The organism is Salmonella sp. SAL00670 (genome assembly GCF_046552235.1).
In the GTDB taxonomy this organism is placed as follows: Bacteria; Pseudomonadota; Gammaproteobacteria; order Enterobacterales; family Enterobacteriaceae; genus Salmonella; species Salmonella enterica.
In genome coordinates, this window is sequence record NZ_JBGDUO010000001.1 from 912,286 (window position 1) to 1,142,971 (window position 230,686).

Here is a 230,686-nt window from a genome sequence, read left to right on the forward strand (position 1 = left end):
AAAGCCACGGAAAAAGGCTTTGGCTTCCTTGAGGTTGACGCGCAAAAAAGCTACTTCATTCCTCCGCCGCAGATGAAAAAAGTGATGCATGGCGATCGTATCGTCGCGGTCATCCACACGGAAAAAGAACGTGAGTCTGCCGAGCCGGAAGAACTGATCGAACCGTTCCTGACGCGTTTTGTGGGAAAAGTTCAGGGTAAAAATGACCGCCTGTCCATCGTGCCGGATCATCCGTTGCTGAAAGACGCGATTCCCTGCCGCGCCGCGCGCGGCGTTCAGCATGAGTTCAAAGAAGGTGACTGGGCGGTTGCCGAAATGCGCCGCCATCCGCTTAAAGGCGACCGTTCGTTTTACGCCGATTTAACGCAGTACATCACCTTTGCCGACGATCACTTTGTTCCCTGGTGGGTTACGCTTGCCCGCCACAACCTGGAAAAAGAAGCGCCGAACGGCGTAGCGACGGAGATGCTGGACGAAGGGCTGGAGCGCCAGGATCTGACCGCGCTGAATTTCGTCACTATCGATAGCGCCAGCACTGAAGATATGGATGACGCGCTTTACGCTGAGGAATTAGCGGACGGCAGACTCCAGCTTACGGTGGCTATCGCCGATCCTACCGCCTGGATTGCCGAAGGCAGTAAGCTGGATAACACAGCGAAAATTCGCGCCTTCACCAACTACCTGCCGGGCTTCAATATTCCTATGCTGCCGCGTGAGCTGTCTGACGATCTGTGTTCGCTGCGCGCCAACGAAGTGCGTCCGGCGCTCGCCTGTCGCATGATCATCGCCGCGGACGGCACCATTGACGATGATATCGCCTTTTTTGCGGCCACCATCGAATCGAAGGCCAAGCTGGCGTACGACAATGTCTCCGACTGGCTGGAAAATAACGGCACCTGGCAGCCGGAGAACGAAGACATTGCCCAGCAGATTCGTCTGTTGCACCGTATTTGTCTAAGCCGCAGTGAGTGGCGTCATCATCATGCGTTAGTCTTTAAAGACCGCCCGGATTACCGCTTTGTGCTTGGCGAAAAAGGCGAAGTACTGGATATTGTGGCGGAACCGCGCCGTATCGCTAACCGTATCGTAGAAGAGTCGATGATCGCCGCTAACCTTTGCGCCGCGCGCGTACTGCGCGATAAGCTCGGTTTCGGTATTTACAACGTACATACGGGCTTCGATCCCGCGAATGCCGACGCGCTGGCCGCGCTGCTGAAAACGCATGGTCTGCATGTCGATGCCGAAGAGGTGCTGACGCTGGAAGGCTTCTGTAAACTGCGTCGCGAACTGGATGCGCAGCCCTCCGGTTTCCTTGACAGCCGCATTCGTCGCTTCCAGTCTTTTGCGGAAATCAGCACCGAGCCGGGGCCGCATTTCGGTCTTGGCCTTGAGGCTTACGCCACCTGGACTTCTCCCATCCGTAAGTATGGCGATATGATTAACCATCGCCTGCTGAAAGCGGTCATCAAGGGGGAAGCTATTGCGCGTCCGCAGGAAGATATCACCCAACAAATGGCGGAACGCCGTCGCCTGAACCGCATGGCGGAGCGCGATGTCGGCGACTGGTTATATGCACGCTTCCTTAACGATAAGGCGGGGACAAATACCCGTTTCGCGGCAGAAATTATTGACGTCAGCCGCGGTGGTATGCGCGTGCGACTGGTCGATAACGGCGCTATCGCCTTTATCCCTGCCCCGTTCCTGCACGCCGTTCGCGATGAACTGGTATGCAGCCAGGAAAACGGTACGGTACAGATTAAAGGTGAGACGGTTTATAAAGTGACGGATGTCATTGATGTCACTATTGCGGAAGTTCGCATGGAAACCCGCAGCATTATTGCCCGACCGGCAGCGTAACCACGCTTAGCTCGCTCAACGGCCTTTGCTGAGAAGGCAAAGGCCGTTTCTTTTCTTCTTCTCCCTTCCGTCATGCTCTAAGTTTAATCTTATTCAAGCGCCTCATTTCTTGTTATTTTTAGCTGGCGACTATGCTTTTTCCAGAATCTGGATTACATATGAATACATAGATAAAACAATACGTTCAGCCATAATTACCCTTATTTATAACATGGCTAACCTTTCTTTTCGGGCACCTGGCGCTTAAATGGGATGGTACGCATGATGAAACAGATTCAGGAACAAACGGCGCTAAATCCCCTTCACTCTCACTGGCGTCTGGCTGATGACCGCAACGTGCTGTATCTCTCCCCGACAGGTGAAACGGATACAGAAAAAACGGTCGAGCTATCGCCGGAACAAGCCGGGCGTATCCGGGAAATAACGGCGATTACGTCCAGTCTGCTGATAACGTTGTTGATAGAAAAACAGGTTACCGCTGTGCACCTGGTAGGCCGTAAGATTAATAACCGTGAATGGGCTGGCAGCCTGGCAACCTGGCCTGATACGCCTGCCGTCGCGCCAACGCAGGCGCAGGAACTCTCTTTTGCCGAGCAAATCGTATCAGAAGCCAACTCAGTCATTGCGATACTGGATAGTCGGGGAAAAATCTGTCGATTTAATCGGTTATGCGAAGAGTACACGGGCTTAAAAGAGCGAGATGTAATTGGTCAAAGCGTCTTTAAATTATTTATGAGTCGCCGGGAGGCGGTTGCCTCCCGGCACTACATTGAGAATTTTTTTCGCAATGTCAATGCCTATGAAATCGAACGCTGGATAAAGACTCGTAAAGGTCAACGCCTGTTCTTATTTCGTAATAAATTTGTCCATAACGGTAGCGGAAAAAACGAAATTTTCCTGATCTGCGCAGGCACGGATATCACCGAAGAAAGGCGGACTCAGGAGCGTTTACGCATACTGGCGAATACAGACACCGTCACCGGCCTGCCCAATCGCAATGCTATTCATGAATTTATTAATCATGCTATTGCCTCGGCTGGCGAGTCGCAGGTGGGTATCGTTTATCTCGATCTGGATAATTTCAAGAAAATTAATGACGCCTATGGGCATATGTTTGGCGATCAGCTCTTACAGGCCGTTTCGCTGGCGCTGTTGAGTTGTCTGGAGGAAGATCAATTGCTGGCCAGACTGGGGGGAGATGAATTCATTGTCCTCGCTGCCCATACGTCTCAGGCCGCGCTGGAAGCAGTAGCCTCACGAATCCTTACCCGTCTGCGGCAACCGTTTCGTATTGGACTCATTGAAGTTTACACGGGATGCGCCATTGGCATTTCGTTGGCCCCCCGGCACGGACAGGACAGCGAAAGTCTCATTCGCACTGCCGACACCGCAATGTATAACGCCAAAGAAGGCGGCCGCGGTCAGTTCTGCGTTTTTTCGCCGGAAATGAATCAGCGCGTATTTGACTATCACTGGCTGGATACAAACCTGCGAAAAGCGCTGGAAAACGACCAGTTACTTATTCACTATCAGCCCAAAATTACCTGGCGCGGCGAAGTACGTAGCCTGGAAGCGCTGGTACGCTGGCAATCGCCGGAACGCGGATTAATTCCGCCGCTGGAGTTCATCTCATACGCCGAAGAGTCAGGACTCATCGTCCCGCTGGGCCGCTGGGTGATTCTGGATGTAGTTCGCCAGATTGCGAAATGGCGCGATAAGGGGATTAACTTGCGCGTAGCCGTTAACTTTTCGGCGCGACAACTGGCCGACCAGACGCTTTTTACTGCGCTTAAACAGGCTTTGTACGATCTGAATTTTGAGTATTGCCCAATCGATGTCGAGCTAACGGAAAGCTGCCTGATCGAAAACGACACGCTGGCGCTATCGGTTATCCAGCAATTTAGTCAGCTCGGCGCCCAGATTCATCTGGATGATTTTGGCACAGGGTATTCTTCGCTTTCTCAACTCGCCCGGTTCCCTATTGATGCCGTTAAACTGGATCAGGCTTTCGTCAGAGATATCCATAAGCAACCGCTGTCGCAATCTCTGGTTAGGGCGATTGTCGCGGTGGCTCAGGCGCTAAATTTACAAGTGATTGCCGAAGGTGTAGAAAATGCTAAAGAAGATGCCTTCCTGACAAAAAACGGCGTCAATGAACGACAGGGCTTTTTATTCGCCAAACCTATGCCCGCCGTTTCTTTTGAACGCTGGTACAAACGTTATCAGACGAAAAAAATGCGTTAATGGCGACGATAATAGGGAGAACAGCCTGTGCAGACAGGCATAGCCCTATTTTTCCCTTCTCTTTTCAGATTAATTTCTGCATCATGAATTGAAACCTTTTCTGACATTAAGGATGACAAACATGTCTGATATCGAAGCACAACGAATTGCCGCACGCATTGATACCGTGCTGGATATCCTTGTTGCTGGCGATTACCACTCGGCCATCAATAACCTTGAAATATTGAGAGCAGAGCTGTTAGATCAGGTTAAAGACGGTATCTCGCCATCCCAGGCTCCCGGGTCGCCCTGGGAAATCTGATAGCGATTATTTGTCCGGGATGGCCGTTAGCCCTTCCCGGCTCTCTGACTGTCTGTTGACTCCTCTTAACGAATAAAATTAATACTATGAACTCCCGACAACAATCAATTTTGCAAATGGTGGTTGATAAAGGCCAGATGAGCGTTGCTGAACTGGCGAAAATTACCGGCGTATCTGAAGTCACGATTCGTCAGGATCTGAATACCCTGGAAAAACAGAGCTATTTACGCCGTGCGCACGGTTTCGCCGTTTCGCTTGAGAGCGATGACGTAGAGACTCGCATGATGACGAACTACACGCTAAAACGCCGACTGGCGGAGTTCGCCGCCTCGCTGGTCAGTCCAGGGGAATCCGTTTTTATTGAAAATGGCAGCAGCAATGCGCTATTGGCCCGGACGCTGGCGGAACAAAAAGATGTCACGATCATCACCGTGAGCAGTTATATCGCGCATCTGCTGAAAGAAACCCCTTGCGAAGTCATTCTCCTCGGTGGAATCTATCAGAAAAAAAGTGAAAGCATGGTAGGGCCGTTGACGCGACAGTTTATCCATCAAGTGCATTTCAGCAAAGCATTTATCGGTATTGATGGCTGGCAGGCTGATACCGGCTTTACCGGACGCGATATGATGCGATCGGATGTGGTTAACGCTGTTCTGGAAAAAGGCTCAGAAGCGATTGTCCTCACCGATAGCTCCAAATTTGGCTGTGTGCATCCCTATCCCCTGGGCCCGCTCTCTCGCTTCCATCGTGTCATTACGGATTCCAAAATTTCCGCCAGCGATCAAATGCAGTTAGAACATGCGGGGCTGCTAGTCAATGTTATTGGCTCATCCGTTTAAAATATTTCCCGATGGTTTGCCCTATGGCAAATCATCCTCTCTCTAAGACTTTTCTGACACCCCAATTAAGACTATTTACCTGTTGTAACGAGCGTAACGTCGTAAAATTAATATTAGCGAAATAACAGGAAGTGACTATCACCTGCGTGATATACCCCTGCGCAATCAGGTTTTACGGAAAATCTCTTAACAGGTTTTATTTTAACTATAGTTATAGTGAGCTTAATTCCGTGAATCGTTAATTCAGGAGAGAGTATTATGTTTATGACGAGCAAAAAAATGGCCGCTGCTGTGCTGGCAATCACCGTAGCAATGTCTCTGAGCGCCTGCTCAAACTGGTCCAAGCGCGATCGCAACACGGCTATTGGCGCAGGTGCGGGGGCATTAGGCGGCGCAGTGTTAACGGACGGCAGTACATTAGGCACCCTGGGCGGCGCGGCGGTCGGCGGCGTGATTGGTCACCAGGTTGGAAAATAATCCAGACGTTTAAATATTGAACGGCTCAAAATAATACGTTTATTCTTTTCAGGTCTGGATTACAAAAATAGACAAAGTTGACTTTTACGCCACGGTAATTTACAACCGTGGCGTTTTCATTAGCCGCCAGCTAATTTTACTTTCATTCCTTTAGCTTCCAGCAATGATTTTATCAAGTCGCGTTTATCACCCTGAATTTCAATAATCCCTTCTTTTACTGCCCCGCCACAGCCGCATTTTTTCTTCAGTTCAGCCGCCAGTTTGGTTAATTCCGCATCATTCATCTCGATACCGGTAATCAAACATACGCCTTTACCCTTACGGCCACTGGTTTGACGCTGAATGCGAACGATACCATCCCCTTTGGGACGAACCGGCGCCGTTTTAGGTTCTTCAATGCGCCCCGTCTGTGTTGAATAAACCAGACGACTATTGGAATCGCTCATTATGCCTCCCGTTTCAGTGACGCGTTAATATCCTTCAGCGTTTGCGCCGGATCTACCGATTGCGTAACCGGGCGGCCAATCACCATATAGTCGACGCCGGCGGATAATGCCTGTTCGGGCGTCATAATGCGTCGCTGGTCGCCTGCCTCGCTGCCTGCGGGCCGAATGCCCGGCGTCACCAGCTTAAATGCAGCGCCAAAGACCTGTTTAAATCTGACAGCTTCCTGAGCGGAACAGACCACGCCATCCAGCCCGCATTGCTGCGTCAGGCGCGCCAGCCGCTCCGCATGTTCCGCCGGTGACAACGTCACGCCCAGATCGTGTAGATCGCTGGTTTCCATACTGGTCAACACGGTCACGGCAATGAGCAACGGCGCATCTTTACCGAATGGCGCCAGCGCGTCGCGCGCTGCGGCCATCATTCTCGCCCCGCCAGACGCGTGAACGTTTACCATCCAGACGCCCAGGTCTGCCGCTGCGGCGACTGCCCGGGCCGTGGTGTTGGGAATATCATGAAATTTTAGATCAAGAAAGACATCAAACCCACGTTGCTGGAGATCCCGAACGAGTTGTGGACCAAACAGCGTGAACATCTCTTTGCCCACTTTTAAGCGACAATCGCGAGGATCGATTTTGTCGACAAACGCCAGGGCTTTATCGCGTTCATGGTAATCCAACGCCACAACGACAGGCGATTCAGTAATAGCGCAGGAAGAAGATGAAGCAGTAAACGTCATGACCAGACCTTCTTGATGATGGGCACCGGAAGTGGCGCAAATTGGATAAACGGCGTGCATTCTACCTGCGGCGCAGGGAAATTAACAGGTTCGATTGACAACCTGATAAGCCCTGGCCGCCGATGCCAGCGTCGTTTCTAGCTTTACGTCATCAAGTATGTTGTAACTAAATTGAAGCTTTTTTTATATACTACTGCCCATCAAGTCCGCGAATAGGTTTAATGGTCGACCATGCCCGGCAGGACGGACAGTGCCAGTACAAGGTATAGGCGGTAAAACCGCATTTCTGACAACGATACCGCGGTTTACTGCGCACCTGCTCGCCAACCATATCACGCAGTACCATCAGGCTTTCTTTCGCTCGCCCTTCTTCCGCCTCGTTGAGATGGTAATCCATCAGCTTATGGAACACCCGCATGGTAGGATGTCGCTGTAGCTGACGCGTGATATAGACTTGAGCTGCGTCACTACCTTCACGTGCTTCCAGAATATCGGCAAGCATTAACTCAGCGCCAGCACCGGTATTCTCCTCAACGGCGCGACGTAAAAACTCCGCCCACTCGGCATTTTTACCGAGCTGTTGATAACAGGTTTGCAGCATCTCCAGCGTTTCGCTGACCAGCTCTTTATCCTGAACGATCACACGTTGCAGGCTTTCGACCGCTTTGGCGTAATCCCCTCTCGCCATATAAACGCGCCCCATCATGATAGACACCCGGGCGCTATTTTTATCTGCGGCGGCACCTTTTTTCAGCAACGCCATCGCGCGATCCATGTCGTCGTTGCCCATCTGCTGTAAAGCTAACTCACAGTAAAAATGGGCGATTTCGATACGCTGTTTATCTTTGCCCAGTTTCACCAGCCGTTCTGCTACTTCGATCGCCTTTTGCCAGTCGCTGGTTAGCTGATAGATTTGCAAGAGCTGTTGTAACGCGCCTACGCGAAATTCCGTTTCGTCGGTAAGTTGGTTAAACATATCTTCCGCGCGGTCATATAAACCGGCGGCCATATAGTCGCGCCCCAGTTGCTGAACAGCCAGTAAACGCTGTTCATAGGTCAATGAAGCGCTTTCCATGAGCGTTTGATGAATACGAATGGCGCGATCGACTTCGCCGCGTGAGCGAAACAGATTACCGAGAGTGAGATGAGCCTCAACGGTGCCCGTATCCTCTTTAAGCATATCGAGGAACAGATCCACCGCTTTATCTTGTTGGTTACTCAGCAGGAAGTTAACCCCTGCGACATAATCGCGCGACAGGCGGTTAGCTTCATCCTGTTTTGTTTGTTGCGCACTTCTGCGACCCATATACCACCCATAGGCAGCGGCTACAGGCAACAGCAGAAATAACAACTCCAACATAAATGATTATTCCTTAACAACCGACGAATCGGCAGGGACCGCAACGTCGGTTGCTGGCGAAAGCTTGTTTTCCAGTCGTTTAATTTTACGTTCAGCGCGGGCAAGGGAAACGCGGACCCGCAGCCAGAACAGGCCGCAAATCAGCCAGCCAATCGCAAAACCTACGGCGAACAGCACAGCAAGCAACGTGGAGATACGATACTCCCCTTGCGCCAGCAGGTAGTTAAACGTCACCTGTTGATCATTCTGCGCGCCCAGCGTCACCGAAATAACAAAAATCGCCAATACCAGTAAGAAAATGAGTAAATATTTCACATTACTTCCCGTTATGTGGTTTGCGCGAATAAATCGTGTCCAACTTACCGCATCCAGCCTTCTAAATTACCATTTTCCCGCCTCGCGCGAAATGGAAATGCGCCCGCCATCAGATGATTTAAGGGCAATAGTCAGAAAATCAACCGTTGTCAGCTTTCCTGCTCGCGTTCAGCAATTTCTTGCGCTTCTTCACGAGGCGGCATAAGCGGCCCGCAAATTCGCTGCGCTAGCCAGGTCGCCAGGGTAACTAATAGCCAGGAGATGAGCGTGGCGACCACTAAATCTCGCGGCCAGTGCATTCCCAGAAGCAAACGGCTGCCCATTACGCCGGTCGCCCAGACTAACAAAAACGCGATGGTGAAAGTCCGTCTGCGCGGCCATAACAGACCCACGGCCAAAAGCGCCCAGCTCGCTGCAAACATGGTGTGTCCGGAGGGAAACGCAAAGCCCGTCTCTTTTTGCCAGTGCTGACGCAGGAAAACGGGGATGTTCTGTTGCCCGGCCAACTGCTCTTTCACTAAATGTCCGCGTTCTGTACGCTTTAAAGTGTAGAACTCATCGACGGGAATATGGTGCGTTTTTTCAAGCCAGACCACAAATGGCCGCGGCTCCTGTACGCGCTCCTTTACCCATGACTTCACGCCCTGCCCGACGATAATCGCCCCGCCGAGAATCGCAAACAGCATAATGGCGGCGCGCAGGCGAAATCGCAGGCACCATAAGAACCATCCACAAAGAATCACATGCGTGATAACGCCCCAGGGTTTGGTCACGGTTTCCGTTATCCAGAATAGCGTTTTTAGCCACCAGACCTGATGTCCTGGCTGCCACTGCCAGCCTGATACCCATACGGCAAGCGGCATGATAAGCAACAGGGCGGCGCCTGCCGCGGTGCGCCTCGCAATTGAAAGCATGGATGCTCCTTTTATAAGTAAGTATCACAATCATAACTGAAAATTCTCGCCGGACTGGAAAATTGACAAATTTGTGCCATTCCTGAGCAATTACGTGGTAGTGATTAGGTGATGTCCGCCGCCTTATGGCAAAATAGCGGGATACAGGCCAACAGGCGACGACACCGCAGGCGTCAGCATAATCTGGAGAAATACATGCAGCTTAAACGTGTGGCAGAAGCCAAACTGCCAACCCCATTGGGTGACTTTCTGATGGTGGGATTTGAAGAACTGGCAACCGGACACGACCATGCCGCGCTGGTTTTTGGCGATATTTCAGGTAAAACGCCAGTACTGGCTCGCGTTCATTCCGAATGTCTTACCGGGGACGCGCTTTTTAGTCTGCGCTGTGACTGTGGTTTTCAACTGGAAGCCGCGCTGACGCATATTGCGGAAGAAGGACGCGGTATTCTGATTTACCACCGTCAGGAAGGCCGCAATATCGGCCTGCTTAATAAAATTCGCGCTTATGCGTTACAGGATCAAGGCTATGACACGGTGGAGGCCAATCATCAGCTCGGCTTTGCCGCCGATGAGCGTGATTTCACCCTGTGCGCGGATATGTTCAAATTACTCGGCGTGGATGAAGTTCGCCTGCTGACCAATAATCCGAAGAAAGTCGAAATACTGACCGAGGCGGGAATTAATATCGTGGAACGCGTTCCGCTCATTGTGGGTCGTAATCCAAATAATGAGCATTATCTCGATACTAAAGCGGCCAAAATGGGCCACCTGCTAAGCAAGTAAGCCACCGGTATTAAAGCGCGGGCCTGCCTGTTTACGGCAGGCCCGATAAACGGCTTTAGTTCAGCATATTTCTAATGACATAGTGCAAGATGCCGTCATTCTGGTAGTAAGTCAGCTCGGTGGCGGTATCAATGCGACAGCGGCAAGGCACCGTTTCTTTGCTGCCGTCCGATCTCGTTAACGTCACCGGAATGGTCGCGCCAGGGCGCAGGTTTTGCAGATCCGCGATATCAATCACCTCTTCCCCGGTCAGTCCAAGCGTTTTACGCGTTACGCCCTGTGGAAACTCCAGCGGCAGGATCCCCATCCCAATCAGGTTTGAGCGGTGGATACGTTCGAACGACTCGGCGATCACCACGCGGATACCTAACAGCCGCGGACCTTTTGCCGCCCAGTCACGGCTCGATCCCGACCCATACTCTTTCCCGGCAATTACCGCCAGCGGCGTTTTTTCCTGCTGGTAGAGCATCGCAGCATCATAAATCGACATCGCTTCCGTACCCGGTAAATGCCGCGTCATGCCACCTTCGACGCCGGGCAGCATTTCGTTGCGAATACGAATATTGGCGAACGTACCGCGCATCATCACTTCATGGTTGCCGCGCCGTGATCCATAGGAGTTAAAATCCTTCCGCTCAACGCCGTGGTTTTGCAGATAGCGTCCGGCGGGACTGTCCGGCTTGATACTGCCGGCCGGAGAAATATGGTCGGTCGTTACCGAATCCCCCAGCATCGCCAGGATACGCGCGCCGTGGATATCTTTGACTGGCGCAGGCTGGGCCTGCATTTCATCAAAGAAAGGCGACAGGCGAATATAGGTTGAATCCGACTGCCAGCCGTAGGTATCGGACGATTCAACCTGAATCGATTTCCATTCTTCCGTGCCCTCAAACACTTCCGCATACTCTTTACGGAACATATCCGATGATACCAGTTCAACGGCGCGGGCAATTTCCTGCGCCGAAGGCCAGATATCCTTCAGGTATACCGGATCGCCTTTACGATCGTACCCCAGCGGGTCTGTCGCGAGGTTAATATTCATGTTTCCGGCCAGCGCATACGCGACCACCAGCGGCGGCGACGCCAACCAGTTCGTTTTCACCAGCGGATGGATACGCCCTTCAAAATTTCGGTTACCGGAAAGCACGGCCCCTACCGTCAGATCGCCTTTTTTAATCGCGGTCTCAATAGGCTCCGGCAACGGACCAGAGTTCCCGATACAGGTCGTACAGCCATAACCGACCAGGTTAAAACCGAGCTCATCCAGATAAGGCGTAAGTTTGGCCTGCGCCAGATAGTCAGATACCACTTTTGACCCCGGCGCCAGAGAAGCCTTGACCCACGGTTGACGCTTCAACCCCAGCGTTACTGCTTTTTTCGCCAGTAATCCCGCCGCCATCAGCACGCTGGGATTCGAGGTATTCGTGCAGGAGGTGATGGCGGCAATGACGACAGCGCCATCCGGAAGCTGATATGGCTGTCCGTTCATCGTATAGTCAACCGGCTGGCGATCTCTTTGCGCGGTATTCAGCTCCAGCTCGGCGCTGGCGGCAAAGGCTTTCGGCACATCGCCTAACGCTACGCGATCCTGCGGGCGTTTCGGCCCGGCCAGGCTGGCCTCGACATCGCCCATATCCAGTTCCAGCGTACTGGTAAATACCGGTTCGTCTCCGGGATTACGCCACATTCCCTGCGCCTTCGCGTAGGTTTCAACCAGCTCGACCAGATCGTCGCTACGTCCGCTTAATCGCATATATTCCAGGGTGATGGCGTCAATGGGGAAGAAACCACAGGTGGCACCATATTCCGGCGACATATTAGCGATGGTCGCGCGATCCGCCAACGGCAGCGAATCCAGACCGTCACCATAAAATTCAACAAATTTACCCACGACGCCATGCTTACGCAGCATTTGCGTGACGGTTAGCACCAGGTCAGTGGCAGTGATCCCCTCCCGAAGTTTACCGGTTAACTTAAAGCCGACGACATCCGGGATAAGCATCGACACGGGCTGACCAAGCATCGCCGCTTCCGCTTCGATACCGCCCACGCCCCACCCCAATACGCCCAGACCATTAATCATGGTCGTATGGGAGTCAGTCCCCACCAGCGAGTCCGGGTAAGCAATCCACTCCCCGTCCTGTAATTCGCTCCAGACGGCTTTACCCAGGTATTCCAGGTTAACCTGATGGCAAATGCCGGTGCCGGGCGGCACCACGCTGAAACGGCTGAATGCCTGCTTTCCCCATTTCAGGAACATATAACGCTCATGGTTACGTTCCATTTCCAGCCGCACGTTTTCTTCAAACGCATCATCATCGCCGAAATGATCGACCGTCACAGAGTGGTCAATAACCAGATCAACCGGCGATAACGGGTTCACTTTCGACGTATCGCCGCCGAGGCGTTTAACGGCTTCACGCATCGCCGCCAGGTCGACAACGGCAGGCACGCCGGTAAAGTCCTGCATCAGGACACGGGCGGGCCGCCAGGCAATTTCACGATCGGCATGGGCATTTTTAAGCCAACCGGCCAGCGCCTGAATATCTTCATCAGTCACAGATTCGCCGTCCTGCCAGCGCAACAGGTTTTCCAGTAACACTTTAAGTGATTTGGGCAAACGGGCGATATCGCCCAGGGATTTGGCAGCCAACGGCAGACTGTAGTAATGATACGTTTTATCTTTGGCCTGCAATGTATCCTTACTGGCTTCTCGTAGGGTTGACGACATAGCTCCTCCTTAAATGACAGGGTTGCGTTACCCTGATTCTCCACAGGGTTGTATTAAAGATAACACAAACAAAATGTAACGTTTTGATAACAACCCAAATTGCTAAAAGAGGAGAAACCTAACAGGCGAGGAACGAAGATGAAAAAGCCCGATAAATAACGCATTATCGGGCTTTGACGAGATTAGACGGCAATCCAGATTAACTCGGCCCAGAACAGTAGCGATAATATAAACGCGCCAGTCCATGACCAATACTTTATATTTGACGTTAACATAGGCGACACCAACTGTGTTTAATCAATACTGAGAAGCGCTCAGCACACGGTTGCTGCGGTGTAATAAGACAGCGTTAATAAAACAGTAACGCCAATAAAAAGACGAATATTATTTTTGTGACACCTCGTCAGCAAAAGCATCAATAAATGCCCGCTGCTGCGGTGTGAGCGTCCAGTGTTGCGGAACAGACCGAAAAACGGTCGTATCCGGGGTGTTATCATCGTCACCAGATTGAATCGGGGGCGCGACCACGCGCTCGCGTTCCGACGTAATGCTCACTTAGCCCCACCAATGCCAGATAACAAGCGCTACCACTACCCAGAACAACGCAGAACCCACAAAAACCGCCAGCCATGCTTTACGTTTGAGCTCAGGGTCGCGGCGCGGTTCCTGGTTTTCAGAAGGCATTACTAACCTCATGCTATCGGTATCACTTATCATTTCAGCACCAAACAATCGGTACAATTAATCATCAGATGAGACAAATCCTAAATAAACTTTAGTCAAAAATCCAGTCAATTTACGAATCGTTGCCAGTGAATAAATCAATCTTTTGACTCAAGATAACTATTTGGAAAAAGAAACTGGCGGGACGGGTAATTCAACACTATTTTGCTGATCATTACCCGTAATACTTCGAGGGATATTGCAAAAGGCGGCTTTGTCTGCCATGCCACTACGACACAAACCGACGGTGCTATTACTTTTCAGGCAGCTTTATATCCTGAAACATCGCTTCAATTTCTTCATTAGAACGCAACGCCACCGCCGTATCCACCACGTCACGCGTCAGATGCGGCGCAAAACGCTGGATAAAATCGTACATATAGCTGCGTAAAAAAGTACTACGGCGAAAACCAATTTTTGTGGTGCTGTGGCTAAAAATATCGTGCGCGTCAATCCGCACTAAATCAGGATCGGTAAGCGGATCGACCGCCATGCTGGCAATGACGCCAACGCCCAGCCCCAACCTGACATACGTTTTAATCACATCCGCATCGGTTGCAGTAAAGACGATCCGCGGCGTTAACCCTGCGCGATTAAAAGCGGTATCCAGTTCGGAACGCCCGGTAAAGCCGAAGGTATACGTCACCAGCGGATACTGCGCCAGCGCTTCAATCGTTATGGAAGACGTTGCCGCCAAAGGATGATCCGGCGTCACCACTATCGAACGGTTCCAGTGATAGCATGGCAACATCACCAGATCGTCATATAAATGCAGCGCTTCCGTGGCAATCGCGAAATCGGCGTTCCCTTTCGATACCGCTTCCGCAATCTGCGTTGGCGACCCCTGGTGCATATGCAGCGAAACGCGCGGGTAACGCTCGATGAAGCCTTTAATCACGCCTGGCAATGCGTAACGCGCCTGAGTATGGGTAGTGGCAATATAGAGCGAGCCTTTATCCGGCCAGGTGTGCTCGCCGGCGACCGACTTAATGGCATCGACTTTGGAAAGCACCTCACGCGCAATACGAATAATCTCCTGACCTGCGGGCGTCACCTGAGTCAGATGCTTACCACTGCGGGCGAAAATCTGGATGCCAAGCTCATCTTCCAGCATCCTAACCTGCTTGCTGATCCCCGGCTGGGAAGTATACAACCCCTCAGCGGTAGAGGAGACGTTAAGGTTATGATTAACCACTTCAACAATGTAACGAAGCTGCTGCAATTTCATAATACATCATCCAGATTAGCGCCATCAGGCCATCGTTTATCTGCAGACATCATTGGGCTGCTAATACGATTTAATAATAAAAAAGGTGTTAACTATAACCACTATATCATTTATATCTGAACTGTATAGCCAGCGCGATAAAATAATAAGACCGCTCTACCCAAAATAATTCGAGTTGCTTAAAGGCGACAAGGGAGTGAGTTCCCAGGAGCATAGATAACGATGTGACAGGGGTGAGCGACAAATCTGCCGGGAGCAGATTTGCGTGCGACGGCCCGTCAGGGCGAGGCCCATGGATGGGCCGGGTAATCCGTAGCCAACACATAAGCAACTTGAGGTATGAAGGGGATATAAAAAAGGGCCGCTTACGCGGCCCGCTTGACTACGGTGGCGACAGGCAGGGGTTATTTCTTGCCTTCAACCCACTTGCCGTCGACGAAGAACGCTGACCATCCCGTCGCCTTCCCGTCTTTTTCCGCCGCAACGTACTGCTGTTTTGTTTTGCGGCTAAAGCGAACAACGGTTTTATTGCCTTCCGGGTCCTGCTGCGGCGCATCCGCCAGATAACGCAGTTTTTCCGGCAGGCGATCGCGGAACCGGTAAAGCTCCTCGACTAATGGCGCGCGCGTTTCGCGTGATTTCGGGAACGTATTGGCCGCCAGGAATATCCCTGCGGCGCCATCGCGCAGCACAAAGTACGCGTCCGATTTTTCACACGGCAGTTCCGGCAATGGAACAGGATCTTCCTTCGGCGGCGCAACTTCGCCGTTACGCAAGATCTTACGGGTATTTTTACATTCGTCGTTCGTACAGGCCATGTACTTACCAAAACGCCCCATTTTCAGGTGCATTTCGGAACCACATTTCTCACACTCAACGATCGGGCCGTCATACCCTTTGATGCGGAACTCGCCTTCTTCAATCTCGTAGCCGTCACAGGTCGGGTTATTACCACACACATGTAATTTACGCTTCGGATCGATCAGATAGCTGTCCATCGCCGTACCGCACTTCTGACAGCGACGCTTGGCGCGCAGGGCGTTGGTTTCGGCGTCGTCGCCTTCCAGCACGTTCAGAACTTCATTTTCCGGCACCAGGTTAATGGTCGTTTTACAACGCTCTTTCGGCGAAAGCGCATAACCTGAACAACCAAGGAAAACCCCCGTACTGGCAGTACGAATTCCCATTTTACGGCCACAGGTTGGACAGTCGATGCTGGTCAGCACCATCTGGTTAGGACGCATCCCCCCTTCTTCCGGATCTTTCTCGGCTTTATCGAGCTGCTGAGTAAAATCGCTGAAGAAGTTATCCAGTACCGCTTTCCACTCGGCCTGGTGATTCGCAACCTGATCCAGACTATCTTCCATCTGCGCGGTAAAATCGTAGTTCATCAATTCGCGGAAGTTTTCTTCCAGCCGGTCGGTGACGATTTCACCCATTTTTTCCGCATAGAAGCGACGGTTTTCAACGCGAACATAGCCGCGATCCTGAATGGTCGAGATAATCGACGCATAGGTAGACGGACGACCAATACCGCGCTTCTCAAGTTCTTTAACCAGAGAAGCCTCGCTGAAACGGGCTGGCGGTTTAGTAAAGTGCTGAGCAGGCGTCAATTCAAGTAGCGTCAGCGCATCGCCCTTATTCACGGCAGGCAATGTGCGATCTTCATCGCCTTTACGCAGCGCCGGCATCACTTTTGTCCAGCCGTCAAAGCGCAAAATACGCCCACGCGCTTTCAGACGGAATTCGCCTGCGCCAACGGTAAGCGTAGTGGAGTCATATTGTGCTGGCGTCATCTGACAGGCGACAAACTGACGCCAAATTAGCTGATACAACTTCTGCGCGTCAGCCTCCATGTCTTTCAGCGACTCCGCCATGACAGCAACGTCGGAAGGACGGATCGCTTCGTGCGCTTCCTGAGAGTTTTCTTTGCTGGCGTACTGGTTCGGGTTATCCGGCAGGTATTTCTTGCCGAAATTATCGCCAATATAGCCGCGCACCATGTTGACCGCATCCTGACTCAGGTTGGTGGAGTCGGTACGCATATAGGTGATGTAGCCCGCCTCATACAGACGCTGCGCCATCATCATGGTTTTCTTCACGCCAAAGCCCAGCCGGGTGCTGGCCGCCTGTTGTAGCGTGGAGGTGATAAACGGCGCGCCAGGTTTGCTGCTGGTCGGTTTGTCTTCACGCTCCAGTACGCTATAGCGCGCTTTTTCCAGCAAGCTGACGGCGGCAAGCGTCTGCTCGCGATTTACCGGCCGGAATGGCTTGTCGTTCTGATGCGTGACCTGTAGCGGTAGCGCCTCGCCAGACGGCGTCGTCGTATTGGCGTCAATTTCCCAGAACTCTTCCGGAACAAACGCTTTAATCTCGCGCTCGCGTTCAACGACCAGACGGACCGCGACAGACTGAACGCGACCTGCCGACAAACCACGGGCGATCTTTTTCCACAGCAGCGGCGAGACCATATAGCCTACCACGCGGTCCATAAAGCGGCGCGCTTGCTGGGCGTTGACCCTGTTAATGTTCAGCTCGCCCGGCTGTTCAAACGCCTGGCGAATGGCATTTTTGGTTATTTCGTTAAAGACTACGCGGCTGTAGCGCGCGTCATCGCCGCCGATCACTTCCCGCAGGTGCCATGCAATGGCTTCCCCTTCGCGGTCAAGGTCGGTTGCGAGATAGATGTGGTCGGCTTTTTCCGCCAACTGTTTCAGTTCAGAGACGACCTTCTCTTTACCGGGCAGCACTTCATAGTGCGCATCCCAGTTGTGCCACGGGTCAACCCCCATACGGTTGACGAGAGCGCCACGTTCATCCTTTTTGGGCTTTTTAGCCGTTTTGGTGGAGGTAGAGTCGGCGCTCTTTTTAGCTGCTGAGCCACTGGTCGGCAAATCACGGATATGACCCACGCTGGATTTCACCACGTAGTCATTACCCAGATACTTGTTGATCGTTTTGGCTTTTGCCGGGGACTCAACGATGACAAGAGCTTTACCCATATTCACCTTTACCTAAGTTGATTCTTCCAGGAATGCGTCGCACGTTGATTCACCTTCCACTGGCGACGAGACAACGATATATGGTCTCTGCGTCTGCGGATATCAACCCCTTGTACTGGCTTTGTGTACGAAATGTAACCCTCAGGTGACTGAGTTAACAGGCTTTTTTGCACACACGCGCTATAGCACGACGGAATTTTGGTCGAATGTCAAGCAATTCTGTTGCCAGATTGACGAAAGCGTCACACTGTACCTGATAAAATTCGATACGCAACTTTATTAGCATGCAAAAACAAATCTTGCCAGTGAACGCAACATGACAAATCCATCAATTTCCTGTGAGAATATTTGCCCATCAGAAGTGCTCAGCGTAGACTAATCTCCTTGTTTAAGGAGTAAAAAATGCATAAAGAGACGCAACCTATCGATCGCGAAACACTGTTGCTTGAAGCCAACAAAATTATTCGGGAACATGAAGACACGATGGCAGGTATTGTCGCCACCGGCGTAACGCAGAGAAATGGCGTGCTGGTTTTCAGCGGCGATTACTTTTTAGACGAGCAAGGGTTACCGACCCCTAAAAGCACCGCGGTGTTTAACATGTTTAAACACCTGGCGCATGTGCTGTCTGAGAAGTATCACCTGGTGGATTAATCCATGCCGGATGGCGCTGAATGCCATCCGGCAATAGCGGTTTACATCAATGGCTTTTGTCCACGCTGCCACCAGCGCAGCAGTAGCCGATCCGCGCTTTCCGCCGCGCTGCCGGTAACACGATCGATCAGTTTTTTACGCTGCATATAGCGCACATTCAGCACCTCACGCCCTTCCATCAGGCCGAGGATAACCTCATCGCTGGTGTTAATCTCATCAACCAGTCCTTTCTCCAGCGCCTGCTGACCGTACCAGTGTTCGCCCGTGGCGACCTGTTCAATGTCCAGAGCCGGACGCATCCGCTGCACAAACTCTTTGAACAGATGGTGCGTTTCGTTGAGATCTTCACGAAACTTCTGCCGCCCTTCTTCCGTATTCTCGCCTAACAAAGTCAGGGTACGTTTGTACTGCCCTGCGGTATGCAGTTCAATATCAATGTCTTTACTTTTGAGAAAGCGGTTAAAGTTCGGGATTTGCGCGACAACACCAATTGACCCCACAATAGCAAACGGCGCCGCGATAATTTTTTCCGCCACGCAGGCCATCATGTAGCCTCCGCTTGCCGCGACTTTATCCACCGTCACGGTCAGCGGAATATTTTTATCGCGCAGGCGCTGCAATTGCGATGCCGCCAGGCCATAGCCGTGCACAACGCCACCGGGGCTTTCCAGACGCACAACCGCCCGATCGCCGGGTTTCACCACTGCCAGCACCGCCGTGACCTCTTCGCGTAACGCATTAACTTCGTGAGCGTCCATACTGCCTTTGAAATCTATCACCCATACGCGCGGTTTGTCCGATGTCGCAATGTCCCCCAGCTTCGCTTTCGCTTTGGCGGCTTTCGCCTCCTGCTTATGCTTTTTTTTCTGCGCTTTATGCCACAGTTTTTGCTGATGGCCATCCATCAACGCCGCAGCAAGGTCATCCTTCATCTCCTGATACTGCTCACTCAAATTGGTCACGCGCAGCTCGCCGCGCTGACGTTTGCGTTGCGTAGCATTCACGATCAGCAGCACAATGACGGCAATGGCCACCACAACGGTGACGATTTTTGCCAAAAATAAGCCATATTCAGACAACAATTCCACGACTCCCACCTTGATTAAATAACGCGACTTGCGCTCAGTGTACAACAGGCATCGAAGTCAGTCTCTCTTCATCCGTATGCCTGTTGAGGAAGAAAAAGTATGACAAGACATTCATTTTACGGCGTTATCGCCCCTGTCTGATTGAAAAAAAAGGCGCTTTCAGGCATAAACCCGAAAAGTTAACGCGAAGATAAGACAACCTGGCAGGACGGTGCACCACGCCGTTGAGGAGTAGCCATGCATTACCAACCGAAACAAGATCTATTGCAAAACCGCATTATTCTGGTCACTGGCGCCAGCGATGGCATTGGGCGGGAAGCCGCGCTTACGTATGCGCGTTACGGCGCAACGGTGATTCTGCTGGGACGTAACGAAGAGAAACTGCGTCGGGTCGCGCAGCACATTGCTGACGAGCAACATGTCCAACCACAGTGGTTTACGCTCGATCTGCTGACCTGCACCGCTGAAGAGTGCCGGCAAGTGGCCGACCGCATCGCCGCACACTATCCCCGCCTGGATGGCGTCCTGCACAATGCCGGGTTACTGGGGGAAATCGGTCCAATGAGCGAACAAGATCCGCAGATCTGGCAGGATGTCATGCAGGTAAACGTTAACGCCACCTTTATGCTCACCCAGGCGCTGTTACCGTTATTGCTGAAGTCCGATGCCGGCTCGCTGGTCTTTACGTCATCAAGCGTTGGCCGTCAGGGACGCGCCAACTGGGGCGCCTATGCCACCTCGAAGTTTGCTACTGAAGGAATGATGCAGGTGCTGGCGGACGAATACCAGAACCGTTCTCTGCGTGTTAACTGCATTAACCCGGGCGGCACGCGCACCAGTATGCGCGCCAGCGCCTTTCCGACGGAAGATCCACAGAAATTAAAAACGCCTGCCGATATTATGCCGCTTTACCTGTGGCTTATGGGCGACGACAGTCGCCGTAAAACCGGTATGACCTTTGACGCCCAACCGGGCCGTAAACCAGGAATCGCCCAATGAGTGATGAACGTTATCAGCAGCGCCAGCAGAAGGTAAAAGATCGGGTTGACGCCCGTGTCGCCCAGGCACAGGAAGAGCGCGGTATTATTATCGTGTTTACTGGCAATGGTAAGGGCAAAACCACGGCGGCTTTCGGGACTGCCGCCCGCGCCGTAGGACACGGTAAAAACATAGGCGTGGTGCAATTTATTAAGGGCACCTGGCCCAACGGCGAGCGTAATCTGCTGGAACCGCATGGCGTCGAATTTCAGGTGATGGCAACGGGATTTACCTGGGAGACGCAAAATCGCGAGGCAGACACTGCAGCATGTATGGCCGTTTGGCAGCATGGGAAACGGATGCTGGCCGATCCGCTGCTTGATATGGTGGTACTGGATGAGCTGACCTATATGGTGGCGTATGACTATTTGCCGCTGGAAGAGGTCATAAGCGCGCTAAACGCGCGCCCTGGTCACCAGACGGTGATTATTACAGGTCGCGGCTGTCACCGGGATATTCTTGATCTTGCGGATACCGTCAGCGAACTGCGTCCGGTTAAACATGCTTTCGACGCGGGCGTAAAAGCCCAGATGGGAATTGATTATTAACCGTAGGCCGGATTAAGGCGTTTGCGCCGCCATCCGGCACAAACCCTCTTGTCTGATGATTCTCGGCCTATAGACCGCGGTAGAGATTACCCGTTGTTATTACGCCCACCGGAGCGGCGTCCGCCAGCTATCTGGCTGTGGCGTTTTACCGCCCGACGGATCTGGTTCGCTTTCATACGACGACGGTCTTTTTCGACGGCAACCTTCGACGAGGTTTCCGGCGGGAGCTCTACCAGACCACGCAGATAGTTCGTTTGCGCGAGGTCGAGCTCAGTCCAGCCGCCGCGCGGCAGGCCTTTCGGCAGCGGGATATCGCCGTAACGAACGCGGATCAGACGGCTGACCTGAACGCCTACCGCTTCCCACAGTCGGCGAACTTCGCGGTTGCGCCCTTCCGTCAGCGTCACGTTGTACCACTGGTTAATGCCTTCGCCGCCGCTGAATTTAATGGTCTTAAATGCCGCCGGGCCATCTTCCAACTGTACGCCACGGCTTAAATCACGCAGTTTCGATTCATCCACCTGACCGAACACGCGCACGGCATATTCACGTTCAACTTCACGACTAGGGTGCATCAGGCGGTTCGCCAGTTCACCGTCGGTGGTAAATAACAATAGCCCGCAGGTGTTGACATCCAGACGTCCTACCGCAATCCACCGCGCGCCGCGCAGTTTCGGTAAGCGATCAAAAACGGTTGGTCGCCCTTCAGGGTCATTGCGGGTACACAGTTCACCTTCTGGTTTGTAATAGGCCAGAACGCGGCAAATTTGTTCCGCCGACTCTTTCACCGAAATCAGGTGACCGTCAATACGGATTTTCAAACCGGGAGTGACTTCAACACGATCGCCAAGCGTGGCGATTTTACCGTCAACGCTGACACGTCCCGCTTCAATAATGGATTCGATTTCACGGCGAGAGCCGTGGCCAGCGCGCGCCAGCACTTTTTGTAACTTTTCGCTCATAGAGCTTCCTTCAGGTGTCGCCTTCACAGGCGTCGAACAGGAGAATGAACGGCGCGTTGCCGCGCCATTTTAAGGCCGCGTAGTATACAGGCTAACGCCCTTATAAGAAAGGTGTAACGTCGCCGACGCCTTCGCGCAGCACCACCGGGGAGTCATTGGTCAAATCAATTACCGTGGTAGGCTGTTGACCGAGGTAACCGCCGTGGATGATCAGATCCACCTGCTTCTCCAGCCGATCTTTAATCTCCTCCGGGTCCGACTCGGTAAAGTCGCTGCCAGGCAGCATCAACGACGTCGAGAGCATCGGTTCGCCCAGCGTATCCAATAACGCCAGCGCAATCGGGTTTGACGGTACGCGCAGGCCGATAGTTTTACGCTTTTCCTGCAACAGACGGCGCGGCACCTCTTTTGTCCCCTTCAGGATAAAGGTGTAATTACCCGGCGTATTGTTTTTCATCAGACGAAATGCCACGTTGTCGACGTAGGAGTAGGTCGACAACTCGGACAAATCGCGGCACATCAGCGTGAAGTTGTGGCCGTCCGGCAGATGACGGATGCGGCAAATGCGCTCCATTGCGCCTTTGTCTTCAATTTTACAACCCAGGGCATAGCCGGAATCGGTTGGATAAACAATAACACCGCCTTTACGCACAATGTCGACGGCCTGATTAATCAGCCGTTGCTGTGGGTTATCCGGATGGATATAAAAAAACTGGCTCATACTTCCCTCACTGTGATATTTGCGGCTGTTCCCATGTCTGCCATACGCCTTCAACGCCAGCGGGCAGCCAGAGTTTACGCCCCAACTCAATCCACGGGCAGGGCTGATGGAAATCAGATCCAAGCGATGCCCATAAATGATGCTGACGCGCAAGCGTCGCCAGTTGGGTGCGTTCATTGGGCGATTGTTGGCACTGCGCCACTTCCATCGCGTCGCCGTGATGGTCGGCAAAATGCGCCACTAATCTTTTCAGCCACTTAGCGCTAAGGTCGTAGCGTCCCGGATGGGCCAACACCGCCTTACCGCCAGAATGATGAATGACATCAATAGCTTGTTCTATTGTACACCACTGCGGCGGAACGTAACCGGTTTTCCCACGCGCGAGATATTTTTTAAAAACATCCGCCATGGTCGCGGCTTTGCCGCACTCCACCAGAAAGCGGGCGAAGTGGCCGCGCGTCACCGCGCCGCCATTGGCCAGTCTCAATGCCCCTTCCCACGCGCCGGGAATATGGGCTTTTTCCAGACGCTCCGCAATGAGCCGACCACGCGCCTGACGCCGCTCTGTCTGCTGCGCCAGAAAATCGCGCATTGCCGGGTGCGCAATATCAATATTCAGACCCACAATGTGAATCTCATGATTCTCCCAGACCGTTGAAATCTCCACGCCGGGAATAAGATTCAGGGCCAGCCCGCAACGTGAAATTTCTTCTCTTGCCGCAGGAATCGCGGCTGTGGTGTCATGATCGGTAATCGCCAGCGTGCCGACTCGCATCTCTACCGCACGGTGTACTAATGTTTCTGGCGTCAACAGTCCATCGGACGCCGTGGTATGACTGTGCAGATCGTAAATCACTGCGTAATTCGTGTCGCTCAAGGCGGCTCCCATAGAGATAAAGGTATGTCATGTACATCATAACGGTTCCGGCAAATATACTGAAATAGGTGTTGACATTATCCCATTGAACCAGTTAACTAGTACGAAAGTTCACATGAAGAGGGTATCTAAAATGGCAGCGACATTTGCATTACACGGTTGGTGGCGCACTTCCTGATAGCGGGCGGTGTATGAACAGCTGTAATCAGCCAAACGATACCCGGCCCGCCTGTTAAGCGGGCTTTTTTTTGAACAAAATAATGAGAATAACCATGCAAACACCAAAACCCACGCTCGAACTGTTGACCTGCGATGCCGCCTACCGGGAAAACCCAACGGCGCTTTTTCACCAGGTCTGCGGCGATCGCCCGGCAACGCTGCTGCTGGAATCCGCGGATATCGACAGTAAAGACGATTTAAAAAGCCTGCTGCTGGTAGATAGCGCGCTGCGCATTACCGCTTTAGGTGACACTGTCACTATTCAGGCGTTATCTGATAATGGCGCCTCGTTATTGCCGCTACTGGATACCGCCCTGCCCGCTGGCGTGGAGAACGAAGTCCTGCCTGCCGGTCGCATTCTACGCTTTCCGCCCGTCAGCCCATTATTAGATGAAGACGCCCGTTTATGCTCTCTGTCGGTATTTGATGCGTTCCGCCTGTTACAGGGAGTGGTGAACATACCGACGCAAGAGCGGGAGGCTATGTTTTTCGGCGGTCTGTTTGCCTACGACCTGGTCGCTGGCTTTGAAGCGCTGCCACACCTTGAGGCTGGCAATAACTGCCCGGACTACTGCTTTTATTTAGCGGAAACGCTGATGGTGATAGATCATCAGAAAAAAAGCACCCGTATTCAGGCCAGTCTGTTCACCGCCAGCGACCGGGAAAAACAGCGCCTCAACGCCCGCCTGGCGTACCTTAGCCAACAGTTAACCCAGCCTGCGCCGCCGTTGCCGGTGACGCCGGTGCCGGACATGCGCTGTGAATGCAATCAGAGCGATGACGCGTTCGGCGCGGTGGTACGCCAGTTGCAAAAAGCCATCCGCGCGGGCGAGATATTTCAGGTGGTGCCGTCGCGCCGCTTTTCACTGCCCTGCCCGTCGCCGTTGGCTGCCTACTACGTGCTGAAAAAGAGCAACCCCAGCCCGTATATGTTCTTTATGCAGGATAATGATTTCACGCTTTTCGGCGCGTCGCCGGAAAGCTCGCTGAAATATGACGCCGCCAGCCGTCAGATTGAGATTTACCCCATCGCGGGTACCCGTCCACGCGGTCGCCGCGCCGATGGTACGCTGGACAGAGATCTCGACAGCCGTATTGAGCTGGACATGCGTACCGACCATAAAGAGCTTTCCGAACATCTGATGCTGGTCGATCTGGCGCGCAATGACCTGGCGCGCATCTGTACGCCGGGCAGTCGCTACGTTGCCGATCTGACCAAAGTTGACCGCTATTCGTACGTGATGCATCTGGTTTCCCGGGTAGTGGGCGAACTGCGTCACGATCTCGACGCGCTGCACGCCTATCGCGCCTGCATGAACATGGGCACCCTGAGCGGCGCGCCGAAAGTACGCGCCATGCAGTTGATTGCCGATGCGGAAGGACAGCGCCGCGGCAGCTATGGCGGCGCGGTCGGTTACTTCACCGCCCACGGCGATCTGGACACCTGTATTGTTATCCGCTCCGCGCTGGTGGAGAACGGTATCGCCACCGTACAGGCGGGCGCCGGAATCGTGCTGGACTCTGTTCCGCAGTCTGAAGCCGATGAAACCCGTAATAAAGCGCGCGCCGTATTGCGTGCTATCGCCACCGCGCATCATGCACAGGAGACCTTCTGATGGCTGATATTCTGCTGCTCGATAACATCGACTCGTTTACCTGGAACCTGGCAGATCAGCTACGGACCAACGGTCATAACGTGGTGATTTACCGTAACCATATTCCGGCGCAGACGCTTATCGATCGCCTGGCGACAATGAAAAATCCGGTGCTAATGCTCTCCCCCGGTCCGGGCGTTCCCAGCGAGGCAGGCTGTATGCCGGAGCTGTTGACCCGACTACGCGGCAAGTTACCGATCATCGGCATTTGTCTGGGGCATCAGGCGATTGTCGAAGCTTACGGCGGTTATGTCGGTCAGGCGGGAGAAATCCTGCATGGCAAAGCCTCCAGCATTGAACATGACGGTCAGGCGATGTTCGCCGGTCTGGCGAATCCGCTACCGGTCGCGCGTTATCATTCGCTGGTCGGCAGTAATGTTCCTGCCGGGCTAACCATTAACGCCCATTTCAACGGCATGGTGATGGCGGTACGTCATGATGCGGATCGCGTTTGCGGTTTTCAATTTCATCCTGAGTCCATCCTGACGACACAGGGCGCGCGTCTACTGGAGCAAACATTAGCCTGGGCGCAGCAAAAGCTGGAGCCGACCAACACCCTACAGCCGATTCTGGAGAAACTCTATCAGGCGCAAACACTGACGCAACAAGAGAGCCATCAGTTGTTTTCGGCGGTCGTCCGCGGCGAACTTAAGCCTGAACAGCTCGCCGCCGCGCTGGTGAGCATGAAAATTCGCGGCGAGCATCCCAATGAAATTGCCGGCGCCGCCACTGCGTTGCTGGAAAATGCCGCCCCGTTCCCGCGCCCGGAGTATCTGTTTGCGGATATCGTTGGTACCGGCGGCGATGGCAGCAACAGTATCAATATCTCTACCGCCAGCGCCTTTGTCGCGGCGGCCTGTGGACTGAAAGTGGCGAAACACGGCAACCGCAGCGTGTCCAGCAAATCGGGGTCATCCGATCTGTTGGCGGCGTTCGGTATTAATCTGGATATGAACGCCGATAAATCACGTCAGGCGTTAGATGAACTGGGCGTCTGTTTCCTGTTCGCGCCGAAATATCACACCGGATTCCGTCACGCGATGCCGGTTCGCCAACAGTTAAAAACGCGAACCCTGTTCAACGTACTCGGCCCGCTGATCAATCCGGCGCATCCGCCGCTGGCGTTGATTGGCGTCTATAGCCCGGAACTGGTGCTGCCGATTGCGGAAACCTTAAGGGTACTGGGCTATCAGCGCGCGGCGGTAGTACATAGCGGCGGCATGGATGAGGTTTCGCTCCATGCGCCGACGATTGTCGCGGAGCTGCATAACGGCGAAATTAAAAGCTATCAACTGACGGCGGAGGATTTTGGCCTGACGCCTTACCATCAGGATCAGTTGGCTGGCGGCACGCCGGAAGAAAACCGTGACATTCTGACGCGGTTATTACAAGGTAAAGGCGATGCCGCGCATGAGGCCGCCGTCGCCGCCAACGTGGCGATGCTGATGCGTCTGCATGGTCAGGAAGATCTCAAGGCCAACGCGCAAACCGTGCTTGATGTTCTGCGCAACGGCACCGCATATGACAGAGTCACCGCACTGGCGGCAAGAGGGTAAATAATGCAAACCGTTTTAGCGAAAATCGTCGCAGACAAGGCGATTTGGGTAGAAGCCCGCAAACAGCAACAGCCGCTGGCCAGTTTTCAAAATGAGATCCAGCCAAGTACACGCCATTTTTATGATGCGCTCCAGGGCGCGCGTACCGCCTTTATTCTGGAGTGTAAGAAAGCATCGCCATCAAAAGGCGTGATTCGCGATGATTTCGATCCGGCGCGTATTGCCAGTATTTATCAACATTACGCCTCGGCAATCTCGGTGCTCACCGACGAAAAATATTTTCAGGGGAGCTTCGATTTTCTGCCGGTCGTTAGCCAAAGCGCGCCGCAGCCGATTCTGTGTAAGGATTTTATTATCGATCCCTATCAGATCTACCTTGCCCGTTACTATCAGGCCGATGCCTGTTTACTGATGCTCTCGGTTCTGGATGACGAACAGTATCGCCAGCTCTCCGCCGTCGCGCACAGTCTGAAAATGGGCGTGCTCACGGAGGTCAGTAATGACGAAGAACGGGAGCGCGCGATAGCGTTAGGCGCAAAAGTGGTAGGTATCAACAATCGCGATCTGCGCGATCTGTCGATTGATTTGAATCGCACCCGCCAGCTGGCGCCAAAACTGGGCCACGGCGTGACTGTCATCAGCGAGTCCGGGATTAACACCTATGGTCAGGTACGCGAACTGAGCCACTTCGCCAACGGTTTTTTAATTGGCTCGGCGTTAATGGCGCATGACGATCTTAACGCCGCCGTCCGTCGCGTGCTGCTTGGCGAAAATAAAGTCTGCGGCCTGACCCGCGTCCAGGACGCTAAAGCGGCCTGTGACGCTGGCGCAATATATGGCGGGTTGATTTTTGTGCCCTCATCTCCACGCGCGGTGAGCGTTGAGCAGGCGCGAGAAGTGATAAGCGGCGCGCCATTGCAGTATGTCGGCGTTTTCCAGAACGCTGATATCGCCGATGTTTGCCAGAAAGCCGCCGTCCTGTCGCTTTCTGCCGTACAGCTACATGGCAGCGAAGACCAGGCGTATGTCAACGCGCTGCGCGAGGCGTTGCCGAAACAGGTGCAAATCTGGAAGGCGCTGAGCGTTAGCGATGCCCTTCCCGCACGCGATTATCACCATGTCGATAAATACGTTTTCGACAATGGGCAAGGCGGCAGCGGGCAGCGCTTCGACTGGTCACTGCTACAGGGGCAACCACTGGATAATGTGTTACTGGCGGGCGGGCTGGCGGCCGATAACTGCGTCCAGGCGGCGCAAGTCGGCTGTGCCGGTCTCGATTTTAATTCAGGTGTGGAGTCACAGCCGGGCATCAAAGATGCTCGTCTTCTGGCCTCGGTTTTTCAGACACTGCGCGCATATTAAGGAAAAAACATGACAACACTTCTCAACCCCTACTTTGGTGAATTCGGCGGCATGTATGTGCCGCAGATCCTGATGCCTGCGCTGAACCAGCTTGAAGAGGCCTTCGTCAGCGCGCAAAAAGATCCTGAATTTCAGGCGCAATTCGCCGATCTGCTAAAAAACTACGCGGGACGCCCCACCGCGCTGACGAAATGCCAGAACATTACCGCCGGTACGCGTACCACGTTGTATTTAAAGCGCGAAGATTTACTGCACGGCGGCGCACACAAAACCAATCAGGTACTGGGTCAGGCGCTGCTGGCCAAACGGATGGGTAAAAGCGAGATTATCGCTGAAACCGGCGCCGGTCAGCACGGCGTCGCCTCTGCGCTCGCCAGCGCCCTGCTGGGTCTGAAATGCCGTATCTATATGGGTGCCAAAGACGTTGAGCGCCAGTCGCCGAACGTCTTCCGTATGCGTCTGATGGGCGCTGAGGTTATCCCGGTTCATAGCGGCTCCGCTACGCTAAAAGATGCCTGTAACGAGGCGCTGCGCGACTGGTCCGGTAGTTACGAAACCGCGCACTATATGCTCGGCACGGCGGCAGGACCGCATCCCTATCCCACCATCGTTCGCGAGTTCCAACGCATGATTGGCGAAGAGACGAAAGCGCAAATCCTCGACAAAGAGGGCCGTCTGCCAGATGCCGTTATCGCTTGCGTCGGCGGCGGCTCAAACGCTATCGGGATGTTTGCGGATTTTATTAATGATACCAGCGTCGGGCTAATAGGCGTTGAACCTGGCGGTCACGGTATTGAAACCGGCGAGCATGGCGCGCCGCTTAAACATGGTCGCGTTGGCATCTATTTCGGGATGAAAGCGCCGATGATGCAAACAGCGGACGGGCAAATTGAAGAGTCATATTCCATTTCCGCCGGGCTCGATTTCCCATCCGTTGGGCCGCAACATGCGTACCTGAACAGCATCGGACGCGCGGATTATGTCTCCATTACCGATGATGAGGCGCTGGAAGCCTTCAAAACGTTGTGCCGCCATGAGGGAATTATCCCGGCGCTGGAATCCTCCCACGCGTTGGCGCACGCTCTGAAAATGATGCGCGAGCAGCCGGAAAAAGAGCAACTGCTGGTGGTCAATCTCTCTGGCCGCGGAGATAAAGACATCTTTACCGTACACGATATCCTGAAAGCGCGAGGGGAAATCTGATGGAACGCTACGAAAATTTATTTGCCCAACTCAACGATCGCCGGGAAGGCGCTTTTGTCCCCTTCGTGACCTTGGGCGACCCTGGCATTGAACAGTCACTGAAAATTATTGACACACTGATTGACGCTGGCGCCGACGCTCTGGAGCTGGGGGTTCCCTTCTCCGATCCTCTGGCCGATGGCCCTACCATCCAGAATGCGAACTTACGCGCCTTCGCCGCTGGCGTCACGCCGGCTCAGTGTTTTGAAATGCTGGCGCTGATTCGTGAAAAACACCCGACCATTCCGATTGGCCTGCTAATGTACGCGAATCTGGTGTTCAATAACGGCATAGATGCGTTCTATGCCCGTTGTGAACAGGTTGGCGTAGATTCCGTGCTGGTCGCAGATGTCCCGGTTGAAGAATCGGCCCCCTTCCGCCAGGCAGCGTTACGGCATAATATCGCGCCGATCTTCATCTGCCCGCCAAATGCGGATGACGATCTTCTGCGCCAGGTCGCATCTTACGGCCGCGGTTATACCTACCTGCTTTCGCGTTCGGGCGTCACCGGCGCGGAAAACCGTGGCGCATTGCCGTTGCATCATCTCATTGAGAAGCTTAAAGAGTACCACGCCGCGCCTGCGTTACAGGGCTTCGGTATCTCCTCGCCGGAACAGGTGTCTGCGGCCGTGCGTGCCGGGGCGGCTGGCGCTATCTCCGGCTCAGCCATTGTCAAGATTATCGAGAAAAACCTCGCGTCTCCCGAACAGATGTTGGCGGAGCTCAGGTCCTTTGTCTCAGCGATGAAAGCCGCCAGCCGCGCATAACGGGTTAAGCCGTCAGCATAACGCTGGCGGCTTAATGAGAGGTTGGCGCCAAACCAGAATCACGATTCAGGCGTACATCATCAATCTTTTTGGTGTTATTCCCCGTCCAGCTTTCAAAAAGTCTGAAGTCAATTTTTGCTAAGAAAACTCCTAATCACGCCGAAAAATTTAGCGTTTTCACGTCAATTTCCCCCGCCTTTATGTAAAGAAATGTCAACAAACAATGCATTAACGTTTCCAGGGCCGCAGATAGTGACTCTTGTTATTAATAACAATGCAAAGCATTTTCTGTTAAATCGCTTATTCTAAAAGAAAATATAGAATATATTATCTCTAAACCATTTTTTGTGCGTTATTTACGCGGTAAATCACAACTATTTCCGTCAATTTGACTAATCGGTTTAACCAACTAATTTTAATAGGGTGTCGACACGATTAAAACCGATTTTTTCAGCAAGCAACGAGACAGGAGAAATAATATGGCCGAACATCGTGGTGGTTCAGGAAATTTCGCCGAGAATCGTGAAAAAGCATCTGAAGCGGGCCGCAAAGGCGGTCAGCATAGCGGCGGGAATTTCAAAAACGATCCGCAACGAGCTTCTGAAGCCGGTAAAAAAGGTGGTCAGAATAGTCACGGCGGACGTAAATCCGATAATTCCTGATTTACTGTAATGTAAATATAACACATGCTTTTATCAAGCAATCTGCGAGTCTTCTGGCTCGCAGTATTTTGCCCAGGAGAATTAGATTTATGAATATCAAAACCGTTGAAGACCTTTTTATCCATCTACTTTCAGATACCTATAGTGCAGAAAAACAATTAACCAAGGCTCTTCCTAAACTTGCCAGAGCCACGTCCAATGAAAAATTAAGCCAGGCCTTTCAATCTCATCTTGAAGAAACCCAGGGTCAGATTGAACGTATTGATCAGATCGTCGAATCTGAATCTGGCATTAAACTGAAAAGAATGAAATGCGTCGCTATGGAAGGGCTGATTGAAGAAGCCAATGAAGTCATCGAAAGTACGGAGAAAAACGAAGTACGCGATGCAGCGCTTATCGCCGCGGCGCAAAAAGTCGAGCATTACGAAATCGCCAGCTACGGCACGCTAGCCACCCTGGCCGAGCAGCTCGGCTATAGCAAAGCATTAAAACTGCTCAAAGAAACCCTCGACGAGGAAAAACAAACTGATTTAAAACTTACCGATTTAGCAGTCAGCAATGTTAATAAAAGTGCTGAACGCAAATCGAAATAATATTTTTAATTATCAGCTTGCATGATTCCGATTTTATTATCGGAGCAGATTATCACGCATTGAGGAATGTAAAATGAATTATACTGAACATTATCATGACTGGCTTCGTGACGCCCATGCCATGGAAAAACAGGCAGAATCGATGCTTGAATCTATGGCCAGCCGTATTGAAAATTATCCTGATATAAAAGCCAGAATTGAACAACATATTAGTGAAACCAAACATCAAATTACCATGCTCGAAGAAGTGTTGGACCGTAATGGCATTTCCCGTTCGGTGTTGAAAGACTCCATGAGTAAAATGGCAGCAATGGGGCAATCTATCGGTGGCATGTTCCCTTCCGATGAAATTGTCAAAGGTTCAATTAGCGGTTATGTTTTCGAGCAGTTCGAAATTGCTTGTTATACCTCCCTGCTGGCGGCGGCAAAAAAAGCTGGCGACACTGCCTCAATTCCGACGATTGAAGCCATTCTGAAAGAAGAAATGCAAATGGCTGACTGGCTGATCAAACATATTCCGCAGACAACGGAACAATTTTTACTGCGATCTGAAGCAGATGGCGTTGAAGCCAAAAAATAAATAATAAGCAGGAGGCAATATGTTTCGACACGTAAAACAACTTCAATATACTGTGCGAGTGAGCGAACCTAATCCTGGATTAGCGAACCTGCTGCTGGAACAGTTTGGCGGCCCGCAGGGCGAACTGGCGGCCGCCTGCCGCTACTTCACGCAAGGTTTAAGCGATGATGATGCCGGTCGTAGAGAGATGTTAATGGACATCGCCACCGAGGAGCTGAGTCATCTGGAAATTATCGGCTCACTGGTAGGAATGCTTAATAAAGGCGCTAAAGGCGAGCTGGCGGAAGGCACCGAAAGCGAAGCGGAACTTTATCGCTCGCTGACGCAGAATGGTAATGACAGCCATATCACCTCTCTGCTGTATGGCGGCGGCCCGGCGTTGACGAACTCCGGCGGCGTACCATGGACCGCGGCTTATATTGATACTATCGGCGAAGTCACAGCCGATCTACGCTCAAACATCGCGGCAGAGGCGCGAGCGAAGATCATTTATGAACGCCTGATTAATCTGACCGACGATCCCGGCGTAAAAGACACGCTCAGTTTCTTAATGACCCGTGAAGTCGCGCACCAGCTCTCTTTTGAAAAGGCGCTGTATTCGATTCGTAACAACTTCCCGCCGGGTAAATTACCGCCGGTAGAACAGTATACCGACGTGTACTACAACATGTCGCAAGGCGACGATCCGCGAGGTAGCTGGAATAGCGATGAGAACTTCAACTATGTCGCAGAACCGATGCCTGCTGTTGATGGCGGCGATGGCCTGGCGACAGTGAAATTGCCGCGCGAGCAGATGGCGCTGCTCAAAGCGATGGCAGAAAGAACGAAATCGGACCCCACCGTTGATCCTCTCACTGGCGCAGAACTAGGCTGCGGCGAACCGAAAGAAGACAAGTGAGTTCCGACAAGTAAAATCCGTGTGTCATGTCCTTTTTTGACCCCGCCTGGCGGGGTCTTTTTTCGTCACAACATCACGCGATTAGAAACGATAGCCTGCCGAGAACATAAATACCCATGGGTCCAGACGCACGCTGTCATGATGCTGAACGCCGCCCATTTTATAATTGGCGGTAGTATCAATATCCATGTACCAGACAGAGGCGCCAATTAACCAGTCGCGGTTAATCAGGTAATCTACCCCAACTTGCCCTGCCGCGCCCCAGGAATCCTTAAAGCTCAGATCGGACAGCCCGGCATTTTTACCATTATCGTTAAAGTCGTTATCGAAGAAGGTGGTGTAGTTCACCCCCACGCCGACATAAGGACGCACTTTGCTGCTGGAATCGCCGAAATACCACTGCGCCATTAACGTTGGCGGTAACAGGTGGACCGTGGCGATATCTCCCGTCGCGCCCGTACCCACCTTATGGCGGAACGGCGTGGCCGCCAGCAATTCAACCCCGATATTGTCCGTCGCCATGTAAGTGAATGTCAGGCCGAGTTGCGTGTTATTACTCACATCAAACCCGTTTAAATGCCCCAGCGTACCACCCGCCCCTTCTGTAGGTCTGACGGTTGCCGGACCTGCACGCATAAAGAATTCTCCGGCTTCGTGCGCGAAAGCGCTGCCTGAGAGAAGAGTTGTTAACGCCAGTGCCGCCACTGTAAATTTTTTCATACCCGCTCCATCGTTATGGTTATAAAAGCGTGATGAATATACCCACAATGAAGTAATAAGTGATCTAACACAGATCACATTTGTTCTTATAATTTAACATTTATTGATCCAGATTAATTTAGAACTTGTATTGAAAATCCTGGTTATAGGAGTTCAGATCAATTTTGACATATTCACGCTATGCAAATATTTGTCTGCTCCTGTTGCCCTGGCGATAAAGGCTGGCTAAGGTAATCAATGTCCCGCAATGGCGCGTGGCGTTAAGATTCGCGAACACTGCGGGACAGATTAATTTCCGTTGTAATCTATTGATACGTGAGTTTTTTGCAGGTGAATCATGAGCGTTCTTAACCCATGCATGACATGCGGTGCCTGTTGTGCCTATTTTCGTGTCTCCTTTTATTGGGCGGAAGGCGACGACGCCAGCGGACGCGTTCCGGCGTCATTAACCGAGCCTGTTACCCCTTTTTTACGTTGTATGGCCGGCACCAACCAAAAACAGCCGCACTGTAAAGCGCTAATTGGCACGCCGGGTGAAAACGTCAGTTGCGCTATTTATGAAAACCGCCCTTCAACCTGTCGCGAATTTTCGATATCGGGCGAAGGAGGCGAAGTGAATGAGGCGTGCAATCGCGCCCGCGCGCGATACGGATTACCGCCGCTTTACAAAGATATGCTTTTCCATACAACTGCTGATGCTGCCACTGTAGAGTTATCCAGGGTACAATTGCCCGCAAATTAACACCTGCAAAACTCAAGGAGAGTGCATGTCTATCACGGCGAAGTCCGTTTACCGTGACGCCGGAAATTTTTTCCGAAATCAATTTATTACTATCTTGCTGGTTTCGTTGCTGTGCGCATTTATCACGGTGGTCTTAGGTCATGCCTTTTCACCCAGCGATGCGCAAATCGCGCAACTCAGTGAAGGAGAACATCTGGCAGGCAGCGCTGGCCTGTTTGAGCTGGTACAAAATATGACGCCGGAGCAGCAGCAGATCCTGTTGCGCGCCTCTGCCGCCTCGACGTTTTCCGGGCTTATCGGCAACGCTATTCTGGCCGGCGGTATCATCCTGATGATTCAGTTAGTTTCAGCGGGACATCGGGTTAGCGCGCTGCGCGCTATCGGCGCCAGCGCTCCTGCATTGCCTAAACTGTTTATTCTTATTTTTCTGACTACCCTGTTAGTGCAAATCGGTATAATGCTGATTGTCGTTCCGGGGATTATTATGGCCATTGTGCTGGCGCTTGCGCCAGTGATGTTGGTTGAAGAGAAAATGGGCGTGTTTGCCGCAATGCGCAGCAGTATGCGTTTAGCCTGGGCTAACATGAGACTGGTCGCGCCCGCGGTGATAGGCTGGTTACTGGCTAAAACATTGCTATTGCTGTTCGCGCCCAGCTTCGCTGTACTGACCCCAAATGTAGGCGCTGTACTGGCGAATACGTTGAGCAATCTGATTTCCGCAGTATTGCTTATCTACTTATTCCGCCTGTATATGTTGATTCGCCAATAATCCGCAATGCGCCGTTACGCGGCGCATTCGACGCTCGTTGATGATGGAATCGAAGAATGAAGCAGTTTCTGGATTTTTTACCGCTGGTTGTCTTTTTTGCGTTTTATAAACTTTATGACATCTATGCGGCGACCTCCGCACTGATTGTCGCGACGGCAATCGTGCTGATTTATAGCTGGGTGCGCTATCGGAAAATAGAGAAGATGGCGCTGATTACCTTTGTTCTGGTTGCCGTCTTCGGCGGTCTGACGCTCTTCTTCCATAACGATGAATTTATTAAATGGAAGGTGACGGTTATTTATGCGCTGTTCGCCGGCGCGCTGTTAATAAGCCAGTGGGTGATGAAAAAACCGTTAATCCAACGTATGTTAGGTAAAGAACTGGCGTTGCCGCAGCAGGTCTGGTCAAAGCTGAACCTGGCGTGGGCGCTGTTTTTTATTGCGTGCGGTCTGGCTAACATTTATATCGCCTTCTGGTTGCCGCAAAATATCTGGGTCAACTTTAAGGTCTTTGGACTCACGGCGCTGACGCTCATTTTTACCCTGCTGAGCGGCGTCTATATCTACCGGCATCTGCCACAGGAAGATAAATCATAACCCTCCCGTGACTTATCATCGCCAGACTGCGAACGCCTGGCGATATTTTCTTCGCCTTTACGCCCTGCGCTTTCCCGTCAGTACCTTTATTCCCACTATTCTCCACACAAAATTCATAGTAGCATCGCGGCTGTAATTTTTTCTGATAGTCGGTTTTACAATGACAACAATGGATAATACTCCTCAGGGCGAGCTGGTTTTACGTACATTGGCCATGCCTGCCGATACCAATGCGAACGGCGATATTTTTGGCGGCTGGCTGATGTCGCAAATGGATATTGGCGGCGCGATACTGGCCAAAGAGATCGCGCACGGTCGGGTTGTAACCGTACGCGTGGAAGGAATGACATTTCTGCGCCCCGTCGCGGTTGGCGATGTCGTATGCTGCTACGCGCGCTGCGTTAAACGCGGTACGACGTCTATTAGCATCAATATTGAAGTCTGGGTGAAAAAAGTCGCGTCAGAACCGATTGGACAGCGCTACAAGGCCACCGAGGCGCTGTTTATTTATGTTGCCGTCGATCCGGACGGTAAACCTCGCCCGCTCCCGGTTCAGGGTTAAGTATACCCACTTACGCCGCCAGCAGGTGATGGTATATTCCTGGCTGGCGGCGCCAGAGATTACTCAATCTGCGCCGTACCGTTCAGACGGAAGATAATATTGACCACCAGCCCGGAACCCGGCTTGCCTGCTTCATAGCGCCATTTTCGCATCGCATTCTTAACTTCACGCTCAAACATATTGGCTGGCTGCGCGGATAGAATCTGTACATTTTCCACTCGCCCAGCAGCGGTCACGTCAAACTTCACCTTTACGCGGCCTTCAATACGTAATGCCTGTGCTCGCGCCGGATATTGCGGCTGGTTACGGCTCAGAGCGCGAGGTCCAGTGGGTACGCTCACCGCCGGCTTGCTGGTCGCCGAGGCGGTGCTGCTTGTTGGCCGCGCCGGGGCGCTATTTTCAAACGGTGAGGCAGGACGAGGCGCAGCTGGTTTGACTTCGCGCTTCGGCTGCTCTTCAACCTTTTTCACCGGTTTCGGTTTCGGCTTGGGTTTTGGCTTAGGTTTGGGTTTCTCAATCACCACGGGCGCTTCTTTAGGCGGTTCAGGGATCGGCTCTGGCTCCGGTTCGGGTTCAACCACTGGCTCCGGCGGCGGCTGAACCGCCTGGGGCGGTTCCAGGTCAGCGGGTGAAACCATTGTCACCGTGATAGGCTGCGCTGGCGCAGGCAATTCAATAACCTGATGTACCGAGGTATAGAGCAAACCTGCCACTACAGCACCATGAATGCCTACGGAAAGGAGTGTCGGCCAGGGAAAGCGACGAGGTAAATCAAGGGTCATTGAAGTCATAATCGTTTCAGTTGAAAAACCAGAGCTGAATTTTAAATGCAAATAGCAATCATATTCAATAAGGCATTGCCGATAGCGGCATTTAAAAGATGATATCGCGCAAAAACACCACACAAAATGTGCATGTTTAACAAAGTCGGTATCTTTACATTGCAGTTAAATGCCCTTTCCAATAACGTAATCAGCAACTTTTACCGATTAAGGAGCTCTACCCGTGCTGTATGTTATTTACGCTCAGGACAATGCCAACTCGCTTGAAAAACGCCTCTCGGTACGGCCCGCGCATCTGGCGCGCCTGCAACTTCTGCATGATGAAGGGCGATTATTAACTGCCGGGCCGATGCCCGCAGTGGACAGTAACGATCCTGGGGTAGCCGGATTTACCGGGTCAACGGTCATTGCTGAATTTGAATCTTTAGAAGCAGCGCAATCCTGGGCTGATGCGGATCCCTACGTCGCAGCGGGCGTCTATGCACAGGTTTCGGTCAAACCGTATAAGAAGATCTTTTGAAAAGGATGGCCTGTTGGGCACCGCATACGGTGCCCTTTCTGGCTCACACACCGTGAATCGCAAAGAGTAATGAATTACGCTGACGATTAAAGATGCATTTCCTGATGGTATGGATACGCATATTACGGCGTGATTGCCCTTCAAGCCAACGCGCTTTACGGCGGCTCGCCTGACGTAGCATTCGCCAGCGCCCCACTTCCGTTCTACTACGCTTCATGTTTACGACTCTCACTGTAACAGAAGCGCCATTATACCCCCTCGCCGGATGCAGACCAGCGCTTTTCCCGTGTTTTTATTTGCCATGTGAATCCTGACGCGTAAACTCTTAACAACACGCTTTCTAAAGGATTTTTAAAGTTATGACAACCTTCTACACCGTGGTGAGTTGGCTGGTCATTTTGGGATACTGGGTTCTCATTGCCGGCGTCACATTACGTATTCTAATGAAACGGCGCGCAGTTCCCTCCGCAATGGCCTGGTTGTTAATCATCTATATCCTTCCGCTGGTCGGGATCATCGCCTATTTGTCCGTGGGCGAATTGCATTTAGGCAAACGTCGCGCCGAGCGTGCCCGCGCCATGTGGCCGTCTACCGCCAAATGGTTGAATGATCTCAAAGCCTGCAAACACATTTTCGCGCAAGAAAACAGTAGCGTCGCATCGTCCTTGTTTAAGCTGTGCGAACGACGTCAGGGGATTGCGGGCGTCAAAGGCAACCAGTTGCAATTGCTTACCGACTCCGATGATGTCATGCAGGCGCTTATTCGCGATATCCAACTGGCGCGGCATAATATCGAAATGGTGTTTTACATCTGGCAGCCAGGCGGCATGGCGGATCAGGTCGCTGAATCGTTAATGGCCGCCGCCCGCCGCGGCATCCACTGCCGGCTTATGCTGGACTCCGCGGGTAGCGTCGCTTTCTTCCGCAGCCCCTGGGCGGCCATGATGCGTAACGCTGGCATTGAAGTCGTAGAAGCGCTGAAGGTGAATCTGATGCGCGTCTTTTTACGCCGTATGGATCTTCGCCAGCACCGTAAAATGGTGATGATTGACAATTACATCGCCTATACCGGCAGTATGAATATGGTGGACCCGCGTTTTTTCAAACAGGATGCCGGCGTTGGGCAATGGGTCGATTTGATGGCGCGGATGGAGGGCCCCGTGGCGACAGCAATGGGGATTGTTTACTCCTGCGATTGGGAAATCGAGACGGGTAAACGCATTCTGCCTCCCCCGCCGGATGTGAATATTATGCCGTTTGAGCAGGCCAGCGGGCATACCATTCATACCATTGCTTCCGGCCCTGGTTTTCCGGAAGATCTCATTCACCAGGCACTATTAACCGCCACCTATGCTGCGCGCGAATATTTAATTATGACCACGCCATATTTCGTCCCCAGCGACGATCTGCTGCACGCTATTTGTACCGCTGCGCAGCGCGGCGTGGATGTCAGTATTATCCTGCCCCGTAAAAATGATTCACTGCTCGTCGGCTGGGCCAGTCGCGCCTTTTTTAGCGAGTTACTGGCGGCGGGCGTGAAAATCTATCAGTTCGAAGGCGGGCTGTTACATACCAAAAGCGTGCTGGTCGATGGCGAACTGAGCCTGGTCGGTACCGTGAATCTCGACATGCGTAGCCTGTGGCTTAATTTCGAGATTACGCTGGTCATTGATGATACGGGTTTCGGCGCCGATCTGGCTGCGGTACAGGACGATTATATTTCGCGCTCCCGCCTGTTAGATGCGCGTTTGTGGGTAAAACGTCCGTTATGGCAGCGTATTACCGAGCGATTGTTTTACTTCTTTAGTCCATTGCTGTAAAACGTGACCAACATGAGTAAACAGGTAGTCACTATGGAAATGGATCTGAACAATCGCCTGACTGAAGACGAAACGCTTGAGCAGGCTTACGATATTTTTCTTGAGCTGGCGGCGGATAATCTTGATCCGGCTGATATCATTCTGTTCAATTTGCAATTCGAGGAGCGCGGCGGCGCGGAGTTGTTTGATCCCGCTGAAGACTGGCAAGAGCACGTCGATTTTGACCTGAATCCAGACTTTTTTGCCGAGGTGGTAATTGGCCTGGCGGATACCGAAGACGGCGAAATTAACGACATTTTCGCCCGCGTTCTGCTGTGCCGGGAAAAGGACCACAAGCTGTGCCATATTCTCTGGCGCGAATAAGCGGTTCAGGCCGGATGGCGTTTGATTGCGCCCTCCGGCAAGCCTGTTTAATCCGGTAGCTTACTGCCGCATCGATTACAATATTGCGCGCTATGTTCATGCTGGCTTTGCTGGCACTGCGGACATTTTCGCTGCCAGTGACGTTTTTGAAACGCGCTGCTCATGTGCGTGGTAATCAGTCCTGTAGGAATCGCAATCACCGAATAACCAATCAAAATAAGCACCGACGCGACAATACGTCCCAGCGGCGTATGCGGCGTAATATCACCGTACCCCACGGTTGTGACTGTCACTATCGCCCAATACACCGAGGCATTAAGCGTCGTGAAGCCATATTTCGGTCCTTCAATAAGATACATCAGGGCACCGAAAATAATCATCACGATCGCAATAAATGAATAGAACAGAATAAGCTGATGACGCGCGCTAATAATGGCGCTCCAGAATACGCGCAGGGATGGCATAAAGCGTAGCAGTTTAAGAATACGCAGCACGCGAATCGCTCGCATAGCGCGCCAGGCAAACATATAGTTCAGGCTAATTTCCGGCCACAGCCACATGACGTACAGCGGCAAAATCGTCACCAGATCAATAAATCCCCAGAAACTAAAAACGTATTTTGCCGGGGCGGGCCAACTAAACAGTCTGAGCAAGTATTCACCGGTAAATATCAGGGTAACGCACAGCTCCAGCCAGACAAAAATATGCCATTCATCAAATGTCAGGTGATATTCCGTTCCTACGCCTGATTCAACAAAAATGACCAGTACGCTAAGCAGCGCAAACAGCGCGCATAACCCTTCAAAACGGCGACCTGAGCGCGTAGTCAAATCGAACAGATTATGATAAAGACGACGGCGAACCGACGACAAAGAAAGTGACACGGTAACCTCACCTAAAAGAAGGGCTGACGAATTGTCAGCCCTTGCGATTATAACGGGTCTACTTTAAGGCAGGAAACGGCATGGCGAAAACTCCCTTCCAGCACTGGTCGCGTTTGCGCGCATTCTGGCCCGGCTAGCGGACAGCGTGTACGGAACACGCAGCCGGAAGGCGGGTTAATGGGTGAAGGTAATTCGCCCTCCAGCAATTGTATCTGCTTATTTCGCTCCAGATCGGGATCGGGAATCGGTACCGCCGACATCAGCGCTTTGGTATAAGGATGCAGTGGATTATGGTACACCTCATCATAGGTGCCCAATTCTACCGCATGACCGAGATACATCACCAGGACACGATCGGATATGTGCTTTACGACCGCCAGATCGTGCGCAATAAAAATCAACGACAGCCCCATCTCTCGCTGTAACTGCTGGAGCAAATTCACCACCTGCGCCTGAATAGAAACGTCCAGCGCCGACACCGGCTCATCGCAAATAATAAGCTTAGGTTCCAGGATCAACGCCCGGGCGATACCGATGCGCTGGCACTGCCCCCCGGAAAACTCATGGGGATAACGGTTGATGAGATTCGGCAGCAGCCCCACTTTCAGCATCATGGCTTTCACGCGGTCACGCACGTCCTGGCGCGAAAGTTTAGGATGATAAGTGCGCAGCGGTTCAGCGATAATTTCGCCAATCGTCATTCGCGGGTTGAGTGACGCCAGCGGGTCCTGGAAAATCATCTGGATATCGCTGCGCACTTCGCGCCACTCATCCGCTTTCATGCCCAACAGATCTTTTCCCAGCCAGGCGACTTTACCGTCTGTCGCCTTCACCAGACCAATAATGGCGCGCGCAAACGTCGACTTGCCGCAGCCGGATTCACCCACCACGCCAAGCGTTTCGCCTTCATACAGGCGTAGCGTAACGCCGTCCACCGCTTTCAGGGTTTTCGGCGGTTGCCAGAACCACTGCTTCCCTTCTTTGATATCAAAATGTACTTTCAGATCGGCGATTTCGAGGAGAACTTTACGTTGTTCAATCACAGCATTCATAGCAGTTCCTCCACCGGTTTAAAACAGGCGCGCAAGCGACCAGGACTGAACGCTTCAAGTGGCGGCGCATTATTGCAGATCTCCATCGCATGAGGACAACGCGGCTGGAACGGACAACCTTTAGGCAAACGCAATAAATTGGGAGGATTGCCCGGAATCGTCAACATTTCCGCCCCCTCGCTATCCAGACGCGGCACCGCATTAAGCAAGCCTATCGAATACGGATGAACGGGCTGATAAAAGACATCGCGCGCCTTACCGTATTCCATGGTACGCCCGGCATACATTACCAGGACCTTATCGCAAATACCCGCGACCACGCCCAGATCGTGGGTAATCATGATAATGGCGGTATTAAATTCGCGCTTTAGCTCATTAAGCAAGGTCATAATCTGCGCCTGCACGGTAACATCAAGCGCGGTGGTAGGCTCATCGGCAATAAGCAGTTTCGGCCTGCACAACAGCGCCATCGCAATCATCACACGTTGACGCATTCCGCCGGAAAATTCGTGCGGGTACATTTTCATCCGTTTGCGCGCTTCCGGCATTTTTACGGCATCCAGCATTCTGACGGACTCTTCAAAAGCTTCCGCTTTGCTCATCCCTTTATGCAGCATCAGGACTTCCATTAACTGCTCCCCAACGCGCATATAAGGATTTAGCGAGGTCATCGGATCCTGAAAAATCATCGAAATCTGTTCTGCGCGCAGCGTATTCAGTTCGCGCTCAGGTAGATTAAGAATTTCACGTCCGTTGAAGGTCGCAGAACCGCCGATTCGACCATTCGTCGCCAGCAGTCCCATTAATGCGAACGCCGTTTGCGATTTCCCCGATCCAGACTCGCCAACAATACCTAACGTTTCTCCAGCGCGAAGCGTAAAGTTCAGATCGTTGACCGCCGTCACATCGCCATCTGGCGTAGCGAACGTAACACGAAGATCGTTTACCTCCAGCAGTACATTCGCCGGTTGCGGTGCCTGAGTTGCGGTTTCTGATAAGCTCATGGCTGTACTCCTTAACGATCTTTCGGGTCGAGGGCATCACGCAGGCCATCGCCAATAAAGTTAAAACAGAATAACGTCACCACGAGAAAGCCAGCCGGAAACAGCAGCAGCCACGGTGAGACTTCCATTGAATTTGCGCCATCGCTCAACAACGCTCCCCAACTGCTTAACGGTTCCTGCGTCCCAAGCCCCAGGAAACTGAGGAAAGACTCAAACAGAATCATGCTGGGCACCAGCAACGATGCATACACTACCACTACGCCCAGGACGTTAGGCACAATATGGCGGATCACAATGCTGGCGGTCGACACACCTCCCACCTGCGCGGCTTCGATGAACTCTTTACGTTTAAGACTTAGGGTTTGGCCACGCACGATACGCGCCATATCAAGCCAGGAGACCATGCCGATAGCGACGAAAATCAACAGAATGTTCTGCCCAAAAAACGTCACCAGCAAAATCACAAAGAACATAAACGGGAACGAGTTGAGGATCTCCAACAAACGCATCATCACAGAATCAATTTTGCCGCCCAGATAGCCGGACAGCGAGCCATACAGCGTTCCGACAATGACCGCCACCAGCGCGGCGGCAATCCCGACCATCAATGAGATACGCCCGCCGATGGCAACGCGCACCAACAGATCGCGCCCGGAAGAGTCAGTGCCGAAATAGTGACCGGACGCCATATCCGGCGCGCTGGACATCATGCCCCAGTCGGTATCGAAATAGGTAAATTGCGACAGCATAGGCGCCACTGTCACGAACAGGGCTATCAGAAACAGGACAATAAGACTGGCCACCGCCGCACGGTTATGCATAAAGCGCCGGCGGGCATCCTGCCAAAGGCTGCGACCTTCCACCTCCAGCTTTTCACTGAAATTTTCCAGCGTCTCGCTGTTTTTCTTACTTAACATCATCGCGAGCTCCAGTATCAATAGCGAATTTTCGGGTCGATAACGGCATAGAGCACATCGACAATGGCGTTAAACAATATGGTCAGCGCCCCGACTAAAATGGTCAAACTTAACACCAGCGAGTAATCGCGGTTGAGCGCGCCATTAACGAAAAGCTGCCCAATGCCCGGTAAGCCATAAATCGTTTCAATCACCATTGAGCCGGTAATAATGCCGACAAAGGCTGGCCCCATATAGGATAAAACCGGCAGCAGCGCAGGTTTTAACGCATGGCGGAAGATGATTCTGCGCATCGGTAATCCTTTTGCCCGCGCGGTACGAATAAAGTTCGAATGCAGAACTTCAATCATTGAGCCGCGCGTAATACGAGCGATGCTGGCAATATAGGCCAGTGAAAGCGCGACCATCGGCAGGATCATAAATTTTAACGCCCCGCCGTTCCAGCCGCCGCCAGGCAGCCATTGCAAGGTTATTGCAAAGACCATCACCAGTAGCGGCGCTACCACAAAACTGGGGATAACGACGCCGGTCATGGCAAATCCCATCACCGTATAATCCCATCGCGTATTTTGCTTTAGCGCGGCAATCACGCCAGCGCTGACACCAATAATGACCGCCAGCAAAAAAGCGGCGGCGCCAAGTTTCGCCGAAACGGGGAAGCTGGCGGCAACCAGATCGTTGACCGTGTAATCTTTATATTTAAACGATGGTCCAAAATCGCCATGCGCCAGCTGCTTCAGGTAGCTGAAGTACTGCGTCATGATGGGATCGTTCAGATGATATTTTGCTTCAATATTGGCCAGCACTTCCGGCGGCAATGCGCGCTCGCCGGTAAAAGGACTCCCCGGCGCGAGGCGCATCATAAAGAAAGAGATGGTAATAAGAATAAACAGCGTCGGAATCGCTTCCAGACAGCGGCGTAAAATAAATTTCAACATTGCCCGTACCTTCTGGCCTGTGCCTTTACTTCCCGGACGTGACAAAAGATCCGCCAGGGAAAGTTATAGTGCGATGAAAAAAGACACCATGGAACAACCGCAGTTGTCCCATGTCTTGCCATTAATGTTTGATAATATATAAGTTTTTCACATAAATATTATCCAGCGGGTCTTTACCGGTATACCCGCCCACCCAGGGTTTCACCAGGCGCGCGTTAACGTAGTAATACACCGGCACAATAGCCGAGTCTTTATCTAACTGCTGCTCCGCTTTAGCGTAGAGTTCGCTGCGCTGCGTATCGTCCGCCACTTTCAGCGTGTCGGCAATCAGCTTATCAAACGCCGGGCTCTTATAATGCGCGGTGTTATTTGAACTGTCGGACAACATGGTATTCAGGAACGAGGTCGGTTCATTATAATCTGCGCACCACCCGGCTCTGGCGACATCAAAGGTGCCCTGATGACGGGTATCCAGGAAGGTTTTCCATTCCTGATTCTCCAGATTCACATTGACGCCCAGATTTTTCTTCCAGATAGACGCCACGGCAATGGCCAGTTTTTTATGCAGATCGGAGGTGTTATACAGCAGGTCGAATGTTAAGGGCTTATCCGCCGTAAAGCCGGCTTCAGCCAACAATTTCTTCGCTTCTTCATTACGCTTTTGCTGGGACCATTTGAACCACTCAGGCTCTACCAGTTTTGCGCCATCGGTATACGGCGGCGTATAGCTATAAGCGGGTAAATCGCCCTGATTTTTAACCTTATTAACAATAATGTCGCGATCTAACGCCAGTTTCAGCGCGGTACGCACGCGGACATCGTTAAACGGCGCTTTTTGATTATTAATTTCGTAATAATAGGTACACAAATAAGGGTCTACGCGGACTTCATTCGGGATCTCTTTCTTCAGTTTCTGGAATAATTCGATCGGCATATTGTTATAAGTCATATCGATCTCGCCGCTGCGGTAGCGGTTCACATCCGTCACCTCCGAAGAGATAGGCAAATAAGTTACCTGATTGATGACGGTTTTGGCGTTATCCCAGTATTGCGGGTTACGCTCCAGCACGATACGTTCGTTCACCACCCAGTTTTTTAACTTATAAGCGCCGTTAGTGACAATATTGGCCGGTTGCGTCCATTTATCGCCAAATTTTTCGACCGCCGATTTCGGTACAGGCGACACTGAAGGGTGGACCAACAATTTGTAGAAATAAGGCACCGGCTCACTTAAGGTCACTTCAAAGGTGTGATCATCAAGCGCTTTTACCCCCAGATCGGTGGCGGGTTTTTTACCGGCGATAATGTCATCGATATTAGCGATATGACCGTATTGCAGATAGCTGGCGTACGGCGATGCCGTATTAGGATCGGCCAGGCGTTGCCAGCTATAAACGAAATCATGGGCGGTGACGGGCGTACCATCTGACCATTTCGCATTTTCACGTAGATGGAATGTCCAGACTTTAAAATCTTTATTTTCCCATTTTTCCGCGACGCCCGGTGAAGGATGCCCCTCGACATCACTAATTAATAAGCCTTCGAAGAGGTCACGGCTGACGTTCGATTCCGGCACGCCTTCAATTTTATGCGGGTCGAGAGACTGCACTTCTGATCCGTTATTACGTACCAACGTTTGCTTGTCGGCTAACTGAACGCCGGCGGGCACGTCTGCCGCAGTCGCGGCGCTGGCGGCGATGAGCGCAGTGAGTATTCCCGCTGCAATCAAACTTTTTTTCGTGATGTTAGACATTGTGTTTGTACTCCACTCATTATAATTACTGGTTTTTACCAGCCTGTTTAATCCCGTCAGGGTTCCTGTACAGCACTGGTGGTGTACTGCCAGGTCTGTCACTGCTTTTGCTATCACCGACTTTATTTATTCTGACGATTCGTTCGATCGCCTTTCGTCGATTCGGTATACGACGTACCTGCCCACGTCGCATGTTATTTCTGACAACCATCTAAATGAAAATAGTTATCAATAATGTGAAATCTTCTGCAAAATGTTTGGCCGAAAAGTATCAAATGCGTTTCTGAACCGCCAATTCATTTTACAATTTTGTTAACCAATTCTCTTTTATGGAAAATTTCCTGCCCAGAAAAACAGTTAAGGAATGTTAAAAATCTTTAATTTATTCTTTATAATCAATAAGTTGAAAGAAAATCGTCTCGCTGTCACATCGTAGGATATACCTGCGCCAGAAAACACACACAAATTTAACAAATGCTCATTATTTAGCACATTCATCTACGATGGAGCTGAAACAACTAATAACATTTCAATAATCCTTCATCAAGCCCCAGAGTATGGTGTGAATAAAATAACAGACCTACCGCTTCTCACGGACTCAGTAATGTTGATAATAGTTTGATTAATAAAAATAAATATCGTTAGATTATATTAGTATTTTTTATCATTTAAACGCTGAATGCTTATCAAAGTAAGAAGTGTTACGTGGGAATGTCACAAGGCGGCCCCTTAGGGTGCCGCCTGTAAATCAGCAGGTGGGAGTTTAGTTGAGCAAGCCGGGGAAAATGCCTTTTATTCCTGTGACAATAAATTCGATGCCGAGCGCCATTAACAACAACCCCATGATTCGGGTAATAACGTTGATACCGGTTTGCCCCAGCAAACGAACCAGCCACGGTGCCATACGGAACACGCCCCAGCAGCAAAGCGCAAAAAGCGCAATGGCAACTGAAAAGCCAAGCAAATGCGCGATGCTGTGATAACGCGTCCCCCAGACGATAGTGGAGCTAATCGCCCCTGGCCCCGCCATTAACGGCAGCGCTAACGGCACAACGCCAATGCTCTCGCGTATGGCCGTCTCTGACTTTTCTTGCTTGTTTTGTTTATCTTCCCCCAGCTTCCCGCTGATCATCGACATTGCAATGGTGACAACCAGGATACCGCCCGCAATTCTGAACGAGTCAATAGAAATACCAAACAGCTGCAGGATGCCATCGCCGAGGAATAAGGAACTCCACAAGATAATCGCAACCGACAGATTCGCGGTGAGGTTAGTTTTATTACGCGCCGTGGCCGTCTGGTAGCTGGTCATGCTGATGAAAACGGGGATAATCCCCACCGGGTTAACCAGCGCAAAGAGCCCGATAAAGAACTTAAAGTAAACAGGAAAATCAAAAAGCGGTTGAATCACGGTTAGCTCCGAAGCGTTAGCCGGATGAAGTCAATGTTCGTTAATGATCAAAACGCGCAGAAGATACGCCTTTTATTCGCATAGTTCACCTCTTATCTACACCTAATTTCATCCATTCATCGCTGTTATTTATATGTACTCGTTATGCTAATCCACTTACTCTTCATGACAACGATTTCTTAACAATTTACATAAAAGGCTAAAATGGCCTGCTGAAAGGTGTCAGCTTTGCGTAATCTTGATTTAGATCACACAATCGCTACTCAGAAGTGAGTAATCTTGCTTACGCCACCTGGACGTAACGCGTTAGAGTTAAATGATACTAACGCAGAAGCTCTTTTAGTAAATCAGAGCGAAACGGACGTTAAGTAACCACCTGAATTTCAGGCATTTATACAAAGTATCGTCGATCTGTCTATACTCACGTATCGCGCAGATGATTTACTAAAAAAGTTTAACATTATCAGGAGAGCATTATGGCTGTTACTAATGTCGCTGAACTTAACGCACTCGTAGAGCGTGTAAAAAAAGCCCAGCGTGAATATGCCAGTTTCACTCAAGAACAGGTCGACAAAATCTTCCGCGCCGCCGCTCTGGCAGCCGCTGATGCCCGCATTCCGCTGGCCAAAATGGCCGTCGCCGAATCCGGTATGGGTATCGTGGAAGACAAAGTGATTAAAAACCACTTCGCTTCTGAATATATTTACAATGCCTATAAAGATGAAAAAACCTGCGGCGTGCTGTCTGAAGACGACACCTTCGGAACCATCACCATTGCTGAACCTATCGGCATTATTTGCGGTATCGTTCCAACCACTAACCCGACCTCTACCGCGATCTTCAAATCGCTGATTAGCCTGAAGACCCGTAACGCCATCATCTTTTCTCCGCATCCGCGCGCTAAAGAAGCAACCAACAAAGCGGCAGACATCGTTCTGCAAGCGGCTATCGCTGCCGGCGCGCCGAAAGATCTGATTGGCTGGATCGATCAACCTTCCGTAGAACTGTCTAATGCGCTGATGCACCACCCGGATATCAACCTGATCCTCGCCACTGGCGGTCCAGGCATGGTTAAAGCAGCATACAGCTCCGGTAAACCTGCTATCGGCGTAGGCGCAGGCAACACCCCGGTTGTCATTGATGAAACCGCGGATATCAAACGCGCTGTGGCGTCTGTTCTGATGTCTAAAACCTTCGATAACGGCGTAATCTGTGCTTCTGAACAGTCTGTTGTCGTTGTTGATTCCGTCTATGATGCCGTTCGCGAACGTTTCGCCAGCCACGGCGGCTACATGCTGCAGGGCCAGGAGCTGAAAGCGGTTCAAAACGTTATCCTGAAAAATGGCGCTCTGAACGCCGCTATCGTCGGCCAGCCAGCCTACAAAATCGCTGAACTGGCAGGCTTCTCCGTACCAGAAACCACCAAGATTCTGATCGGTGAAGTTACGGTCGTTGATGAAAGCGAACCGTTCGCACACGAAAAACTGTCTCCGACTCTGGCGATGTACCGTGCGAAAGATTTCGAAGAAGCGGTAGAAAAAGCAGAAAAACTGGTCGCTATGGGCGGTATCGGTCACACCTCCTGCCTGTACACTGACCAGGATAACCAGCCAGAACGCGTTGCTTACTTCGGTCAGATGATGAAAACCGCGCGTATCCTGATCAACACCCCGGCCTCTCAGGGTGGTATCGGTGACCTGTACAACTTCAAACTCGCACCTTCCCTGACGTTGGGTTGTGGTTCCTGGGGTGGTAACTCCATCTCTGAAAACGTTGGTCCGAAACACCTGATCAACAAGAAAACCGTTGCTAAGCGAGCTGAAAACATGTTGTGGCACAAACTTCCGAAATCTATCTACTTCCGCCGTGGCTCTCTGCCCATCGCGCTGGATGAAGTGATTACTGATGGCCACAAACGTGCGCTCATCGTGACTGACCGCTTCCTGTTCAACAACGGCTACGCAGACCAGATCACCTCTGTTCTGAAAGCGGCTGGCGTTGAAACTGAAGTCTTCTTCGAAGTTGAAGCCGACCCGACGCTTTCCGTTGTTCGCAAAGGCGCTGAGCTGGCTAACTCCTTCAAACCAGACGTGATCATCGCGCTGGGCGGCGGTTCCCCGATGGACGCCGCGAAAATCATGTGGGTCATGTACGAACACCCGGAAACTCACTTCGAAGAACTGGCGCTGCGCTTTATGGACATCCGTAAACGTATCTACAAGTTCCCGAAAATGGGCGTGAAAGCGAAAATGATCGCCGTCACCACCACTTCCGGTACCGGTTCTGAAGTCACACCGTTTGCGGTTGTGACCGACGACGCAACCGGTCAGAAATATCCGCTGGCTGACTATGCCCTGACCCCGGATATGGCGATTGTCGATGCCAACCTGGTGATGGATATGCCGAAGTCCCTGTGTGCGTTCGGTGGTCTGGATGCGGTAACTCACGCCCTGGAAGCTTACGTTTCCGTACTGGCTTCTGAGTTCTCTGACGGTCAGGCTCTGCAGGCTCTGAAACTGCTGAAAGAAAACCTGCCGGCGTCTTACCACGAAGGGTCTAAAAACCCGGTTGCGCGTGAACGTGTTCACAGTGCAGCGACTATCGCCGGTATCGCGTTTGCCAACGCCTTCCTCGGTGTATGTCACTCCATGGCGCACAAACTGGGCTCTCAGTTCCACATTCCGCACGGTCTGGCGAACGCCCTGCTGATTTGTAACGTTATCCGCTACAACGCGAATGACAACCCGACCAAGCAGACCGCTTTCAGCCAGTACGATCGTCCGCAGGCACGCCGTCGTTACGCTGAAATTGCTGACCACCTGGGCCTGAGCGCGCCGGGCGACCGTACCGCCGCTAAGATTGAAAAACTGCTGGCATGGCTGGAAAGCATTAAAGCTGAGCTGGGTATTCCTAAGTCTATCCGTGAAGCTGGCGTGCAGGAAGCTGACTTCCTGGCACACGTTGACAAACTGTCTGAAGATGCCTTCGATGACCAGTGCACCGGCGCTAACCCGCGTTATCCGCTGATCTCCGAACTGAAACAGATTCTGCTGGATACCTACTACGGTCGTGATTTCACCGAAGGTGAAGTTGCAGCGAAGAAAGACGTCGTTGCCGCACCGAAAGCAGAGAAAAAAGCGAAAAAATCCGCTTAATTCGTTATCTGCTTTAGCATGACAATAACGGCCTCAATTGAGGCCGTTTTTTTGTTTTACCTGTTTATCTGATGCCTGAAGGCGCTATGCTGATCATCTGGCCTACGCGCTCACGGCACGCCCTTCGTCAGGAGGCCTGAATAATGACCTCCAAAGCGCTACAGGGCGTTTTATAAGCCGATCTTTACCTCAGGTATCATATGTGCCGATGACGCTCCTGAATCGCCGTCAGTGAGCCCTCCTCCAGCGCGTCCTTATAATGCTTACGGCAAACTGAAACGTAGCGTTCATTCCCGCCAATAACCACCTGTTCGCCTTCGTTATAAGGCCTGCCGTCCTGATCAAGGCGCAGAACCATACTGGCTTTACGACCGCAGAAACAGATAGTTTTTAATTCCACCAGCTTATCTGACCATGCCAGCAAGTATTGGCTGCCGACAAAGAGCTCCCCACGAAAGTCTGTTCGTAGCCCATAGCAAAGTACTGGAATATCTAATTTGTCGACAACCTCGGATAATTGATAAACCTGCTGGCGAGTCAAAAACTGGCTTTCGTCGACTAACACGCAATGTATTGTCTGCCGCGCGCGCTCGGCACGAATCTCTTCAAACAAGGATGTATTTTGGTTAAACAATTTTGCCGGCGACGACAAACCGATACGAGAGCTGACTTTGCCTGCGCCGAAACGATCGTCGATTTCCGCCGTATATACGACGGTACGCATCCCGCGTTCCTGATAATTGTATGAAGATTGCAGCAGTGCAGTCGACTTACCCGCATTCATTGCCGAATAGTAGAAATATAGCTGTGCCATTGGTCGCAGGACCTCACCTGAGTGAAATAAAGATTGGCGGGATTGTACCATAATTTACCGACGCGACGGCGCGGCTCGCGCTCCGGTGAGTATTAAGAATTGTACAAACATCGCTCACTATACCCAAAATAATTCGCGTTGCTTAAAGGCGGCAAGGGAGTGAGTCCCCAGGAGCATAGATAACTATGTGACTGGAGTGAGCGAGCGTAGCCAACGCATAAGCAACTTGAAGTATGAAGGGTATATACACATTCCTTCACAAATTATGCCGTTAAAATTCATCAACAATGCTTATCATCACCCGCCAATATGAAAACCTTGTACTTATTGTTACCGTTACTCATACCCGGTGCAAAGTAATAGGGTTTTCTTGTAAGGAAATCTAATACAAGAGATTGATATCTCAGCAATGAGATCGTATTTCATCATGATAAAATGTGACCTGACTCCTAAATTTTTAGCGACAGACGGTGAGTATCCCCCCTGCCAATAAGCTCTTTTTTGTGCGGCGCCTCAAGGAAAATTTAAGTTGAGATAATTAAAACGTGTGCTTAATAAAGCGTAATTTTGAATTCCTTACATTCCTGGCTATTGCACAACTGAATTTATCGCTCTATTATTAGCTCAACAAACCACCCCAATATAAGTTTGAGATTACTACAATGAGCGAAGCACTTAAAATTCTGAACAACATCCGTACTCTTCGTGCGCAGGCAAGAGAATGTACTCTGGAAACGCTTGAAGAAATGCTGGAAAAATTAGAAGTTGTCGTTAATGAGCGTCGTGAAGAAGAAAGCGCTGCTGCTGCTGAAGTGGAAGAACGCACTCGTAAACTGCAACAGTATCGTGAAATGTTAATTGCCGACGGCATTGACCCGAATGAACTGCTGAATAGCATGGCTGCCGCTAAATCCGGTACCAAAGCTAAACGCGCAGCTCGTCCGGCTAAATATAGCTATGTTGACGAAAACGGTGAAACTAAAACCTGGACTGGCCAGGGTCGTACACCGGCTGTAATCAAAAAAGCAATGGAAGAACAAGGTAAGCAACTGGAAGATTTCCTGATCAAGGAATAATTTACTTCCTGGATGCTTAAAATCCCGCCGCTGGCGGGATTTTTTTTGCCTGAGTTCTCCGCTGACGACCCCAAGCATAAAAAAGCGCCGGATTTACCAGCGCTTCTGTTAAAAAATTTATAACGTATCGTTACTTCTTAATACCCATTTCTTCTTCAAGCCAGGCTTTAAATTCAGCACCCAGCGAATTATGACGGATGCCATATTCAACGAATGCCTGCATATATCCTAACTTATTACCACAGTCATGGCTTTTACCCTTCATGTGGTAGGCTTCAACCGTTTCTTTTTCGATCAGCATATCGATAGCATCGGTCAACTGAATTTCATCCCCGGCGCCCGGAGGGGTTTTCGCCAGCAACGCCCAGATATCCGCGCTCAACACATAACGCCCGACAATCGCAAGGTTAGACGGCGCGACATCCGCTTTTGGTTTTTCAACCACGCCAACCATCGGCACACTTTCGCCCGGCGCCAGCTCAACGCCTTTACAATCGACCACGCCGTATGCAGTCACATCTTCTACTGGCTCAACCATAATCTGGCTATTGCCGGTTTCATCGAAACGGCGGATCATTTCAGCCAGGTTATCCTGAGACAGGTCGGACTCATATTCGTCAAGAATAACGTCTGGCAGAATAACAGCGACAGGTTCGTTTCCGACAACGGGATGCGCGCACAATACGGCATGGCCCAGGCCTTTTGCCAGCCCTTGACGTACCTGCATAATAGTGACATGCGGAGGGCAAATAGACTGAACCTCCTCCAGAAGCTGACGCTTAACGCGTTTTTCCAGCATCGCTTCCAGCTCAAAACTGGTATCAAAGTGGTTTTCAATAGAGTTTTTAGACGAGTGCGTAACAAGCACGATTTCAGTAATGCCAGCAGCGATACATTCGTTCACGACGTACTGAATTAATGGCTTATCAACCAGCGGCAGCATCTCTTTCGGGATAGCTTTGGTCGCTGGCAGCATCCTGGTTCCCAATCCCGCGACCGGGATAACGGCTTTTTTGACTTTCGAATTAAGGGCAGCCATTTAAAATTCTCCTGGACTGTTCATGTATTGAACGTGTTCATTAATCTGTATCGTGTTCCAGTATATCAGTACCAGAACAAGCCTCAGGTCCAAAAAGGACTTATATTGGTATAATTAAGACAAATACTTATAAATCTGCCGCAGATAGTAACACTCGTCGGGAAAGGCCGGTAAAGCAATTTCCGCTCACTCTTCCGTTTGGTCATTCCGCAGACAACATCAATCGCAGACGCCCTCCTGCGCCCCATATTTGACACTGCCACGAGTCGCAACGCTGGCTTAATTGGTTAAGGTAGGCGTTACCCAATGTTCCTAGCGGCACGCCGCTGCTAATTTGAACCTGATGAGCGCCCGTATTTAAGGTGGCGTTCAATCCGGCGGAGACGAGAATCAAATTTTTGAGCTCACTGTGATAGTAGCCGACAAATAGCGGGAATTGCCCAGGTAAATTGGCTTGTCTGAGCAGATGATTTACCTGTTTTAATAGCGCGCCTAACTCCGGTAAACGGTGCTTTTGTTGGCCTAGCTGATCCTGCAATAAGCCGTTAAATAGCGCCCGCAGCAACAATGCGGCTAACACGCCGTTATCGCCCGCCCGGGTGACATCCAGGCAATAAAATGCCAGTTCGTTATCAGATAGCGGCGCAATATCCAGCACCAGTCCAGGCTGATTGGCGGAGACGAGCTGCCGGTAATTAATGCGGCAATGAGAAATCACCTGCTGTACCGGGGGCTGCAATTCCTGCAACAATTGCGCTGCGGCGGTCGGATTACTCACCATTGCATCCCAGTCACGAAACAGGCGTTCTTCTTCTTCAACCCGCGAGTTAAACATATTAGGGTATAAGCAAGCGAATACGGTTTCCCGCAAGCGGTTGAGATCTTTTACCGGCTTCAGCAAGACATCTTCAACCCCAAGGCGTAACGCTTTGGCGATATCCGCCATATTTTCTGTTGCGGAAATAACCAGAATAGGCGTCTGGTCTCCGCGATTACGTAAGTTTTCTACCAGTTTGAGACCGTTCATTCTCGGCATCGCGATATCACATATCATGAGATCAGGGGTAAAACGCCCCATCAACTCCAGGGCATCCACCCCGTCGCCTGCCAATGCCGTTGTCGCTCCCAAAGAGGAAAACCACGAATCCAGAAGCGAGCGAAATACAGGCTCGTCTTCAACAATAAGAATCTGTTTTCCGACCAATGGCTGCGTCATGTTCTCTCCCCTGACTGGCTTTAATCAATAGTGGCATGGTATTGCCGCTTGCGCCTGTCAGAATTTGCTTAAGTGATCGTAAAAGGTACATTAAACGTCGGTACGCACCAAGGGTATAAGTTCGTCCATCTTTTTCTCTACGGCTAACTGACCCGCCGCAATAGCGGCATGGGCGCGATGAAAATCCAGCGTAGAGATTTGCGGACAGAATGGTTGAATGAGAATATCAGGCGGATCGCCAGCCATACGGTTACGTTTAAGACGATTTTCCAACACCTGGATGGAGGTTGTCATGATTTCCATTGCCCCAGGCGAACTCACGCCACGGCGTGAAGTCAGGCTACTGAAACGTTCTTTTAAACGCTTATGCCAAGGCAGCGCATCATCGCTCTCTTCATTGATATTCCCGACATTTACAGAGAGCAAATCTTGCTGCATGAGGTGGGCATCATGTTGCAGATCTACCGCAATAACGATATCAGCCCCCAGCGCCCTGGTTAACGAAACAGGTACCGGATTAACGACTGCGCCATCTACCAGCCAGTAACCGTTATGTTCAACCGGAGACATCAGCCCTGGCATACTGCACGACGCGCGTACGGCAAGGTGTAGATCGCCTTCAGTAAACCATAGCTCTCGTCCCGTGCTAAGATTCGTCGCGACCGCGCCAAAACGTCTTGAACAGTGGTCAAAATCCGTGACGGGCATAATATCCCGATAGTGATTAAATACGCGTTCGCCGCGAAGCAACCCTCCTCTGCCCCAGGATACATCCATCAGGCGTAAAACATCCCAGTAGCGGAATGAACATACCCACTGTTCAAGCGCCGATAATTTATTACAGGCATACGCGGCGCCGACCAGCGAACCTATTGAGCATCCTGCAACGATATCAATATCAATGCCTGTTTGCTTGAGGGCTTTGATGACCCCAATATGAGACCATCCTCTCGCTGCGCCAGATCCCAGCGCCAGCCCTATTTTCATTTTTCTCATCGTACTTAACGACTTCCCCTGGCTTCAAGACGTAGCAACATCGCCACTGCTCAGTTAACATAATGCCACCCTGGCGTTCAACGCCGTTTTTTATATTCAGGGAGATTATTGTGTCTCAGCCTTGTCCCTGTGGTAGCGCTGACGAGTATAGCCTATGTTGTGGTCGTATTGTGTCCGGAGAACGAGTAGCACCCGATCCGTCACATCTCATGCGCTCTCGTTACTGCGCTTTTGTGATGAAAGACGCAGATTACTTAATTAAGAGCTGGCATCCAACCTGCAATGCGGCCACGTTTCGTGATGATATCATCGCCGGATTTGCCAATACCAGGTGGCTCGGCCTGACTATTTTTGAACATACCTGGTCAGAAGCAGAAAATACAGGGTATGTTAGTTTTATCGCGCGTTTTTCCGAACAAGGGAAAACCGGGGCGATTATCGAACGTTCTCGTTTTATCAAAGAAAACGGTCAGTGGTATTATATTGACGGTACCCGCCCGCAGTTGGGTCGAAATGATCCCTGCCCGTGCGGTTCAGGCAAAAAATTTAAAAAGTGCTGCGGCCAGTGACGCCTGACAGTATCGATACAGCAAACACTCTCAACAGGATTTTTCCGGCAATGCAATCACTACAACGTAAAGTTCTGCGTACTATTTGTCCCGATCAAAAAGGCCTTATCGCGCGGATTACCAACATTTGCTATAAGCACGAGCTTAATATTGTGCAAAACAATGAATTTGTGGACCATCGCACCGGACGCTTTTTTATGCGGACCGAGCTGGAAGGCATCTTCAATGATTCCACTCTTCTGGCCGATCTGGACAGCGCCTTACCGGAAGGCTCTGTTCGTGAACTCAATCCCGCCGGACGCCGTCGGGTAGTGATTCTGGTTACCAAAGAGGCGCATTGTCTGGGCGACCTGCTGATGAAAGCCAACTATGGCGGGCTGGATGTTGAAATCGCCGCGGTCATTGGCAACCATGAAACGTTACGCTCGCTGGTTGAACGTTTTGAGATCCCTTTCGAACTGGTCAGCCATGAGGGATTAACGCGTGAAGAGCATGACACGAAGATGGCGGACGCCATTGATGCCCATCAACCGGACTATGTGGTGCTGGCCAAGTATATGCGTGTTTTGACGCCAGGTTTTGTGGCGCGCTTCCCGAACAAAATTATCAATATCCACCACTCATTCCTGCCGGCGTTTATCGGCGCGCGCCCTTATCATCAGGCCTATGAGCGCGGCGTGAAAATCATCGGCGCTACCGCGCACTATGTAAATGATAATCTGGATGAAGGCCCAATCATTATGCAGGACGTGATTCATGTCGATCACACCTACACCGCAGAAGATATGATGCGTGCCGGGCGCGACGTTGAGAAAAACGTATTAAGCCGCGCGCTGTATCAGGTTCTGGCGCAGCGGGTCTTTGTTTACGGCAATCGGACGATTATTCTTTAATCGTCAGTAATATGAATTGATTAGCTTTAATCCGTTACGGATGAAAAGTACGCAAACAGTTCATTTCAGGCAAAGGAATGCTTTACAGCGGCGTGTCATTTGATATGATGCGCCCCGCTTCCCGAAAGGAAGCGGGCCAGTATTAAGCATTACCCCGTGGTGGGGTTCCCGAGCGGCCAAAGGGAGCAGACTGTAAATCTGCCGTCATCGACTTCGAAGGTTCGAATCCTTCCCCCACCACCATTATTCACTACAGCGATGTAGTTAACTCGATGAGCAATGCAGAAGTTTGCACTTGTCGGGGAAGGGTGAGAACCTTCGATTAAGGTTCGACTCGAGCGAAAGAACGTTGCCAACGGTAACGGCCCGTAGGGTGAGGAGTGAAGCGACGAATAATCCTTCCCCCACCACCATCTTCAAGCTTTACCTACAATTTGAATTACCCCTGGTGGGGTTCCCGAGCGGCCAAAGGGAGCAGACTGTAAATCTGCCGTCATCGACTTCGAAGGTTCGAATCCTTCCCCCACCACCATCACTTCCGTCGCGTATCTTATCCCCGTTAAGCATAGTGTCTCATATCTCTCTGTACGGGAAGGATGAGAAGCTTCTACCAGGGTTCGATTCGAGCGCAGCGAGAAAGCGTTGCCGCAGGCAACGGCCCGAAGGGCGAAGCGCGCAGCGCTGAGTAATCTCTCCCCCACCACCATCACTCCATAAAGTACCAATTTCAAATCAATCAGCACTGCCCCGTATCCTTACCCCACAGGCAGACTTCACACCATGGCGCCATGGCTTATTGGTTATCTTATCAATACTTCTTCCTGGCAATCTTTTTCGCCTCCTTTGACTGGTTGATTTTTCGCCTGATGAGATCAAAGGCGGCATATGTCTCGCTAAGTTGATCTGGGGTGAGCGTTCCCTTGAGTCGGTTTCTTTCGGCAATGAGCGCTGAACAATCATCCTTAGATTTTTCCGTATATATACTTGCCATGTAATACCAAATATAGGCCTGCTTATTATCTTTAGGCACACCCTGGCGCCCATGAGCATAAATTTCCCCAGGCGCTAATTGTGCCGGAGTAAACCCCTGCTCTGCCGCTTTAAGGTACCACTTCAGCGCATTCCGGCTATTTTCAGGCACGCCTCTTCCCGTGCTATATGCCACGCCAAGCTGATATTGCGCTTTCGCAAAATCCTGTTTTGCTGCTTTTCGATACCATGCGATAGCCTGTCTGTCGCTTTGCGCGACGCCGCGACCAAATGCAGACATGATGCCCAGATGCGTTTGCGCAGCAGGCAGCCCCTGGCGAGCGGCTTTGCGATACCACGCCAGCGCCTGTTGGTAGTCCTGAGAAACGCCCTCACCCTGCATAAACATCACGCCGATCGCATCCTGCGCCTCGGCCAATCCCTGCGCTGCGGCTCTGCGATACCACTCCAGCGCCAGATTGTGATCTTTCAATAAGTGATAACCGTTGTAATACCATACGCCAAAATTGTACTGTACCTTTGCCATCACGCGTTGCGCTGTTTTTCGATACCACGTCTGAGAGTGAACCCGGTCAGCGGGATGCGCTTTATCATAGAGCGCATTCAGCGGAATGTGGCCTGGCGTATAGCTGCCTGGTATACCTTCATTAAGCCAGTAAACTGCCTGACGATAATCCTGAGGCACGCCTTCACCATAAAAATAGGCAACACCGAGATAAAGTTGCGCGGGGTAGTACATATTTTCCGCCGCTTTACGCATCAAGATCGCCGTTTGCTGATAATCCTGAGGAACGCCCTGACCGTGGGCGTACATTACTCCAAGCTTAAATTGTGCTGACGAAGCTGAACCCTGGCCGCGGACAGCGCCCGCATCATTGGTTGGAGAGGCGGCTTTTCGATACCACTCCAGCGCTAGCTGGGTATTTTGGGGAAACCCATCGCCATACATATAGGCGTCACCGAGGATTTCTTGCGTACTACTATCCCCTAGCTCTGCCGCCTTGCGATACCACTCCAGCGCTTTTTGTCGACTAAGTGGAAAATTTTCACCATAGTTGTAATGATAGCCAAGGATAAAATAGGAAAAATCAGAACCTTGTTTACCCGCTTTCTCCAGCCATTTTATGGCTAGTTTATAATCAGGCTTAACGTATCGCCCCTCCGCATACCAGCTTCCAAGCGAGAACTGCGCGCTTTCATCTCCTTGTTCCGCTTTTTGCTCTAATTCCTGAACGTACTGGCATTCTTCTGAGTCGGGGGGATAGCGCTCCTCGCAGACAGCAGCGTGAGCCATTTTTGAAATAAATATATTTAATATTATTATTTTGAAAATTGATGAAAAACGCATACAACTATCCTTATTGTCGTTTATGGCGTGATTATATGCTGCATCATCCTTTTTCTGCTTACAAAAAACTCGTACAGATGCTGAATAAACCCAAAAACAAAGAGTCCGGATTCAGATGCCAGACATGGCAGATCCGCTGTAAACGAAACAAGGCGGCGGTCGATAAGGCATTTATGCCGCACTCCGGCAAACAGCCATAAAAAAACTCCGCCGAAGCGGAGTTTAGGGCATCGAGAGAAAATCAGTGACGTGCACGAACAATCTGGTATTTGCGGGTCAGATACTCGACCGGCACGCTCCAGATATGCACCAGGCGCGAGAAGGGGAACAACAGGAACAGCGTCATCCCCAGTACCAGGTGCATACGGAAGATAAAGGCCACACCGTCCAGATGTGCTGATGCGCCACCGTGGAAGGTCACAACTGACTGCGCCCACCCGACCAGCTTCATCATTTCACTCCCGTCCATATGCTGGGCGGAGAACGGAATGGTCAGCAGACCCAGCGCGCACTGAATCACCAGCAATGAGAGAATCAAAATATCTGCGCCGGTAGTGGTGGCGCGGACACGTGGGCTGAACAGACGACGCTTGAGCAGTAAAATACCGCCAACCAGCGTCAGCACTCCGCAGGCGCCGCCGGCAATCATCGCCATCTTCTGCTTCACGTCGACCGGCAGAAAAGCTTCATACATCCAGTGCGGCGTTAACATGCCCAGGAAGTGACCGGCGAAAATACCCAGAATCCCAATGTGGAACAGGTTTGACGCCAGGTTCATTCCTTTGCGATCCAGCATCTGACTGGAAGCCGCCCGCCAGGTGTACTGGCCGTAGTCGTAACGTAACCAGCTACCGATCAGAAATACCGATCCGGCAATGTACGGGTAGATATCAAAGAAGAACATATTCAGGAAGTGCATTAGTGCTGTCCTCCGGTGGTGATATTCAGATATTGCGGTGCCACGGCCCCGGCAAAACGACGCTGGTGAGCGGAGATTTCCGACTCGCCACACCCTTGATCGGCGAAGAATTTCACCTGCTCTTCTTCCCAGACCGCATCCAACGCCTGTGGGGTATCATCACGTGCTTCATTCGCAATTTTTTCAGCCACTTTGTCGCTGTCGATAACGGTATTCGCCAGTTTTAACAGCAGATCGAACAGCACCGCATAACGGCTGTCACGCTGTTGCAAACGTGCGCTGAGCAGCGCCAGAATCGGCGCGATATCCTGTAACCCCCCTAACGCTTCGCTTTTCGGCAATTGCGCAAGGTATTCCAGATACAGCGGCAGATGATCGGGAAGTTCGCGGCTGTCGAGCTGCAAACCGTGCTGCTCATACTGTGCCATCAGGTCAACCATCGCCTGACCGCGATCGCGGGACTCCCCGTGAACATGTTCAAACAGCAGCAGTGATGTGGCGCGACCACGGTCAAACAGTTCACTGTAGGCGGCCTGTACATCCAGCAGGTCCTGCGCGGTTAAATCGCGCAGGAAAACGCCCAGAGTCTGGGCATCCTCTTTATCCAGGTTCTCAGATGACGCGAGCGCATCGAACAACTCCTGCTGATGCTGCCACAGGGCAGCATCCGGGTACTCGAGCAGACGCGAAACAATGACGAGTTCAATCATGCGTGCGGCTCCGTTTTGCTGGTCACATCAACAGCGTCGATGCGGCGGCTGTTGAACAGATTGAATTTGGTATCAGACCCGTGGCAACCATCGCCGAAGGTAAAGCCACAACCGCTTTTCTCCGGGAATGCGTCACGCGCCAGTTCACGATGGCTGCTCGGTACCACAAAGCGATCTTCATAATTAGCAATCGCCAGGTAACGATACATTTCCTGCGCCTGGGCTTCGCTTAAACCCACCTCTTCCAGCGCGCGGGTATCCACTTTACCGTCTACGGTTTCCGCACGTTTGTAGTGACGCATCGCCAGCATCCGTTTCAGCGCCAACAGTACCGGCTGGGTGTCGCCAGCGGTCAACAGGTTCGCCAGGTACTGCACCGGGATACGCAGACTGTCTACATCCGGCAGAATACCGTTGCTGCCAAGTTCGCCCGCGTCGGCGGCAGACTGAATCGGTGACAAAGGCGGCACGTACCAGACCATCGGCAGCGTGCGGTATTCCGGATGCAGCGGCAGCGCCAGCTTCCAGTCCATCGCCATTTTGTACACTGGCGATTGCTGCGCCGCATCGATCACGCTCTGCGGCACGCCGTCCTTCAGCGCCTGCTCAATGACAGCCGGATCGTTCGGATCGAGGAACACGTCCAGTTGACGCTGGTACAGATCTTTTTCGTTTTCCGTACTGGCGGCGCTTTCAATGGCATCGGCGTCATACAGCAGTACGCCAAGATAACGGATACGGCCCACGCAGGTTTCCGAGCAAACAGTCGGCTGACCCGCTTCAATACGCGGATAGCAGAAGATGCATTTTTCAGATTTGCCGCTCTTCCAGTTGAAGTAGATCTTCTTGTACGGGCAGCCGGTAATACACATCCGCCAGCCGCGGCACTTGTCCTGGTCGATCAGCACAATGCCGTCTTCTTCACGCTTGTAGATGGCACCGCTTGGGCAGGTCGCCACGCACGCCGGATTGAGGCAGTGCTCGCACAGGCGCGGCAAGTACATCATGAAGGTGTTTTCGAACTGGCCGTACATCGCCTTCTGCATGTTTTCGAAGTTCTGGTCTTTGGCGCGTTTTTCGAACTCGCCGCCCAGAATCTCTTCCCAGTTTGGCCCGCTGGTAATTTTGTCCATCCGCTGGCCGGTAATCAGCGAGCGCGGACGCGCGATCGGCTGATGTTTGCTGCCTTCCGGCGCGGTATGCAGGTTCTGGTAGTCGTAATCAAACGGCTCGTAGTAGTCGTCGATGCCCGGCAGATGCGGGTTAGCGAAGATTTTACCCAGCAGCAGCGCCCGGTTGCCCATGCGCGGCTGTAGTTTGCCGTTGATTTTGCGGATCCAGCCGCCTTTCCATTTTTCCTGATTTTCCCAGTCATTCGGAAAACCAACGCCAGGCTTACTTTCTACGTTGTTGAACCACGCGTATTCCATACCTTCGCGACTGGTCCAGACGTTTTTACAGGTGACTGAACAGGTATGACAGCCGATGCACTTATCGAGATTCAGCACCATGCCGACTTGTGAACGAATTTTCATTTTACGCTCTCCTGTACCTGGTCATTGCCTTCGCCATCCAACCAGTTAATGTTCTTCATCTTACGTACCACCACAAACTCATCGCGGTTGGAGCCGACGGTACCGTAGTAGTTAAAGCCGTAGGCTAACTGCGCATAGCCGCCGATCATATGGGTCGGTTTCGGCGTAATGCGCGTCACCGAGTTATGAATACCGCCGCGCTGCTGGGTAATTTCCGACCCCGGCAGGTTTACGATACGTTCCTGCGCGTGGTACATCATGGTCATGCCCGCCGGTACACGCTGGCTGACCACTGCGCGTGCGGTCAATGCGCCGTTGCTGTTGAAGACTTCGATCCAGTCGTTATCTTCAATGCCCAGATCTTTGGCGTCGGTTTCGCTCATCCATACAATCGGGCCGCCACGCGACAAGGTCAGCATCAACAGGTTATCGCTGTAGGTCGAGTGGATACCCCATTTCTGGTGCGGCGTCAGGAAGTTGAGCGCCTTCTCCGGATTACCGTTGGATTTACGCCCCATCACCGCTTTCACCGAGCGGGTGTCGATCGGTGGGCGATACACCAGCAGACTTTCGCCGAAGTCGCGCATCCATTGGTGATCCTGATACAACTGTTGGCGACCAGACAGCGTACGCCATGGGATCAGCTCGTGAACGTTGGTATAACCGGCGTTATAAGAAACGTGCTCATCTTCCAGACCAGACCAGGTCGGGCTGGAGATAATTTTGCGCGGCTGGGCCTGAATATCGCGGAAGCGGATTTTCTCTTCTTCTTTATTAGTTGCCAGATGCGTATGGTCGCGACCGGTAAACTCGCTCAGCGCCGCCCAGGCTTTCACCGCCACCTGACCGTTGGTTTCCGGCGCTAACGTCAGGATCATCTCTGCCGCGTCAATCGCCGTGTTGAGCATCGGCTGGCCTTTCGCCGGACCGTCCGCTTTGGTGTAATTAAGCTTACGCAGCAAGTCCATTTCGCTCTGTGTGTTCCAGGCAATCCCTTTCCCGCCGTTGCCGATTTTCTCCATCAGCGGGCCGATAGAGGTAAAGCGTTCGTAAGTCGCCGGGTAATCGCGCTCGACGGTCATGATGTGCGGCGCGGTTTTCCCTGGAATCAGATCGCATTCGCCTTTTTTCCAGTCTTTCACGTCCAGCGGCTGCGCCAGTTCAGCGGCAGAATCGTGCTGGATCGGCAGCGTCACGACGTCAGTCTCTTTACCCAGGTGGCCTACACAGACTTCGGAGAATTTCTTCGCAATGCCTTTGTAGATTTCCCAGTCGCTTTTCGATTCCCAGGCCGGATCTACGGCGGCAGACAGCGGATGAATAAACGGATGCATATCCGAGGTATTCATATCGTCTTTTTCATACCAGGTCGCCGTCGGCAGTACGATATCGGAGTACAGGCAGGTGCTCGACAGGCGGAAATCCAGCGTCACCACCAGATCCAGTTTGCCGTCCAGGCCATTGTCACGCCACTCCACTTCTTCCGGCTTCACTCCGCCCTGTTTACCCAGATCCAGCCCCTGAATACCATGCTCAGTACCCAGCAGATATTTCAGCATATACTCATGGCCCTTACCGGAAGACCCAAGCAGGTTAGAACGCCAGATGAACAGGTTACGCGGGTGGTTTTTACCGTTTTCCGGCTGCTCGGCGGCAAAGCGAATCGAACCCTCTTTCAGGGATTTGACGGTATAATCTACCGGCGTCATACCGGCTTTTTCCGCTTCACGCGCAATATACAGCGGGTTAGTGCCTAACTGCGGCGCCGACGGCAACCAGCCCATACGCTCGGCGCGCACATTGAAGTCAATCAGATGACCGCTATAGCGGGATTTGTCCGCCATCGGCGACAGTAACTCCTCGGCGGTCACCGTCTCGTAGCGCCACTGGCTGGAGTGGTTATAGAAGTAAGAGGTGCTATTCATGTGACGCGCCGGACGCTGCCAGTCAAGGGCAAACGCCAGCGGCTGCCAGCCGGTCTGCGGACGCAGTTTTTCCTGGCCGACGTAGTGCGCCCAACCGCCGCCGCTCTGACCAACGCAACCACAGAACACCAACATATTGATCAGCCCGCGATAGTTCATATCGAGGTGATACCAGTGGTTCAGACCGGCGCCAACGATAATCATTGAACGCCCGTGCGTTTTGTCCGCGTTATCGGCGAACTCCCGTGCGATACGGATGATCTGCGCCCGCGGCACGCCGGTGATCTGCTCGGCCCATGCTGGCGTATACGCTTTGGTATCATCATAACTGGCGGCACAATTTTCATCGTTCAGGCCGCGTTCCAGACCATAGTTCGCCATGGTCAGGTCATACACGGTGGTGACTAACGCTGAAGAACCATCGGCCAGTTGCAGACGTTTTGCCGGCAGTTTATGCAGCAGGACGTTATCCAGCGCCACATGATTAAAGTACTCTGAACCCTCGCCGCCGAAATACGGGAAGCCCACGTCAGCAATCTCATCCTGGCTGCCCAGCAAGCTGAGCTGCAATTCAGTTTCTGCACCGGTAGTCCCGTCGCGCTGTTCGAGGTTCCATTTGCCTTTTTCGCCCCAGCGGAAACCAATTGAACCGTTTGGCGCCACCATTTCACCGTTGCTGTTGATAGCGACGGTTTTCCATTCCGGGTTATTTTCCTGCCCCAGCGAATCAACGAGATCGGCAGCGCGCAGCATACGACCTGCGGCATAATAACCATCACGCTCTTCAAGCATCACCAGCATTGGCATGTCGGTATAGCGACGGACATAATCGGTGAAGTACTGGCGCGGGTTGTCGAGGTGGAACTCGCGCAGCATGACGTGGCCCATCGCCAGCGCCATCGCCGCATCGGTCCCCTGCTTCGGTGCCAGCCACAGATCGCACAGTTTGGCGATTTCAGCATAGTCCGGCGTCACCGCGACGGTTTTGGTGCCTTTGTAACGTACTTCGGTAAAGAAGTGGGCATCCGGCGTACGGGTTTGCGGCACGTTAGAGCCCCAGGCGATAATATAGCTGGAGTTGTACCAGTCAGCGGATTCCGGCACGTCGGTCTGCTCGCCCCAGGTTTGCGGGGAGGCTGGCGGCAGGTCGCAGTACCAGTCGTAGAAGCTCAGGCAGGTACCGCCAATCAGCGAAAGATAACGTGCGCCGGAAGCGTAGGAGACCATCGACATCGCCGGAATGGGTGAGAAGCCCGCGACGCGGTCAGGACCATAGGTTTTCACGGTGTACACGTTGGAGGCGGCGATCAGCTCGTTCACTTCCTGCCATGAGGAGCGAACAAAGCCGCCACGACCACGCGCCTGTTTGAAGCTTTTGGCTTTATCGGCATCTTCAATAATGGAGGCCCATGCCTCTACCGGATCGCGATGCAGTTTTTTCGCCTCGCGCCACATCTTCATCAGACGTTTGCGCATTAGCGGATATTTCAGTCGGTTAGCGCTGTAGAGATACCAGGAGTAACTTGCCCCGCGCGGGCAGCCGCGAGGTTCATGGTTTGGCATATCAGGACGGGTGCGCGGGTAATCGGTTTGCTGTGTTTCCCAAGTCACCAGACCATTTTTGACATAAATTTTCCAGCTACAAGAACCGGTGCAGTTCACCCCATGGGTTGAGCGCACAATTTTGTCATGCTGCCAACGTTGGCGGTATCCGTCCTCCCAGTCCCGGTTTGTTTCGAGAAGCTGGCCGTGCCCATCGGCAAAGGTTTCGCCCTTCTGCTTGAAGTAGCGAAACCGGTCCAGGAATTTACTCATCGGGTTTCTCCTGTGTGGAACCTTACGGCTCTCTGATAAATCGACATTGCTTAACTAAGGGCGAAGGTAACGCGCTGAATGGGCGTGAGAATTGATAACGATCAAGGCGGACAGGGATGCAAATGGCGCGCAAACCTCCTGCATACTCCTTTTGGAGGAGGAGTTTTATTTATATATCTTACTGATTTAATTACATAAAATTAAATTTACGCACGACATGAATGTTAAATTTTCAACAAGTGGGTATTAAGGGGTATCCCCCTGGATGACCGATAAAAATGTGCGTGGTCAGCCCTGTCGCGCCTCTCTTCTTGATTATAAGTATGTTGTAACTAAATGCGGGTAAAAAAAAGCGCGGTCTAACGCCGCGCAAAGGATAATCAAAAGTTACTTTTTATTTTTAGAATGACGTCCATATACCGCCCAGGTAATAACGACGCAGGCGATATAGAAAATAAGAAAGACTTTCATCGCGCCGACTGGCGAACCGGTTAAGGCTAAAGATGAACCAAACGCTTTCGGAATAAAAAAGCCGCCAATCGCGCCAATCGCGGAAATAAAGCCCAGCGCCGCCGCCGTATCGGTCGCCGCTTCACGCATGGCTCTTTCGTCCGACCCGCCTTCCGCTTTTACCCGGTCCATCGTCAGTTTACGGAAGATAACGGAGATCATCTGGAAGGTAGAACCACTCCCCAACCCAGCCGTCAGGAACAGCGCCAGAAATACCCCGTAGAACGCGATAAAGCTACCGCCAACGCCGCCAGTAGGTAATGTCAGGAACAGCAGACCGCTGAAAATCGCCATCAGGACAAAGTTGATAAGCGTGACGCGAGTCCCCCCCAGACGGTCAGAAATTGCGCCGCCTGCCGAACGCGCCAGCGCGCCGATAAACGGACCGAAAAACGCATAATGCAGGATCTGCACATCCGGGAATTGCGTTTTAGACAGCATAGCGAACCCCGCGGAGAAACCGATAAACGATCCGAAGGTCGCCAGATACAGCAGACTCATGATCCACAGATGACCACGTTTGAGCACCGGCAGTTGCTCTTTTAGCGAGGCCTTAGACGTCGCCAGTTCGTTCATGCCGAACCACGCCGCCAGCGTAAAAATGGCCAGGAAAGGCACCCAAATCCAGGCTGCGTTCGCCAGATAGAGCTGAGAACCGTCCGGCTGCTCTACACCGTGGCTGCCAAAGGCGGCAAAGATAGAGAGCGAAACCACCAGCGGCGCAACCAGCTGCATCACGCTCACGCCCATATTGCCCAGACCGCCGTTCAGACCCAGCGCGCCGCCCTGCTTTTGTTTAGGAAAGAAAAAGCTGATGTTCGCCATACTGGAGGCAAAGTTCGCGCCGGCAAAACCACACAGCAAGGAAATAATAATGAAAGTGCTAAATGGCGTACTGGTATCCTGAACCGCAAAGCCTAACCATACGCAGGGCACGATGAGGATACCGGTACTGAACGCTGTCCAGCGACGTCCGCCAAATAGCGGCACCATAAAGGAGTAAGGCACCCGTAGCAGCGCGCCGGAAACAGATGGCAGCGCAGTCAACATAAAGAGCTGATCGGTCGTAAAATTAAATCCCACTTTCGGCAGGTTCACCGCCACTGCGCTGAATAGCATCCAGACGCAAAACGCCAGCAGTAAACACGGGACAGAAATCCACAAATTACGGCTGGCGACACGATGGCCGCGCTGCTGCCAGAATGCCGGATCTTCCGGACGCCATTCCGTGATAACAGCGCCAGTTGCCCTTTCCGGGGCGGATGAGTGACTCATAGACACCTCTGATTCTTGATTTGATGTCTGCCACATTAGGGTTTACTGCCGAAGGTAAGTTGATATAAATCAAAGGAAAAGTCGTCATCACCGGCGACTAAAAATAGTTATTACCCTTAATGAGTAGGCTATTTTGGTAAAAAAGCTGTGGTTTTTCACCATGCTGTGTCTGTCTACTCCTTCCCGTCGCAGATACCTCTCTACGGCGGCAATTAAGGAGTAACTCGTTATAGGTATGGGTATACTCCGCTGTATCGTTGAGAATAGCGGCACAGCCGATTGACGCCCCTCTTTTTTGCTACGTTTTTTCGGCGACATTACCCCGAAGAAAGAAGGTAACATGTTTAAACGGTGTTTCTCTCCTCTTACGCTGGTTAACCAACTGGCGCTGATTGTCATGCTCTCTACCGCTATCGGCGTGGCGGGGATGGCGGTTTCCGGCTGGCTGGTTCAGGGCGTGCAGGGTAGCGCTCATGCGATTAATAAAGCGGGCTCATTGCGTATGCAAAGCTATCGACTACTGGCCGCTGTCCCGCTGGATGCTAAAGATCAAAAGCTGCTGGATGAGATGGAGCAAACGGCATTCAGCCCGGAACTGACCCGCGCCGCTGAGCGAGACGGGCAGCAAAAGCAGCTTAAAGCGTTGCAGGATTACTGGCATAACGAACTCTCGCCAGGACTACAGCACGCGCAAAACGCGCACGCGGTCGCAGAAGATGTCACGCGCTTTGTGGCGGGCCTGGATCGCCTGGTGACGTCGTTCGACCATACTACTGAATTGCGTATCGAACGCGTGGTATTAGTTCACCGGGTAATGGCGATCTTTATGGCGCTATTGCTGGTATTTACGATTATCTGGCTACGTGTTCGCCTTTTGCAGCCCTGGAAACAGTTATTATCAATGGCGCGCGCCGTCAGTCAGCGCGACTTTACCCAACGTGCCAATATCAGTGGACGCAATGAGATGGCCGCGTTGGGTTCTGCGCTCAATAATATGTCTGAAGAGCTGGCCGAAAGTTATGCGGTACTGGAACAGCGCGTACAGGAAAAAACAGCCGGTCTGGAACATAAAAACCAGATTCTCTCGTTTTTGTGGCAAGCCAACCGCCGACTGCATTCACAGGCTCCGCTATGTGAACGTCTTTCACCGGTACTGAATGGCCTGCAAAATTTAACCCAGTTGCATGATATTGAGCTGCGAGTCTATGACCTGGAAGATGAAGATAATCATCAGGAATTTACCTGTCAGTCGGACATCAGTTGCGATGATAAAGGCTGCCACCTTTGCCCACGTAGCGCCCTGCCGATGATTAACGGCGGCACCACCTTAAAATGGCGGCTCACCGACTCTCACACCCAATACGGTATTTTGCTGGCGACGCTGCCCTATGGACGCCATCTCAGCCACGATCAGCAACAGTTGGTGGACACGCTGGTTGAACAGCTTACCGCGACTCTGGCGCTCGACAGGCATCAGGAGCGCCAGCAGCAGTTGATTGTCATGGAAGAGCGTGCCACCATTGCCCGCGAACTGCATGATTCTATTGCCCAGTCGCTCTCTTGTATGAAGATGCAGGTGAGCTGCCTGCAAATGCAGGGCGACGTGTTACCGGAAAGCAGCCGTGAGTTACTCAGCCAAATTCGCAATGAGCTGAACTGCTCCTGGGCGCAACTGCGCGAACTGTTAACCACTTTCCGCTTACAGTTGACGGAACCCGGGCTACGTCCGGCGCTGGAAGCAAGCTGCCAGGAGTTCAGCGCCCGGTTTGGCTTTACGGTAAAACTGGATTATCAGCTTCCCCCCCGCCTGGTGCCGTCACACCAGGCGATACACCTGTTGCAAATTGCCAGGGAAGCCCTCAGCAACGCCCTTAAACACTCTCATGCCGACGATGTGGTGGTGACAGTGACGCAATGTGGCAAACAGGTCAAACTAAAAGTGCAGGATAATGGCTGCGGCGTCCCGGAAAACGCCGAACGCAGTAATCACTACGGCATGATCATCATGCGCGATCGGGCGCAAAGTTTGCGCGGCGATTGCCAGGTACGCCGACGCGAGACTGGCGGAACAGAGGTCACTGTTACTTTTATTCCAGAAACAAACTTCACAGAAACCCAGGGAGATACCCATGAATAATCAGGAACCGGCAACCATCCTGTTAATCGACGACCATCCGATGCTACGCACGGGTGTAAAGCAGCTTGTGAGTATGGCGCCCGATATCAGCGTGGTCGGAGAAGCCAGCAACGGTGAGCAGGGTATTGACCTGGCGGAATCGCTCGATCCCGATCTGATCCTCCTTGATTTGAATATGCCGGGAATGAATGGTCTCGAAACGCTGGATAAATTACGCGAAAAAGCGCTGTCAGGACGTATTGTCGTTTTCAGCGTATCCAACCATGAAGAAGATGTCGTCACGGCGCTAAAGCGCGGCGCGGATGGTTATCTGTTGAAAGACATGGAGCCGGAGGACTTGCTCAAAGCGTTACAACAGGCCGCCGCCGGCGAAATGGTATTAAGTGAAGCGTTAACGCCGGTACTGGCGGCCAGCCTGCGGGCCAACCGCGCCACCACCGATCGCGATGTAACGCAACTCACCCCGCGTGAGCGCGATATTCTGAAGCTCATTGCGCAGGGATTGCCAAATAAGATGATTGCCCGACGTCTGGATATCACCGAAAGTACGGTCAAAGTGCACGTGAAACATATGCTCAAGAAAATGAAGCTGAAATCGCGCGTGGAGGCCGCCGTCTGGGTACATCAGGAACGTATCTTTTAATTATTGCTCCTGGAACGGTTGCCAATGCGGATTATCGTCCGGCATCGTGATAAACGGCTCAGTCAGCGCGAGCGTGATCTCATTGGAAGAGACACGCTGACCTTTTTCATCCTCAACCACCACCGATAAACGCCAGCGATTTGCCGCGCCTTCGCGGTGATCCCAGGCCGGCATAATGATTGTCCAGCCCTCGGTACTGCGGGTGTCCGTTCCTGCCGTCAAACTTAATGCCTGTGTATCGCCCTGCCAGCTCAAATGACGAATACCGTGCACGCTGCGCACCTGCAATTTTAACGCAACCGTCTCACCAGGCGTAAGATCCCAGGGCGGCGTCGCCAGAAAAACCGTTAACGTTTTACGCTGCCGATACTCCATTGTCGGCAGCGAGTTACGTTGCGGCGTATCATAGCGGCTACCGCGTAATGACTGGCTTTGCGCCACTTCACTGGCGGCAAGCTGCTTTTTGAGCGGCACGCCGAAGCGGTAGTTAAGCGTCAGCCCCAGGTTATTTTGACTGACCCCGCTCTCGCCCTGTTTGTGCTGGGCGGTCATGGTAAGCAAAGGTACTGGCGTATAGTTGAGACCCAGTTTTAACGCGACAGGATTGTGATACCCCGTTCCGGAGTCAAACAGATCCACGCTATCGCCAAAGTACTGCTCCAGACTAACGCTGGTATTGATATGCTGGTAAAACGGCAGGCGCATTTGCGCGTTGATATCATACCCGCGCGCCATTCGCTGTTCTAAGGTCGCCGTATGCGTCTGCCAGTCGGCAAAAGGCTGATAATAGTTGGCGGATAAACGCAAATATTCTCCCCACGCCTCCGCGCCAAAGCCGGCACGCTGTAGATTTTCATCCAGCAGATTATCGTAAAAGGTATTATAGCCAAGAAGCCAGCCATCCTGCGCCCAGCGCTGTCCTACGCCAATGTTGCTTACCAGTCCGTCAGTCTGTTGCGTAAGACCAAGCTGGCTCCAGGTCAGATAGCGCTGTTTATCCTGTAAAGGGATAAACCAGCTTCCGCGACTGCCGTTAAAATGACCTTCGTTATCGACGTTAATATCCACGCTGGCGCTGCCCCAGGCTGATAGCCAGCTTTCAAGCTGCTGGTTAACCTGCTCGCTGACCACATCGCGTACCTGTCCGAAAGCGAATTGCCGCGCCTGTTCACCAGTATCCAGATCGTTATTTTTCATGCTGGCTTCGCCAAACGCTTTGGCCATCTCGGCAAAATGCTTTTCCCCTTCGTGGGATTCCGGCATCATGCCTAAATCCGGCAGATGGTTTTGATCGAAAGGGTCTTGCGCCTGCGCACGGATCGTACCGCTGGCAGTCAGCAAGAGAAGCGAGAGTGAGAATGAACGAAAAACAATACGGCTCAACGTGTCGGCAACTTCTACAACAAAAGATAAGAGGAATGGCATCAGAGTAAACCATAACGTGTCCGGACAGGTTTTGCAGCCTTTTCTCGTGCTTCCAGGAATATCCTTATTTTTTCCGCAGAGCGTCCCAGGATTTTCTCCACGCATTTGGCGGTACCCGGTTCCCGAGGTAACATAACGCCATTGCCGACAAAATTTCTCGAGGAGAAGGGTTATTCATGCAAAATATCGTCATTATCGCTAACGGCGCCGCCTACGGCAGCGAATCATTATTTAATAGCCTGCGTCTGGCCATTGCGCTGCGCGAGCAGGAAAGCCATCTCAATTTACGCCTGTTTTTGATGTCAGATGCCGTAACCGCAGGGTTACGCGGTCAAAAACCAGCCGAAGGCTACAATATTCAGCAAATGCTGGAAATTCTGACCGCGCAAAACGTACCGGTAAAATTATGCAAAACCTGTGCGGACGGACGTGGTATCACTCCCCTGCCGCTGATTGACGGTGTGGAAATCGGAACGCTGGTCGAGCTGGCGCAATGGACGCTGGCGGCGGACAAAGTGCTGACATTTTGAATCTGTACGCGGGAAAAGCTCCCGCGTCAGGATAGACTTCCGGCAAGAAAATCAGGCTAACACGTGAGTAATACCGCGTTTATTTTTTCTTATGCCATTTATCATCCTCGCCTTTTTCATAATCGTTTTTAACCGCCGCCCAGGCGACTTTGTGTGCGGTTTCCTCGCGACTGGCGTCATCACGACGATCGGCTTTATCTTTATATTGCTCCCAGGCGCTATTAAACGCTTCTTTGTAAATGTCCTGGGCATGGGCTGGAAGAACATTCCGCACATTATCGGGTAAATCACTTTTGGCTTTATACGGCATCCGCACCTCCGTCTTCAGGGAAAACATTAAGTGTGGTAAACAATGCGTTATTACGCCAGTCGAGGAGGATTTTTGCTTTTTACGGAAATTAACTTTTTGTTATTTAAACACTGTTAAAACAAGATCGTTGTTTTACTGACCTTGAAAGAAAAAAATCGTCTACGCCGTAAAACTACGTAAAAAACCACTAAAAAAATACAAATTTCTGCTATTTTTACCTTCTCTACTCTTTCCAAAATATTAACACCTGCACAAGGGAGACCCTCATGACGCATGCCTGTGAGGCGGTGAAAACCCGCCATAAGGAGACTTCGCTTATTTTCCCGGTTCTTGCGCTGGTAGTGCTGTTCCTTTGGGGAAGCAGCCAGTCACTACCAGTGGTTATTGGCATCAATATCCTTGCACTTATTGGTATTTTAAGCAGCGCATTTAGCGTGGTCCGTCATGCCGATGTATTAGCGCACCGACTCGGCGAACCCTACGGATCGCTTATTTTAAGCCTGTCCGTCGTTATTCTTGAGGTGAGTTTAATTTCAGCGCTGATGGCTACCGGCGATGCTGCGCCAACGCTTATGCGCGATACGCTCTACTCTATTATTATGATTGTCACCGGGGGACTGGTCGGTTTCTCGTTGTTGTTGGGCGGGCGTAAATTCGCAACGCAATATATGAATTTATTTGGGATTAAGCAGTATCTTATCGCGCTGTTTCCGCTGGCGATTATTGTGCTGGTTTTTCCAATGGCATTGCCGCAAGCCAATTTCTCTACCGGTCAGGCATTATTGGTCGCGTTAATTTCCGCCGCGATGTACGGCGTATTTTTGTTGATTCAAACCAAAACGCACCAGAGCTTATTTATCTATGAACATGAAGATGAAGGCGATGATGACAATCCACACCACGGTAAACCCTCCGCGCACAGTAGCGGCTGGCATACGGTCTGGTTACTCATTCATTTAATTGCGGTCATTGCCGTTACCAAAATGAATGCCAGCCCGCTGGAGGCGTTGCTGACCAGCATGAACGCCCCGGTCGCCTTTACCGGTTTCCTGGTCGCGCTGTTAATTCTCTCGCCGGAAGGACTGGGCGCGCTGAAGGCGGTACTGAATAATCAGGTTCAGCGGGCAATGAATCTGTTCTTCGGATCGGTGTTGGCGACGATTTCATTAACCGTGCCGGTCGTCACGCTCATCGCCTGGGCAACAGGTAATGATCTGGTGTTTGGTTTAGGCGCGCCGGAAATGGTAGTGATGGTGGCCTCGTTAGTGCTGTGCCATATTTCGTTCTCTACCGGACGCACCAATGTGCTAAACGGCGCGGCACATCTGGCTTTATTTGCCGCCTATCTGATGACGATTTTTGCCTGATATAAAAAAGCCGGATAGTATCTTATCCGGCCTACACAAGCTAAAAACCGCAATCAGTTCTCGGTATCCAGCTCGTCGAAGCTTTTCACCAAATCATCAATCGCTTTTATCTGGGTCAGGAACTGCTCCAGTTTCGCCAGCGGCAGCGCGGAAGGACCGTCGCACTTCGCATTAGCCGGGTCCGGATGCGACTCCAGGAACAGGCCCGCCAGACCGACAGCCATACCGGCGCGCGCCAGCTCGGTCACCTGGCCTCGACGACCGCCAGAGGCGGCGCCAAATGGGTCGCGGCATTGCAGCGCATGGGTAACATCGAAAATCACCGGCGAGTTGCCGGAAACCTTTTTCATCACGCTAAAGCCCAGCATATCCACCACCAGGTTGTCATAGCCGAAGTTCGCGCCGCGGTCGCATAGAATCACCTTATCGTTACCGCCCTCATGGAACTTATCCACAATATTGCCCATCTGACCCGGGCTTACGAACTGCGGCTTTTTCACGTTAATCACAGCGCCGGTTTTCGCCATCGCTTCCACCAGGTCGGTCTGGCGCGCCAGAAACGCCGGGAGCTGAATCACGTCAACCACATCAGCAACAGGCTGCGCCTGGCTGGCTTCATGGACGTCAGTGATCACTTTTACGCCAAATGTCTGCTTGAGTTCCTGGAAGATTTTCATCCCTTCTTCCAGACCCGGCCCACGGTAAGAGTGAATAGAGGAACGGTTGGCTTTATCAAAAGAGGCCTTGAACACGTAAGGAATACCCAGCTTCTGGGTAACGGTTACGTAGTGCTCACAAATGCGCATTGCCAGATCGCGTGACTCCAGCACGTTCATACCGCCAAACAGCACAAACGGCAGGTCATTTGCCACCTTAATGTCGCCAATGTTAACCACTTTTTGTTTCATAGGATCGCCTTACACTTATAGGTAAAATGTCGGTTAATTAATGTAGAACAATTTGCTTGTGCGCAATGGTGTTGATCTGCGCACGAATCATTTCGCTGATCGGGTCTTCCGGACACTGTTCAACGAAGTAGCTTAAATCAGTCAGCGCAACGTGTTCACACTCAAGCTGCGCGTAGATCAACCCGCGGTCACGGATTTCGTAAGGATCTTCCGGGTTAAATTGCAACAATGCTTCGCTAACGCGTAGCGCCAGCTCCATTTGCCGTTCCTCCATCAGAGAGGATTTCAGCGTATCCAGTAGCTTACGAATCACTTCGGCGTTATCCGCTTCGTCCAAATCTTCGTTAAACAACTCGGCGACCGGACTAATATTGCCTTTTAACCAGACTTCCAGAGTATGTTCATCAAGCGTTTCACCGTTGAACGGGTTAATCAGCCACATTTCCCCTTCCAGCGATTCAATACGCAAAATCAGTTGCGTTGGGAAGATAACGGGCACCAACGGCAAATCAAGACGGTTTGCTATCCATAATAAAATAGCGCCCAACGATACCGCGCTCCCCTGGCGTTTTTTCAGGACTTTATCGAGCCATAAAGCATCAGAAAGACGGTAGACGCCGCGGGAGTCCGTGAACCCCCACTCGCCGTAAAAAAGTGCCAGCAATTTTTCCAGTTGCTCATCCTGAGACAGGAGCTGGCTAATTTCTTCCTGCGCCAGACTGACCAGACGTTCCAGTTCGTCGTAGACAAACTGCGTGGGAAAATCCAGGCGAATCATCTCTGATGCCAGGATCATGCCATCACACAGCGGCGCATTGTTAAATTCGAAATCAGCTAACGACCTCATGACTTACCCCAGTAACGGTATTTTTGTGGTGGCGAGTTTAATGATGATGTACAGCACCACCAGCGCCAGCGGGAAAGCGATAAAACGCGCCTGCTGGCTGCGCGCCTGACGATAATCAAGCGCAATAAAACCCAAAACGATGTAGATGATAACGCCAAACAGTTTTTCAGTCAGCCATGAGCCCGACTCCGTGAATGGCAGGATGTGCGTTTTAACGATTAACCCAATACCGCTAAGCAGTAACAGGGTATCTATGACGGGAGGCACGATTCGTGTCCAGCGCGCGGCGGCCAACGCATGGCCGCAATAGCGCCACCAGTAACGAGCGACAAACAAACTGACGGAGAGCGCAACACAGATAAGATGAAGCGTGAGCAACATTGCAATTGTCATGGCGTAAAACGTCCGCAGGTCACGCGTTCATTACCACCATAATCACGACACGTTTCTACATCCGAGTAACCAGACCGCCTGAAAACCGCTCTTACCGCTTCGCCCTGCTGCCAACCGTGTTCCAGCAGCAGGAAGCCGCCGGGCGTTAACATCTGGCGGGCGTTATCGATAATATGCGTAAGATCCGCCATACCGTTTTCGTCCGCCACCAACGCCGAGCGCGGTTCAAAGCGTACATCGCCTTCGCTAAGGTGCGGGTCCTGCGCGTCAATGTAGGGCGGATTGCTGACAATCATGTCGAACTGCTGCCCCGATAGCGCGCTGAACCAACAACTTTGCAGTATACGCACATTCCGGATAGCCAAATGTTCCGCGTTGCGTATCGCCAGCGCAACCGCATCAGGCATACGATCGACCGCAGTCACCTCGCAATCCGGTCGCTCGCAGGCCAGCGCCAGCGCAATCGCGCCGGTTCCGGTGCCTAAATCCAGAATACGACAGGTTTTTACCGGCAATCGCGCCAACGCCTGTTCAACCAGACATTCGGTATCCGGGCGCGGGATTAGCGTGGCGGGAGAAACGAAGAGCGGCAGCGACCAGAATTCGCGTAAGCCCGTCAGGTACGCAATAGGTTCGCCCTGTTTACGCCGCTGCAGCAGGTCCGCGAGCTGTTGTTGCTGGACGTCGGTAAGCGGCGTTTCGCCAAAGGCCATGATATACGTCCGCCCCTTGCCCGTAACGTACTCTAGCAGGATCTCGGCGTCGCGCCGGGGGCTGTCGCTGTCCCGGAGCTGGTTTACCGCCTCATGCAGCCAGTGCTGAAAATCCATTATTCCTGCTCGGATAAGGCGGCTAACAGGTCAGCCTGGTGTTCCTGAACAATCGGCTCAATCAGCATATCCAGCTTACCTTCCATCGTTTCATCAAGGCGATATAACGTCAGATTAATACGATGATCGGTCACGCGCCCCTGCGGGAAATTATAGGTCCGGTTACGATCGCTGCGATCGCCGCTGCCAAGCAGGTTGCGGCGCGTTGACGCCTCGGCCTGCTGGCGTTTTGCCGTTTCGGCGGCGTGAATGCGCGCCCCGAGCACCGAGAGCGCTTTCGCTTTGTTTTTATGCTGCGAACGCTCGTCCTGGCATTCCACCACGATGCCGGTCGGCAAGTGGGTAATTCGGATAGCGGAGTCGGTGGTGTTAACGTGCTGACCGCCCGCGCCGGAAGAACGAAACGTATCAATGCGCAGATCCGCCGGGTTAATATCCGGCAGCTCGGCTTCCGGCAGCTCCGGCATCACGGCGACGGTACAGGCGGAGGTATGGATACGCCCCTGCGACTCGGTCGCCGGAACACGCTGTACGCGGTGTCCGCCGGACTCAAATTTCAGTCGGCCATACACGCCGTCGCCGCTGATTTTGGCGATGATCTCTTTATAACCGCCATGCTCGCCTTCGCTCATGCTCATGATCTCCACGCGCCAGCGGCGCGCTTCGGCATAACGACTGTACATGCGGAACAGATCGCCGGCAAACAGCGCGGCTTCGTCGCCGCCGGTGCCGGCGCGAACCTCAAGGAACGCGTTTCGTTCATCGTCCGGATCTTTCGGCAGCAGCAGTACCTGTAACTGTTGCTCCAGTTGTTCGCTTTTTTCTTTCGCTTCGCGCAGTTCTTCCTGCGCCATTTCTCGCATTTCAGGATCGTCGAGCATCATCTGAGCCGTCTCGATATCGTCCTGAACCTGTTGCCAGTCCGTAAAACAGCGAGAAACGTCGCTTAATTGCGCATATTCGCGCGACAATGCGCGAAAGCGGTCCTGGTCGGCGATAATTCCCGCATCGCCCAGCAACGCCTGAACTTCCTCATGGCGTTCGTGCAGGGCTTCCAGTTTGGCAACGATAGAAGGCTTCATAGGCGTAAATTCACCCTGTAAAAAAGTGTGGTGTGTGCTGCTACTCCAGCCCGAGGCTGTCGCGCAGAATATTCAGGCGTTCGTCATCCCCGTCACGGGCAGCCTGTTGAAGTGATTTCGTTGGCGCATGAATCAGGCGGTTGGTCAGTTTCCATGCCAGATCCTGCAAGATGGCTTGCGCATCACCGCCCTGTTGAAGGGCCGACAGCGCTTTGGTAGTCAGTTCGTCACGAATCTGCTCCGACTGACTACGGTATTCCCGAATGGTCTCGCTGGCCCCCTGGGCGCGTAGCCAGGCCATAAACTCGCTGGCTTCCTGCTCAACGATCGTTTCCGCTTCTACCGCCGCAGCCTGACGCTGCGCCAGATTATGCGAAATGATGCTCTGTAAATCATCGACGCTATAAAGATAAGCGTTCGCCAGTTTGCCGACTTCCGGTTCAACGTCGCGCGGTACGGCAATATCCACCAGCAGCATCGGCTGGTTGCGACGGCTTTTTAATGCGCGCTCCACCATGCCTTTACCGATAATCGGCAGCGGGCTGGCGGTCGAACTGATAATAATATCGGCATCCTGCAAACGGGCGTCGATATCGCTGAGCGAGATAACCTCAGCGCCTACCTCATCCGCCAGGGCTTGCGCGCGCTCGCGGGTTCGGTTGGCGATAATCATCTTTTGTACTTTATGCTCGCGCAGGTGACGCGCCACCAGTTCAATGGTTTCGCCCGCGCCAACTAACAGTACGGTGACCGTCGAGAGCGATTCAAAGATTTGGCGGGCGAGCGTACAGGCGGCAAACGCGACGGAGACGGCGCTAGCGCCGATATCGGTTTCAGTCCGCACTCGCTTAGCGACGGAAAAAGACTTCTGAAACATTCGCTCCAGCGCGCTGGCGTTAAGGTGGCCTTTTTGCGAATCCGCAAACGCTTTTTTCACCTGACCGAGGATTTGCGGTTCGCCCAGCACCAGTGAATCCAGACCGCTGGCGACGCGCATCAGGTGGCTGACGGCGTCATTATCCTGATGCCAGTACAGACTGTTGCGCAGATCGTCCTCGTTCAGGTTATGGTAATCGCATAACCAGCGGATCAGCGCTTCTTGCAGGTTATCCTGCTCTTCCACGCTCAGATACAGCTCTGTACGGTTACAGGTTGACAGCACGACCCCGCCCTGCACCATTGGCTGCGCAAGCAGGCTGTCCAGCGCCTGATCAAGCGTGTCCGGCGAAAACGTTACGCGTTCTCGCAGCGATACAGGTGCCGTTTTATGGTTAATACCGAGCGCTAAAAGGGTCATGTCTGCGGGAGTAGTACCAGCGTTGATATGGTTAGTCTGCTTGCATCATACAGGATGCGCGTGGTCAATAAAAGAGAGAGCCCCCTTTTGGAGTAATTGGCAGCGCTCGCTAATTTGATGATTTAAGACAACTTGAAAGTAGACGATGTCACCAGGCGGCGCTAGCATTAAAGGCTATAACTGTAACCGATAGCAAAAATTTGCCGAATCGCGGCGCGAACGTTTTTACAGCCTGCAGGTTCAGTTTTCAGGCCTGATAAGCGTAACGCCATCAGGCAATTATTGCACCGTATCACAAGGATTCGTCATCACTATGACCCTGCCCGATTTTCGCCTGATTCGTCTACTGCCGTTAGCAAGCCTGGTTCTCACCGCCTGTACGCTTCCTGGGCATAAAGGCCCGGGCAAGAGCCCGGATTCCCCTCAGTGGCGCCAGCATCAGCAAGAGGTGCGTCATCTGAATCAATACCAGACGCGCGGCGCCTTTGCTTACATCTCAGATGATCAGAAAGTCTATGCGCGTTTCTTCTGGCAACAGACCGGACAGGATCGCTATCGCCTGCTGCTCACCAATCCGCTGGGCAGCACCGAGCTGGAGCTTAACGCCCAGCCGGGCAACGTTCAGTTGGTGGATAACAAAGGCCAGCGTTATACCGCCGATGACGCCGAAGAGATGATCGGCAAACTCACCGGGATGCCGATTCCGTTAAACAGCCTGCGGCAGTGGATCCTCGGTCTGCCTGGCGATGCCACCGACTACAAACTGGACGACCAGTATCGCCTGAGCGAAGTGAACTATCGCCAGGATGGTAAAAACTGGAAAGTGGTTTACGGTGGCTATGACAGCAAAACGCAGCCTGCCATGCCTGCCAATATGGAGCTTTCAGACGGCAGTCAGCGCATTAAGCTGAAAATGGATAACTGGATTGTGAAATGATGACCCATTGGCCTTCTCCGGCAAAATTAAATCTGTTTTTATATATCACCGGACAGCGAGCAGACGGCTACCACACGCTGCAGACGCTGTTTCAGTTTCTGGATTATGGCGACACACTCCACATCGAACCGCGTCACGATGGCGAAATCCATTTATTAACGCCGGTTATCGGCGTTGAAAATGAAGACAATCTGATCGTCCGCGCCGCGCGGCTGTTGATGAAAATCGCCTCGGAGAGTGGACGCCTGCCCGCCGGAAGCGGCGCGGATATCAGCATTGAGAAGCGCCTTCCCATGGGCGGCGGTCTGGGTGGCGGCTCGTCTAACGCCGCGACCGTTCTGGTGGCGCTCAATCATCTTTGGCAATGCGGGCTTTCCATTGATGAACTGGCGACGCTCGGCCTGACGCTCGGCGCCGACGTCCCGGTCTTTGTTCGTGGCCACGCCGCGTTTGCCGAAGGCGTAGGCGAAATATTAACGCCGGTGAATCCGCCGGAAAAATGGTATCTGGTCGCGCACCCTGGCGTAAGCATTCCGACGCCGGTTATCTTTAAAGATCCTCAATTGCCGCGTAATACGCCAAAAAGGTCAATAGATACGTTACTAAAATGTGAATTCAGCAATGATTGCGAGGTTATCGCAAGAAAACGTTTTCGCGAGGTTGATGCGGCGCTTTCCTGGCTGTTAGAATACGCGCCGTCGCGCCTGACTGGGACAGGGGCCTGTGTCTTTGCTGAATTCGATACAGAGTCTTGTGCTCGCCAGGTGCTTGAGCAAGCCCCGGAATGGCTCAATGCTTTTGTGGCGAAGGGTGTCAACCTCTCCCCATTGCATCGAGAGTTACTCTAACGCATTCGGGTTTCAGGAAGATGGCGAAATGACGAATCGCCGGTCATATATGCCGTATTTGACCGGTGTGAGGCATCGATACCAGCGCACATGAAACGTGAATGAAGACGAGTAAGCCGGGCAAGCTGAGCTTCGGTGACAACGTCACCTTGTTCCAGACGTTGCATCGCGCTCTTTAATACACCGCCTGGATAGGATTTTGCCTGGCCCGCACAGTTTTCGGCAGATTCTTTCCACCAATGGACGCATGCCTGAGGTTCTTCTCGTGCCTGATATGAAGCTTTTTGCTGGTAACGCCACCCCGGAACTAGCACAACGTATTGCCAACCGCCTGTACACTTCTCTCGGCGACGCCGCCGTAGGTCGCTTTAGCGACGGCGAAGTCAGCGTACAAATCAACGAAAATGTACGCGGTGGTGATATTTTCATCATCCAGTCCACTTGTGCCCCAACCAACGACAACCTGATGGAATTGGTCGTTATGGTTGATGCCCTGCGTCGTGCTTCCGCAGGTCGTATCACCGCCGTTATCCCCTACTTTGGCTATGCACGTCAGGACCGTCGCGTACGTTCCGCCCGTGTGCCGATTACCGCAAAAGTTGTCGCTGACTTCCTGTCCAGCGTCGGCGTTGACCGCGTTCTCACCGTAGATCTGCATGCTGAACAGATCCAGGGCTTCTTTGACGTTCCGGTTGATAACGTGTTCGGTAGCCCAATCCTGCTCGAAGATATGCTGCAACTGAATCTGGATAACCCGATCGTGGTTTCCCCGGATATTGGCGGCGTGGTTCGTGCCCGCGCTATCGCTAAGCTGCTGAACGATACCGATATGGCTATCATTGATAAACGTCGTCCGCGCGCGAACGTTTCTCAGGTGATGCACATCATCGGCGACGTCGCTGGCCGTGACTGCGTGCTGGTTGATGATATGATCGATACCGGCGGTACTCTGTGCAAAGCAGCAGAAGCATTGAAAGAACGTGGCGCTAAACGCGTGTTTGCCTACGCGACGCACCCGATCTTCTCAGGCAATGCGGCAAACAACCTGCGCAACTCCGTCATTGATGAAGTCGTTGTCTGCGACACCATTCCGCTGACCGACGAAATCAAAGCGCTGCCGAACGTGCGTACCTTGACCCTGTCAGGTATGCTGGCCGAAGCGATTCGCCGTATCAGCAACGAAGAATCGATTTCCGCCATGTTCGAGCATTGATCGAACCCGGATCTGAAACCCGCTGCGGCGGGTTTTTTTGTCTGTAACACCCTTTTGTATGACTTATGCCTCCTTCACCTGCCATTTAGTTGACAGATGATGCGCTCATGGATGAAACATTATTGTGAACAAATTATTTTCCTCACATGTGATGCCTTTCCGCGCTCTCATCGATGCTTGCTGGAAAGAAAAATATACCGCCTCCCGGTTCACCCGTGATGTGATAGCCGGGATCACCGTCGGGATTATTGCTATCCCGCTGGCGATGGCGCTGGCAATTGGCAGTGGCGTTGCGCCGCAGTATGGCCTCTATACCTCCGCTGTCGCCGGGATCGTGATCGCGCTAACCGGCGGCTCGCGCTTTAGCGTTTCCGGCCCTACCGCCGCGTTTGTGGTGATTTTGTATCCGGTATCGCAACAGTTTGGTCTGGCGGGCCTACTGGTCGCCACGCTGATGTCGGGCTTCTTCCTGATCCTTTTCGGCCTGGCGAGACTGGGGCGATTGATTGAATATATCCCGGTGTCGGTCACGTTAGGTTTTACCTCAGGGATTGGCATTACCATCGGTACCATGCAGATTAAAGATTTTCTTGGTCTGCAGATGGCCCATGTGCCAGAGCACTATTTGCAGAAAGTCGGCGCGCTGTTTATGGCGTTGCCCACCGTCAATATTGGCGATGCCGCCATTGGCGTGGTAACGCTGGGAACGTTGATTTTCTGGCCGCGTCTCGGTATTCGTCTGCCAGGACATCTTCCCGCACTACTGGCCGGTTGCGCCGTGATGGGGATCGTTAATCTGCTGGGCGGCAATGTGGCGACTATCGGCTCACAGTTCCATTATGTTCTGGCTGACGGCACTCAGGGCAACGGCATCCCGCAGCTCCTGCCGCAACTGATGCTGCCGTGGAGTCTTCCTGGCTCCGATTTCACGCTAAGCTGGGATTCACTGCGCGCGCTGCTGCCAGCGGCCTTCTCGATGGCAATGCTGGGGGCAATCGAATCATTGCTCTGCGCCGTCGTGCTGGACGGCATGACCGGCACCAAACATAAAGCTAACAGCGAACTTATCGGCCAGGGGCTGGGGAATATGGTCGCGCCGTTCTTTGGCGGCATCACCGCCACCGCCGCGATTGCCCGCTCTGCCGCCAACGTCCGCGCTGGCGCGACCTCTCCCGTCTCAGCGGTAATTCACGCTATCCTGGTTATTCTGGCGCTACTGGTCTTAGCCCCGCTACTCTCCTGGCTGCCGCTTTCCGCGATGGCGGCGCTACTGCTGATGGTGGCATGGAATATGAGTGAAGCCCATAAAGTGGTGGATCTGTTACGCCATGCGCCGAAAGACGACATCATCGTTATGCTGCTGTGCATGTCATTAACGGTTCTGTTTGATATGGTCATCGCCATCAGCGTGGGGATTGTCCTTGCTTCCCTGCTGTTTATGCGCCGTATTGCGCGAATGACTCGACTTGCGCCGGTCAATGTTGATGTGCCTGAAGATGTGCTGGTGCTGCGTGTTATCGGTCCGCTCTTTTTCGCCGCGGCGGAAGGGCTGTTTACCGACCTTGAGTCACGTATTAAGGGCAAACGTATCGTCGTTCTGAAATGGGACGCAGTACCAGTGCTGGATGCAGGCGGGCTTGATGCTTTTCAGCGTTTTGTGAAGCGTCTGCCGGAGGGTTGCGAATTGCGTATCAGTAATCTGGAGTTCCAACCGCTGCGCACAATGGCGCGTGCCGGTATCAAACCTATTCCTGGGCGTCTGACCTTCTTCCCGAACAGGACGGAGGCGTTAGCGGATTTACTCAGTTAATGGACAATGCCCGGTGGCGATAACGCTTACCGGGCCTGAACCGGTTAGCTATGACGACGATTGTCGTTACGGCGGCAACGTTTGTCATAGTGACGTACCCACCAATATTTGTCGCTCACCTGCTCATGCCCCCCTACACGAGCCCCTGCCAGCCAAAGAACTGCCCCGACAAAAATACTCAGTATTGCGCCATGCGCAAAAAATTGCGGCAAATTAAACTGCGGCAGTTGGTTTAAAATAGAGTAACCCACGCCGACAACCATCACGACCAGCCCCAACCCCATCAGCACGTTACCGAATAACGAAGCGTTTTTGCGTTTCATATGTCACCTCCGGAACTTTTGGGTTGTTTTTAGGAAATCCCCCTAAACTTTATGTGTAAAGTATAGACAACACTTCCGTTTGTAAGTGCGGCTGTGATCACAAATGTAAAGTTTCATTTAACAAAACTTTACAAATAACACACTGAACAGTTTACATTTTTAATAATCAATGCTGGCAATTATTTAATTTACTTCAGAGTGTCGCTGTGTTTTGTCAAGCGGGCAGACAGACAGTAAACTACGCGCCAGTTATGGATCTACTCAGGACAAAAAACGTGGCAATTAAATTGATTGTTGGTCTGGCGAATCCCGGTGCGGAATATGCCGCGACGCGACACAATGCAGGCGCATGGTACGTCGATTTACTGGCGGAGCGCCTGCGCGCGCCGTTGCGTGAAGAGCCTAAATTCTTTGGCTATACCTCACGCATCACGCTGGAAGGGGAAGATGTTCGCCTGCTGGTACCCACCACGTTCATGAACCTCAGTGGTAAAGCAGTTGGCGCAATGGCCAGTTTTTACCGTATTCAGCCGGACGAAATTTTGGTCGCTCACGACGAGCTGGATCTCCCTCCGGGCGTGGCGAAATTTAAACTTGGCGGCGGCCACGGCGGCCACAATGGTCTGAAAGACATCATCAGCAAGCTGGGCAATAATCCCAACTTTCACCGCTTACGCGTTGGAATTGGTCATCCAGGCGATAAAAATAAAGTTGTTGGTTTCGTGCTGGGTAAACCCCCTGTTTCTGAACAAAAATTAATTGATGAGGCCATTGACGAAGCGGCACGCTGTACGGAATTGTGGTTCAAAGAGGGTCTGGCCAAAGCAACAAGCCGTTTGCATACCTTTAAGGCGCAATAACCAGTGATGTGCGGCATTTTTGCCGCACGCCGTGTATAATAGGCGAAGTTATTTCCATTTCTGCAATCTGTTTTCTATAACAGGTTGATTATTAAGATATTAAGGTGAGTTAAATCATGGGATTCAAATGCGGTATCGTCGGTCTGCCCAACGTCGGGAAATCCACCCTGTTCAACGCGCTGACAAAAGCCGGTATTGAAGCGGCAAACTTTCCGTTCTGCACTATCGAACCGAATACCGGTGTCGTGCCGATGCCCGATCCGCGTCTGGACCAGTTGGCTGAGATTGTTAAACCGCAACGCATTCTACCAACCACGATGGAGTTCGTGGATATCGCCGGTCTGGTAAAAGGCGCATCCAAAGGCGAAGGGTTGGGTAACCAGTTCCTGACCAATATCCGTGAAACCGAAGCTATCGGTCACGTGGTTCGCTGCTTTGAGAACGACAATATCATCCACGTGGCGGGTAAAGTAAATCCGGCAGAAGATATTGATGTTATCAATACCGAACTGGCGCTGGCTGACCTCGATACCTGCGAGCGCGCGATCCATCGCGTACAGAAGAAAGCCAAAGGCGGCGATAAAGACGCCAAAGCGGAACTGGCCGCGCTGGAAAAATGCCTGCCGCACCTGGCCGAAGCGGGGATGCTGCGTTCGCTGGACCTGACGGACGAAGATAAAGCGGCTATCCGTTATTTAAGCTTCCTGACGCTGAAGCCGACAATGTATATCGCTAACGTCAATGAAGACGGTTTTGAAAATAACCCGTATCTGGACCAGGTTCGCGAGATCGCCGCGAAAGAAGGTTCGGTCGTGGTTCCGGTGTGTGCCGCCGTCGAAGCTGATATTGCTGAGCTGGATGATGACGAGCGCGACGAATTTATGGCTGAACTGGGTCTGGAAGAGCCGGGGCTGAACCGCGTTATTCGCGCAGGTTATCGCCTGCTGAACCTCCAGACCTATTTCACCGCCGGGGTGAAAGAAGTTCGCGCATGGACCATTCCGGTTGGCGCAACCGCGCCGCAGGCAGCAGGTAAAATCCATACCGACTTCGAAAAAGGCTTTATCCGCGCCCAAACTATCGCCTTTGACGACTTTATTACCTATAAAGGTGAGCAAGGCGCGAAAGAAGCCGGTAAAATGCGAGCGGAAGGCAAAGATTACATCGTTAAAGATGGCGATATAATGAACTTCCTGTTCAACGTCTAAATAACATTTGTTGTCTCATGAGGTTTTGCTGAATCTCATGACAGCGGTAAACCCTATAAAATCCACGCCATTGCGTGGATTTTTCATTTCACAATGTCTCAACTCATCTCGTAACAATGCTGTCAAAAATGAGTACAACATTCTTCCATCTTCATTTTAAGTAAATACAAGAACGGTATAATAAATAAACAAGGCCCCGTTATGCTCACCGATACGCAATGCCGCACTGCCAGGGCCATAGTGTGAATGTTGTTTCGTCTAAGGTTTTGACTCTATACCAGCGAAAAGCTTTTTAGAAAGGTATAGATACCGTATGGCCTGTTTGGGTTAACTCATATCACAGTATCGTACATAGCGTCAGATCTTGTTCAGGTGTTCCCCCCTACACTCACCACCGAGGATCTTAGGCCAACTTCATGAACTACAAAATTATAATTATTTTGCAATTCTGAAACTAATTATAATTTGCGATTGCACTGCCATTAATTTAATACGCATAATGAATGAATAAAAAATCATTAAAATCGTAGACTGTAATACTCCAGAATCGCGTGAAGGAATTCATATTAAAATATTGAGATGATTTTTTAACAAAGAATCAACCCTGTTTGCTCTGTGACTATAGAGAAATACCGAAAGTTTTATTTTAGATCAAATCCAACCGGCTGGACGCACCATCATCAATTTTAGATTGACATTCATTAATAATAGTAGAATAGTGACCATAGAAATTTCGGTAGATATACAGGATGATGCCGTGGATAGTTTTATTTCTAATTTAATCATTTTATTATTTATTGCCTTTTTGATAACGTTTTTTATATTCACACAAAGAATAAAAGCTAAAGCAATAGATAAAATTGACAATAGTTTGACGCTTTACAGCATTATCTTTAACAAGGGCGTTCAGGACCATGTCACATCTCCTCAGAATATCATATCACATTTAAAAATCGATCGTTTTTACCCGTTGGTCACTTACCTCCCTGCAATCCCACTCTTTTTTCTTGTTTTATATTGCCAGGAAGGCTTGTCATTAGCAATATTAACAATTTCCATCATAGCATTACTTTCATTTGCTGCATTGAGTCTTACAATGTCACTTGATATATATGAAAATGCTATTGTTCATAATACTTTGCTAAGGAAAAGAGTCTTTTTATTTAGCCAACTTGACTCTATTGATGAAAAAATAGACTATGACGGTGTTCCAAACACAAAAGAAGAAGCGCTAATGTATCCAAGATATTATGCCATAGTAAAAAATGGGCGAGTCATCTTTTGCATACCGAAAACACTTAGCAATTACTCCAGTTTCAAAAAAAATTTCAATCAATCGTCTATTTTTATAAAAGAAATAATAGGCAACGAATATTAACCAGATAATTAACTCATTATTTATCAGGAAGGTATAAAATGTTTCAGAATTCAGGCGAAGTGATTATGTACTTCGGTTGTTTTTTATTTTCCTTACCATTTATCCTTGTTTTAATTAGAAAAGTACTTTTTTTTGTGGGGCTACCATATAATTTCCTTCATAGCCACAAAGCAGGTGTCTCTTTTGGATTGCTACTTATATATGGACTTATCATCGCATACATAGGGCAGTCGTATAAAGACAGGATCTGCAATGATGTGATGCTTTCTTATTATGAACAAGGTATAAATTATTCTGAGCTAACGCCATCGCAGAGGATAAATATATTATATGCGAGTATTCATATGCCTATAGATTTCAAAAAAGGTAACGACGTCTCTAAGTACTTACCTGCGTTAGAAAAATACACATACCAATCAAAAATATATAAACATAAATCAATAGAAAAGGCCAAAGAAGAGACAAATCAATTTATGAAAACATTTACACAATAATTATACATACTGCATACCAAGCCACAAGTGCGGTAAACACATCGACCTTTGGTGTACATTAACACTAAGAGCCTATCCCACCAGGCGTTATTGGCGCAGCCAGTTTGGACACGGACAGCGCGCAAAAACCGGAGCGTACACGTAGTACGTGAAGTTTGACTCGCTACGCTCGCCCTTCGGGCCGCCGCTAGCGGCGTTCAAAACGCTAACGCGTTTTGGCGAGCACTGCCCAGGTCCAAAATGGCAAGTAAAATAGCCCTAATGGGATAGGCTCTAAGCGTCAATCCCTCTTACACAGTTATAGCAGCGCACCAGGTACAATGCATTGATACTTAAAGACTGGTGTAGAAATTCATAATTGGAAACATCGAAGATTCAGAGTTTTCGTCAGAGATCGGGCCAGAGTCAATCTGGCCGGGATCTCAAAAATGCATGGAGCTAAAACGAGTCTATTTACAAGTTCTTTTCCTAATTACCAGTCGACATTCACTGTATGGTTATAAAAAGGATGCTGATCCTTTAGCGGCGTCTCATAACTTGGGATCGCATCATAATCATCTTTTCCCCGAACGGAATACCTTCCCGCTTCGATATCAAAACGATGTTTGAGCCATCCCGCAACATGACTTGCGAAAGCCTCTTTTCTTCTTAATGGCCAATCGACAGAAGCCAAATTAACATCTAATAAGTACCGCCCTTCTTTATTAACCTTGATCATTCCAGCCTGCAGTAACGCCCGTACCACCTGGGATTGGTTATCATGAATCCAGACCCAGGCATTTCCAAATTCCATTGCATAGCTATCATTTAAAAAATCTTTTTTTGAAAATAATTCACTTACATAATCATTGATAGAGTCAGCATAATTTTTTACTTTAGATGCAGATAAATCAAAAAAAGATTCAAATTCGAAAGTATTGTCATTAATACAGGACAGTAACGCACCCGGTTCCGAGAGCTGGGTCCATGATTGTAAACTCTCTACAGCTATAATGAATTTGAAAGTATTTCTTCCAATGACACCCCGGTCAATTAAAGTTAAAATATCGTGAGCTACGGTAGGGATATCTTCTGCAAACGGGACGATTATCCCCGCACCACTTATTTCGCTTGATCTAAAATCAAATCCTGGGGTACTTTCAATGTTTTCCGGAATACCATACTCTTTAATATGATTAAGGAAATTATTAATATCGCCACGATATGGCCATCGCCATTCACGTTCATGTGTCCAGTCAATCTTACCTGGAACATAAGTAACATATCTATATTGTTCAATCAAAGGAAGAGCCGTTTCATCAAGAATACGTTCCCCGTTTCTGCCTTGCGAGCATCGAGCATTGTTATGCTGATCTAACCCATATATTACTGGCCTTGCCCCATAATTAAACATTTGCTCTTTAGGTAAAACGATTGCATATAAACCGATTTTTTCATTTCGTTCTAATCGGCGAACACCAGTCTCTAAATAAGCTGCAATCGGCATATCTGTAAAGCATACCACCGGGGAGTCACCATATACGGTTCGTTGCCCATTTCGGTATGACCAGGACGAGAAAATTTTATGACTGCGTAAAGATAATCGAAGTAAATATTTAGCATCAATGAAACATGCGTGGTGCTGATTATTAAAACCACAGTGCTCAGGCAAATAAATATGGCTACCGGTCTCTAGATTAACGTCCCGAAAAAAATGAATCAAATAATCGGATAAGTCAAATCTGATGTTATTTTTCATGGGACGCCCTCTTTCAAACAGTCTCTTTTTTGCATTCCTTTAAAACCAGCACCACTATTTTATATAAAAATCATCACGAAGTATGCTTCTTTTAACGATGACATCAAACCCTCCCTCCCTTTGCATCAACTTACGTATCCCTGAAATAGCGAGACCAGGCTAAATCTACCCGAAGTGGCTCGCTAAAAACCTCATCCTGGAACAAGCTCAACCGCCCTTCCCCGCCACGGCCCTTTCGCCGAAAAACCGATAATGGGTATAAATATACCGCTATAAGCCATACCCACACACTTCACATTGTTTCTTATCGTTAATCCGATACGCTTTTTTCACATTATTTCTGGCGGTATACGCCGGTGCAAAGTGAATCGGGCTCGTTTCCGCGCTCGCGCGTAACACAATGATTTACCTTGCTGGCGGAACGTCAACGGACCCGCAAAAGCGCCTTATGCCCCTGGCGGAGCGTGGTGCAAAAAGGAGAAAAAATACGCGTTATGAATAACGAGGAGACCTTTTATCAAGCCATGCGTCGTAAGGGAGTGACCCGACGCAGCTTTCTCAAATTCTGTAGCCTTGCCGCCACATCGCTGGGACTGGGCGCCGGAATGACGCCAAAGATCGCCTGGGCGCTGGAGAATAAACCGCGGATTCCGGTGGTCTGGATTCATGGACTGGAATGCACCTGCTGTACCGAATCCTTTATCCGTTCCTCGCACCCGCTAGCCAAAGATGTGATCCTCTCGCTGATTTCCCTCGATTATGACGACACCCTGATGGCCGCCGCCGGCGCACAGGCCGAAGAAGTCTTTGACGATATTACCACTCGCTACGCCGGGAAATACATTCTGGCGGTGGAAGGCAATCCGCCGCTAGGAGAGCAAGGAATGTTCTGTATCAGCGGCGGCCGCCCGTTTATTGAAAAACTGAAGAAAGCCGCCGCGGGCGCCAGCGCTATTATCGCCTGGGGAAACTGCGCCTCCTGGGGTTGCGTCCAGGCCGCCCGCCCCAATCCGACCCAGGCAACGCCTATCGATAAAGTGATCACCGACAAGCCGATCGTGAAAGTCCCTGGATGTCCACCAATCCCGGATGTCATGAGCGCCATTATCACCTATATGGTGACGTTTGATCGTCTGCCGGAACTCGATCGCATGGGCCGTCCACTGATGTTCTACGGTCAGCGTATCCACGATAAATGCTACCGTCGCGCCCATTTTGACGCCGGTGAATTTGTCGAGAGCTGGGATGATGACGCCGCCCGCAAGGGATACTGTCTGTACAAGATGGGCTGTAAAGGGCCAACCACCTATAACGCCTGTTCCTCCACTCGCTGGAATGACGGCGTCTCCTTTCCTATCCAGTCCGGTCACGGATGTCTGGGATGTTCAGAAAATGGTTTCTGGGATCGCGGCTCGTTTTATAGCCGCGTGGTGGATATTCCCCAGATGGGTACCCATTCAACCGCCGATACGGTGGGGCTGACCGCGCTGGGCGTGGTCGCGGCGGGCGTTGGCGGTCACGCTGTCGCCAGCGCGCTCAACCAACGTAAACGCCACAAACAACAGTTAGCGCAAGCCGAACAACAGCCGGACAATGAGGATAAACAGGCATGAGTAACCAGTATCAAACCCAGGGTTATACCGTTAACGACGCCGGCCGTCGTCTGATCGTGGACCCGATTACCCGCATCGAAGGGCATATGCGCTGCGAAGTGAACATTGATGAGCAAAACGTCATTACCAATGCCGTTTCCTGCGGCACAATGTTCCGCGGGCTGGAGATCATTCTGCAAGGCCGTGACCCGCGTGACGCCTGGGCGTTTGTTGAACGTATTTGTGGTGTCTGTACCGGGGTACATGCTCTGGCGTCGGTGTACGCTATCGAAGATGCGATTGGTATCCAGGTACCGGATAACGCCAATATTATACGTAACATCATGCTGGCTACGTTGTGGTGCCACGATCATCTGGTCCATTTTTATCAGTTAGCCGGTATGGACTGGATTGATGTTCTGAATGCGCTGAAAGCCGATCCGCGCGCCACCTCGCAGTTGGCGCAAAGCCTTTCCGCCTGGCCGATGTCATCGCCGGGCTACTTCTTTGACGTACAAAATCGATTAAAGAAATTTGTCGATGGCGGCCAGCTTGGGATATTCCGTAACGGCTATTGGGGACATCCACAGTACAAAATGTCGCCAGAGGCTAATCTGATGGGGTTTGCCCACTATCTTGAAGCCCTCGACTTCCAGCGCGAGATCGTCAAAATCCATACCATATTTGGCGGTAAGAACCCCCATCCTAACTGGATCGTCGGCGGAATGCCGTGCGCGATCAATCTCGATCAAAGCGGCGCGGTTGGGGCTATCAATATGGAGCGCCTCAACCTGGTGCAGTCGATCATCACCCGCACCGCCGACTTCATTAACAACGTGATGGTTCCGGACGCGCTGGCTATCGGCCAGTTCAATAAAGCATGGAGTCAAATTGGCACCGGTCTGTCGGATAAATGCGTGCTGAGCTACGGCGCATTTCCGGACATTGCCAACGACTTCAGCCAGCAAAGCCTGTTAATGCCGGGCGGCGCGGTGGTCAATGGCGACTTTAAAAATGTCATGCCGGTAGATTTGGCCGATCCGCAGCAGATACAGGAGTTTGTGGATCACGCCTGGTACCGCTATCCGGACGATCGGCTGGGTCGTCATCCTTTTGACGGCATTACCGATCCCTGGTACAACCCGGGTGATGTCAAAGGCAGCGATACGCATATCCAGCAGCTCAACGAGCAGGAACGTTACTCCTGGATTAAAGCGCCGCGCTGGCGGGGTCATGCCATGGAAGTCGGCCCGCTTGCCCGAACGCTTATCGCGTACCACAAAGGGGACGCCGCCACCATAGAGTCGGTAGATCGCATGATGTCCGCCCTTAAACTGCCGCTCTCCGGTATCCAGTCTACGCTTGGCCGTATTTTATGCCGCGCGCACGAAGCGCAATGGGCCGTCGGTAAGCTGCAGTATTTTTTCGACAGGCTTATGACCAACCTGAAAAACGGCGACCTGGCCACCGCCAATACCGAGAAATGGGAACCGGCCAGTTGGCCGCAGCACTGCCGCGGCATCGGTTTTACCGAAGCGCCTCGCGGAGCGTTGGGACACTGGGCGTCAATACGCGATCAGAAGATTGAACTCTATCAGTGCGTGGTTCCCACCACCTGGAACGCCAGCCCGCGCGATCCTAAAAAACAGATCGGCGCCTATGAAGCGGCATTGATGGGAACGCAAATGGCGATTCCCGACCAACCGTTAGAAATCCTGAGGACGCTGCACAGCTTCGACCCCTGCCTCGCCTGCTCAACCCACGTGCTCGGCGACGACGGCAGCGAACTGATTGCCGTCCAGGTACGCTAAGCGTTAAGGAAAAGAACGATGACTGGAAAGCTATCTCCACGCGTCGGGGAGGCGCGTGATACTGCCGTCAGCCACTATGTGTTTGAAGCGCCGGTACGCCTGTGGCACTGGCTAACGGTGGCCTGCATGTTGGTACTGATGGTAACAGGCTACTTCATTGGCCGACCGCTGCCGTCGGTGAGTGGCGAGGCGACCTATCTGTTTTATATGGGCTATATCCGGCTGATCCACTTTGCCGCCGCGATGATCTTTACCGTGTTACTGCTGGGGCGAATTTATTGGGCCTGTGTCGGCAACCGCTATTCACGAGAGCTGTTTATCGTCCCGGTCTGGCGTCGTAGTTGGTGGCAAGGCGCTTTCACCGTGGTCCGCTGGTATCTTTTTCTGGAGAAAAAACCGGGGAGCGACATCGGACATAACCCTGTCGCGCAGGCCGCGATGTTCGGCTATTTCCTGTTGTCGGTATTTATGATCCTCACCGGTTTCGCTCTGTTTGGCGAGCATAGCCAGTACGCCATCTTTGCGCCGTTCCGCTATGTGGTTGAATTTTTCTACTGGACCGGCGGCAACTCCATCGATATTCACAGCTGGCACCGACTGGGCATGTGGCTGATCGCCGCCTTCATCGTCGGGCACGTTTACCTCGCTATCCGGGAAGACATTATGTCCGACGATACGGTGATCTCCACCATGATCAATGGCTATCGCAGCCACAAATTCCCCAAACCGCACGACAAGGAGCCCTCATGAATGCGCAACGCGTAGTGGTGATGGGGTTAGGAAACCTGCTGTGGGCCGATGAAGGATTCGGTATCCGGGTCGCGGAGCGTTTGTATGCCCGATATCACTGGCCTGAAGAGGTAGAAATTGTGGACGGCGGTACGCAAGGGCTAAACCTGTTAGGTTATGTTGAGCAAGCCAGCCATCTCCTGCTCCTTGACGCGATCGATTATGGCCTGGCGCCGGGCAGCCTGCGAACCTATGCCGGCGAGAAAATCCCCGCGTATCTCAGCGCCAAAAAAATGAGCCTGCATCAAAACAGTTTTTCCGAAGTTCTGGCGCTGGCCGACATCCGCGGGCATCTGCCCTGTCACATTGCGCTGGTCGGCCTGCAACCGGCGCTACTGGACGACTACGGCGGTAGCCTGAGCGAAATAGCTCGCAGCCAGCTACCGGCGGCAGAACAGGCCGCCCTGGCGCAACTGGCCGCCTGGGGGATCGTGCCGCAGGCAAATGAGGTCGCACGCTGCCTGAACTATAAATGCCTGTCGATGGAAAATTATGAGGGAGTGCGCATACGTCAGTATCAGACACGTCTGGAGGGCAAAAGAAGTGGCGAATGACACCCCGTTCTCTGCGCTATGGCAACGCCTGTTAACCCGTGGATGGCAACCGGTAGAGGCTTCTACGGTAGACGACTGGATCAAACTGGTTGGAGATGGCGTCATCCTGTTAAGTAGCGATCCGCGGCGTACGCCGGAAGTCAGCGATAACCCGGTGATGATTGCCGAACTCCTGCGTGAGTTCCCGCAGTTTGACTGGCAGGTGGCGGTGGCCGACCTTGAACAAAGCGAAGCTATCGGCGATCGCTTTAATGTACGTCGGTTTCCGGCGACGTTGGTTTTTACAGACGGCGAGCTACGCGGCGCGCTCAGCGGCATTCATCCCTGGGCTGAACTGCTCACGCTGATGCGTTCGATGGTTGACACTCCCGCAGCGCAGGAGACAGTACAATGAGCAACGCCTTTTTTCATCTGCTGGGGCCAGGTACGCAGCCTGATGACGCCAGTTTCTCGATGAATCCCCTACCGCTCACCTGTCAGGTCAATGGCGACCCAAGTATGGCGGCGCTGGAGCGCTGCGCTCACAGCCCGGCGGTGATGGCATTGTTGACCGATCTGCGAGGTCAGCTTGCCCGGCGCATTCCGGAAGTCGGCGACGTGCTGGGATGGGAGTTATCTCCCCTGAATGCCGATGATCTCTCATTCCTCAATACGCTATTGGGCGAAGGCGAAGTCTCGGTACGCATTCAGCATCCGGACGGGAGTGAAAGCGAGATCCAGGAGACCATCTTCTGCGGCCTGTGGCGGGTACGCCATCTGCATAACCGACGTCTGCTGACGGATCGTCTGGAAGCGGGTAGCGCGCCCCTGACATTGTGGCAAGCGGCGATTGCCGATACGTTGCCTGACGACTCTCTGCTGCCTCCGCCTGTCGCTGGTCTGATGAATGGACTGCCGCTGGCCCATGAGTTATTGGCGCACGTACGCGATCCGGCGTTGCAACCTCACAGCATCAATTTGACCCAACTGCCGCTCAGCGAGGCCGATCGCCTTTTTCTGGCGCGTTTATGCGGACACGGGAACATCCAGATTCGCATCTCCGGGTATGGCGAAAGCCAAATCAACGCCACAGCATTGCGCCATCTCTGGCATGTGCGCTGTCTGGACGCCCTTAAAGGGCCATTGCTCGATAGCTATGAGATTTGTCTTTTGCCGGAGCTGGTACTGGCGGCCCCGGAAGATCTGGCCGATTCGCGCCAGCGCCTGGATGAAGTCTGCCGATGGCTGGAGACGCGCTAACGCTCTCAACAGGAACGTCACCGGTGTCCGGTACTGATTAGCTTTTTACTCTCTTTCTGCCTACAGGAGTTAGCATGTGGGATGTCATTGACTTATCGCGCTGGCAGTTTGCGCTGACCGCGCTGTATCACTTTTTATTTGTTCCTCTTACGCTTGGGCTGATTTTTTTGCTGGCCGTCATGGAGACGATCTATGTGGTGACGGGGAAAACCGTCTACCGCGATATGACGCGTTTCTGGGGCAAGCTCTTCGGGATCAATTTTGCTCTCGGTGTGGCTACCGGCCTGACCATGGAGTTTCAGTTCGGGACTAACTGGTCGCTCTATTCGAACTATGTGGGCGATATTTTCGGCGCGCCGCTGGCGATGGAAGCGTTACTGGCCTTCTTTCTCGAATCCACTTTTGTCGGCCTGTTCTTTTTTGGCTGGCAGCGGCTGAATAAATACCAACACCTGCTGGTCACCTGGCTGGTGGCCTTCGGCTCCAATATTTCAGCATTATGGATTCTGAATGCCAATGGCTGGATGCAGTATCCTACCGGCGCTCATTTCAACATCGATACGTTACGGATGGAAATGAGCAGCTTCAGCGATCTGGTCTTTAACCCGGTGAGCCAGGTGAAATTCGTCCATACCGTCATGTCCGGTTATGTCACCGGCGCCATGTTTATTATGTCCATCAGCGCCTGGTATCTGCTACGTGGCCGCGAGCGTGAGGTGGCCTTGCGCTCGTTTGCTATCGGCTCAGTATTCGGCACCCTGGCCATTCTGGGAACCCTGCAACTGGGGGACAGTTCGGCCTACGAAGTCGCCCAAATTCAGCCGGTGAAACTGGCGGCGATGGAAGGCGAATGGCAAACCGAACCCGCGCCCGCGCCGTTTCATCTGATTGCCTGGCCGCAGCAGGAACAGGAGCGTAATGCATTTGCCGTGAAGATCCCTGCTCTGCTGGGTATTCTGGCCACCCATTCGCTGGATACGCCGGTTCCGGGGTTAAAAAACCTGATGGACGACGCTCTGCCTCGCCTGAAGCGTGGCCGGGAGGCCTGGTTACTCATGCAGGAGATAGCGCAAGGCAATCGCTCGCCGCAGGTACTGAATGCGTTTCACGCCGTTGAGGGCGATCTGGGGTACGGCATTCTGCTGGCGAAATATGCCCCGGATATGAACCATGTGACGCCGGAGCAGTATCGTGCGGCCCAGCGTGGCGCTATTCCTCAGGTGGCGCCGGTGTTCTGGAGTTTCCGTATTATGGTCGGCTGCGGTTCGCTGCTGTTAGTGGTGATGTTGATTGCGTTGATACAGACGCTGCGAATGCGTATCGACCAGCATCGCTGGGTATTGCGTATGACGCTGTGGAGCCTGCCGTTACCGTGGATTGCCATTGAAGCCGGTTGGTTTATGACGGAGTTTGGCCGTCAGCCCTGGGCGATTCAGGACATTCTGCCGACCTGGTACGCTCACTCCGCGCTGACGCCGGGCCAGTTGGCCTTCTCAATGGGGCTTATCCTCGGACTTTACACCCTGTTTTTAATCGCGGAAGTCTATCTGATGCAGAAGTACGCGCGTCTTGGGCCGAGCGCCATGCAACATCAACAACAAGCGCAACAACAGGGATAAAGGAGACAATCATGTTGGATTATGAAACGTTGCGGTTCATTTGGTGGCTGCTGATCGGCGTCATCCTGGTGGCATTTATGGTAACTGACGGGTTTGATATGGGTGTCGGTTGCCTGCTCCCGCTGATAGCGCGCAACGATGACGAACGCCGGGTATTGATCAATAGCGTGGGCGCCCACTGGGAAGGAAACCAGGTATGGTTGATTCTCGCGGGCGGGGCATTATTCGCCGCCTGGCCACGGGTCTATGCCGCCGCGTTTTCCGGTTTTTATGTGGCGATGATCCTGGTGCTGTGTGCCCTCTTCTTTCGCCCGCTGGCCTTTGATTATCGGGGTAAAATCGCCAATGCCCGCTGGCGCGCGCTGTGGGATACCGGTCTGGTTATCGGCAGCCTGGTTCCCCCCGTTGTATTCGGCATCGCGTTCGGCAACCTGTTTTTAGGCGTGCCGTTTGCCTTCACGCCGCAGCTTCATGTTGACTATTTTGGTACCTTCTGGCAGTTACTCTCGCCCTTTGCGCTACTGTGTGGATTATTGAGTCTGTCGTTGGTGATTATGCAAGGAGGCGTCTGGTTACAGTTGAAAACGGAGGGCGTTATTCGTCAACGGGCTCTGTCGGCCACCCGCCACAGCGCGCTGCTGATCGTGATCTGCTTCCTGCTGGCCGGTTACTGGCTGTGGGCCGGCGTTGATGGCTTTGTCTTACTCACGCAGGATGCCAACGGTCCTTCCAATCCGCTCTTAAAAGGCGTGGCGATACTCCCTGGCGCATGGATGAACCACTTTATACGCTCGCCGCTACTGCTCATCATCCCGTTGCTCGGTATGATCCTGCCGATTCTGGCTTTCTATGCCTGCCTTCGCGGTCAGACTATTCGTGGATTTCTGTTCGCTTCCCTGACCCAGGCCTGCGTCATCTTTACCGCCGGCATAACGCTATTTCCTTTTGTGATGCCGTCGAGTGTTAGTCCTCTCTCCAGCCTGACGGTGTGGGACAGCACCTCCAGCCAGATGACGCTCGAAATCATGCTGGTGATTGTGCTGATTTTTCTGCCGATCGTACTGCTCTATACGCTATGGAGCTATTACAAAATGTTGGGGCGTATCAACCTGGAGACCCTCCGCCGCAACGATCATGAACTTTATTAGGGAGCGGGAGCGATGTGGTATTTACTGTGGTTTGTCGGCATTCTGCTGATGTGCTCACTGTCGACACTGGCGCTGGTATGGCTTGAGTCGCGTCAACAATAAAGAGGTAAACCGGGGTCAGCGCCGTCTGACTCCGGTTATTTTTATCTTTTTACGCGCCTGGTGAAGACGTTTCCCCGCCGACAGGACGACATAACATTGATACATGTCGTTATCATAACGTTTACTTTTAGAGGTGCGTCATAATTATGACAAATAGCCACCTTGCACATATTTCGCATATTTAAGCAATTAATTGCATAATTAGCAATATATCACCTCTTATAGCGGATAGTTAACCACTTCCCATCCAAAATCATAACGAAAATCCAACTGCCTGCCATTTTTGATTTGAGTTAATTGTTTAAAAAAGTGTTAAATTTATCGCTACATGGTGTGATCTACTATGTACCACGGTCAATTAAAGAACATATTACTTTTATCACTAAGGTTTATCATGGATAAGTTATCTTACGCTTCAGATAGCAGCACATCTGCCTGGAATACCTACCTGCAACAAATCGAGCGTGTGGCCCCTTATCTGGGCGAGTTATCCCCCTGGGTGGATACTCTGCGCCACCCAAAACGCGCTCTGATCGTCGATATTCCGGTACAAATGGATGATGGCACTATTCGTCATTTCGAAGGATATCGCGTGCAGCACAACCTCTCCCGAGGTCCGGGTAAAGGCGGTGTTCGCTACCATCCTGACGTTGATCTCAATGAAGTGATGGCCCTGTCAGCATGGATGACCATCAAATGTGCCGCGCTGAATCTGCCGTACGGCGGCGCCAAAGGCGGCATCCGCGTCGATCCGTTCTCGCTGTCGGAAGGTGAACTGGAGCGTTTGACCCGCCGCTATACCAGCGAGATCGGCATTATCATCGGGCCGCAGAAAGATATTCCTGCGCCGGATGTCGGCACCAACGGTAAAGTGATGGCCTGGATGATGGATACGTATTCCATGAATCATGGCACGACGGTCACTGGCGTCGTCACCGGTAAGCCTATCCATCTTGGCGGTTCGCTGGGCCGTGAAAAAGCGACGGGGCGCGGCGTTTTCGTCAGCGGGCTGGAAGCCGCACGTCGGGCGAATATTGCTGTTGAAGGCGCTCGCGTTGCGGTTCAGGGTTTTGGTAACGTCGGCAGCGAAGCCGCGCGTCTGTTTGCAGGCGCTGGCGCCCGTGTCGTGGCGATTCAGGATCATACCGCGACCCTGTTTAACGCCACCGGTATTGACATGAAGGCGCTCACGGCATGGCAGACAGAACACAAACAGATAGCCGGTTTCCCGGGCGCGGAAACTATCGCCAGCGATGCGTTCTGGCGTCTGGAGATGGATATTCTGATCCCGGCGGCGCTTGAAGGCCAGATAACTCGTCAGCGCGCGGAAGCCCTGACGTGTAAGCTGGTGCTGGAAGGGGCTAACGGCCCGACCTATCCGGATGCTGATGATGTTCTGGCCAGCCGTGGTATCCTTGTGGTGCCTGACGTGGTCTGTAACGCAGGCGGCGTAACCGTCAGCTACTTCGAATGGGTACAAGATATGGCCAGCTTCTTCTGGAGCGAAGAAGAGATCAACGCGCGCATGGACAAAATCATGACCGACGCTATCGTCCATGTCTGGGAGAAAGCGGCTGAGAAATCCTGTTCTCTGCGCACCGCAGCCTATATTGTCGCCTGTGAGCGCATTCTGTTGGCCCGTAAAGATCGCGGTATCTATCCGGGTTAAGGCTACAAGTTATTGCGCTAAAATCCACGTCCCGGCGTGGATTTTTTGTCTGTATACCCCGTTTTCCACGCGCGCGCCGATAAATTCTGTCTCAATAAAATGTCTGTTTGTTCGCAAAATAGCGGTTCAATCACGCGTATCTGGTCATCGTAGACTAAGGTTTTGTCATGGTAAATGCCGTTGGCTTTGGCTCACCGCTAAGGAGATAACTTGATGATACCCCCAGAGATTCGCCGTTCTGTTCTACTGCAGAAAGCCATAAAACTGGCGCTGGCAGGGACGCTGCTGACGTTTGCATCGTTTTCGGCGACTGCCGCAGACCCGTCTTCCGACACTGAAACTCCGCAGCCGCCGGATATTTTGCTTGGCCCGCTCTTTAATGATGTCCAGAATGCAAAACTCTTCCCCGATCAGAAAACCTTTGCTGACGCCATACCTAATAGCGATCCGCTCATGATTCTTGCGGATTATCGTATGCAGCGGAACCAGTCCGGCTTCGATTTGCGTCATTTTGTTGATGTTAACTTCACCCTGCCGAAAGCGGGTGAAAAATATGTCCCGCCTGCCGGGCAGTCATTGCGTGAACATATTGATGGCCTGTGGCCGGTGCTGACCCGTTCAACTAAAAACGTCGAAAAGTGGGACTCGCTCTTGCCGTTGCCTGAATCCTATGTCGTACCGGGTGGGCGATTCAGAGAGATTTACTACTGGGACAGCTATTTTACGATGCTGGGGCTGGCAGAGAGCGAGCACTGGGATAAGGTGGCGGATATGGTGGCGAACTTTGGTTACGAAATTGACGCCTGGGGGCATATTCCTAACGGCAACCGTACCTACTATCTGAGTCGTTCGCAGCCGCCTTTCTTTGCGTTTATGGTTGAGTTACTGGCGCAACATGAAGGTGACGATGCGCTGAAAGAATACCTGCCGCAACTGCAAAAAGAGTACGCCTACTGGATGGAAGGCGTTGAGACATTGCAGCCAGGGCAACAAAACCAACGCGTCGTCAAACTGGAGGACGGCAGCGTTCTCAACCGCTACTGGGACGATCGGGATACGCCCCGCCCTGAATCCTGGGTTGAAGATATCGCTACCGCCAAAAGCAACCCCAACCGCCCGGCAACGGAGATCTATCGGGACCTCCGCTCTGCCGCCGCCTCCGGCTGGGATTTCAGTTCCCGCTGGATGGATAATCCGCAGCAGCTCAGTACCATCCGTACCACCACGATTGTCCCTGTCGATCTTAACGCTCTGCTGTATCAGCTGGAGAAAACCCTCGCCCGCGCCAGCGCTGCGGCGGGCGATCGGGCCGAAGCCTCGCAATATGACGCGCTGGCCAACGCGCGGCAAAAAGCCATTGAAATGCATCTGTGGAATAACAAAGAGGGTTGGTATGCCGACTACGATCTGAAGAACAATAAAATCCGTGACCAACTCACCGCTGCCGCACTGTTCCCGCTCTATGTAAACGCCGCCGCGAAAGATCGCGCCGCGAAAGTGGCGGCGGCGGCCCAGGCGCATCTGCTACAGCCTGGCGGGCTGGCTACCACCTCGGTTAAAAGCGGACAGCAGTGGGATGCGCCAAACGGCTGGGCGCCGTTACAATGGGTCGCTGCCGAAGGATTGCAAAATTATGGGCAGGATGACGTGGCAATGGAAGTCACCTGGCGCTTTTTAACCAATGTGCAGCACACCTACGATCGCGAGAAAAAACTGGTCGAAAAATATGACGTCAGCAGTACCGGAACCGGCGGTGGCGGCGGCGAATATCCCCTTCAGGACGGCTTTGGCTGGACCAACGGCGTGACGCTGAAAATGCTCGATCTGATTTGTCCGCAGGAAAAACCGTGTGATAGCGTACCGTCTACTCGTCCGGCCTCGTTAAGCGCAACGCCGACAAAAACGCCGTCTGCAGCGACGCAGTAACGCGTGTTTATAGTAGGTTGACCCGGCGCTGACCGGGTCAACGCTTACACGTTTTGCAGCGGTTAGCCGCGTCGCAGAAGGCGGAAAATCACCAGCACCACGATCGCGCCCACCACGGCGACCAGGAAACTGTGCAGATTGAAGCCGCTGATACTGCCGCCAATACCAAACATCGTCGCCAGCCATCCGCCAACGACCGCCCCGACGATACCGAGAATACAGGTCAGGATAAATCCCCCGCCATCGCGCCCCGGCATAAGCAATTTGGCGATAACGCCGGCAATCAAACCAAAAATAATCCAGGCGATAATTCCCATTTGCAAACCCTCTTTCCAGTAAAAACGTTTTAAGTATAGGCAAAGTCGAGCGTCGCATTTCTGAACACTGATTTATCTCGCGGACATAAAAATTTATTTATCGCTATTAAGTTCTTTCTACTGATGCCGATAACCCAACGATAGTCTGCGTATCAGGGGTTATTTCGTGTGAGTGGTTACAATGAGCAGTTCCTGAAAAAAAATCCATTAGCGATATTAGGCGTGCTACGGGATTTAAATAAAAATCAGGTTCCACTGCGTATTTCATGGGCGCATGGTCAATTCATCAGTAAAATTTTGGCGGTAGACCCGGAAAAACTCATCGTGGATTACGGCAGCCAGGAATATGAAAATAGCGCCGTATTACGTGCCGGGCAGGTAACCATTATCGCAGAAACGCAGGGCGCAAAAGTCGAGTTCACGTTGCCGCAACTCGTTACAGGCGAATATCAGCGGCTGCCGGCCTTTATCACGCCCCTGCCGTCGTCACTGTGGTTTGTCCAGCGCCGGGAGTATTTTCGTATTGGCGCGCCGCTGTATCCGCCTTATTACGGCGTCACCACGCTACCGGACACCCGTACGTTACGTTTTCGCCTGTTTGATCTTTCCCTGGGCGGCATGGGCGCGCTACTGGAATCTGCCATCCCCGACGGACTAATCGAAGGCGCGCGCTTTTCGCAGGTTGAACTGAACATGGGGCCATGGGGGATTTTTCACGTTGACGCCCAGCTTATCGCCATCAGCGAGCGTAAGGTGATTGATGGGAAAAATGAAACGATCACCACTCCCCGCCTGAGCTTTCGTTTCCTTAACGTTAGCCCGGCGGTGGAGCGGGAGTTGCAGCGGATTATTTTTTCGCTTGAGCGCGACGCCCGAGAAAGAGCGAATAAAGTGCGAGAATAATCTTCACGCTAAACTACATGGCGTCCAGCGCCTGCTGAAGCTTCCAGATATAGCGCGGCGCCTGCGGCGCGGGATGATTATCAACAACATGCTCAAAAAACTCGTCAGCATCCAGATCGTTAATTTTTTCTATCGCCTTCTTCCTGTCGGATGAAAAAGTACGCAATAACGCGCCTGCGCCGTTAGCATAAGAGACGACCAGCGCATATTGCATCACCTGCGGATCTTTGATGCCGGCCAGCGGCCCATTTTCCAGAATGCTCAGATACGCCGCGCCCATTGAGATGTTACGCTCAGGGTTTTTCAGCTCGCTGGTGGTCGGTTCGCCACGCCAGCCCATACGACGGTAAACGTCGCGCCCGGAGGTCGACGCCTTTAACTGCATCAGGCCAATCGCATTGGACTTACTAACCGCGTTAGGGTTGCCGCCGGATTCAATGGCGATAATCGCGGTGATTAAATGCGGATCAACCCCCCATGCCGCCCCGGCTTTTTCACTGATGGGCATCCACTGCATCGCACGCTTTACAGGCACTTCGGCATTCCACGGCGGATTCCTGTAATCCTGTTTTGAGCTACAGCCAGCCAGTATTACTACCAAAAAAGCAAACCATCTTAATTTCACGTCATCTATCCTTATAGCCGTAACTTATCTGCCGAAGAGGTCATACCGCCCCGGCCAGGTACTTAGGTTGCCTCCCTGGTGCGCATCCAGAAACGTCGCACAACGAGGGACATCGCCTAATATATGCGGCATGATATACATTTGCATTCTATTGTCAGCAAGGAATTACCATGTCTCTGTTTCATTTAATCGCCCCCTCGGGCTACTGTATTAACCAACAGGCCGCGTTACGCGGCGTTCAGCGCCTGACTGACGCGGGTCATCAGGTGGAGAATGACGAGGTGATTCGCCGCCGCTATCAGCGTTTTGCCGGTACGGACACGGAACGGCTGGCCGATGTTAATTCGCTGGCCTCGCTAACGTCGCCGGATACAATCGTCATGCCGGTTCGCGGCGGCTATGGCGCCAGCCGCTTGTTGGATCGTATCGACTGGCAGGCGCTCGCCTCCCGGCAACAGCGCGATCCCTTACTGATTTGCGGTCATAGCGATTTTACGGCGATTCAGGCTGGACTCCTGGCGCAGGCCAATGTCATCACCTTTAGCGGTCCTATGCTGGCGGCAAATTTTGGCGCCGAAACGCTGAATACGTTCACCGAGCAACATTTCTGGCTGGCGCTACGCAAGGCGCAATTTACCGTAGAGTGGCAAGGTGACGGCCCTCAGTGCGACGTACAAGGCACCTTATGGGGCGGAAATCTGGCGATGTTGATTTCCCTTATCGGTACGCCCTGGATGCCGACTATCGATAAAGGAATTTTAGTGCTGGAAGATGTCAATGAGCATCCTTTCCGGGTGGAGCGTATGCTTTTGCAACTGGAGTACGCCGGAATTTTAAACCGCCAGAGCGCCATCGTTCTCGGCAGCTTTAGCGGCGCGGCGCCCAACGAGTATGACGCCGGTTATTCTCTGGAGAGCGTCTACGCGTTTTTACGTTCCCGTCTGTCCGTTCCGCTGATTACCGGTCTCGACTTCGGGCATGAACAGCGTACGGTGACGCTCCCTATCGGGGCAAACGCGACGCTTAAAAATACGCGCCAGGGGACTCAACTCACTTTATCTGGTCATCCTACGCTGCAATTGTAAAAAAAGTCCCCGACAGGCTAAGTAAAACGCTGCCCTGGCCGTTATTATGTTAATGTTAAATAATACGAAGTCGTGTGAGTCAGGAGATATAAAACGTTGGATGCTGCAACAATTATTAGTCTATTTATTTTAGGTTCCATCCTTGTAACCAGCAGTATCCTGTTAAGTTCATTCTCATCGCGACTGGGCATCCCGATTCTGGTCATTTTCCTCGCCATTGGGATGTTAGCGGGTGTGGATGGCATTGGCGGTATTCCTTTCGATAATTATCCTTTCGCTTATATGGTCAGTAACCTGGCGCTGGCGATTATTTTACTCGATGGCGGAATGCGCACCCAGGCCAGCTCTTTCCGGGTAGCGCTGGGCCCCGCGCTGTCGCTGGCGACGCTCGGCGTACTGATCACGTCGGGGTTAACAGGTATGATGGCCGCCTGGCTGTTTCATCTGGATCTTATCGAAGGTCTGCTCATTGGCGCGATAGTCGGTTCCACTGACGCCGCAGCGGTCTTTTCTCTGCTTGGCGGCAAAGGGCTAAACGAACGTGTAGGCTCCACGCTGGAGATCGAATCGGGAAGTAACGACCCGATGGCCGTTTTTCTGACCATTACATTAATTGAGGTGATCCAGAAACACGAAACCGGTCTGGACTGGATGTTTGCCGTCCATATTATCCAGCAATTCGGTCTCGGTATTGTTTTTGGCCTGGGCGGCGGTTACCTGCTACAGCAGATGATCAACCGTATTTCTCTGCCCAGCGGCCTGTATCCGATGTTGGCGCTCAGCGGCGGTATTCTGATTTTTGCCTTGACGACCGCGCTTGAAGGCAGCGGCATTCTCGCGGTCTATCTGTGCGGATTCCTGTTAGGAAACCGCCCGATTCGCAACCGTTACGGCATCCTGCAAAACTTTGACGGACTGGCCTGGCTGGCGCAGATCGCGATGTTCCTGGTCCTGGGACTGCTGGTGACGCCTTCCGATCTGTGGCCGATTGCCGTCCCTGCGCTTATTCTCTCTATCTGGATGATTTTCTTCGCCCGCCCACTGTCGGTGTTTACCGGCCTGCTGCCATTTCGCGGCTTCAATCTTCGGGAGCGCATTTTCATCAGTTGGGTCGGACTGCGCGGCGCGGTGCCGATTATTCTCGCCGTTTTCCCGATGATGGCCGGGCTTGAAAACGCTCGCCTGTTCTTTAATGTCGCTTTCTTTGTGGTACTGGTGTCGCTGCTCCTGCAGGGAACATCGCTGTCATGGGCGGCGAAAAGAGCCAAAGTGGTCGTGCCTCCGGTTGGCTGGCCAGTATCGCGCGTGGGGCTTGACATCCATCCTGATAATCCGTGGGAGCAATTCATCTATCAGTTGAGCGCCGACAAATGGTGCGTCGGCGCGGCGTTGCGCGACCTGCATATGCCGAACGAAACCCGCATTGCCGCGCTATTTCGCAATAATGAACTGTTTCACCCCACCGGTAGCACTCGCCTGCAGGAAGGCGACGTACTCTGCGTGATTGGCCGGGAGCGCGATCTGCCAGCGCTGGGCAAATTGTTTAGCCAGTCGCCGCCGGTTTCGTTAGATCAGCGTTTCTTTGGCGATTTTATCCTCGAAGCGAACGCGAAATTCGCCGACGTGGCGCTTATCTACGGGCTGGAAGAAGGAACGGAATACCGGGATAAACAACAAACTCTGGGTGAAATCATACAGCAGCTGCTGGGCGCTGCGCCGGTCGTCGGCGATCAGGTGGAGTTTGGCGGCATGATTTGGACGGTAGCTGAAAAAGAAGATAACGTGGTACGCAAGATTGGGGTACGCGTCGCCGAAGACGAAGCAGAATAAGGTCGCCTGGCAACGTCGACCCGCCCCCAGGTGGACCGGTCGACGCCTTAGTCTGAGTTAGGTTACGTTGTCACAAACGGCACGCGCGGCGCTACGGCGCACAGTAGCTCATAGCCCAGCGTGCCTGCCGCAGAGGCGACATCATCGACCTTAATTTCTTTGCCCCATAATTCAACCGGCGTGCCGATTCCCGCCTGCGGACACGGCGTCAAATCCACCGCCAGCATATCCATTGAAACGGTGCCTACTGTTCTGGTACGGATACCGTCCACCAGCACAGGCGTCCCGGTCGGCGCATGGCGTGGATAGCCATCGGCATAACCCGCCGCGACGATGCCAATGCGTTGTTCCTGAGTCACAGAATACCCTCCGCCATAGCCTACCCTTTCACCCGCGTTCAGCGTCTGCACGCCAATAATTTCGCTACTCAGCGTCATCACGGGTTTTAGTCCGGTATCGGCAATATCCCGCCACTGTCCTGACGGCGACGCGCCGTACAAAATAATGCCCGGCCTGACCCAGTCATAATGCGCCTGGGGATGCCACAGCGTCGCTGCCGAATTTGATAACGAGTATGCACACTGCAGGCCTTCCGTCGCCAGCGCAATACGCCTCATTGCCTCCGCGATACCTTCCGGATGATCGGCCTGAGCGAAATGTGACATCAGGGTCATTTCACCGACATTGCGCATTGCCCGCAATTGCTGCCAGACGGTCTGCGCCCGCTCAGGCTGAAAACCGAGTCGGTTCATGCCGCTGTTGACTTTGACATAGATATCCAGCGGCGCGTTAAGCCGCGCATTTTGCAGCGCTTTCAATTGCCAGTTACTGTGGATGCAGGTGGTCAGCCGATAAGTGTCATACGCCTCCAGGTCTTGCGCATGGAAAAACCCCTCCAGCATCAATATCGGCCCTTTCCACCCGCGCTCACGCAGGGTAATCGCCTCTTCAAGGTTGAGCATAGCGAAACCATCTGTGGCGCCCAGCGCGCTCCAGACGCGTTCAATACCGTGGCCGTAGGCGTTGGCTTTCACTACCGACCAGACGCGCGCCTCTGGGGCCGCCCGGCGCACAATAGCCAAATTTTGTTTCATTACCTGTAAATCAAGGCTGGCCTGTATAGGGCGGGTCATTTCACTTCCTTTATCAGTTATGCGCGCTATGCAAACGTTGCGGGGGGGTGAGCGTAAAATCGGAACGGTATCGCGCCACGCTCAGATCGTCGTAGGGTATCGCTGGCGTGCGACCCGACAAGATATCGCTTAACAACTGGCCTGAACCGCAGGCCATCGTCCAGCCTAAGGTGCCGTGTCCAGTATTAAGCCACAGATTTTTATAACGGGTGCGTCCTACTACCGGCGTGCCGTCCGGCGTCATGGGGCGCAGGCCGGTCCAGAATGTGGCCTGCTCAATATGACCGCCGCGCGGAAAGAGATCGCGCACAACCATCTCCAGCGTCTCGCGGCGCGGTTGCAGTAAGTCGGTATTAAAGCCCACGATTTCCGCCATTCCCCCCACGCGAATACGCTTATCAAAACGCGTAATAGCGATTTTGTAGGTTTCATCAAGAATCGTCGATACCGGCGCGCCGTCTGGCTCGACGATTGGGATGGTTAATGAATAGCCTTTCAGCGGATACACCGGGATATCAACAATGCCTTTAAGCATCGCCGTCGAATACGATCCAAACGCCATAACATACGCATCTGCTTTAATGATCTCATCGGCGCATTTCACGCCGTAAATCTGATCATTTTCGTACAGTAATTTTTCCACGGGAGTATTAAAGCGAAAGGTTACGCCCGCCTGCTCCGCCATGCGCGCCAGACGCTGGGTAAAGAGCTGACAGTCCCCGGTTTCATCATTCGGTAAGCGCAGTCCGCCGGTTAATTTATGCGCAACCTCAGCCAGAGCGGGTTCAACTTCCGCCAGTCGGCTGGATTCCAGGAGCTGATACGGCACCCCGGCATCTTCCAGCACGGCGATATCACGGGTGGCGTTCTCATACTGTTGCGCGGTGCGGAAGAGTTGTAGCGTTCCCCCCTGGCGGCCTTCATATTCGATACCGGTCGCGGCGCGTAGCGTTTTCAGACAGTCGCGACTATATTCCGCCAGGCGCACCATGCGGCCTTTATTTTCCATATAATGCCGGGTATCGCAGTTACGCAGCATTTGCCACATCCACTTCAGTTGAAATGGGGTGCCATCCAGACGCACCGCCAGCGGCGCATGGCGCTGGAACATCCATTTTATCGCCTTCAGCGGTACGCCAGGGGCCGCCCAGGGCGCCGCATATCCCGGTGAAATTTGTCCGGCATTCGCCGCGCTGGTTTCTTGCGCCGGGCCGGATTCGCGATCGATGACGGTGACATCATGCCCCGCCTGACTTAAGTACCAGGCGCTGGTCACGCCAACTACGCCACTCCCCAGGATGACAACTCGCATAGCCACTCCGTTAATAGTAAAAGAACAATCTTCTGATTACATCTTGATAACCCAGATGAAAATATTATTCAACATATGACTTTTTTATGGTGACGTGCTTCACATATACCCTAAAGACAAGCGATCCCACTGGTTTGGGATCTCCTGCTACGCGGCATGGCTATACAGCATAAAATGATGCCAATACCCGATTTTTTGCCGTTCAATGTGGAGGAAATCGCAAAGAAAAGTTTTCACGATCAAGTCGTTTTTTAACATGGTGTTCTATGCTTGAAAGGAGGCGCTCCATACAGAGAGCGTCGCCAACAATGAGGGTGCGCGAATGGCAATGATTGATTCCATGAACAAGGACACCACACGTTTGAGCGATGGACCCGACTGGACATTTGATCTGCTGGATGTCTATCTGGCAGAGATAGACCGCGTGGCGAAGCTCTACCAACTGGATACTTACCCGCACCAAATTGAAGTCATCACTTCCGAACAGATGATGGACGCCTACTCCAGCGTCGGGATGCCGATCAACTATCCGCACTGGTCGTTTGGCAAAAAGTTCATTGAGACGGAACGTCTGTATAAGCATGGTCAACAAGGACTGGCTTATGAAATTGTGATCAACTCTAATCCCTGCATTGCCTACCTGATGGAAGAGAACACCATCACCATGCAAGCGCTGGTCATGGCGCACGCCTGTTACGGCCACAACTCCTTTTTTAAAAATAATTATCTCTTCCGGAGCTGGACGGATGCCAGCTCTATCGTCGACTACCTGATTTTCGCCCGAAATTACATTACCCGCTGTGAAGAACGCTACGGAGTGGATGAAGTAGAAAAACTGCTCGACTCCTGCCACGCGCTGATGAATTACGGCGTCGATCGCTATAAGCGCCCGCAGAAAATCTCGTTGCAGGAAGAGAAAGCGCGACAAAAAAGCCGGGAAGAGTATCTACAAAGCCAGGTGAATATGCTGTGGCGCACGCTGCCAAAACGCGAGGAAGAAAAAACTGTCACCGAAGCACGCCGCTTTCCCGCTGAACCGCAGGAAAACCTGCTCTATTTTATGGAGAAAAACGCCCCGTTGCTCGAGCCGTGGCAGCGCGAAATTCTGCGCATCGTGCGTAAAGTCAGCCAGTATTTTTATCCGCAGAAACAGACGCAGGTCATGAACGAGGGCTGGGCGACCTTCTGGCACTACACCATCCTGAACCATCTGTATGATGAAGGCAAAGTGACGGAACGCTTTATGCTGGAGTTTTTACACAGCCATACCAATGTCGTATTTCAGCCGCCCTATAATAGCCCCTGGTATAGCGGAATTAACCCCTATGCGCTCGGCTTTGCCATGTTCCAGGATATCAAACGTATTTGTCAGTCGCCCACGGATGAAGATAAATACTGGTTTCCGGATATTGCCGGTTCCGACTGGCTGGAAACGCTGCACTTCGCCATGCGCGATTTTAAAGATGAAAGCTTTATCAGTCAGTTCCTGTCGCCAAAAGTGATGCGTGATTTCCGTTTCTTCACGGTACTTGATGATGACAGGCATAATTATCTGGAGATCTCCGCCATTCATAACGAAGAAGGTTATCGGGAGATTCGATCAAAACTGTCGTCACAGTATAACCTGAGCAACCTGGAGCCGAATATTCAGGTCTGGAATGTGGATTTACGCGGCGACAGATCGCTGACGTTGCGTTATATCCCGCATAACCGCGCACCGCTGGATAAAGGCCGCAAAGAGGTGCTGAAACATGTGCATCGGTTATGGGGCTTTGATGTGATGCTGGAGCAACAAAATGAGGATGGCAGCGTAGAACTGCTGGAGCGTTGTCCGCCGCGCATGAACACGCTGTAATCGAGATGCTGCCCGGTAGTGTTTGCGCTTACCGGGCATCGCGGGATTATCGTCCCTGAATCGCTAAATCGCCGGGCAGATTTTTCTGCATCCGATGCCAAATCTCGCCGCTGTCATGCCCGTAACGTCGCACCGTTTCATACACCTGGTCGTGCGCGCCCTGCTCGCATAACGACGATAATTTATGATAGAAACCCAGTGCCAGACTGCGCGCTTCCGGATTGGCGAAATAGTGGCGACCAATGCGGGTGTATAACCCTTTCATGCCGTTCAGGATCAAGCCGTAAATAGGATTGCCGGAGGCGAATGCCAGACCACGAAAGATGTTATAGTCCAGATCGGCGAATGCATCGGCATGGTCGGCCACTTCGTGGGCAGTGGCCAGCACTTCCTGCGCCTTATCCGGGTGTTGACGCAACGCGGTACGAATAAAGATAGTAGAAATATTGGTACGCACCGACAACAAATTGTCGATCAGTTGCGGAACGCTTTCATGATCAAGGCGGGCCAGCGTTTCAAGGATATTCAGCCCTGACGTTTCCCAAAAATTATTAACCTTTGTCGGTTTGCCATGCTGAATGGTCAGCCAGCCATCTCGCGCCAGCCGCTGTAACACCTCGCGTAATGTCGTGCGCGTCACGCCGATCAGTTCGGAGAGTTCTCGTTCTGCCGGTAAGATCGTGCCAGGAGGAAAGCGGTTATTCCAGATACTTTCAATAATATACTCTTCCGCGAAACCCGCCGGGCTCTGCGCCTTAATGACCATAGTGAGATTTCCATTACACAGCAAAACATAGTTGTACTCATCATACCAGACGGGCGTAACACCTGATAGCGGACGCAATGAAGAAAAAGGGGATCAAGGCACCATTTCTGATATCGCCTGCCAATATCGTTAAGGACTTGCTTGCATTCGTCGCGCTCGCTACTCTCTGTGTTTAAACATAAAAACGCTATTTCATTTTTCTAGGTAAGGAAAAATTTCATGGAGATCTCATGGGGTCGCGCCATGTGGCGCAACTTTTTAGGCCAGTCGCCCGACTGGTACAAACTGGCACTACTTGTCTTTTTAATTATTAACCCATTCATTTTCTTAGCTAATCCCTTTATTGCCGGTTGGCTGCTGGTGGCAGAGTTTATCTTCACCCTGGCGATGGCGTTAAAGTGTTACCCCCTGCTGCCCGGCGGGTTACTGGCCATTGAAGCCGTCATCATCGGCATGACCAGCGCCGCCCATGTACGTGAAGAGGTTGCCGCCAACCTGGAAGTCTTGCTGCTGCTGATGTTTATGGTGGCAGGCATCTACTTTATGAAGCAGTTATTGCTGTTTATTTTTACCCGTCTGTTACTCAGTATCCGCTCGAAGATGGTTCTGTCGCTGGCCTTTTGCGTCGCCGCCGCATTCTTGTCGGCTTTCCTTGACGCGCTTACCGTCGTTGCGGTGGTGATCAGCGTCGCCGTCGGTTTTTACGGGATTTACCATCGTGTGGCCTCATCGCGCGGCGAAGAGAACGATATGCTGGACGACAGCCATATCGATCCGCATTACAAAACGGTGCTGGAGCAATTCCGCGGATTCTTGCGTAGCCTGATGATGCATGCAGGCGTGGGGACGGCGCTGGGCGGTGTCATGACCATGGTCGGGGAGCCGCAAAACCTGATCATCGCTAAAGCGGCTGGCTGGCATTTCGGCGACTTCTTTTTGCGGATGTCGCCTGTCACCGTCCCGGTACTGGTATGTGGACTGTTAACCTGTATGCTGGTCGAGAAAATGCGCTGGTTTGGCTATGGCGAAACGTTGCCCGAAAAAGTCCGCGATGTTTTACAGCAATTCGACGATCAAAGCCGTAAGAAGCGCACCCGCCAGGATAAAATTAAACTAATAGTCCAGGCGGTTATTGGCGTCTGGCTGGTTACCGCCCTCGCCCTCCATCTCGCGGAGGTGGGACTGATTGGTCTGTCGGTCATTATTCTGGCCACCGCGTTAACGGGTGTAACCGATGAACACGCCATCGGCAAAGCGTTTACCGAGTCGCTGCCGTTTACTGCGCTGTTAACCGTTTTCTTCTCCATTGTGGCGGTTATTATCGATCAACATCTTTTCGCGCCGATTATTCAGTTCGTCTTGCAAGCCTCTGAACACGCGCAGCTAACGCTGTTCTATCTCTTTAACGGCCTGTTGTCTTCCATCTCAGATAACGTCTTTGTCGGCACCATTTATATCAACGAAGCGAAGGCGGCAATGGAAAACGGCGCAATCAGCTTAAAACAGTTTGAGCTGCTAGCCGTGGCCATCAATACCGGTACTAACCTGCCATCGGTAGCGACGCCAAATGGTCAGGCGGCATTCTTATTCCTGCTGACCTCCGCGCTGGCGCCGTTAATCCGTCTCTCCTATGGCCGTATGGTCTGGATGGCGTTACCGTACACTATCGTACTGACCCTGATAGGGCTACTGTGCGTCGAATTCACTCTTGCGCCGGCCACCGAATGGATGACTCAGGCAGGATGGTTAGCAACGCTTTCGTAACGTTTGACCGGGCAATACACCGCCCGGCTCCGATTTTTGCCTGATAATTATCCAATTACACATTATTTCATTTCCCGCTAGTGGCGCACGAATTGAATTGGTTTACACTGCGGTCTCTACGCATGTTGCAGGGAAATTATTATGTTGCGATTTTTAAACCAGTGCTCACGGGGTCGGGGCGCATGGTTACTGATGGCGTTTACCGCCCTGGCGCTGGAAATGGTGGCGCTGTGGTTCCAGCACGTCATGTTACTTAAACCTTGCGTGCTATGTATTTACGAACGTTGCGCCCTGTTTGGCGTGATGGGCGCGGGTCTGGTCGGCGCAATAGCGCCGAAAACGCCGCTGCGATACGTGGCAATGGTTATCTGGATTTACAGCGCCTGGCGGGGTCTACAACTGGCGTATGAACATACGATGATTCAGTTGCATCCCTCGCCGTTCATGACCTGTGACTTTATGGCGCGCTTTCCAGACTGGTTGCCGTTGGGTAAATGGCTGCCACAGGTGTTTGTGGCATCCGGTGATTGCGCCGAACGCCAGTGGTCGTTTTTAACGCTGGAGATGCCGCAATGGCTGTTGGGGATCTTTGCCGCTTACCTTGTGGTGGCGATAGCCGTCGTCATAGCCCAGGCATTTAAGCCTAAAAAACGCGACCTGTTCGGTCGTTGATACACACGCTCCTTCGGGAGCGTTTTTTTTTGCCCGAAGCGTTGTTTGCCAGTGATTAAAAGGTGTATATTAAATACATCTTTTAATCACCACATCAGGGAGATGTCTTATGTCCCACTTACGCATCCCGGCAAACTGGAAAGTTAAACGCTCTACCCCCTTTTTCACCAAAGAGAATGTTCCGGCGGCACTGCTCTCTCATCACAACACAGCGGCAGGCGTTTTCGGACAACTCTGCGTGATGGAAGGCACCGTGACCTACTATGGCTTTGCGAATGAAACCGCGACAGAACCCGAAGTGAAAGTGGTGATTAATGCCGGGCAATTCGCCACCAGTCCGCCGCAATACTGGCATCGGGTAGAGCTGAGCGAGGATGCGCGGTTCAACATTCATTTTTGGGTAGAGGAAGACCATCAGGGCGAGGAAATGTATCAACAGAAAAAAGCCTGACATCGGTAAACCAGTCACCACTGGGCGGCGTCCCGCCCAGTAGCCAGGTGATTAATGGCGCTAATTAAACGCTAGAGTAGTTTAATTTTAACGTGGTATCCCTCAAGCCCTTTCATCGTTTCTCGCGGCGCGAACTCTATTTCGGAAACCTCTTGCCCGGTTTTCTTCCGTAGTTCGGCGACCTTTTTGCTAATGAGTGCCGCGATTTCCTCTTCTGCTTTATGTGTCAACTCTTCGCTGTTCATTGATTTCCTCCTTTGAACTCGCAAACGGCTAAGCGCAATAAGACAGTGTCGTCATGGACGCGCTACTATTTTAACGTACAAAAAATTATAGGCTATCTTTCTGAGGATTATCAGGATGTTTCACTTTAGAAGATGTAAAAAACCGCCTGGCACAGACGGTGCATCAGGCGGTTGGTTAATAGCACAAGACGCTATCTACGAGGATCTTCAACCTCATTCTGGGTATCCGGGTCGAGAGGATCGTCTCCCACTGGCGTATCCGGAATATTTTCACCAGGAAGCGGCTCATCCTCTGGTAATGGATCGACTAAATCAGGACGTTCAGACATAAAGCCTCCAACGAACCATAGTTATTAAAGATACCCTACAGCACTACTTTTGGTTTTTCTTTGGATTTTTTCCTTCGTCTTCGGGTGTCTTATCAGGCTTCCTGGGCTGATCCTTTGAAACGCGCAACGGTTGGTTATTCATGGGGTAACTCCTCAGGATAGGCAGCGATATACTGCTTTGAAAGTATAGAGTCGCCGCCATACGTGCGCGAGCGCAGCGACAAGGCGCGTCAGGGAAGAATAGAAGGCAGTGATAACGCCAGGTGACGGAATTTGCACGCAATTCCTGGCTTCAGGGGCCGCCCGGCGTAAATTAAAGAATTGTAAACAATCAGCCGTTTTGCCGAAGACTTATTCTGCCCACGACGGTTTATTTAAAATATGATCCTGCCAGTCCCGTACTTCGGATTCTTTAACCGCGATATGACGGACAGAAATTCGCTCGCCATGCATAGCGGCTTTCGATCCAGTCAGCAGCGGATGCCACGTCGGCAAGGGCTTACCTTCCGCCAACAAACGGTAGGCGCAGGTCATCGGCAACCATTCAAAGTCTGGCAAGTTTTCGCGAGTGAGTTTGATACAGTCGGGTTCAAATTCAAAACGGCGTTCATAATGACGGCACTGGCACGTTTTGATATTTAATTGCCTGCACGCCACGTTGGTGAAGTAGATTTCATCTGTATCTTCATCCATCAGCTTATGCAGGCAGCATTGACCGCAGCCATCGCACAGCGACTCCCACTCGGCATCGGTCATTTCATCCAGGGTTTTACGTTGCCAGAAAGGTGTATCGCTCATTAAAGTATCCGCCATTGCACTAAAGCTGCACCTTATAACCAGTCTGGCCTGCAGATGCAAGTTTTACCGCCGCTGAAGGCGGCAAGCAGATTTTACAGAACGCGGGTAGACAACGTTTCGCCATTAAAACGAATGTCCAGCTCATCGCCGCTTAATAATGGCCCCACGCCTGCCGGCGTGCCGGTTAGCACCACGTCCCCGGCTTTGAGCGTAAAATAGCGGCTCATATAGGCGATAAGGGGCACAATAGGATGAATCATATCCGCGGTCGACCCTTGCTGGCGAACCTCGCCATTAACGTTAAGTCCGATAACCGTATTTTGCGGATCGCCGCAGAAGGCCGCGACAGGGATGAAGCCTGAAATCGGACATGCGTTATCAAAACCTTTGGCTTTTTCCCAGGGCTGTCCGGCCTTTTTCATTTTCCCTTGAATATCGCGCAGGGTTAAATCAAGCGCCACGCCATAACCGGCTATCGCTTTACGTACATGATCTTCGGTCGCCTGGCGGAGCGTTGCGCCAATCAGCACAGCAAGCTCAACTTCATGATGAACAGCCCCCATATCCGCCGGAATCGCCAGCGGCTGGCGAATATCACACAATGCGGTTTCCGGCTTGATAAAAAGCACGGGTTCTTCCGGCGTCGCGCTGCCCATCTCCTTGATGTGATTTGCGTAATTACTGCCCACGCAGACCACTTTACTTACCGGGTAATCAAGCAAGGCGCCTTGCCAGTTACGATGTTGATACATATTTTCCCCTAAGATCATGATGGAATTCAGGCGCGGCGCCGAATACCGTTTAACGGTCAGCGGACGACGTATTTTGTCCTACCGAAGAAAGATGTTGTTTCAGCAAATCTTCCGGCGGCGGCGGCAATTGTAAATAATAGCCCTGCTCGCTTAACGCCTGTTTTACTTTTTCGAGCTCGGCATTGACTAATTTTTTACGTCCATCAAGCGGCAGCATCATCGCTAACTGCGGCTGACCGAATCCTTTCATCAACGCTTCAGGCACTCGCGAAAAATCGTCTTTTTTTTCGACATACAAATAGGTTTGATCGCGCTTGCTACTTCGATAGATCACACAAAACATACTTTTACTCTGAATTAACGGGATGGTGACTTGCCTCAATATAATACTGACTATAACATGCCTTCTGGACTTCGGAATATCACTCCGTATCGGAAATGATAAATAGCAAATTGAGTAAGGCCAGGATGTCAAACACGCCAATCGAGCTTAAAGGCAGTAGCTTCACCTTATCAGTGGTTCATTTGCATGAAGCGGAACCAGAGGTTATTCGTCAGGCGTTAGAAGACAAAATAGCGCAGGCTCCTGCGTTTTTAAAACACGCCCCTGTCGTTATTAACGTTAGCGGTCTTGAAAGCCCGGTAAACTGGCCGGAACTGCATAAGATCGTGACCTCAACCGGCTTACGCATTATCGGCGTGAGCGGCTGTAAAGACGCCAGCCTGAAAGTAGAAATCGATCGGATGGGTCTTCCTTTACTGACTGAAGGTAAAGAGAAAGCGGTTCGGCCTGCGCCCGTTGAGCCGGCAACGCCCAGCGAGCCGCCGCAAAACGCTAATCCCATCACAAAAACGCGATTAATTGATGTTCCGGTTCGTTCCGGTCAGCGCATTTATGCTCCACAATGTGATCTGATTGTTACAAGTCACGTCAGCGCTGGCGCAGAGCTTATCGCTGACGGCAATATCCATGTCTATGGCATGATGAGAGGTCGCGCGCTGGCAGGGGCGAGCGGCGATCGGGAAGCGCAAATTTTTTGTACCCATCTGACGGCAGAACTGGTCTCTATCGCAGGTGTTTACTGGCTGAGTGATAAAATCCCGGCAGAATTTTATGGCAAAGCGGCGCGCCTGCGTTTAGCAGACAACGCTTTGACAGTTCAACCGTTGAATTGATCCCTTTTTAACAAGGAATTTTTATGGCACGCATTATTGTTGTTACTTCGGGTAAAGGGGGCGTTGGCAAGACCACCTCCAGCGCGGCCATCGCTACAGGTTTGGCCCAGAAGGGAAAGAAAACTGTCGTCATTGATTTTGATATCGGACTGCGTAACCTCGATCTGATTATGGGGTGCGAACGTCGTGTCGTTTACGATTTTGTAAACGTCATTCAGGGCGATGCGACACTGAATCAGGCGCTGATCAAAGATAAGCGTACTGAAAATCTCTTCATTCTTCCGGCGTCGCAGACCCGGGATAAAGACGCGCTAACGCGCGAAGGCGTCGCTAAGGTACTGGACTCACTGAAAGCGATGGACTTTGAGTTCATCGTTTGCGACTCGCCGGCGGGTATCGAAACCGGGGCGCTGATGGCGCTCTATTTTGCCGATGAAGCGATCATCACGACCAACCCGGAAGTCTCTTCTGTCCGTGACTCGGACCGTATTCTGGGTATTCTGGCATCGAAATCTCGTCGCGCAGAAAATGGCGAAGAACCGATTAAAGAACATCTCCTGTTGACGCGCTACAATCCAGGCCGCGTCAATAAAGGCGACATGCTCAGCATGGAAGATGTACTGGAGATTCTGCGTATTAAACTCGTCGGTGTGATCCCGGAAGATCAATCCGTACTGCGCGCATCGAACCAGGGCGAACCGGTGATTCTTGACGCCACTGCGGATGCGGGTAAAGCCTATGCAGATACCGTGGATCGTCTGTTGGGAGAAGAACGTCCTTTCCGCTTCATTGAAGAAGAGAAGAAAGGTTTCCTCAAACGCCTGTTCGGAGGATAAATTATGGCATTACTGGATTTTTTTCTCTCGCGGAAAAAGAGTACCGCTAATATTGCAAAAGAGCGGTTGCAAATCATTGTCGCGGAACGTCGCCGTAGCGATGCCGAACCGCATTATTTACCGCAGTTACGTAAAGATATTCTTGAGGTCATTTGTAAATACGTACAAATCGATCCGGAAATGGTTACCGTCCAGCTTGAGCAAAAAGATGGTGATATCTCCATCCTTGAACTTAACGTAACGCTGCCGGAAGCCGAAGAGTCAAAATAAGCTCTTTTATGGGAAAATTCCTGGATTAAAAAAGGCAGAAGAATCTGCCTTTTTTATTTTTTTACATTATTCCGAATACGGACATTTATTTCACTGGCCGTTTTCCCGGCAATTACCGCCGTTAACGCGGATACTCCTGCAACAGAAGAGTTAACTTCTCCGCCATCAGTTCGGCGCGCCAGCCGGAAATCAATTCCGGTTGCCCATTTTGCGGTTTTAATTTCCAGTGCCAGTTAAGCAACTGATTAATCTGCCGACGCGATGCCAGTAGCTCGCCGCTGACGTGATGCGACGCGCTCACCTCCGCCACCAGCGCTTTGATGGCCTTAAACGCTTTGCGATAGCCCGGCATGTCCATCAGATTCAACAGGGGTTCCGGCAATGCCTCTTCCGGTAGCGCCTGTGCTTTCGCCACCAGCGATATCAACGTCTTGCCGTGAAAGCGAATCTCGCTGCCGGAAAGCCCCAGGCTATCCAGCTCACCGAGACTGCCCGGCATATAACGCGCGACCGCCCACAGGTTTTCTTCACGCACAACAAAGTTCACCGCCATATCGCGCTCACGCGCCTTACGTAGCCGCCAGTCAGCTAAAAGTTGCAGACAGGCTAACTGGCGAGTACGCAGTTGCCAGGCATTGGTGATATCCCGCCATGCTTCTTCCGGCGCCTGAATCTCCTGACGGCGCTGCTGCATCAACCGACACTCATCAAGCGCGGCAGGCAGCCATCCTGCGGCTTCAGTTTCAATCATCAGCTTTTTGGCGATCGGTAACAGATACCAGACATCCGCCGCCGCGTATTCACACTGACGTTCGCTTAAAGGCCGGGCTAACCAGTCGGTACGAGACTCGCTTTTGTCCAGCGCCACGCCCGTATACTCTTCTACCATCGACGCAAAACCCCACGACAGCGGACGCCCGCAAAACGCCGCCAGAATTTGCGTATCAATCAGGGGTTCCGGCAGTTCGCCAAACGCATTCAGAAATACTTCCAGATCTTCGCTACCCGCGTGCAGAAATTTGGTGATTCCCGTATCGCGCAACACCGCTTTTAACGGCGACCAGTCGCTGATGCCGAGCGGATCGATCAGGGCGACATTTGCCCCGTCAAATAACTGGATCAATCCTAACTGCGGGTAATAGGTGCGGGTACGGACAAATTCCGTATCTAAAGCAATAGCCGGACATGCGCGGACAGCCTCACACAGGCTCGCCAGCGCATCGTCCGTTTCAATCATTTGGTAATTCAAATCGTGTTCTCTTTGGTTCGCGCCAAAAAAAACGCCGGCTTAACCGGCGTCTCTCGTTAGCTGACTTAACGCTCAGGCTTTATTGTCTACTTTGCCACGGGCTTCGTCACGCAGTTCTCGTCGTAAAATTTTCCCAACGTTAGATTTTGGTAATTCCTCGCGAAACTCGACCTGTTTGGGCACCTTATATCCGGTCAGATGGCGACGGCAGAAGGTGATCAACGCATCGTCAGTCAATGCCGGATCTTTCTTAACCACAAAAAGCTTCACCGCTTCGCCGCTACTACCGGAAGGCACGCCAACCGCCGCGACTTCCTGCACGCCAGAATGCTGCATCACCACATCTTCAATTTCGTTTGGATAAACGTTGAAACCAGAAACCAGAATCATATCTTTCTTACGATCGACAATCCGCAGAAAGCCGTCTTCATCCATAACCGCAATATCGCCCGTATGCAGCCAGCCATCTTTAATGATTTCATCCGTCGCGTCAGGACGCTGCCAGTATCCCAGCATAACCTGCGGGCCTTTCACGCAAAGCTCTCCGGCCTCACCCGGCGCGACTTCGTTGTCATCGTCATCCACCAGTTTGGCTTCTGTTGACGGTACTGGCAGGCCGATACTGCCGCTGTGATAATCAATATCATGCGGGTTGACGCTCACCAGCGGGGCGCACTCGGTCAGCCCGTAGCCTTCCAGCAGGTATTGCCCGGTCAGCTTTACCCAACGTTCCGCAACGACGTTTTGCACCGGCATCCCGCCGCCGGCTGACAGATGCAGCGAAGAAAAATCCAGCTGTTGAAACTCTTTATTATTGAGCAGGGCGTTGAATAGCGTATTAACGCCAGTCATCGCCGTAAATGGATATTTCGCCAGCTCCTTGACCAGGCCGGGGATATCACGCGGATTGGTAATCAGCAGGTTTTGCCCACCCAGCTCGATAAAAAGCAGACAGTTCATGGTTAAGGCAAAAATGTGATACAGCGGCAGCGCGGTCACTACCAGCTCTTTCCCCGGGTGCAGCAGCGGCCCATAGGTCGCTTTCACCTGCTCCAGATTCGCCAGCATATTGCGGTGGGTCAACATCGCGCCTTTCGCCACGCCCGTCGTACCGCCAGTATATTGCAGGAAAGCCAGATCTTCAGCGACAACCTCGGGTTTGACATACTGCATACGGTAGCCATGCTGTAGCGCGCTGCGAAACGAGATCGCATCTGGCAAGTGGTATTTTGGCACCAGACGCTTGATGTATTTCACGACAAAGTTAACAACCGTACCTTTGGCGGTAGAAAGCTGGTCGCCCATCCGCGTCAGAATAACGTGCTGTACCGACGTTTTCTCGACCACTTTTTCCAGCGTATGGGCAAAGTTAGAAACAATAATGATTGCCGCCGCGCCGCTATCGTTAAGCTGATGCTCAAGTTCGCGCGGCGTGTAAAGCGGGTTAACGTTCACCACAATCATGCCGGCGCGTAAAATACCAAATAGCGCGACAGGATACTGCAACAGGTTTGGCATCATCAGCGCCACACGGTCGCCTTTTTTGAGTCCCAGCCCTTGTTGTAAATAAGCCGCAAATGCCCGACTACGTTCTTCTAATTTACGGAAGGTCATTACCTCCCCCATATTGACGAACGCAGGCTGATCGGCATAGCGCGTCGCCGCATGTTCAAACAGTTCAACCAGGGATTGATAACGGTCAGGGTTGATCTCCGCCGGAACATCAGCAGGATAACGGTTAAGCCAAACCTTCTTCAATGCATCACCTCTAAAATGAGTGTTCGTCGTCATCACAACCCCAGTTAATAAACAAGTCGTTAACATTATATTAACTCAGCGTACCAGTTTATTAATTATGCAACTGAAAGGTTGCGAAGCGCGTCACTATTTATTTTTATTATGTCTCTATGAATGCAGAAACAGCGGACCAGCCGCTGTTTCTTTTATTGATAAAACAAAGAGTTACTCTGTTACTATCGTCTGAACCTCCGCGGGTCCAGGGTTATACCATCCCCAACCGCCATAGCCATAAGGCCAGGCGCGTCCGCCGTAAAACCACGGATCGATCGGCTGTGGAGGCATGACGACCTGCTGAACAAGATGCCAGCGTTTATAGCCGGTAGCCTGCATCAGCATAAATTTATACGGCGTATTGCCGATTTTACCGTCAACCGTGCCGGTTATCGGGCCGACAACGGTAACTAACTGGCCACGGAAGTCCACCGGGTCCAGAAAACCGTTCACATCGGCAAAAATTCTGCCGCGCGAGGCTTCGCCCAGAACAGGACGCGCGCCGCTATCAAGCGGTACGGTCGCGATTTCAAGCCGGGTTTTTCCCTGCTGATTTTGCACCGCCACAACTTTGCCGCCAAAACGCGCCTCTTGCCCGATATAGAGCTGCGGCGCATTCATCACCCGCACCAAATCCTGCTGCGGCGTCGGACTCGAACCTTTAATGGCATCCGGGATAGTCACGCAACCGCTCAGCATAAGCGCAAAAGCGCACGCCAGCGCCCCTTTTATTAACCGTTTTTGAACCGCCATGATGCGACTCCTTTTTCTCGACCTCTATTCCACCCCACAGCATAAAGTATGGGGGGTAATAGTAGTGAGAGTCATTCTTTGCCGGGAAGTTTCTTCCACGCCACTTCGTTACGCAAATAAACCGGCTCGGCATGTTCCACGGCAACGGTCTCTCCTGCCGCCAGCTTTTGACTGGCGATGGGCAACATATCTTCCGCTGCCGGGAGCGACACCTCCCCATCATGAAGCGTCAGGCCGCATTCCTTCGCCAGATCGGGCCACGCGGACCAACCCGTTCCTACGGTCGCCCACTCGCCGGAAAGCTGTTTCAACCGCTCGCCGACCCGTTCCGGTTTCAGCACCGCTTCCGTCTCTTCACCCTGCCAGACGCCCTGCGCATCACGCTGGTATTCCGCCCAGTACACTTCGCCCATCCGCGCGTCAATCGCGGCGAGTACGCGGGTCGCGCCAGTTTTACGCCATGCGCCCTGCGCCATCGTGGCAAGCGTCGAAACACCGATCATCGGCAGATTTGCCCCTAACGCCAGCCCTTGCGCAATCCCAATGCCGATACGCACGCCGGTAAAGCTGCCCGGACCGCGCCCAAACGCCAGCGCATCTATCTCATTGAGCGAGGCGCCGCTGGCGGCCAGAATCTCCTGCACCATGGGCAGGATACGTTGAGTGTGTTCTCGTGGACAAAGCTCAAAGTGAGCATTGATAGTACCGTTGTTCCACAGGGCGACAGAACAGGCCTCTGTGGCGGTATCGATAGCCAGAATTCGCATGAGGTTTCGTGCTTAGATCAATAAAATAGCGCGCATCTTACCATACTCCGTAACAAATTACTCGGCGGATGGAATCGCAAGAAAGCGAACGGCACGGGCGATATCACGCGTGCGCGGCGCAGGAGGCAGGCTGGCGAGAAACGTGGCGCCATAGGGCCGCATCACCAGCCGGTTATCACAAATCACTAACACCCCGCGATCGTCCGCATCGCGAATCAGCCGCCCCACCCCCTGCTTCAGCGTAATCACCGCGTCGGGCAGTTGAACCTCATCAAACGGATCGCCACCGCGCAAACGACAGTCTTCCATTCGCGCTTTTAACAGCGGGTCGTCCGGGGAGGTAAACGGCAATTTGTCGATAATCACCAACGATAACGTATCGCCGCGCACGTCCACCCCTTCCCAGAAGCTGCTGGTGGCGACGAGCAGTGCGTTGCCGGCGCTAACAAATTGCTGTAACAGTTGGCCTTTACTGGTTTCCCCTTGCAACAATACCGGCAGCGCCATGGTGGCGCGAAACTGCTCCGCCAGATCGCGCATCATGGCGTGTGAGGTGCACAGCATAAAACATCGCCCGTTATTGGCTTCGATAATCGGCCTGAGCATAGCCGCCAACTGTCGCGCCGCGCCGGGCTGGTTGGTTTGCGGTAGGTTACGCGGTACGCAGAGTAACGCCTGGCGCGTATAGTCGAATGGGCTGGGCAGTAGCATGGATTCTGCCTGTTCAATTCCAAGACGGGCGGTAAAGTGGTGAAGATCATCATTTACCGACAACGTGGCCGAGGTAAAAATCCAGCTACCGGGCTTCTGTTCCATCACCTCTTTGAATTTGTCCGCCACGGTGAGCGGCGTCAGCGCCAGGGTGAAATGGCGCGAGGTGCACTCATACCAGTAGCTGTATCCCGGCTGATTGATCTCTTTTAAGCGTTTCAGCCGTGAACGGTATAGCGTGGCGCGTTCAAAAGCCGCATCCAGCAGCGCCGAACGGCCCAGCGACAGCTTCGCCACGTCGTAACAAAGCTCCAGCGTATCATCCAGCAGTAAAAATGCCCGTTGGATACGTGAGTCGGCTAACAGTTCACGCAAATTTCCCCGGTAGCCGGGCTCCCCCAGTTGCAGACGAAAATCCTGGGCGCTCTGGGCAAGGCGATCGGCGCATTTTTGCAACTGTTGAGTGTCTTTCAGTTCCGTCCGGTAGGCGATGGTGATGTCTTTTGCTAAATCCAGCAACTGACGGCTGGAGAGCGATTGTCCGAAATACTGGCTGGCGATGTCAGGCAGTTGGTGGGCTTCATCGAAGATCATTACTTCAGCCTGAGGGATAAGTTCGCCAAACCCGCTCTCTTTAACCACCATATCCGCAAGAAATAGGTGGTGGTTTACAATCACCACATCCGCGTCCATCGCCTTTTTACGCGCTTTCACCACAAAGCACTCTTTGTAGAGCGGGCAATCGCTGCCAAGGCAGTTGTCGTTGGTACTGGTGACCAACGGCCAGGCCTGGGAATCCTCCGCCACGCTGACGCAGGTGCTGATATCGCCATCCCGCGTCTGATTTGACCAGGAGCGCAGCAATATCACGTCGCTTAACGTTTGTACCGGTAAATCGCCGCCCGCCAGCGCTTGTTGTTCCAGCCGCTCCAGGCAGAGGTAGTTTGAACGTCCTTTCAACAGGGCCGTCTTACCGGTAAACGCCAACGCTTTTGCTACCGTCGGCAGATCGCGGCTGTAGAGTTGATCCTGCAACGCTTTCGACCCGGTCGAAATAATGACTTTTTTCCCGGCGCGCAACGCCGGAGCGAGGTAAGCATAGGTCTTCCCGGTTCCGGTGCCGGCTTCAACAACCAGAGGCTGCGCATTTTCAATCGCTTGTGTTACGGCAACCGCCATTTGTCGCTGTGGTTCGCGCGGTTTAAAGCCGGTTATCGCTTTGGCCAGTTGGCCATCTGCTGCAAAATCGTCCGTCACACTGCCCCCTGTTAATTTGCACAGGGGATTATGTCAGGGTAGAAAGGCTTACGCCAGTTACAGAGGTGACGGCGGCGCCACATTGTGGCAGTCTTGAGCCATTCAAATGGAAAGCAAATGAGGAATAAGTGATGTCTATCGTGCGTATTGATGCCGAAGATCGTTGGTCAGACGTGGTGATCTACAATAATACGCTGTGGTATACCGGCGTGCCGGAAAACCTGGACGCCGATGCTTTTGAGCAAACGGCGAATACTCTGGCGCAAATTGATGCGGTGCTGGAAAAACAGGGCTCCAGTAAGTCACGTATTCTGGATGCCACTATTTTCCTGAGCGATAAAGCGGATTTTGCCGCCATGAATAAGGCGTGGGATGCGTGGGTCGTCGCAGGCCATGCGCCGGTACGCTGTACCGTACAGGCCGGGTTAATGAATCCGAAATATAAAGTTGAGATTAAGATTGTCGCGGCGGTATAAGCCGGTTATTCGTCTTCATCCTCAAAACGCGCCACTATCCGTTCGCCGGTATGGTTGGCGCGAAGTTCGCCCGCCACCTGGGCAATCGCTTCTCCGCTACTCATACCTTGCGACATCAATTCCTGGATACGTTCTACGGCTTTTTGCTGTTGTTCATGACTGAGTGAAGGTAAACCTGCAAACATGATTAACTCCTGCTAAATTGTTAGCGCTAATTATTTCACGCTACCCGGCGGTAAGCCAGTAGTGTTGTAACGAGTCAGGAATGATGAAGACGTTATCTCCCACTGTTATCACCTTACCCTGGCGTCCGGACGCCGCTGAACACTATTTTGCGCCCGTAAACCATTTGCCCTGGGCGATGCTGCTGCATTCAGGTGATGCTATTCATCCCTATAACCGCTTTGATATTCTGGTCGCCGATCCTGTCACCACACTGACCACGCGCGCGCAGGAAACCACGGTATGTACTGCGCGCACGACTACCGTCACTCTCGACGATCCGTTACACGTTTTGCAGACTCAACTGGAGGCGCTGCCTTTTCATCCTCAGCCTGACCCTGACTTACCCTTTCAGGGCGGCGCGCTGGGTCTGTTTGGTTATGATTTAGGGCGGCGTTTCGAAATTCTGCCCGATACTGCCGCGCGCGATATCGCTTTACCCGATATGGCGATTGGCCTTTACGACTGGGCGCTGATTGTCGATCACCATAAACAGGTAGTATCGCTGATAAGCTATCACGATGCAGACGCCCGATATCGCTGGCTCACCAGCCAGCGCGCGCCGACCCGCACGCCCTTCAGGCTTACCTCAGCCTGGCAATCCAATATGACGCGTTGCGAGTATGGCGAGAAGTTTCGTCAGGTGCAGGCCTGGCTGCACAGCGGGGACTGCTATCAGGTCAATCTTTCCCAGCGTTTTCAGGCGAGCTACGAGGGTGATGAGTGGCAGGCTTTCGAACACCTTAACCGCGCAAATCGCGCCCCGTTCAGCGCCTTTCTTCGTTTACATGACGGCGCCATATTGAGCCTTTCTCCCGAGCGTTTTATCCAACTGGAGAATGGTCATATTCAGACGCGCCCGATCAAAGGTACGCTTCCACGGCTTAACGATCCGCAGGCGGATCGTCAGCAAGCGCAGAAACTGGCCAACTCAATGAAAGATCGCGCTGAAAATTTGATGATCGTCGATTTGATGCGTAACGATATTGGCCGGGTCGCCGTACCGGGTTCGGTGAAAGTGCCGGAACTGTTCGTCGTCGAACCATTTCCTGCCGTTCACCATCTGGTTAGCACCATTACCGCCCGTTTACCGGACTCGCTTCATGCCACCGATCTGCTGCGCGCGGCTTTCCCCGGCGGCTCCATTACCGGCGCGCCTAAAGTGCGGGCGATGGAAATTATCGACGAACTGGAGCCGCAGCGACGCAACGCCTGGTGCGGTAGCATCGGTTATCTGAGTTTCTGCGGCAAGATGGATACCAGTATTACTATCCGCACCGTCACGGCAACGCAGGGCCAACTCTATTGCTCAGCCGGCGGCGGTATCGTGGCCGATAGCAACGAAGAAGCGGAATATCAGGAAACTTTTGATAAAGTTAATCGTATCCTGCACCCACTGGAGAACTAATACGTGGATACCAGCCGTCTGACGCTCAATCATTTCTTATCGCGCTTTCAGCTTTTGCGCCCGCAGATGACTCATGAAACGTTAAATCAACGTCAGGCCGCCGTACTGATCCCTGTGGTTCGCCGCCCCCAACCGGGGCTGCTGTTGACCCAGCGGGCTATTCATTTGCGCAAACACGCCGGACAGGTCGCCTTTCCCGGCGGGGCCGTGGACAGTACCGATGCTTCGCTTATCGCCGCAGCGCTTCGCGAAGCGCAGGAGGAAGTCGCCATCCCGCCGCAAGCCGTGGAAGTGATTGGCGTTTTACCGCCGGTAGACAGCGTGACCGGTTTTCAGGTCACCCCGGTGGTCGGCATTATTCCGCCAAATCTCCCCTGGCGCGCCAGTGAAGACGAAGTGTCTGCGGTGTTTGAAATGCCGCTGGCGCAAGCGTTGCAACTGGGTCGATATCATCCGCTTGATGTTTACCGTCGCGGCAATTCGCACCGCGTATGGCTCTCCTGGTATGAGCATTATTTCGTCTGGGGCATGACCGCAAACATTCTTCGTGAGCTGGCGCTGCAAATCGGCGTAAAGCCCTGACTGTACACAACGCCATTCACGTTGCCTCAAGGCGGTAACAATCGCCTCCCCCAAAGAGGCAGCCTGAAGGGCAACGTGTATATACTTAACTTTACGCGCGCAAGACACGACTTGAGATTACTGTCGCAATATTAGTAAAAACGCGGTTATTCATTAGTTTAATTCATGTGAATAGTTAAGCTGATGCCAGCGTTCCCTCTTACACTATGCGCAGTTATAACATCGTAACCGGAAGCCCCGGTTGCCCTGTCAGGAGTATTATCGTGATTAGCCTATTCGACATGTTTAAGGTAGGGATTGGTCCCTCCTCTTCCCACACTGTTGGCCCGATGAAGGCCGGTAAACAGTTCGTCGATGACCTGGTCGAAAAAGGATTACTGGATAACGTTACCCGCGTCGCTGTCGATGTCTACGGCTCGCTGTCGCTGACGGGGAAAGGTCACCATACCGATATCGCCATTATTATGGGTCTGGCGGGTAATGAACCCGCTACCGTGGATATTGATAGTATCCCCGGTTTTATTCGCGACGTCGAAACGCGCGAGCGTCTGTTACTGGCCCAGGGACGTCACGAAGTCGACTTCCCGAAAGATGACGGAATGCGTTTTCACAACGGCAATTTGCCGCTGCATGAAAACGGGATGCAGATCCACGCCTGGCATGACGACACGGTCATTTATAGCAAGACGTACTATTCCATCGGCGGCGGCTTTATCGTTGATGAAGAGCATTTCGGCCAGGAAGCGACGAATGAGGTTACTGTACCTTATCCGTTTAAATCGGCGAAAGAAATGCTGGAGTATTGCAACAGTACCGGCCTTTCACTCTCCGGCATGGTGATGCAAAACGAACTGGCGCTGCATAGCAAGAAAGAGATTGAAGAGTATTTCGGTCACGTCTGGCAGACCATGCAGGCCTGTATTGATCGTGGTATGAATACCGAAGGCGTGCTGCCGGGGCCGCTGCGCGTACCGCGTCGCGCCTCTGCGCTGCGTCGTATGCTGGTTTCCAGCGATAAGCTTTCCAGCGATCCGATGAACGTCATTGACTGGGTGAACATGTTTGCTCTGGCGGTGAACGAAGAGAACGCCGCAGGTGGTCGCGTCGTGACGGCGCCAACCAACGGCGCGTGCGGCATCGTGCCTGCGGTACTGGCTTACTACGACCATTTTATTGAGTCTGTCAGCCCGGATATTTACACCCGCTACTTCCTGGCGGCAGGCGCTATTGGCGCGCTGTATAAGATGAACGCGTCTATTTCCGGCGCGGAAGTCGGCTGTCAGGGCGAAGTCGGGGTCGCCTGTTCGATGGCGGCGGCAGGCCTTGCTGAACTGTTGGGCGCCAGCCCGGAACAGGTTTGCGTTGCCGCTGAAATCGGCATGGAGCATAACCTGGGGCTGACCTGCGACCCGGTTGCCGGTCAGGTGCAGGTGCCGTGTATCGAGCGTAACGCCATTGCTTCGGTTAAAGCGATTAACGCTGCGCGTATGGCCATGCGTCGAACCAGCGCGCCGCGCGTCTCGTTGGATAAAGTCATCGAAACGATGTACGAGACCGGAAAAGACATGAACGCAAAATACCGCGAAACGTCGCGCGGCGGGTTGGCTATTAAAGTCCAGTGTGATTAAACGCCGTCTCCCCTCCCTTCGCCCATCTGCTACGGATGGGCGAAATTTTTATCTCTTCCTCGTCGACTCCACGTTTCCCCACTACACTTGCTGTGTCGCGGTTGGCTTTTGTCGCCAACGCTTATTGGGCGGCCCGCATGCAAACAGCACAACGGATCATCAATCATTATCGCCGTAATCGTTTCATTGTTTGCACGATTTGTGCACTGGTCACGCTCATTCTTACGCTGAGCATCCGATTTATTTCGGAGCGGAACTTAAATCACCATCGCACGGTTGCATTCGCGAATCATGCCGTTGATGCGCTGGATAATGTGCTGCATCCTCTCCTGGTCGGACGAAACATACTGCTACCCTTGCTTGAGCTTCCGTGCGCGACCGCGCATTTGCCGTTGCGTAAGCAAGCCGCCCGCCTACAAACCATTCGTTCTATCGGGCTGGTAAAAGAGGGAATTCTCTACTGCTCAAGCATTTTTGGCGCCCGTAATACTCCCATACGCCAGCTTCAGCCCGATCTTCCCGCAGCTGGCGATCTGCTGCTACTTTCCACGGACCAATCGTTACTCAAGGGAAGCCCGATCCTCATTCAGTGGTATCCCGCCTCTGCCGATGGCCAGGATGGCGTGATGGAAATTGTGAATATTGACTTGCTGGCGACTATGCTACTTGAGCCGCAGCAGCCGCAAATTACCAGCGCCAGCCTGACGGTCGGCAAACGGCACCTGTTATATGGTCGGGGCGTGGTCGATACTCTTCCGGAATTAAAAAAAGATGAAGAGCGTTACCAGCTTTCATCGCGGCATTTCCCTTTTACTATCAGCGTCAGCGGGCCGTCGGCAGGCGTACTGGCGTTCAAACATCTCCCGACGCAGTTACCGCTGGCCGTATTGCTTAGCCTGTTGATCGGTTATATCGCCTGGCTGGCAACGGCCAGCAGAATGAGCTTTTCCTGGGAGATTAATCTGGCCCTTGCCGAACGGGAGTTTGAGCTATTTTGTCAGCCGTTGCTTAATGCCCGCACGCAGCAGTGTACCGGCGTTGAGATCCTGTTACGCTGGAACAACCCGCGTCAGGGCTGGATCTCACCGGATGTTTTTATTCCTATCGCCGAGGAACATAACCTGATAGCGCCGCTGACCCGCTATGTGATTGCGGAAACCATTCGGCAGCGGCACTACTTCCCCATCAACCATCAGTTTCATATCGGCATCAATGTAGCGGCAAGCCATTTCCGACACGGCGTGCTTCTCAAAGATCTTAATCAGTACTGGTTTAGTGCGGAACCTGTTCAGCAACTGGTGCTGGAGCTCACGGAACGCGACGCGTTGCTTGACGTTGATTACCGCCTGATGCGCGAGCTGCATCGTAAAGGCGTGAAGTTAGCCATCGATGATTTTGGCACAGGAAACAGCTCGCTCTCCTGGCTGGAAAAACTGCGGCCGGATATTTTGAAAATCGATAAATCCTTCACCGCCGCCATCGGTACCGATGCGGTCAATTCAACGGTGACCGATATTATTATCGCGCTGGGGCAAAGACTGAATATTGAACTGGTGGCGGAAGGGGTCGAAAACCAGACACAGGCACAGCATTTGCGCCAGCATGGCGTGCAAATGTTACAGGGCTATCTCTATGCGAAGCCGATGCCCATTAGCGAATTTCCACAGTGGCTGGCGGGCAGCGCGCCGCCGCCCGCCCGGCATAACGGACAGATTATGTCCGCGATGCCGCATCTATAGACTTGGTTCCTGCGTGTGACGTTATTCCTCTTCGTCGTGGGCAGGCTGTTCTTTAACAATTCGAACCAGATCGACACGATAGTCGTTGGCCTCGACAATGGTGATCCGCAGGGGCGGAACATCAATGACATCGCCAACACGAGGAATATGGCCATTAGCGGCGATCACTAACCCCGCGACCGTCGCAATATCGCCCTCTTCGTTCACCAGATGGTCAACTTCCAGCGCCTGCTGTAGCGCATGGAGATCGGTGCCGCCCTTCACTATCCAGCCCTCGGCATCGGCAACGATTTCCGGCGTTTCATCGGCATCCGGGAACTCACCGGCAATCGCTTCCAGCACATCCAGCGGCGTAACCAGCCCCTGCACCACGCCGAACTCGTTAGTGACGATAACGAAACTGCCGCGCGCGCGACGCAAAACGCCTAACAGATTGATAGGATCAAGCGTTTCCGGCACCACTATCGCCGGGGAAGACGCGGCGATAGCCGCAACGTCCGCGCCCTCTTCCAGCGCCACCAGCAACTCTTTCGCCCGCACGATACCGATAATTTCATCCAGCTCGCCCCGGCATACCGGGAACAGGCTATGCGGAGAAGAGAGTAACTGCTGACGGATTTCAGCTACGCTGAGATTCGCATCCACCCAACTAATTTCGCCTCGCGGCGTCATAATGCCGCGCAGGGAGCGCGACGCCAGAGTCAGTACGCCGTTAATCATGTAGCGTTCTTCTTCGGCGAAGGCGCCTTCCGACACCGATATCGCGGCCGGGCTATCCGTCTCATGTTGCGTACTCGTCTGGCGTTTACCGCCCATCAGACGCAGGATAGCGTCCGCAGTACGCGCGCGCAGCGGCAACGTGGACTGATGACGAATAAAGTTGCGGCGCGCAATCTGGTTAAACACCTCGATAACGATCGAGAAACCAATTGCCGCGTACAGGTAGCCTTTCGGAATATGGAAACCAAACCCTTCCGCCACCAGGCTCAAGCCGATCATCAGCAGGAAACTCAGACAGAGCACCACCACCGTCGGATGCTGGTTGACAAAACGGGTCAGCGGTTTTGACGCCAGTAGCATCACCGCCATCGCAATCACCACCGCCGCCATCATAACCGGCAGATGGTTTACCATACCTACCGCCGTAATCACGGCGTCCAGCGAGAAGACCGCATCCAGGATGACAATCTGCGTGACTACCACCCAGAAGCTCGCATAGCCTTTACCGTGTCCGGTGTCATGCTCGCGGTTTTCCAGACGTTCATGCAGCTCGGTGGTCGCTTTAAACAGCAGGAATATACCGCCCAGCAGCATAATTAAATCGCGGCCGGAGAAGGTAAAATCCCAGACGGTAAAGAGCGGCTTTGTTAAGGTCACCAGCCACGAAATAATGGACAGCAGCGCCAGACGCATAATCAGCGCCAGCGAGAGCCCGATAAGACGCGCTTTGTCACGCTGCTTTGGCGGCAATTTATCGGCGAGGATCGCGATAAAGACCAGGTTATCGATACCCAGAACAATTTCCAGGACGACGAGCGTGAGTAAACCCACCCAAATTGAGGGATCCATTAATAATTCCATGACAAGCTCCTGCTTAAGGAATGACTAAACGGCGCCCACAACATCTCAAAGGATGCAGGCGGTAACGCAATAAACAAAGTAAGGCTATGGCAAGATATGCCAGATTGACAGGCGCAAAACGGCCAAAGAGTGAAATGACGTCGGTGACGATCCATACAACGGGCTGCTGCCCTATACCCCATTCTAATTAAACGGAAGCTAAACATAACAGAGACAACTGGTTTTTGGCAAAGATTTACCTTCCTTTGCAAAGAGATGTAACCGGGATATTTTACACTTCGAAATTTCTCATTATCGAAAACAAAATTACGGATCTCCATCACACAAAATATTTTTTTCGATATCTAAAATAATTCACGAAAATCATGCGTTTTTCGTTGTAACCCTCATCTGAATCGATTCGCTTGCGGACGGCGATTCAAAAAATACATCTGTCAAGTTGATGTGTTGACAATAATAAAGGAGGTAGCAAGTGACCATTGCTATTGTTATAGGCACACATGGTTGGGCTGCAGAGCAGTTACTTAAAACAGCCGAAATGCTGTTAGGCGAGCAGGAAAACGTCGGCTGGATCGATTTCGTTCCAGGCGAAAATGCCGAAACGCTGATCGAAAAGTACAACGCTCAGTTGGCTAAACTCGATACCAGTAAAGGCGTGCTATTTCTCGTTGATACATGGGGAGGCAGTCCGTTTAATGCTGCCAGCCGCATTGTCGTCGATAAAGAGCGCTATGAAGTTATTGCCGGCGTCAACATCCCGATGCTGGTCGAAACGTTTATGGCTCGTGACGACGATCCGAGCTTTGACGAGCTGGTCGCACTGGCGGTAGAAACCGGTCGTGAAGGCGTAAAAGCGCTGAAAGCGAAACCGGTAGAAAAAGCCGCGCCAGCGCCAGTCGCCGCCGCGCCAAAAGCGGCCGCACCGGCAAAACCGATGGGCCCGAATGATTATATGGTTATCGGGCTTGCCCGTATTGATGACCGCCTCATTCACGGTCAGGTCGCTACCCGCTGGACCAAAGAGACCAATGTCAGCCGTATTATTGTTGTGAGCGATGAAGTGGCGGCGGATACCGTTCGTAAAACGCTGCTGACGCAAGTTGCGCCGCCGGGCGTTACGGCGCATGTGGTTGACGTCGCGAAGATGATTCGCGTCTACAATAACCCGAAATACGCCGGCGAACGCGTGATGCTTCTGTTTACCAATCCTACCGACGTCGAGCGCATCGTTGAGGGCGGCGTGAAAGTCACTTCCGTGAACATTGGCGGTATGGCCTATCGTCAAGGTAAAACGCAGGTGAACAACGCCGTTTCCGTCGATGAAAAGGATATCGAAGCCTTTAAAAAGCTCAACGAGCGCGGCATCGAGCTTGAGGTGCGTAAAGTTTCCACCGATCCGAAACTGAAAATGATGGATTTAATTGCCAAAGTGGCGAAATAACCGCCGGCATTTAATTAGCTTTCACACTTAAGATAGCAATAGGAGAAGTACAATGGAGATTACCACTCTTCAGATTGTGCTGGTGTTCATCGTCGCATGTATCGCGGGTATGGAGTCGGTACTTGATGAATTTCAGTTCCACCGTCCGCTGATCGCCTGTACCTTAATCGGCGCCGTTTTGGGGGACATGAAAACCGGTATTATCATCGGCGGTACTCTGGAAATGATCGCTCTGGGCTGGATGAACATCGGTGCTGCCGTTGCGCCTGATGCCGCACTGGCGTCCATCATCTCTACCGTTCTGGTCATCGCCGGGCATCAAAGCATTGGCGCCGGTATCGCGCTGGCGATTCCGCTGGCGGCGGCAGGCCAGGTACTGACCATTATCGTTCGTACCATCACCGTGGCATTCCAGCACGCGGCGGACAAGGCGGCTGAAAACGGCAACCTGACGGCGCTCTCCTGGCTGCACGTTTCTTCTCTGTTCCTGCAGGCAATGCGTATCGCCATCCCGGCGGTTATCGTTGCCATCTCCGTAGGCACCAGCGAAGTACAGGGAATGCTGAATGCGATTCCTGAAGTCGTCACAGGCGGTCTGAACATCGCCGGCGGCATGATCGTCGTGGTTGGTTATGCGATGGTTATCAACATGATGCGCGCAGGCTACCTGATGCCGTTCTTCTACCTCGGTTTCGTCACCGCGGCTTTCACAAACTTCAACCTGGTCGCACTGGGTGTCATCGGCGCAGTGATGGCTATTCTTTACATCCAGCTGAGCCCGAAATACAACCGTGTAGCGGGCGCGCCTGCAGCGGCTGCTGGCAATAACGATCTCGACAACGAACTGGACTAACAGGTGAGCGAAATGGTTGATATGACTAAAACTACCACCGAGAAAAAACTCACTCCGAGCGATATTCGCGGCGTATTTCTTCGTTCTAACCTGTTCCAGGGGTCATGGAACTTCGAACGTATGCAAGCGCTGGGCTTCTGCTTCTCTATGGTGCCAGCGATTCGTCGCCTGTATCCGGAGAATAATGACGCGCGTAAACAGGCGATTAAACGTCACCTGGAGTTCTTTAACACTCATCCTTACGTTGCGGCGCCGGTACTGGGCGTGACCCTGGCAATGGAAGAAAAGCGTGCGAACGGCGCAGAGATTGACGATGGTGCTATCAACGGTATCAAAGTCGGTCTGATGGGACCGCTGGCAGGCGTCGGCGACCCTATCTTCTGGGGTACCGTCCGTCCGGTATTCGCGGCGCTGGGCGCAGGTATTGCAATGAGCGGCAGCCTGCTTGGTCCGCTGCTGTTTTTCATCCTGTTTAACCTGGTGCGTCTGGCGACCCGTTATTATGGCGTGGCTTATGGCTACCGCAAAGGCGTCGATATCGTTAAAGATATGGGCGGCGGCTTCCTGCAAAAACTGACTGAGGGGGCGTCAATCCTCGGCCTGTTTGTCATGGGGGCATTGGTTAACAAGTGGACGCATGTGAATATCCCGCTGGTGGTTTCCACCATCACCGGTCAGGATGGTCAGACACGCGTTACCACCGTGCAAACCATTCTCGACCAGCTGATGCCGGGTCTGGTTCCGCTACTGTTGACCTTTGCCTGTATGTGGCTGCTGCGTAAGAAAGTTAACCCGCTGTGGATTATCGTGGGCTTCTTCGTCATTGGTATCGCCGGCTACTCCGTAGGACTGCTGGGCCAGTAAGGCTGTTGTACACTACCGGGGCCAAACGGCCCCGTTTTTTATTTCTCTGGAGGATAAATGACTATCACGGACCTGGTGCTGATTCTCTTTATTGCCGCATTATTGGCTTACGCTCTCTACGATCAGTTCATCATGCCCCGTCGCAATGGCCCCACTCTGCTTTCTATAGCCCTGCTCCGCCGCGGTCGCGTAGACAGCGTTATCTTCGTTGGGCTGGTCGCCATCCTTATTTATAACAACGTAACCAGCCACGGAGCGCAGATGACCACATGGTTATTAAGCGCGCTGGCGTTAATGGGGTTTTATATATTCTGGATCCGCACGCCACGGATCATCTTTAAACAACGTGGCTTTTTCTTCGCCAATGTCTGGATAGAATATAACCGTATTAAAGAGATGAATTTATCGGAAGACGGCGTACTGGTGATGCAATTAGAACAACGACGCTTGCTTATCCGTGTACGCAATATCGACGATCTGGAAAAAATATATAAAATTCTTATTGAAAATCAATAATCTAAGATATAGCCTCAACTATGTTTTTCGAATTTTATTTCGAATCATAATATAGCTAAGGCTATATTTTCTATTGACCAATTGTTATTTAATTTAACGTTTTATTGATGAATAAATCTAAATGAAAATCGTTTTCAATTAGAAGACAAATAATATTTTATCGCTGTTGTTTTATATTCTAAAAATATGTTAATGTTGCGCCGTCAATTGGGGAGTAGCCGATTTCCAGACTCCGGAAATGTACGCGTCAACATACTCGTTGCAAAACGTGGCGCGTACGGACCAGCCGCCGCTGGTCAGGCGAGACCATAGGCGCATCAACTGCTGTGTATTTCGTCACAGAATGGCGACATGCATGTTTGCTGGGGGCAGTGATGTGTTTAATGGATACCCCGGTCAGGACGTTGTCATGCACTTTACTGCTACTGTTCTTCTCGCTTTCGGCATGTCGATGGATGCTTTCGCGGCATCAATTGGCAAAGGCGCCACCCTACATAAACCCAAATTCTCAGAAGCGTTGCGTACCGGCCTTATCTTTGGCGCGGTTGAAACGCTGACCCCGTTGATCGGCTGGGGGCTGGGGATATTGGCGAGTAAATTTGTTCTGGAATGGAACCACTGGATAGCCTTTGTTCTGCTGATCTTTCTGGGCGGACGCATGATCATCGAAGGTATCCGCGGCGGTAGTGATGAAGATGAAACACCGTTACGTCGCCACAGCTTTTGGCTATTAGTCACGACGGCTATCGCGACCAGCCTCGATGCGATGGCGGTTGGCGTCGGTCTGGCGTTTTTGCAGGTAAACATCATCGCAACCGCATTAGCTATCGGTTGCGCCACGCTTATCATGTCCACCCTCGGGATGATGATCGGTCGCTTTATCGGCCCAATGCTGGGTAAGCGTGCTGAAATTCTCGGCGGGGTCGTACTGATAGGAATTGGCGTCCAGATCCTCTGGACGCATTTTCACGGTTAACGGTTACGCTGCCAGAGATGAAGGTTGAAATCCGTCTGGCAGCTAAGTCCGGCGCTGGCGGCCAGTTGTTCCCACACGTCTGGCCTGGCGCGCCAGGCAAATGGCGTCATTTGCAACAGTGCTACAGCCGCTTCGGCGGTGAGCTGCATGTGATAAGCAAGGCGGGTACTCTGCTGCAATGTGAATCCGTCGAGCTGCTCGGTATACGGCGCATGTAAACGCACCTCATCATAAATGAGCCCTTTTAGTTCCATCAGATGATGCGGCCCTGGCGTGGCGGTAACGACCCAACCACCAGGTTTCACCACACGCGCCAATTCCTGCGCCTTACACGGGGCGTAGATTCTGATCACCGCATCCATTGACGCATCGGCAAAGGGCAGTCGATGGCTTGACGCCACACAAAACTTCACCTGCGAATAGCGCTTCGCCGCCGCTTTGATCGCCGTTTTAGCAACGTCCAGTCCAAACGTGGTGACTCCCGGCAACGCCTCGGCAAAAGCATGAGTGTAATACCCCTCGCCGCAGCCGATATCCAGAATCGCCGTGGCCGACTGATCCAGCCGCTCGCGCAACAGGTTAATCACCGCATCGCGCAGCGGCTGATAATGGCCCGCATCAAGAAACGCTCTCCTCGCCTGCATCATTTCGGCGCTGTCGCCCGGATCGCGCGAACGTTTATGCTGTACCGGCAGCAGATTGATGTAGCCCTCTTTCGCCACATCAAACTGATGGCGCTGTGGACATATAACGCTGTTATTAATCTGCGTAAGCGGCTGATGGCAAAGCGGACAGGTAAACGACATGACAACTCCGGACTGGGGCGCTAAAGGGCGCAAGTGTAACGCGAATTGCGCCCCGGGAAAATCCTTTACGAGCCCGGAACCGCAACGTGGCTGCCATGCATCACCAGAAGGTGATCTGAATCGGCTGGCATACCGTCTGGCTCAACATTTTCCAGCCGCAGCACATCGCCCATGATCTGGCTGAATACGGGCGCAGATACCGCGCCGCCATAATAAGCCCCGTTTTGCGGATTATTAATCACCACCACCAGCGCAAATCTGGGGTTACTTGCCGGCGCGACGCCTGCGGTATATGCCACATACTTATCGACGTATTTACCATCATCGCCAATTTTTTTCGCCGTCCCGGTTTTGACCGCAATACGGTAGTCTCTTACTGCGGCTTTTGTTCCGCCGCCGCCAGGCAACGCGACGCTCTCCATCATATGTTCCACCTCGTGCACCAGTTCTTCCGGCATTACCCGCGTGCCGATCACGGGCGGATCAACTTTGGTGATCGATAACGGACGGTAGATACCAAAGCTGCCAATCGTGGCATAAACATGCGCCAGTTGCAGCGGCGTCACCATTAATCCATAGCCAAAAGCAAAGGTAGCGCGATCTAAATCACTCCAGTAACGGCGTTTCGGTAATAACCCGCTGCTCTCTCCGGTGAGACCCAGTCCGGTAGGCACGCCGAAACCAAAGCTTTTATAAGTATCCATTAATTTCTGCACCGGCATCGCCAGAGAAAGGTGAGAAACGCCGGTATCGCTGGATTTTTGCAAAATGCCGGTTAATGTCAGTTCCGGATAGTAACCGACGTCGCGGATACGGTGTCCATCGAGAGTAAAAGGATGGGTATCGATAACGCTGTCCGGCTGCACGATGCCCTGCTGTAACGCAGTCATAATGACCAATGGCTTCACAGTAGAACCGGGTTCGAAGGTGTCGCTAATCGCGCGGTTACGAAAATCGTCCAACTGCGCGCCTTCACGGTTGTTCGGGTTGAAATCCGGGTAGCTCGCCATCGAGAGAATTTCACCCGTTGGGATGTTAATCAATACGGCAGCGCCGGATTCCGCTTTGTTCCATATGACGGCGTTATCCAGCGCATCTTCGGTAACCGTTTGCAGACGTTCATCAATGCTAAGCTGAAGTTCATGAGCAGGAACCGGATTCACTTCCGTAATGTTCTCAATAACGTGACCAAATTTATCTTTACGCACCAATCGGGAGCCCGGTTTTCCCGTCAGTTGCGCGTTAAAGCTCTTTTCAATACCTTCTATTCCCTGCCCGTCGATATTGGTAAAGCCGATCAAATTGGCCGCTACGTGTCCGGCAGGGTAAAAACGGCGCGACTCTTCCCGCAGGTTAATACCCGGTAGATTCAGTTTATCTATCCATTCGGCTTGCTGGGGTGAAACCTGGCGCGCAAGGTAGATAAAACGGCCTGCCGGGTTACTGTTTACCCGTTCCGCAAGCGTACTGAGAGACAGATGCAGGGCACTGGCCAGCGCCTGCCAGCGCTCATTGTAGCCAACGCCGCCTTTGCTTATGATAGTCTTCGGATCGGCCCAGACAGCATTAACCGGAACGCTCACCGCTAAGGGTCGCCCTTCTCTGTCGGTGATCATGCCGCGTGGAGAGGCCGTGGTCACTTCACGAAGCGAGCGCATATCTTCTTGTTTCACCAGTTTCGACGGCGTAACAATTTGCAGCCATGCCACCCGCCCTAACAACAATGCCATACTGAGCAGAATGGCAGTGCAAAGTAGTGCAAAACGTATGGGCGTAAAATTACGGGTATCGCCGTCGCTTTTCTTTTTCACCTGATCTCCAGCCGAATCATTTTTCAGGTGATTGATTTAACGGGAAACGGCCGGAAAAACCAGAAAAAACAATGCTAATAACATCGCGCCTTTGCAACAAATCGCTAACGAGAGCGCATCCAGACACATTTTGAAGGATATTGAATTAAAAAGCCCCGCTTTTAGCGAGGCTTTATATCTGAGGCTGACGCGACAAACGCATCAAATCAGTGGTGTCGATCAGATAGCTGTTACGTTAACAGCAGCCGGACCTTTCTGGCCGTCCTGAATTTCGAACTCAACGTTCTGGCCTTCAGCCAGAGTTTTGAAACCATTGCCCTGGATAGCGGAGAAGTGTACGAACACATCTTTGCTGCCGTCAGCCGGAGTAATGAAGCCAAAACCTTTGGATTCGTTGAACCACTTAACTTGACCTTTAATCTTTGCCATTTGCAAAATTCCTTAGAGTGTTTTCTTTGCCCGTAGGCATAACATAGATAAAACTGAGACATTACTGCTTGAGGCACTAATATAAGGTTCGGCAGAGAAGCGGTATTCAACGTCAACGTGTTTACTCAGGACTTCTTTACTGAAAATGCCACACATAAACAGAACTGTACCTCGTTTAACCCAAAGCCTGTTATCACATACAACGTTAATTATGGCAAGCCATTTTTAAACGTGTCTCGATCCGTCGCACAAATTACGAGAACCTTCACAAATTGACAGCACGTTTATGCAACAAAATTGCGAAAGATATATCCTCACGCGCTGACGGACTCCTGACAACGTCACTGCTGAAAAGCCATTTTTCTACCATAGCTCAATAACTTCGCTTCTTCCAGTGCATCAAATCACATTTAAAAGCTGTATTTTTCATATCACTTTTTATGCTGAGTTATGCATAAATTGTCACAATGATAAAAAACACCTTTTAATCAAAATAATAGAAAAGAAAAGCGATTTTCGACACCGCTTTTTGTGATGTTCTGCGTCTTTACAGAATGCCTTAAAATAATGAACAAACAATGACAATCCATAAAGAGAGAGAAACGTTTCGCTTTTAATAGAGAATGAGCGGTATCACAAAAATGCCATATGTCCATTTGTTATACATATAAAACTATGTTGCATATAAAGCCATATATTATGTAAGGTGTTGATGCTGTAGTATCAGTTGCAAACGGCAACGCGGAGAGATCCGACGGGGAAATGGGGCGTATGGCACTGGCGCCATTTGCGCCCCGGTAAGCATTATCGTTCAGCAACCAGACGAATGATGTCCTCATCCTCTTTCGGTTCGCTTGCCGCTGTTGCGGGTTCCGCTTCTTTTTCTGGTTCGTTTGCTTCGCAAAGGCGGCGTAACAACGCGTTTTGCCGCTTCTGTTGATCCAACAACGCTTCGAGCAGTTCTATCTGCTCGTTGGCACGGGAACTTGCCCGGTTGACAAAGAACCAGAGCGCCAGCCCCACCACCAGAACCACCATTGATACTATTAAAGATGCAAGAGAAAACGCACCAGAGTTTAAAACGTCGTTCATTTCACCACCTCGATGTAGAGACGTCATTCTACCACTGCTACACGGGAAGGAAATCTCTGGTGTAAAACGTTTACCAGGGAATAAATTTATTGATGGCGCAAATACCGCTGAAAAATTGTACATCCTGATCGCACATGATATTAAACACCTGCGCCCACAGCAACAGGCATACTACCACCACGATGCCGAGAACGACCCATCGAAATTTTTTCACTCCACTCTCCGATCTTACATCTTATGTCGCTAAATTATCATGAGTTACTTAAACCAGGAGTAACTGTAGCGGCATTATATGTTTTTAGGAATGATTCACTTGTTTCAATCAATGTACACGCTACTCTTATTCTAACTAAAAAAGAAAAGAGGTAGTAATGCGTTTGATCATTCGCGCAATTGTATTGTTTGCCCTGGTGTGGATAGGCCTGCTGATGAGCGGCTATGGCATCCTGGTGGGAAGTAAAGTGAACGCTGCGGGGCTGGGTTTACAGTGCCATTACCTGACCGCACGCGGCACCAGCACGGCGCAATATCTCCATACCAACAGCGGCATTATTGGCTTTTCCGACTGTCCCATTTTCAGAAAAATCGCCACCGTGGTGGATAATGGCTAAGCGGCAATAAATAATTTCACAGTGAAACTATCACCAATAATTCCCCTATATTGGCTGTTGTTCATAAGTACTGTTAAATAATATTTTAATAACCGTTAAATAAGCCGACAGATATTATCTACTTTTACGATTTCATCCCACCCGATGTTATAAAAAAAGCAGCTACATTTTTCGTAGCTGCTTTTTTTTAACGTCATGCTAATAACGTTGCTTAGAAGGGATAATCGTTGTAACCCATTTGTTCAGAAATTTTACGCGCGGCGGCGTGTAACATAGCCACATATTCCTGTAGGCGTTCTTCTGAAAAACGCAGCGTCGGGAACGAAATGCTTAACCCTGCGATGACTACGCCAAAACGGTCAAATACCGGTACGCCGATACAACGTAATCCTTCTTCCTGTTCTTCGTTATCTTCACCGTATCCTTGCGCACGCACTTCATCCAACAGCGGCAGCAACGCTTCAGTGCTGGTAATCGTGCGTCCCGTGCTTTGCTTATACTCTACGCCGTCGAGAATCTGCTTAACCTCATCACGGTCGCGCCAGGCCAGAAGCACTTTACCGATGGCCGTACTGTACAGCGGATTACGACGCCCAATACGTGAGTACATCCGCAGATTGTACATAGAGTCAATTTTATGGATATAGACAATGCTGTCTTCATCCAGCGCGCCAAGATGGATAGTTTCTTTTGTCAGACGAGACAGTTCGCGCATCTGAATGTCCGCACTGCGGATGAGATCAACATTTTGCAACGCTCGCGCGCCCAGCTCAAACAGCTTTAGCGTCAGAGAGTATTTTTCAGACTCCCCCTCCTGAGCCACGTAGCCCAGCGTTTTCATGGTTTGCAAAAAGCGATAAACGGTGCTTTTCGACATCATGACGCGCTGCGATAGCTCGGTAATCCCTATTTCACGCTCTTCACCCAGCGCCTGCAGAATGCCGAAAACTTTCAGCACAGAAGATACAGAATCAGGCTGCTTATCCAGATCTGCGTTTGCCATTTATCACCTCATTACGAGCGTTTTATAAAATTCAGAACGAGTTTTTATTATAATTTCACGCCAGGTCGCCCGCAATCCATCTTTGCTTACTTCGTTACAAATCTGCGACATAACAACTCAGTATTAATGCTAACATTATTATTCAGCTCATAATTCCCCTTATTACAAAATACTTATGGAAAAAACACGGGCCGATGGCCTGCCCCTCCCGCAGAGATACGGCGCTATCCTGACGATTATTATCGGTATTTCGATGGCGGTTCTGGATGGCGCAATCGCTAATGTCGCGCTGCCAACCATTGCGACTGATTTACATGCCTCCCCTGCCAGCTCTATCTGGATTGTCAATGCATACCAAATCGCCATTGTCGTCTCACTGCTTTCCCTGTCTTTTTTAGGCGACATGTTTGGTTATCGCCGGATCTACAAATGTGGTTTAGTGGTATTTCTGCTTTCATCATTGTTTTGCGCGCTTTCAGACTCGCTGCAGATGCTGACGCTGGCGCGCATCGCGCAGGGATTTGGCGGCGCGGCGCTCATGAGCGTAAACACGGCGCTGATTCGTCTTATCTACCCCCAGCGTCATCTGGGACGAGGCATGGGAATTAACTCTTTTATCGTCGCAGTCTCTTCCGCCGCGGGTCCGACGATCGCCGCAGCGATTTTGTCCATCTCATCATGGAAATGGCTGTTTCTGATTAATGTCCCGTTAGGTATCATCGCGTTAATTCTGGCCATCCGCTTTTTACCAGCAAACATCGCCCATGACACTAAGCCGCGCTTTGACTTACCGAGCGCGGTAATGAATGCGCTCACATTTGGCCTGCTGATTACCGCATTGAGCGGATTTGCCCAGGGACAGTCGCTAACGTTGATTGGCGCAGAGCTGCTCGTTCTGGTCGTGGTCGGGTTTTTCTTCGTGCGCCGCCAGCTTTCTTTGCCCGTCCCTTTGTTACCCATCGACTTGTTACGAATTCCGCTTTTTTCACTCTCGATCGGCACGTCAATTTGCTCGTTCTGCGCACAAATGTTAGCCATGGTCTCGCTACCTTTTTATCTGCAAACCGTGCTGGGCCGTAGCGAAGTAGAAACCGGCCTGTTATTGACGCCCTGGCCGCTGGCAACGATGGTAATGGCGCCGCTGGCGGGATACCTGATAGAACGTCTTCATGCCGGTTTGCTGGGGGCGCTGGGAATGGTGATAATGGCAGCCGGGTTGTTTGCGCTGGTCATGTTGCCAGCCTCCCCCTCCGATCTGAATATTATCTGGCCGATGATCCTTTGTGGCGCAGGGTTTGGCCTGTTCCAGTCGCCGAATAATCACACCATTATCACTTCCGCGCCGCGTGAGCGCAGCGGTGGCGCCAGCGGGATGCTGGGCACGGCGCGACTGTTAGGCCAAAGTACTGGCGCCGCGCTGGTAGCGCTGATGTTGAACCAGTTTGGCGATAGCGGTACGCATCTTTCTCTGCTCGCAGCGGCGATCCTGGCGACTCTCGCGGCGGTGGTGAGCGGTTTACGTATTACGCAACCACGCGTTCAGGCGTAAAAAAAGCGCGTCATTCGACGCGCTTTTCATACTTGCCAGTGGGCTTATTATTTCAGGTACTCACCGCTACGCAGCGCTTCAATGCGTTTATCCAGCGGTGGGTGCGTCATAAACAGCTCGCTTAACGATTTCGATTTACCGTTAATACAAAACGCCATCATGCTGGTCGCTTCTTGCGGCTCGTAGCTGGTTTTCAGGCGCTGCAACGCGGCAATCATTTTTTCACGGCCAACCAGCTTCGCCGATCCCGCATCGGCATGAAACTCACGGTAACGGGAGAACCACATGGTGATGATGCTCGCCAGAATACCGAAGACCAGTTCCAGCACCGTCGCAACGGCGAAATAGATTAGCGGATTACCGTTACTTCCTTCGCCTTCATCGCGGTTGCCGCCCAGAAAACCAGCAGCAATTTGCGCGATAATGCGCGAAATAAAGATAACGAAGGTGTTAACCACCCCCTGAATCAACGTCATCGTCACCATATCGCCATTGGCAATATGGCTGATTTCATGCGCAATGACGGCTTCCGCTTCGTCAGGGCTCATGTTTTGCAACAAACCGGTGCTCACAGCGACCAATGAGGCGTCACGGCGTGCGCCCGTCGCAAACGCGTTAATGTCCGGCGCATGGTAGATAGCAACCTGCGGCATGGCGATACCGGCCTGGCGCGCTTGCGTTGCTACGGTGTTCATCAACCAGCGTTCTCTTTCATTGCGAGGCTGTTCAATAACTTCCCCTCCTACGGATTTTAACGCCATCCATTTGGACATCAGCAATGAAATAAAAGAACCGCCAAAACCAAACAGCAGCGCCATGATCAGCAAGCCTTGCACGCTGCTCGACTGTATCCCTGTCAGGCTCAGAACCAGCCCGAAAACGACCATCACGGCCAGGTTCGTCAGCAGGAAGAGCGCGATTCGCATCATAATTTTCTTTTAACCTCAATTTAACAAAACGCACTATGCGATTACCCACATCGTATGGGTCTTATGGCTATTTTCAAGCATCACCAGGCGGTAAGTCACGAGAAAAACACAACTTTACATTTTGTAGCATTATCCTGACGACTTCTGCGCTTGTTAAAAAAAACAGGCACAATTTTTTGTGCCTGTTTAGCGTTACTTATTGGCTGCCGCCTGCTCCGCTGGTTTTTCTTTTTCAAGATGCGCCAGGTCCAGAGCAATCCTCACCGTTTCATCAAGGTACGGGTCCGGCTCCTGGTAATCCTTTGGCAGATCGTCCAGTTTCTTCAGCAACGGTTTACCCTCACGTTTAAACCGATCGTTAATACGCGCCAGACGCAGAGCGTCTTCTTCATTGTTCTCTTTCTCACGCTGCGCATAATTCAGAGAGACGATGTTGCGCTTATCCTTCATGGCATTGAAACGTGCAATATCCTTCATGATGTACTGAAACTCAGGATCTTTGGCGATACGCGCGTTGTGTTCTTTCAATAATTCCGGGCCAAACGGGGCCAAATCGTCCGATTTCACGTATTTCGCCGCATCAATGCTATCCCACGGCAAGGCGTTATCTTCAAATTTTTCTCCGGTTTCCGTCTCTTCATTGCCAGTCGGCATGATGATATCCGGCGTGACCCCTTTACGCTGCGTACTACCGCCGTTGACACGGTAAAACTTCTGAATGGTGTACTGCACCGAACCCAGCGCAGGCCATTCCGGGCGAAGCATCTGATCGTAAATTCGGTTTAGCGAACGATATTGCTGTACCGTACCTTTACCGAAGGTCGGCTCACCGACAATCAGCGCGCGGCCATAATCCTGCATCGCGGCAGCGAAGATTTCCGATGCCGAGGCACTGAAACGATCGACCAGCACCACCAGCGGGCCTTTGTAGTAGACCACGCCGTCGGTGTCGCTATCCTCACGCACTTTGCCGTTATTGTCGCGCACCTGAACTATCGGACCAGAAGGGATAAACAGACCGGAAAGCGAAACGGCTTCCGTCAGCGCCCCACCGCCGTTTGAACGCAGATCGATAACGATGCTGTTAACGTTCTGTTTTTCCAGCTTCTGAAGCTGAACTTTGACATCATCGGTCAAGCCAACATAGAAGCCTGGAATATCCAGTACACCAACTTTTTCCTTGCCGACGGTTTTCACCGACATTTTAACCGCGCGATCTTCAAGACGAATCCGTTCACGCGTCAGCGTGATAATACGCGTTTTCGTCCCTTTGCCAGCCGGCAGTATTTCCAGTCGAACCTTGCTGCCTTTCGGCCCTTTGATCAGCGCCACCACATCGTCAAGACGCCAGCCAATAACGTCGACCATCGGTTTTCCGGCCTGCCCTACGCCGACGATACGATCGCCGACGCTAATCGACTTGCTCTTCGCTGCCGGGCCGCCGGCAACCAATGAGTTAATGACAGTATAATCGTCATCCATTTGCAGCACCGCGCCGATACCTTCCAGAGACAGGCTCATTTCGGTATTAAACTGCTCGGTATTGCGGGGAGAAAGATAATTCGTATGTGGGTCGATTTCACGCGCAAAAGCGGTCATCGCCAGCGAGAACACATCTTCACTGTTGGTCTGCGCCAAGCGACGAATAGCGAATTTGTAGCGACGCGTCAGCGTTTCGCGAATTTCTTTGTCGCTCTTGCCGGTGAGTTTCAGACTGAGCTCATCGAATTTCACTTTACCATCCCACAGCGCATTTAGCTCAGCCTCATCTTTCGGCCAGGGCGCTTTACTGCGGTCCAGGTTAAACGTATCGTTTCCGGTGAAATCCATTGGCCGTTCCAGCACTTTTAGCGCGTACTGGTAACGTTCAAACCGGCGCTTTTGCGCCAGGTTATAAAGATCGTAAAAAACATCCAGCTTACCCGTGCGCAGCTCATCGCCCAACACGGTTTTCTTTTTCGCAAACTGCTCGACATCGCTCGCCAACAAAACGTTGTGGCTATAGTCGAGAAGATTCAGATAGCGATCAAAGATCTTTGCCGAAAATGCCTCATCCAGATCGAACTGGCGATAGTGGGAGCGGGTAAAACGCGACGTTACGCGCTCGCTCACCGTCGCATGTTGCGTCTCTTCCTTTAGTACGGGAATTTGATCGGCACGCGTAATATCTTCCACGGCGAAGGACTGGCCTGCTAATGCAAGCAGGCCAGCTAACGCGGTAAGCCTAAAAAAAGTGTTCATGCCAGGCCTGGCCTCCGTTTCAGAACACCAGGTGTTCTGCGCGTACAATCAAAGACATACCCGAATTCAGCTGTACACGGACACCATCTTTGGTGATTTCTAATACGGTGGCATCCATCGCATTATTACCCGCTTTCACCTTGAGGGACTGCCCTACGGTCAATACTGAAATATCAGAAACCGGCGTGTGCTTCTCTTCGCGAGGCGCACGCGGCGCTTTCGTCGTCGGTTTATCAGCGCGAGGTTTACGTTCAGCGCCTTCTTTACGACGCGCTACCGGGCGAGGTTTACGCTCGCGTCGCGGCGCGTCTTCTTTTTCGCCAGCCGCCGCGGCAGCTTCGCGTTTTTTCGCTTGCTGCTCTGCGCGCTGCGCCTGAACACGGGCTTTGGCTTCTTCAAGCTGCTTACGCGCATGTTCGACATGCTGTTCTTCCAGCTCGCCGCACGGATTGCCATCAAGGTCGACGCGCGTTGCGCCCGGCTTAACGCCGTACAGGTAACGCCAGCTTGAAGTATAAAGACGTAAAGCGGAACGAAGTTGCGTTTTGCTGAGGTTCATTTCGCCCCCAACTCGCTCTACCAGATCCTGAAAAATACCAATTTTCAGCGGGCGAGCTTCGCCTTCCGCACTAAAACAGTGAGGAAAACGCTCGGCCAGAAACGCGATAACTTCTTTACTGCTATTCAACTTAGGTTGATTTTCCATGAAATTTCCTGATTACAACGGACGTAGCCAACAAGCAGCAGGCATGAACAGGCGTCATTATAATGACGCCATCAGTAATTGCTACGTTATCCGTTGATTATCCTGCGACGCTCGCAAAGAATTTTTTGTAATCCGTCGTTGCAAGCACGGTTTCAAGCTGTGCGACCAGCGTACGCAGGCCGTGTTCATCTTCTTCGGTAAAACGGCCAAACGCCGTGCTATCTATATCCAGCACGCCGATAATCCGTTCGCCAACCGTGACAGGCAGCACAATTTCGGCGTTGCTGGCGGCATCACAGGCAATATGGCCGTCAAACGCATGAACATCATCAATACGTTGAACCTTATTCTGCGCTACCGCTGCGCCACACACGCCGCGACCAACCGGAATCCGCACACAGGCGATTCGCCCCTGAAACGGCCCCAACACCAGCGTATCGCCTTCGAGGAGATAAAATCCCGCCCAGTTCACCTCGGTAAGGCGTTCGAACAGTAGCGCGCTGGTATTCGCCAGCGTGGCCAGAAAGCTGGTTTCACCTGCCATTAACGACTGAAAATCGCGGTTTAACGCCGCGTATAGTTCTGTTTTGCTCATTATATAATCACTTCGTGGTCTTACTCCTAAACACAGGCTATTAAAATAAGCATTAAATGCGTTCTTGCTCAAGATTATTCCTGTCATGAGTTAAGATTACATTATTCTAACACTTTGATTCACGATACATGGCTCTGAACACCTCACACGTCACGCCAACAAAAAAGCTAACGATCAGGTCAATTAGCGAAGCGCTGCCGCGCAGCCACTACCAGCGCTGCCCTGAATGCGACATGCTGTTCAGCTTGCCGGAGATGAGCGCTCATCAAAGCGCTTATTGTCCTCGTTGCCAGGCCAAAATTCGCGATGGGCGCGACTGGTCGCTGACGCGGCTGACCGCGATGGCGGTAACCATGCTGCTATTGATGCCGTTTGCCTGGAGCGAACCGTTACTCCATATCTACCTGTTGGGCGTACGCATTGATGCCAATGTGATGCACGGCATCTGGCAAATGACGCAGCAGGGCGATCCGTTAACCGCCGCAATGGTGCTCTTTTGCGTGGTGGGCGCGCCGCTTATTCTGGTTTTTTCAATTGCTTACCTGTGGTTTGGCAGCCTTCTCGGCATGAATCTGCGTCCAGTCCTGCTGATGCTGGAAAAACTGAAAGAGTGGGTGATGCTGGACATCTATCTGGTCGGTATTGGCGTTGCCTCTATCAAAGTGCAGGACTATGCCTTTCTGCAGCCGGGCATCGGGCTTTTAGCGTTCGTCTCGTTGGTGGTTCTTAGCATTCTGACTATGATTCATCTGAATGTGGAGCAACTATGGGAACGATTTTATCCGCAGCGCCCTGCTCAACGTGCGGACGAAAGATTGCGCGTCTGTCTTGGCTGCCACTTTAGCGGCTATCCGGATGCGAAAGGACGCTGCCCGCGTTGTCATATTCCGCTACGGTTACGCAGAAAACAGAGCATACAGAAGTGTTGGGCGGCCTTGCTGGCGTCTATTGTCTTTTTGCTGCCGGCAAACCTGCTGCCTATCTCGGTAATCTACATTAATGGCGGGCGTCAGGAAGATACTATCCTGTCGGGCATTATGTCGCTTGCCAGCAGCAATATCGCCGTCGCCGCCGTCGTTTTTATCGCCAGTATTTTGGTGCCGTTTACCAAAGTCATCGTGATGTTTACGCTACTGTTGAGTATCCATTTTAAATGCCAACAGGGACTGCGGACGCGAATTCTGTTGCTGCGTCTGGTGACATGGATAGGCCGTTGGTCGATGCTGGATCTTTTCGTTATCTCGTTAACCATGTCTCTGATTAATCGCGATCAGATTCTGGCTTTTACTATGGGACCGGCTGCGTTTTATTTCGGCGCAGCGGTAATTTTGACTATTCTTGCAGTGGAATGGCTGGATAGCCGCTTACTTTGGGATGCACATGAGTCAGGAAACGCCCGCTTCGAAGACTGAAGCGCAAATTAAAACCAAACGCCGTATTTCACCTTTCTGGCTGCTACCGCTTATCGCGCTAATGATCGCGGGGTGGCTGGTATGGGATAGCTACCAGGATCGCGGCAATAGCGTGACTATCGATTTTATGTCGGCGGACGGTATCGTACCGGGCCGTACTCCCGTGCGTTATCAGGGAGTAGAAGTCGGCACCGTGGAAGATGTCAGTCTGAGCAAAGATCTGCGCAAAATTGAAGTTCGCGTCAGTATCAAATCAGATATGGAAGATGCGTTGCGCGAAGAGACGCAATTCTGGCTGGTGACGCCCAAAGCCTCGCTGGCGGGCGTTTCCGGCCTGGATGCGTTGGTCGGCGGGAATTACATCGGTATGATGCCAGGTAAAGGCAAGCCCAGAGATCATTTCGTCGCCCTGGATACACAGCCTAAATACCGGCTTAGCAACGGCGATCTGATGATTCATCTCAATGCGCCGGATCTCGGTTCGCTTAATAGCGGTTCACTGGTCTATTTCCGTAAAATCCCTGTCGGACGGGTGTATGACTATTCGATTAACCCTAACAAACAGGGCGTGACGATTGACGTTCTGATTGAGCGACGGTTTACCGATCTGGTGAAAAAAGGCAGCCGTTTTTGGAATGTCTCCGGCATTGACGCCGATCTAAGCCTGAGCGGCGCGAAGGTGAAACTGGAGAGCCTCGCGGCCCTGGTCAATGGCGCGATTGCGTTTGACTCACCGGACAATTCCAAACCCGCCGCCCAGGATGACACGTTCGGCTTATATAAAGATTTAGCCCACAGCCAACGAGGGGTAATCGTTAAACTTGAGCTGCCCAGCGGAGACGGTCTGAAAGCGGAATCTACGCCGCTAATGTACCAGGGACTGGAGGTGGGTGAGCTTTCTAAACTGACGCTCAACCCTGGCGGTAAAGTCACCGGAGAGATGACCGTCGATCCCAGCGTTGTTCCGCTGATGCGGGAAAATACGCGTATTGAGTTACGCAATCCCAAACTGTCGCTAAGTGACGCGAATATCAGTTCGTTGTTAACCGGAAAAACCTTCGAGCTGGTGCCGGGCGACGGCGAACCGCGCAGTGAATTTGTGGTGGTGCCGGGTGAAAAGGCCCTGCTGCATGAGGCGAATGCCTTAACCCTGACGCTGACGGCCCCGGAAAGTTACGGTATCGAACCGGGCCAGCCGTTAATTTTACATGGCGTAAAAATTGGCCAGGTCATTGAGCGCAACTTATCCAGTAAAGGCGTGTCATTCATCGTCGCGATTGAACCGCAGCACCGGGATTTGGTACAGGGCGACAGTAAATTCGTGGTCAACAGCCGGGTGGATGTCAAAGTCGGCCTTGACGGCGTAGAGTTCCTCGGCGCCAGCGCCAGCGAGTGGATTGACGGCGGAATTCGTATTTTACCCGGTACGAGCGGGAAGATGAAATCCACCTACCCGCTCTATGCTAACCTGGAAAAAGCGCTGGAAAATAGTCTCAGTGACTTACCGACTACCACCTTAACGCTGACGGCCGAAACGTTGCCGGATGTCCAGGCAGGTTCCGTCGTGCTGTATCGAAAATTTGAAGTAGGCGAAGTCATCACCGTTCGCCCACGCGCCAATACCTTTGACATCGACCTGCATATTAAGCCGGAATATCGCCACCTGTTAACCAGCAATAGCGTGTTCTGGGCGGAAGGCGGCGCGAAGGTGCAACTTAACGGCAGCGGCCTAACGGTACAGGCCTCGCCACTCTCCCGCGCGCTGAAAGGGGCCATTAGTTTTGATAACCTGAGCGGCGCCAGCGCCAGTCGGCGCAAAGGCGATAAACGCATTCTTTATGCTTCAGAAACCTCCGCCCGCGCGGTAGGCGGACAAATTACGCTGCACGCGTTCGACGCCGGAAAATTGGCGGAAGGGATGCCCATTCGTTACCTCGGTATTGATATCGGCCAGATCCAGACGCTGGAATTGATCACCGCACGTAATGAAGTGCAGGCAAAAGCCGTACTTTATCCGGAGTATGTACAGACATTTGCCCGCGCCGGGACACGTTTTTCCGTTATCACGCCACAAATTTCCGCGGCGGGCGTCGAGCATCTGGATACGATTCTCCAGCCCTATATTAACGTTGAGCCAGGACGCGGCGCGGCACGGCGCGACTTTGAACTGCAGGAAGCCACGATTACCGACTCACGCTATCTGGATGGGTTAAGCATCGTCGTGGAGGCGCCAGAAGCAGGCTCGCTTAATATTGGTACCCCCGTCCTGTTTCGCGGTATCGAAGTGGGAACCGTCACCGGAATGTCCCTGGGGTCGCTCTCCGATCGCGTGATGATCACCTTGCGCATCAGTAAGCGTTACCAATATCTGGTGCGGAATAACTCCGTATTCTGGCTTGCCTCCGGCTATAGTCTCGACTTTGGTCTGACAGGCGGCGTGGTGAAAACGGGGACATTTAATCAATTCATCCGTGGCGGTATCGCCTTCGCTACTCCACCAGGTACGCCGCTGGCGCCAAAAGCGCAAGCCGGTAAGCATTTCCTGTTACAAGAGAGCGAACCGAAAGAGTGGCGTGAATGGGGTACCGCTCTGCCACGTTAAACACCCGGCTCCGGCGTACTCGCGCCGGAGCGTTTTATGCTACACTGCGCGCCTGTTTTTTTGCCGGCGATACACCTGTGGCTCAACACGCTGTCTATTTTCCTGACGCTTTTCTGACGCAAATGCGTGAAGCAATGCCTTCCACGCTCTCTTTTGATGAATTTATTTCGGCCTGCCAACGCCCGTTGCGCCGCAGTATACGCATCAATACGCTTAAAATCTCCGTGGCTGATTTCCTTGCCCTAATCGCGCCCTACGGCTGGTCGCTCACGCCAATTCCGTGGTGTCATGAAGGATTCTGGATCGAGCGCGATGATGAAGAGGCATTGCCGCTTGGCAGTACCGCTGAGCATTTAAGCGGCCTATTTTACATTCAGGAGGCCAGTTCGATGCTGCCGGTCGCGGCCCTGTTCGCCGATGATAATCATCCGCAGCGGGTCATGGATATGGCAGCGGCGCCTGGCTCCAAAACCACGCAGATCGCTGCCCGCATGGGGAACCGCGGCGCCATTCTGGCCAACGAATTTTCGGCCAGCCGCGTCAAAGTTCTGCACGCTAATATCAGCCGATGTGGAATCGCCAATACCGCACTGACGCATTTCGATGGCCGCGTATTTGGCGCTGCGTTACCGGAGATGTTTGACGCTATCCTGCTGGATGCGCCCTGCTCTGGCGAAGGCGTAGTACGTAAAGATCCTGATGCGCTAAAAAACTGGTCGCCAGAAAGCAATCTGGATATCGCGGCGACACAGCGGGAACTGCTCGACAGCGCTTTTCATGCTTTACGACCCGGCGGCACGCTGGTCTACTCCACCTGCACGTTAAATCGCCAGGAAAACGAAGCGGTCTGCCTCTGGCTGAAAGAGACCTACGCCGACGCCGTTGAATTTTTGCCGCTGGGTGATCTGTTTCCTGACGCTGACCGCGCCCTCACCCCGGAAGGCTTCCTGCACGTCTTCCCGCAAATTTACGACTGCGAAGGATTCTTCGTCGCACGTCTGCGTAAAATGTCATCCCTTCCAGCCATGCCCGCGCCGGGGTATAAAGTGGGGGCGTTTCCTTTTACCCCCCTCAAAGGCCGCGAAGCATTACACGTTACCCAGGCGGCCAACGCCGTCGGACTGTTATGGGATGAAAATCTCCATCTTTGGCAGCGTGAAAAAGAGGTCTGGCTGTTCCCGGCAGAAATTGAATCACTGATCGGAAAAGTCCGTTTTTCCCGGCTCGGCATTAAGCTGGCCGAAAGTCATAATAAAGGCTATCGCTGGCAACATGAGGCGACGATAGCCCTTGCCTGCCCGACTCATGCTCACGCGTTCGAACTTTCTGTGCAAGAGGCGGAGGAGTGGTATCGCGGTCGGGATATTTATCCGCAAACACCCCCTGCCGCTGATGATGTCCTGGTGACGTTCCAGCATCAGCCGCTTGGTCTGGCAAAACGTATCGGCTCAAGAATAAAGAACAGTTACCCGCGTGAACTGGTACGTGATGGCAAACTCTTTACTGGTAATAGTTAAAAGGCGCACAAAAAAACCGCACTTTTTGACTGGCGCTTTTGCGTACGTTGACTACGCTGAAAAATGGACGGCTAAACTGGTCGTACCACAATTAGCGTATTAACGGAGAGCACGATGATGAAAACCAGTGTGCGCATTGGCGCTTTTGAAATCGACGATGCCGAATTACATGGCGAATCGCCGGGGGAGCGAACGTTAACAATCCCCTGTAAATCCGATCCGGATTTATGTATGCAACTGGACGCCTGGGATGCCGAAACCAGCGTTCCCGCCATTCTCAACGGGGAACATTCCGTTTTGTTCCGTAATCATTACGATCCTAAATCTGATGCCTGGGTTATGCGTCTTGCCTGACTCAAAAAGAACCCGTCGCCAGGCGGGTTATTTATTCTTCCTTTTCTCATTTCCCCCCTGCGCTAACCTCTCCTACACTATCGTGTAAAGTAGTTAACATTGAGGATGTAATGTTCGCGCTGGTACTTTTTGTATGTTACCTGGATGGAGGATGCGAGGATATTGTCGTGGACATCTACGATACCGAGCAGCATTGTCTTTATTCGATGGACGCTCAACGGATTCGCCATGGCGGCTGTTTTCCGGTAGAGGATTTTATCGACGGCTTCTGGCGACCTGCGCAGCAATATAGCGATTTTTAACCCTGGTCGCTGATACCGCTATTGTATCCGCGCTAACGTCAATTGCCCGCCAAATACCGCGCCCGTATCAATATAGTGTACGTTGGCAAAATCCATGCGCCGACGCAACGGCGTATGGCCAAACCAAAAATGATCGGCTCCGCTAATCCCGCCGCGCTTATTTATGAGCCGTTCGCGGCTCCAGAGAACCTGATGTAAGTCGACCTTTTTTTGCCATTGATAGGTTGACGCGGGATAATCTGCATGAGCGATCACATGCGTGCTATGGCGGCAACGAACTTCCAGTATCCAGGGCAGCCGCTGACAAAGAATAAAAAGCGCTTCAGCTTGCGCAGCGTGTTCAGCCGTCAGGCGGGTAAACCAGTCGCCACCATTCATCAACCACAGCGTCGACTGCGATGAGGCCCGCGCATCCAGCGCCATTTGTTCATGATTGCCGCGAACCGCCGTCATCCAGGACTCACGCAGTAAAGCCAGGCAGCCCAGGCTGTCCGGGCCTCTATCAATGAGATCGCCCACAGAAACTAACAAGTCTTGTTGCGGATCAAATCGACACTCACGTAACCTTTTCATTAACATTGAAAAACAGCCGTGAATATCGCCAACCACCCAGACATGCCGCCAATTCTTTGCCTCTATTCGCTGATAAATCTCTTCAGGCCGCATCATGTTTTTCCTGTCGTTCATTATCCAGGACAGATATAAAAAGATAGCGTGTGCAGATTTTTTTGCTTAGTAAGCGTGCGCTGTTGTAAATAGCGAATTTCACCATTAGCGAGTAAATGCTTTGTTATCATCGCAATAAAATATAACTGGCTGCGCCAGGGGAGGGTTATCCCCTGGCGCAGCGAGCTACTCACTATCGCCTGTTCACCTTCAATACTCTTCCTCCTTAAAAACATATCGGAAACATAAACCACATCGCCTCAGCACACGATATAGCACACTCTTTAGCGGAGTGATCCTCAAGGCAAACCAGCGCCAATGCAGGTGTCGTTACCGTGGCGACCATCGCCCCCACAAACAGGCGCAGCACAATTTTTTTTAAAGGCGGCATAACCTCTCCTGACAGTTAACAGACCATTAATCCTTATCGAGACATCATCCGTGCGCGGGTATCATAAACTTAACAACACGCAGCGTTTCAAAAAAAGCTGTCTGGTTATACCGGCATTTAGAGTAATAACAATTATTTTAAGTTTTAAGTGTATCCATTTGATTTTTATATTAAAATAAATATGACGACGTTTTGTTAAAAGCGTCGCCATAAAAATGAATATATAGTTTCAGAAAATCTGCTATTAATTCATATGGTTAATAGCAGTATTGTATTTACTACCTTCAGGAGGCATTCTGAAGATACTTATTCGCAATATTTTCTATAGTTAACTGAAATTGTTGTGGCGTTGGCATCGTCCCCTTATTAAACAGCGGCGTAACCTCTTTCATAACGATTTTCTCAGCATACGCTTTAAAAGATACCTGCTGATTATGATTTATAAACATATGCGGATATTTAATACTCGCGGAAGCAATGAGGGGGACGACAAAAGGATTCGCCCCTGCCCCACCTGGAGTAAATACGCCATTTTTTATCTCCCCAGGTAGCCCCGCATTCTGCGCAGCCTCTCCTATCTCTTTCAGAAAGGGGGTAATACTGACCCCTTTACTGATGAGTAATTTACAACATTGATCTTTATTATTACTGTACACGGCTGATAATATGGCTTCGCATGTCTGACGAGCATAGGCCGGATCTTTACTCGCATTACCTTTGATATCCAGACTATTGAGCTTTTGCAGCATAAAATCTTTAACAGTTTTACTGGTTAATACCGCCCTACCCTCAGAAGCGTTCCCACGATGAAAATGGGTAGTCGGTATGTCTGTTTGTTGATGCAGGCTAAAACGATCTGACAGACTCGTCGACAGGCTGATAAAGCTATTTCTAACGGCAGTAATACTTTTTGCAAAAATGTCCTTCTCCGTTGTTTTTTCTTTTACTGGTTCAACGTCACTTCTATGGATTCTGTAGTGCTGGGTGGATAGTGTTATGTTAGTCACGGTAGTTCTCCTTTTAGATAACTATGCATAGCTACACTTTGTTTATATTTCTTGCTTTCAAAAAATAGCCACCTTCTCCACAACCATTTTTACTCATTGATATTTATAAATTTTATTTTCCTGATGGATTTTGTTCTTCTGTCACTTAGCCTGTTTTTTTTTCGGCGCAAGGTGATCGACTTTTATCGAGAAACATTTTTATCGGGACAATCCTGAACAGACAAAACATCACTTCAATTCAACTGCTGCGTCACATAAAACATTCATGAATATTATTATTTATGCTGATGTTGTTACGATTTTGCCCCCATTCGCAGGCTGGCTACCAATTATCCTGCCAGCGAGTTAGCCGCTTTTTCAAAACCTATAAAGTCGCCACGCCAAACCTCTCCGCCACTGTAATCCTTATCTAAACATCAATTAATTAACTGATTTTTATATATTATGACTTTTCATGGCGTTCAGAAAAACTACAAATGAAATGGATTGACTCATCTATTAGTGGTCAAAAAAACGCGCTACGAGAAATAATCAGTAACAATTGCAACACTATTCCAATCATAACGCAAACTATATGATACCAGGTGATTATTATTGCTTTTAGGTAACATCTTTGTATGGCTGCTTTTAAGCAACAATACTCTAACACAACATATAACATTATAACTTACAATAGGTTAACAAATGGAATTACAGCTTATGCTTAACCACTTTTTCGAGCGCGTCAGAAAGGATGCAAATTTCAACGCATTTCTAATCGATCTGGAATATAATAATATCGCTTATTACATCTATTTTGTTGCTACCGGCAATGTGAAAATTATCACTCATGCAGGCCACTTCATTTCTATTAAAAGCAATAGAAAGCTGATTAAAGTCAATTCAACACCAAATACGCAATTAATAAAATTGACTTCAGCTAAACACTTTTCGGGCGAGCATTCCTATGAAAAATACTGTACCGATCTGGCAACAGCAGGCGTTTTTAAATGGATTGTGGAATTAAACCAAAAAACTCGACAATACTGGTCGAAAGACAACCAATTATTATATATAGAAAATGTGGTCATGCCGCTTTAACAAGCCAGGGTAATAATAGCGTCAGTCGTGACATTCGGCGTGTTACGACTGCGGGTTATCCATTTGAGACCATGATGAGAGTCTGACTGCGAGAGTTACCCTGTGCAGTCCGACCGACGCAGCAACGTTTGACAACAGCATCTCCTGGTGCAGGAGAAATGATATTCAAAGCGATATCGACTAAAAGCTCAAAATATTTGCCTGCTATTTATATTCTATCTAATTAATACCCTCCAGGAAGTGTGGCATAATTGCAGAATCTGTCAGGATTCCGGGAACATACCGGAGCGTAATCGAAAAACCATCTGGAGATGTATGAGCAAGGATGAAATCAGTTATCAAATTCTTTACCGGTACTCTCTGGAAAAACTATACAGTACTCTGACCAGAAGAGTAGATAACGTGCTGTCATTCGCCCTCGTTTTTCTCGGGGTCGGCGTCACCATAAACGTCGGGAGTCCCTTTATTCTGGGGCCAGGCATTGTGGGTATCGCCATACTAAAAAGAGTACTCCGCTTCGGCACGCGATCAGCCCAGGCCGACCGGCAGTCCCGCGCCTGGCTGAAACTTTTTAATACTCAGCACCGCTTTCCTTCAGATAAAACACTGTTCCTTGCCTTCACATCGCTTGAGCAAGACGCGAGTGAAGTATGGTCCATGCTTATTGGTCCTGCCATCGTCATGACTGAGACCGCCCTCGGAAAAACGCCCATTGAGCCATTGACGGCGGGTGAAAAACTCTGTGCATTTTTGAGCGGCGCGACGAAATCCCAGCTAGCAGATCGCAATTGACCTGTCTTCTAAACGCCTGTGCCATACCACAGAGATTTAGTACAAAATTAATTACGTTTATGTGGAGTACTAACGCTGCCAGCAGATTTCTCTGAGTGAAAGATTCGTATTATACGCACAGCCCAGTTTACAGTTTATATAACAGCGCAATATGTTTTTGTATCCGCACCATGCCGCCTACAAGCGGCTGTCTGAGTACCTCTAGCCGTGCCAGGGGTGAAGGGCAATTAGTTAAACGCCATCCCAGCCCTCCCCTTAGCAATTATTTTTTTTATCATTTCATGGTAGAGAGAATGTATTTCTCCAAGCGAATGGAATACCGGTAAATGTAAGTACGCTCTTTTACCTTGCCCATGATACCACAGTCCCAGCACACACTTTCCAGCACTCATCAATTTCAGTGACGCGCTATCATCTCCACCAAGAATAATCGCCATAAATACTTGCTCGCGCCATAAAAAATGCTTTATTGTGATAACCTACAAGTCGAGTATTTCAGCAGCATAACGCTGTTTGGCTAAAAAGATATAAATCCTTTCGGCAATTGAAGAGACCGTGATATGAAATTCTCTCAACTGCTGCAATAACAATTTTCGTCTAACCGGAGACAAAGGAATACTTCCAGAGTCGGCATATGTTGTATCTTTAACATTTCAGTGCTCAACACGACTGATAGCCAGACTACTCCAGTAGACAGTGTTAGCTGTAGTAGTTTCATACTATGTTCAGTACTGCGAAGTACATGGCGACTATCGTGATGACCATCACAACTAAAGAAATATGCCGCTTCACCGATGAATCTTTATTGCATTTGAGCCAGGACAGTTTAAAACATTAGAATTAATAACCTTACATTTGATTTTGTAGCAGTATTTAATCCTGTTTTCGTTTCGGTCTGAACACATACTTGAAATTATCATTCATGATATTGAGCTCTCCCGCAAAATAAAAGACACATTTCATCAATAATGTTATTAAATATTTCACAATCATGGTAAACACTTACAAACAAGACATTCGACATGTTAGTTTTTTTAAAGTGCTTCTTTCATGATTACTCTTAAATCACAATCATAAACGTTTATCGTATCGATCTATTTTTTGTTATTTTGATTCGAATTCACTATTATTATCAATGAATTATATTAAATATCGGCGTCCTGGGAGGGGGCCAGACACTTTGTGTGGTGTGGCTTTTATTATTGATACCCGCTTTACATGAACGTCTCTCATTAATATTTTCAGACCTATCTTCAGCCTGTGATCAATAATTCTCATTCGCTCAAATGACATTATCTATGCGTAATAAAATAATGTTTGCCATAGCGATTGTCAGTATGATATATGGCGCATCGACTTTTACTGCTGGCGCTATTGCCACCACTGACGCTGGCGGGAGGGCGATGACCTTAGTGTCTCAGCCATTGATGCGTCGGGCTGCATTGTGCCGGACAGCGAGAGCATCAAAGTAGACCAGGGTCTCAGCAGCAGGCAAGTCCTCGAGTTCGGTTTCAGTTATTATCAATCTTACCGGGTATTTATTTGAGGGCCTCGGAAGTACTTCGGGCGCGGGTGCCGCCACTATTCAACAGTGGCCATGACATTCCCGAGTGTTCTGCCCCCACTGGACGGTCATTTGGCTAAAGGAGAAATAGCAAATACTGCAAGCAATTCTGTTACCAATGTGGCTATTCAGCTTCTGACAGGTGATGGCGTTAATCCTGTGGACCTGAGCAAGGCACCTACAGCAGGTGATATTACGCTGGATACCTATTCGGCGACTAATAAGCTGAATTTCTTTGCACGTATGATAACCGCTGGAGGATCAATCTCCCAAGGCACTGTCGGCACCACAGTCATCTATAATCAGAAACACTTCTGATACGGCCCACAAGCCGATATTTATTTCAGATATTAATAAACAGTTTCGCTGTCCATTTATCTGGTATGTCCGGACGCCAGAATTGTTTATTTCTTCAGTGATGCGCTGTTATTTCACGGAACGGTTTAAATCAGCAGCGGCGGATTTTCATTTATTCAGGCAACACGGATAGCGGCTTATACCATGAAACTGAATCGGCCTACACTGCTAATTACTCTGAATATACTGTCGTTGCCAGTAGAGACGACGGAGTTCAGCGCCGATTCTCTTAAAAACAGTGACCACCTCAGTGTGGATTTATCCGCCTTCAGCCGGGATGGCTATATTGCGCCAGGGAATTACCTGCTTGATATTTACGTGAATGACAGACTCATTCACAATCAATAAAAAGTCAGTGTGGTGGAGATTAGCGACGAGCACTCACGGTTCTGCATCATCTCTGCACTGGCAGACATGCTCGGGTTAAAAGAGGAGAACCGCCGACTACTCGGGCCCGTCCGGCAGTGTCTGAAACTGAACACTACGCATGGTAAAGTAACATACAGCCCGGATAACCAATCTCTGTTAGTCACTCTGCCCCAAGTCTGGATAGAATACCAGAATCTGGCTTGAGTACCCCGGCCCGCTGGAGTGATGGTGTCACAGCCGCCCTGCTGAGCTATAACCTGATGACGAACCTGTGGTCTACATTCCACTGGTATTGGCATCTGAAGCTGCACGCGAAAGATCTGGCTGGAAAATGGCATAGCCATTCATAGTCTCAGCCAAGCATGTACTGCAATTGACCCTGCAGATCTCGTCAATTTTGAATCTCTGGCTGTCGCTTGCATATGCTGGGTTCTCCTTAGCCCCCTCGTTCCTAAGTTTGTAATGCAGAGACGGTTTTTATGTTTGTAAATTTTCTGGCGCGATGGTTTTGCTCACAAGTGGTAAGTTGTTTTTCTTTTCCAGTGTAATATGTTAAATTTCTCGCACTGATTAATTCACTTTTTGTACGACATGCACAATCTAACGCCAGAATTATTGCAAACTCCATCTGTAAGAAGCAACAGAGACAGAAGTCTTGATATAGCCAAGGGAATTATGATGCTGTCTGTTGTTGCTGGACACATTGCAAATTTCCCATTTGGGGAGGTATTCTATTACTATCAAGTTGCCGGATTTTTTCTGCTATCGGGTTATTTCTTTCATTACGACAAGTATGCTGACAGATTTAGTAAATTTTTAAAAAGCAGATCAAAGCTTATTTGTCAGTACCTTATTTATTCTGCGATAATCATATCGACGCATAATTTACTTACTGAGTTTGGGTTACAACCTACAAATTACATTTATTACTCACCTGCTGATTATGTCACAGCATTTATACGGTCTATAACAATACCATCTGAAGCACTGGCAGGTGCAATGTGGTTCATACCAGTATTGATTTTAATGCAGTTTGTTTTTTATTGGCTAAATAGAGTGGTTAAAGAAAATAAACTGCTAATTGGATCTTCAGTTTTAATTTTATTCTTCATTGGTTGGTGGATTGTAAAAAGTAATGCAATTGCTAATAATCCCTACATAAACACTCACATTCCAAACGCACAATACTTCGTCTATTTGCCGTTTTTCTACATAGGCTATGTATTTAAAAAATTTGGATTCAAATCCTTGAGCAGCATAAATGCTATGCTGCCAGCGCTAATCGTCATAGTCCTTAGTTACATTGTAATACGGCCAACTATGTATTTATACGGAAGCATTGATCCGTATTGCTTTATCTTTTTATCGCTTATTAGCATTTCTCTCGTAATTGGTATTTCTTACCACATAAAATCTAACATACTCGTTAGATTCTTCACAACAATAGGCGAGAATACAGTACACATTCTCGCTATGCACTTCTTCTTTTTCAAGATAGCAACTCTTCTATTAACCATTGTAGGGCTCAAGCAAATTGATGATCTTCATCGCATTGACGGCCCATCTAATGGGTCAATCATTGAAACAATAACATATCTTTCATTCGGTATAGTTTTCCCATTAGTTCTTGTATCATTAGTAAGGAAGATAAGAAGTAAGATTTTTGTAAATAAATATTCTCCGGCATAGCCGGAGGTTTTTCAGATGCGTCTGTAAGGCTATCTTACCCGCAGCCCCTAACAGGCGCATACGATCTAACATTTACATTAAGCTTCGTTACTTACGGCCCGTAAACGGACTGCCCGGATTAGGAGAAATGATTCTGGCAGAAGTAAGCACGCGTCATGTTGCAGAATTTCTTGAGCTATGGATCGCGGAAGGTAAAAACACGATGGCGGGGGCGACGAGGTCTGTACTATCTGACATGTTTTGTGAAGCTGTTGTAGAAGGAAGAATAACACTGAATCCGGTTGAAAAAGCCAAGGTACCAAAAATTGAAGTTGCAAGGGAGCGCTTGCGAATAGAGGTTTATAATGCTACACGAGCATATGCCCTCATGGTTCCCTCTCGCGATGGATTTAGCACTCGTTACAGGTCAACGTAGGGAGGATATCGTAAACATGAAATTTAATGATGTTTTTGACAACCGCTTACACGTAACTCAGATTAAAACCGGAATGAAAATAGCTATTCCCCTATCCCTGACCCTTGAGGTGCCAGGGTTACGTCCGGGAACGGTTATCGATCGCTGCCGGCTGGTAAGCAGAACCGATTTCATGATCAGTGCAGGAATCAGGAAAAATAGCCCGACCGGGAATATTCACCCGGATGGGCTCACAAAGAAATTTGTAAAAGCCAGAAAAATTTCAGGTGTTAAATTCAGTGATAACCCACCGACATTTCACGAGATCCGTAGCCTGGCTGGTCGGCTGTACAAAGACGAACGCGGCGAGGAATTCGCTCAAAAACTACTGGGCCACACCTCAGAGAACACCACGAAACCCTATCTCGATGAACGCAATAATAAAGCTTACGTGATGCTCTGATTTTACTGTAAAAGAAATGTTAACCCGGATTTGGATGTGATCTAACCAAAAAGACCGGAATACAGAAATTTGAGGAAATTTCGAAGGGAAACACATAACCCATTGATTTACAATAGAAATAAAAAGAGACCGAATTCGATTCCTGTTCTCACTAAAAATAAAAATTCACTTTAAATTCATATAGTTAAACAAAAAACCACTATTTTATCGTCTGAAATACGTTCCGTTGCGTTCTAATAGATTCAATTAGTTATCACTTTTTCCGTTTTAATTCGGGCAGATTTCGGGCAAGTTTTCCTCTTATTATTAGCTCTCCTGACCGCATAAATAATAACGTTTTTTTAACGAATAACGATTTCGTTCTTAACTAGCTATGGAGTTTTATAAGTTCACCAGATGTCACATCCCACACTCGACATCTTTAGCTAGTACGCTAATCTATAATCTGAGAAAATGTTAAACACTTGCCGCTTGTGACAAAAAACAGATTTTAAGCGAAAAAGCGAGGGTCTGCTGTTAAATATACCAATGATTCAGGCAGCTATCATTATACCGGGACACTGCAAGAATCCACTTTATTGCTTGTATTCTATTGAGTTTTCCGCAACTTCTTCGAACTAACCACCGTCATCCTACCGCCAAGTAGTGAGGTACTGCAAACCAGCTAGTTCATTGAGCACATCGCTGCGGCCATCATCAGTGTAAAAGTCGAAAGGTTCGCATACCCCAATAAATACATAGCAAGAATATTAATAGCTAACGAAGTTGTGAGTTGATTCATGTTTTTTATCTGTTACGTATGAAATAAGAATTATCTGCAATGTTAATGCGAAGTGTCAGGCGCAGTCGCCTCGTTGAGTAAAAACTCAACAAGATTTACGGAGTTACAATGATCGATAAATTAGTGCTTACGGTTACACCAATTTTCTCCATACCACCGCGTGGTGCAGCCGCAGTAGAGATATGGATGTACCAAGTTGCACGGCGAACAAAAACTACCAAACAGAATCGCTTGTATTAAGAATGAAGGTTATAGCGATTTTTTAAAGGTAAATGACCATTGTTCTGTTCATCGCATAGGTTTCAGCAGACTCTATAAGCGCCTCTTTCAGAAGTGGACTCGCCTTGACCCGCTCCCCTACTCACAGCGCATTCTGAATATTGCAAAAGACTTTAACGTTACCGATGATAGTGTAATCATCGTTCATAACAGCATAAAGCTGTACCGCCAGATCCGCAAAAGAGCCCCAAAGGCAAAAATGGTTATGCATATGCATAATGCTTTCGAACCTGATGGGTTAGATCAAAACGTTAAAACGATCGTCCCCAGCGTGTTTTTGAAGAAGCATTATCAGGCGTACCTGCCGGATGCTGATATCGCTATCGTCCCTAATGGTATTGACCTGTAGGCCTATCAGAAAAACGCTGTACCACTGCAAAAGTCTGACCTGGGAATAACTCCGGAAAAAAAACGATTTTCTTTGCAGGCCGTATATCACCGGATAAGGGAGTGACTTTGCTTTTACAGGCGTTCGAACAACTCCTCAAGGAACGCAACGATATAGAGTTAGTTGTCGTTGGTAACTATATGAGTAAAAGTAAAGGTGAAAAAGCAACCTATCAGCGTGAGGTGCGGGAATTAGCAGAACGGCTAAAACCACACTGTCATATGGTTGGAGGTGTAACGCCTGAAGAGATATACAACTACTATTCGTTAGCAGTTCTGGTTGTTATTCCCTTTCAATTCCAGGAACCGTTCTGCATGGTTGCAATTGAAGTAATGGGGGCAGGAAAGCCTGTACTGGTCAGTACACGCGGCGGGATGACTGAGCTCGTAAAAGAGGGGGATACCGGCTTCCATTTGCAGGAGCCAATGACCCCGGAGACCATTGCCAGGGACATTAATAAAGCGCTGGCATCCCCTGATTTAAACGATATTGCCTTACATAGACAACGTTGTGTGGAAGAGAAATTCCCGTGAGAAAAAGTAACCCAACGGTTTGAGGAAGTGGTTAATAACTGGTTTAGATAATTAATGTGCATTAGCTCAAATGTGAGCTGACATATCTATGGCACAGCGCCAAACCTAATCTGACTGTCCGCCCTGTGCCAGAAGCGGACGCTGATCATGGTGTGTACAGGCCAGCAATACGATATATTTTAAAGCTACCTGATTGCAGCTTTCATAAAGCCAAGGTATTCAAATGCAGCAAAGCTATAAACCAGGCTTAATTAAATAATGCCTTTGCGAACCTACTTTAGGAAAGTCCGGTAGCGACATTTGAAGTATATAACCCTGTTTTTCATAAAAAGGGAGAGCCTGGAAGCTAAAGGTATCTACAAGTCCATGAACACAGCCTTTCCGCAAACCTTCTTTTTCGGCCATCTCCATAAGTTTACTACCCAGACCGTTGCTCCTTGCAGATTCACTTACCCAAAGATAGTCGATGCAGAGCCACGGACCTTTTCTGTCAGCAATTAATCCGCCTACCATTTCGCCGCTTTCGTTTCTGCAGTAGACCCCAAGCTGCCCATTTTTACTAAAATCGACGAACTGAGCATTGTAGCTTCTTAATCCGGTTAATAGTTCTTCTTTATCAAATTCAGTAACTTGATGTGTGATTTGAATGTCCATACATGCCCAATTGAACAAGTTTGTATTTGGAATATAACGTTATAAATAAGTTAATTAAATGTATCAATAGAAAGTTTGTTTTTACTCCTGGGGGCAGGTCACGTCCGCTACTCGCTTAAAGCAAACTGTCAGCTGGAGTCTGAGCTGGTACAATTAATGTGCCACTGGTTAGAAATCAGTAATACGATTTTATCAGGCTGGTGCTCTGGCCTGTCAGGATTTGAGGTATCCACCCGGTTTACCAGCCCCCTGTATTTGGCACCAGTGGAACCCACTTCCCGATCCAGGATATCCAGTACCCACCACCGAACCTCTTTCCCCAAAAGACATGAGCAACCTCAAGCGCCTTGTCTGGATGATAACCACGGTATGAAGTTTGATAACACGTGGAATCAGGGCGTATGGTTCGCTCTCCGTTCAGCAACTGGACGCCCTTCTCCCCAGCCTTTCAGCGTTGAAGATTTGCCAGCGCTGGGTGAAGAGTATAGGCGAATTATGAAAATCATTTCTGCCGTTTATACTTCGAAAAAGACGTTATCAAAAAGGTGGTTCGCAAGCGCGGAGTTATTAAACCTTTACTTAACGAAATACGGTTTAAGTTGCTTGAATTGCAGCAGAAAGAAAACGACGGCTTGCTGATGCTGGACAAATAAAGCAAGCATGGCATCAATGGACTGATACGCCGTCAATAAAAGGAAGGTGCATGGACGATCCCGTCACATCACCAATCACAACAGAAGAGCACAAAACAACATTTCACAGTGTAAAGGATAAAACACGATGCCATTTTCAATCAAAAACATATGTTCAGGTCCAAAAGGACATTGCCCAGAAATCTCCAGCCCTATACAGGACAAGCCAGTACCGAGGAATTGCACACTGACCTCAACAACATGCGATATACAGAGCTATACAGTATTCAGCAGATGGTCCTGCAGTTATGAAATGCGCCCACCCGGTGCAGAAGAAAGAACCCCACGACTAAAATTCTCAGCAACGGAGCTCTCATGGCTATCTAAAACAATAGAAACAGAGAGGCGCAACACAAAAGAATGAGCCTGTCAGTAATTCTGTGTAACTGCCCAGTTATTAAAGGTGATCGCTCAGGCGGTCACCGAACTCGATAATAAAACGGCTCATCGCCAGCCGCCAGTTCTGGATCGGCATACTCCATTTTTTGACGCATCCTTGATCGCCAGATAAATAACTTTTCGTACTGAGTCATCCGTCGGGAACACCTTGCGTTTCTTAATCGCGGCACGGATCACGCAGTTCAGGGATTAGATTGCGTTTGTGGTGTAGATGGCCTTGCGGATATCCGGCGGATAACTGAAGAGCGTATTGAGGTTTTCCCAGTGCGCACGCCAGCTTTTGCTGATTTGCGGATATTTATCGTCCCGGGCTTTCGCGAACGCATCCATCGCCATCAGTGCCGCCTCTTCGGTCGGAGCCTGAGGCCGCTGGTGGCGACTTTGTAGCCTTTCCAGGCTACGTATTTCAGACTGTTACGCACCATATGGATAATGCACAGCTGGATATGGGGCTGCGGTAAGACGCTGTTTATCGCATCCGGGAAACCCTTCAGACCATCCACACAGGCAATCAGGATGTCCTGAACGCCCCGGGTTTTCAGCTCCGTCAGCACGCTTAGCCAGAACTTTTCGCCTTCATTTTCGGCCAGCCACATACCCAGTAACTCTTTCTGGCCTTCGGTGTTGATACCCAGTGCCAGGAAGACGGCTTTGTTGATTACGCTGCCATTCTGACGGACTTTGACGACAATGCAGTCCATATAAACAATGGGGTACAGCGCATCCGGTTGCCGGTTTTGCCTCTCAGTGACCTGCTCTTTTACGGCGTCGGTGACTTTAGATATCAGCGAGGGTGACACATTGGCGTCGTACATCTCTTTGAAGGTGGCGACGATTTCGCGGGTAGTCATGCCTTTGGCGTAGAGGGATAAAATTTGGCTGTCCATCTGCGTAATGCGCGTCTGGTGCTTCTTAAGCAGCTGTGGTTCGAAGGTGTTTTCACGGTCACGCGGTGTGTTGAGTTCTATCTCGCCGTCATCGCACAACACCGTTTTGGACGAGTAGCCATTACGGGTGTTTGAGCCTGTTTTGGGCGCATTTTTCTCATACCCGGGGTGGTCAGCCAGCTCCGCATTGAGCACCGTTTCGACGGTTAATTTCGCCAGCATACGGGAAAACGAATTGAGGTCGGCTTCGGTTTTAAGGCCTTTAGCCAGTTCAACCGCAAGGGCTTTGAGTTTCTTTTCGTCCATAATTGCCTGTCTCCGTTACTGGAGTGAACATATCAAAGACAGGCAATTACACAATTTTACTTACAGTCTCAGTTCAGTCACATTATTGATGAGCGACTGTACGTTAAGCAAATCAAGACCGGGATGAAAATCGCTCTGCCACTTTCGCTCAACCTTCCTTCCATGGGTTTACGCCTCAGTACGGTGATTGAGCGTTGCCGCCTGGTAAGCCGTAGCGAATACCTTATCAGCGCTGGCATACGCAAAAACAGCCCGAACGGGAGTATTCATCCTAATAGCCTGACTAAAAAATTTGTTGCGGCACGAAAATTGACCGGAATAAATTTCAGTGAAAACCCACCGCCGTTTCACGAGATCCGCAGCTTATCCGGACGACTGTATAAAGACGCTTACGGCGAAGGGTTTGCTCAGAAACTCCTGGGACATACTTCAGAGAACACCACGAAACTCTATCTCGATGAACGCGATAATAAAGCTTACGTGATGCTCTGATTTTGCTGTAAAAGAAATGTTAAACTGGATTTGGATCTGATATAACGAAAAAGCCCGGAATACAGAAATTCTGGAAAATTTCGGAAATTTCGGATTATTGATCATAAGCAACTGATTTATAAGAAAAAAAGAGACCGAATACGATTCCCGCTTACGGCAACCATTGATATTTCTCTTTAAATTCATAATGTTACATATTAATTAAGTGATTTTAACGATTGGAATATGTTATTTTTGATTCTAATAGATTCAATTAGTTATCACTTTTTACGTTTTAATTCGGACATATTTCGGGCCATTTTGCGTATAAATCCCCCGACCAAACAAATTAACTGCCCAATACATCACTCCCCTCTTCCATTGGGGGACTCCCGATGCCAAATACCCATGTAGACGAAGGCTTAATAGTGATGCCAACAAAAGCGATCGCGAAAAGTTGAACAGGTGGCTAGTTTCAGATTAAACACATTGGTTAGTCATCTTGAACAAGTAAAATCCGCCGCAACTGGCAACCATTCAATACTCGCACTATCGAACGATCGCCAGCTTGCCGCAGCCCGTTCTTGCATACGATGTGGCTGCGGTTCCATTACATCAGGAATGTGAAAATCGGGATAAACCTGCCACTTAACCTGAAGCAGGTCTTCATAGCGGGTGGTATACCGAGGCGAAAGCATTTCTCTTAAGGTCGCCATATAAAAACATTCTATTACAACGAGTTATCTCCTCCTGCCTCCGCCCCGGCGCAAAGCTATAGTTTTTTCTATCTCCTTGTGAAACAAACAATTATTCTTGCTATGGCGCTGATTAACAATCGTTCGCGGGCAACGTACATTCAGCGAGTTTCAGAGCTTCCTGACGGAATTCAGCCGGTGCTGTTTCTGGGGCTTCTTACTGGTTGATACAGATCCTGCCTCTTACTTGAGAATTTACTCATTTAGCCGTATGTCCATTATGGGTGGATAAGATCATTTATCATCGTAAGGGTTGAAAGCGATAAGTTAAACTTGTCCTGGCTCAACAAGGGACCCGACTAATGATGAGCTCTTCATCTTCAAGGCGTTTTATGCCTTCCAGCAAGAATAGACATTAAATCGACAACTGCTGCCAGGTCTTACAGGCGCAGTGGACAATCGTGTGGTAACAGCCTGAGTCATTTATTATTTTTCTCATTCAGCATAACTGCGTCTTCTGATAGAGAAATTTTTATCTAAACATATAAAAAACACAGTGAAGAAAACGCTACTTTTTTCTAGCTAAAAAGCTAAATTAATTTTTTTACGGAGAGGATCTTATGCGCAAGGTGTCGATATCTATATTATTCATGCTAGTTTCACTGACTTGGGGGACTACATGGTTGGCCATGCGAATTGCCGTTGAAACTATCCCTCCAGTGTTTGCAACCGGAATGAGGTTTATGTTTGCAGCACCTTTTTTAATCATCATTGCATGGTTAAGAAAAAAAACACTGTTGTTTCCTCCCGGACAACGATTATTCCAGTTTGTGATATGCATCTTTTATTTTTGCATTCCTTTCTCACTAATGATTTATGGTGAAACCTATGTCAACTCTGGGCTTGCCGCCATTATCTTTGCGAATATGCCTGTGGCCGTTTTGATAGCATCGGTTTTGTTTCTAAATGAAAAAGCGAAACTAATGCAGATCGCGGGCTTAACTATCGCAATCACTGCATTGACGGGGATACTTCTTGAAGAAACGAATACAAGTACAGAGAGTCACTGGCAGGGTATCACTGCGCTTATTTCTGCTGTGTTAATCCATGCCATAATATATACACAATGTAAGAAAAGAAGTTGTACTGTCTCTGTTATCACATTTAATGCGCTCCCGTGCCTTTTAGCTGGGTTGATACTTTCTGCGACAGGATGGTTTTTTGAAAGACCACAAGTATCAACCTTCTCAGTACACTCAATATTAGCTACCCTGTATCTCGGGGCTTTTGCCGGAGTTTTTGGTATCCTGTGCTACTTTGCGCTTCAGCAAAAGGCTAATGCCTTCCAGGCTTCGCTTGTATTTCTTATCTTTCCGCTGATTGCGGTAAGTCTGGAAGACTATATTTATGGATATGCTATTTCAACACACTCAATGCTGCTTATTATACCATTAGTTATCGGGATATTTCTTACTCTTGTCGCCAGAAATATCCCTGTAACCAGCAGATGCCGGGATAACTCATCACAGAAATAATCGATTTATAGTAACGCAAATAATTCCTGATGCCTTACTGAGCTCCGGCTAATGCGGGGTGGATAAGCTGGAATACAGACCCGGTAATACACAGCGATTATATTAACAAGCAATGTAATAAAGGAGTTTTTTATGTTCATGTTTCTGCCATTCTTGCTTGCACTGAGCGTGGCAATGGGGGCCATAAACAGAAAGGATAAAGTCAGCTACATTCTGTGGGCCGTTTTACTCATCGTCACTATTTTATCATTCATTCATCATATGACCAATTCGCTGACTTTGTCATTTTAAGGAGTGTGTATGAAAACGCATCATCATCCAACAACACTTGTTCATCTGATTAATCAGGTGGGACTCCTTGGGATATGCGTTGCTCTGGTTGTAGCCTTTTATTATCAACTCGTTAGGCATGAGCTGCCTTGTCCAATTTGCTTATTACAGCGGGCTGGCCTCATCATCGCCGGTTTTGGCTTTTTATTTAACCTCTGCTTTGGTCTACGAGGTATACATTACGGGATGGTAATTATTGGCAGTATCCTGACCGGAGTTATGGCATCCCGGCAAATATGTTTGCATATCATGCCCGGTGACACAGGATATGGTTCTGCATTTTTTGGATTACACTTTTATACCTGGACTCTGATTACGTCAATTCTGATTATTATTGCTGTTGCGGTGGTTCTGGCAATCAGTAGCATGAATGTTGCATTTCGTTCATTGAATATTAATCCGGACCTGTTCAGTATTGTCGGTTGGGTATTTCTGTTACTGATTACTGCCAACCTTATTTCAACTGTACTGGAATGTGGCGGAGGGGAATGTGCTGCTAACCCGGTCACATATAAGCTACTGTCGAAACAGGATATTGCCTTTCTGAAAACAGGCCTCCTGACGAGGGCAGTTCTCCGGTTATGACGCACTTTTAAAATGACTGATTGGTAAATATATAGCAAGCACCTGTCTTGTAGAAATTGGAATGGTTATGGGCTAACACGGAAGTTACAGTAACATTGAAATGTTGCAATAACAGGAATCAAACTTACAACCTTCGCATTACGAATTAGTAGAATCACATTTAACTAACTGTTTCAAATACACATTTCCGCATTCACATTGCTCAACTCAATGGCACATGATGTTAGAAATAGAATGATGCTTCACCATGTTTGACACAAAAATGGCACACCCTATAAAGCATCCACAGCACATATTTGGGTGGCACGCACCGTGGAAATACTGCATTACCCTAACACAGGGAATTTTCTGTACAGCGTCGACAGCCCCGCATCATAAATAATCGCTACCTGCTGTCGCGGTACTCCTGCCCTAATAAGGCACCCTGCCTGCGCCCATTGCTCCGGCGTCAGTTTTGGCCTACGGCCACCAATGTAGTGGCACTGTAGTGGCACACTGGGTACTGAAGCAATGGCCACAACTGGCGCTTGATGCTATCAGCCAGATAACCTTCCAGATGGATAACAAACATAGCAGCTATCCTGTCTGTATCGGATTTGTAAAACCAGACGTTGACCATCTTCATCAAGGTTAAAGGAACAAAGAGCTCTTTAAAGTAACTCTTTGTTCCATTACGATAGTTTAAATATGATGTTCTGAATGGGCCTTCACTACATGAACAGGAAAGGCTCAGGATAACCACTTCTCAGACATTAAAAGCAAATGAGAAAACCAAGGGGGCCTAAACCTGCCGCCAGGGAACAAACCTCTGCACATTCTTTAGTGCTACCACCGTCCCCTAAGCACCCCAGAGCGAACGCTGGCTGGGCAGCAGACGACAACAGCAGAAGAGTTGTTATGAATAAAACTTTACGTGATTTAATAAGAGAAAACATATTATTACCCTCATAGTAAGCAGTATTAAATAAGCCGGGATATATCTGATGTTCAATCAGTCCCTCATATAGGGTTAGCACCATAGCGAGTCGTTTTCACAAAAAACACAGACTGTTGAAACTTTATTTATCACTTTGACATTTGCAATACATGACACATGATTAGCTTCAGCCGCCATTATAGGGAAAGCTCCATTTCCATACTCATTTACTCACTTCTCCCTGCGGAAAAAGAAATGCAGTATAGCCAGCGTGGTGCTTTTGCTGAAACCAGGCGCGAGCAACACGGCAATGATGATCGGCGTCAGAATGAGTTCGGAATCGGCATTGGCAAACAAGGCGCACAGTCGTTAATACCCACCAGCAGTTCCGCCAAGACTGCGACAATGTCGTAAGAGAGGCCTTCAGCCAGGCAAAACAGCTCTACGGTGCGCCCCGGCTTGCTGAGGAAGTGAACCTGGGGCCTGAGGTACAATGTAAAAACGATAGCGTCCAGCCTGCGCCGTCAGGGGCTGCGGCGATCTCAGTCCGGAACAATTTGAAAACCAGAACCTCGCTTAAAGCTGTGTCCACAATACGCGGACAGGATCAAAACTGTTAGTGTGGCTGGCTTACAAGAATGAAGTGAAGTTGATTGATATAACAAACACTCCTGATAATGTTAACTGGCCTGTTCCTCCGGGGGGCGAGCCAGCCATGATTTGAAAAGCACATGAAATCACTTTCACATGAATTAATTTACATTGGAAATAAAATATAATAGTGCTTATCATTTTTATTTAAGTTAAATATTTTATAAATGGTTTTTATTTACTCACCTGATGGTAATGAATAACGTTTAATATCTATAGTAAAGGATGCTGTAACCGTAAGGATAGTGTGCCACAATTTAACAGGTAACATATTATGAAACACGTTAAGAGCGTATTTTTAGCAATGGTTTTAATATTACCATCTTCACTATATTCTGCTCTTACAATAGCGGCAGACTCTCAAGATCATAAAAAAGAAGAAACAATTAAGCCAATGCCTCAAAAGTGGTGTAATCTTTGGCCTGCTGACATACCCTTCCCTGAAGATTGGTTTAAAATGTGTAGAGGTTATTGAGTATAAATTTAATATACTAACCAGTAACCATATCAGTTATGACAGACAGGCCTTCTTCATATTTGCTATAAATAAGGCCTGAGCTTTCCTGACAAATTATAAACTACTGGCTGGTTTCTCCGGCCAGACAGGCTTTAAAGTATCAACACGGTTTACCTGTACCCGGTACTTTCTCCATGCCAGAAGAGAAGCTTTTTCTTTATTGGTTGCTTCGTCCAGATCCACTGCATCCTGTAACGGCGCGATTTTTTCAGACGTTATTTGCAGGAGTCTGTTTTTCGTTCCTTCAGCTTCACGAAGTCTGGCTGCGGCCTCCGCAGCTTCATCATTCATCCAGACCTGAGCCTTACTATCCCATTTTTTGTATCCACCACCTGGTGAAACTGATGTGACGTTTTCAGGTAGCGGACCAAGATCGGAGATATAAACCTGATTGCCGGCTGTTGTGTCGTAAACCGTCTCGCCGCGGTGATCCTCCTGCAGACTCCACGTTTGGGTTTCAGCGTCAAAAACAGCAATATGACTGGAGGGAATATCAGGAGGGGCTATATCAGTACAATTTGCCGGGCGACGCTGTCCGGGGGGGACCTGACCACATCCGGCCCCCATTGCAGGTAATGCAACAGATGTAATTTTCCGGTCTTCTCCGGCGCTTTTATTGTGCTGAAAAATTGCCAGTAACGCAGCCCGTGTTGCATTATAAACCGCGTCGGTGCCGTCAATAATCAGCGGAACGCGCATCGTCGGGGCGGGAACCAGCCACGGATGTTTACTGTTACCCGTTTCAATAACAAAGGCGGTGCCGACGGGCTGTTCCCCCAGGTATTCACGGATGATATTTTGCTGTACCCGTTCCTGTAATTGCGACCCGAAATATGCCGTAATAGCAGCATCCACACCGCCGTCCATAAGACCAAAGGTTTCCGCATTACCGTCTGCGTCCACAATAACGACGTGTCCGTGTGGACCGATATACATGGTGTGCTCGTGTCCTCCGATATAAACTGTATGCGCATGGTCGCCAGCGGCCTGTGTCCACGCACCACCTCCTAGCTGAAATGAAGTGTGATTGGAATCTCCCCAGTATGAATTGATATAACCGCCGAACTGGTTAGTATGATTGCCCGTGGTATTAACGCCCCTTTTCGGAGTCAAACCAGTTCTTACGCTCTTTTGGAGTCATTTTATTCGGGTCCTGATGTTCAGCAGCCTGGGAAACGGGCGTTTCCATCAGTACGCGGATCACATCCGTCAGGAGATACAGCTTGTTTTTTTCATTGCTTCCCAGTGCCAGGGGAACGCCCGAGAGGCGACTGACAACCGTCTGTCGATGTAACCCTGTAATAGCGGCAAGCTGACTGATATTGCATTTGAGGTTCTTCAGTTCGCCGTCCATTTTTACCTCTGGGGCTGTTTCTTAGCGCGCCCTCCCCCGGAAAAACAAAATATAATGAACAAAAAACATACAAACCATCATCTTTTAAAAATAAATTACATTAAAACAGAGAGTTACAACATGATGATGATGCATGAAAAATCAAAAATGCGCCAAATCCCGCGCCGCTGCCGCCCCGTGGCAGGCCGCCCCGCCGGGAGTACCTTTTTAAAATGCGAACAATTATCAACAACTACCACTTAATGATTATTTATTTCATTTTGCGATATTGATTATCATTTTCAATAACAACACACAGAGAACATAAATGAAAAATATCATCACTATTATCGTAGCCATTATTATCGTTTTTTATGCAGGTATGTGGTCGCAGAAATTCCTGATGGAAGATGAGTGCCTTGACTCAGGTGGTTCATACAATGAAAATGGAATTTGCAATATTGCAGGCAGTCATCAGGATGTTCCCCCTAAGTAAGCAGAATGCTTTTTAAATTCGTTACCCACCTCTACAGATAAGGAGGCGAATGGTCACTAAAAGTAAAATCCATTGCAGAAGAATTTCCGGAAAGTTGTTATTCCAGCACCCCGACAGGTTATTCAGACAGATTTCAGCTATATCAAAACTGAGTGAGTACTTATCAGTTTCATCTGGTGAAAAACCTGTTCTTATTCATCTGGTTCCATCTGATGATATGTAGTCACTTTTTTACAGCAATATTACAGGGGGAGTTTCAATGCCTCCTGTAATTATTTGACTCTCTCACCGAATCATATACTCGTTCACACGTCATTCCTGCCCGGTAGCGCTCGTCAGCGATTCCAGCATAATGTTTAGCTTCTTCTGCAATATCTCCGAGCATGTTGGCAAGCATTCTGGCGTCGGCGTTGGTTGTTTTGCTTCTGACGGCAGCAGCAAGATTTGCGGTGTGCTTTGCGGCGTCCAGGCGGGTGGCAAGTTTTTTTTGCTTCGGTACGCAGCTGGCTAACAGTGGCAGACAGGCCAGCAGCAGTGGCAGCAGATTTAGCGGCTTGCGCTTGTGCATCTTTCACAGCCTCATCACGGGCAATAACGCGGCCCTGTTCAATAATACGGGCGGCGATCTGGGCGTTGACTTCCTGAGAGGATTCAGCGCTGTCGCGATCTGCCCATTTTTTTTGCCAGCCCCTGTCACTCCAGACATTACCGGCGATAAACGCACCAGCCATCAGCAAAATAAACACCAGCTGCAACCAGTATCTTTTCAGAAGAGCAGATAACAGACTCATACCAGCACCGATTTTTCTTTCTCAAAGCGCTCCCGCCGATCACCGATGCCGTTCCGCCCTCCGTTGATGATCTGCGTAACTCGTACCAGGTCGCCGGAATATTTCAGACACCCTTTAGTCACAAAAAGCCACGCTGCGGATCGGGCGGCATGACGTTCTAGCTCAAGCTGTCCTGGATTCGCCACTAGATCCAGTTTCAGTGCAACGCCACATCTGGTGTAATTCTCCAGCCCGGTAATCCTGATCTTCGCCGAACGTGGTGCGAAAGCTTTCTTGCCGTTCATGGCGTTCGCGATCCGGACTGGTACGAATATGTGCCTGATAACACCCCAACAACCCATTAAGAAAATGCAGCAAGGCTTAGTCAGGCGGACAAATGTCTGCGGGATATTGAGGCAGGGAGATTTCAGTGTGATGAAGAAAAACAGCAACCGACAGGCGAACTGGCAGATGAACCAGCAACGCCTGAAGCAGTGGAACAGGACACAACTGAACATCATCCGGACCCACAGCCGCTGGAGAATGAACCACCTGTAAGCCAGACAGAAGCAGGCTACCAGAAAATACGGGCAGAACTGCACGAAGCACGTAAAAACATTCCACCCAAAAACCCGGTTGATGTTGGTAAACAACTGGCAGCCGCGCGCGGTGAATATGTCGAAGACATCAGCGACCCGAACGATCCGAGGTGGGTTCATAACAATTACAGCGCCTCAAATCAGGGTGAAAAAGAAGAAGTGGTGCCGGAGGGAAAACAACCAGCAGCAGAGCCGGAGGCTGTCACCAGAAACGCGGACGGGACTTTCGATGTATCAGCGCTATTCCCGCCCCCCTCAAACCAGACCGAAAAAACGGAAGCCAGAACAGAAAGAGATGGAGAAACGCCGAAAGAGAGCAACCAGCAGGAAACGGCTGGCGATACAGGGCAGGAAATTACAACGGACGGTGGATCAGGTACTGGCGGTGATGAAGCTGGCGAAGCGGCAGATCCCGTAGAAAACGGAAATTTCACTGTCCCTGATAATATACAGCCAGGTATTTACTATGACATCCCTAACGAGGCGTATCACGCTGGCCCCGGCGTCAGTAAATCACAGCTTGACGATATCGCAGACACACCAGCAATTTATCTGTGGCGTAAAAATGCCCCCGTGGACACGGAGAAAACAAAGACTCTCGATACAGGAACGGCTTTTCACTGCCGGGTACTGGAACCAGAGGAATTCAGTAAACGCTTCATCATCGCTCCGGAATTTAACCGCCGTACCAGCGCAGGAAAAGAAGAAGAGAAAACCTTTCTGGAAGAGTGCGCCCGGACAGGAAGAACCGTGCTTACGGCAGAAGAAGGCCGGAAAATCGAACTTATGTACCAGAGTGTGATGGCGTTAACCGAGTGCATTGCTGGAGAAGTTGATCAGTGAGTCGAAAAAAGTACGATGCTAACCTTCCGAGGTACCTCACCTACCGTAAGGCCAGTAAATCTTTTTTCTGGCGTAACCCGGTAACTGACAAGGAATTTCCGCTCGGTCAGATCGCCCGCAGGGACGCTATCACACAGGCCATAGAGGCAAACAACTTCATAGCGCAAAACCACACGCCAGTGGCGCTTATTGAAAAACTAAAAGGAACGGACTCATTCACTGTGTCCGCATGGATTGATCGCTATGAGGTTTTATTACAGCGCCGGAGTCTGTCGGTTAATACCTACAAGATTCGCAGTAATCAATTAGCGACCGTACGCGAAAAAATGGGGGAAATAATACTGGCAGAAGTAACAACCAGGCACATTGCCAAGTTTCTTGAGTCGTGGATAACCGAGGGAAAAAACACTATGGCGGGAGCAATGAGATCAGTTCTATCTGACATGTTCAGAGAGGCTATTGTCGAAGGGCATATTGTGAAAAACCAGGTGGAAGCAACCCGGATACCAGAGATTAAGGTGGCCAGGGAACGCCTGCAACTGGAAACGTATAACGCCACACGAGCGGCAGCAGAGCATATGCCTGCATGGTTCCCTCTCGCGATGGATTTAGCGCTCGTTACTGGTCAACGTAGGGAGGATATCGTAAATATGAAATTTAGTGATGTTTTTGACAACCGCTTATACGTAACTCAGATTAAAACCGGAATGAAAATAGCCATTCCCCTATCCCTGACCCTTGAGGCACCAGGGTTACGTCTGGGAACGGTTATCGATCGCTGCCGGCTGGTAAGCAGAACTGATTTCATGATCAGTGCAGGAATCAGGAAAAATAGCCCGACCGGGAATATTCACCCGGATGGGCTGACAAAGACATTTGTAAAAGCAAGAAAAGCCTCCGGCGTTAACTTCAGCAATAATCCACCGACATTTCACGAGATCCGAAGTCTGGCCGGGCGGCTGTACAAAAACGAGCACGGCGAGGTGTTCGCCCAAAAACTCCTGGGCCACACATCAGCGAACACCACGAAACTCTATCTCGATGAGCGTGATGATAAAGCTTATATGATGCTCTAATACTCCAATTTTTGTTGTGAAATAAATGTTAAATTTAATTTGATTGTGATATAACCAAAAAGACCGGAATACAGAAATTCGGAAAAATTTCGGATCATTGATTTTAATTAACTGATTTATAAGAAAAATAAAAAGAGACCGAATACGATTCCTGTATTCGGTCCAGGGAAATGGCTCTTGGGAGAGAGCCGTGCGCTAAAAGTTGGCATTAATGCAGGCTAAATCGCCTTGCCCTTTAAGAATAGATGACGACGCCAGGTTTTCCAGTTTGCGACGAAGGTGATTGAAAAAACCTAGCGTTTTGTCTGTTATCAGAGATAAAAAAACCGTAAGCCTTTTCGTGAAGGTTTACGGTTTTTTATTAAAAATCAGTCAGCTATTGGATGGATCACAAAGCTTTTGCGCACGTTCGATAAACGGCGCCAGACTCATTTTCTCACCGGGCTTCGCCGGGTTATCGATTTGAATGACGGCAATAGGCTGAGCGCGCGTTTTACCCTCCGCTACTTGCTGTTCGGCAATGGCATTCAAGGGATACTGCACCAGCGTACTGGGGTTGATCACATAGAGCGCCTGGCCAGGCCGACAGGTCAACATGACCTCTTCCCGATTAAACGCCCACTTGTCTTTTCCTACTTCAAAACGACTTACGGTAATCACCTGCGGCGCCGCCAACACTACGCCCGAAGTGGCCAGCAGAAGCGCCGGAAGGAGTATTTTTTTCATTCGTTATGCCAGTCCATCAGAAAGGTTCGAGGGTTGCAAACAGGCTGACGATCGCCAGAACTATGCCTCCAACTCCCCATTCAATTTGCGTCATCCTGACAAACCATAGGTCAGTCCGGGGATTTTCCTGTCGCATACGTGGTACGAGAACATACCGATTCGTCAGCGCAATTGCTACCATAAGCACCACCAGCGCACATTTTAACAAAAGCAACTGTCCATAGGTGGTCTGCCAGATAGCGGTAAATCCCGTGATAAATAGCGTGTTGCCAATGCCTGTGAGCAGTACGCCCGCCACAAAAAAGTGACCATAACGAGAAAAACGCATCATGGCGCTAATGGCATGTTGACGCCAGCGTCCTTGAGCCATGCGCATACAATAAACCACTGGCAACAGCCCGCCAAACCAGGCTGCGGCACAGAGCAAATGCAGAGCATGGTTAATTTGCTGTAATGTTCCCGCTACACCATCGCGCATCGTCGCATGTCCAACGCCTGCCAGCAGGATAAACTGAGCAACGGTTAGAATAAGAAGCCGTCGTTGCATTTTTACCGGCGCAATGACTACCACCGCCAGCGTGACCAGCGCGAGGATAATTTGCCATATCCAGACCGCGCCAAAGCGGGTTTGCAGTACCGCGCCCCACACCGAGACGGAAAAAACATCGGGCCAGCCGCCGCCCATCAGCCCGCCCTGAATCGCCAGCATAAAAGCCGCGCTGATAACGCTCCAGGCGGCGGCATGTCGTTGCAGATGTAAAAATCGACGCGTCATTAAACGACGAATTGGTGCGGGTGCCAGCCAGGCGCCGTAAAGCGCGCAGCCGTAGACCAGCATCAAACTAGCAAAATGAATAAATCGGAGAGTTATCCAGACGAATGTCAGCATCATTTATTTCACGCTGAAGGTGTATTTCCCTTTTGTTTTATGTCCATCCACCGACACAACGTGCCAGTCTACCGTGTAAGCGCCAGATTTTAACGGCTGCTCAAGCGGGATAATCAACTGCGTTTTATCCTGTTCATTTCGCTTTGCCGGGCGCGTTTTGATGAGCTCTTGCTGAGGGCCAGTAATGGTTGCGCCGCTGAACCCTGGCTCAATCCCTTCAGAGAAATTCAGAGTCAGCGCCTGTGGCGAGGCCGTAACGGCAGCATTCGCCGCTGGATACTGATGCGTCAGGTGCGCATGTGCCCAGGCCGCTGGCGTCACAAATGTCGATGCCAGCAGCAGTAAAGCTAAACGTCGCGATGGTGCAGAAGAAGCCATATTCACTATTCCTTTTTGTTATACCTACGTTACAAAGAATAACCTTCAACAATCAATGAGTCGAGGATCATCATTTCCATCTTGCCATTACCGCGGACTCTTAGTACCTTCTGGCGGCAACAAAAAAGGAGACACGTATGAAAACAAATCTGGCTCAGCTTGAACAAGCGGAAATGGATAAAGTCAATGTGGACCTGGCGGCAGCCGGGGTGGCATTTAAAGAGCGCTACAATATGCCAGTTGTCGCGGAGGCGGTCGAACGTGAGCAGCCAGAGCATCTACGCGCCTGGTTTCGTGAGCGGCTGATTGCCCATCGTCTGGCTTCCGTATCACTATCCCGACTCCCTTACGAACCCAAAGTTAAATAAAAATTATATAACGTTACACTTCCTTACATGCAGACGACTACATTATAAGGCGATTCTTAACCTATGCTTTTTAGAATGGCTGTAGAGACTATGAAAAGGAAGTCATTATGTCCTCCTGGAAAATTGCTGCTGCGCAGTATGCGCCCCTGAACGCCTCGCCGGCGGAGCATGTCGCCCATCATCTGGAATATATTGAGCTTGCGGCTCGTCAACAGTGCGAACTGCTGGTCTTTCCGTCGCTGTCGCTATTAGGCTGCGACGAAAGAAATAAACCGTTGCCCGCCCCGCCTGACGAGGCGCTTTTACAGCCGCTCACTCATGCGGCCGATACCCACCATATGACTATCATTGTGGGTATGCCTGTTGAGCATAACTGCCGCTTCGTAAAAGGCATCGCTATTTTTGCCCCATGGCTAACGTCGCCGCTCATGTTTCACAAAAGTCATGGCGCCTGTATTGCTAGGCAGCGAAGCGCTATCAACGTGGTGGATGAGCAGCCAGAAGGTGGTGATATAGATCCCTCATTTACGTTATTCACAACCAGTCAATGTCTTAACGAACCTGAACTCCATGCTTCTACCTCACGCTTACAACGTTTTTCGCATAAATATGCGCTGGCCGTACTGATGGCCAATGCCTGTGGCAGTAGCGCTCTGTGGGATGAAAGCGGGCAACTTATTGTTCGTGCCGATTGCGGTTCGCTATTACTGACGGGCCTGCGCACAACCGAGGGTTGGCAAGGCGATATCATTCCATTACGCTAAGGTCTTTCGGTGAGGAATGAATCATGTTGCGGATTATAGACACGGAAACCTGCGGGCTGCAGGGCGGGATCGTAGAGATAGCCTCTGTAGATGTCATTGATGGCAACATTGTCAATCCCATGAGTCACCTGATACGCCCCGATCGCCCTATTACGCCGCAGGCGATGGCGATACACCGTATTACCGAAGCCATGGTCGCCGATAAGCCGTGGATTGAAGATGTCATACCGCTTTATTACGGTAGTGAGTGGTATGTCGCTCACAATGCCAGTTTCGACAGACGCGTATTACCTGAATTGCCGGGTGAGTGGATCTGTACCATGAAGTTGTCGCGACGCCTGTGGCCGGGAATAAAATACAGCAATATGGCGCTCTATAAATCGCGCAAACTAAGCGTACAAACGCCACCGGGGCTGCATCATCACCGGGCGCTTTATGATTGCTATATCACCGCCGCCTTGCTGATTGATATTATGCGAACCACCGGCTGGACCGCGGAAGAGATGGTCAATATCACGGGCCGTCCTGCGCTGTTAACCACTTTCTCGTTCGGTAAATACCGCGGTAAGGCGGTATCTGAAGTCGCAAAACGCGATCCGGGCTATTTACGCTGGCTTTTTAATAACCTTGATAATATGAGCCCGGAGCTTCGCCTGACGCTTAAACACTACCTGGAAGATGTTCAGGCTGGCGAGCAACGCAGCAATGGAACACCACAATAATCCGCGACGCTCACAAGCCGTTGCGGGCGCGCGCGTCTATGCGCTATGTAAGGTTCCCTGCGCCAGGCCGATTAAAAAGGCGAACTCCAGCGCGACGCCTTCGTAGGATTTAAACCGCCCCGACTTACCACCGTGCCCGGAGTCCATATCCGTACATAGCAGCAGCAGACGTTGGTCCGTTTTTAGCTCGCGTAATTTTGCCACCCACTTCGCCGGTTCCCAGTATTGCACCTGGGAATCGTGCAATCCTGTCGTCACCAGCAGGTGCGGATAGTCCTGCGCTTTGACATTGTCATAAGGACTATAGCTTTTCATATAGTCATAATACTCAATATCCTGCGGGTTCCCCCACTCTTCAAACTCTCCTGTCGTTAGTGGGATCGACTCATCCAGCATCGTGGTTAATACATCAACAAAGGGTACCTGGGCAATAACGCCGTGAAAAAGCTCGGGACGTTCGTTGATAGCGACGCCCATTAGCATTCCGCCCGCGCTCCCGCCCATCCCATAACACAGCGACGGCGAACCGTAACCCAGTTTTAATAAGGCATCGCAGGCATCAAGATAGTCATTAAAAGTATTCCGCTTTTTGAGGAATTTGCCATCTTCATACCACTGCTGCCCCAGCTCACCGCCGCCGCGAACGTGTACGATTGCGTAAACAAAGCCACGATCCAGCAAGCTCAGTCGGCTGCTGCTGAAGTCGGCGTCAATACTGGAACCGTAAGATCCGTAGCCGTAAACCAGAAGCGGATTTTGCCCTTTACGAAAATACTTCTGATGATAAACCAACGATACCGGCACTTCGACGCCGTCGCGTGCGGTGATCCACAGGTGTTCGCTCTGATAACAGCCAGAATCAAACCCAGGCACTTCCGTCTGTTTAAGTACCCGTCGTTCTCCGGTATCCATATCCAGTTCAAACAAGGTATCTGGCGTCGTCATTGAAGAATAGCCGTAACGCAGCCGGGAGGTCTCAGGTTCGGGATTATAGGCAAGCCACGTCACGTAAGCCGGATCGTCAAAGGCAATGCCTATCACTTCACGGGTTTTACGGTTAATTTGCCGCAGGCTGGTAAGCCCCCGTTGACGCTCTTCGACCACTAACCAGTCGGTAAACAGGGTAAACCCTTCCAGCATAATATGCTCGCGCGGAGGGATCAGCTCTTCCCAGGCGTTTTCATTGCGCACGCGGGTACGGTACAACCCAAAGTTTTTACCGTTCCGGTTAGAGCGCAGGTAAAACTTATGTTGATAGTGATCGAGACTATATTCATGGTCTTTGCGGCGCGGTAAAAATGAAAACGGCTCGGCATCGGCCAGTTCCGCGTCAAGTAATAGCACTTCGCTAGTGGTGGCGCTGGCAAGATGAATCACCACATAATGCTGCGAAGTGGTTTTATGCAGGCTGACATAAAAGGTATCGTCTTTCTCCTCATATACCAGTTCATCTTGCGATGACGGAGTGCCAATCGTGTGCCGCCAAACCTGATAGGGCAGCAGCGTCTTCTTATGCTTACGCACATAGTAAAGGGTCAGGGAATCATTGGCCCAGACAAATTCAGGCGCAACGTTATCCAGAAGTTCCGGATACCAGTTACCGCTTTCGAGGTTACGAAAACGCAACCCATACTGACGACGGGATAAATAATCTTCTGCCAGCGCCATGATGGTATTATCCGGCGTAATGGCAAGCCCGCCGAGCGTATAAAATTCGCTGTGCGCGGCCCGCTGGTTCGCATCGAGCAAGGTTTCCCACACATTCCACTCTTCGCTTAACGCCGATTGTCGTTGATAGATGGCATATTCGCAGCCGGGTTCATAGATATAACGGTAGCGATAGCCGTTTTTCACATACGGAGCGGAAACTTCTCTGGGCGGGATACGATCGATAATTTCTTTTAGAATGCGGTCCTGTAACGCCTGCTGAGAGGACATGACCTTCCGGCCATACTCATTTTCCTGATGCAGGTAATCAAGGACTTCCGGCTGCGAGCGAGTGTCATCTCGCAGCCAGTAATAATTATCAATGCGCGTATCGCCATGTACGGTCATGGCATAGGGAATTCGATTGGCTTTTGGCAACATGTCGTTTTTTCTTTTGCGTTAATATTTGTTATATATCACGCGGCAAACACAGCGGCTTAGCATGGTAGTCCCGGTCCGCTCACCTCGGTAAGCGCCTGAGATGTCACTGCTTCGCCGCTATCTTGCAACATGAATGACGTAAACTATCCATCCTATAAGGGTGGCAAAAGACACGCATGATGCAAGCGAAACATGTTACTTAATGGCAGGTTATCAGCCTGGTAGCGCCTGTTTTTGCTGCTGCAAGTCCTGCTCGATACCGTCCCGAACCTCCTGAGGAATTTTTAGCGCGTCTCCTAACGCATTCAGATAGCTACGTTCCATAAAGTGGTCAATATCAATGGCGGCGCAGCTCAGGAAGTAGATTTCCAGGGCTTCTTCTTCATTGCGAATGCCCTGTGCCAGACGTTGTGGATCAAGCGGCTGCTCAATAGCTTTTTCGATAAACACACGCCCTTGCTCTTCAACACCTGATTCTCGCAGTTGGTGCTCAATCGCCGCGCGTTCTTTGGCATCAATATGCCCATCGCTTTTTGCAGCAAAAACCAGCGCCAGGATCAGTCGCTCAGTGCGAACATCCAGCGGCGTACTTTGGCTGCCGAATTGCGGCTCCCCCTGATGCGCGGCGCGTACTTTATCTTTGTACTTATTCCACAATACGGAACCCGCCACCGCGCCGCCGCCCACCAGCAAAGCGCCAGTACCGTATTTGGTTAATAATTTGCGCGAAGACTTATTGGCGACCAACAGTCCAGCCAGACCGCCTAGCGCGCCGGGAACCAGCAGTTTATTTAACCCCTGTTCACCGGAAGGCGATGCGGAAGCGCCTTTTTGCCCAAGAAGTGATTGTAATTGGTTCAACCAGTTAGCCATAGTACCCCTCAAATACAGACCAATAATGGTCAAGCGTACCTGAGGGGATGTCAGGAATTGTCTGTTCCGGCAAAAGAAGCGCAAATTACGCTGCTAGCGGGGCTTATATTCCGCCTTGCCGGCTTTGCAATCAACGATGACCTGATAATGAATATCGGCGCTTTTACCGCGAACAGTTAGCGGAACTGTCCATTTATCATTTTGACCCACAACGTCCTGCACATTAACCCACGCGACCGGGTCAGCCTGCCCGACCTTTTTTTGGTCGTCGGCCCACCGCACGATACGATTTTGCTGGTAGTCGCGCTTCACGCTTGCCGCAATCCCGGCGGCATCCAGCCCTTCGCACTGCGGAAACTTAACCGATTTACTCTCGGTGGATGCCGCAAATGCCGATACGCTGGCGGATAACAACAGCAGGCTCAACAACGCTCCTCTTTTATTCATACTTTTCTCCTTAGCACAATGATTCAGGAAAAGCATGGTACAAAACGCCGGGAGCGCAAGTGTGGGTTCAGGCGGCTTGCTTTTTCGTTTTACTCGCGGCGTCCTTTTCAACCGCCTGCGGAGAAGGCAACTTACCGGTTTTGAGGATAGTGCTTAACACCTCTTTATGTTCCGCCAGCCACAGCGACAACGCTTCGCGCTGCCCATCTTCCAGCACGACTGGCGACTGCTCAAGCCAGGTATCAAGAAGATCGGCAGTATCGAGCATTTTGTCCCAGGCGTCGGCTTCCTTTTTACTGGTAAATGACATCTTCTCCTCACCCTCGCGAATGACTACGTATTTAACTTCAACCGCCATTTTGCAGCCCCTTATTTACCTGTGTTTATATACAGTATATTGCAAGGCAGCAAGAAAAGCAATTTATTCGAAAAGACATACGCAAACGTTTTCGTATATACTGCGCGCAGGTAAATAAGGGGACAGAAATATGACGCTATTAGGCACTGCGCTGCGTCCGGCAGCAACGCGAGTGATGTTATTAGGGGCAGGAGAATTAGGAAAAGAGGTGGCGATTGAATGCCAACGCCTGGGGATCGAGGTTATCGCCGTCGATCGCTATCCTGATGCTCCCGCCATGCATGTGGCTCACCGTTCACACGTCATTAATATGCTGGACGGCGAGGCGCTACGTCATGTGATTACAGAGGAAAAACCGCATTATATCGTGCCGGAAATAGAAGCGATCGCCACCGATACGCTGCGCGAGCTGGAGGGCGAAGGGCTGAATGTCGTGCCTTGCGCCCGTGCAACGCAGCTCACGATGAACCGCGAAGGGATCCGTCGCCTGGCCGCAGAAGAATTAGGACTGCCGACATCGACGTATCGCTTTGCCGACAGTGAGGCCAGTTTTCATGATGCGGTAGCCGCAGTGGGTTTTCCTTGCATCGTCAAACCGGTCATGAGCTCTTCCGGCAAAGGCCAGAGCTTTATCCGCTCGGCCGAACAGCTCGCGCAGGCATGGGAGTATGCTCAACAGGGCGGACGCGCTGGCGCGGGTCGCGTGATTGTGGAAGGCGTGGTTAAATTTGATTTTGAAATTACGCTGCTCACCGTTAGCGCCGTCGATGGCGTGCATTTCTGCGCGCCGGTCGGTCATCGTCAGCAAGATGGTGACTATCGCGAATCCTGGCAGCCACAGCAGATGAGCGAACTGGCGCTGAAGCGGGCGCAAGAGATTGCTCGTCATGTGGTACTGGCGTTAGGCGGTCATGGCCTGTTCGGCGTTGAACTCTTCGTCTGTGGCGATGAAGTCATTTTCAGCGAAGTCTCCCCTCGCCCGCACGATACCGGAATGGTCACGTTGATTTCTCAGGATCTCTCTGAGTTTGCGCTGCATGTGCGCGCCTTTCTGGGAATGCCCGTAGGCGCTATTCGCCAGTATGGTCCCGCTGCCTCGGCCGTGATTCTGCCGCAGCTTACCAGTCAAAATGTGACGTTTGATAATGTACACGCGGCGGTAGGAGCCGGAGTGCAGGTACGGCTGTTTGGTAAGCCTGAGATCGACGGCAGCCGTCGTCTTGGTGTAGCGTTAGCGACAGGTGAAAACGTTGAAGAAGCGGTGATAAGAGCGAAAAAGGCCGCCAGCCGCGTGACGGTAAAAGGCTAATGCGCCATCGCCTGATGGCGACGTTAGCGCATTTTTATCAGACCTGCCTGATCGCCACTCGTAAGCCCGATAAGCAAGCGCCATCGGGCATTTAACGGCTTACTGCTTCGCGCCTTCTACCGCTTCGCGCGCCAGTTTGGTGATGCGATCGTAATCACCCGCTTCCAGCGCGTCGGCCGGCACCAGCCAGGAACCGCCGATGCACAACACGCTTTTCAGCGCCAGATAGTCACGATAGTTTGCCGGAGAGATGCCGCCGGTTGGGCAGAAACGTACCTGAGAGAACGGGCCGGCAATCGCCTGCAACGCTTTAGTGCCGCCATTCGCTTCCGCCGGGAAGAATTTGAACTCTTTCAGACCATAGTCCATGCCCAACATCAGTTCAGAAACGGTGCTAATACCGGGAATCAATGGGATAGTGCCTGCCGTCGCGGCTTTCAGCAGTGGCTCAGTCAGTCCCGGGCTAATCGCAAATTGCGCGCCCGCTTCCGTCACCTCCGCCAACTGCTGCGGATTGAGAACGGTTCCGGCGCCGACAATCGCTTCCGGCACGTCTTTAGCGATAGCGCGAATTGCATCCATCGCGCAGGCCGTACGTAAAGTCACTTCCAGAACGCGAACGCCCCCGGCCACCAGCGCTTTAGCCATCGGCACCGCGTGCTCCAGTTTATTGACTACAATGACCGGGACAACCGGGCCGGTGGTCAGGATTGCTTCTGCACTTGTTTTCCAGTTTTTCATCGGAATTCTTCTCTCGCCTGATTACTAGTGTGTCATCTTAAAAAGTGATACAGGTTGCGCCCTGCTCCGCACCCGACAGCTTTTCGCGCAGCGCGCCAAACAACTCACGCCCCGTTCCGACGCGCGACGCGCTCAGGTCCGGAATATGAGGCTGACGAGCGGCAAGTTCCGCCTCGTCGACCAGCAGAGTTAACTCACCTGTCTGCCCATTCACGCGAATGATGTCGCCATCGCGCACTTTTGCCAGTAAGCCGCCATCGTAGGCTTCCGGCGTTACGTGGATAGCTGAAGGCACTTTACCCGAAGCGCCTGAAAGTCGTCCATCAGTAACTAACGCGATTTTGAAACGGCGGTCCAATAATACACCAAGTGGCGGCATGAGTTTATGTAATTCTGGCATTCCATTCGCTTTTGGTCCCTGATGACGCACGACAACGACACAATCCCGATCAAGCAGACCCGCGTCAAACGCAGGCAGCACATCATGCTGACTTTCAAATACCATGGCAGGCGCTTCAATGATCTGGTTTTCAACCGGTACCGCAGACGTCTTCATTACTGCGCGCCCCAGATTACCGCTTAGCACCTTAGTGCCGCCGTGAGGAGAGAACGGCTTATCAAAAGAGGCAATGACATCGTTATCCAGTGACCTTTCCGCGCCTTCACGCCAGTCCAGCTCGCCGTTGTTGAGCCAGGGCTCCAGCGTATAGCGTTTCAGGCCGAAGCCTGCGACAGTGTTAACGTCTTCGTGCAGCAATCCGGCATTGAGCAGCTCACGCATCAATACCGGTACGCCGCCCGCCGCCTGGAAGTGGTTAATGTCCGCCGGACCGTTCGGGTACAGACGCGCCATCAACGGAACCACTTCCGACAAATCCGAGAAGTCATCCCAGTTGATCAGAATGCCCGCCGCGCGCGCCATTGCAACCAGATGCATGGTGTGGTTGGTGGAGCCGCCGGTAGCCAGCAGCGCGACAATGCCGTTCACCACGACTTTTTCGTCGATCATTTTACCGAGCGGCATCCACGTATTGCCGTTGCCGGTAAGACGTGTTACCTGACGTGCGGCAGCGGCAGTCAATGCCTCGCGCAGCGGCGCATCCGGATGCACAAACGAAGAACCCGGCAACTGCATTCCCATAAACTCCACCACCATCTGGTTGGTGTTGGCGGTGCCGTAAAATGTACAGGTGCCCGGCGCATGGTAAGAGGCGGCTTCCGACTCCAGCAGCGCCATTCTGTCTACTTTTCCTTCCGCATATAGCTGACGAATACGGACTTTTTCTTTATTCGGCAGGCCGCTCGCCATCGGGCCTGACGGAACAAAAATCGCGGGTAAATGACCAAAAGAGAGCGCGGCCATCGCCAGCCCCGGAACGATTTTGTCGCATACGCCGAGGAATAACGCGCCGTCAAACATATTGTGAGAGAGGCCTACTGCTGCCGACATCGCTATCACTTCGCGGCTGAGTAACGACAACTCCATGCCATCCTGCCCTTGCGTAACGCCATCGCACATTGCCGGTACGCCGCCTGCGACCTGACCTACCGCATTCACGGAATGCAGGGCCTGACGAATAATCTGCGGATAATGTTCATACGGTTGATGCGCAGAGAGCATGTCATTGTAGGAGGTAATAATGGCGATATTATTGCGCAACATACTTTTCAGCGAGGCTTTGTCCTCTGGCTGACAGGCGGCGAAGCCATGCGCCAGGTTGCCGCAGGCCAGTTGAGATCGGTGGACCGTGGCGGTTTTCGCCTGCTCAATGCGGGCAAGATAGGCTTCTCGGGTCTGCTGCGAGCGTTCGACAATACGCTGTGTTACGCGTAACAAATTAGGATTCATAGAGGCTCCTGAAATTTATCTGTCCGGCTACCGGGTTTACCATGCGTTTCATCAATGTGGAAAGACAGTGAAATACATGATGTCCGGGGATAATGGGGCAAAATCGTTTCAGGCAGTGTAATAAAAAAAGCCTCGCAGGTGAATCCACACGAGGCTTAAAAGTGCAAAAATGATTCTACAATCTGTGTTAGATCATGTTACCGGTAAAATACCACCTAAGAGTGAGTGGCAAATTTACTCAAACTCATTCCACGAACGACCGTCACGGGTAATCATCGCCACGGACGCTACCGGTCCCCAGGTGCCCGCCTGATACGGCTTCGGCGCGTCGTTGTCCATCGCCCATGCTTCGGTAATGGAGTCCACCCACTTCCAGGCTTCTTCCACTTCGTCACGGCGGACAAACAGCGCCTGAATGCCACGCATCGTTTCCAGCAGCAGGCGCTCATATGCATCCGCCAGGTGCGTCTGATTAAAGGTCTCGGAGTAGCTCAGATCAAGCTTCGTGATCTGCAGATTATGCTTATGATCCAGCCCCGGTACTTTGTTAAGCACCTGAATATCTACGCCTTCATCCGGCTGCAGGCGAATCGTCAATTTGTTCTGCGGCAGGTCTTGCCAGGACTCTTTAAAGAGATTCAGTTCAGGCGTCTTGAAATAAACCACGACTTCAGAGCACTTGGTTGGCAGACGCTTGCCGGTGCGCAGATAGAATGGCACGCCCGCCCAACGCCAGTTATCGATGTCGACGCGGATCGCGACGAAAGTTTCGGTGTTGCTGCTTTTATTCGCGCCCTCTTCTTCCAGATAGCCCGGCACCTTTTGACCCTGCGCAAAGCCCGCGGTGTATTGACCACGAACCGTTTTTTCACGCACGTTGGAGCGATCAATACGGCGCAACGATTTCAACACTTTGACTTTTTCATCGCGAATACTGTCGGCGCTCAGGTCAGACGGCGGTGACATGGCAATCATGCAGAGAATTTGCAGCAAGTGGTTCTGGATCATATCGCGCATCTGACCGGCCTGGTCAAAATATCCCCAGCGCCCTTCAATCCCCACCTCTTCCGCTACGGTAATCTCAACGTGATCGATAGTGCGGTTATCCCAGTTATTAACGAATAACGAGTTGGCAAAACGCAGCGCCAGCAGGTTGAGAACCGTTTCTTTGCCCAGATAGTGGTCGATACGATACACCTGGCACTCTTCAAAGTATTCGCCGACCCGATCGTTAATCTCACGCGAGGTCGCCAGCGAAGTACCCAACGGTTTTTCCATCACGACGCGCGCCGGTTTGGCGTTGAGTTTAGCCTCTCCTAACCCTTTGCAAATAGCGCCAAAGGTGCTGGGCGGCATCGCAAAATAGTTAATGGTGGTGCGGTTTTTTTGATCCAGCATATCGCCCAGGCGACTAAACGCAGGCGTATCGTTAACGTCAAGATTACAAAAATCCAGACGGCCGCTCAGCGTATCCCACAAGCCTTCATCAATTTTTTCCTTCATGAAGGTTTCCAGCGCCTCACGCACGACGTGGGTATAAGCTTCTTTATCCCAGTCCGCGCGCCCCACCCCAATGATACGGGTATCCGGATGGATCTGGCCGGCTTTCTCAAGCTGATACAGGGAAGGCAGCAGTTTCCGGCGCGCCAGGTCGCCTTTCGCGCCGAAAATGACCAGGTCACATGCCTGGGCTGTTTGCGTTACCGCCATGTCATTCTCCTCAGTTAATCTCCTGGTACTTTAGCCAGGATATCGTTGTAATTTTATTACACAGCACTGTACTGCTTTTACGAGATTACGGAAACCGTAAACGCCTTTTCATGGGTGAACCGGCGTTTGATTGGCAATATAATCGGCAAAACGCCTAATAAAATTGTCGCTTTTCCACACAAGCTGGAACTTAAAATCCGACGTCGGTCATGTAATGAAAAAAAACGACACCTTTTTTAGCCATTTTGCCCCCTTTGACAGCCGCCAGGAGTAATATCTAACAAAACGCGCTCGGTTTCGCGCATCATTGAAATCGCTAATACCCATGAGCCTTGCTAATCATGAATATGCTGGAAAAAGTCCAGTCTCAACTGGAACATTTAAGCAAATCTGAACGAAAAGTCGCCGATGTTATTCTGGCCGCCCCAGGCAGATCGATTCACTTAAGCATTGCCATGCTGGCCCAGGAAGCTAACGTTAGCGAGCCAACGGTGAACCGTTTCTGTCGCAGCATGAATACCCGCGGCTTTCCTGATTTTAAACTGCATCTGGCGCAAAGTCTGGCAAATGGCACCCCCTATGTTAATCGCAATGTGGATGAAGATGACAGCGTTGAGGCCTATACAGGAAAAATCTTCGAGTCCGCCATGGCCAGTCTCGACCATGTTCGTCAGTCGCTGGATAAATCGGCCGTCAACCGCGCCGTCGATTTACTGACCCAGGCAAAAAAAATCGCCTTTTTTGGTCTTGGTTCCTCCGCCGCAGTCGCGCATGACGCCATGAATAAGTTTTTTCGCTTCAATGTGCCGGTGATTTACTCCGACGATATCGTGCTGCAACGGATGAGCTGTATGAATTGTAACGATGATGACGTCGTCGTGCTCATTTCGCATACTGGCAGAACCAAGAGCCTGGTGGAACTGGCGCAGTTGGCGCGGGAAAACGATGCGATGGTGATCGCCCTGACCTCCGCTGGAACGCCGCTGGCGCGCGAAGCCACGCTGGCCATTACCCTCGACGTACCGGAAGATACAGACATTTATATGCCCATGGTCTCTCGACTTGCTCAGCTGACCGTGATAGATGTGCTGGCAACGGGATTTACTTTGCGTCGCGGGGCAAAATTCAGAGATAACTTGAAGCGTGTCAAGGAAGCGCTCAAGGAATCGCGTTTTGATAAAGAATTACTCATCAGGAGTGATGACCGCTAAAAGCAATAACAATGTTCTACCCTTTTCGTCATCCGGGGACGTTCATTTTATACCGTTAAGGTTTCAGAACGACCGGATCAATGTTCACGCAACACCAAGTTGTTTTAGTCAACGGAGTATTACATGTCCAGAAGGCTTCGCAGAACCAAAATCGTTACCACGTTAGGCCCGGCAACTGACCGCGATAACAACCTTGAGAAGGTTATCGCCGCGGGCGCAAACGTAGTACGTATGAACTTCTCTCACGGCTCGCCGGAAGATCATAAAATGCGTGCTGATAAAGTCCGTGAGATTGCCGCCAAACTGGGGCGTCATGTGGCTATTTTAGGCGACCTGCAAGGGCCAAAAATTCGCGTTTCCACTTTTAAAGAAGGCAAAGTGTTCCTCAATATCGGGGACAAATTTCTGTTAGACGCTAACCTGGGTAAAGGCGAAGGCGACAAAGAAAAAGTCGGCATTGATTACAAAGGGTTGCCGGCAGACGTCGTTCCTGGCGATATCCTGCTGCTTGACGATGGTCGAGTGCAGTTGAAAGTGCTTGAAGTCCAGGGCATGAAAGTCTTTACCGAGGTCACCGTCGGCGGCCCGCTGTCTAACAATAAAGGCATTAACAAGCTCGGCGGCGGGCTTTCTGCTGAAGCGCTGACCGAAAAAGACAAAGCCGATATTCAAACCGCTGCGCTGATAGGCGTTGACTATCTGGCCGTCTCCTTCCCGCGCTGCGGCGAAGATCTGAACTATGCACGCCGCCTGGCGCGCGACGCCGGCTGCGACGCGAAAATTGTGGCTAAAGTCGAACGCGCCGAAGCGGTATGCGACCAAAACGCCATGGACGATATCATTCTGGCCTCTGACGTTGTGATGGTCGCACGTGGCGACCTGGGCGTTGAAATCGGCGATCCGGAGCTGGTTGGTATCCAGAAGGCGCTGATTCGCCGTGCGCGTCAGCTAAACCGCGCAGTCATCACCGCAACGCAAATGATGGAGTCGATGATCACCAACCCGATGCCGACCCGTGCGGAAGTGATGGACGTGGCGAACGCCGTCCTGGATGGCACGGATGCGGTTATGCTGTCTGCCGAAACCGCAGCCGGTCAGTATCCTTCTGAAACCGTTGCCGCAATGGCGCGCGTCTGCCTGGGCGCAGAAAAAATCCCCAGCATCAATGTGTCTAAACACCGTCTCGACGTGCAGTTCGACAACGTTGAAGAAGCTATTGCCATGTCTGCGATGTATGCGGCAAACCATCTGAAAGGCGTTACCGCGATCATCACCATGACGGAATCCGGTCGTACCGCGCTAATGACTTCCCGTATCAGCTCCGGCCTGCCGATTTTCGCCATGTCGCGCCATGAACGCACGCTGAACCTGACCGCGCTCTATCGCGGAGTAACGCCGGTGCATTTTGATAGCGCGGCTGATGGCGTTGTCGCGGCACATGAAGCTGTTAATCTGCTGCGCGATAAAGGGTATCTGGTTTCCGGCGACTTGGTTATCGTGACCCAGGGCGATGTCATGAGCACCGTCGGTTCAACCAATACCACGCGTATTTTGACCGTTGAGTAAAACTCCCCCACGCCTGTTCATCAGGTAGTACAGGGTTTGTCAGCATAAAGCCTCTCTTACGAGAGGCTTTATTTATTTGATGGGATAAAGATCTTTACGCTTATACGGCTGAATCTCGCCTGGCTTGCGGGTTTTGAGCAGCTTCAGGATCCAGGTGTACTGTTCCGGATGCGGGCCGACAAAAATTTCGACCTCTTCGTTCATCCGTCTGGCGATAGTGTGGTCGTCAGCCGTGAGCAGATCGTCCATTGGCGGGCGAATCTGGATAGTCAGGCGATGCGTTTTACCATTATACACCGGGAAAAGCGGTATCACGCGTGCGCGGCACACTTTCATCAGCCGACCAATTGCAGGCAGCGTCGCTTTGTATGTCGCAAAGAAATCAACGAATTCACTATGCTCCGGGCCGTGATCCTGGTCCGGCAGGTAGTAACCCCAGTAGCCCTGACGAACAGACTGAATAAAGGGTTTAATCCCGTCATTACGCGCATGCAAACGTCCGCCGAAACGCCGACGCACTGTGTTCCAGATATAGTCAAAAACCGGATTACCCTGATTATGAAACATCGCCGCCATTTTTTGCCCCTGAGAGGCCATCAGCATGGCTGGAATGTCGACGCCCCAGCCATGCGGTACGAGAAAAATGACTTTTTCGTCGTTACGACGCATCTCCTCAATGATTTCCAGACCTTCCCAGTCAACACGCTGTTGAATTTTTTTCGGACCGCGCATCGCCAACTCAGCCATCATCGCCATTGCCTGTGGCGCGGTGGCGAACATCTCATCGACAATCGCTTCGCGCTCAGCTTCGCTACGCTGCGGAAAGCACAACGACAGATTAATTAGCGCCCGGCGACGAGAACTCTTCCCCAGCCGTCCGGCAAAACGCCCCAGCGTCGCCAGCAAAGGGTCGCGGAATGATGCCGGTGTTAATGCGATCCCCGCCATTGCCGCAGCGCCCAACCAGGCGCCCCAATACTGCGGATAGCGAAAGGATTTTTCGAATTCAGGGATATACTCACTATTATTTTTTTTGGTTTCCATGCTTTTCCAGGGTCTGCTGACGCGAAAAGGAATTGTGAATAGTGTAGCGACGTCTGCGTCTCACACAAAACAAAAAAGCCGGCACACATCGCGTACCGGCTCTGTCAGCGCATTTGTTAATCGAAGCGCAGTTGCGGCAGAACCTCTTTCACCTGTGCCAGGTATTCACGACGATCTGACCCCGTCAGACCTTCCGTGCGCGGCAATTTTGCTGTTAGAGGGTTAACGGCTTGCTGGTTGATCCATACCTCATAATGCAGATGCGGCCCTGTGGAACGCCCGGTGTTACCAGAAAGCGCAATACGATCGCCACGTTTCACTTTTTGCCCCGGTTTCACCAGCAGCTTACGCAAGTGCATGTAACGTGTGGTGTAGGTGCGTCCATGACGAATCGCAATGTAGTAACCAGCAGCGCCGCTACGTTTAGCGACCACGACCTCGCCATCCCCCACCGACAGCACCGGCGTACCCTGCGGCATCGCAAAGTCAACGCCACGATGCGGCGCAACGCGTCCGGTAACCGGGTTCAGACGACGCGGATTGAAGTTGGAGGAGATGCGGAACTGTTTGGCGGTCGGGAAGCGTAAAAAGCCTTTCGCCAGGCCAACACCGTTACGGTCATAGAATTTACCGTCAGCGGCGCGAATGGCGTAGTAATCTTTACCATCGGAACGCATCCGCACGCCCAACAACTGACTCTGTTCACGCTTGCCATCCAGCATCTCGCGCGACATCAGAACCGAAAATTCATCGCCCTTTTTCAGCTTGCGAAAATCCATCTGCCACTGCATTGCTTTTATCACTGCGCTGATTTCGCTGCTGGTTAAACCGGCCTCTTTCGCGCTGGCGACAAAGCTACCCCCTACCGTACCTTTCAGCAGACTGTTAACCCAGTCCCCCTGCTGCATTTCACTGCTCATTTTAAAACCGTTGGCAGTGCGATCGTAGGTACGCGTTTCACGGCGGGAGACTTCCCATGTCAGACGCTGTAAATCGCCATCGGCGGTCAGTGTCCAGGAAAGCTGTTGGCCAATTTTCAGATTGCGCAGCTCCTTATCAGAAGCGGCAAGTCGGCTAATATCGCTCATATCGATGCCGTACTGATTCAGAATGCTGCTTAACGTATCGCCTGTGGAGACGACGTATTCATGGACGCCGACTTCGCCTGCGGTTTTATCGTCCAGCTCATCCTGAGGAATAGCTTCATCTTCCTGCGCGGCCTGATCGATGGGTTCGCTGGCCTCCGGTAAGAGGGAACGAATCTCGCTTTTCTCCAGTTCAATAGTTTTAACGGTTGGTGCGGATTCTGGGTGGTAAACATAGGGCCGCCATACGGCGACGGCCAGTGTCAGAACGGTAAGTGACCCCAGCATAACGCGGTGGGGTCGGGGCAGATTATTAAATGCCAGGGCGACAGAGCGGGCTATCTGTTGCACGTATTCACTTCCTCGTTAATCTCCTTTCAGGCAGCTCGCATACTGGTTGGCTAATTGGCTTAAAAACGCTGAATAGCTTGTTTTACCCAGTTTAATGTTCGTCCCGAGGGGGTCCAGTGTTCCCATTCGAACGGATGTCCCTCTCGCCACGGCTTCCACGACCGCTGGCCTGAATTGTGGCTCAGCAAAAACGCAGGTTGCTTTTTGCTCAACCAACTGTGTTCTTATTTCATGTAAACGCTGCGCGCCAGGTTGTATCTCAGGGTTCACGGTAAAGTGACCGAGCGGGGTGAGTCCGTAGTGTTTTTCGTAGTAACCGTAGGCGTCATGAAAAACGAAATACCCTTTCCCCTTGAGCGGCGCGAGCTCGTTACCGACCTGTTTATCGGTTGCGGCTAATTGTGCCTCAAAATCCTTCAGGTTGGCGTCGAGTTTGGCTCGACTTTGCGGCATAAGTTCCACTAATTTTTCATGGATTGCAACCGCTGTAGCCCGCGCTATCTCTGGGGAGAGCCAAAGATGCATGTTATATTCGCCGTGATGGTGATGTACGTCACCTTTTTCCTCATCGGCGCCCGTATGCGCATGTTCATCCTCATCATCATCCGCGCCCTTCATGAGTAACGGTTTTACATCGGCAAGTTGCGCAATGGTAACCTGCTTATTATCAGGGATATTCCTGACCGACTTCTCCATAAAGGCTTCCATTTCCGGGCCAACCCAGACGACTAAGTCCGCGTCCTGTAAGCGTTTTACGTCTGATGGACGCAATGAATAATCATGCTCGGATGCCCCATCCGGAAGTAATACTTGCGTATCCGTAACGCCATCAGCAATGGCGGAAGCGATGAACCCAAGCGGTTTAAGCGAAGCGACAACGGCGGCGTCGGCAGCCTGGGTTGCACTCCCCCAAAGCGCGGCGGATAATGCTGCGAAAAGAAGCGTATTTTTCTGTAACATAATGCGACTAATCATCGTAATGAATGTGTGAAATGTGATATTATAACATTCTATCACTTCTGCAAGCCTAAAATTAACATGACAAGTTTAGTTTCACTGGAAAACGTCTCGGTCTCATTTGGTCAACGCCGCGTCCTCTCTGACGTGTCGCTTGAATTGAGCCCCGGAAAAATTTTAACGCTTCTCGGTCCTAACGGCGCGGGGAAGTCAACGCTTGTACGCGTGGTTTTAGGACTGGTAGCCCCTGATGAAGGGGTGATCAAGCGCAACGGGCAACTCCGTATCGGCTATGTCCCGCAAAAGCTCTATCTCGATACCACGCTTCCGCTGACGGTAAACCGGTTTTTACGTTTACGTCCGGGCACGCAAAAAACGGATATTCTCCCGGCGCTTAAACGCGTTCAGGCCGGACATTTGATTGACGCGCCCATGCAAAAACTCTCCGGCGGCGAGACACAGCGCGTACTGCTGGCGCGTGCTCTGCTTAACAGGCCGCAGTTGCTGGTACTTGATGAGCCGACGCAAGGCGTGGATGTCAACGGCCAGGTCGCGTTATACGACCTTATCGATCAGCTGCGTCGCGAACTCGATTGCGCCGTGTTGATGGTGTCACATGATCTACATCTGGTCATGGCAAAGACGGATGAAGTGTTATGCCTGAACCATCATATTTGCTGTTCCGGCGCGCCGGAAGTGGTGTCTATGCATCCGGAATTTATCTCTATGTTTGGCCCGCGAGGCGCGGAGCAATTAGGGATTTATCGCCATCATCATAATCATCGCCACGATTTACAGGGTCGTATTGTACTGCGCCGGGGAAATGGTCACTCATGATTGAATTATTACTGCCCGGCTGGCTGGCCGGGATGATGCTGGCGTGCGCCGCTGGTCCTTTGGGCTCATTTGTGGTCTGGCGTCGGATGTCCTATTTTGGCGATACGCTGGCTCACGCGTCGCTTCTGGGCGTGGCGTTTGGCCTGTTGCTGGACGTTAACCCCTTTTATGCGGTAATCGCCGTTACGCTGCTGCTGGCCGCCGGTCTGGTATGGCTGGAGAAACGCCCTCACCTCGCGATTGATACCTTACTGGGCATTATGGCGCACAGCGCCTTGTCTTTAGGACTGGTCGTGGTCAGCCTGATGTCCAACGTCCGCGTTGATTTAATGGCTTATCTGTTTGGCGATTTACTGGCCGTCACACCGGAAGATCTTATCTCGATCGCTATTGGGGTCGTTATTGTGCTGGCCATTCTCTTCTGGCAGTGGCGCAACTTGCTGTCAATGACTATCAGTCCGGATCTTGCCTTTGTCGATGGCGTGAAGTTACAGCGCGTGAAGCTGCTATTGATGCTGGTAACGGCGTTAACCATTGGCGTAGCGATGAAGTTTGTCGGAGCGCTGATCATTACGTCGCTGCTGATTATCCCCGCCGCAACCGCGCGTCGCTTTGCCCGTACGCCGGAGCAGATGGCGGGCGTCGCCGTTGGTGTGGGTATGATAGCGGTTACAGGTGGACTGACCTTCTCAGCCTTTTATGATACCCCGGCAGGGCCATCCGTAGTGCTGTGTGCCGCGCTGCTGTTTATCTTAAGTATGATGAAAAAGCAGGCAAGCTAAGCGTGTGTTGCCCGGTGGCGCTGCGCTTACCGGGCCTACAAAATCGCCCAGGTCTGATGAGCGCAGCGATTTCAGGCGCTAAGGCATCTCTGGCGGCGTGATCCCGAAATGGTTCCAGGCGCGCACCGTTGCCATACGCCCACGCGGCGTGCGCTGCAAAAAGCCTTGCTGAATCAGATACGGCTCCAGCACATCCTCAATGGTTTCACGCTCTTCGCCAATCGCCGCCGCCAGGTTATCCAGTCCCACCGGACCACCGAAGAATTTATCAATAACCGCCAGCAGCAGCTTGCGATCCATATAGTCAAACCCTTCCGCATCGACGTTCAGCATATCCAGCGCCTGCGCGGCAATTTCCGCTGAAATAGCCCCGTCATGCTTCACCTCGGCGAAATCACGCACACGTCTGAGCAGGCGGTTGGCTATACGCGGCGTACCGCGCGCCCGACGCGCCACTTCCAGCGCGCCGTCATCGCTCATCTCCAGCCCCATGTGCCTTGCGCTGCGCCCGACGATGTGCTGCAGATCGGGCACCTGGTAGAACTCCAGGCGCTGCACAATACCAAAACGGTCACGTAGCGGCGAGGTCAGCGAACCTGCTCGCGTCGTCGCGCCAATGAGCGTAAACGGCGGCAGATCGATCTTAATTGAACGTGCAGCAGGCCCTTCGCCAATCATAATATCCAGCTGGTAATCTTCCATCGCCGGATAGAGTACCTCTTCCACCACCGGTGAAAGCCGGTGAATCTCATCAATAAACAGCACATCATGCGGTTCAAGATTGGTGAGCATAGCCGCCAGATCGCCTGCTTTTTCCAGCACAGGGCCGGACGTGGTTCGGAGATTGACGCCCATTTCATTGGCAACGATATTCGCCAGAGTCGTTTTACCTAACCCTGGCGGGCCGAAAATCAGCAAGTGATCTAGTGCGTCGCCACGCAGTTTTGCCGCCTGAATAAAGATCTCCATCTGGGAGCGCACCTGCGGTTGGCCGACATATTCCGCCAATAGCTTCGGGCGAATGGCGCGATCGGCGACGTCTTCTGCGATCGTGGCGCCTGCTGAAATCAGGCGATCTGCTTCTATCATCCTTTACCTCATAACGCGGCGCGTAACGCGTCGCGAATCAGTGTTTCACTGCTTGCATCCGGACGGGCGATCTTGCTTACCATCCGACTGGCTTCTTGCGGTTTATAACCCAGCGCCACCAGCGCAGCAACTGCTTCTTGCTCAGCATCTTCCGAGGTTGGGCTGGCCGGCGACGTCAATACCAGATCGACCGCTGGCGTAAAGAGATCGCCATGTAGCCCTTTAAAGCGGTCTTTCATTTCGACAATCAGCCTTTCGGCGGTTTTCTTGCCGATACCCGGCAGCTTCACCAGCGCACCAAGCTCTTCGCGCTCAACCGCATTGACGAACTGTTGCGCCGACATGCCGGAGAGGATCGCCAGCGCCAGCTTAGGCCCGACGCCATTCGTTTTAATTAGCTCTTTAAATAGCGTGCGCTCTTGCTTATTGTTGAATCCGTACAGCAACTGCGCATCTTCACGCACCACAAAGTGGGTGAAGACGATTGCCTCCTGCCCGGCCTCCGGCAGCTCGTAAAAGCAGGTCATAGGCATATGTACTTCATAGCCTACGCCCCCTGTCTCCAGCAGCACGATCGGGGGTTGTTTTTCGAGAATAATGCCTCTGAGTCTGCCTATCACATGACGCTCCTGCGTAAAGGGCTGAAAAGATAATGCACTATCATAAAAAAAGACTGGATGTTTATCCAGATGAAAAACACGTATCCCGATATTTCTCTACTCCGACAACCCGCGATGGTTAACGACGGGTACGCTCCCCGCTGCGTACAAAATAAGTCGTACACTCATTGACAACTTTTTGCGTCCTACGCGAACAACTTTTTGCCAACATGCCGTGGCGCACGTTCGGTAGTCTTCAATAATGAGTATCCTGATAACACTAATAATGTATCCAGTACGAATGCCAACAGCGGAACATCGGGCCTCCAAAAAAACAGACCCGAGAATAGATTTAATAATATTAACCACTAGCGCTGAATTTAATCGCATGTTGTTTTATCGTCGCGCGCAACAGATTTTAATTCGCCATGACACAATAAATATTGTACAAACTCATTTTTCATGCCATCGAAATTCACGGCTGGCATCCCTTCTGAATAACTATAATAAATATTCACATACTCTTCGCTACTAAAAAGTGCCTGTCGTTTTGCTGCTAACCCACGGCCTTTTGCTGCAATATACTGGAAGCAGTGGCCGCTGGCGCCACAGCTCCGCCCATCATCAACAATATATATATCGGCAGCGTTAAACAGCTGTTCCAGCCAGCACTGGCGAATCGTTCCGGCCGCACAAACCAAAAATAATGATGCGCTAATCATCCACCCGGATTTTTTTACCGATGTCATAGCCAGGAAAGCCATAAAGCACGCTGCCTGCAGGCACAAAACCAGTTCTTTATTCCCGGCAACCAAATGCCACTGGTTAAATACTAAGGTAATGAAAACTGAACTCAATGTTGCCAACAGTCTGGTCCTGAACCGCCTGGCAGGGAGAAGCAAAAATAATAATGAAATCGTCCCTGGCTTTAATAAAAAAACAACAGTATTAGCCTCTGCCATATCAATACTCAAACAATAACAAAAACTAATAAGCAGATGAAAGATAATAGCAACAAAAATATAAGAAAAATAAAATACCCAACCTATTCTCATTGGTTTATCATCAACCACGTCATACTCCCTGTCAATATGAGAGATCAGATGATGAGAAATTTACCACCTTAATCCCCCCCAAATATATTTGCGACATTAATTCCAATAAATGAAATATTCACCATACATATTTCGATGACACTAAGGCTTGTCATTTATTTGGTATAATGCTAACTACCCTGTAGAATAAATAAAAGGAATTTATTTCAAATAATGGAATGCAGAGATGAAAAAACACTATTCTGTCCAATATGAAACCGGGGATATCGTCTTTACCTGTATAGGTGCCGCGCTTTTCGGCCAGATATCCACCGCTTCACAGTGCTGGAGCAACCATGTTGGGATTATTATTGGTCATAATGGTGATGACTATCTGGTGGCGGAAAGTCGCGTCCCCCTCTCAACCGTCACCACGCTGTCACTGTTTATACAACGTTCAGCTGGACAACGTTACGCGGTTCGTCGCCTGTGCGGCGGTCTGACGGTCGAACAGAAACTCGCCATCATGGAACAGGTTCCCGCCCGGCTGAATAAGTTTTATCACACGGGGTTTAAATACGAGTCATCGCGCCAGTTCTGCTCGAAATTTGTGTTTGATATCTATAAAGAAGCATTATGTATTCCGGTAGGCGATATTGAGACATTCGAAGAATTACTTCACAGCAATCCTGATGCGAAACTCGCCTTCTGGAAGTTCTGGTTTTTAGGTTCAATCCCGTGGGATCGTAAGACGGTGACGCCAGCCAGCCTGTGGCAACATCCCAATTTAGAATTAATTAGTGCCTGTGGAATTGAAACCCCTCAACGCGAGGCTGAGGGAGAATGATTTAGCGCAACCTTCCCCGCGCCAGATTGAGTCGGCTCTCGCTCATTTGCATCGCGTTCTGGCTAACATGGCAATGCGTAATGGCGATAGCCAGCGCATCTGCGGCGTCTGCCTGCGGGTTAGCGGGGAGCTTCAGCAACGTACGAACCATATGCTGTACCTGGCTTTTTTCCGCGCTACCAATACCGACGACAGTTTGCTTCACCTGACGCGCCGCGTATTCAAACACGGGCAGTTCCTGATTGACCGCGGCGACAATCGCGACGCCGCGCGCCTGTCCCAGCTTGAGGGCTGAATCGGCATTTTTCGCCATAAACACTTGTTCGATAGCAAAATAGTCCGGCTGGAACTGCGTGATGATTTCCGTCACGCCTGCGTATATGAGCTTCAAACGAGACGGCAAATCATCGACTTTGGTGCGAATACATCCGCTGCCCAGATAGGTCAGTTGTCTGCCTACCTGACGGATAACGCCATAACCGGTAATGCGCGAGCCGGGGTCAATACCGAGAATAATCGACACGCTATACCCCCTGCCCGCCGGCGTTTAACAGCACCATTACAGGGTCGCCGCCACCTCATCAGAGATCTCACCGTTATGGTAGACTTCCTGGACATCGTCACAGTCTTCCAGCATATCGATCAGACGTAGCAGTTTCGGCGCGGTTTCCGCATCCATATCCGCTTTGGTTGACGGGATCATGGACACTTCGGCGCTGTCCGCTTTCAGACCCGCCGCTTCCAGCGCGTCACGCACTTTGCCCATCTCTTCCCAGGCAGTGTAAACATCAATCGCGCCATCATCATAGGTCACAACATCTTCCGCGCCAGCTTCCAGAGCGGCTTCCATGATGGTGTCTTCATCGCCTTTCTCAAAGGAGATGACCCCTTTCTTACTGAACAGGTACGCCACTGAGCCATCGGTACCCAGATTACCGCCGCACTTGCTGAAAGCATGACGCACTTCCGCTACGGTACGGTTACGGTTGTCACTCAGACACTCAATCATAATGGCCGTGCCGCCAGGACCATAACCTTCATAGATGATGGTTTCCATGTTCGAGTCTTCATCACCACCCACACCGCGAGCGATGGCACGGTTCAGAGTGTCGCGGGTCATGTTGTTGGCCAGCGCTTTATCTACGGCCGCGCGCAGACGCGGGTTGGCATCCGGATCGCCGCCGCCCAATTTAGCTGCCGTTACCAGTTCACGAATAATTTTAGTGAAGATTTTACCGCGCTTGGCATCCTGCGCAGCTTTACGATGTCTGGTGTTGGCCCATTTACTATGACCTGCCATAAATATTTCCTCAAAAAAAGCGCGCCTTTTCAGGCGACGTTAATGACAAACTCTTCAATCGCTTGCCGGTTACTCCAGGACTTGGTAAGCGCCGCCGCGTCAGGCGCATCAAGCCACTGGTACGTCAGATGTTCAGTGAATATCACCTGCCGCTCATGCGGTAACGCAAGGCAGAACCAGAATTCTGTATTGTGCATGACGCCCGGCGCATAGCGATGACGTAAATGTGAAAAAATTTCAAACTCCACCGTACGTTGGCAGTCGATTAAGGTCAGTTGCTCTGCCGCAACATCAATCGTGACCTCCTCTTTGACTTCACGTACGGCGGCCTGCAACGCGGTCTCCCCTTCTTCTATGCTGCCAGTCACTGACTGCCAAAAATCCGGGTCATCGCGTCGCTGCAACATTAGCACCCGTTTCGTATCCTGCGCGAAAATAACCACCAGGACCGAAACGGGGCGCTTGTACACTTTATCCTTCACGCGACCTCGTTGTTGGCTGTTGGGTGACGCCGCGCATTGATGAGGCTCCCCCTTGCGGGCCGCCGCGATATCACGCGAATGATGTCGTGTACATTGTTCATATCAGTTATTCTCGGCTTTCTTCACAACCTGAATACCCAACTCCGTCAACGCTGCCTGGTTGGCGAAACTCGGCGCTTCGGTCATCAGACACGCGGCGGCGGTCGTTTTCGGGAAGGCGATAACATCACGAATATTGTCGGTGCCGGTCAACAGCATGGTCAGACGGTCCAGACCAAACGCCAGGCCCGCATGCGGCGGCGTACCGTATTTCAACGCATCCAACAGGAAGCCGAACTTCTCGCGCTGCTCCTGCTCATTGATACCGAGAATACCAAATACGGTTTGCTGCATTTCACCGTTGTGAATACGCACCGAACCGCCGCCCACTTCATAGCCGTTAATCACCATATCGTAAGCGTTAGCGACGGCTTCTTCCGGCGCAGTTTTCAGTTCAGACGCCGTCATGTCACGCGGGGCGGTGAACGGATGGTGCATCGCGGTCAGACCGCCTTCGCCGTCGTCTTCGAACATCGGGAAGTCAATCACCCACAGCGGCGCCCATTTGTCTTCGTCGGTCAGGCTCAGGTCTTTGCCCAGTTTCAGACGCAGCGCGCCCAGCGCATCGGCAACCACTTTTTTGTTATCTGCGCCGAAGAAGATCATGTCGCCGTCCTGCGCGCCGGTACGTTCAAGGATAGCGTCGACGATGTCGGCGGTCAGGAACTTGGCCACCGGACTGTTAATCCCGTCCAGACCTTTCGCGCGCTCGTTAACTTTGATATACGCCAGGCCTTTCGCGCCGTAGATCTTAACAAAGTTACCGTAATCGTCGATCTGCTTACGGCTAAGCTGCGCCCCGCCAGGCACACGCAGCGCTGCCACGCGGCCTTTCGGATCGTTAGCCGGGCCCGCGAAGACCGCGAACTCTACCGATTTCAGCAGGTCAGCGACATCTACCAGTTCCATCGGGTTACGCAGGTCTGGTTTGTCGGAACCGTAACGACGTTCCGCTTCGGCAAACGTCATGACCGGGAAATCCCCCAGATCCACGCCTTTCACTTCCAGCCATAAATGGCGCACCAGCGCTTCCATCACTTCGCGCACCTGTGGCGCGGTCATGAAGGAGGTCTCGACGTCGATCTGAGTAAACTCCGGCTGACGGTCAGCACGTAAGTCTTCATCACGGAAGCATTTGACTATCTGATAGTAACGGTCGAAACCGGACATCATCAGGAGCTGTTTGAACAGCTGCGGCGACTGCGGCAGCGCGTAGAATTTACCTTTGTGCACGCGCGAAGGCACCAGATAGTCGCGCGCGCCTTCCGGCGTGGCTTTGGTCAGCATCGGCGTTTCAATATCAAGGAAACCGTGATCGTCCATAAAACGACGCACCAGGCTGGTAATTTTGGCGCGAGTTTTCAGGCGCTGCGCCATTTCCGGACGACGCAAATCCAGATAGCGGTACTTGAGACGCGCCTCTTCGGTATTAACGTGGTTAGCGTCAAGCGGCAGTGAGTCTGCGCGGTTGATGATAGTGAGAGAGGACGCCAGCACTTCAATTTCGCCGGTCGCCATATCCGCATTGACGTTTTTCGCGTCACGCGCACGCACGGTGCCCGTAACCTGAATGCAGAACTCATTACGCAGTTCAGAGGCCAGCTTTAACGCGTCCGCACGATCCGGATCGAAGAACACCTGCACAATACCTTCGCGGTCGCGCATATCGATAAAGATCAGGCTGCCAAGATCACGACGACGGTTGACCCAACCACACAGAGTCACCTGCTGCCCCACGTGGGACAGACGTAGCTGTCCGCAATATTCTGTACGCATGAGATATCCCTTAACTTAGCCGCAGGCGGATTGTTGCCTGCCATGCAGGCGACGAAGTCGCAGCTTTAGCTGTATGTCACAACTGGATGAAAAAAGGCGGCTATTATACTGGAAATTCTGCCGCACGATAAGAGTCAATCCAGCATGGGAGCGATAACTTGCCCGTTTCATGCGGTATCGACACTTGGTTCATACTGACTGTACCCGGGTTTTTCACGCGGGTATTGCGTATGCTCACAAAAATTAACAATATTTGTCGCCGCTTTCCTCTTTAATCGCGCTTAAGGTGTAGTGAAATCCGCTATTTTTAGGAGAGTGATTATCATGCTGAAACTCAACGCGACCACAACCGCCCTGGTGGTTATTGATTTACAGGAAGGAATTCTTCCGTTTGCCGGCGGCCCGTATACGGCAAATGAGGTGGTCGCCCGCGCCGCGCGGCTGGCGGAAAAGTGTCGTGCCAACGGCTCGCCCGTGGTTATGGTACGCGTCGGATGGTCTGATGATTATGCCGAAGCGTTAAAACAACCCGTGGATGCCGCAACGCCTGCGCACGCGTTGCCGGAAAACTGGTGGACCTGGCCTACGGCATTGGGTAAAAAGGACAGCGATCTGGAAGTGACTAAACGCCAGTGGGGCGCGTTTTACGGCACCGATCTGGAATTACAGCTTCGCCGCCGGGGTATCGACACCATCATATTGTGCGGGATCTCAACCAATATCGGCGTCGAATCCACAGCGCGTAACGCCTGGGAGTTGGGATTTAACCTTATTATTGCCGAAGATGCCTGTAGCGCCGCCAGCAGTGAGCAGCATCAGAGCAGTATGACGCATATTTTCCCGCGCATTGGCCGGGTACGCAGCGTAGAGGATATTTTAAACGCCTTATGATCTACATTGGCCTGCCGCAATGGTCGCACCCGAAATGGGCGCGGCTCGGCATCACCAGTCTGGAAGAGTATGCCCGCCACTTTAATTGCGTAGAGGGCAACACCACGCTTTACGCGCTGCCGAAAGCGGAAATTGTCGATCGCTGGTATGCGCAAACTACGGACGATTTCCGTTTTTGCTTTAAATTTCCCGCGACCATTTCTCACCAGGCCGCGCTGCGCCATTGCGACGATCTGGTACAGGCGTTTTTTACCCGCCTGGCGCCGCTGGAAACGCGTATTGGCCAATACTGGCTGCAGTTGCCCGCCGCCTTTGGACCGCGCGATCTCCCCGCCTTATGGCAGTTTCTTGATGCGCTCCCCGCCACGTTTACCTATGGCGTAGAAGTTCGTCATCCGTGTTTTTTTGACAAAGGTGAGGATGAACAGCGGCTCAATCGCGGGTTACACGCGCGCGGCGTAAACCGCGTGATCCTGGATAGTCGTCCGGTACATGCCGCCCATCCCCACAGCGAGGCCGTCCGCGACGCGCAGCGAAAAAAACCCAAAGTTCCGGTACATGCTGTCGTGACGGCCAGCCATCCAATGGTGCGTTTTATCGGTAGCGATAATATGGCGCAAAACCGTGAATTTTTCGCCGCCTGGTTGCAGAAACTCCCGCAGTGGCGGCAGACCACCACGCCTTTTCTGTTTTTACATACTCCGGATATCGCGCAGGCGCCGGAACTGGTGAATACGCTTTGGCATGATTTACGCAGCGTCTTACCGGAAATCGGCACTGCTCCGTCCATTCCACAGCAATCTTCTCTTTTCTGAAAATGCCCCCTATCATAGACAGTGCCATCAGCCATTTTAAAAGGGAGTTTGTATGGTAAGCGCGCTGTATGCCGTTTTGGGTGCGTTATTATTAATGAAGTTCTCTTTTAATGTCGTTCGCTTGCGAATGCAGTACCGTGTCGCCTATGGCGACGGCGGTTTTAGCGAATTGCAAAGCGCCATCCGTATTCATGGCAACGCGGTGGAATATATTCCTGTCGCGCTGGTGCTGCTGCTGTTTATGGAAATGAACGGCGCCGAAACGTGGATGGTGCATATCTGCGGCATCATTTTAATCGCCGGTCGGCTGATGCATTATTACGGTTTTCACCACCGCCTGTTCCGCTGGCGGCGGGCGGGGATGAGCGCGACCTGGTGCGCATTGTTGCTGATGGTGCTGGCAAACCTGTGGTATATGCCCTGGGAGTTGGTTTTCTCCCTGTATTAGCGCACAATATGCGCCTTTATTTTTCCCGGATGTATACGTTATGTCTCACCGCGACACGCTTTTTTCTGCGCCTATCGCCCGTCTCGGCGACTGGACTTTTGATGAACGAGTAGCCGAAGTTTTCCCCGACATGATTCAGCGTTCGGTACCAGGCTACTCCAACATCATCTCCATGATCGGCATGTTGGCTGAACGCTTTGTGCAGCCGAACACGCAGGTCTACGATCTGGGCTGCTCGCTGGGCGCCGCGACGCTGTCTGTTCGGCGTAATATCCGCCATGAGCATTGTCGCATTATCGCCGTCGATAACTCTCCGGCCATGATTGAACGCTGCCGCCGCCATATTGATGCATATAAAGCGCCTACGCCGGTTGAAGTCGTTGAAGGCGATATCCGCGATATCACTATTGAAAACGCCTCGATGGTGGTGCTGAATTTTACCCTGCAATTCCTTGAACCTGCCGAACGCCAGGCATTGCTGGATAAGATTTACCTGGGGTTGAATCCCGGCGGCGCGCTGGTACTGTCGGAAAAATTTAGCTTTGAAGATGCGAAAGTGGGCGAGCTGTTATTCAACATGCACCACGATTTTAAACGCGCGAATGGGTACAGCGAACTGGAGATCAGTCAGAAGCGCAGTATGCTGGAAAACGTGATGCTCACCGACTCGGTGGAAACACATAAAGCGCGCCTGCGTAAGGCGGGTTTCGAACATAGTGAACTGTGGTTCCAGTGCTTTAATTTCGGGTCGCTTGTCGCGTTAAAAGCCGGAGTTGCCACATGATCGAGTTTGGTAACTTTTATCAGCTCATTGCTAAAAATCATCTCTCCCACTGGCTGGAAACATTGCCCGCGCAGATTGCCGCCTGGCAACGCGAGCAGCAGCATGGCTTGTTTAAACAGTGGTCGAACGCGGTAGAATTTTTACCGGAAATGACGCCCTGGCGGCTGGATTTACTGCACAGCGTCACGGCGGAAAGCGAAACGCCGCTCAGCGAAGGTCAGCTAAAGCGTATTGATACGTTGCTGCGTAATCTGATGCCGTGGCGTAAAGGCCCGTTCTCGCTTTATGGCGTAGATATTGATACCGAATGGCGCTCCGACTGGAAGTGGGATCGCGTACTGCCGCATCTGTCAGATTTAACCGGCCGGACGATCCTTGATGTCGGCTGCGGCAGCGGCTATCACCTATGGCGGATGATTGGCGCGGGCGCACATCTGGCGGTCGGCATCGATCCTACACAGCTTTTCCTCTGCCAGTTTGAGGCGGTGCGTAAACTGTTGGGTAACGATCAGCGCGCGCATCTGCTGCCGTTGGGCATTGAACAACTCCCGGCGCTGAAAGCATTTGATACCGTCTTCTCGATGGGGGTGCTTTATCACCGTCGCTCGCCGCTGGAGCATCTGTGGCAGTTAAAAGATCAGTTGGTCAACGAGGGTGAACTGGTACTGGAAACGCTGGTCGTCGACGGCGACGAAAATACCGTACTGGTGCCGGGTGACCGCTACGCGCAGATGCGTAACGTCTATTTTATTCCTTCCGCGCCGGCATTAAAAAAATGGCTGGAAAAATGCGGCTTTATTGATGTGCGTATCGCCCATGTCTGCGTCACTACCACCGAAGAGCAACGCCGTACCGAATGGATGGTTACCGAGTCGCTGGCCGATTTTCTTGACCCGAACGATCGCAGCAAGACGGTGGAAGGCTATCCCGCCCCGCAGCGCGCGGTGCTGATTGCGCGTAAACCGTGATGGATTACCGAATGACCGTTACGTATAGCACCGTTTCTCCAAAATAGTTCAAGTTGCAGCAAGGCGGCAACGCAGCAAATCCCCGGTCACGTAGGTAGCTACGTGACCGGGGTGCGCGAGGCGGCCAACGCTGCTGCGGCTTGAAATATGAAGGAGAAAAAAAGGCCCCTGTTGAATTGGCAGGGGCCTGGTACGAGCAAGCATCATATTGGGCGACATGATGCAACGGTAAAAATCATTTGGCCTGATGGCGAACAATGATTCCTTTCATTTCAGCGACCGACGCACCCTCTACCCTATAGCGAGAATACTCGTCCGCCTGTATATCGGCAGACATCGATAACCCCTGATTGCGATAGCGCATCGGCGAAGGCAGTAAGACTCCGGCGGAACTGTGTACTTCCCGTACTCCGGCATCGAGGAAATTCTGCAGGTTATTTGCACGAACCCCCGCACCAGCCATAATGATTGGAGCATCCCCCTGAGCAATAAGTTCCATAATTATTGATAAACCTTGCGCCGCATCGGCTTTTTGTCCGGAAGTCAGTACTCTTGCTACGCCTGCGTCAGCCAGATTCTTTAGCGCATTGAAGGGATTAGCACACATATCGAAGGCGCGGTGGAATGTCACCGCCAGCGGTCCGGCCGCCGCCATTATTTTTTCCATTCGCGACATATCGACATCCCCATCAACGGTCAACACGCCAGTCACCAGCCCGGGAAAACCCAACTCTCTGACGAGGCGAATATCTTCCAGCATGGCGGCAAATTCGCCGTCAGTGTAGTAAAAATCCCCGCCGCGAGGACGAATAATCGGATGTACGGGAATCGTAATATGCTCGCGTACGCTGCGTAAGACGCCGAAAGAAGGCGTAAGCCCCCCTTCTTTCGGCGCGGCGCACAGTTCGATACGATCCGCGCCGTTTCGCTGCGCGGTGAGCGCGCATTCCATGCTGTAACAACAGATCTCAAGTAACGCCATATTCACTCCGCTCGGCAGGTTAATGGGCCGCCTGTTCGCTGGCGACAATCGCTTCAATCGACCATGGATGAAATTTTACCGTGACGCGGCCATCGGTCACGGCCAGCGTAGGGTTTGGCAAACGTTCATGCTCGCCCTGTGGCGAACTGGTTTTAACCACTATCCCCGGCTGACTAAGCCCCTCATCCGACAACAACGCCAGCGCCCTCGCGTTCAAGGTCTCCGGCTCGCCGGGCAGCACGATTTCAATATGCTCCCACCCTTCGTGTGGATAGCGTTTTTCTCCCGGCCACGGTAATTCAATAACAGAAAACCGCCAGTGTTCCACACATACCGGTTCATGCAGTTTAAACAGACAAATCGGCCTGCCGTTGATGATATTTTCCGACAGTAGCTCGCCGCATTGTTCAAAACCGCGACGCCAACGCTCCGCCGTCGTATTCTGGTGACAGCGCAATGAAATGTGATCGGCCTCAAGGGCGCTAATCTGCAGACCAAGGCGAGTGGAAAGTTCTCTGAACGCCAGAGTGAATCGAGGTAAATCTGCGGAAATATCATGCAGTTCATCAATGTGTTGCCAGTTCGCCATATCAGGACGCTCTTCTTGCTGTGAAAACCGCTAATTTACGCTGTTGCGCCCCGGCAACCAACCTTTGATTTGATTGGGCGTTTATTGAATGCTTATGCAGATTATTGTTGCGTATATTTCAGGCGACGCGCCGCGCGCGCAATGCTGACGCCAACGGGCATTTGCAGTATACTCCCGCCCTAATTCTTAAACTGGCGCGGGCAATACAGCCCGCTTCATAAACGTAAGGTATTCCGGTGAATATTCAGGCTCTTCTCTCAGAAAAAGTTAGTCAGGCCATGATTGCTGCAGGCGCGCCTGCAGATTGCGAGCCCCAGGTTCGTCAGTCAGCCAAAGTTCAGTTCGGCGACTATCAGGCCAACGGCATGATGGCAGTTGCGAAAAAACTGGGTATGGCCCCCCGACAACTTGCAGAGCAGGTGCTGACTCATCTGGATCTCAGCGGCATCGCCAGCAAGGTTGAAATCGCCGGCCCTGGCTTTATCAATATTTTCCTCGAACCGGCTTTTCTCGCTGAACAGGTGCAACAGGCGCTGACCTCCGATCGTCTGGGCGTTTCTCAGCCGACTCGTCAGACGATTGTCGTCGACTACTCCGCGCCCAACGTCGCGAAAGAGATGCACGTCGGTCATCTACGCTCCACGATTATCGGCGATGCGGCAGTGCGCACGCTGGAGTTTCTGGGCCATCATGTTATTCGCGCTAACCACGTCGGCGACTGGGGCACCCAGTTCGGTATGCTTATCGCCTGGCTGGAAAAACAGCAGCAGGAAAACGCGGGCGACATGGCGCTGGCGGATCTCGAAGGATTCTACCGCGATGCGAAAAAGCATTATGACGAAGATGAAGCGTTTGCCGAGCGCGCGCGTAACTACGTCGTCAAATTGCAGAGCGGTGATGCCTATTTCCGTGAGATGTGGCGTAAGCTGGTTGATATCACGATGACGCAAAACCAGATCACCTATGATCGTCTGAACGTCACTCTGACGCGTGACGATGTGATGGGCGAAAGTCTGTATAATCCGATGCTGCCGGGCATCGTCGCCGATCTGAAAGCCAAAGGACTGGCGGTTGAAAGCGAAGGCGCAACGGTGGTTTTCCTTGATGAGTTTAAAAACAAGGAAGGCGACCCGATGGGCGTCATTATTCAGAAGAAAGATGGCGGTTATCTGTATACCACTACCGATATCGCCTGCGCCAAATACCGTTACGAAACGCTGCATGCCGACCGCGTGCTCTACTACATTGACTCCCGTCAGCACCAGCACCTGATGCAAGCCTGGACCATTGTGCGCAAAGCCGGTTATGTACCGGATTCCGTTCCGCTGGAACACCACATGTTCGGCATGATGTTGGGTAAAGACGGTAAACCGTTTAAAACTCGCGCGGGCGGTACGGTGAAACTGGCGGACCTGCTGGATGAGGCGCTGGAGCGCGCGCGTCGTCTGGTGGCGGAGAAGAACCCGGATATGCCGGCTGACGAGCTGGAAAAACTGGCTAACGCCGTCGGTATTGGCGCGGTGAAATACGCCGATCTGTCAAAAAACCGCACCACTGACTATATCTTCGACTGGGATAATATGTTGGCTTTCGAAGGCAATACCGCTCCTTATATGCAGTATGCCTATACGCGTGTGCTGTCTGTTTTCCGTAAAGCGGACATCGACGAGCAGGCGCTGGCGAGCGCGCCGGTTATCATTAGCGAAGATCGCGAAGCGCAACTCGCTGCCCGTCTGCTGCAGTTTGAAGAAACCCTGACGGTGGTCGCGCGTGAAGGTACGCCGCACGTCATGTGCGCGTATCTGTATGACGTCGCCGGGCTGTTCTCCGGCTTCTACGAGCACTGCCCTATTCTCAGCGCCGAGAATGACGCGGTTCGCAATAGCCGCCTAAAACTGGCGCAACTGACGGCGAAGACGCTGAAACTGGGTCTGGATACGTTGGGTATCGAAACCGTAGAACGCATGTAAACGCGCCGTCGTTAACATCATCAGGCCTGACTCCGGATAACGGACTCAGGCCTTTTTATTGCCACAGCGGTATATCTGTAACAAATCACAAGGAATGACACATTTCTATAGAGAGATGGAACATCTTTTACCTGTGCTGGCGCTGACCGCCCCGTATCATTAGGCGGCGGATTGTTCAGGTACAGGTAATGACTTTTAAAGACTTTGATGCGGAAGAGAAACTCTTCCTGAGACGTGTGATTGTGGCGTTTGGTGTAGTGGTTGTCTGCTTTGGTATCCTGATCTTCAACCTCTATAACTTGCAAATCCGCCAGCACCACTACTACACCACCCGTTCGAATGAGAACGATATCAAGATGCTACCCGTCGCGCCCACGCGCGGCATCATTTACGATCGCAACGGCATTCCGCTGGTGCGTAACGTAACCTGGTATGATATCGCGGTTACGCCCTATAAAATTGCCGATATGGATGCGCTGCTAAAACAGCTCACCCCTATTGTTGATCTCTCCCCCGATGATATCGCCGACTTTCGCCATGCGCTAAAATCCAGTAGCCGCTATCGTCCGGTGGTGCTCAAAAACGCGCTAACGGATGTTGAAATCGCACGCTTTGCGGTCAATCAGTTTCATTTCAACGGCGTCACGATCAATAGCTATCAGGATCGGCAGTATCCTTACGGCGCGGAGCTGGCGCATGTTCTCGGTTACGTGTCAAAGATAAACGATAACGACCTTAAAGCGCTGGATAAAAAAGGGCTGGCAGAGAATTACGCGGCGGACCATAACATCGGTAAACAGGGGATTGAGCGTTACTACGAAAACGATCTTCATGGCAAAACCGGTTATCAGGAGGTCGAGGTGGATAATCACGGGCGTATTGTCCGCCTGCTGAAAGACGTTCCTCCCATCGCGGGTAAGAACATTCACCTGACGCTGGATCTCCATTTACAAGAGTACATTGAAAGTTTGCTGGCCGGGCAGCGTGCTGCCGTACTGGTTGAAGATCCGCACGATGGTTCAGTGCTGGCGATGGTATCTATGCCCAGCTACGACCCGAACCCCTTTGTAAAAGGCATTAGCTATCAGGATTACGGCAAACTGCTGCACGATAAAAATCTGCCGCTGATCAACCGCGTGACGCAAGGGCTTTATCCCCCGGCGTCAACGGTTAAACCCTATATGGCGATGTCCGCGCTGTTATGCGGGATTATTACGCCGCAAACCACCTTCTTTGGCGCGCCAACCTGGACGCTTCCCGGCACGCAGCGGCATTACCGGGACTGGAAAAAAACCGGACACGGTATGCTGGATGTCACTAAAGCGATTGAGGAATCTGCGGATACCTTTTTCTATCAGGTCGCTTATATGATGGGTATTGACCGTATCGACACGATGTTGTCTCAGTTCGGCTATGGCAAACCGACGGGCATCGACCTTAATGAAGAATATGACGGGCTGCTTCCCAGCCGCGCATGGAAACAGCGGGTCCATAAAAAAGCCTGGTATCAGGGCGATACCATTTCTGTCGGCATCGGCCAGGGTTACTGGATTGCCACCCCCATCCAGATGGTAAAAGCGATGGTGGCGCTCATCAACAACGGTAAGGTGATTGCCCCTCACCTGTTACTCAATGAAGAGAGCGGCAAAACGGTGGTTCCGTATCGCCCTTCAGGAACACCGGCACAGATAGCCGATCCGGCGTCGCCATACTGGGGACTGGTGCGTCAGGCGATGTATGGCATGGCGAATGCACCCAACGGAACGGGCTATAAGTTCTTTCACACAGCGCCCTACGGCATTGCGGCCAAAAGCGGCACGTCGCAGGTGTTTAGCCTGAAAGAAAATCAGACCTACAACGCGAAAATGATCCCCATTCGCCTGCGCGATCATGTGTTTTATACCGCTTTTGCACCGTATAAAAACCCTAAGGTCGCTATTGCCTTGATTCTGGAAAACGGCGGAAGCGACGGCGTTACCGCCGCGCCCATCATGCGAAAAATCCTTGACCACCTGTTTGATCCACAGGCTGATACCACGCAGCCGGGTCAGGCGCCATAGTCAAATAAGCAAAGCGCCATCAGACAAGGATACGGCCGGAATATCTGCATACATCAGAAATAGTTACGCAGATATTCCGTCAAACACAGCATTGCCATCGCCTGCCCGTAAGGCATAGAGGTCAACGGAATATGACGGTAAAAATCGAGATCGTGGCCCATGCCAGTGCCAAATGACGTTTGCAGCAGTTCGCCTTCCGGCGAGATATGTTTCACTATCCCCCGAATGGCTTTTTCCGCCACCTGCGCATAGTGCCGTTCGACATAGCGTTTGCGCACCGCTTTAAGAATACCGTAGGCAAAACCCGCCGTCGCCGACGCCTCAAGATAAGAGTGCGGATCGTCAAGCAGCGTATGCCACAAACCGCTTTCATCCTGACATTTCGCCAGCGCGGCGATCTGCGCATTCAGTACCTGGACCAGATAACGGCGCACGGCATTATTTTCCGGCAAGTCCAGCAGTTCAAGAAAATCCGGGATCACAATGGTCAGCCAACTGTTGCCGCGCGCCCAGCGAGCGTTAGCGAAGTTATGATGACCGTCATAGCTCCAGCCGTGGAACCACAGCCCCGTCTCTTTATCCATCAAATTCTGCACGTGTAGCAGGAACTGATAGGTTGCCTCTTCCACATATTCCGGCCGGTTCAACAGCTTACCGATTTTCGCCAGCGGCAGCACCGTCATCATTAGCGTGTCGTCCCACATCTGCTGATGATTTTCCTCCGCCAGCGTGATGTGCTGCATTCCGCCGTGATCGGTACGGGGCATTTCATTCATCGCCCATTCGGCCCACGTTTCCAGCCACGGTAAATACGCTGGATTACGCGTCTCTTCATAGCGATACGCCAGCGTTAAAAACGGTGCCATCGTATTAACGTTTTTCGTCGTCGCGCCTTCCGCAAAACGATCGGCAAACCAGTCATCAATGATCTTACGCATCGTCTGGTCGCCGGTCTGTTGGTAATAGTGATACATTCCGTACAGGCCCACGCCGTGCGTCCACTCCCATCCGGCCCAGCCTTTAGTATCGATCACGCGTCCGTCGTCCAGTCGCAATAAAAATTCGCCTGTCTCATCTTTAATATTGACCAGGTTATGCGTCACCTTTTGCACCAGGGCTTTTAGTTCATCTCTGGCGATAAAATGCTCAGGCTGACGCAATAGCGGACTGTGTTTGACTGGATAAACCATCATTTGCTTAACCTCTGTGTAATGTCGAATTCAGTGCTGCGTGCAGTTTTACCGCCGACGCAGTCGATTCGCTACAGTAAAAGCTAAGCTGGGCGGAAACCTTTTTGTTTCTGCCATTGCCAGAGCGTAAATGGCAAAAACGCAAAGAGTCCGGCAACCTACCTCACCATTTTATAAAACAGCGTTTCTATTTATTCAAAAAGAGAGTCAGGTCTGCTACCTGGCAAAGAAAGGGGCGGTTAGCGGTAGTTCACAATCACCTGATTGCTCCGCACTTTTAACGCCGGGATAAGTCGGCCGCCGCCGGGGACTTCCCAGACAAAGCGGAGCGGCTCGACTGCGGGAACATGAGCAAAACCGTGGGTCGTGCCACTCTGACCATCAAGTTCTACGCAACGGGACTGGGAACATAACCGTACCCGTAAGCCCGCGGGAGTCGGGCCATTCAGTTCATAACGCCAGGCGACCAGCGTCATCACACCGGAAACCGGCTGACGCGCCGACAATGGCGAAGACGATGCGGAAACACCCCGGTAATTTAAGGTTACACCCATACCGCTATCCTGCCACGCGCCTTCGCCTGCGGCCTGAACCGTCAGGGGAAAGAGCAACAACGCCAGCCATTTACGCATTATTTTCCTCCAATGGTCGCCGTCATGCGGATATGACGGTTATCGGAAAGCTCAAGGTTCGACAACACCACCAGCTGCGGTAAACTGCGCCGCAAAAAGCGGGACAATAATGGACGTAGCGCATGGTTAACCAGTAATACCGGCGGCGCGCCAAGCATTTCCTGGCGAGAAAGCGCTTCTTGGGTCTGCGCCAGCAGGCGATCCGCCAACCCAGGCTCAAGTCCACCGCCGCCCTGCAATGCCTGAAGCAGCAAACGCTCCAGCGCGGTATCCAGGCCAATCACCTGCACTTCTTCATTACCGGGGAACCACTGTTGCGTAATCGCTCGTCCTAATGCCACGCGTACCACGGCGGTTAATTCATGCGGATCGCTTTGTAACGGCGCATGTTCCGCCAGCGTTTCCAGAATGGTGCGCATATCGCGAATCGGGACTTTTTCCGCCAGTAAGTTTTGCAGGACTTTGTGTAAAGTCGTGAGGGTCACGACGCCGGGGACCAGATCTTCCGTGAGTTTAGGCATCTCCTGAGAGACACGATCCAACAGTTGCTGCGCTTCCTGGCGGCCAAACAGTTCGGCGGAGAATTGGCCAATCAAGTGGTTAAGGTGCGTCGCCACAACGGTACTGGCTTCAACAACGGTAAAGCCCTGAATTTGCGCCTGCTCTTTCAGGGCGCTTTCAATCCAGATGGCATCAAGGCCAAAAGCTGGATCGACGGTTTTCTCGCCCGGTAGCGTTCCCGCCGCCGTGCCGGGGTTAATAGCCAGCCAACGTCCCGGATAGGCGTCCCCGCTGCCAATCTCTACCCCTTTCATCAAAATACGGTAGCGCGCAGGCTGTAAATCCATATTGTCGCGAATGTGGACCACCGGCGGCAGGAACCCCATATCCTGCGCGAATTTTTTACGAATACTGCGAATACGTCCGAGCAATTCGCCATCCTGTTGAAAATCCACCATCGGGATCAGGCGGTAGCCCACTTCCATTCCCAGTGAATCCTCAAGCTGTACGTCATTCCAGGTGGCTTCGACCACCGAGTTATTTTCCGGCATTTTTACCGGCTGCGGCTCCTCTGGCGCTTTTTCTTCACGCCCGCGCAGCCACCATGCCAGGCCGAGCAAAGCGGCGGTAAAAAGTAAAAATACCAGGTTAGGCATTCCTGGCACCATGCCAAGCAGCCCCAGCACCGCCGCCGCCAGCAGCATCACCCTTGGATTACTGAACAGTTGGCCAACCATCTGCTCGCCTACATCCTGATCGGTACTGACGCGGGTCACAATGACGCCCGCCGCCGTGGAGATAACCAGCGCCGGGATCTGGGCGACCAGGCCGTCGCCAATGGTCAGCAGAGTGTAGCTTTCCGCCGCGCTGCCTATGCTCATTCCGTGCTGCAATACGCCGACCAGCAGCCCGCCGACCACGTTAATGACCATGATGAGAATACCGGCGATGGCGTCGCCGCGTACAAATTTACTTGCCCCGTCCATCGAACCGTAGAAGTCGGCTTCCTGAGTGACTTCCGAACGCCGTTTTTTGGCCTCGTCTTCACCAATCAGACCGGCATTAAGATCGGCGTCAATCGCCATTTGCTTACCGGGCATACCATCCAGCACAAAGCGCGCGCCGACTTCGGCAATACGTCCGGCGCCTTTGGTGATGACCATGAAGTTGATAATGACGAGGATGATAAAAACCACAATCCCGATCGCGAAGTTACCGCCGACCAGGAAATGACCGAACGCCTCTACCACCTTTCCCGCCGCCGCCGCGCCGGTATGCCCTTCCATCAAAATAATGCGCGTTGAGGCGACGTTAAGCGCCAGACGCAGTAGCGTGGTAAACAGCAGGATGGTCGGAAACGCGGCAAAATCCAGAGTACGCTGGGTAAACATCGCCACCAGCAGCACCATGATCGATAGCGCAATATTAAAGGTAAACAATAAGTCGAGGATAAAAGCAGGTAGCGGCAGCACCATCATCGACAAAATCAGCAGAATGAGGATCGGCCCGGCAAGAATTTGCCATTGCGTCGATTTCAGGTTGCTGGGCAGGCGCAGCATCGCGACCAGATTAGCCATCAGTATTCTTCTCGTTCATAAAATCCAGCGCTTCTGGCACCGGAAGGTTCTCAGGTTGTGGAGGACGTTGCCCGCCCGCAAGCCGCCAGCGTTTAAGCTGCCAGACCCAGGCCAACACTTCCGCAACGGCAGCATATAACTGCCCGGGAATTTGCTGACCGATTTCGGCGTGGCGATATAATGCCCGCGCCAGCGGCGGCGCTTCTAAAGTGGGAACCCGATGTTCAGCGCCGATCTCGCGAATGCGCAGCGCTATTAATCCAGCCCCCTTCGCGACCACTTTCGGCGCGCTCATTTTGTTTTCGTCATACTGCAGCGCCACGGAATAGTGCGTCGGGTTAGTGACAATGACGTCCGCTTTCGGCACATCTTCCATCATGCGGCGCTGCGCGGCGGCGCGTTGCATCTGGCGAATTTTGCCCTTAACATGCGGATCGCCTTCGCTCTCTTTAAATTCGTCGCGAATGTCCTGCCGCGACATGCGTAATTTTTTCAGGTGGCTAAAGATCTGGAAAAACACGTCAAATCCCACCATCGGAATCACGCCCAGTACCACCAGTAACGCGCAGAGTCCAACCAGATCCAGCGCATTCCCCATTGCGACGATCGGCGACTCCGCCATCAGGCGCATCATTTGCGGCCAGTGATGCCAGAGATAAAAGCCGGTAACGCAGCCGACCAGCGTGGATTTCAACACCGCTTTTAGCAGTTCCGCGCCGGTCTGCGCCGAAAACATGCGCTTAATTCCCGGCAGCGGGTTTAATTTAGAAAATTTTGGCTGTAGCGACTTACCGCTAAAAATCAGGCCGCCAAGCATAACCGGCGAGATAAGCGCCACCAGCACCACGCCCGCGATGAGCGGTAGCAGTGCCATCATCGCCGCTTTAATCAGCAAAATTATCTGCCCCAGGATCAGGTTAGGATCGTTCACCATACGGTGATCGAAGTGCAGGCCTGCTGAGAGCATTCCCGCCAGCTGCCGCGCTAACGACTCGCCGCCGAACCAAATAATACAAACGCCCACCAGCAATATCAGCAGTGAGGTCAGTTCTCTGGAACGGGGGATCTGCCCTTCTTCCCGCGCTTTTTCAAGTCGGTGGGGTGTGGGGGCTTCTGTTTTGTCGTCGTCGCTCTCTTCTGCCACGCAGCAAACCCTGGATAGATTGATAAGCGAGAATGATGCCAGAACCGCTTTACGCCAATGGGCAGAGTAAGCGGTAAAAAAGGCGGGGTTTATGGCGTTAATAGAGATAGCCGGATACGATAAGAAAGTATCGTATCCGGCCGGGTTGACGGATTCGGACCCGATAAGCGCAGCGCCATCAGGTCAAAAAAGCTTAAAAGCCAAGACTGTCCAGCAGGTCGTCCACCTGATCCTGACTGGCAACGACGCCAGCTTTCGAGGTATCCACCTGCGGGCCGTTGAGCAAGCTTTCGTTCTCGCGTTTTGGTCGCGCGCTCTGTTCCGGGATGTTTTCCAGCAGCACCATTAACAACTGGCGTTCAATCTCCTGAATCACGTCCATCATGCGTTTGATCACCTGACCCGTCAGATCCTGGAAATCCTGCGCCATCATGATGTCCAGCAGTTGCGCGTTAGTAAAGCTGGTATGGCCCGGGACATCCCTGAGAAACTGGCGCGTATCCGTCACCAGTTCACGGGCGTCGGAAAGCTCGATCGGATTGTCAAACCACTCGTCCCAACGTTGGGTTAGCGCTTTCGCCTCTTTTTCCATCGCATCCTGATGCGGCTGCGAGGCTTCGACACTGTTTAGCGCGCGTTCCGCCGCCTGCGCCGTCATCTGGACGACATAATCCAGACGGTCGCGCGCATCAGGGATCGCCTCCGCCGCTTCGGCAATCGCCTGGTCCAGCCCCAGTTCACGCAGGCTGTCGCGCAGCATTCGGGTCAGACTACCGATGCGCGCAATGATGTCTCCTGCTGAGCCTTCATCAGCAGGCTTGATAGATGGTTGCATCATCATCGCATCCTCACATGCCCAGTTTCTCAAAGATTTTGTTGAGCTTCTCTTCCAGAGTCGCTGCGGTGAACGGTTTTACGACATAACCGCTGGCGCCAGCCTGTGCGGCGGCGATAATATTCTCTTTCTTGGCTTCCGCCGTGACCATCAACACGGGTAACGCCGACATGGCGCTATCGGCGCGAATGGTTTTCAGCAGCTCCAGGCCATCCATATTCGGCATGTTCCAGTCGGAGATAATAAAACCAAAGCCGCCCGCCTGGAGCTTGTTCAGCGCATCGACGCCGTCTTCGGCCTCTTCCACATTGTTAAATCCAAGCTCTTTTAAGAGGTTGCGCACGATACGACGCATGGTCGAAAAGTCATCCACAACCAAAAATTTAAGCTCTTTATCCGCCATAAAATACTACTCCTGGTTCAAATACGTATCGCCTGTCCGGCACTGATTTTCGCCAGCATCTGCTGGCTTACCTGGCTAAGATCGACCACTTCGCTTACGCCCCCCATATTGATGGCCTCGCGCGGCATGCCGAACACCACACAACTTGCTTCGTTTTGCGCAATGGTCCAGGCGCCAGCCTGGTACATCGCTAACATTCCAGCGGCGCCATCGTTGCCCATCCCCGTAAGAATGACGCCTACGGCGTTGCGCCCCGCGTGTTTCGCCACCGAATGAAACAGCACATCCACGGAAGGCCGATGCCGGTTTACCGGCGGGCCATCATGAATTTTGATTTGATAATTCGCCCCGCTACGCGCCAGCTCCATATGCTTGTCGCCGGGCGCAATGTAGGCATGACCTGGCAATACGCGTTCGCCGTCCTCGGCCTCCTTCACGCTGATTTGACAGAGTTTATTCAGACGCTCGGCAAACGAGCGGGTAAAGCCAGGCGGCATATGCTGCGTAATAATCACTGCCGGACTGGAAAGCGGCAGCGGTTGCAGCACATGTCGGATAGCTTCAGTACCGCCCGTTGAAGCGCCGATAGCAATCAGTTTTTCCGAACTGAGCAGCGGACCGGCTTTTAAGGTTGCCGGGGCCGCCATCGGTTTATGTGCGGCGATGCGGGCCCGCGCGGCGGTACGCACTTTTTCGGCGATCATCTCGCTATACGCCAGCATACCTTCACGAATGCCAAGCTGCGGTTTGGTGACAAAATCGATGGCCCCCAACTCCAGCGCCCGTAGCGTCACTTCAGAACCTTTCCCGGTCAGCGAAGAGACCATCACCACCGGCATCGGTCGCAGGCGCATCAGTTTTTCCAGAAAATCGAGGCCGTCCATACGCGGCATCTCAACGTCCAGGGTCAATACGTCCGGATTAAATTTTTTGATGAGATCCCTGGCGACCAACGGGTCCGGCGCAGTCGCCACCATCTCCATATCGCTATGGCTATTAATAATTTCAGTCATGATTTGGCGCATTAGCGCGGAATCATCAACTGACAATACCCTGATTTTACTCATGCTTTATCCTTACTTAGCGCATACACCGTCTGTCCGCGCAGGCTAAACTCGCGCACGAGGTTGCTAAAGTTTTCTGAGTGACCGGCAAACAACAGTCCGTCAGGTTTAAGGAGTGGAACAAAACGGCGCAGAATGTCCTCCTGAGTCGTTTTATCAAAATAGATCATGACGTTACGGCAAAAAATCGCGTCAAAGGGACCGGGTACGTTGTACTGCTTTTCCAACAAATTAACGGAGGAAAATTCAACATAATTGGCCAGTTCCTGACGCACGCGCACCAGTCCTTCATGCGGCCCCGTACCGCGCATGAAGTAACGTTGTAGCTGCTGCGGCGATAACGTTTTCAGTTCGCTGAGGCGATAAATACCGCTTCTCGCTTTTTCCAGCACTTCAGTATCAATATCGCTGGCGAATACTTTCCAGCGACCGGGGGCCATCCCCAACGCATCCGCCAGCGTAATGGCGATACTGTAAGGTTCTTCTCCTGTCGATGCCGCCGCACTCCAGACGCGGTACTCGCCGTGGCGGCGACGCGCATGTTCCGCAAGGATGGGAAAATGGTGCGCCTCGCGAAAAAAAGCGGTCAGGTTGGTAGTCAGAGCGTTGATAAAAGCCTGCCACTCAGCGCTGTTTTGATTAGCCTCCAGCATACTGAGATAACGGCCAAAATCATCCAGTCCCAGGGCACGCAGCCGACGGACCAGGCGGTTATAAACCATATCCCGCTTATGGTCGGCCAGCACGATCCCTGCGCGCTGGTAGATTAATTGACATATCCGACGAAAATGCGCGTCGGACAGCGCGAGGCGCTGTGTCATCTGTAACAATACTGACGTTTGCCCGGAGGGCAGAGATGATGTCATAGCGCCTTCTTAATCACATTCAAAGTACAACGGGCGCGCCCTGCGGCAGCGCCATGCTTCCCGTATTACACATTTTTTGCTTTTATCTATGCGAACCAGACGAAAGGGATCGGCGGGTTCGCAAATTAATCGATAACCGACAGCACACAGCGCACGTCGATCAGAAGGTTTCCCAGTTCGCATCATCCCCGGCGGCTAATGGCCGCGGCGTATTGCCGGACTGAGCGTCCACTGACAAACGCATCTCAGGTTTATTTACCGCCAGCGGTCGCGATGCCAGGCGGAAAGCCGATACCGCCTGGGTCAGACGGCTGGCCTGCTCTTCCAGCGCGGCGGCGGCCGCTGCGGATTCCTGAACCAGCGAGGCGTTCTGTTGCGTTACGCGATCCATTTCGGAAACGGCCAAAGCGACCTGATCGATACCCCGGCTTTGCTCATCCGAGGCGGAGGCGATTTCGCCCATGATATCCGTGACGCGCGTAACGGCATTGACGATGTCAGTCATGGTTTCCCCGGCGCTTTCCACCAGCACAGAACCGGTATCGACACGCGAGACGGAATCTTCAATCAACGCTTTTATTTCTTTCGCCGCCTGGGCGCTGCGGCTGGCCAGATTACGCACCTCGCCTGCCACGACCGCAAAACCGCGCCCCTGCTCTCCCGCGCGCGCCGCTTCTACCGCCGCGTTCAGCGCCAGAATGTTAGTCTGGAAGGCAATACCGTCGATAACGCTGATAATGTCAGCGATTTTTTTCGAACTGTCGGCAATTTCGTGCATGGTGTTTACCACGCCGTCGACCACTTTGCCGCCATGACGCGCGGTCTCGGAGGCGCTTTGCGCCAGTTGCGAAGCCTGGCGGGCGTTATCGGCGTTTTGCTTCACGGTGGCCGTCAGTTGTTCCATGCTGGCCGCCGTCTCCTCCAGAGCGGAGGCCTGCTGTTCGGTACGGGAAGAGAGGTCGGTATTACCGGCGGCAATTTCACTGGTGCCGGAATAAATCGCATCCGAACCTTCACGAACCTGCGTTACGGTGTCAATCAACGAGCGTTGCATATGTTCAACCGTTCCCGCCAGTTCGCCAATTTCATTACGCCCTGAGACGGTGAGCGTTTTCGTCAAATCGCCGCTGGCAATTTCACGGATATGAGTAATCACTCGCGCTAATGGGTTAAGCAGGGCATGACGAATGCCGAACCAAACCACCATCAAAATCAGCACCAGCACGACCGCAAGCCCCCCCAGTTGCCATTGCGCAAAACGGTAGTCATGAGCGCTTTGATCAAATGTCTGGCGGTACAGGCTTTCGCTCACCCGGGCGTAATTGCCCAGCGCCTCGCCCAACGCGTTTTGCATTCCCTGGGTTGGCTGGGCGAAGTAGGCATCCATATTGCCATTGTCCAGAAACTGAATAAGTTCGGCTAATGCGGCCTGATAGCGCTGATATTTTTCATCGACGTTCGCGCTGGCCTCCGCCATCGCTGGCAATGGCGTCATGTTTTTGAAATTGGCGTAATGCGCCGCCGCCTGTGCGAGGGTCGTTTTTGCATTCTGGAGTAAATCCGTTTTGGCGCTGCTCTGCTGGTTAGAAGCGTCCATCATCATGCGTGCGGCGGAACGGCTCAGGTTAATGCGCGTTTGCAGCATTAAGTCCCATGTCGACGTGAGTTCGCTTTGTTGCTGGCGTAATTCGTTAGAAATAACAAAACCTTGCTGGTTATGCTGTAATGAAGAAAACAGCAAACCACCGGAAACAAGCTGTAGCAGTGCGAAAACCCCCAGCACCATCATCAGCATTGTGACAACGCGGATACGGTTAAACATAAGGCACCTTCCTGATAACGAGTTATCAACGTTATCGGCACCTGCGGTGATAACTTTACTTTTGCAAAAAGGAAATACGCTGTTCCGGAAGACGACATTGCCAATGACAGTGTCGCAGCGGCGATGCCGGCGCAAAATGCAGGGGCTGGGCGCGGGCGATGAAGAGGCACTCTCACCGCTGGCGGAAGCATAACGGTGAATATTGCCGGATGGCGCGACGCCATCCGGCAACGTTATTACGCGACGTGTGATGCTGCGATATCCAGCAGCGCCATCTCTTCGCTGTTAAGCAGTTTTTCGATATTCACCAGAATCAGCATACGCTCGCCGAGCGCGCCCAATCCCGTCAAATATTCTGTTGACAAGGTCACGGCAAATTCTGGCGCCGGACGGATCTGTTCCGCCGTTAACGACAGTACGTCAGACACGCCGTCTAC

At 51.5% G+C, this 230,686-nt stretch carries 224 protein-coding genes, 2 tRNA genes, 2 other RNA genes, 13 pseudogenes, 1 riboswitch and 1 other annotated feature (2 of these 243 running past the window's edge); of the genes and pseudogenes, 120 read left to right on the forward strand and 121 right to left on the reverse strand.

The features are described from left to right. The 5 genes from ACLJRS_RS04545 to osmB all read left to right on the forward strand — a co-directional run. A protein-coding gene (locus tag ACLJRS_RS04545; RefSeq protein ID WP_000485056.1) for an exoribonuclease II crosses the window boundary here: on the forward strand, positions 1–1,857 show its 3' portion. The gene continues 78 nt to the left of window position 1, outside the view; only the last 1,857 of its 1,935 coding nucleotides appear in the window; the start codon falls outside the window, past its left edge; its stop codon occupies positions 1,855–1,857. A 261-nt stretch (positions 1,858–2,118) separates the two neighbouring features. Beyond that, the gene (gene pdeR, locus ACLJRS_RS04550) at positions 2,119–4,101 is read left to right on the forward strand and encodes a cyclic di-GMP phosphodiesterase (protein ID WP_001670746.1); all 1,983 of its coding nucleotides are present in this window, start codon (positions 2,119–2,121) and stop codon (positions 4,099–4,101) included. Between the two features lie 121 nt (positions 4,102–4,222). Then, a complete protein-coding gene (locus ACLJRS_RS04555; RefSeq protein WP_001279854.1) occupies positions 4,223–4,402 on the forward strand; it encodes a hypothetical protein in 180 nt (59 codons plus the stop codon). Between the two features lie 86 nt (positions 4,403–4,488). Then, entirely contained in the window at positions 4,489–5,241 is a 753-nt protein-coding gene (locus tag ACLJRS_RS04560) for a DNA-binding transcriptional regulator YciT (protein ID WP_001088593.1), read from the forward strand. 258 nt (positions 5,242–5,499) lie between these two features. Then, positions 5,500–5,718: an osmotically-inducible lipoprotein OsmB gene (osmB, locus tag ACLJRS_RS04565; RefSeq protein WP_000481166.1), complete on the forward strand. Its 219-nt coding sequence runs from the start codon at positions 5,500–5,502 to the stop codon at positions 5,716–5,718. Positions 5,719–5,837: 119 nt separating this feature from the next. Here osmB and yciH read toward each other — a convergent pair whose 3' ends face one another. The 5 genes from yciH to pgpB all read right to left on the reverse strand — a co-directional run bounded on the left by yciH (position 5,838) and on the right by pgpB (position 9,490). Beyond that, positions 5,838–6,164: a stress response translation initiation inhibitor YciH gene (gene yciH / locus ACLJRS_RS04570; RefSeq protein WP_001285199.1), complete on the reverse strand. Its 327-nt coding sequence runs from the start codon at positions 6,162–6,164 to the stop codon at positions 5,838–5,840. After that, complete coding sequence (gene pyrF / locus ACLJRS_RS04575) at positions 6,164–6,901, reverse strand: orotidine-5'-phosphate decarboxylase (protein WP_001669189.1); 738 nt, start codon at positions 6,899–6,901, stop codon at positions 6,164–6,166. Before pyrF ends, yciH begins: the two co-directional genes overlap by 1 nt. Positions 6,902–7,091: 190 nt before the next feature. Then, on the reverse strand, positions 7,092–8,261 hold the full coding sequence (gene lapB / locus ACLJRS_RS04580) for a lipopolysaccharide assembly protein LapB (RefSeq protein ID WP_000891378.1): 1,170 nt from the start codon (positions 8,259–8,261) through the stop codon (positions 7,092–7,094). A gap of 6 nt (positions 8,262–8,267) precedes the next feature. Then, on the reverse strand, positions 8,268–8,576 hold the full coding sequence (locus ACLJRS_RS04585; RefSeq protein WP_000876301.1) for a LapA family protein: 309 nt from the start codon (positions 8,574–8,576) through the stop codon (positions 8,268–8,270). 149 nt (positions 8,577–8,725) lie between these two features. After that, on the reverse strand, positions 8,726–9,490 hold the full coding sequence (gene pgpB, locus ACLJRS_RS04590; protein WP_000948651.1) for a phosphatidylglycerophosphatase B: 765 nt from the start codon (positions 9,488–9,490) through the stop codon (positions 8,726–8,728). Between the two features lie 195 nt (positions 9,491–9,685). Between pgpB and ribA the strand changes: the two genes are divergently transcribed. Beyond that, on the forward strand, positions 9,686–10,276 hold the full coding sequence (ribA, locus tag ACLJRS_RS04595) for a GTP cyclohydrolase II (protein WP_001176284.1): 591 nt from the start codon (positions 9,686–9,688) through the stop codon (positions 10,274–10,276). Positions 10,277–10,331: 55 nt separating this feature from the next. Here ribA and acnA read toward each other — a convergent pair whose 3' ends face one another. The 6 genes from acnA to topA form a co-directional block, all read right to left on the reverse strand. After that, positions 10,332–13,007, reverse strand: a complete 2,676-nt coding sequence (gene acnA / locus ACLJRS_RS04600) for an aconitate hydratase AcnA (RefSeq protein ID WP_000099475.1) — start codon at positions 13,005–13,007, stop codon at positions 10,332–10,334. A 182-nt stretch (positions 13,008–13,189) separates the two neighbouring features. Further along, positions 13,190–13,282, reverse strand: coding sequence for a small membrane protein YmiC (gene ymiC, locus ACLJRS_RS04605; protein ID WP_223148964.1), 93 nt, complete (start codon positions 13,280–13,282; stop codon positions 13,190–13,192). Between the two features lie 109 nt (positions 13,283–13,391). Continuing rightward, positions 13,392–13,562 carry a hypothetical protein gene (locus ACLJRS_RS04610; RefSeq protein ID WP_000029027.1) on the reverse strand — a complete coding sequence of 57 codons (171 nt, stop codon included), beginning with the start codon at positions 13,560–13,562 and terminating at the stop codon, positions 13,392–13,394. Then, on the reverse strand, positions 13,563–13,703 hold the full coding sequence (locus ACLJRS_RS04615) for a YmiA family putative membrane protein (RefSeq protein WP_213083417.1): 141 nt from the start codon (positions 13,701–13,703) through the stop codon (positions 13,563–13,565). A gap of 280 nt (positions 13,704–13,983) precedes the next feature. Continuing rightward, positions 13,984–14,958, reverse strand: a complete 975-nt coding sequence (gene cysB / locus ACLJRS_RS04620; RefSeq protein WP_000776231.1) for an HTH-type transcriptional regulator CysB — start codon at positions 14,956–14,958, stop codon at positions 13,984–13,986. A 404-nt stretch (positions 14,959–15,362) separates the two neighbouring features. After that, complete coding sequence (gene topA, locus ACLJRS_RS04625; protein WP_000513593.1) at positions 15,363–17,960, reverse strand: type I DNA topoisomerase; 2,598 nt, start codon at positions 17,958–17,960, stop codon at positions 15,363–15,365. Between the two features lie 402 nt (positions 17,961–18,362). On the opposite strand from topA, the gene ACLJRS_RS04630 reads away from it, so the two are divergent. Next, positions 18,363–18,614 (forward strand): YciN family protein, encoded by a 252-nt coding sequence (locus ACLJRS_RS04630; RefSeq protein ID WP_000548616.1) that lies wholly within the window; start codon positions 18,363–18,365, stop codon positions 18,612–18,614. 41 nt (positions 18,615–18,655) lie between these two features. On the opposite strand, the gene sohB is transcribed toward ACLJRS_RS04630, so the two are convergent. Next, positions 18,656–19,702 carry a protease SohB gene (gene sohB / locus ACLJRS_RS04635; protein ID WP_000422084.1) on the reverse strand — a complete coding sequence of 349 codons (1,047 nt, stop codon included), beginning with the start codon at positions 19,700–19,702 and terminating at the stop codon, positions 18,656–18,658. Between the two features lie 237 nt (positions 19,703–19,939). Between sohB and ACLJRS_RS04640 the strand changes: the two genes are divergently transcribed. Both ACLJRS_RS04640 and cobO read left to right on the forward strand, forming a co-directional pair. Further along, the gene (locus ACLJRS_RS04640; protein ID WP_000559310.1) at positions 19,940–20,701 is read left to right on the forward strand and encodes a YciK family oxidoreductase; all 762 of its coding nucleotides are present in this window, start codon (positions 19,940–19,942) and stop codon (positions 20,699–20,701) included. Continuing rightward, positions 20,698–21,288, forward strand: coding sequence for a cob(I)yrinic acid a,c-diamide adenosyltransferase (gene cobO / locus ACLJRS_RS04645; protein ID WP_410957755.1), 591 nt, complete (start codon positions 20,698–20,700; stop codon positions 21,286–21,288). The genes ACLJRS_RS04640 and cobO overlap by 4 nt, the downstream gene beginning before the upstream one ends. A gap of 86 nt (positions 21,289–21,374) precedes the next feature. Here cobO and rluB read toward each other — a convergent pair whose 3' ends face one another. From rluB to rnm, 3 genes are all read right to left on the reverse strand, one after another. Continuing rightward, entirely contained in the window at positions 21,375–22,250 is an 876-nt protein-coding gene (gene rluB / locus ACLJRS_RS04650) for a 23S rRNA pseudouridine(2605) synthase RluB (RefSeq protein WP_001291233.1), read from the reverse strand. Between the two features lie 100 nt (positions 22,251–22,350). Further along, positions 22,351–22,971, reverse strand: a complete 621-nt coding sequence (locus tag ACLJRS_RS04655) for an L-threonylcarbamoyladenylate synthase (protein WP_000077250.1) — start codon at positions 22,969–22,971, stop codon at positions 22,351–22,353. A 7-nt stretch (positions 22,972–22,978) separates the two neighbouring features. Beyond that, positions 22,979–23,860 (reverse strand): RNase RNM, encoded by an 882-nt coding sequence (gene rnm, locus ACLJRS_RS04660; protein ID WP_000500430.1) that lies wholly within the window; start codon positions 23,858–23,860, stop codon positions 22,979–22,981. Between the two features lie 121 nt (positions 23,861–23,981). Between rnm and trpL the strand changes: the two genes are divergently transcribed. The 10 genes from trpL (at position 23,982) to ACLJRS_RS04710 (ending at position 33,382) form a co-directional block, all read left to right on the forward strand. Then, positions 23,982–24,026, forward strand: coding sequence for a trp operon leader peptide (gene trpL / locus ACLJRS_RS04665; protein ID WP_010989026.1), 45 nt, complete (start codon positions 23,982–23,984; stop codon positions 24,024–24,026). Then, positions 24,003–24,098 (forward strand) — a sequence feature (Trp leader region). (Overlaps the previous gene by 24 nt.) Positions 24,099–24,120: 22 nt before the next feature. After that, positions 24,121–25,683 carry an anthranilate synthase component I gene (gene trpE / locus ACLJRS_RS04670; RefSeq protein ID WP_001194376.1) on the forward strand — a complete coding sequence of 521 codons (1,563 nt, stop codon included), beginning with the start codon at positions 24,121–24,123 and terminating at the stop codon, positions 25,681–25,683. Further along, positions 25,683–27,278 carry a bifunctional anthranilate synthase glutamate amidotransferase component TrpG/anthranilate phosphoribosyltransferase TrpD gene (gene trpD / locus ACLJRS_RS04675; protein ID WP_000763493.1) on the forward strand — a complete coding sequence of 532 codons (1,596 nt, stop codon included), beginning with the start codon at positions 25,683–25,685 and terminating at the stop codon, positions 27,276–27,278. Before trpE ends, trpD begins: the two co-directional genes overlap by 1 nt. Before the next feature lie 3 nt (positions 27,279–27,281). Then, positions 27,282–28,640: a bifunctional indole-3-glycerol-phosphate synthase TrpC/phosphoribosylanthranilate isomerase TrpF gene (trpCF, locus tag ACLJRS_RS04680; protein ID WP_001195301.1), complete on the forward strand. Its 1,359-nt coding sequence runs from the start codon at positions 27,282–27,284 to the stop codon at positions 28,638–28,640. A gap of 9 nt (positions 28,641–28,649) precedes the next feature. After that, on the forward strand, positions 28,650–29,843 hold the full coding sequence (gene trpB / locus ACLJRS_RS04685; protein WP_000209485.1) for a tryptophan synthase subunit beta: 1,194 nt from the start codon (positions 28,650–28,652) through the stop codon (positions 29,841–29,843). After that, positions 29,843–30,649 (forward strand): tryptophan synthase subunit alpha, encoded by an 807-nt coding sequence (gene trpA, locus ACLJRS_RS04690; protein ID WP_000443029.1) that lies wholly within the window; start codon positions 29,843–29,845, stop codon positions 30,647–30,649. The genes trpB and trpA overlap by 1 nt, the downstream gene beginning before the upstream one ends. A 479-nt stretch (positions 30,650–31,128) precedes the next feature. Further along, positions 31,129–31,311, forward strand: coding sequence for a general stress protein (locus ACLJRS_RS04695; protein WP_000807657.1), 183 nt, complete (start codon positions 31,129–31,131; stop codon positions 31,309–31,311). A gap of 89 nt (positions 31,312–31,400) precedes the next feature. Then, positions 31,401–31,904 carry a ferritin-like domain-containing protein gene (locus tag ACLJRS_RS04700; RefSeq protein ID WP_001022822.1) on the forward strand — a complete coding sequence of 168 codons (504 nt, stop codon included), beginning with the start codon at positions 31,401–31,403 and terminating at the stop codon, positions 31,902–31,904. 73 nt (positions 31,905–31,977) lie between these two features. Beyond that, the gene (locus tag ACLJRS_RS04705; RefSeq protein ID WP_001109977.1) at positions 31,978–32,484 is read left to right on the forward strand and encodes a ferritin-like domain-containing protein; all 507 of its coding nucleotides are present in this window, start codon (positions 31,978–31,980) and stop codon (positions 32,482–32,484) included. Between the two features lie 19 nt (positions 32,485–32,503). After that, positions 32,504–33,382 carry a manganese catalase family protein gene (locus tag ACLJRS_RS04710; protein ID WP_000488354.1) on the forward strand — a complete coding sequence of 293 codons (879 nt, stop codon included), beginning with the start codon at positions 32,504–32,506 and terminating at the stop codon, positions 33,380–33,382. A gap of 81 nt (positions 33,383–33,463) precedes the next feature. On the opposite strand, the gene ompW is transcribed toward ACLJRS_RS04710, so the two are convergent. Continuing rightward, the gene (gene ompW, locus ACLJRS_RS04715; protein WP_000714799.1) at positions 33,464–34,102 is read right to left on the reverse strand and encodes an outer membrane protein OmpW; all 639 of its coding nucleotides are present in this window, start codon (positions 34,100–34,102) and stop codon (positions 33,464–33,466) included. A 337-nt stretch (positions 34,103–34,439) separates the two neighbouring features. Here ompW and ACLJRS_RS04720 point away from each other — a divergent pair, with 337 nt between their 5' ends. The 4 genes from ACLJRS_RS04720 to yciA all read left to right on the forward strand — a co-directional run bounded on the left by ACLJRS_RS04720 (position 34,440) and on the right by yciA (position 36,771). Further along, a complete protein-coding gene (locus ACLJRS_RS04720) occupies positions 34,440–34,844 on the forward strand; it encodes a YkgJ family cysteine cluster protein (RefSeq protein ID WP_000114955.1) in 405 nt (134 codons plus the stop codon). Positions 34,845–34,869: 25 nt separating this feature from the next. Further along, positions 34,870–35,613 carry a YciC family protein gene (locus tag ACLJRS_RS04725; protein WP_000028507.1) on the forward strand — a complete coding sequence of 248 codons (744 nt, stop codon included), beginning with the start codon at positions 34,870–34,872 and terminating at the stop codon, positions 35,611–35,613. Positions 35,614–35,669: 56 nt separating this feature from the next. Further along, positions 35,670–36,209, forward strand: a complete 540-nt coding sequence (locus ACLJRS_RS04730; protein WP_000808682.1) for a septation protein A — start codon at positions 35,670–35,672, stop codon at positions 36,207–36,209. 160 nt (positions 36,210–36,369) lie between these two features. Beyond that, positions 36,370–36,771 (forward strand): acyl-CoA thioester hydrolase YciA, encoded by a 402-nt coding sequence (yciA, locus tag ACLJRS_RS04735; RefSeq protein WP_000210317.1) that lies wholly within the window; start codon positions 36,370–36,372, stop codon positions 36,769–36,771. Positions 36,772–36,830: 59 nt separating this feature from the next. On the opposite strand, the gene tonB is transcribed toward yciA, so the two are convergent. Further along, entirely contained in the window at positions 36,831–37,553 is a 723-nt protein-coding gene (tonB, locus tag ACLJRS_RS04740; protein ID WP_001670749.1) for a TonB system transport protein TonB, read from the reverse strand. A gap of 223 nt (positions 37,554–37,776) precedes the next feature. Here tonB and ACLJRS_RS04745 point away from each other — a divergent pair, with 223 nt between their 5' ends. Next, the gene (locus tag ACLJRS_RS04745) at positions 37,777–38,073 is read left to right on the forward strand and encodes a YciI family protein (protein ID WP_000967605.1); all 297 of its coding nucleotides are present in this window, start codon (positions 37,777–37,779) and stop codon (positions 38,071–38,073) included. Between the two features lie 43 nt (positions 38,074–38,116). On the opposite strand, the gene ACLJRS_RS04750 is transcribed toward ACLJRS_RS04745, so the two are convergent. Beyond that, a complete protein-coding gene (locus tag ACLJRS_RS04750) occupies positions 38,117–38,290 on the reverse strand; it encodes a YciY family protein (RefSeq protein ID WP_001531561.1) in 174 nt (57 codons plus the stop codon). Positions 38,291–38,432: 142 nt separating this feature from the next. Between ACLJRS_RS04750 and cls the strand changes: the two genes are divergently transcribed. After that, complete coding sequence (gene cls, locus ACLJRS_RS04755; protein WP_000206886.1) at positions 38,433–39,893, forward strand: cardiolipin synthase; 1,461 nt, start codon at positions 38,433–38,435, stop codon at positions 39,891–39,893. 33 nt (positions 39,894–39,926) lie between these two features. Then, positions 39,927–40,256: an HI1450 family dsDNA-mimic protein gene (locus ACLJRS_RS04760; protein ID WP_000425070.1), complete on the forward strand. Its 330-nt coding sequence runs from the start codon at positions 39,927–39,929 to the stop codon at positions 40,254–40,256. A gap of 47 nt (positions 40,257–40,303) precedes the next feature. On the opposite strand, the gene ACLJRS_RS04765 is transcribed toward ACLJRS_RS04760, so the two are convergent. The 7 genes from ACLJRS_RS04765 to ACLJRS_RS04795 form a co-directional block, all read right to left on the reverse strand. Further along, positions 40,304–41,140 (reverse strand): ion transporter, encoded by an 837-nt coding sequence (locus ACLJRS_RS04765; RefSeq protein WP_000059071.1) that lies wholly within the window; start codon positions 41,138–41,140, stop codon positions 40,304–40,306. Positions 41,141–41,187: 47 nt separating this feature from the next. After that, positions 41,188–42,192, reverse strand: a complete 1,005-nt coding sequence (oppF, locus tag ACLJRS_RS04770) for a murein tripeptide/oligopeptide ABC transporter ATP-binding protein OppF (RefSeq protein ID WP_000994699.1) — start codon at positions 42,190–42,192, stop codon at positions 41,188–41,190. Continuing rightward, complete coding sequence (locus tag ACLJRS_RS04775; protein ID WP_000058857.1) at positions 42,189–43,196, reverse strand: ABC transporter ATP-binding protein; 1,008 nt, start codon at positions 43,194–43,196, stop codon at positions 42,189–42,191. The genes oppF and ACLJRS_RS04775 overlap by 4 nt, the downstream gene beginning before the upstream one ends. A gap of 11 nt (positions 43,197–43,207) precedes the next feature. Beyond that, the gene (oppC, locus tag ACLJRS_RS04780) at positions 43,208–44,116 is read right to left on the reverse strand and encodes an oligopeptide ABC transporter permease OppC (RefSeq protein WP_000979653.1); all 909 of its coding nucleotides are present in this window, start codon (positions 44,114–44,116) and stop codon (positions 43,208–43,210) included. A 14-nt stretch (positions 44,117–44,130) separates the two neighbouring features. Continuing rightward, on the reverse strand, positions 44,131–45,051 hold the full coding sequence (oppB, locus tag ACLJRS_RS04785; protein WP_000911097.1) for an oligopeptide ABC transporter permease OppB: 921 nt from the start codon (positions 45,049–45,051) through the stop codon (positions 44,131–44,133). 121 nt (positions 45,052–45,172) lie between these two features. Then, complete coding sequence (gene oppA, locus ACLJRS_RS04790; RefSeq protein ID WP_001521098.1) at positions 45,173–46,804, reverse strand: oligopeptide ABC transporter substrate-binding protein OppA; 1,632 nt, start codon at positions 46,802–46,804, stop codon at positions 45,173–45,175. Between the two features lie 763 nt (positions 46,805–47,567). Further along, positions 47,568–48,215, reverse strand: a complete 648-nt coding sequence (locus ACLJRS_RS04795) for a YchE family NAAT transporter (RefSeq protein ID WP_000615840.1) — start codon at positions 48,213–48,215, stop codon at positions 47,568–47,570. 476 nt (positions 48,216–48,691) lie between these two features. Between ACLJRS_RS04795 and adhE the strand changes: the two genes are divergently transcribed. After that, positions 48,692–51,370 carry a bifunctional acetaldehyde-CoA/alcohol dehydrogenase gene (gene adhE / locus ACLJRS_RS04800; RefSeq protein ID WP_000301678.1) on the forward strand — a complete coding sequence of 893 codons (2,679 nt, stop codon included), beginning with the start codon at positions 48,692–48,694 and terminating at the stop codon, positions 51,368–51,370. Between the two features lie 196 nt (positions 51,371–51,566). On the opposite strand, the gene tdk is transcribed toward adhE, so the two are convergent. Then, positions 51,567–52,184, reverse strand: a complete 618-nt coding sequence (tdk, locus tag ACLJRS_RS04805; protein ID WP_000068094.1) for a thymidine kinase — start codon at positions 52,182–52,184, stop codon at positions 51,567–51,569. Positions 52,185–52,846: 662 nt separating this feature from the next. On the opposite strand from tdk, the gene hns reads away from it, so the two are divergent. Continuing rightward, positions 52,847–53,260 (forward strand): histone-like nucleoid-structuring protein H-NS, encoded by a 414-nt coding sequence (hns, locus tag ACLJRS_RS04810; protein WP_001287383.1) that lies wholly within the window; start codon positions 52,847–52,849, stop codon positions 53,258–53,260. 130 nt (positions 53,261–53,390) lie between these two features. On the opposite strand, the gene galU is transcribed toward hns, so the two are convergent. The 3 genes from galU to rssA all read right to left on the reverse strand — a co-directional run bounded on the left by galU (position 53,391) and on the right by rssA (position 56,511). Then, the gene (gene galU / locus ACLJRS_RS04815; protein ID WP_000729450.1) at positions 53,391–54,299 is read right to left on the reverse strand and encodes a UTP--glucose-1-phosphate uridylyltransferase GalU; all 909 of its coding nucleotides are present in this window, start codon (positions 54,297–54,299) and stop codon (positions 53,391–53,393) included. A 202-nt stretch (positions 54,300–54,501) separates the two neighbouring features. Further along, on the reverse strand, positions 54,502–55,515 hold the full coding sequence (gene rssB / locus ACLJRS_RS04820) for a two-component system response regulator RssB (RefSeq protein WP_000193434.1): 1,014 nt from the start codon (positions 55,513–55,515) through the stop codon (positions 54,502–54,504). 90 nt (positions 55,516–55,605) lie between these two features. Beyond that, positions 55,606–56,511 (reverse strand): patatin-like phospholipase RssA, encoded by a 906-nt coding sequence (gene rssA / locus ACLJRS_RS04825; protein WP_001230575.1) that lies wholly within the window; start codon positions 56,509–56,511, stop codon positions 55,606–55,608. 110 nt (positions 56,512–56,621) lie between these two features. On the opposite strand from rssA, the gene ACLJRS_RS04830 reads away from it, so the two are divergent. From ACLJRS_RS04830 to ACLJRS_RS04855, 6 genes are all read left to right on the forward strand, one after another. Then, a complete protein-coding gene (locus tag ACLJRS_RS04830) occupies positions 56,622–57,080 on the forward strand; it encodes a YchJ family protein (RefSeq protein WP_001750077.1) in 459 nt (152 codons plus the stop codon). Between the two features lie 50 nt (positions 57,081–57,130). Next, entirely contained in the window at positions 57,131–57,973 is an 843-nt protein-coding gene (gene purU, locus ACLJRS_RS04835; protein ID WP_001191156.1) for a formyltetrahydrofolate deformylase, read from the forward strand. Between the two features lie 158 nt (positions 57,974–58,131). Next, positions 58,132–58,216: transfer RNA gene (locus tag ACLJRS_RS04840), tRNA-Tyr, on the forward strand. A 44-nt stretch (positions 58,217–58,260) separates the two neighbouring features. Then, positions 58,261–58,386: non-coding RNA, RtT sRNA (locus ACLJRS_RS04845), on the forward strand. A 34-nt stretch (positions 58,387–58,420) separates the two neighbouring features. Continuing rightward, positions 58,421–58,505 (forward strand) — tRNA-Tyr (locus ACLJRS_RS04850). 43 nt (positions 58,506–58,548) lie between these two features. Then, a non-coding RNA gene (locus tag ACLJRS_RS04855) (RtT sRNA) lies at positions 58,549–58,679 on the forward strand. A gap of 102 nt (positions 58,680–58,781) precedes the next feature. Here ACLJRS_RS04855 and ACLJRS_RS04860 read toward each other — a convergent pair. From ACLJRS_RS04860 to narK, 6 genes are all read right to left on the reverse strand, one after another. Then, positions 58,782–60,311, reverse strand: a complete 1,530-nt coding sequence (locus ACLJRS_RS04860; protein WP_410957756.1) for a tetratricopeptide repeat protein — start codon at positions 60,309–60,311, stop codon at positions 58,782–58,784. 241 nt (positions 60,312–60,552) lie between these two features. Next, positions 60,553–61,230 carry a respiratory nitrate reductase subunit gamma gene (gene narI / locus ACLJRS_RS04865; protein ID WP_000545594.1) on the reverse strand — a complete coding sequence of 226 codons (678 nt, stop codon included), beginning with the start codon at positions 61,228–61,230 and terminating at the stop codon, positions 60,553–60,555. After that, a complete protein-coding gene (gene narJ, locus ACLJRS_RS04870) occupies positions 61,230–61,940 on the reverse strand; it encodes a nitrate reductase molybdenum cofactor assembly chaperone (protein WP_000571667.1) in 711 nt (236 codons plus the stop codon). The genes narI and narJ overlap by 1 nt, the downstream gene beginning before the upstream one ends. Continuing rightward, entirely contained in the window at positions 61,937–63,475 is a 1,539-nt protein-coding gene (gene narH, locus ACLJRS_RS04875; protein WP_000702615.1) for a nitrate reductase subunit beta, read from the reverse strand. The genes narJ and narH overlap by 4 nt, the downstream gene beginning before the upstream one ends. Beyond that, positions 63,472–67,215, reverse strand: a complete 3,744-nt coding sequence (locus tag ACLJRS_RS04880) for a nitrate reductase subunit alpha (RefSeq protein WP_000032881.1) — start codon at positions 67,213–67,215, stop codon at positions 63,472–63,474. Before ACLJRS_RS04880 ends, narH begins: the two co-directional genes overlap by 4 nt. 387 nt (positions 67,216–67,602) lie before the next feature. Continuing rightward, a complete protein-coding gene (gene narK / locus ACLJRS_RS04885; RefSeq protein ID WP_000019848.1) occupies positions 67,603–69,000 on the reverse strand; it encodes a nitrate transporter NarK in 1,398 nt (465 codons plus the stop codon). A 340-nt stretch (positions 69,001–69,340) separates the two neighbouring features. Between narK and narX the strand changes: the two genes are divergently transcribed. Beyond that, on the forward strand, positions 69,341–71,137 hold the full coding sequence (gene narX / locus ACLJRS_RS04890) for a nitrate/nitrite two-component system sensor histidine kinase NarX (RefSeq protein ID WP_000476244.1): 1,797 nt from the start codon (positions 69,341–69,343) through the stop codon (positions 71,135–71,137). Further along, positions 71,130–71,780 (forward strand): two-component system response regulator NarL, encoded by a 651-nt coding sequence (narL, locus tag ACLJRS_RS04895; protein ID WP_001064598.1) that lies wholly within the window; start codon positions 71,130–71,132, stop codon positions 71,778–71,780. Before narX ends, narL begins: the two co-directional genes overlap by 8 nt. Here the strand turns inward: narL and ACLJRS_RS04900 are convergent, their stop codons facing one another. Next, entirely contained in the window at positions 71,781–73,205 is a 1,425-nt protein-coding gene (locus ACLJRS_RS04900) for a YchO/YchP family invasin (protein WP_024131625.1), read from the reverse strand. A gap of 176 nt (positions 73,206–73,381) precedes the next feature. Between ACLJRS_RS04900 and ACLJRS_RS04905 the strand changes: the two genes are divergently transcribed. Next, entirely contained in the window at positions 73,382–73,735 is a 354-nt protein-coding gene (locus ACLJRS_RS04905) for a DsrE/DsrF/TusD sulfur relay family protein (RefSeq protein WP_001179795.1), read from the forward strand. Positions 73,736–73,814: 79 nt separating this feature from the next. Here the strand turns inward: ACLJRS_RS04905 and chaB are convergent, their stop codons facing one another. Further along, positions 73,815–74,045, reverse strand: a complete 231-nt coding sequence (chaB, locus tag ACLJRS_RS04910; protein WP_001146392.1) for a putative cation transport regulator ChaB — start codon at positions 74,043–74,045, stop codon at positions 73,815–73,817. 266 nt (positions 74,046–74,311) lie between these two features. Between chaB and chaA the strand changes: the two genes are divergently transcribed. Next, positions 74,312–75,412, forward strand: a complete 1,101-nt coding sequence (gene chaA, locus ACLJRS_RS04915; protein ID WP_000148418.1) for a sodium-potassium/proton antiporter ChaA — start codon at positions 74,312–74,314, stop codon at positions 75,410–75,412. Positions 75,413–75,465: 53 nt separating this feature from the next. Here chaA and kdsA read toward each other — a convergent pair whose 3' ends face one another. The 6 genes from kdsA to hemA are packed head-to-tail and all read right to left on the reverse strand — an operon-like array spanning position 75,466 to position 80,769. Continuing rightward, positions 75,466–76,320, reverse strand: coding sequence for a 3-deoxy-8-phosphooctulonate synthase (gene kdsA, locus ACLJRS_RS04920; RefSeq protein ID WP_000811046.1), 855 nt, complete (start codon positions 76,318–76,320; stop codon positions 75,466–75,468). Positions 76,321–76,357: 37 nt separating this feature from the next. After that, positions 76,358–77,167, reverse strand: coding sequence for an invasion regulator SirB1 (sirB1, locus tag ACLJRS_RS04925; RefSeq protein ID WP_001257065.1), 810 nt, complete (start codon positions 77,165–77,167; stop codon positions 76,358–76,360). A gap of 3 nt (positions 77,168–77,170) precedes the next feature. Continuing rightward, the gene (gene sirB2 / locus ACLJRS_RS04930; protein WP_000150667.1) at positions 77,171–77,560 is read right to left on the reverse strand and encodes an invasion regulator SirB2; all 390 of its coding nucleotides are present in this window, start codon (positions 77,558–77,560) and stop codon (positions 77,171–77,173) included. Next, positions 77,557–78,390 carry a peptide chain release factor N(5)-glutamine methyltransferase gene (gene prmC, locus ACLJRS_RS04935; protein WP_000347310.1) on the reverse strand — a complete coding sequence of 278 codons (834 nt, stop codon included), beginning with the start codon at positions 78,388–78,390 and terminating at the stop codon, positions 77,557–77,559. Before prmC ends, sirB2 begins: the two co-directional genes overlap by 4 nt. Further along, positions 78,390–79,472, reverse strand: coding sequence for a peptide chain release factor 1 (gene prfA / locus ACLJRS_RS04940; RefSeq protein WP_000804703.1), 1,083 nt, complete (start codon positions 79,470–79,472; stop codon positions 78,390–78,392). The genes prmC and prfA overlap by 1 nt, the downstream gene beginning before the upstream one ends. A 40-nt stretch (positions 79,473–79,512) precedes the next feature. Continuing rightward, positions 79,513–80,769, reverse strand: a complete 1,257-nt coding sequence (gene hemA / locus ACLJRS_RS04945) for a glutamyl-tRNA reductase (protein WP_000173208.1) — start codon at positions 80,767–80,769, stop codon at positions 79,513–79,515. Positions 80,770–81,082: 313 nt separating this feature from the next. Here hemA and lolB point away from each other — a divergent pair, with 313 nt between their 5' ends. From lolB to dauA, 4 genes are all read left to right on the forward strand, one after another. Further along, a complete protein-coding gene (gene lolB, locus ACLJRS_RS04950; RefSeq protein WP_000174484.1) occupies positions 81,083–81,706 on the forward strand; it encodes a lipoprotein insertase outer membrane protein LolB in 624 nt (207 codons plus the stop codon). Continuing rightward, positions 81,703–82,554: a 4-(cytidine 5'-diphospho)-2-C-methyl-D-erythritol kinase gene (gene ispE, locus ACLJRS_RS04955; protein ID WP_410957757.1), complete on the forward strand. Its 852-nt coding sequence runs from the start codon at positions 81,703–81,705 to the stop codon at positions 82,552–82,554. Before lolB ends, ispE begins: the two co-directional genes overlap by 4 nt. Before the next feature lie 265 nt (positions 82,555–82,819). After that, on the forward strand, positions 82,820–83,767 hold the full coding sequence (gene prs, locus ACLJRS_RS04960) for a ribose-phosphate diphosphokinase (RefSeq protein ID WP_001518537.1): 948 nt from the start codon (positions 82,820–82,822) through the stop codon (positions 83,765–83,767). Between the two features lie 124 nt (positions 83,768–83,891). Further along, on the forward strand, positions 83,892–85,577 hold the full coding sequence (dauA, locus tag ACLJRS_RS04965; RefSeq protein WP_001037188.1) for a C4-dicarboxylic acid transporter DauA: 1,686 nt from the start codon (positions 83,892–83,894) through the stop codon (positions 85,575–85,577). 44 nt (positions 85,578–85,621) lie between these two features. Here the strand turns inward: dauA and ychH are convergent, their stop codons facing one another. Then, positions 85,622–85,900, reverse strand: a complete 279-nt coding sequence (gene ychH, locus ACLJRS_RS04970) for a stress-induced protein YchH (protein WP_000823878.1) — start codon at positions 85,898–85,900, stop codon at positions 85,622–85,624. Between the two features lie 275 nt (positions 85,901–86,175). Between ychH and pth the strand changes: the two genes are divergently transcribed. The 4 genes from pth to ACLJRS_RS04990 all read left to right on the forward strand — a co-directional run bounded on the left by pth (position 86,176) and on the right by ACLJRS_RS04990 (position 89,840). Beyond that, positions 86,176–86,760, forward strand: coding sequence for an aminoacyl-tRNA hydrolase (gene pth, locus ACLJRS_RS04975; protein ID WP_000985595.1), 585 nt, complete (start codon positions 86,176–86,178; stop codon positions 86,758–86,760). Between the two features lie 116 nt (positions 86,761–86,876). Continuing rightward, a complete protein-coding gene (ychF, locus tag ACLJRS_RS04980) occupies positions 86,877–87,968 on the forward strand; it encodes a redox-regulated ATPase YchF (RefSeq protein ID WP_000505850.1) in 1,092 nt (363 codons plus the stop codon). 757 nt (positions 87,969–88,725) lie between these two features. Continuing rightward, a complete protein-coding gene (locus ACLJRS_RS04985; RefSeq protein WP_000376819.1) occupies positions 88,726–89,346 on the forward strand; it encodes a hypothetical protein in 621 nt (206 codons plus the stop codon). Positions 89,347–89,384: 38 nt separating this feature from the next. Then, positions 89,385–89,840, forward strand: a complete 456-nt coding sequence (locus tag ACLJRS_RS04990) for a hypothetical protein (protein WP_000487335.1) — start codon at positions 89,385–89,387, stop codon at positions 89,838–89,840. Between the two features lie 472 nt (positions 89,841–90,312). Here the strand turns inward: ACLJRS_RS04990 and ACLJRS_RS04995 are convergent, their stop codons facing one another. Further along, entirely contained in the window at positions 90,313–91,578 is a 1,266-nt protein-coding gene (locus ACLJRS_RS04995) for a DUF4427 domain-containing protein (protein WP_000794387.1), read from the reverse strand. 494 nt (positions 91,579–92,072) lie between these two features. Between ACLJRS_RS04995 and hyaA the strand changes: the two genes are divergently transcribed. The 11 genes from hyaA to ACLJRS_RS05050 all read left to right on the forward strand — a co-directional run bounded on the left by hyaA (position 92,073) and on the right by ACLJRS_RS05050 (position 104,027). Further along, complete coding sequence (gene hyaA / locus ACLJRS_RS05000; RefSeq protein ID WP_001058312.1) at positions 92,073–93,191, forward strand: hydrogenase 1 small subunit; 1,119 nt, start codon at positions 92,073–92,075, stop codon at positions 93,189–93,191. Next, a complete protein-coding gene (hyaB, locus tag ACLJRS_RS05005) occupies positions 93,188–94,981 on the forward strand; it encodes a Ni/Fe-hydrogenase large subunit (RefSeq protein ID WP_000070988.1) in 1,794 nt (597 codons plus the stop codon). Before hyaA ends, hyaB begins: the two co-directional genes overlap by 4 nt. An 18-nt stretch (positions 94,982–94,999) precedes the next feature. Then, positions 95,000–95,731 (forward strand): Ni/Fe-hydrogenase b-type cytochrome subunit, encoded by a 732-nt coding sequence (hyaC, locus tag ACLJRS_RS05010; protein ID WP_000147036.1) that lies wholly within the window; start codon positions 95,000–95,002, stop codon positions 95,729–95,731. Beyond that, positions 95,728–96,324, forward strand: a complete 597-nt coding sequence (gene hyaD, locus ACLJRS_RS05015) for a hydrogenase 1 maturation protease (protein ID WP_000993803.1) — start codon at positions 95,728–95,730, stop codon at positions 96,322–96,324. Before hyaC ends, hyaD begins: the two co-directional genes overlap by 4 nt. Further along, the gene (gene hyaE, locus ACLJRS_RS05020) at positions 96,314–96,718 is read left to right on the forward strand and encodes a hydrogenase-1 operon protein HyaE (protein ID WP_001262571.1); all 405 of its coding nucleotides are present in this window, start codon (positions 96,314–96,316) and stop codon (positions 96,716–96,718) included. The genes hyaD and hyaE overlap by 11 nt, the downstream gene beginning before the upstream one ends. Beyond that, entirely contained in the window at positions 96,715–97,563 is an 849-nt protein-coding gene (locus ACLJRS_RS05025; protein WP_000063374.1) for a hydrogenase expression/formation protein, read from the forward strand. Before hyaE ends, ACLJRS_RS05025 begins: the two co-directional genes overlap by 4 nt. Before the next feature lie 74 nt (positions 97,564–97,637). Next, the gene (appC, locus tag ACLJRS_RS05030; RefSeq protein WP_000263613.1) at positions 97,638–99,182 is read left to right on the forward strand and encodes a cytochrome bd-II oxidase subunit 1; all 1,545 of its coding nucleotides are present in this window, start codon (positions 97,638–97,640) and stop codon (positions 99,180–99,182) included. Positions 99,183–99,193: 11 nt separating this feature from the next. After that, the gene (gene appB / locus ACLJRS_RS05035; RefSeq protein ID WP_000888110.1) at positions 99,194–100,330 is read left to right on the forward strand and encodes a cytochrome d ubiquinol oxidase subunit II; all 1,137 of its coding nucleotides are present in this window, start codon (positions 99,194–99,196) and stop codon (positions 100,328–100,330) included. A 12-nt stretch (positions 100,331–100,342) separates the two neighbouring features. Then, a complete protein-coding gene (cbdX, locus tag ACLJRS_RS05040) occupies positions 100,343–100,432 on the forward strand; it encodes a cytochrome bd-II oxidase subunit CbdX (protein ID WP_000270301.1) in 90 nt (29 codons plus the stop codon). A 394-nt stretch (positions 100,433–100,826) separates the two neighbouring features. Beyond that, a complete protein-coding gene (locus tag ACLJRS_RS05045; protein WP_001526439.1) occupies positions 100,827–102,101 on the forward strand; it encodes a Glu/Leu/Phe/Val family dehydrogenase in 1,275 nt (424 codons plus the stop codon). Positions 102,102–102,314: 213 nt separating this feature from the next. Beyond that, positions 102,315–104,027 carry an alpha,alpha-trehalase gene (locus tag ACLJRS_RS05050; RefSeq protein ID WP_000612815.1) on the forward strand — a complete coding sequence of 571 codons (1,713 nt, stop codon included), beginning with the start codon at positions 102,315–102,317 and terminating at the stop codon, positions 104,025–104,027. Positions 104,028–104,089: 62 nt separating this feature from the next. Here the strand turns inward: ACLJRS_RS05050 and ACLJRS_RS05055 are convergent, their stop codons facing one another. Beyond that, entirely contained in the window at positions 104,090–104,344 is a 255-nt protein-coding gene (locus tag ACLJRS_RS05055; RefSeq protein WP_000511320.1) for a GlsB/YeaQ/YmgE family stress response membrane protein, read from the reverse strand. 168 nt (positions 104,345–104,512) lie between these two features. On the opposite strand from ACLJRS_RS05055, the gene ycgR reads away from it, so the two are divergent. Beyond that, positions 104,513–105,247 carry a flagellar brake protein YcgR gene (ycgR, locus tag ACLJRS_RS05060; protein ID WP_000017424.1) on the forward strand — a complete coding sequence of 245 codons (735 nt, stop codon included), beginning with the start codon at positions 104,513–104,515 and terminating at the stop codon, positions 105,245–105,247. Between the two features lie 13 nt (positions 105,248–105,260). Here ycgR and emtA read toward each other — a convergent pair whose 3' ends face one another. Next, the gene (emtA, locus tag ACLJRS_RS05065) at positions 105,261–105,872 is read right to left on the reverse strand and encodes a membrane-bound lytic murein transglycosylase EmtA (RefSeq protein ID WP_000776974.1); all 612 of its coding nucleotides are present in this window, start codon (positions 105,870–105,872) and stop codon (positions 105,261–105,263) included. Positions 105,873–106,042: 170 nt separating this feature from the next. Here emtA and ldcA point away from each other — a divergent pair, with 170 nt between their 5' ends. Further along, entirely contained in the window at positions 106,043–106,957 is a 915-nt protein-coding gene (ldcA, locus tag ACLJRS_RS05070; RefSeq protein ID WP_000051620.1) for a muramoyltetrapeptide carboxypeptidase, read from the forward strand. Positions 106,958–107,053: 96 nt separating this feature from the next. After that, positions 107,054–108,787: a potassium/proton antiporter gene (locus ACLJRS_RS05075; RefSeq protein ID WP_094882132.1), complete on the forward strand. Its 1,734-nt coding sequence runs from the start codon at positions 107,054–107,056 to the stop codon at positions 108,785–108,787. 62 nt (positions 108,788–108,849) lie between these two features. Here the strand turns inward: ACLJRS_RS05075 and dadX are convergent, their stop codons facing one another. Next, entirely contained in the window at positions 108,850–109,920 is a 1,071-nt protein-coding gene (gene dadX, locus ACLJRS_RS05080) for a catabolic alanine racemase DadX (protein WP_000197898.1), read from the reverse strand. Between the two features lie 13 nt (positions 109,921–109,933). Then, positions 109,934–111,232, reverse strand: coding sequence for a D-amino acid dehydrogenase (locus ACLJRS_RS05085; protein ID WP_001266936.1), 1,299 nt, complete (start codon positions 111,230–111,232; stop codon positions 109,934–109,936). Between the two features lie 322 nt (positions 111,233–111,554). Between ACLJRS_RS05085 and ACLJRS_RS05090 the strand changes: the two genes are divergently transcribed. After that, entirely contained in the window at positions 111,555–113,087 is a 1,533-nt protein-coding gene (locus ACLJRS_RS05090) for a SpoVR family protein (protein WP_001240766.1), read from the forward strand. A gap of 46 nt (positions 113,088–113,133) precedes the next feature. Here the strand turns inward: ACLJRS_RS05090 and fadR are convergent, their stop codons facing one another. Continuing rightward, on the reverse strand, positions 113,134–113,853 hold the full coding sequence (fadR, locus tag ACLJRS_RS05095; protein WP_000234826.1) for a fatty acid metabolism transcriptional regulator FadR: 720 nt from the start codon (positions 113,851–113,853) through the stop codon (positions 113,134–113,136). Between the two features lie 219 nt (positions 113,854–114,072). Between fadR and nhaB the strand changes: the two genes are divergently transcribed. The 3 genes from nhaB to ACLJRS_RS05110 all read left to right on the forward strand — a co-directional run bounded on the left by nhaB (position 114,073) and on the right by ACLJRS_RS05110 (position 116,740). Further along, positions 114,073–115,617 (forward strand): Na(+)/H(+) antiporter NhaB, encoded by a 1,545-nt coding sequence (nhaB, locus tag ACLJRS_RS05100; protein WP_000406429.1) that lies wholly within the window; start codon positions 114,073–114,075, stop codon positions 115,615–115,617. Between the two features lie 141 nt (positions 115,618–115,758). Next, positions 115,759–116,289 (forward strand): disulfide bond formation protein DsbB, encoded by a 531-nt coding sequence (gene dsbB, locus ACLJRS_RS05105; RefSeq protein ID WP_000943475.1) that lies wholly within the window; start codon positions 115,759–115,761, stop codon positions 116,287–116,289. A gap of 109 nt (positions 116,290–116,398) precedes the next feature. After that, a complete protein-coding gene (locus ACLJRS_RS05110; protein ID WP_000018968.1) occupies positions 116,399–116,740 on the forward strand; it encodes a DUF1971 domain-containing protein in 342 nt (113 codons plus the stop codon). A gap of 71 nt (positions 116,741–116,811) precedes the next feature. On the opposite strand, the gene ACLJRS_RS05115 is transcribed toward ACLJRS_RS05110, so the two are convergent. From ACLJRS_RS05115 to ACLJRS_RS05135, 5 genes are all read right to left on the reverse strand, one after another. Continuing rightward, positions 116,812–116,985 (reverse strand): GnsA/GnsB family addiction module toxin, encoded by a 174-nt coding sequence (locus ACLJRS_RS05115; RefSeq protein WP_001083582.1) that lies wholly within the window; start codon positions 116,983–116,985, stop codon positions 116,812–116,814. 191 nt (positions 116,986–117,176) lie between these two features. Then, positions 117,177–117,314, reverse strand: a complete 138-nt coding sequence (locus ACLJRS_RS05120) for a hypothetical protein (protein WP_001670760.1) — start codon at positions 117,312–117,314, stop codon at positions 117,177–117,179. Between the two features lie 351 nt (positions 117,315–117,665). Beyond that, complete coding sequence (locus ACLJRS_RS05125) at positions 117,666–118,112, reverse strand: YcgN family cysteine cluster protein (RefSeq protein WP_001285703.1); 447 nt, start codon at positions 118,110–118,112, stop codon at positions 117,666–117,668. Positions 118,113–118,204: 92 nt separating this feature from the next. Continuing rightward, the gene (locus ACLJRS_RS05130) at positions 118,205–118,864 is read right to left on the reverse strand and encodes a fumarylacetoacetate hydrolase family protein (protein WP_001519895.1); all 660 of its coding nucleotides are present in this window, start codon (positions 118,862–118,864) and stop codon (positions 118,205–118,207) included. A 49-nt stretch (positions 118,865–118,913) separates the two neighbouring features. Then, positions 118,914–119,207 (reverse strand): YcgL domain-containing protein, encoded by a 294-nt coding sequence (locus tag ACLJRS_RS05135; RefSeq protein ID WP_001670513.1) that lies wholly within the window; start codon positions 119,205–119,207, stop codon positions 118,914–118,916. Between the two features lie 125 nt (positions 119,208–119,332). Between ACLJRS_RS05135 and minC the strand changes: the two genes are divergently transcribed. The 3 genes from minC to minE are packed head-to-tail and all read left to right on the forward strand — an operon-like array spanning position 119,333 to position 121,146. After that, a complete protein-coding gene (gene minC / locus ACLJRS_RS05140; protein ID WP_000072527.1) occupies positions 119,333–120,040 on the forward strand; it encodes a septum site-determining protein MinC in 708 nt (235 codons plus the stop codon). A gap of 23 nt (positions 120,041–120,063) precedes the next feature. Beyond that, positions 120,064–120,876: a septum site-determining protein MinD gene (gene minD, locus ACLJRS_RS05145; protein ID WP_000101047.1), complete on the forward strand. Its 813-nt coding sequence runs from the start codon at positions 120,064–120,066 to the stop codon at positions 120,874–120,876. 3 nt (positions 120,877–120,879) lie between these two features. Beyond that, on the forward strand, positions 120,880–121,146 hold the full coding sequence (gene minE / locus ACLJRS_RS05150; protein WP_001185666.1) for a cell division topological specificity factor MinE: 267 nt from the start codon (positions 120,880–120,882) through the stop codon (positions 121,144–121,146). Positions 121,147–121,267: 121 nt separating this feature from the next. Here the strand turns inward: minE and rnd are convergent, their stop codons facing one another. The 5 genes from rnd to ACLJRS_RS05175 form a co-directional block, all read right to left on the reverse strand. Beyond that, positions 121,268–122,395 (reverse strand): ribonuclease D, encoded by a 1,128-nt coding sequence (rnd, locus tag ACLJRS_RS05155; RefSeq protein ID WP_001109128.1) that lies wholly within the window; start codon positions 122,393–122,395, stop codon positions 121,268–121,270. 72 nt (positions 122,396–122,467) lie between these two features. Beyond that, positions 122,468–124,153, reverse strand: a complete 1,686-nt coding sequence (fadD, locus tag ACLJRS_RS05160) for a long-chain-fatty-acid--CoA ligase FadD (RefSeq protein ID WP_000758418.1) — start codon at positions 124,151–124,153, stop codon at positions 122,468–122,470. Positions 124,154–124,357: 204 nt separating this feature from the next. Next, complete coding sequence (locus tag ACLJRS_RS05165) at positions 124,358–124,939, reverse strand: Slp family lipoprotein (protein ID WP_000290594.1); 582 nt, start codon at positions 124,937–124,939, stop codon at positions 124,358–124,360. A gap of 71 nt (positions 124,940–125,010) precedes the next feature. Further along, positions 125,011–125,706 carry a tRNA (adenosine(37)-N6)-threonylcarbamoyltransferase complex dimerization subunit type 1 TsaB gene (tsaB, locus tag ACLJRS_RS05170; protein ID WP_001221014.1) on the reverse strand — a complete coding sequence of 232 codons (696 nt, stop codon included), beginning with the start codon at positions 125,704–125,706 and terminating at the stop codon, positions 125,011–125,013. A gap of 57 nt (positions 125,707–125,763) precedes the next feature. Then, positions 125,764–127,674, reverse strand: a complete 1,911-nt coding sequence (locus tag ACLJRS_RS05175) for an ATP-dependent DNA helicase (RefSeq protein ID WP_000128803.1) — start codon at positions 127,672–127,674, stop codon at positions 125,764–125,766. 131 nt (positions 127,675–127,805) lie between these two features. Here ACLJRS_RS05175 and ACLJRS_RS05180 point away from each other — a divergent pair, with 131 nt between their 5' ends. Further along, entirely contained in the window at positions 127,806–128,150 is a 345-nt protein-coding gene (locus ACLJRS_RS05180) for a RidA family protein (protein WP_000029550.1), read from the forward strand. A 5-nt stretch (positions 128,151–128,155) separates the two neighbouring features. On the opposite strand, the gene ACLJRS_RS05185 is transcribed toward ACLJRS_RS05180, so the two are convergent. Further along, positions 128,156–128,335, reverse strand: a complete 180-nt coding sequence (locus ACLJRS_RS05185) for a YoaH family protein (protein WP_000457328.1) — start codon at positions 128,333–128,335, stop codon at positions 128,156–128,158. A gap of 80 nt (positions 128,336–128,415) precedes the next feature. On the opposite strand from ACLJRS_RS05185, the gene pabB reads away from it, so the two are divergent. The 4 genes from pabB to ACLJRS_RS05205 all read left to right on the forward strand — a co-directional run bounded on the left by pabB (position 128,416) and on the right by ACLJRS_RS05205 (position 133,729). Beyond that, a complete protein-coding gene (gene pabB, locus ACLJRS_RS05190) occupies positions 128,416–129,780 on the forward strand; it encodes an aminodeoxychorismate synthase component 1 (protein WP_000978458.1) in 1,365 nt (454 codons plus the stop codon). A 3-nt stretch (positions 129,781–129,783) separates the two neighbouring features. Continuing rightward, a complete protein-coding gene (locus tag ACLJRS_RS05195) occupies positions 129,784–130,362 on the forward strand; it encodes a CoA pyrophosphatase (protein ID WP_000381549.1) in 579 nt (192 codons plus the stop codon). 263 nt (positions 130,363–130,625) lie between these two features. Next, a complete protein-coding gene (sdaA, locus tag ACLJRS_RS05200) occupies positions 130,626–131,990 on the forward strand; it encodes an L-serine ammonia-lyase (RefSeq protein ID WP_000624277.1) in 1,365 nt (454 codons plus the stop codon). Between the two features lie 137 nt (positions 131,991–132,127). Further along, the gene (locus ACLJRS_RS05205; protein ID WP_001192519.1) at positions 132,128–133,729 is read left to right on the forward strand and encodes an EAL domain-containing protein; all 1,602 of its coding nucleotides are present in this window, start codon (positions 132,128–132,130) and stop codon (positions 133,727–133,729) included. Positions 133,730–133,750: 21 nt separating this feature from the next. Here ACLJRS_RS05205 and yoaE read toward each other — a convergent pair whose 3' ends face one another. After that, positions 133,751–135,310: a CNNM family cation transport protein YoaE gene (gene yoaE, locus ACLJRS_RS05210; protein WP_000421820.1), complete on the reverse strand. Its 1,560-nt coding sequence runs from the start codon at positions 135,308–135,310 to the stop codon at positions 133,751–133,753. Beyond that, positions 135,298–135,630, reverse strand: coding sequence for a protein YoaL (locus ACLJRS_RS05215; protein ID WP_011233029.1), 333 nt, complete (start codon positions 135,628–135,630; stop codon positions 135,298–135,300). The genes yoaE and ACLJRS_RS05215 overlap by 13 nt, the downstream gene beginning before the upstream one ends. A 152-nt stretch (positions 135,631–135,782) precedes the next feature. Here ACLJRS_RS05215 and manX point away from each other — a divergent pair, with 152 nt between their 5' ends. From manX to mntP, 5 genes are all read left to right on the forward strand, one after another. Beyond that, positions 135,783–136,751, forward strand: coding sequence for a PTS mannose transporter subunit IIAB (gene manX, locus ACLJRS_RS05220; RefSeq protein ID WP_000150521.1), 969 nt, complete (start codon positions 135,783–135,785; stop codon positions 136,749–136,751). Positions 136,752–136,803: 52 nt separating this feature from the next. Continuing rightward, on the forward strand, positions 136,804–137,604 hold the full coding sequence (manY, locus tag ACLJRS_RS05225; RefSeq protein ID WP_000406918.1) for a PTS mannose transporter subunit IIC: 801 nt from the start codon (positions 136,804–136,806) through the stop codon (positions 137,602–137,604). A 12-nt stretch (positions 137,605–137,616) separates the two neighbouring features. Further along, positions 137,617–138,468 (forward strand): PTS mannose transporter subunit IID, encoded by an 852-nt coding sequence (locus ACLJRS_RS05230; RefSeq protein WP_001518647.1) that lies wholly within the window; start codon positions 137,617–137,619, stop codon positions 138,466–138,468. Between the two features lie 57 nt (positions 138,469–138,525). Next, positions 138,526–138,984 carry a DUF986 family protein gene (locus ACLJRS_RS05235; RefSeq protein WP_000156279.1) on the forward strand — a complete coding sequence of 153 codons (459 nt, stop codon included), beginning with the start codon at positions 138,526–138,528 and terminating at the stop codon, positions 138,982–138,984. Between the two features lie 196 nt (positions 138,985–139,180). Continuing rightward, positions 139,181–139,282, forward strand: a riboswitch (yybP-ykoY riboswitch). A 111-nt stretch (positions 139,283–139,393) separates the two neighbouring features. After that, positions 139,394–139,960 carry a manganese efflux pump MntP gene (mntP, locus tag ACLJRS_RS05240; protein ID WP_001518359.1) on the forward strand — a complete coding sequence of 189 codons (567 nt, stop codon included), beginning with the start codon at positions 139,394–139,396 and terminating at the stop codon, positions 139,958–139,960. Here mntP and rlmA read toward each other — a convergent pair. The 6 genes from rlmA to mgrB form a co-directional block, all read right to left on the reverse strand. Then, the gene (rlmA, locus tag ACLJRS_RS05245; protein WP_000010923.1) at positions 139,957–140,766 is read right to left on the reverse strand and encodes a 23S rRNA (guanine(745)-N(1))-methyltransferase; all 810 of its coding nucleotides are present in this window, start codon (positions 140,764–140,766) and stop codon (positions 139,957–139,959) included. The genes mntP and rlmA overlap by 4 nt on opposite strands. Positions 140,767–140,831: 65 nt before the next feature. Next, a complete protein-coding gene (ftsI, locus tag ACLJRS_RS05250; RefSeq protein WP_000730322.1) occupies positions 140,832–142,577 on the reverse strand; it encodes a peptidoglycan glycosyltransferase FtsI in 1,746 nt (581 codons plus the stop codon). 219 nt (positions 142,578–142,796) lie between these two features. Continuing rightward, positions 142,797–143,006 (reverse strand): transcription antiterminator/RNA stability regulator CspE, encoded by a 210-nt coding sequence (cspE, locus tag ACLJRS_RS05255; protein ID WP_001062678.1) that lies wholly within the window; start codon positions 143,004–143,006, stop codon positions 142,797–142,799. 12 nt (positions 143,007–143,018) lie between these two features. After that, on the reverse strand, positions 143,019–143,162 hold the full coding sequence (locus ACLJRS_RS05260) for a DUF2627 domain-containing protein (RefSeq protein WP_001537930.1): 144 nt from the start codon (positions 143,160–143,162) through the stop codon (positions 143,019–143,021). A gap of 648 nt (positions 143,163–143,810) precedes the next feature. Beyond that, positions 143,811–144,098, reverse strand: a complete 288-nt coding sequence (locus tag ACLJRS_RS05265; RefSeq protein ID WP_001000660.1) for a YebO family protein — start codon at positions 144,096–144,098, stop codon at positions 143,811–143,813. Between the two features lie 70 nt (positions 144,099–144,168). Beyond that, entirely contained in the window at positions 144,169–144,312 is a 144-nt protein-coding gene (gene mgrB / locus ACLJRS_RS05270) for a PhoP/PhoQ regulator MgrB (RefSeq protein WP_000714547.1), read from the reverse strand. A 157-nt stretch (positions 144,313–144,469) separates the two neighbouring features. Here mgrB and yobH point away from each other — a divergent pair, with 157 nt between their 5' ends. Continuing rightward, complete coding sequence (yobH, locus tag ACLJRS_RS05275) at positions 144,470–144,709, forward strand: invasion protein YobH (RefSeq protein WP_001236777.1); 240 nt, start codon at positions 144,470–144,472, stop codon at positions 144,707–144,709. Positions 144,710–144,920: 211 nt separating this feature from the next. Here yobH and kdgR read toward each other — a convergent pair whose 3' ends face one another. Next, complete coding sequence (gene kdgR / locus ACLJRS_RS05280; protein WP_001262195.1) at positions 144,921–145,712, reverse strand: DNA-binding transcriptional regulator KdgR; 792 nt, start codon at positions 145,710–145,712, stop codon at positions 144,921–144,923. Positions 145,713–145,887: 175 nt separating this feature from the next. Between kdgR and ACLJRS_RS05285 the strand changes: the two genes are divergently transcribed. Beyond that, positions 145,888–147,261, forward strand: a complete 1,374-nt coding sequence (locus ACLJRS_RS05285; RefSeq protein ID WP_000416139.1) for an MFS transporter — start codon at positions 145,888–145,890, stop codon at positions 147,259–147,261. A 47-nt stretch (positions 147,262–147,308) separates the two neighbouring features. Here ACLJRS_RS05285 and htpX read toward each other — a convergent pair whose 3' ends face one another. The 4 genes from htpX to ACLJRS_RS05305 form a co-directional block, all read right to left on the reverse strand. Continuing rightward, the gene (gene htpX, locus ACLJRS_RS05290; protein ID WP_000984498.1) at positions 147,309–148,190 is read right to left on the reverse strand and encodes a protease HtpX; all 882 of its coding nucleotides are present in this window, start codon (positions 148,188–148,190) and stop codon (positions 147,309–147,311) included. 192 nt (positions 148,191–148,382) lie between these two features. Beyond that, positions 148,383–150,431, reverse strand: a complete 2,049-nt coding sequence (gene prc / locus ACLJRS_RS05295) for a carboxy terminal-processing peptidase (protein ID WP_001091239.1) — start codon at positions 150,429–150,431, stop codon at positions 148,383–148,385. Positions 150,432–150,450: 19 nt separating this feature from the next. Further along, complete coding sequence (gene proQ, locus ACLJRS_RS05300) at positions 150,451–151,137, reverse strand: RNA chaperone ProQ (RefSeq protein ID WP_000431401.1); 687 nt, start codon at positions 151,135–151,137, stop codon at positions 150,451–150,453. 97 nt (positions 151,138–151,234) lie between these two features. Next, positions 151,235–151,732 (reverse strand): GAF domain-containing protein, encoded by a 498-nt coding sequence (locus ACLJRS_RS05305; protein ID WP_001518229.1) that lies wholly within the window; start codon positions 151,730–151,732, stop codon positions 151,235–151,237. Between the two features lie 128 nt (positions 151,733–151,860). Between ACLJRS_RS05305 and yebS the strand changes: the two genes are divergently transcribed. The 5 genes from yebS (at position 151,861) to ACLJRS_RS05330 (ending at position 157,919) form a co-directional block, all read left to right on the forward strand. Then, positions 151,861–153,144 (forward strand): membrane integrity lipid transport subunit YebS, encoded by a 1,284-nt coding sequence (gene yebS / locus ACLJRS_RS05310; protein ID WP_001207294.1) that lies wholly within the window; start codon positions 151,861–151,863, stop codon positions 153,142–153,144. Continuing rightward, positions 153,113–155,746 (forward strand): PqiB family protein, encoded by a 2,634-nt coding sequence (locus tag ACLJRS_RS05315; protein WP_001521100.1) that lies wholly within the window; start codon positions 153,113–153,115, stop codon positions 155,744–155,746. The genes yebS and ACLJRS_RS05315 overlap by 32 nt, the downstream gene beginning before the upstream one ends. A 77-nt stretch (positions 155,747–155,823) precedes the next feature. After that, positions 155,824–157,263, forward strand: coding sequence for a 16S rRNA (cytosine(1407)-C(5))-methyltransferase RsmF (rsmF, locus tag ACLJRS_RS05320; protein WP_001670762.1), 1,440 nt, complete (start codon positions 155,824–155,826; stop codon positions 157,261–157,263). 117 nt (positions 157,264–157,380) lie between these two features. After that, positions 157,381–157,617, forward strand: a complete 237-nt coding sequence (locus tag ACLJRS_RS05325; protein WP_024131167.1) for a YebV family protein — start codon at positions 157,381–157,383, stop codon at positions 157,615–157,617. Positions 157,618–157,727: 110 nt separating this feature from the next. Further along, positions 157,728–157,919 carry a YebW family protein gene (locus ACLJRS_RS05330; protein WP_410957758.1) on the forward strand — a complete coding sequence of 64 codons (192 nt, stop codon included), beginning with the start codon at positions 157,728–157,730 and terminating at the stop codon, positions 157,917–157,919. Positions 157,920–157,937: 18 nt separating this feature from the next. On the opposite strand, the gene pphA is transcribed toward ACLJRS_RS05330, so the two are convergent. The 4 genes from pphA to sopE2 all read right to left on the reverse strand — a co-directional run bounded on the left by pphA (position 157,938) and on the right by sopE2 (position 159,983). After that, entirely contained in the window at positions 157,938–158,588 is a 651-nt protein-coding gene (gene pphA / locus ACLJRS_RS05335) for a protein-serine/threonine phosphatase (protein WP_000986176.1), read from the reverse strand. A gap of 17 nt (positions 158,589–158,605) precedes the next feature. Then, a complete protein-coding gene (locus ACLJRS_RS05340) occupies positions 158,606–158,821 on the reverse strand; it encodes a hypothetical protein (protein WP_001574231.1) in 216 nt (71 codons plus the stop codon). After that, complete coding sequence (locus ACLJRS_RS05345; protein WP_001134856.1) at positions 158,812–158,976, reverse strand: membrane protein; 165 nt, start codon at positions 158,974–158,976, stop codon at positions 158,812–158,814. Before ACLJRS_RS05345 ends, ACLJRS_RS05340 begins: the two co-directional genes overlap by 10 nt. A gap of 284 nt (positions 158,977–159,260) precedes the next feature. Then, positions 159,261–159,983, reverse strand: coding sequence for an SPI-1 type III secretion system guanine nucleotide exchange factor SopE2 (gene sopE2, locus ACLJRS_RS05350; RefSeq protein WP_000182072.1), 723 nt, complete (start codon positions 159,981–159,983; stop codon positions 159,261–159,263). 684 nt (positions 159,984–160,667) lie between these two features. On the opposite strand from sopE2, the gene ACLJRS_RS05355 reads away from it, so the two are divergent. Together ACLJRS_RS05355 and ACLJRS_RS05360 are read left to right on the forward strand one after the other, a co-directional pair. Beyond that, a complete protein-coding gene (locus tag ACLJRS_RS05355; RefSeq protein ID WP_000422887.1) occupies positions 160,668–161,063 on the forward strand; it encodes a DUF1398 domain-containing protein in 396 nt (131 codons plus the stop codon). A 315-nt stretch (positions 161,064–161,378) separates the two neighbouring features. Then, entirely contained in the window at positions 161,379–161,855 is a 477-nt protein-coding gene (locus ACLJRS_RS05360) for a hypothetical protein (protein WP_000030945.1), read from the forward strand. A gap of 227 nt (positions 161,856–162,082) precedes the next feature. On the opposite strand, the gene ACLJRS_RS05365 is transcribed toward ACLJRS_RS05360, so the two are convergent. Continuing rightward, positions 162,083–162,331, reverse strand: a complete 249-nt coding sequence (locus ACLJRS_RS05365) for a CZB domain-containing protein (protein WP_306007793.1) — start codon at positions 162,329–162,331, stop codon at positions 162,083–162,085. A 1,160-nt stretch (positions 162,332–163,491) separates the two neighbouring features. Here ACLJRS_RS05365 and ACLJRS_RS05370 point away from each other — a divergent pair. The 5 genes and pseudogenes from ACLJRS_RS05370 to ACLJRS_RS05390 all read left to right on the forward strand — a co-directional run bounded on the left by ACLJRS_RS05370 (position 163,492) and on the right by ACLJRS_RS05390 (position 168,672). Beyond that, on the forward strand, positions 163,492–163,737 hold the full coding sequence (locus ACLJRS_RS05370; RefSeq protein ID WP_001051755.1) for a hypothetical protein: 246 nt from the start codon (positions 163,492–163,494) through the stop codon (positions 163,735–163,737). A gap of 183 nt (positions 163,738–163,920) precedes the next feature. Further along, positions 163,921–164,124, forward strand: a complete 204-nt coding sequence (locus tag ACLJRS_RS05375) for a FimD/PapC N-terminal domain-containing protein (protein WP_000774038.1) — start codon at positions 163,921–163,923, stop codon at positions 164,122–164,124. A 612-nt stretch (positions 164,125–164,736) separates the two neighbouring features. After that, positions 164,737–165,834, forward strand: coding sequence for an acyltransferase family protein (locus ACLJRS_RS05380; protein ID WP_020924196.1), 1,098 nt, complete (start codon positions 164,737–164,739; stop codon positions 165,832–165,834). A gap of 118 nt (positions 165,835–165,952) precedes the next feature. Then, positions 165,953–166,691: pseudogene (locus ACLJRS_RS05385) on the forward strand (tyrosine-type recombinase/integrase); the annotation flags it as partial. Positions 166,692–167,580: 889 nt separating this feature from the next. Further along, positions 167,581–168,672, forward strand: a pseudogene (locus ACLJRS_RS05390) (lipopolysaccharide N-acetylglucosaminyltransferase). Positions 168,673–168,906: 234 nt separating this feature from the next. Here the strand turns inward: ACLJRS_RS05390 and ACLJRS_RS05395 are convergent. Further along, on the reverse strand, positions 168,907–169,326 hold the full coding sequence (locus tag ACLJRS_RS05395; protein WP_000354410.1) for a GNAT family N-acetyltransferase: 420 nt from the start codon (positions 169,324–169,326) through the stop codon (positions 168,907–168,909). Positions 169,327–169,695: 369 nt separating this feature from the next. Between ACLJRS_RS05395 and ACLJRS_RS05400 the strand changes: the two genes are divergently transcribed. Continuing rightward, a complete protein-coding gene (locus ACLJRS_RS05400) occupies positions 169,696–169,965 on the forward strand; it encodes a hypothetical protein (protein WP_001752421.1) in 270 nt (89 codons plus the stop codon). A 164-nt stretch (positions 169,966–170,129) separates the two neighbouring features. Next, complete coding sequence (locus ACLJRS_RS05405; RefSeq protein ID WP_001617922.1) at positions 170,130–170,270, forward strand: hypothetical protein; 141 nt, start codon at positions 170,130–170,132, stop codon at positions 170,268–170,270. Positions 170,271–170,415: 145 nt separating this feature from the next. Here the strand turns inward: ACLJRS_RS05405 and ACLJRS_RS05410 are convergent. Then, a pseudogene (locus tag ACLJRS_RS05410) lies at positions 170,416–171,610 on the reverse strand (IS256 family transposase). A 69-nt stretch (positions 171,611–171,679) separates the two neighbouring features. Here ACLJRS_RS05410 and ACLJRS_RS05415 point away from each other — a divergent pair. The 4 genes and pseudogenes from ACLJRS_RS05415 to ACLJRS_RS05430 all read left to right on the forward strand — a co-directional run. Next, positions 171,680–172,102, forward strand: a pseudogene (locus tag ACLJRS_RS05415) (tyrosine-type recombinase/integrase); the annotation flags it as partial. 1,294 nt (positions 172,103–173,396) lie between these two features. Next, positions 173,397–174,311: a DMT family transporter gene (locus tag ACLJRS_RS05420; RefSeq protein WP_001233445.1), complete on the forward strand. Its 915-nt coding sequence runs from the start codon at positions 173,397–173,399 to the stop codon at positions 174,309–174,311. Between the two features lie 132 nt (positions 174,312–174,443). Beyond that, positions 174,444–174,602 carry a DUF5993 family protein gene (locus ACLJRS_RS05425; RefSeq protein WP_000480735.1) on the forward strand — a complete coding sequence of 53 codons (159 nt, stop codon included), beginning with the start codon at positions 174,444–174,446 and terminating at the stop codon, positions 174,600–174,602. Positions 174,603–174,611: 9 nt separating this feature from the next. Beyond that, a complete protein-coding gene (locus ACLJRS_RS05430; protein WP_000848072.1) occupies positions 174,612–175,226 on the forward strand; it encodes a disulfide bond formation protein B in 615 nt (204 codons plus the stop codon). Positions 175,227–175,552: 326 nt separating this feature from the next. Here the strand turns inward: ACLJRS_RS05430 and ACLJRS_RS05435 are convergent. Continuing rightward, positions 175,553–175,699, reverse strand: a pseudogene (locus tag ACLJRS_RS05435) (helix-turn-helix domain-containing protein); the annotation flags it as partial. A gap of 14 nt (positions 175,700–175,713) precedes the next feature. Here ACLJRS_RS05435 and ACLJRS_RS05440 point away from each other — a divergent pair. Further along, the gene (locus ACLJRS_RS05440; RefSeq protein ID WP_000951652.1) at positions 175,714–175,860 is read left to right on the forward strand and encodes a hypothetical protein; all 147 of its coding nucleotides are present in this window, start codon (positions 175,714–175,716) and stop codon (positions 175,858–175,860) included. Between the two features lie 513 nt (positions 175,861–176,373). Here the strand turns inward: ACLJRS_RS05440 and ACLJRS_RS05445 are convergent. Continuing rightward, positions 176,374–176,499: a hypothetical protein gene (locus ACLJRS_RS05445; protein WP_000457876.1), complete on the reverse strand. Its 126-nt coding sequence runs from the start codon at positions 176,497–176,499 to the stop codon at positions 176,374–176,376. On the opposite strand from ACLJRS_RS05445, the pseudogene ACLJRS_RS05450 reads away from it, so the two are divergent. After that, a pseudogene (locus tag ACLJRS_RS05450) lies at positions 176,490–176,691 on the forward strand (IS3 family transposase); the annotation flags it as partial. The gene ACLJRS_RS05445 and the pseudogene ACLJRS_RS05450 overlap by 10 nt on opposite strands. A gap of 376 nt (positions 176,692–177,067) precedes the next feature. Beyond that, positions 177,068–177,268, forward strand: a complete 201-nt coding sequence (pagK, locus tag ACLJRS_RS05455; RefSeq protein ID WP_031604217.1) for a vesicle-borne virulence factor PagK — start codon at positions 177,068–177,070, stop codon at positions 177,266–177,268. 96 nt (positions 177,269–177,364) lie between these two features. Here pagK and ACLJRS_RS05460 read toward each other — a convergent pair. From ACLJRS_RS05460 to ACLJRS_RS05475, 4 pseudogenes are all read right to left on the reverse strand, one after another. Beyond that, a pseudogene (locus tag ACLJRS_RS05460) lies at positions 177,365–177,877 on the reverse strand (tail fiber assembly protein); the annotation flags it as partial. A 27-nt stretch (positions 177,878–177,904) separates the two neighbouring features. Further along, positions 177,905–178,177 (reverse strand): annotated as a pseudogene (locus tag ACLJRS_RS05465) (macro domain-containing protein); the annotation flags it as partial. 9 nt (positions 178,178–178,186) lie between these two features. After that, positions 178,187–178,411: pseudogene (locus ACLJRS_RS05470) on the reverse strand (tail fiber protein); the annotation flags it as partial. Then, positions 178,404–178,664: pseudogene (locus tag ACLJRS_RS05475) on the reverse strand (DUF1441 family protein); the annotation flags it as partial. The pseudogenes ACLJRS_RS05470 and ACLJRS_RS05475, both read right to left, overlap by 8 nt. A 54-nt stretch (positions 178,665–178,718) precedes the next feature. On the opposite strand from ACLJRS_RS05475, the gene ACLJRS_RS05480 reads away from it, so the two are divergent. Then, entirely contained in the window at positions 178,719–178,907 is a 189-nt protein-coding gene (locus ACLJRS_RS05480) for a hypothetical protein (RefSeq protein WP_001521334.1), read from the forward strand. 64 nt (positions 178,908–178,971) lie between these two features. Further along, a complete protein-coding gene (locus ACLJRS_RS05485) occupies positions 178,972–179,139 on the forward strand; it encodes a lytic enzyme (protein WP_000789530.1) in 168 nt (55 codons plus the stop codon). A 256-nt stretch (positions 179,140–179,395) separates the two neighbouring features. On the opposite strand, the pseudogene ACLJRS_RS05490 reads toward ACLJRS_RS05485, so the two are convergent. Beyond that, a pseudogene (locus ACLJRS_RS05490) lies at positions 179,396–179,930 on the reverse strand (DUF2514 domain-containing protein). Further along, positions 179,927–180,175 (reverse strand): annotated as a pseudogene (locus ACLJRS_RS05495) (glycoside hydrolase family 19 protein); the annotation flags it as partial. The pseudogenes ACLJRS_RS05495 and ACLJRS_RS05490, both read right to left, overlap by 4 nt. Between ACLJRS_RS05495 and ACLJRS_RS05500 the strand changes: the two are divergent. Then, positions 180,164–181,318 (forward strand): annotated as a pseudogene (locus tag ACLJRS_RS05500) (exonuclease VIII); the annotation flags it as partial. The pseudogenes ACLJRS_RS05495 and ACLJRS_RS05500 overlap by 12 nt on opposite strands. Before the next feature lie 29 nt (positions 181,319–181,347). Next, complete coding sequence (locus ACLJRS_RS05505; protein ID WP_410957759.1) at positions 181,348–182,427, forward strand: tyrosine-type recombinase/integrase; 1,080 nt, start codon at positions 181,348–181,350, stop codon at positions 182,425–182,427. A 372-nt stretch (positions 182,428–182,799) separates the two neighbouring features. On the opposite strand, the gene ACLJRS_RS05510 is transcribed toward ACLJRS_RS05505, so the two are convergent. Genes ACLJRS_RS05510 through yobA form a run of 3 tightly spaced genes read right to left on the reverse strand, consistent with a single transcriptional unit; the run spans position 182,800 to position 184,420 of the window. After that, positions 182,800–183,153 carry a YebY family protein gene (locus tag ACLJRS_RS05510; protein WP_410957760.1) on the reverse strand — a complete coding sequence of 118 codons (354 nt, stop codon included), beginning with the start codon at positions 183,151–183,153 and terminating at the stop codon, positions 182,800–182,802. A gap of 16 nt (positions 183,154–183,169) precedes the next feature. Further along, positions 183,170–184,045, reverse strand: a complete 876-nt coding sequence (gene copD / locus ACLJRS_RS05515) for a copper homeostasis membrane protein CopD (protein WP_000979686.1) — start codon at positions 184,043–184,045, stop codon at positions 183,170–183,172. Then, positions 184,046–184,420: a CopC domain-containing protein YobA gene (yobA, locus tag ACLJRS_RS05520; protein WP_000168395.1), complete on the reverse strand. Its 375-nt coding sequence runs from the start codon at positions 184,418–184,420 to the stop codon at positions 184,046–184,048. It abuts the gene before it with no gap. A gap of 137 nt (positions 184,421–184,557) precedes the next feature. Here yobA and ACLJRS_RS05525 point away from each other — a divergent pair, with 137 nt between their 5' ends. The 3 genes from ACLJRS_RS05525 (at position 184,558) to exoX (ending at position 186,274) form a co-directional block, all read left to right on the forward strand. Continuing rightward, positions 184,558–184,788, forward strand: coding sequence for a DNA polymerase III subunit theta (locus ACLJRS_RS05525; protein ID WP_000856224.1), 231 nt, complete (start codon positions 184,558–184,560; stop codon positions 184,786–184,788). 107 nt (positions 184,789–184,895) lie between these two features. After that, a complete protein-coding gene (locus tag ACLJRS_RS05530; protein WP_000100249.1) occupies positions 184,896–185,552 on the forward strand; it encodes a carbon-nitrogen hydrolase family protein in 657 nt (218 codons plus the stop codon). A gap of 23 nt (positions 185,553–185,575) precedes the next feature. Further along, entirely contained in the window at positions 185,576–186,274 is a 699-nt protein-coding gene (gene exoX, locus ACLJRS_RS05535) for an exodeoxyribonuclease X (RefSeq protein WP_000944285.1), read from the forward strand. Positions 186,275–186,310: 36 nt separating this feature from the next. On the opposite strand, the gene ptrB is transcribed toward exoX, so the two are convergent. From ptrB to yebG, 4 genes are all read right to left on the reverse strand, one after another. Continuing rightward, positions 186,311–188,362, reverse strand: a complete 2,052-nt coding sequence (gene ptrB / locus ACLJRS_RS05540; RefSeq protein WP_000936997.1) for an oligopeptidase B — start codon at positions 188,360–188,362, stop codon at positions 186,311–186,313. 213 nt (positions 188,363–188,575) lie between these two features. Continuing rightward, a complete protein-coding gene (locus ACLJRS_RS05545) occupies positions 188,576–189,235 on the reverse strand; it encodes a tellurite resistance TerB family protein (protein ID WP_000024706.1) in 660 nt (219 codons plus the stop codon). Positions 189,236–189,328: 93 nt separating this feature from the next. After that, positions 189,329–189,682: a protein YebF gene (gene yebF / locus ACLJRS_RS05550; RefSeq protein ID WP_001042123.1), complete on the reverse strand. Its 354-nt coding sequence runs from the start codon at positions 189,680–189,682 to the stop codon at positions 189,329–189,331. Positions 189,683–189,749: 67 nt separating this feature from the next. Next, positions 189,750–190,040, reverse strand: a complete 291-nt coding sequence (gene yebG / locus ACLJRS_RS05555) for a DNA damage-inducible protein YebG (protein WP_000257723.1) — start codon at positions 190,038–190,040, stop codon at positions 189,750–189,752. 130 nt (positions 190,041–190,170) lie between these two features. Here yebG and purT point away from each other — a divergent pair, with 130 nt between their 5' ends. Next, positions 190,171–191,349, forward strand: a complete 1,179-nt coding sequence (gene purT, locus ACLJRS_RS05560) for a formate-dependent phosphoribosylglycinamide formyltransferase (protein WP_000173429.1) — start codon at positions 190,171–190,173, stop codon at positions 191,347–191,349. A 99-nt stretch (positions 191,350–191,448) separates the two neighbouring features. Here the strand turns inward: purT and kdgA are convergent, their stop codons facing one another. The 3 genes from kdgA to zwf all read right to left on the reverse strand — a co-directional run bounded on the left by kdgA (position 191,449) and on the right by zwf (position 195,649). Further along, positions 191,449–192,090: a bifunctional 4-hydroxy-2-oxoglutarate aldolase/2-dehydro-3-deoxy-phosphogluconate aldolase gene (gene kdgA / locus ACLJRS_RS05565; protein ID WP_000800494.1), complete on the reverse strand. Its 642-nt coding sequence runs from the start codon at positions 192,088–192,090 to the stop codon at positions 191,449–191,451. A 37-nt stretch (positions 192,091–192,127) separates the two neighbouring features. Then, complete coding sequence (gene edd / locus ACLJRS_RS05570) at positions 192,128–193,939, reverse strand: phosphogluconate dehydratase (RefSeq protein ID WP_001069113.1); 1,812 nt, start codon at positions 193,937–193,939, stop codon at positions 192,128–192,130. Positions 193,940–194,173: 234 nt separating this feature from the next. After that, a complete protein-coding gene (gene zwf / locus ACLJRS_RS05575; RefSeq protein ID WP_000301711.1) occupies positions 194,174–195,649 on the reverse strand; it encodes a glucose-6-phosphate dehydrogenase in 1,476 nt (491 codons plus the stop codon). 341 nt (positions 195,650–195,990) lie between these two features. Between zwf and ACLJRS_RS05580 the strand changes: the two genes are divergently transcribed. Together ACLJRS_RS05580 and pyk are read left to right on the forward strand one after the other, a co-directional pair. After that, entirely contained in the window at positions 195,991–196,860 is an 870-nt protein-coding gene (locus ACLJRS_RS05580; RefSeq protein ID WP_001056719.1) for a MurR/RpiR family transcriptional regulator, read from the forward strand. A 123-nt stretch (positions 196,861–196,983) separates the two neighbouring features. Beyond that, on the forward strand, positions 196,984–198,426 hold the full coding sequence (gene pyk, locus ACLJRS_RS05585; RefSeq protein ID WP_000091156.1) for a pyruvate kinase: 1,443 nt from the start codon (positions 196,984–196,986) through the stop codon (positions 198,424–198,426). A gap of 72 nt (positions 198,427–198,498) precedes the next feature. Here the strand turns inward: pyk and lpxM are convergent, their stop codons facing one another. The 3 genes from lpxM to znuA all read right to left on the reverse strand — a co-directional run bounded on the left by lpxM (position 198,499) and on the right by znuA (position 201,866). Continuing rightward, the gene (gene lpxM, locus ACLJRS_RS05590) at positions 198,499–199,470 is read right to left on the reverse strand and encodes a lauroyl-Kdo(2)-lipid IV(A) myristoyltransferase (RefSeq protein ID WP_000448401.1); all 972 of its coding nucleotides are present in this window, start codon (positions 199,468–199,470) and stop codon (positions 198,499–198,501) included. Between the two features lie 116 nt (positions 199,471–199,586). Then, entirely contained in the window at positions 199,587–200,906 is a 1,320-nt protein-coding gene (mepM, locus tag ACLJRS_RS05595; protein WP_001184032.1) for a murein DD-endopeptidase MepM, read from the reverse strand. A gap of 15 nt (positions 200,907–200,921) precedes the next feature. Then, positions 200,922–201,866 (reverse strand): zinc ABC transporter substrate-binding protein ZnuA, encoded by a 945-nt coding sequence (znuA, locus tag ACLJRS_RS05600; RefSeq protein WP_000939594.1) that lies wholly within the window; start codon positions 201,864–201,866, stop codon positions 200,922–200,924. Positions 201,867–201,944: 78 nt separating this feature from the next. Here znuA and znuC point away from each other — a divergent pair, with 78 nt between their 5' ends. Together znuC and znuB are read left to right on the forward strand one after the other, a co-directional pair. Further along, positions 201,945–202,700 carry a zinc ABC transporter ATP-binding protein ZnuC gene (znuC, locus tag ACLJRS_RS05605; RefSeq protein WP_000203023.1) on the forward strand — a complete coding sequence of 252 codons (756 nt, stop codon included), beginning with the start codon at positions 201,945–201,947 and terminating at the stop codon, positions 202,698–202,700. Beyond that, positions 202,697–203,482 (forward strand): zinc ABC transporter permease subunit ZnuB, encoded by a 786-nt coding sequence (gene znuB, locus ACLJRS_RS05610; protein ID WP_000571510.1) that lies wholly within the window; start codon positions 202,697–202,699, stop codon positions 203,480–203,482. The genes znuC and znuB overlap by 4 nt, the downstream gene beginning before the upstream one ends. Before the next feature lie 78 nt (positions 203,483–203,560). Here znuB and ruvB read toward each other — a convergent pair whose 3' ends face one another. The 3 genes from ruvB to ACLJRS_RS05625 form a co-directional block, all read right to left on the reverse strand. After that, complete coding sequence (gene ruvB, locus ACLJRS_RS05615) at positions 203,561–204,571, reverse strand: Holliday junction branch migration DNA helicase RuvB (protein ID WP_000568504.1); 1,011 nt, start codon at positions 204,569–204,571, stop codon at positions 203,561–203,563. A gap of 8 nt (positions 204,572–204,579) precedes the next feature. Further along, positions 204,580–205,191: a Holliday junction branch migration protein RuvA gene (ruvA, locus tag ACLJRS_RS05620; protein WP_000580335.1), complete on the reverse strand. Its 612-nt coding sequence runs from the start codon at positions 205,189–205,191 to the stop codon at positions 204,580–204,582. 359 nt (positions 205,192–205,550) lie between these two features. Beyond that, complete coding sequence (locus tag ACLJRS_RS05625) at positions 205,551–206,243, reverse strand: hypothetical protein (RefSeq protein WP_000227324.1); 693 nt, start codon at positions 206,241–206,243, stop codon at positions 205,551–205,553. A 208-nt stretch (positions 206,244–206,451) separates the two neighbouring features. Here ACLJRS_RS05625 and ACLJRS_RS05630 point away from each other — a divergent pair, with 208 nt between their 5' ends. Continuing rightward, positions 206,452–207,051, forward strand: a complete 600-nt coding sequence (locus tag ACLJRS_RS05630; protein WP_000716750.1) for a YebB family permuted papain-like enzyme — start codon at positions 206,452–206,454, stop codon at positions 207,049–207,051. 1 nt (position 207,052) lies between these two features. Here ACLJRS_RS05630 and ruvC read toward each other — a convergent pair whose 3' ends face one another. From ruvC to aspS, 4 genes are all read right to left on the reverse strand, one after another. Further along, positions 207,053–207,574 carry a crossover junction endodeoxyribonuclease RuvC gene (gene ruvC / locus ACLJRS_RS05635; RefSeq protein WP_000022509.1) on the reverse strand — a complete coding sequence of 174 codons (522 nt, stop codon included), beginning with the start codon at positions 207,572–207,574 and terminating at the stop codon, positions 207,053–207,055. Positions 207,575–207,610: 36 nt separating this feature from the next. Further along, positions 207,611–208,351 (reverse strand): YebC/PmpR family DNA-binding transcriptional regulator, encoded by a 741-nt coding sequence (locus ACLJRS_RS05640; protein WP_000907242.1) that lies wholly within the window; start codon positions 208,349–208,351, stop codon positions 207,611–207,613. A gap of 29 nt (positions 208,352–208,380) precedes the next feature. Beyond that, a complete protein-coding gene (gene nudB / locus ACLJRS_RS05645; protein ID WP_000653693.1) occupies positions 208,381–208,833 on the reverse strand; it encodes a dihydroneopterin triphosphate diphosphatase in 453 nt (150 codons plus the stop codon). Positions 208,834–208,935: 102 nt separating this feature from the next. Then, entirely contained in the window at positions 208,936–210,708 is a 1,773-nt protein-coding gene (gene aspS, locus ACLJRS_RS05650; protein ID WP_001258629.1) for an aspartate--tRNA ligase, read from the reverse strand. Positions 210,709–211,032: 324 nt separating this feature from the next. On the opposite strand from aspS, the gene ACLJRS_RS05655 reads away from it, so the two are divergent. From ACLJRS_RS05655 to cmoB, 5 genes are read left to right on the forward strand one after another with little or no spacing between them, the layout of a single operon-like run. Continuing rightward, on the forward strand, positions 211,033–211,599 hold the full coding sequence (locus tag ACLJRS_RS05655; protein WP_000916144.1) for a hydrolase: 567 nt from the start codon (positions 211,033–211,035) through the stop codon (positions 211,597–211,599). Beyond that, the gene (locus ACLJRS_RS05660; RefSeq protein WP_000639226.1) at positions 211,596–212,414 is read left to right on the forward strand and encodes a DUF72 domain-containing protein; all 819 of its coding nucleotides are present in this window, start codon (positions 211,596–211,598) and stop codon (positions 212,412–212,414) included. The genes ACLJRS_RS05655 and ACLJRS_RS05660 overlap by 4 nt, the downstream gene beginning before the upstream one ends. Positions 212,415–212,466: 52 nt before the next feature. After that, complete coding sequence (locus ACLJRS_RS05665; protein WP_000252975.1) at positions 212,467–212,862, forward strand: MAPEG family protein; 396 nt, start codon at positions 212,467–212,469, stop codon at positions 212,860–212,862. A gap of 40 nt (positions 212,863–212,902) precedes the next feature. After that, positions 212,903–213,646: a carboxy-S-adenosyl-L-methionine synthase CmoA gene (gene cmoA, locus ACLJRS_RS05670; protein WP_000019608.1), complete on the forward strand. Its 744-nt coding sequence runs from the start codon at positions 212,903–212,905 to the stop codon at positions 213,644–213,646. Then, on the forward strand, positions 213,643–214,614 hold the full coding sequence (cmoB, locus tag ACLJRS_RS05675) for a tRNA 5-methoxyuridine(34)/uridine 5-oxyacetic acid(34) synthase CmoB (RefSeq protein WP_410957761.1): 972 nt from the start codon (positions 213,643–213,645) through the stop codon (positions 214,612–214,614). The genes cmoA and cmoB overlap by 4 nt, the downstream gene beginning before the upstream one ends. A gap of 235 nt (positions 214,615–214,849) precedes the next feature. Here cmoB and cutC read toward each other — a convergent pair whose 3' ends face one another. Together cutC and ACLJRS_RS05685 are read right to left on the reverse strand one after the other, a co-directional pair. Further along, positions 214,850–215,596 (reverse strand): copper homeostasis protein CutC, encoded by a 747-nt coding sequence (gene cutC / locus ACLJRS_RS05680; RefSeq protein WP_001185769.1) that lies wholly within the window; start codon positions 215,594–215,596, stop codon positions 214,850–214,852. Positions 215,597–215,615: 19 nt separating this feature from the next. Next, entirely contained in the window at positions 215,616–216,185 is a 570-nt protein-coding gene (locus ACLJRS_RS05685; RefSeq protein ID WP_000024796.1) for a VOC family protein, read from the reverse strand. A gap of 236 nt (positions 216,186–216,421) precedes the next feature. On the opposite strand from ACLJRS_RS05685, the gene argS reads away from it, so the two are divergent. Beyond that, complete coding sequence (gene argS, locus ACLJRS_RS05690) at positions 216,422–218,155, forward strand: arginine--tRNA ligase (protein WP_001025367.1); 1,734 nt, start codon at positions 216,422–216,424, stop codon at positions 218,153–218,155. A 188-nt stretch (positions 218,156–218,343) separates the two neighbouring features. Next, the gene (gene mrdA, locus ACLJRS_RS05695) at positions 218,344–220,215 is read left to right on the forward strand and encodes a penicillin-binding protein 2 (protein WP_000142855.1); all 1,872 of its coding nucleotides are present in this window, start codon (positions 218,344–218,346) and stop codon (positions 220,213–220,215) included. Positions 220,216–220,268: 53 nt separating this feature from the next. Here mrdA and ACLJRS_RS05700 read toward each other — a convergent pair whose 3' ends face one another. The 10 genes from ACLJRS_RS05700 to cheW all read right to left on the reverse strand — a co-directional run. Beyond that, on the reverse strand, positions 220,269–221,408 hold the full coding sequence (locus ACLJRS_RS05700) for a glycoside hydrolase family 105 protein (protein ID WP_000989908.1): 1,140 nt from the start codon (positions 221,406–221,408) through the stop codon (positions 220,269–220,271). 236 nt (positions 221,409–221,644) lie between these two features. Continuing rightward, positions 221,645–222,037, reverse strand: coding sequence for a flagellar protein FlhE (gene flhe, locus ACLJRS_RS05705; RefSeq protein ID WP_001233619.1), 393 nt, complete (start codon positions 222,035–222,037; stop codon positions 221,645–221,647). After that, positions 222,037–224,115, reverse strand: coding sequence for a flagellar biosynthesis protein FlhA (gene flhA, locus ACLJRS_RS05710; protein ID WP_000002386.1), 2,079 nt, complete (start codon positions 224,113–224,115; stop codon positions 222,037–222,039). The genes flhe and flhA overlap by 1 nt, the downstream gene beginning before the upstream one ends. Further along, the gene (gene flhB, locus ACLJRS_RS05715; RefSeq protein ID WP_000797081.1) at positions 224,108–225,259 is read right to left on the reverse strand and encodes a flagellar biosynthesis protein FlhB; all 1,152 of its coding nucleotides are present in this window, start codon (positions 225,257–225,259) and stop codon (positions 224,108–224,110) included. The genes flhA and flhB overlap by 8 nt, the downstream gene beginning before the upstream one ends. Before the next feature lie 193 nt (positions 225,260–225,452). Next, the gene (cheZ, locus tag ACLJRS_RS05720) at positions 225,453–226,097 is read right to left on the reverse strand and encodes a protein phosphatase CheZ (protein ID WP_000983586.1); all 645 of its coding nucleotides are present in this window, start codon (positions 226,095–226,097) and stop codon (positions 225,453–225,455) included. Positions 226,098–226,107: 10 nt separating this feature from the next. Further along, positions 226,108–226,497, reverse strand: coding sequence for a chemotaxis response regulator CheY (cheY, locus tag ACLJRS_RS05725; protein WP_000763861.1), 390 nt, complete (start codon positions 226,495–226,497; stop codon positions 226,108–226,110). 17 nt (positions 226,498–226,514) lie between these two features. Continuing rightward, entirely contained in the window at positions 226,515–227,564 is a 1,050-nt protein-coding gene (gene cheB, locus ACLJRS_RS05730; protein ID WP_000036389.1) for a protein-glutamate methylesterase/protein glutamine deamidase, read from the reverse strand. Next, positions 227,561–228,427 carry a protein-glutamate O-methyltransferase CheR gene (gene cheR / locus ACLJRS_RS05735; protein ID WP_000204362.1) on the reverse strand — a complete coding sequence of 289 codons (867 nt, stop codon included), beginning with the start codon at positions 228,425–228,427 and terminating at the stop codon, positions 227,561–227,563. Before cheR ends, cheB begins: the two co-directional genes overlap by 4 nt. A 160-nt stretch (positions 228,428–228,587) precedes the next feature. Continuing rightward, the gene (gene tar / locus ACLJRS_RS05740; protein WP_000483277.1) at positions 228,588–230,249 is read right to left on the reverse strand and encodes a methyl-accepting chemotaxis protein II; all 1,662 of its coding nucleotides are present in this window, start codon (positions 230,247–230,249) and stop codon (positions 228,588–228,590) included. A gap of 236 nt (positions 230,250–230,485) precedes the next feature. After that, positions 230,486–230,686, reverse strand: the 3' portion of a protein-coding gene (cheW, locus tag ACLJRS_RS05745) for a chemotaxis protein CheW (RefSeq protein ID WP_000147295.1). The gene runs 303 nt beyond the window's last position; the window shows 201 of its 504 coding nt (coding positions 304–504); the start codon falls outside the window, past its right edge — the gene reads right to left on this strand; the stop codon is at positions 230,486–230,488.

Excerpts from the sequence above, each read along its gene's own strand:
- pphA (WP_000986176.1), bottom strand. The coding sequence starts at position 158,588 with ATGATGCGGCCTGAAGAGATTTATCAGCGAATAGAGGCAAAGAATTGG.
- ACLJRS_RS05090 (WP_001240766.1), top strand. The coding sequence starts at position 111,555 with ATGGCAATGATTGATTCCATGAACAAGGACACCACACGTTTGAGCGAT.
- edd (WP_001069113.1), bottom strand. The coding sequence starts at position 193,939 with ATGAATCCTAATTTGTTACGCGTAACACAGCGTATTGTCGAACGCTCG.
- ACLJRS_RS05260 (WP_001537930.1), bottom strand. The coding sequence starts at position 143,162 with ATGTGTGGCATTTTCAGTAAAGAAGTCCTGAGTAAACACGTTGACGTT.
- cutC (WP_001185769.1), bottom strand. The coding sequence starts at position 215,596 with ATGGCGTTACTTGAGATCTGTTGTTACAGCATGGAATGCGCGCTCACC.
- ACLJRS_RS05180 (WP_000029550.1), top strand. The coding sequence starts at position 127,806 with ATGTCTATCGTGCGTATTGATGCCGAAGATCGTTGGTCAGACGTGGTG.
- yciH (WP_001285199.1), bottom strand. The coding sequence starts at position 6,164 with ATGAGCGATTCCAATAGTCGTCTGGTTTATTCAACACAGACGGGGCGC.
- ACLJRS_RS05510 (WP_410957760.1), bottom strand. The coding sequence starts at position 183,153 with ATGAAAAAAATACTCCTTCCGGCGCTTCTGCTGGCCACTTCGGGCGTA.
- flhe (WP_001233619.1), bottom strand. The coding sequence starts at position 222,037 with ATGCGTAAATGGCTGGCGTTGTTGCTCTTTCCCCTGACGGTTCAGGCC.
- rssB (WP_000193434.1), bottom strand. The coding sequence starts at position 55,515 with ATGACGCAGCCATTGGTCGGAAAACAGATTCTTATTGTTGAAGACGAG.
- chaA (WP_000148418.1), top strand. The coding sequence starts at position 74,312 with ATGACGCATGCCTGTGAGGCGGTGAAAACCCGCCATAAGGAGACTTCG.
- trpB (WP_000209485.1), top strand. The coding sequence starts at position 28,650 with ATGACAACACTTCTCAACCCCTACTTTGGTGAATTCGGCGGCATGTAT.
- kdsA (WP_000811046.1), bottom strand. The coding sequence starts at position 76,320 with ATGAAACAAAAAGTGGTTAACATTGGCGACATTAAGGTGGCAAATGAC.
- ACLJRS_RS05285 (WP_000416139.1), top strand. The coding sequence starts at position 145,888 with ATGGAAAAAACACGGGCCGATGGCCTGCCCCTCCCGCAGAGATACGGC.
- ACLJRS_RS05395 (WP_000354410.1), bottom strand. The coding sequence starts at position 169,326 with ATGGACATTCAAATCACACATCAAGTTACTGAATTTGATAAAGAAGAA.
- galU (WP_000729450.1), bottom strand. The coding sequence starts at position 54,299 with ATGGCTGCCCTTAATTCGAAAGTCAAAAAAGCCGTTATCCCGGTCGCG.
- ACLJRS_RS05115 (WP_001083582.1), bottom strand. The coding sequence starts at position 116,985 with ATGAACAGCGAAGAGTTGACACATAAAGCAGAAGAGGAAATCGCGGCA.
- ACLJRS_RS05405 (WP_001617922.1), top strand. The coding sequence starts at position 170,130 with ATGTTCAGGTCCAAAAGGACATTGCCCAGAAATCTCCAGCCCTATACA.
- cheB (WP_000036389.1), bottom strand. The coding sequence starts at position 227,564 with ATGAGTAAAATCAGGGTATTGTCAGTTGATGATTCCGCGCTAATGCGC.
- cysB (WP_000776231.1), bottom strand. The coding sequence starts at position 14,958 with ATGAAATTGCAGCAGCTTCGTTACATTGTTGAAGTGGTTAATCATAAC.
- narI (WP_000545594.1), bottom strand. The coding sequence starts at position 61,230 with ATGCACTTCCTGAATATGTTCTTCTTTGATATCTACCCGTACATTGCC.
- ACLJRS_RS05545 (WP_000024706.1), bottom strand. The coding sequence starts at position 189,235 with ATGGCTAACTGGTTGAACCAATTACAATCACTTCTTGGGCAAAAAGGC.
- trpCF (WP_001195301.1), top strand. The coding sequence starts at position 27,282 with ATGCAAACCGTTTTAGCGAAAATCGTCGCAGACAAGGCGATTTGGGTA.
- yebG (WP_000257723.1), bottom strand. The coding sequence starts at position 190,040 with ATGGCGGTTGAAGTTAAATACGTAGTCATTCGCGAGGGTGAGGAGAAG.
- ACLJRS_RS05425 (WP_000480735.1), top strand. The coding sequence starts at position 174,444 with ATGTTCATGTTTCTGCCATTCTTGCTTGCACTGAGCGTGGCAATGGGG.
- trpE (WP_001194376.1), top strand. The coding sequence starts at position 24,121 with ATGCAAACACCAAAACCCACGCTCGAACTGTTGACCTGCGATGCCGCC.
- yebF (WP_001042123.1), bottom strand. The coding sequence starts at position 189,682 with ATGAATAAAAGAGGAGCGTTGTTGAGCCTGCTGTTGTTATCCGCCAGC.
- ACLJRS_RS04640 (WP_000559310.1), top strand. The coding sequence starts at position 19,940 with ATGCATTACCAACCGAAACAAGATCTATTGCAAAACCGCATTATTCTG.
- ACLJRS_RS04760 (WP_000425070.1), top strand. The coding sequence starts at position 39,927 with ATGGAAATGGATCTGAACAATCGCCTGACTGAAGACGAAACGCTTGAG.
- purU (WP_001191156.1), top strand. The coding sequence starts at position 57,131 with ATGCAATCACTACAACGTAAAGTTCTGCGTACTATTTGTCCCGATCAA.
- proQ (WP_000431401.1), bottom strand. The coding sequence starts at position 151,137 with ATGGAAAATCAACCTAAGTTGAATAGCAGTAAAGAAGTTATCGCGTTT.
- ACLJRS_RS05630 (WP_000716750.1), top strand. The coding sequence starts at position 206,452 with ATGAAAAAACACTATTCTGTCCAATATGAAACCGGGGATATCGTCTTT.
- sirB1 (WP_001257065.1), bottom strand. The coding sequence starts at position 77,167 with ATGAGGTCGTTAGCTGATTTCGAATTTAACAATGCGCCGCTGTGTGAT.
- ACLJRS_RS05110 (WP_000018968.1), top strand. The coding sequence starts at position 116,399 with ATGTCCCACTTACGCATCCCGGCAAACTGGAAAGTTAAACGCTCTACC.
- pyrF (WP_001669189.1), bottom strand. The coding sequence starts at position 6,901 with ATGACGTTTACTGCTTCATCTTCTTCCTGCGCTATTACTGAATCGCCT.
- ACLJRS_RS05700 (WP_000989908.1), bottom strand. The coding sequence starts at position 221,408 with ATGATGGTTTATCCAGTCAAACACAGTCCGCTATTGCGTCAGCCTGAG.
- ACLJRS_RS05640 (WP_000907242.1), bottom strand. The coding sequence starts at position 208,351 with ATGGCAGGTCATAGTAAATGGGCCAACACCAGACATCGTAAAGCTGCG.
- ldcA (WP_000051620.1), top strand. The coding sequence starts at position 106,043 with ATGTCTCTGTTTCATTTAATCGCCCCCTCGGGCTACTGTATTAACCAA.
- ACLJRS_RS04860 (WP_410957756.1), bottom strand. The coding sequence starts at position 60,311 with ATGCGTTTTTCATCAATTTTCAAAATAATAATATTAAATATATTTATT.
- ompW (WP_000714799.1), bottom strand. The coding sequence starts at position 34,102 with ATGAAAAAATTTACAGTGGCGGCACTGGCGTTAACAACTCTTCTCTCA.
- ACLJRS_RS04560 (WP_001088593.1), top strand. The coding sequence starts at position 4,489 with ATGAACTCCCGACAACAATCAATTTTGCAAATGGTGGTTGATAAAGGC.
- pgpB (WP_000948651.1), bottom strand. The coding sequence starts at position 9,490 with ATGCTTTCAATTGCGAGGCGCACCGCGGCAGGCGCCGCCCTGTTGCTT.
- ACLJRS_RS04995 (WP_000794387.1), bottom strand. The coding sequence starts at position 91,578 with ATGAAAAATAACATCAGATTTGACTTATCCGATTATTTGATTCATTTT.
- ACLJRS_RS04710 (WP_000488354.1), top strand. The coding sequence starts at position 32,504 with ATGTTTCGACACGTAAAACAACTTCAATATACTGTGCGAGTGAGCGAA.
- lpxM (WP_000448401.1), bottom strand. The coding sequence starts at position 199,470 with ATGGAAACCAAAAAAAATAATAGTGAGTATATCCCTGAATTCGAAAAA.
- ACLJRS_RS05125 (WP_001285703.1), bottom strand. The coding sequence starts at position 118,112 with ATGAGCGATACACCTTTCTGGCAACGTAAAACCCTGGATGAAATGACC.
- hemA (WP_000173208.1), bottom strand. The coding sequence starts at position 80,769 with ATGACCCTTTTAGCGCTCGGTATTAACCATAAAACGGCACCTGTATCG.
- ACLJRS_RS04900 (WP_024131625.1), bottom strand. The coding sequence starts at position 73,205 with ATGCCATTCCTCTTATCTTTTGTTGTAGAAGTTGCCGACACGTTGAGC.
- dadX (WP_000197898.1), bottom strand. The coding sequence starts at position 109,920 with ATGACCCGCCCTATACAGGCCAGCCTTGATTTACAGGTAATGAAACAA.
- cbdX (WP_000270301.1), top strand. The coding sequence starts at position 100,343 with ATGTGGTATTTACTGTGGTTTGTCGGCATTCTGCTGATGTGCTCACTG.
- ACLJRS_RS05480 (WP_001521334.1), top strand. The coding sequence starts at position 178,719 with ATGAACAAAAAACATACAAACCATCATCTTTTAAAAATAAATTACATT.
- ACLJRS_RS04750 (WP_001531561.1), bottom strand. The coding sequence starts at position 38,290 with ATGAAGCGTAGTAGAACGGAAGTGGGGCGCTGGCGAATGCTACGTCAG.
- ACLJRS_RS05135 (WP_001670513.1), bottom strand. The coding sequence starts at position 119,207 with ATGTTTTGTGTGATCTATCGAAGTAGCAAGCGCGATCAAACCTATTTG.
- oppA (WP_001521098.1), bottom strand. The coding sequence starts at position 46,804 with ATGTCTAACATCACGAAAAAAAGTTTGATTGCAGCGGGAATACTCACT.
- ruvB (WP_000568504.1), bottom strand. The coding sequence starts at position 204,571 with ATGATAGAAGCAGATCGCCTGATTTCAGCAGGCGCCACGATCGCAGAA.
- ychH (WP_000823878.1), bottom strand. The coding sequence starts at position 85,900 with ATGAAACGCAAAAACGCTTCGTTATTCGGTAACGTGCTGATGGGGTTG.
- ACLJRS_RS05205 (WP_001192519.1), top strand. The coding sequence starts at position 132,128 with ATGCAAACAGCACAACGGATCATCAATCATTATCGCCGTAATCGTTTC.
- copD (WP_000979686.1), bottom strand. The coding sequence starts at position 184,045 with ATGATGCTGACATTCGTCTGGATAACTCTCCGATTTATTCATTTTGCT.
- ACLJRS_RS05525 (WP_000856224.1), top strand. The coding sequence starts at position 184,558 with ATGAAAACAAATCTGGCTCAGCTTGAACAAGCGGAAATGGATAAAGTC.
- ACLJRS_RS05380 (WP_020924196.1), top strand. The coding sequence starts at position 164,737 with ATGCACAATCTAACGCCAGAATTATTGCAAACTCCATCTGTAAGAAGC.
- pdeR (WP_001670746.1), top strand. The coding sequence starts at position 2,119 with ATGATGAAACAGATTCAGGAACAAACGGCGCTAAATCCCCTTCACTCT.
- narH (WP_000702615.1), bottom strand. The coding sequence starts at position 63,475 with ATGAAAATTCGTTCACAAGTCGGCATGGTGCTGAATCTCGATAAGTGC.
- ACLJRS_RS04720 (WP_000114955.1), top strand. The coding sequence starts at position 34,440 with ATGAGCGTTCTTAACCCATGCATGACATGCGGTGCCTGTTGTGCCTAT.
- hyaB (WP_000070988.1), top strand. The coding sequence starts at position 93,188 with ATGAGTAACCAGTATCAAACCCAGGGTTATACCGTTAACGACGCCGGC.
- cmoA (WP_000019608.1), top strand. The coding sequence starts at position 212,903 with ATGTCTCACCGCGACACGCTTTTTTCTGCGCCTATCGCCCGTCTCGGC.
- yebS (WP_001207294.1), top strand. The coding sequence starts at position 151,861 with ATGGCTCTGAACACCTCACACGTCACGCCAACAAAAAAGCTAACGATC.
- cheZ (WP_000983586.1), bottom strand. The coding sequence starts at position 226,097 with ATGATGCAACCATCTATCAAGCCTGCTGATGAAGGCTCAGCAGGAGAC.
- rlmA (WP_000010923.1), bottom strand. The coding sequence starts at position 140,766 with ATGTCGTTTACCTGTCCGCTTTGCCATCAGCCGCTTACGCAGATTAAT.
- kdgR (WP_001262195.1), bottom strand. The coding sequence starts at position 145,712 with ATGGCAAACGCAGATCTGGATAAGCAGCCTGATTCTGTATCTTCTGTG.
- ptrB (WP_000936997.1), bottom strand. The coding sequence starts at position 188,362 with ATGTTGCCAAAAGCCAATCGAATTCCCTATGCCATGACCGTACATGGC.
- prc (WP_001091239.1), bottom strand. The coding sequence starts at position 150,431 with ATGAACACTTTTTTTAGGCTTACCGCGTTAGCTGGCCTGCTTGCATTA.
- ACLJRS_RS05665 (WP_000252975.1), top strand. The coding sequence starts at position 212,467 with ATGGTAAGCGCGCTGTATGCCGTTTTGGGTGCGTTATTATTAATGAAG.
- ACLJRS_RS05340 (WP_001574231.1), bottom strand. The coding sequence starts at position 158,821 with ATGTTTTTAAGGAGGAAGAGTATTGAAGGTGAACAGGCGATAGTGAGT.
- ispE (WP_410957757.1), top strand. The coding sequence starts at position 81,703 with ATGATGACCCATTGGCCTTCTCCGGCAAAATTAAATCTGTTTTTATAT.
- oppC (WP_000979653.1), bottom strand. The coding sequence starts at position 44,116 with ATGATGTTAAGTAAGAAAAACAGCGAGACGCTGGAAAATTTCAGTGAA.
- hns (WP_001287383.1), top strand. The coding sequence starts at position 52,847 with ATGAGCGAAGCACTTAAAATTCTGAACAACATCCGTACTCTTCGTGCG.
- ACLJRS_RS05055 (WP_000511320.1), bottom strand. The coding sequence starts at position 104,344 with ATGGGAATTATCGCCTGGATTATTTTTGGTTTGATTGCCGGCGTTATC.
- ACLJRS_RS04905 (WP_001179795.1), top strand. The coding sequence starts at position 73,382 with ATGCAAAATATCGTCATTATCGCTAACGGCGCCGCCTACGGCAGCGAA.
- hyaA (WP_001058312.1), top strand. The coding sequence starts at position 92,073 with ATGAATAACGAGGAGACCTTTTATCAAGCCATGCGTCGTAAGGGAGTG.
- znuA (WP_000939594.1), bottom strand. The coding sequence starts at position 201,866 with ATGTTACAGAAAAATACGCTTCTTTTCGCAGCATTATCCGCCGCGCTT.
- trpD (WP_000763493.1), top strand. The coding sequence starts at position 25,683 with ATGGCTGATATTCTGCTGCTCGATAACATCGACTCGTTTACCTGGAAC.
- rluB (WP_001291233.1), bottom strand. The coding sequence starts at position 22,250 with ATGAGCGAAAAGTTACAAAAAGTGCTGGCGCGCGCTGGCCACGGCTCT.
- mntP (WP_001518359.1), top strand. The coding sequence starts at position 139,394 with ATGCACTTTACTGCTACTGTTCTTCTCGCTTTCGGCATGTCGATGGAT.
- nhaB (WP_000406429.1), top strand. The coding sequence starts at position 114,073 with ATGGAGATCTCATGGGGTCGCGCCATGTGGCGCAACTTTTTAGGCCAG.
- minD (WP_000101047.1), top strand. The coding sequence starts at position 120,064 with ATGGCACGCATTATTGTTGTTACTTCGGGTAAAGGGGGCGTTGGCAAG.
- ACLJRS_RS05360 (WP_000030945.1), top strand. The coding sequence starts at position 161,379 with ATGAGCAAGGATGAAATCAGTTATCAAATTCTTTACCGGTACTCTCTG.
- ACLJRS_RS04705 (WP_001109977.1), top strand. The coding sequence starts at position 31,978 with ATGAATTATACTGAACATTATCATGACTGGCTTCGTGACGCCCATGCC.
- appC (WP_000263613.1), top strand. The coding sequence starts at position 97,638 with ATGTGGGATGTCATTGACTTATCGCGCTGGCAGTTTGCGCTGACCGCG.
- znuB (WP_000571510.1), top strand. The coding sequence starts at position 202,697 with ATGATTGAATTATTACTGCCCGGCTGGCTGGCCGGGATGATGCTGGCG.
- narK (WP_000019848.1), bottom strand. The coding sequence starts at position 69,000 with ATGAGTCACTCATCCGCCCCGGAAAGGGCAACTGGCGCTGTTATCACG.
- yobH (WP_001236777.1), top strand. The coding sequence starts at position 144,470 with ATGCGTTTGATCATTCGCGCAATTGTATTGTTTGCCCTGGTGTGGATA.
- topA (WP_000513593.1), bottom strand. The coding sequence starts at position 17,960 with ATGGGTAAAGCTCTTGTCATCGTTGAGTCCCCGGCAAAAGCCAAAACG.
- zwf (WP_000301711.1), bottom strand. The coding sequence starts at position 195,649 with ATGGCGGTAACGCAAACAGCCCAGGCATGTGACCTGGTCATTTTCGGC.
- ribA (WP_001176284.1), top strand. The coding sequence starts at position 9,686 with ATGCAGCTTAAACGTGTGGCAGAAGCCAAACTGCCAACCCCATTGGGT.
- narX (WP_000476244.1), top strand. The coding sequence starts at position 69,341 with ATGTTTAAACGGTGTTTCTCTCCTCTTACGCTGGTTAACCAACTGGCG.
- ACLJRS_RS05215 (WP_011233029.1), bottom strand. The coding sequence starts at position 135,630 with ATGGAGATCCGTAATTTTGTTTTCGATAATGAGAAATTTCGAAGTGTA.
- ACLJRS_RS05580 (WP_001056719.1), top strand. The coding sequence starts at position 195,991 with ATGAATATGCTGGAAAAAGTCCAGTCTCAACTGGAACATTTAAGCAAA.
- ACLJRS_RS05430 (WP_000848072.1), top strand. The coding sequence starts at position 174,612 with ATGAAAACGCATCATCATCCAACAACACTTGTTCATCTGATTAATCAG.
- purT (WP_000173429.1), top strand. The coding sequence starts at position 190,171 with ATGACGCTATTAGGCACTGCGCTGCGTCCGGCAGCAACGCGAGTGATG.
- ACLJRS_RS05235 (WP_000156279.1), top strand. The coding sequence starts at position 138,526 with ATGACTATCACGGACCTGGTGCTGATTCTCTTTATTGCCGCATTATTG.
- cobO (WP_410957755.1), top strand. The coding sequence starts at position 20,698 with ATGAGTGATGAACGTTATCAGCAGCGCCAGCAGAAGGTAAAAGATCGG.
- ACLJRS_RS05330 (WP_410957758.1), top strand. The coding sequence starts at position 157,728 with ATGTTCGCGCTGGTACTTTTTGTATGTTACCTGGATGGAGGATGCGAG.
- ACLJRS_RS05120 (WP_001670760.1), bottom strand. The coding sequence starts at position 117,314 with ATGTCTGAACGTCCTGATTTAGTCGATCCATTACCAGAGGATGAGCCG.
- tdk (WP_000068094.1), bottom strand. The coding sequence starts at position 52,184 with ATGGCACAGCTATATTTCTACTATTCGGCAATGAATGCGGGTAAGTCG.
- sirB2 (WP_000150667.1), bottom strand. The coding sequence starts at position 77,560 with ATGACAATTGCAATGTTGCTCACGCTTCATCTTATCTGTGTTGCGCTC.
- ACLJRS_RS05660 (WP_000639226.1), top strand. The coding sequence starts at position 211,596 with ATGATCTACATTGGCCTGCCGCAATGGTCGCACCCGAAATGGGCGCGG.
- minE (WP_001185666.1), top strand. The coding sequence starts at position 120,880 with ATGGCATTACTGGATTTTTTTCTCTCGCGGAAAAAGAGTACCGCTAAT.
- minC (WP_000072527.1), top strand. The coding sequence starts at position 119,333 with ATGTCAAACACGCCAATCGAGCTTAAAGGCAGTAGCTTCACCTTATCA.
- ACLJRS_RS05265 (WP_001000660.1), bottom strand. The coding sequence starts at position 144,098 with ATGAACGACGTTTTAAACTCTGGTGCGTTTTCTCTTGCATCTTTAATA.
- tar (WP_000483277.1), bottom strand. The coding sequence starts at position 230,249 with ATGTTTAACCGTATCCGCGTTGTCACAATGCTGATGATGGTGCTGGGG.
- ACLJRS_RS05050 (WP_000612815.1), top strand. The coding sequence starts at position 102,315 with ATGATACCCCCAGAGATTCGCCGTTCTGTTCTACTGCAGAAAGCCATA.
- ACLJRS_RS04700 (WP_001022822.1), top strand. The coding sequence starts at position 31,401 with ATGAATATCAAAACCGTTGAAGACCTTTTTATCCATCTACTTTCAGAT.
- ACLJRS_RS05305 (WP_001518229.1), bottom strand. The coding sequence starts at position 151,732 with ATGAGCAAAACAGAACTATACGCGGCGTTAAACCGCGATTTTCAGTCG.
- tonB (WP_001670749.1), bottom strand. The coding sequence starts at position 37,553 with ATGACCCTTGATTTACCTCGTCGCTTTCCCTGGCCGACACTCCTTTCC.
- yoaE (WP_000421820.1), bottom strand. The coding sequence starts at position 135,310 with ATGGAATTATTAATGGATCCCTCAATTTGGGTGGGTTTACTCACGCTC.
- cheR (WP_000204362.1), bottom strand. The coding sequence starts at position 228,427 with ATGACATCATCTCTGCCCTCCGGGCAAACGTCAGTATTGTTACAGATG.
- cheY (WP_000763861.1), bottom strand. The coding sequence starts at position 226,497 with ATGGCGGATAAAGAGCTTAAATTTTTGGTTGTGGATGACTTTTCGACC.
- pabB (WP_000978458.1), top strand. The coding sequence starts at position 128,416 with ATGATGAAGACGTTATCTCCCACTGTTATCACCTTACCCTGGCGTCCG.
- ACLJRS_RS05315 (WP_001521100.1), top strand. The coding sequence starts at position 153,113 with ATGAGTCAGGAAACGCCCGCTTCGAAGACTGAAGCGCAAATTAAAACC.
- pagK (WP_031604217.1), top strand. The coding sequence starts at position 177,068 with ATGAAACACGTTAAGAGCGTATTTTTAGCAATGGTTTTAATATTACCA.
- ACLJRS_RS05375 (WP_000774038.1), top strand. The coding sequence starts at position 163,921 with ATGAAACTGAATCGGCCTACACTGCTAATTACTCTGAATATACTGTCG.
- oppB (WP_000911097.1), bottom strand. The coding sequence starts at position 45,051 with ATGTTGAAATTTATTTTACGCCGCTGTCTGGAAGCGATTCCGACGCTG.
- ACLJRS_RS05325 (WP_024131167.1), top strand. The coding sequence starts at position 157,381 with ATGAAAACCAGTGTGCGCATTGGCGCTTTTGAAATCGACGATGCCGAA.
- cls (WP_000206886.1), top strand. The coding sequence starts at position 38,433 with ATGACAACCTTCTACACCGTGGTGAGTTGGCTGGTCATTTTGGGATAC.
- ACLJRS_RS05165 (WP_000290594.1), bottom strand. The coding sequence starts at position 124,939 with ATGGCGGTTCAAAAACGGTTAATAAAAGGGGCGCTGGCGTGCGCTTTT.
- ACLJRS_RS05420 (WP_001233445.1), top strand. The coding sequence starts at position 173,397 with ATGCGCAAGGTGTCGATATCTATATTATTCATGCTAGTTTCACTGACT.
- exoX (WP_000944285.1), top strand. The coding sequence starts at position 185,576 with ATGTTGCGGATTATAGACACGGAAACCTGCGGGCTGCAGGGCGGGATC.
- cspE (WP_001062678.1), bottom strand. The coding sequence starts at position 143,006 with ATGGCAAAGATTAAAGGTCAAGTTAAGTGGTTCAACGAATCCAAAGGT.
- adhE (WP_000301678.1), top strand. The coding sequence starts at position 48,692 with ATGGCTGTTACTAATGTCGCTGAACTTAACGCACTCGTAGAGCGTGTA.
- ACLJRS_RS04775 (WP_000058857.1), bottom strand. The coding sequence starts at position 43,196 with ATGAGCTTATCAGAAACCGCAACTCAGGCACCGCAACCGGCGAATGTA.
- rssA (WP_001230575.1), bottom strand. The coding sequence starts at position 56,511 with ATGAGAAAAATGAAAATAGGGCTGGCGCTGGGATCTGGCGCAGCGAGA.
- ACLJRS_RS05530 (WP_000100249.1), top strand. The coding sequence starts at position 184,896 with ATGTCCTCCTGGAAAATTGCTGCTGCGCAGTATGCGCCCCTGAACGCC.
- oppF (WP_000994699.1), bottom strand. The coding sequence starts at position 42,192 with ATGAATGCTGTGATTGAACAACGTAAAGTTCTCCTCGAAATCGCCGAT.
- prfA (WP_000804703.1), bottom strand. The coding sequence starts at position 79,472 with ATGAAGCCTTCTATCGTTGCCAAACTGGAAGCCCTGCACGAACGCCAT.
- ACLJRS_RS05085 (WP_001266936.1), bottom strand. The coding sequence starts at position 111,232 with ATGCGAGTTGTCATCCTGGGGAGTGGCGTAGTTGGCGTGACCAGCGCC.
- prmC (WP_000347310.1), bottom strand. The coding sequence starts at position 78,390 with ATGGATTTTCAGCACTGGCTGCATGAGGCGGTAAACCAGCTCCGGGAC.
- narL (WP_001064598.1), top strand. The coding sequence starts at position 71,130 with ATGAATAATCAGGAACCGGCAACCATCCTGTTAATCGACGACCATCCG.
- ACLJRS_RS05345 (WP_001134856.1), bottom strand. The coding sequence starts at position 158,976 with ATGCCGCCTTTAAAAAAAATTGTGCTGCGCCTGTTTGTGGGGGCGATG.
- pyk (WP_000091156.1), top strand. The coding sequence starts at position 196,984 with ATGTCCAGAAGGCTTCGCAGAACCAAAATCGTTACCACGTTAGGCCCG.
- znuC (WP_000203023.1), top strand. The coding sequence starts at position 201,945 with ATGACAAGTTTAGTTTCACTGGAAAACGTCTCGGTCTCATTTGGTCAA.
- mrdA (WP_000142855.1), top strand. The coding sequence starts at position 218,344 with ATGACTTTTAAAGACTTTGATGCGGAAGAGAAACTCTTCCTGAGACGT.
- lapB (WP_000891378.1), bottom strand. The coding sequence starts at position 8,261 with ATGTTGGAGTTGTTATTTCTGCTGTTGCCTGTAGCCGCTGCCTATGGG.
- osmB (WP_000481166.1), top strand. The coding sequence starts at position 5,500 with ATGTTTATGACGAGCAAAAAAATGGCCGCTGCTGTGCTGGCAATCACC.
- ACLJRS_RS04880 (WP_000032881.1), bottom strand. The coding sequence starts at position 67,215 with ATGAGTAAATTCCTGGACCGGTTTCGCTACTTCAAGCAGAAGGGCGAA.
- hyaD (WP_000993803.1), top strand. The coding sequence starts at position 95,728 with ATGAATGCGCAACGCGTAGTGGTGATGGGGTTAGGAAACCTGCTGTGG.
- ACLJRS_RS05485 (WP_000789530.1), top strand. The coding sequence starts at position 178,972 with ATGAAAAATATCATCACTATTATCGTAGCCATTATTATCGTTTTTTAT.
- ACLJRS_RS04630 (WP_000548616.1), top strand. The coding sequence starts at position 18,363 with ATGCATAAAGAGACGCAACCTATCGATCGCGAAACACTGTTGCTTGAA.
- ACLJRS_RS05185 (WP_000457328.1), bottom strand. The coding sequence starts at position 128,335 with ATGTTTGCAGGTTTACCTTCACTCAGTCATGAACAACAGCAAAAAGCC.
- flhA (WP_000002386.1), bottom strand. The coding sequence starts at position 224,115 with ATGGCTAATCTGGTCGCGATGCTGCGCCTGCCCAGCAACCTGAAATCG.
- yobA (WP_000168395.1), bottom strand. The coding sequence starts at position 184,420 with ATGGCTTCTTCTGCACCATCGCGACGTTTAGCTTTACTGCTGCTGGCA.
- ymiC (WP_223148964.1), bottom strand. The coding sequence starts at position 13,282 with ATGTTAACGTCAAATATAAAGTATTGGTCATGGACTGGCGCGTTTATA.
- narJ (WP_000571667.1), bottom strand. The coding sequence starts at position 61,940 with ATGATTGAACTCGTCATTGTTTCGCGTCTGCTCGAGTACCCGGATGCT.
- ACLJRS_RS04555 (WP_001279854.1), top strand. The coding sequence starts at position 4,223 with ATGTCTGATATCGAAGCACAACGAATTGCCGCACGCATTGATACCGTG.
- ACLJRS_RS05685 (WP_000024796.1), bottom strand. The coding sequence starts at position 216,185 with ATGGCGAACTGGCAACACATTGATGAACTGCATGATATTTCCGCAGAT.
- ACLJRS_RS04990 (WP_000487335.1), top strand. The coding sequence starts at position 89,385 with ATGTTTCAGAATTCAGGCGAAGTGATTATGTACTTCGGTTGTTTTTTA.
- ACLJRS_RS05655 (WP_000916144.1), top strand. The coding sequence starts at position 211,033 with ATGCTGAAACTCAACGCGACCACAACCGCCCTGGTGGTTATTGATTTA.
- appB (WP_000888110.1), top strand. The coding sequence starts at position 99,194 with ATGTTGGATTATGAAACGTTGCGGTTCATTTGGTGGCTGCTGATCGGC.
- rnm (WP_000500430.1), bottom strand. The coding sequence starts at position 23,860 with ATGGGAGCCGCCTTGAGCGACACGAATTACGCAGTGATTTACGATCTG.
- ACLJRS_RS04725 (WP_000028507.1), top strand. The coding sequence starts at position 34,870 with ATGTCTATCACGGCGAAGTCCGTTTACCGTGACGCCGGAAATTTTTTC.
- ACLJRS_RS05130 (WP_001519895.1), bottom strand. The coding sequence starts at position 118,864 with ATGTATCAACATCGTAACTGGCAAGGCGCCTTGCTTGATTACCCGGTA.
- ACLJRS_RS04615 (WP_213083417.1), bottom strand. The coding sequence starts at position 13,703 with ATGAGGTTAGTAATGCCTTCTGAAAACCAGGAACCGCGCCGCGACCCT.
- dsbB (WP_000943475.1), top strand. The coding sequence starts at position 115,759 with ATGTTGCGATTTTTAAACCAGTGCTCACGGGGTCGGGGCGCATGGTTA.
- fadR (WP_000234826.1), bottom strand. The coding sequence starts at position 113,853 with ATGGTCATTAAGGCGCAGAGCCCGGCGGGTTTCGCGGAAGAGTATATT.
- aspS (WP_001258629.1), bottom strand. The coding sequence starts at position 210,708 with ATGCGTACAGAATATTGCGGACAGCTACGTCTGTCCCACGTGGGGCAG.
- ychF (WP_000505850.1), top strand. The coding sequence starts at position 86,877 with ATGGGATTCAAATGCGGTATCGTCGGTCTGCCCAACGTCGGGAAATCC.
- ACLJRS_RS04730 (WP_000808682.1), top strand. The coding sequence starts at position 35,670 with ATGAAGCAGTTTCTGGATTTTTTACCGCTGGTTGTCTTTTTTGCGTTT.
- tsaB (WP_001221014.1), bottom strand. The coding sequence starts at position 125,706 with ATGCGAATTCTGGCTATCGATACCGCCACAGAGGCCTGTTCTGTCGCC.
- trpA (WP_000443029.1), top strand. The coding sequence starts at position 29,843 with ATGGAACGCTACGAAAATTTATTTGCCCAACTCAACGATCGCCGGGAA.
- htpX (WP_000984498.1), bottom strand. The coding sequence starts at position 148,190 with ATGATGCGAATCGCGCTCTTCCTGCTGACGAACCTGGCCGTGATGGTC.
- ACLJRS_RS05400 (WP_001752421.1), top strand. The coding sequence starts at position 169,696 with ATGAAGTTTGATAACACGTGGAATCAGGGCGTATGGTTCGCTCTCCGT.
- yciA (WP_000210317.1), top strand. The coding sequence starts at position 36,370 with ATGACAACAATGGATAATACTCCTCAGGGCGAGCTGGTTTTACGTACA.
- ACLJRS_RS05025 (WP_000063374.1), top strand. The coding sequence starts at position 96,715 with ATGAGCAACGCCTTTTTTCATCTGCTGGGGCCAGGTACGCAGCCTGAT.
- kdgA (WP_000800494.1), bottom strand. The coding sequence starts at position 192,090 with ATGAAAAACTGGAAAACAAGTGCAGAAGCAATCCTGACCACCGGCCCG.
- ACLJRS_RS05355 (WP_000422887.1), top strand. The coding sequence starts at position 160,668 with ATGGAATTACAGCTTATGCTTAACCACTTTTTCGAGCGCGTCAGAAAG.
- cmoB (WP_410957761.1), top strand. The coding sequence starts at position 213,643 with ATGATCGAGTTTGGTAACTTTTATCAGCTCATTGCTAAAAATCATCTC.
- chaB (WP_001146392.1), bottom strand. The coding sequence starts at position 74,045 with ATGCCGTATAAAGCCAAAAGTGATTTACCCGATAATGTGCGGAATGTT.
- ACLJRS_RS04655 (WP_000077250.1), bottom strand. The coding sequence starts at position 22,971 with ATGAGCCAGTTTTTTTATATCCATCCGGATAACCCACAGCAACGGCTG.
- manY (WP_000406918.1), top strand. The coding sequence starts at position 136,804 with ATGGAGATTACCACTCTTCAGATTGTGCTGGTGTTCATCGTCGCATGT.
- acnA (WP_000099475.1), bottom strand. The coding sequence starts at position 13,007 with ATGTCGTCAACCCTACGAGAAGCCAGTAAGGATACATTGCAGGCCAAA.
- hyaC (WP_000147036.1), top strand. The coding sequence starts at position 95,000 with ATGACTGGAAAGCTATCTCCACGCGTCGGGGAGGCGCGTGATACTGCC.
- ACLJRS_RS04695 (WP_000807657.1), top strand. The coding sequence starts at position 31,129 with ATGGCCGAACATCGTGGTGGTTCAGGAAATTTCGCCGAGAATCGTGAA.
- lolB (WP_000174484.1), top strand. The coding sequence starts at position 81,083 with ATGACCCTGCCCGATTTTCGCCTGATTCGTCTACTGCCGTTAGCAAGC.
- ACLJRS_RS05045 (WP_001526439.1), top strand. The coding sequence starts at position 100,827 with ATGGATAAGTTATCTTACGCTTCAGATAGCAGCACATCTGCCTGGAAT.
- ACLJRS_RS05230 (WP_001518647.1), top strand. The coding sequence starts at position 137,617 with ATGGTTGATATGACTAAAACTACCACCGAGAAAAAACTCACTCCGAGC.